We start from the raw sequence: 230,686 nt of genomic DNA on the forward strand, positions 1-230,686 counted from the left end.
GTTTCCCCGCTCTCCCGGCCCGGCACACCAGGTGCACGGGTGGACGGCCGCTTCGGCGCGCCGGCCTGTCCCGCCGGGGTAAGACCGCACGTGAGGCGGCTCACCCCGACAACACGCTCGCCCTAGCCCAGCCAGCGCGCATCCGGCCAGTCGCCCTGGTCGAACGTCGCCTTCACGCAATCGAGCAGCACCCCGACCACGCAGCGCACCGGCGCCGTGGCCTGCCGGCTGCTGGGCGCCGCGAGCACAATCGTGCGCCGGACGCCCGGCGACGCGAGCGGTGCCGCGCTCAGGATGCCGCGCTCGACCTCCTGCGTCACGCCGACGGCCGGCAAGATCGTCCAGCCGTGGCCTTGCGCGACCAGTTCCTTCTGTACGCTCAGCGCATTGGTTTCGGCGAAGACCTGCAACGTCACGCCCGCCTCGGCCGCCGCGTGCTCGATCGCCGCGCGCAGGCCCTGCGGCGCGGAAGGCAGGATGAACGGCTCGCGCGCGACCCGATCCAGCGACACCGGCCGCTTGCGCGACAGCGTGGCCGACGGCGCCGCGACGGCCCACAGACTCTCGTCGATCAACGCCTTGACGTGCAGCGCGGGCGTCTCCTTCTGCCCGTACAGCAGCGCCGCATCGACATCCCCCGCTTCGAGCCAGTCCTGCAGGTGGCCCGCGTAGCCGATCGTGAGCCGTAGCCGGATGTGCGGGTAGCGCCGCGCCACCTCGCTCGCCAGCCGTGTGGCCAGCAGATCCGACGTGCTGGCCAGCAGCCCGATGCTCACGATGCCCGCCACCGGCCCCTCGGTCGGCTGGATCTCGGCCTTGGCGCGCGCCACCTCGTTGAGGATGCGGCGCGCGTATTCGAGCATCGTCTTGCCCGACGACGTGAGCTGCATGCCGTGGCGGCTGCGGTCGAACAATTCCGTCCCCATGTCCTCCTCGAGCAGGCGCAGCTGGCGTGACACGGCCGGCTGCACGAGATTCAACAGGCTCGACGCCCGGGTGACGTTGCCCGTTTCGGCCACGGTGACGAACGCACGCAATTGCTTGAGATCCATCGCGGGATACCTCGATACCAAAAACTGATTCGACGATCAGTAAATTCTATTGTTTAAGAAATCCATCAAAACTTATTATGGACTCGACCCATGCCAATGACGAGACACGATTCATGAGCGCCTCCGTTTTCTCCGCCCCCGATCAGTACCAGGCAATCCGCGACGCGGTACGCAGCCTGTGCAATCAGTTTCCGGCCGACTACCACCGCAAGATCGACGAGGCGCGCGGCTATCCCGAAGCGTTCGTCACGGCCCTCACGCAGGCCGGCTGGCTGGCCGCGCTGATTCCGCAGGAATACGGCGGCCCGGGGCTGTCGATGGCCGAGGCGTCGGTCATCATGGAAGAGATCAACCGCTCCGGCGGCAATTCGGGCGCGTGCCACGGCCAGATGTACGTGATGAACACCATCGTGTTCAGCGGCACCGAAGCACAGAAGCAGCGCTATCTGCCGCGCATCGCGGCAGGCGAGCTGCGCGTGCAGTCGATGGGCGTGACCGAGCCCACCACCGGCAGCGACACCACCAAGCTGAAGACCACGGCGGTGAAAAAGGACGGCCGCTGGGTCATCAACGGCCAGAAGGTGTGGATCTCGCGGATCCAGCACAGCGACCTGCTGATCCTGCTCGCGCGCACGACGCCGCTCGACCAGGTGCAGAAGAAGAGCGACGGGCTGTCGTGCTTCATCGTCGAGCTGGACAAGGCGATCGGCAACGGCCTCACGGTGCGCCCCATCCTCAACATGGTCAATCACGAGACCAACGAGCTGTTCTTCGACAACCTGGAGCTGCCGGAAGACGCGCTGCTCGGCACTGAAGGCAAGGGGTTGAAGGTGATCTTCGACGGCCTGAACGCCGAGCGCACGCTGATCGCGGCCGAGTGCATCGGCGACGGCTACTGGTTCCTCGAGAAGGCGCGCGACTACGCGAGCGAGCGCAAGGTGTTCGGCCGCCCGATCGGGCAGAACCAGGGCATCCAGTTTCCGCTCGCCGAATCGTTCATCGAGCTGGAGGCCGCGAACCTGATGCGCTGGCGCGCTTGCGAGAAGATCGACGCGCGCCAGAACGCCGGCGTCGAGGCCAACATGGCCAAGTACCTGGCGGCCAAGGCCAGCTGGGAAGCGGCCAATGCATGCCTGCAGACGCACGGTGGCTTCGGCTTCGCGTGCGAATACGACGTGGAGCGCAAGTTCCGCGAAACGCGCCTGTATCAGGTCGCGCCGATTTCCACCAACATGATCCTGGGGCATGTGGCCGAGCACGTGCTGCAGCTCCCGCGCTCCTACTGATTCCGGAAGGATTCCTCTCCATGAAGATGCTCGTACCCGATCGGCCGGACCGGCAAGATCGTCGCGCCGCAGCTGTACATCGCGGTCGGTATCTCGGGGGCGATCCAGTATTTGGCCGGCATGATGGATTCGACGGTAAGCGTCGCGATCAACAAGGATCCCGAAGCACCGATCTTCATCGTGGCGGACTACAGCCTCGAAGCCGACCTGTTCGCGGCCATGCCCGAACGGGTCAACGCACGCTGACGGCAATGGCGACCGGCACCCGACCTGCTGGCGCCGGCTGCCTGCCTGACGCTTCAATCATCGAGTACCCAACACCATGAGTGTCGAGCCTTCCGAATCCTTCGACGCGTGGGTCGGCCGGAGCGTTGACAGCGCGGACCGGATTACCCCGGCCCCCGTCCGTCTGCTGCAGGCGGCACTGGACTACGCGAACCCATCCGAACTCCCCGCGACGCTGCCGCCGCTGTGGCACTGGCTGTACTTCCTGCCGGGCGAGCGGCAGTCGAACATCGGCGTCGACGGTCACCCGCGGCGCGGCGGCTTCCTGCCGCCCGTCACGCTGCCGCGCCGCATGTGGGCCGGCGGACGGTTGCAGTTCCTGCGCCCGCTGGCCGTCGATGCGCCCGTGCAGCGCCGGTCGACGATCCTGAGCGTGCAGAGCAAGTCCGGCCGCAGCGGCCAGCTGGTGTTCGTCACCGTACTGCACGAAACGAGCGATGCCGAGGGCGTGGCCATCCGCGAGGAACAGGACATCGTGTACCGCGACGCGCCGCCTCCTGCCACTGCCGGCATACCGGCACCCCAGCCGGCCCCGGCGCCGACGGACGAACAGTATTCGCGCATCGTCACGCCCGATCCGGTGCTGCTGATGCGCTTCTCCGCGCTCACCTTCAACGGCCACCGGATTCACTACGACCGGCCCTACGCGATGCAGGAAGAAGGCTATCCGGGCCTCGTGGTGCACGGCCCGCTGATCGCGATGCTGCTGCTGGAGGAACTGCGCCGCACGCACCCCGGCAAGACGATTCGCCGCTTCGAGTTCAAGGCCGTCAGCCCGCTGTTCGACACCGCGCCGTTCACGGTGAACGGCAAGCTCGAAGGACATGCCGCCCGCCTGTGGGCGCGCGGCCCGCAAGGGCAGCTGGCCATGCAGGCCAGCGCCGAACTGGAATAACGATCCGACCATGCAAACTCGCAAAGCTCAACCCGGCCCGCTCAGCGGGATGACCGTCGTCACGCTCGAACACGCGATTGCCGCGCCGTTCTGCACGCGCCAGCTCGCCGACCTCGGCGCCCGCGTCATCAAGGTGGAGCGCCCCGGGGTGGGCGATTTCGCACGGGCGTACGATCACCGCACCCGCGGTCTCGCGTCGCATTTCGTGTGGACCAACCGGTCGAAGGAAAGCCTCACGCTGGACCTGAAGCAACCGGCCGCGCAGGAGGTGCTGGGCGAACTCGTCGCCCAGGCCGACGTGCTGGTGCAGAACCTCGCGCCCGGCGCGGCCGCGCGCATGGGCCTGTCGTTCGATGCGCTGCACGCGAAGCACCCGCGGCTGATCGTCTGCGACATCTCGGGCTATGGCGCCGATGGCCCTTACCGCGACAAGAAAGCCTACGACCTGCTGATCCAGAGCGAGGCGGCGTTCCTGTCGATCACGGGCACGGCCGACGAGCCCTGCAAGGCCGGCATTTCAATCGCCGACATCGCGGCGGGCATGTATGCGTACACGGGCATCCTCAGCGCGCTCCTGCAGCGCGGCGTCACGGGCATCGGCTCGCACGTGGAAATTTCGATGCTCGAGGCGCTGGCCGAGTGGATGGGCTTCCCGATGTACTACGCATACGACGGCCAGCAGCAGCCGGGCCGCAACGGCGCCGCGCACGCGACCATCTATCCGTACGGCCCGTTCAAGGCCGGCGACGGCCGCGTCGTGATGCTCGGCCTGCAGAACGAGAGCGAATGGAAGGCGTTCTGCGACGTCGTGCTGCGCGACCCGGCGCTCGCGACCGATCCGCGCTTCGACGCCAACGTGCACCGCTCGGAACGCCATGCGGAACTGAAGGCCGTGATCGAACAGGCGTTTTCCTCCCTCACCGCGCAGGACGTGATCGCGCGCCTCGACGAAGCGCAGATCGCGAACGCCGCCGTGAACCAGATCGGCGATCTCTGGACGCATCCGCAACTGCACGCGCGCCAGCGCTTTCGCACGATCGACTCGCCGGCCGGCGAACTGCAGGCGCTGCTGCCGCCCGCCACGATCGACAGCTTCGACGTGCGCATGGATGCGGTGCCCGCGCTGGGCGAGCACAGCGCGGCCATCCTGCACAAACTCGGGCGCACCGACGCCGATATCGAGCAATTGCGCGCCGCCGGCGTGATCTGAGCCATGTCCAAACCCCTCTCCCCCGTCCATCACGCGCGCAGCCTGCTGTTCGTGCCGGCCACCCGCCCCGAGCGCTTCGCGAAGGCGCTCGATTCGGGCGCCGACTGCATCATCGTCGACCTCGAGGATGCCGTCAGCGCCGACAGCAAGGACGACGCACGCGCGCAACTCGCGCAGCACCTGCCGCGGCTGACGGCCGAGCAGCGTGCGCGCACCGTCGTGCGCGTGAACGCGGTCGGTACGCCTTGGCACGACGCGGACATCGCGCTGCTGCGCGACTGGGCCGCGCAACGCGTGGCCGTGATGCTGCCGAAGTCCGAAGATGCGGGCGCGCTGCGCAAGGTTGCGGAGCGGCTCGGCGAGCACGCGCAACTCGTCGCGCTGATCGAATCGCTGGCCGGGCTCGATGCGGCCGACGCGCTGGCGCGCGACCCACAGGTCGTGCGTGTCGCGTTCGGACATCTGGATTTCCAGCTCGACCTAGGCATGCGCGCGACGCCCGACGAGCCGGAGCTGGCCTTTGCGCGCAATGCGATCGTGGCTGCGTCGCGCCGCGCGCAGTTGCCGGCGCCGATCGACGGCGTGACCACGCGCACCGACGATGCCGAGCGTCTGACGGCCGATGCGCGGCGTGCGCGCGCGTTCGGGTTCGGCGGCAAGCTGTGCATCCACCCGGCGCAGGTCGCCGGCGTGAACGATGCGATGGGCTATTCGGAAGACGAGCAGGCATGGGCGCGCCGCGTGATCGACGCAGCCGCGAAACACGGCGGCGCCGCGTTCAGCCTGGACGGCCGGATGGTCGATCTTCCGGTGATTCGGGCGGCCGAGGCGATCATCGCCGGTTCGCGGAAATAATCGATCGCTACTGCGCGGCGCGCCCCACCGGTGCGCACCCGCGCCGCCGCTCAGGCCGCCGCTTGTTCGCGCCGATCGGCGGGACGCCAGCCGAGTGCCGGTGCAATACGCGTGATGACGTCGTCGAGGATCTGCAGATAGTTCTCGAACGGCAGGTTGTAGGGCAGTTCGACACGCAGTTCCCGCACCTGTCCGACCACCGGATCGGCCAGCAGCCGCTCCAGGATTTCGTCCGAGGGGCCGACCAGATCCGGCGCGTACAGCGTGCGTCGCTCGCCCTGCGGCGCCAGCGTGCGGGCATGACGCCCGTCTGCAAACGCGCGATAGCGTTCGCGCTCTTTTGCGCTCGCGCTGTCGGTCGGGACGATCACACGGCCCAGCGAGATACGCGGTGCGTGGGCTTCATGCCAATGGTCGCGATACAGCGCCAGTTGCCGCAACTGGGCGTCGAGATAATTGTCGGTGCCCTCGCCCGTGGTCACGTTGGCGATCAGCAAGTTGAAGCCGTTACGGGCCGCCCATTCGGCCGAGCGCGCGGATCCCGCGCCGTACCAGAGCCGCCCCGTCAAGCCCGGTGCGAAGGGGCTCACGCGCGGCCGGACCTTGCCCGCAGCCGATTCCACGAACGTGTCTTCGTCACCGAGCCAGTCGCCGGCCAGATTGCGGCGCAGCCGGGCCACGCGGGCATGCGAGAAGTCGACCCGTTCCGGATCGGTGTCGAACAGCCGTTCGCCCAGCAGCGCCCCGTGAATCGGCGCGCCCGCGCTGAGCCCGACGTTGAGCCGCCCGCGCGACAGCACGTCGACGGTGGCGAGGTCCTCGGCCAGCCGGAACGGATTCTCGTATCCCATCTGGATGACCGCCGCGCCCAACCCGATCCGCGTCGTGCGCTGGCTCGCCGCCGCGAGAAACGTCGCGGCCGACGAGACGGCGCGCTCGAGATGGCGTTGCCGTATCCAGGCGCCGTCGTAGCCGAGCGCCTCGCCCGCGTGGAACAGGTCGAGCGCTCGCTCGAATCCCTCCGCTGCGTCTTCGCCGGGGTAGTTTCCCGCTGTCAGGAAGGCAATATGATCAATGCGTACGTTGCTCACTTTCGTGTCCTTCGCAATCAGTCGAAAATCGAAAGGAAATGAGACATCGCGCTCGACCTCGAAAAGGTCGAGCCCATCGGATTCAAGCGGTCACGAGAAAGCGTGGAAGGGACTGACGACTTCACATGCGTCGTCGATTATGGAGAACGTGCGACTGACCCGTTGCGGTCATTTCTTCTATGGATATGACGCGCGCATCCATAATGGAATGCGCGATCGAGGCTGGGCGGTTCGACGCCCGTTGGCGGTCGTCGAGCGGTTGCGCGCACGCGGCCTCGGCCTGCGTGCACCGCGTCGGGATCGACCGGCGAAATCGGGGCGCCCGGGCGATACGGCGCCGACGGCTCGCGCTTCAACACCTTGCGTGACAGTGCGGCCGGGAAACCCAGCTAGGCCTTGAACAGCGACACGACCGTCACGCCGGAGGCAGACTCGCCGCGACGGTCGACAAGAGACTCACGCCCCGTCAAACGCCTTCGACCAGCACGGCCCGAAAGCGTGCGCCCTTGAAGCGGTGCGGAACGATGGCCTGGTATGCCGGGCTGCCATACCATGCGTGCGCGGCGTCCCTGGACGGAAACTCGACGATCACCACCCCTTCCGGGCCGTCGCCCTCGAGCGTTTCCTGCGGGCCATACGCGGCCAGCACCTTCAACGGGTGGCCGGCGGTCGTCGCGCCGACCTTGTCCTGGTAGAGATCGAGTTCCTGCTGATCCTGCGTGCTTTCATGCGTGAAGACGATATAGGTCGCCAAGATTGCACTCCTGATGCGTTCGAGAATGATGGGACGATCGGGAGATCGTCCGCCGGACAACGGCACTCATCCTAACCATCGGGCGCGCTTTCTCTTATCCCCCTGCTTCCAACTCTCTATTCGAGCCGGATTAACAATGGACGCAACCGGTCGGCCGGGCGCATGTCGCGGCACCAAAAGAAAACACCCCTCGACGAGGGGTGCATGAGCCGGATCGCGGTGCCCCCCAGCCGCTGGCAAGTCAGCTGGGGGAACTCACCGCCCGGCACCGGAGCCGTCGAGACGCAGCGTCGCGCTCACCCTACTCGCGCTTCGCCCTCGCGCTCGGCTTCGCCTTCGTCCGACCCCGTTCGCGCCAGCACCGGCTTGAGCGCCTGCCCGGTGTGGCTTGCGCTCACCTGCGCGAGCGCTTCCGGCGGCGCCGCCGCGACGATCGTGCCGCCGCCCACGCCGCCTTCCGGCCCGAGATCGATGATCCAGTCGGCTTCCGCGATCACGTCGAGGTCATGCTCGATCACGACGACGCTGTGCCCCGCATCGACGAGCCGGTGCAGCACGCGAATCAGCTTCGCGACGTCGGCCATGTGCAGGCCGACCGTCGGTTCGTCGAGCACGTACAGCGTGTGCGGCGCCTTCTGGCCGCGCCGCGTGATGTCGTCGCGCACCTTCGTCAGCTCGGTGACGAGCTTGATGCGCTGCGCCTCGCCGCCCGACAGCGTCGGCGACGGCTGGCCGAGCGTCAGGTACCCGAGCCCGACATCCTTCATCAGCTGCAGCGGATGCGCGATGTTCGAGATCGGCGCGAAGAATTCCACCGCCTCGTCGATCTCCATCGTCAGCACGTCGCCGATGTTCCGGCCGCGCCACGTGACGGCAAGCGTCTCCGGGTTGAAGCGCTGCCCGTGGCACACGTCGCACGGCACCTTCACGTCGGGCAGGAAGCTCATCCCGATCGTGCGCACGCCTTGCCCTTCACATGCGGGGCAGCGCCCGTCGCCGGTATTGAACGAGAAGCGCGACGCCGTGTAGCCGCGCGCCCGCGCTTCGAGCGTATCGGCGAACAGCTTGCGGATCGTGTCCCACACGCCGATATAGGTGGCCGGGCACGAGCGCGGCGTCTTGCCGATCGGCGTCTGGTCGACTTCCAGCACGCGGTCGATCTGCTCCCAGCCGCTCAGCGATTCGCAGCCCTGCCACGCATGCGTGACGTTCAGCGACGGCCTCGGCGCGCTGCGCGCGAGCACGCTCGAACGGCGGTTGGTGGCCGGCGCGTCCTGCTGCGCGGCCTTGCGTGCGCGGCGCGTGGCCGGCGACGACAGTACCGAGCGGCCGACCGCGTCGAGCAGGTTCGTCATCAGCACGTCGCGCGCGAGCGTCGACTTGCCCGAGCCGCTCACGCCCGTCACCGCGACGAGCCGCGCGAGCGGAATGCCGACCGTGACGTCACGCAGGTTGTGCAGCCGCGCGCCATGCACGGTCAGCCAGGCCTCCGGCACCGCGGCGCCGCCCTGCTTGCCCGGCAGGCTCACGCTGCGGCGCGGCTGCAGCGGGTGCGTCATCGGCTGCGCGAGCAGGCGCCCCGTGACCGAATCGGACTGCGCGGCCAGATCCGCGACCGCGCCCTGCGCGACCAGCGTGCCGCCGCGCTTGCCGGCGCCCGGGCCGACATCGATGATGTGATCGGCGCGGCGGATCGTGTCCTCGTCATGCTCGACGACGACGAGCGTATTGCCCTTGTCGCCGAGCTTGCGCAGCGCGTCCAGCAGGATCTGGTTGTCGCGCGGATGCAGGCCGATCGTCGGTTCGTCGAGCACGTAGCAGACGCCCTGCAGGTTGCTGCCGAGCTGCGCGGCGAGCCGGATGCGCTGCGCTTCGCCGCCCGACAGGCTCGGCGCCGCGCGATCGAGGCTCAGGTAACCAAGCCCGACTTCCTCGAGAAACGCGAGGCGGCTGCCGATCTCGCTGACGATGTCGCGTGCGATCTGCGCGTCGCGCCCCGTCAGTTCCAGCCCGTCGATCCAGCGGCGCGTGTCGGACACCGTCCATTGCGCGACCTCGACGATCGGATGCGCGTCGAAGGTGACCGCGCGCGCGGACGGGTTCAGCCGCGTGCCGTGGCAATCCGGGCACGGCTCGTTGCCCACGCCTTCCGGCTCCTGCTCGTCCGACGGCAGCGTCTGCTCGCGGCCGCGATCATCGCCGGCGAGCACCGTGTCGTCATACGCGGCGCGCTGTTCGCGCGTGAGCGTGACGCCGGTGCCGACGCAAGTCGTGCACCAGCCATGCTTGCTGTTGTACGAGAACATCCGCGGGTCCAGCTCCGGGTAGCTCGTGCCGCACACCGGGCACGCGCGCTTGACCGACAGCACCTTGACCGTGCCGACCCGCGCGGTCGAATGATCGTTCTGCATCGCGTGGTGCAGCCCATCGAGCGGCGCGAGCAGATGCATCACGCCCTTGCCAAGCTCGAGCGTCTCGTCGAGCACGCGCCGCAATTCGGCCTCGTGGTCCGGCGACACGACGATATCGGCCACCGGCAGCTCGATCGTATGCTCGCGGAAGCGGTCGAGCTTCGGCCACGGATCGACCGGCACGAACTCGCCATCGACGCGCAGATGCGTGCTGCCGCGCGCCTTCGCCCACTTCGCGAGATCCGTATACACGCCCTTGCGGTTGACGACGAGCGGCGCGAGCAGCCCGACGTGCTCGCCGCGATGATCGCGCAGCAACTGCGCGGCGATCGATTCGACGGATTGCGACGTGACGGGCGTGCCGTCGTGGATGCAATGCTGCAGGCCGAGCTTCACGTACAGCAGCCGCAGGAAGTGCCAGACTTCGGACGTGGTCGCGACCGTGCTCTTGCGCCCGCCGCGCGACAGCCGCTGCTCGATCGCGACGGTCGGCGGAATGCCGTACACCGCATCGACTTCAGGGCGGCCGGCCGGCTGCACGATCGAGCGTGCATACGCGTTCAGCGATTCGAGGTAACGGCGCTGGCCTTCGTGGAACAGGATGTCGAACGCGAGCGTCGACTTGCCGGAACCCGACACCCCGGTGATCACGTTGAACTTGCCGTGCGGGATGTCGACGTCGAGCGCCTTCAGGTTGTGTTCGCGCGCATTGACGATCCGCACGACGTCTTCGCCTTCGATCGCACGCCGCTCGCGCGCCGCGTTCAGCACGGCCTGCAGCGGCTTGCCTTCGTCGGCGAGCGCCAGCTCGGCATCCATTGCGCGGTCGTACTGCAGCAGCGCCACGCCGGTATGCGATTCGGCGCAGGCCTTCACGTCGTCGGGCGTACCCGCGCACAGCACGAGGCCGCCGCCGTCGCCGCCTTCCGGGCCGAGATCGATCAGCCAGTCGGCCGCACGGATCACGTCGAGGTTGTGCTCGATCACGATCAGCGAATGGCCGGCCGCGAGCAGCTTGCCGAACGCCTGCATCAGCTTCGCGATGTCGTCGAAGTGCAGCCCGGTGGTCGGCTCGTCGAACATGAACAGCTTCGCCCGCGCGATGCGCGCTTCTTCCGTGACGACCCGGCGCCCATTGACGGCCGCCGCCGATTCGGCGAGGAAGCCGGCCAGCTTCAGCCGCTGCGCTTCGCCGCCCGACAGCGTCGGCACCGGCTGGCCGAGCTTCACGTATTCGAGGCCGACGTCGACGATCGGCTGCAGCACGCGCAGCACCTCGGCGTCGGTCGCGAAGAACGCGGCCGCTTCGCTGACGGTGAGATCGAGCACGTCGGCGATGCTCAGCGCACGGCCGTTGCGCTCGATGCGCACTTCGAGAATCTCGGCGCGGTAGCGGCTGCCGTCGCAATCCGGGCAACGCAGGTAGACGTCGCTCAGGAACTGCATCTCGATGTGCTCGAAGCCCGAGCCGCCGCAGGTCGGGCACCGGCCGTCGCCCGAGTTGAAGCTGAACGTGCCGGCGCCATAGCCGCGTTGCAGCGCGAGCGGCGCCTTCGCGAACAGCTTGCGGATCTCGTCGAACGCGCCGACGTAGCTCGCCGGGTTCGACCGCGTGGTCTTGCCGATCGGCGACTGGTCGACGAACACGACGTCGCCGACCTGGTCGGCGCCCGTGAGGCTGCGATACGCGCCCGGCGACTCGGTCGCCTTGCCGTGGTGCCGCGCCATCGCCGGATAGAGCACGTCCTGCAGCAGCGTGGATTTGCCGGACCCCGACACGCCCGTCACGCAGACGAGCCGCTGCAGCGGGATCTCGACGGTCACGTCGCGCAGGTTGTGTTCGCTCGCACCTTCGAGCACGATGCGCGGCGTGTTCGCGTCGACCACCCGGCGCGCCCAGTTCGACGCATGCGCGACATGCTTGCGGCCGCCGAGATACTCGCCCGTCAGCGTATGCGCGGAGCGGATGTCGCCCGGCGTGCCGTCGTAGACGATCGTGCCGCCGCGCTCGCCCGGGCCGGGCCCCATGTCGATCAGCCGGTCGGCCGCGAGCATCACCGACGGATCGTGTTCGACCACGACCAGCGTATTGCCCGCGTCGCGCAGCCGCTGCATCGCCTCGACGATCCGCGTGAGGTCGCGCGGATGCAGGCCGATGCTCGGTTCGTCGAGCACGAACAGGGTTTTCGTGAGCGACGTGCCGAGCGCCGTCGTCAGGTTGATCCGCTGCACCTCGCCGCCCGACAGCGTGCGGCTCTGCCGGTCGAGCGTCAGGTAGCCGAGCCCCACGTCGCACAGGTATTTCAGGCGCGTGCGCACCTCGGCGAGCAGCAGCTTCAGCGCATCGTCGAGCAGCGCGCTCGGCAGCGTGATGTCGTCGAAGAAGCGGCGAATGCGCTCGATCGGCAGCAGCATCAGGTCGTGCACGGTGAGGCCCGGCAGCGCTTCGAGCTGCGCGCGACTCCAGTCGACGCCGCGCGGCATGAAGCGGCCGGCCGGCGCGAGCACGCCGTCTGCATTTTCTTTCGACCCGAGCCGCCATTGCAGCGATTCCGTCTTCAGGCGCGCGCCGCCGCACACGTCACACGGCGTGTAGCTGCGGTATTTCGACAGCAGCACGCGGATATGCATCTTGTACGCTTTCGACTCGAGATAGCCGAAGAAGCGCTTCACGCCGTACCACTGGCTCTGCCACTTGCCGTTCCAGTCCGGCGACCCGTTGACGACCCAGTCGCGCTCGGCGTCCGACAGCTCGGACCACGGCGTGTCGCGCGGGATGCCGGCTTTCGCCGCGTAGCGCATCAGGTCGTCCTGGCACTCCTTCCAGGCCGGGGTCTGCATCGGCTTGATCGCGCCGCCGCGCAGCGTCTTGCGCGCGTCGGGGATCACGAGGCCGAGATCGACACCGATCACGCGGCCGAAGCCGCGGCAGGTTTCGCATGCGCCGTATGCCGAATTGAACGAGAACAGCGCCGCCTGCGGCTCCGCGTAGCGCAGGTCGCTGTCGGGATCGTGGAGCCCGGTGGAGAAGCGCCATACCTGCGGCTCGGCAACCGCGTTCCCGGCGTCGGCCGGCAGCACATAGACGTTCACGCGCCCGCCGCCGCGCTTCAGCGACGCCTCGATCGCCTCGACCACGCGCACCTTGTCGGCGCCCTGCACGCGGAAGCGGTCGGCCACCACGTCGAGCACCTTGCGCGGCCCGGTGGGCGACGCGACCTCGCGCTGCGCCTGCACGCGCGTATAGCCGCTCGCCGACAGCCACTGCGCGATTTCTTCGTCGGACACCGCTTCCGGCAGCTCGACCGGGAACGTGACGACGACGCGCGGATCGTCCGCCTGCGTGCGCGCGACGAGCTCCGCGTAGATCGTCTCCGGCGTGTCGTGCCGCACCTGCCGCGCGGTCTTGCGGTCGAACAGCTCGGCCGCGCGCGCGTACAGCAGCTTCAGGTGATCGTTCAGCTCGGTCATCGTGCCGACGGTCGAGCGCGAGCTGCGCACCGGGTTGGTCTGGTCGATCGCGATGGCCGGCGGCACGCCGTCGACACGTTCGACCTGCGGGCGGTCCATCCGGTCGAGGAACTGCCGCGCGTACGCGCTGAACGTCTCGACGTAGCGCCGCTGGCCTTCCGCGTACAGCGTGTCGAACACGAGGCTGGACTTGCCGGAGCCCGACGGGCCGGTGACGACCGTCATCTCGCCGGTACGCAGGTCGAGATCGAGATTCTTGAGGTTGTGCTGACGTGCTCCGCGAATGCGGATCAGATTGCTGGATGACAATTTGCCTGCCCGTCTGAATGAGTTAGCCAGAGTGCTCGGTGCCGGAACGCTGCGGCGGATGCCCGCAGGCGCGGCGCACGGGCCGCAACGGTTGCACGTGTGCGGCTCGATTGCGACGGACACTATACTGTATATTCATACAGTTTTCCATGACGACCCTGGCGCCGTCATGGGCAGGCGGCTGGCGAGGGGGCGAGACGCCTGCCGGAGCGGCATGGCGCGATGACGGGCACCCTGAAATCTCGGATCGCACGGATTTCACCTTCGGTCGCTGCTGTCCGTCCGATGCAGCCGGACCCCAGGAATAAACGCCTCGCCGCGCACGTTTACCGCACGTACCGCACCAAGAAAGCGTTCATGCCGTCGCACCGGCAGGGGTGTCTGCGTGCGCGGCAGTCACGCCGATCGATCCCCCACTCCTGATTCCCCCTTCCCCACGTCTCGCTTGCGCGACGGCGCCTGCCGAACAGGCGACCGGGCGCATGCTGGTTCGCAGCGGTAATGGACGCGTCCCGCCCACCATTCGAATCCCCCGTCGCCGGCTGACGACGGGTGCAGCCCTCCCCGTGTGCAGCGCTCGAAAAGTTAACTTGTAGAAGTTGTGACGCATTAGTAGCATTTGCTACATGAACACTTTATCGATCTGGTCACTCCTGGTTCTGACCCTTCCGACAGAAAACGCGACGGCCCGCATGCGGTTCTGGCGTGCGCTGAAGGCGAAGGGGTGCGCGGTGCTGCGCGACGGCATCTACCTGCTGCCGTACACCGGAGAGCATGAAGCGACCCTGCGCGAACTCGCGGACGCGATCGCCGAGAGCGGCGGCACGGCCCACCTGCTGCGCGCGCCCAGTCTCGACGCGTCACAGGAACAGGAATTCCGCGCGCTGTTCGACCGCGGCGACGACTACGCGGCCTTCACGCGAACCCTCATCGACGCGCGCAAGACACTGGCCGGGCAGTCCCCCACCGAACTCACCCGCCTGCTGCGTCGCCTGCGCAAGGATTTCGACGCCATCCGGGCGATCGACTATTTCCCGGGCGATTCGGCCACCCGCGCCGAAGTCGCGCTGCAGGATTTCGTCGCGCTGGTCGACACCGTGCTGTCGCCGGGCGAGCCGCACGCCGCGGACCGCGCCATTCGCCCGCTGGCGATTGGCGAGTACCAAGGTCGCACGTGGGCGACGCGGCAGCGGATGTGGGTCGATCGCGTCGCGAGTGCATGGTTGATCCACCGATTCATCGACACGCGCGCCCGCTTCATCTGGCTTGCAGCGCCGGCGGATTGCCCGGTTGATGCGCTCGGTTTCGATTTCGACGGTGCAACGTTCACGCACGTCGGCGAGCGCGTGACATTCGAGGTGCTACTCGCCAGTTTCGGGCTCGAAAACGACGCCGCGCTGATGCGGCTCGGCGAGATCGTGCACGCGCTCGACGTAGGCGGCCCCGCCGCGCCCGAAGCGGTGGGCTTCGAGGCCGTGATGGCCGGCATGCGCCAGCGCACGGAAAACGACGATCAGTTGCTCGAACAGATGAGCGCCGTGCTCGACGCCCTGTATGCGCACTTCACGTCGAATGGCAAAAACCAGACCACGGCCAGATCATGACCACTACCGTCGCCACCACCGAACCGACCTACTCGCTGGGCGAGCTGGTCGCCTACATGCTGCGTCTCGGCACCTTGGGTTTCGGCGGGCCGGTCGCGCTCGCGGGCTACATGCGTCGCGACCTGGTCGAGCGTCGCGGCTGGATCACGGAGGCCGACTACAAGGAAGGCCTTACGCTGGCCCAGCTCGCACCGGGGCCGATGGCGGCCCAGTTGGCGATCTATCTCGGCTTCGTCCACTACCGCCTCCTCGGCGCGACGCTGGTCGGTTTCGCGTTCGTGCTGCCGTCGTTCCTGATGGTGGTCGCGCTCGGGTTCGCGTACGCGCATTTCGGCGGGCTGTCGTGGATGCAGGCCGTCTTCTACGGCGTCGGCGCCGCGGTGGTCGGCATCATCGCGATGAGCGCGTACAAGCTCACGACCAAGACCGTCGGCAACGACAAGCTCCTTTGGGCGATCTTCCTGACCCTGGCTGCGGTGACCTTCATCACGGAATCGGAAATCGCGTGGCTGTTCGTCGCCGCCGGCCTGATCGGCTGGCTGTGGCGTGCTCCACCGAAGTGGCTGCACAAGGGTGGCCTGAATGCCGTTGCCGCTGCCCATCTTCCCGCGGCTAGCGGGTGGCTGAGCGGCATCGATTTACCGCAGCTCGTTCAGATCGGTGCCTTCTTCATGAAGGCAGGTGCGTTCGTGTTCGGCTCCGGGCTCGCGATCGTGCCGTTCCTCTATGGCGGCGTCGTCACCGAGCATCACTGGCTGAACGACAAGCAGTTCGTGGATGCCGTCGCGGTCGCGATGATCACGCCCGGCCCGGTCGTGATCACCGTCGGCTTCATCGGATATCTGGTCGCGGGATTCCCGGGCGCACTCGTCGCTTCTCTCGGCACGTTCCTGCCTTGCTATCTGTTCACGGTCATTCCCGCGCCTTACGTGAAGAAATACGGGCACCGGCCGGCCGTCAAGGCGTTCGTGAACGGCATCACGGCGGCGGCCGTCGGCGCGATCACGGGCTCGGTTCTCGTTATCGCGAAGCGATCGATCGTCGATATCCCGACCGCGCTGCTCGCCGTCGCAACCGTGCTGCTGCTGTGGCGCTTCAAGAAGCTCCAGGAACCGGTGATCGTGACTGCAGCCGCCGTCATTGGACTCGTGGCGTTCCCGCTGCTTCATCATTGACTCGAGTTTCCGGGAAACAGACGTGACGTGCCCGTTGAAAGCGTTGGCATGCGATCGTCATTCACCTATCGGAGAAAGCCGTTCGAGCGACTCGACAAGGCCCGCGTAATGTGACGGTTTGCGGGGTTACGCATTTCATCACGGTACTTGCCCCGACCATTGTCCTACCCGCTAGCAACAAGCGCGAGCCCGGTCAGCGTGCCGGCGAGACCAGGATTCTTCAGGTTGTTCCCACGTGTTCCGCGAATGCCGGGGAACGCGCCAGATCACCCCAGCTTCGCCTTGGCGGGACTGGTCTTGCGTCCGCGCCCCGGCAGCTTGACCGGCACGGTGCGCCCATACTCGTTCCACCACGCCGTCAGCGCCTCTATCGTCGGCCCGAGGCCGCGCGCCTTTTCGGTGATGTCGTATTCGACGCGCGGCGGCACTTCCGCGAACACCGTGCGGGTAATCAAGCCGTCCGCTTCCAGCTCGCGCAACTGCGCAGTCAGCATGTGCTGCGTGATGCCGGGAATCGATTTTCGTAGTTCACCGAATCGATAAACGCGCTGGTTGAGCAGCCACATGATCTCCAGCTTCCACTTTCCGGAAAGCAGCGAGAATGCGCGCCGCATTTCGTCGTGCATGTTCACTTCGTCGGCGTCATTAGTCATCTTTTCCATACCTGCAGACAGAAAATCATCCTACTTGCGGGCTTTCATCTTAGACGACATTCTTGTGCCAAGTCGACATCGACGAAACTCAGGAACCCGCAACAAATGGCTGAAAATTTCGCATACTGGACCAGCACCGCTTTGCTGTCGCTGCTCTATCTCACGTCCGCGACGCTCTATATCGTCAAGCGCGATCGCGTCCGAAAAATCCTCGTCGGATTCGGCTATCCCGCGTATCTCGTGCCGCTCCTGACCGTCGCCAAGATCGGCGCCGTCGCGGCCATCCTGGCCCGTGTCAGCGTGCCGCTCAGCGATCTCGCGTACGCGGGCGTCTTCTATCACTTGCTGCTTTCCGGACTGGCGCACGTCGGTGTTCGCAAGCCGCGCGGCGCGCTGCCGGCAGCGGTCGCCCTCATCTGTCTCGTCGTTTCATTCACCACGCAGAACGAAGCACGCGACATCCCGTCACCGGATGGCGTCGCCGCGACAACGGGTCACGCGATCATCACCTAAAGGAGAACACCATGGCCCGACTCAGCGGGAAAATCGCCATCGTCACGGGCGCCGGCCGGGGAATCGGACGCGCCACCGCGAAACGGTTCGCTGCCGAAGGCGCAACGGTAGCAGTCGTGTCGCTCACGCCGGCCAACGTCGATTCGGTCGTGGCCGACATCGAGGCCGCTGGCGGCCGTGCGCTCGGCATCCCTTGCGATCTCGGCAGTGCCGACCAGATCAACGCGGCCGTCGACAAAGTTGCCACGACCTGCGGCGGCATCGACATCCTCGTGAACAATGCGTTCGATCCATCCGCGCCGTTTTCGTCGATCACCGATTTGTCGGTGGAGAAACTGCAACGCAATTTCGATCTCGGACCCATCGCGTACCTCCGGACGATGCAAGCGGCCTACCCGCATCTGAAAGCGAGCGGCGCCGGCCGCGTGATCAACTTCGGATCGATGGCCGGCGTCATGGGCCTCGCGGGGTACGGTCCGTACAACATGGCGAAGGAAGCGGTGCGCGCACTGACGAGAACCGCCGCACGCGAATGGGCCGCCGACCGGTTCACGGTCAACAACGTGCTGCCGTTGGCACAAACGTGGGGCGAGCGTGCCGACGTACCGCCGCCGACCAACCCGCTTGGGCGTTTCGGCACACCCGACGATGACATCGCGCCGGTTGTCCTGTTCCTCGCCAGCGAGGACGCGCAGTTCCTGACGGGCTACAGCCTCACGCCGGACGGCGGCTCGATCATCGACAGCGCACGCTGAACGCCGCTCGGCATATACGTTGCTACGGCATACGGCTCACGCATCCCGGCCGTATGCCGCACACGCATCACGCGATGCCGACACGGCATCGCGCGTGTCACGTCATCCCTTATGATCGGCGTCCGCACATCCTGTCGCGCCGCGTCGCAATCGACGCTTCCCCGTCGATCCATCCGCTCGACACCCGATCAGCCCTATCCCTCACGGCTCACATTTCCATGCAGGTTATTTGGCGTACGACCCGACGATTCCGCTCCCTCCGCTTACCCCTGTTGCTGGCTTGCATCACCGCATGTTCGACGGCGCTTGCCGAAGCCGCGCCCGCGCCCGTACCACCGACCATTCAAGCCGCATCGTGGCTCGTCGTCGACGGCGAATCCGGACAGATCCTGGCCGAGCACGATGCGGACGCGGAGCGTCAGCCCGCGTCGCTCACCAAGCTCATGACCGCGTATATCGTCCTGCGTGCATTGCGCGACGGAACCCTGGACCAGGACGAGAAAGTGACGGTCGGTGTGTCCGATGTGGCGGAAGTCGGCAGCGACGAAGCCCGTATGTATCTGGTCCCAGGACAGCGCGTCACCGTCAGGAACCTGGTGCAGGGCCTGATCGTCGCGTCGGCGAACGACGCGGCGCTGGTGCTGGCGAAACGAGTCGGCGGCTCGCTTGCCGCCTTCGAGCAGTTGATGAACGATACGGCACGACAAATCGGCATGCAGCACACGCGTTTCACCACGCCATCCGGCATCACGACGCCGGGCAACCATTCGACCGCTCGCGATCTGTCCACGCTGGCACGCCGTCTCACGGTGGACTTCCCGGAATACTACGGCTACTCGTCGAAGCAACACTTCGCGTACGGAAAATTCGAAAAGCGCAACAAGAACTGGCTGCTGGTCAGGGATCCGTCTGTGGACGGCCTGAAGACGGGGCACACCGCGGCCGCTGGGTATTGCATCGTCGCGACCGCGAGCCGGCCGCAACAAGCGCCGGCGATGACGCGCCGGGTGTTCGCGGTAGTCCTCGGCGCGCCCACTGCGGCCGCAAGAATATCGGGTGCGGAGCAGTTGCTGAACTACGCCTTTTCGTCGTTCAAGGATTACGCCTCCGCGCCCGCCTCGGGACACCCGTTCATCACGCGCGCGGCCGGGCCGAGTGCCGTCGACGCTGGCAGAACATGACTTCGCGCCGAGGTGCACAAACAACGCCTCGGCCACGTCATCGACGCCCGATCCGGACAGAAGCCGAATCAACCCCCTCCCGCTGTCGCATGGGCTATACACGCGCGCGCCAGCACGTCGGTCGGGTCGACCAGCGTCGCCCGCCCACCGTTTCGGGCGAGGTATTCGCCCCCCGGCAGCAGGATCGGCAGCTCGGTACATCCGAGCACGATCACGTTCACGCCGTCGGCAATCAACGCGTCGACGGCAGCGTCGATATCTTCCTTGCACTGTCCGGCCGTGAAGCCCGCCTTGACCCCCGCCTTTCCGTAGATCGCTTCCATCACGCGCGCCTGCAACGCCGGTGCGGGCGCGACTTGCCGGAGTCCTTGCTGCGCCAGCGCCTTTTCATACACGCCGCTTTCGATCGTGCCGGACGTCGCCAGTACACCGACCTCGCGTAGCGCCGGGTAGGTGTCGCGCAAGTGAGCGACCGTGACGGTCAGCATGTTGACGATCGGAATGTCGAGATACGGCTGAATCCGCTCGACGAATGCATGCGCGGTATTGCACGGAATCGCGATGACGTCCGCATCGCCGTCCTCGAGCTTCTTGCAGGTCGCGTACAAGGCGATCGTCGGGTCCACGCCGGCACCCACGAGATTCTCGGTTCGATCGGGGATTTGCGGATTCTGTTCAACCAGCAGCTTGATATGGTCCTGGTCGCGCGCCGCCGGCGTGTTGCGCACGATCTTGTCCAGGAAATCGACCGTCGCGGCCGGACCCACGCCGCCGACCACGCCGATCTTGAACGTCGATGCACGGGAGCCGAGCGGCGCCGATACCGCGTACTGCGCGTAGGCGAGATTCGAATCGATCAACGGCACCGGCAACGGACCGATTTCATCCGCGACCAGCGCAATCTCGGTCAGCCCCGGGACGATGACCTGCACGCCCTGATCAACCAGGTCCTCGCAAGCGCGGCGCAACAGCTCGACCGGACGGCCCCCGAGATTGCCGCGCTTGATGCCGTCGGCACCGTAGACGGCTTCCGTCACGAGATCGACGCCATCGTACGAACACGGATAGACGATGTCGAATGGCGGCGACGGGAAATACGCATCGAAGAGCCGTTTTTCCCGCAGATAGTCGGAAGCCAGCACGCCAATGCGTGTCGCGTCGGGATACTTGCGTTGCACATGGCTGCGAACGGCTTCGACGATATCCACGATTGGCAACCTCGTATTCGCCTTCAACTCGTCGATGAACGTGTGGCTCAGGAAACACGGGAGCACGACCGTCGTCACCCCACGCGCCTCGAACGCCCGGATCATGTCGAACACGTACAGCTTGCGTTCGATGGTCGCGGCACTGCCCGACCCCGCGCCATTGAACGGGTATTGCTCGAAAATCGCTTCGACATGCTCATCGTCGGAAGACGCCGGCGTCGCCTTCACCATCTTGAAGAACACGTCGGCGCTGCCCAGCGGCCCGAGGCCGCCGACTACGCCGAATTTTCTTCGGGTGTTCACGCTGTCCGTGCCCATCATGCATTCAGCTCCGGCTCGTCGAATACGGCGCCGTTCGACTTCACGGCTCGCCGGCCCTCCCACTTCGCGATCACTGCCGTCGCCACGCTGTTGCCGATCACGTTCGTCATCGTGCGCCCCATGTCGAGGATCTGGTCGATCGCGAGAACCATCGCGACGCCGGCCGCCGGCAGATGAAACATCGGCGCGACCGCCGCGACCACGACCACCGAGCCGCGCGGCACGCTCGCCATGCCCTTGCTGCTCAACATCAGCACCAGCAGCATGAACACCTGCTCCGACAGCGGCATGTGCACGCCGAACGCCTGGGCGATGAAGAGGGCGGCAAATGCCTGGTACATCATCGAACCGTCGAGATTGAATGCGTAACCCAGCGGCAACGTGAAGCCCACCACCTTCTTGTCGACGCCGAACTTCTCGAGCTGCTCGGTCAGCCGCGGATAGGCGGCCTCGCTGCTCGCGGTCGAGAAGGCGATCAGCGCGGGTTCGCGCACGGCCTTCAGCAGGCTCACGACGCGTCGCCCGAGAAACGCATGGCCGACGCCGATCAGGATCATCCAGAGGACGAGCAAGCCGAGATAGAACGCGCCGATCAGCTTTCCATACGTGTAGATCACGTCGAGCCCGCGCAGCGTGACCGACGACGCGATCGCACCGAATACGCCGAGCGGCGCCGCGCGCATCACGTAGTTCGTCAGGCGCAGCATCACCGGCACCATCCCGTCGATCGACTGGATCACGACGCCGACGCGCTTGTCGTGCTTCAGCGCACTCAGCGCGACGCCGAGAAAGACCGAGAACACCAGGATCTGCAGGATGTCGTTGCGCGCCATCGCGTCGAGCAGGCTGGTCGGGAACGCATGCGTGATCACGTCCCGGGCGTTCAGCGCGGCCGTATTCAAGCCGGTATTGACCTCGCCGGCGGTTGCCGTGAGGTTCAGGCCGGCGCCCGGCTGCAGCGCATTGGCCATGACGAGGCCCAGACTCAGCGAAATCAGCGACGCGCAGATGAACCACCCGATCGAGCGCAGGCCGATGCGCCCGACGTCCTCGCCGCCATCCATGCCGGCCAGGCCCGACACGAGCGTCACGAACACCAGCGGCGCGATGATCATCTTGATCAGGCGCAGGAAGATGTCGGTGACGATCGAGAAATAGCCGGCGATCGTCTTGAGCGCGCCCGGGTCCGCGATGTGGGTGTGGCAGAGATAGCCGGCGACGACACCGAGAATCATGCCGACTGCGATGCTTAAGGTAAGGCGATTTTTCATGTCCATCCGTCCGTGGTGGCACCCGGCCGCCGGAAGGCAGGCCGCCGCTGCGATGCAGGCAGCGCGACGCGGGTCACGCATCACATCTGCCGTTGGAACGAATGGTAGGGACCGTCGATAAAACCGTGATGCCGGTGCGACATGGCGGTATGCGAGCGCCGCATAAGGCGGGAAAACCCTGACTCAGCCGAGCCGCGAAGGCGCCGCGCGCAGGTGCTGCCAGAGCGTGTCCAGGAATTCACTCCGATTGGACACGTCGCGATATACGCGCAGTTCGACGTCGAGGTTCCACGCCGCCGGCCCGGCCGGCACGAGTTCGCCGGCGGCCAGTTCCGCCGCGATCGCGCTCCGGGGCAGCCACGCGACACCCTCGCCTTCCATCACGAGTTTCTTCAGCACCTCGGCCATGTCGGATTCGTAGTGCAGTTGCAAGGCCGGCGCATCCGGTGCGCGACCGAGCAGCAGCGCGAGGCATCGCCCGAAGTAGCTGGTTTCCGTATAGGAAATCAGCGGCAGCGGATGCTGCTTCGTCCCGGGAAGACGAAAGGCCGGCGCCGATCGACGGTTGGGCCTGCATGCCGGCATCAACGTATCGAGGCCCACGGTCAGGTGCTCATACTTCGCCGGGTCGAGATGGAGCGGCAGTTCCGGATGGTGATACGCAAACATGAGCTCGCAATTGCCGTTGACGAGCATCAGGATCGAATCATGGACATTGGTCGGAATCACGCGCGCCCGCACTTCGCCGAAATGCGGCGCGAGCGCCTTGAGCCAGACCGGCAGGAAACTCAGCGCGATCGTGTGGCCCGCGGCGATCTGCAGGCTCTTGCCGGCGATCCGCTGCTCGGTGCGGATGATGGCGCGCGTGTCGAACAGGCGGCTGAGCACATCCTCGGCCGTCTCGCGAAACAGGCGGCCCGCCGGCGTCAGCACCGGCGGAAAGCTGCTGCGATCGATCAGTTCGGCCCCGATCCACTGTTCGAGCGACTGGATGCGGCGGCTGAAACCCGACTGCGTGACGTTGCGGAACTCCGCTGCCCGGGAAAAGCTTTGATACTGAGCGAGGGCGAGGAAATCCTCGATCCATTTGATTTCCATGGTGGCCTTGGAGGATCGCGGTGGGATCGGCCTGCGCGTCACCGAAGTCAGGGTGACGCGCAGGCCGGCGGATGCTCACATTGTATGTGCTCGATCCGGCGCATCGCGTCGGCGTTCGCCATGGCGCCCGTGGCCGATCCGGACGTCGTCGTTCTGCATGCTCGCTGACGGGACGATATTCGCGGGCGACACCCCCGGCGACAACGGCGTTTCGGTTGCACGGCCGCCAGCCCATCCCTCCCTCGCTACGCCTTCTTCGTATAACTGTTGCACCAGCCTTTCGCATTGACCTGCTTGCCGCCGAAAATCGCGCACGCCCCCGTCGTGGCGCCGGCCTTGCCCTGGAAGAACTGGCAATTCGCACAGGCGTCGCCCGCGTGGAATTTCGGGTACTTCGCATGATCGACGCGGCCGGCATCCGCCTTGTAGCCGAGCGCCTGGGCATTCGCATCGGTTTCCTGCACGACACCGGCACCGGCATCCGCCGCCGTCGCGCGGCGTCCGACGGCGAGCGCGGAGGCCAGCACGGTGGTGACTGCAATGAAACGTCGGCGTGAAAATTTCATGGAATCCTCCCTTCAGGTTTGCGTGAACGGATGTCCGGAATGCGCCGTTCCCGGATGACGCGACGCCATCCGCTCCGAAACAGCGCCCGTCGATCGCGTGCGCATCGCGCCCATCACGCCGACGCACGATCGACGCTGTAATCAGCGAAAGAACAGCTCCCGCATCCCGAACGTGTGATGCGCTTCCGCCGCCATCAGCACCATGAGCACGAGCAGGCACAGCGGCGGGATCAGGATCGCGTACACGAGCGCCAGCCGCTCCCACATCATGTGCATGAAGATCGACACGATCAGCCCGGCCTTCGCGATCATCAGCACGACGATCAGCACCCAGCGCATCAGGCCCTGCACGTTGAAGTAGTCGACCAGGTACGACAACGTGCTCAGCACGAACAGCAGGCCCCAGATCTTCAGGTAGAGGCCGATCGGATGCTGCTGGCCGTGCGCGGCGTCGGGTCGATCGGCGGGATCGGTGTGCTCCATGGCTGCCTCACCACAAATAGAACAGCGCGAAGATGAACACCCACACCAGATCGACGAAGTGCCAGTACAGCCCGGCGATCTCGACGATCTGGAAGTTGCCGTGTTCGGTGAATCCCGGCTGCAGGATTTTGCGCGCGATCAGCAGCAGGTAGATCACGCCGCAGGTCACGTGAAAGCCGTGGAACCCGGTGATCGTGAAGAAGCACGCGCCGAACTGCGCCGCGCCCAGCGGGTTGCCCCACGGGCGGATGCCTTCATGAAAGATCAGGTTGCTCCATTCGAACGCCTGCAGCGACACGAAGGTCGCGCCCAGCAGCGCGGTCGTCAGCAACAACGCGGCAGCCGGCCGTGCGTTGCGCCGGTAGCCGAAGTTGACGGCCATCGCCATCGTGCCGCTGCTGCTGATCAGCGTGAACGTCATGATCGCAATCAGCAGCAACGGCACTTCCACGCCGCCCACGCTGAGCCCGAACACTTTCGCGGTATCGGGCCACGGTGCGGTGGTCGACATGCGCACCGTCATGTAGCCGATCAGGAAGCTGCTGAAGACGAAGGTGTCCGACAGCAGGAAGATCCACATCATCGCCTTGCCCCACGGCACCCTGAAGGCTTCGCGGTCGGACGACCAGTCGGTGACGATGCCGCGCCAGCCGTCGGGCCGCGCGTCGACGGGCGGCACCGCGGACGATTCGGCAGCGGATTCGGTGTGGGCCGTCGGCGCGGTCATGGCGCGACTCCATATAGCGGCCCGCAGACGGCAGCGACGATCCCGGGGGTCAGCCACCACATCGCCGCCAGCAACACGAGCCAGACCGCGAGCAGGAAATGCCAGTAGCGCGCGCACAGTGCGATGGCCCGTTGGGCCCGGAACGGGTCCGCGCGCCGGAGCTGCACGATCGTCACGCCCCACGCCGCCAGCCCGCCCAGCACATGCACTCCGTGCAGGCCGGTGAGCAGGTAGAGGAAGCTGTTGGACGGATTGACGGTGACGGTCTCCCCGGCTGCCGACAGCATCTGCCACGCAACCAGTTGCCCGATCACGAACACGGCCGCCAGCACGCCGCCGGCTACCAGCCACACCGTGCGGTACGGGCCTATCCGCCGGGCGCGCTGCATCGCGATGCTGGCCAGCGCCAGCGCGCCGGAGTTCCACCACAGCAGCGCCGGATGCGGGATCGGCTGCCAGTCGGGTTCGCGCATGCGCATCGCATAGGCGAACAGCAGCAGCGAGAACAGCGTCGTCGCCACCGCCATGAACACGGCCAGGCCGGTGCGGCCCGCATTCGGCAGGCCGGGTGGCGCATCGGGAACGAAGGGGCGCGGCAGCGTGGTCATTTGTGTGTCTCGCCGGGGTGGAGCGTCGGGTGGGCCGCCGCGGGTTCGGGCACCGTCGCGGGCGGCTGGTTTTGCGGCACGAAGTCTTCCGCCTGCCCCGGCGGACTGTATTCGTACGCCCAGCGGTAGACGACGGGAAGCGTCGGCCCCCAGTTGCCGTGCACGGGCGGCGTTTGCGGCGTCTGCCATTCGAGCGTGGTGGCCCGCCACGGGTTGCCGTCCGCACGCCGGCCGTGTCGGAGGCTCCACGCGAGGTTGAACAGGAACAGCAGCTGCGCCGCCGCGACGATCAGCGCGACGATCGTGATGAACGTGTTGAGCGTCTGCGCCGAATGCGGAATGAAGCTGTAGCCCTGATATGCGTAATACCGCCGCGGCATCCCCAGGATGCCGAGATAGTGCATCGGGAAATAGATCGCATAGGTGCCGACGAAGGTAATCCAGAAGTGCGCGCGCCCGAGCGTGTCGTCGAGCAGGCGGCCGGTCACCTTCGGGTACCAGTGATACAGGCCGCCGAACACCACGAGGATCGGCGACACGGCCATCACCATATGAAAGTGCGCGACCACGAAATACGTGTTCGACAGCGGGATGTCCACGCTGACGTTGCCGAGGTAGAGCCCGGTCAGCCCGCCCAGCACGAAGGTGCTGACGAAGGCGATCGCGAACAGCATCGGCACGGTCAGGTGGATATCGCCGCGCCACAGCGTCAGCACCCAGTTGTAGACCTTGAGGGCGGTCGGGACGGCGATGATGAGCGTCGTGGTGGCGAAGAAGAAGCCGAAGTACGGATTCATGCCCGCGATGAACATGTGGTGCGCCCAGACCACGAAGCTCAGCGCGCCGATGATTACGATCGCCCATACCATCATCCGGTAGCCGAAGATGCTCTTGCGCGCGTGCGTGCTGATGAGGTCCGACGCGATGCCGAAGGCCGGCAGCGCGACGATGTAGACCTCCGGATGCCCGAAGAACCAGAACAGGTGCTGGAACAGCAGCGGGCTGCCGCCGGCATGCTTGAGCGTCTGCCCCATCGACACCACGGCCGGGATGAAGAAACTGGTGCCGAGCGTCCGGTCGAACAGCATCATCACCGCCGACACGAACAGCGCCGGAAACGCCAGCAGCGCCATGATGGTCGCGATGAAGATGCCCCACACCGTGAGCGGCATGCGCATCAGCGTCATGCCGCGCGTGCGTGCCTGCAGCGTGGTGGTCACGTAGTTCAGGCCGCCCATCGTCGCCGCGACGATGAAGATCGCCAGCGACACGAGCATCAGCACGATGCCCCATTCCACGCCCGGCGTGCCCGGCAGGATCGCCTGCGGCGGATACAGCGTCCAGCCCGCGCCGGTCGGCCCGCCCGGCACGAAGAAGCTCGCCACCAGCACCAGCACGGCCAGCAGGTAGACCCAGTAGCTCAGCATGTTGAGAAACGGGAACACCATGTCGCGCGCGCCCAGCATCAGCGGGATCAGGTAGTTGCCGAAGCCGCCCAGGAACAGCGCCGTCAGCAGGTAGATCACCATGATCATCCCGTGCATGGTGACGAACTGGTAGTAGTGGTTCGCGTCGATGAACGCGAACTTGCCCGGAAAGCCGAGCTGCAGCCGCATCAGGTCCGACAGGACGAGGCCGACCAGGCCGATCGCGATGGCCGTCAGCGCGTACTGCACGGCGATGACCTTGTGGTCCTGGCTCCACACATAGCGGGTCCAGAAGCTGTGCGGGACGTGGTCGGTGTGCGCGTAGGTCATGGCGTGTGCTCCGTCTGCTTCGTCCGTTCCGCTAGGGCTGGGCCGCGGTGCTGGCGGCCGTCCCGCCTTGCGCCTTGATGTAGGCCACCAGCGCGCTCAGTTCCTGCTCGCTCAGGTCGAAGTGCGGCATGATCGGCGAGAAGCCCTTCACGACGCGGGCCGTCGGATTGCGGATGAACGCGCGCAGATAGGCTTCGTCCACCTTCGCGGTGCTGCCGTCGGCCATCGTTTCGGTCTTGCCGTACAGGCCCTTCCAGGTCGGGCCCACGAGCGGGCTGCCGTCCACGGTATGGCAGGCGACGCAGCCCTTGGCCGCCGCGAGCGTCTTGCCCAGGTTGGCCAGCGCCTGCGCGCTGCCGCCCGCGGCGGCCGGCGCGGCCTGCACGTGGGCCATCTGCTGCTGCGCGAACGTGGTCTGCTGCGCCAGCCAGCGCGAGAACGCGGCTTCGTCTTCCACCACCACCACGCCGCGCATGCCGGCATGCCCGATCCCGCAGAGCTGCGCGCACAGGATGTCGTAGCGCCCCGCCTGGGTCGGCGTGAACCAGAAGGTGGTCACCATGCCCGGCACCATGTTCATCCGTGCCCGGAACGGCGGGACGTAGAAGTCGTGCAGCACGTCGCGCGACCGGGTCAGGACCTGGACCGGCCGGTTGAGCGGCAAGTGCACCTCGGGACTGTCGATCAGGTAGTTGTCACGGCCGTTCGGGTCGGCGGGGTTCAGGCCGAACGGGTTGTCGTTGCTGATGTAGCGCACGTCGGTCGTGCCCAGCTTGCCGCCGGGCCCGGCGAAGCGGAAACGCCATTGCCATTGCTGGCCGAGCACCTCCATCTGCAGCGCGTTGCGCGGCGGCCGGATGTAGTCCGCGTAGACGAACAGGCCCGGCGCCAGCAACGCCGCCACGCCGACGATGGTCAGGCCGATCAGCCACCATTCCAGTTTCCGGTTGTGCGGTTCGTAGGCCGCACGGTGCCCGCTGCGGTGGCGATAGCGCACCAGGGCGACCACGATGAACAGGTTGATGGCGATGAAGAATGCGCCGGTGATGACGAGCGTGATCGTCAGCATGTCGTCCATGCGCACCCAGTTCGACGCGATCGGCGTGATCCACCACGGACTGGCAAAGTGAAACCCCACCGCCAACAGGATGATCAGGACCAGGGCAATCGCAAGGGCCATAGGCCGCCTCGCTGCATCTCACTCACCGGCACCGCCGACACCGGGTTCCGTGTCTCCCGCGGGCGCCGCGTGTTCAAGCGCGGCGCTGCGGGAAACGCGATGGGTCAGTCGTCCACGTTCTGCTTGCGCAATCGCTCCAGCCTGCCGTAGGTGATGGCCGCCACCACGCCGAACAACAGGTTGGCCAGCAAGGGCCCGGAACCGCGCTCGGAGACGAACCACGGGAACACGGCCGTCATCACGTAGAAGTTCCACCCATACGCGACGATCCCGAACGCCAGCCCGATCGCGGCTTCCATGCCCACGCTCGAATCGAGGCGGAAAGGCGCCATGATCGCGGCGAGCATCATCCCCATGATCGCGCCGAGCACGTAGTGCAGCAGCAGTGCCATCGCCACGATTTCGAGGTTGAATTGCGTCATCTGGCCGAGCGCGCTGCGGCCCATCACCATCGCCGCGATCTTGTGGGTCGGTTGCCACGGGCTCGAGCCGAGCACCAGGGTCGACCAGACGAATTCCAGCGCGATCACCAGCGCGCCGCCCGCGAGACCGGCCACGGCAGCGGCGACCCAGTCGGGCGTACGCCGCTCCCAATGGTGCGATTGAATGTGCAGTTCCATACGACCTCCTTGCCGACCGTTCGACGTCGGCACTTCGGTTCCGAAGGCGTCACGCGCGTCGGACCCGCGTCTCTTGCGCGATTCGGGATGGCGGACAGGGTTGCCTGCGCAACGTGCGAGCGACCCGCTCCACGCGCGGCCTGCGGTCGCGGTCGTGCGCTCGACGCAACGCGTCGATGCCCCCGGGTGTCTGGCAGGCCGGCTTGCTGTCGCGCGTCAGGGGAAGATCGGTGACGTCGGTTCGGCGCCTTCCAGGTCCGCCTTTGGAAAATGCTGGGCGACCATTTCTTCGATTTCCTGCTCTCGCAATGCCGGCACGTCGGCCATGATCAGGATCTGGCCTGCCTGGATCGCCTCGCGAAATCGCTGGAGTCGCGCGTTCGGCTCGGCGATGCCGATCATCGCGGCGGTCCACGCCCCGAATCCCGCGCCGGCCAGCGTCAAGCCGACGACGGCGCCGCCCGCGATCACGAGCTCCGCCGGCGGAAAGACGAGCGCGACGAGGCCGATCAGCGCACCGGCCGCGCCGCCGAGCGCGACGCCGCGCTCGAGCGCATGCACGACATCGCTGCTTTGCAGCAACGATGCTTCGGGCAACTGATCGAGTGTGACGCTGTGGTCGGCGAGAACGTGGATATGGCGCCAGACGATACGTGCGCGCAATAGATCGTCGACGATGGCCTTCGCCATCTGGGTATCGGGTACGAGGAAATAAAGGCGTCTCATGTTGGCACCCCTTTTCTTGCCATCAACGCGTCCACAAGGGACTGTTTTCTATTCTATGTCAGCATCGGCGACACGCCAGGTGCATGCGGGCCACGGACGGGGTCGCATGCGAGCATTCGCCCCGCATGGCAGGTGGGGTTGAAACGCGGTGGTAGTTGTCGATCACGGACGACCGATGCGGGGGCCCGGGACATTCGCCCCCGACTGGCGCTATCCGCGTTTGCGCAACGGCGCCAGCAAGTCCCGCAGGCCGTTGTGGTCGATCTCGTGCATCAGCGCGAGCTGCCGCCCGATTTCTCCGCGCGGAAACCCTTCGCGCGCCAGCCAATTGAGGTAAGGCCCGGGCAGGTCGGCAATCAGCCGGCCTTTGTATTTCCCGAAGGGCATGATGACGGTGACGAGCTGTTCGAGGTCTGGATTTTGCATGCGGGTATTGTGCCCGGCTTTTCGGTCCTGTCGCAGATCTCGCGAAAAGGACTCAGCGAACCACCTGCGCCCCTTTTCTGGCCTGCTAGACTGGAATTCCCCCCTGCACACGATGGAGGGAATCATGTTGTCCGTCTACGTCGTGAAGACCGGCGAGCAGTTCCTCTGCACCGCCGAGGATGGCGATATCGGCATGGCACCGGCGGTTGAGGATGCCACGTCGTTTGGTTCGTATGAGGAAGCGGAAAAGGCCGCGCACGTGCATGCCGACCCCGGATACGAAATCGTCGCCGTCTGTGTAATCAGGCACTGACAGGGCGCCCGCTGCCGGGCGCCACGCGACGAGATGCGGCTCGCAGTTCCGCTGGCGCCACGCGACATGGGGTGGCGCGATGGACTTTGCCCGGAATTACCTGGGAACCGATGGATTGCGTATCGGGGGTCTCTCAATGGGATCGCCGCGCGCGTCGGCATTCCCGCTGTGTACGCTCCGATACAACGCGCGTTTCCTGAAACGCCTGGCATCCGGCGCGCATTCCTCGTATGCGGCGCTGCGGGAGTTCGGAGCGTCGCTGCTCCGCTGTTATCGTCTGGGCCCTTTCATGCCCTCCGACTCCATGGCCGCATGCCACTCCTCATTCGCCTCGATGGGGTCCATCTCATCGTCGACGGAGGCCGTCGCGCGCTCGGCGGCCGCTCTGGCTTCGTCTGCCGGGGACGCAAAATCACCGTCGCCATCACGATCGCCATCGCCGTCACCGTCGCCCGGGGGCTGCAGCATGTCCTTGAGCATCGCGCTCAGCTCCGGCGTGTCCCATGGCAGCCCACGCCGAGTCCGATCCTTGATGTAGTGCCTCACCTCCGCGTCCTGCTCCACGGTCAGCGGCAGCCCTCGGAAGGTGCTTTGGGGGCCAGCGTCGATCATCGCATTCTCCTGCTTCTAGGGCATTTCCAGTGTACTCGCCATTGCGAGCCCGTGAGCAGTGATTACGGCGCGCTTGCGGCTGATCAAACGTGTGGGCTCGACGGGCGCGCGGCCGCCCATTTCAGGCACCCGCCTGCGATGGGTCGATACCGATGAAAGTTTCGCGAGATTTCGCGACCCGCTTATCCGGTAGTTCAGGGGGAAGAAGTGACAACCTCCACTGCCACAAGCACAGTATTCGCTGCTATCCGCCGAACGCAACGACGATCTCTTCGATCGTCACGCGGATGCGCGCCGTATGCCGCAGATCCTGATGCGTGACGAGCCAAACCTCATACGACGCGTCGTTTGTACGGTCCGGCCAGATCCGCACAAGGCCGTCTCGTTCGCCCATCGGCACGGGTATCTCGCTGATGCCGAGCCCGGCCTTGAGTGCCGCGCGCAACGTCAGGTTCGTGTTCAGCCGTGCGACGATGCGGCCGTCCGTCAGCGGTTCCCCGACGAACGCCGGCACCCGCGCCTTGGCGAAATACGGCTGGTAGACGACGAGATCATGCCCGGCGAACCGCTCGCCCGGCACCGGTTCGCCATGGCGCTGCACATAGTCGGGCGACGCGAACAGTCCGACTTCCCAGCGCGCCAGACGGCGGGCGAGCAGATCTGGATTTCGGGGCTTGACGGTCCGGATCGCGATGTCGGCTTCGCGCTTCGCGAGATTGAGGAGCAGGCTCGTCGTGTCGAGCATCACCGATACGTCCGGATGCTTCGCATGCAGGCGCTCGAGGGCCGGCATCACGAACTCGTGTGCCAGCGCATCCGTCGTCGATAGCTTCACCTCGCCGGCGAGCCGCTTGTCCACGCCTTGCGTGTGGCGCACGAGATCGTGTGCGGATTGCTCCATCGCCTCGGCTGCACGGATCGCGATCCTGCCGACCGGCGTGAGTTCATAGCCGTTCGACGTACGCAGGAACAGCGTCGCGCCGAGCGCGTGCTCGAGCGCCGCAAGCCTGCGGCCCACCGTGGCCTGATCGATGTCGAGCGCGCGAGCGGCGGCCCGCAAGGTCCTTTCCCGATGGAGCGCGACGAAGATGCGCGCGTCGTCCCAGTTCATGTCGCCCCCGGCGTGATGCAAATTTGCATCATACGTCCAGCAATTCTCTGCACGTCAAACACAGGCCGCGCGATTACACTTTTTTCAACCGATGCGGCGGGTCGCTCGAATCCGCGGCGCATCCGGCATTTTAAAAGGATGAAGTCGTGTCACACGAAACGAAAGGCATTCCCGCGGCGATGACCGCGATCGACATTACGCAGCCGGGCGGCCCGGATGTGCTGGCACCCGTGCAGCGTCCTGTTCCCGCACCGGCCGACGACGAAGTGCTGATCCGCATTCATGCGGCCGGCGTGAACGGTCCTGACGTGCTGCAGCGCAAAGGGTTGTACGATCCGCCACCGGGCGCGTCGGACATTCCCGGGCTCGAAGTCGCGGGCAAAATCGTGTCCGTCGGGCGCGACGTGACCCGGTTCGCGGTCGGCGATCTCGTCTGCGCGCTGGTGCCGGGGGGCGGCTACGCGGAGTACGCCGTCGCGCACGAAAGCAACACGCTCGCGGTTCCCGATGGTCTCACGATGGTCGAGGCGGCCGCGATCCCCGAAACCTTTCTGACGGTATGGCTGAACCTGTTCCAGCGCGGCAAGTTCAAGGCTGGCGAAAGCGTGCTGATCCACGGCGGCGCATCGGGGATCGGCACCACGGCGACGATGCTCGCGAAGGCGTTCGGCGCCTCGAAGATCATCACGACGGTCGGCTCCGACGCGCACCGCACCGCAAGCATCGCGCTCGGTGCCGATGTCGCGGTTGACTACCGCAACGAGGATTTCGTCGAGGAAGTCATGCGCGCGACGGATGGGCGCGGCGTCGACGTGGTCGTCGATATCGTCGCCGGTGATTACGTCGCGCGGAATTACGCGGCGGCCGCGATGAACGGCCGCATCGTGCAGATCGGCGTGATCAAGGGGCCCGCGCCAGCACTGGACCTGTTCCCGATGCTGGCGAAGCGCCTCATGCACATCGGCTCGACGCTGCGCTCGCGCACGCACGAGGAAAAGGCGGAGCTGATCGAGGATCTCAAGCGATCGGTGTGGCCGCACATCCGGCGTGGCGCGGTGAAGCCCGTGATCCATCGGACCTTCGATCTCGACGATGCGCGCGGCGCGCATGCGCTGATGGACTCGGGCACGCATATCGGCAAGATCGTGCTGACGACCCGGGCGGCAGGCGTAGACTGACGCGCGGCTCCGGCCACCTGACATGACTCACTCCCCGATCAAAACCATGACTGATACACGCTACCACTACTACGAACCGTCACAAGGCCATGGATTGCCGCACGATCCATTTAATTCGATTGTCGGTCCAAGGCCTGTCGGATGGATTTCCACGCGCGGCAGCAACGGCATGCTGAATCTCGCGCCATACAGCTTTTTCAACGCCTTCAACTACCATCCGCCGATCATCGGCTTCTCGAGCATCGACGCGAAGGACAGCCTACGCAACGTGCAAGAAACGGGGGAATTCGTGTGGAACCTCACCACACGCGATCTCGCCGAAAAGATGAATGCAACATGCGCAATGGTGCCTTACGAAGTTGACGAGTTTGAAGTGGCCGGGCTGACCCCCGCTCCGTCTCGGCAAGTCGCCGTTCCACGCGTGGCAGAGAGCGGTGTCAACTTCGAATGCAAGCTCACCGATGTGATCCAGCTGCGCGATCACAAAGGCACGCCTGTCACCACATGGCTCGTGCTGGGAGAAGTCGTGGCGGTTCACATTCGCCAGGACTTGCTTAAAGACGGCACCTTCGACACCTTCGGCGCAGGCATCATTCTTCGGGCAGGCGGCCCATCGGCCTATGCGCTCGTCGCACCCGAGAGTCGATTCGATATCGGGCGCCCGCCCGGGGCGAATCCCCCCGTCGCACGATGACGGAGGGTGGCGCAGTCGGCTCGTGAAGGGCCGTTGGACCTCGGAAGCTGCCGCTGACTTGTTCCCGGACCGAGCGGCTGTCGAGGGTCGAAAGTGCGTGTTCGCTAAGCCTGACGGCAGGCGTTCGGTGCAGATCCTCAGCCGAACGTCCGCAAGGCAGCGTCAAGTCGACCGGCCGCGACCAACACGTGAACGCCCGCAAAGGCCGAGCACTTGCCGCTCAGCGCAGGCACGGAGCCACCGATATCCGGTTGAACAGCCGTTGAGGCTGCGCGGGCTCCAACGGCGGCAGTGGACCGATTGATCGCCATGTCCTCCACGAAACAATCGACAACTTGGAACTATACTGGGCAACCAGGAGGCTTCCATGACCGATCACGACAGACTGCATCCACTCCGTCCGCTCCTGAAAAACTGGGTTTGGGAGCATGGTCGAATCGGGACTCGCTATCTCGACTGCGTAGATGGCGAAATCAGGTTTGACGAGGGCAAGAAGTCGCATTTCGCGGCCGAGAAATATATCTATGTGCCCCTTGGCAAGGGCGCTGAAGACGATGCATCCGCGGAGGGGCCTGCGATCCACGAGGCTGGACTTGCCCGGTTTTTGCGAGCCGCGCAGCTGGGCACGCCGGAGGAAGCCGGTTCGGCAGCGGATGTCCAGCGCGCAGTGCAGGACTGCGTTGAGATTGGCCTGTTCAGCGCATATCAATGGGAGGCACGAGAGGCGTTTGCCCGATACGCGCAGGAACCCATGTTCGATGACGAGATCCGCGCGGCGGTTGTCGACGACATCCGGCGTATTTACGCCGGCATGCGGGAGCAACTGGCGCTGTACGATTTCAGTGTGCTCCACGGCTTGCCCACGCCGCTGCTTATCGGCGACACGCCCTTCATCGACTGGCGCCAGCGTGCCAGTCCGGCACTCCCGTTTGTATCGCTCCCGCTGGGTCCTTACTGCCTGCTGGTAGGCGCGCCGTCAGGCAGGAAAAGCCGAATCGCCCCGGTCGTCTGGAAGGCCGCTGCCACGATGGGCCCGTTGAAGGATCACAACCGCCAAATCGAGGAGCAGGCACGTCTGTGGCTGGTGGCGACCACGGACGACCAACTCGTCGCTGCGCAAAGTCGCATTGCCGCGGCCGTCGGCTCCAGGCAAGGGAATGTGAAGCCCTGACCGACGTTCACCTTAAGCAGATCGTCGGCGGTGGCTGAGTGAAAGACCGGCACGTGAAGCCGACCGGTTCGCCATCGACGTGTGATGCGATCACCGTGATACCGGATGCATGGTGGCCGAGCGCTTCGACGTCAGTTCGGACCTAGTTCGAGAGGTCCTTGCGGACGATTTCCGCACCCGCGCTCAACGCACTCAGCTTGCCTCTCGCGACTGCACGCGACAACGGCGCCATGCCGCAGTTGGTGCAGGGATAGAGCTTGTCGGCATCCACGAACTGAAGTGCTTTTCGCAACGTACCGGCGACTTCCTCGGGGGTTTCAATGGTATCGGTCGCCACATCGATGGCCCCCACCATCACCTTCTTGCCCCGAATGAGTTCAATCAGATCCATGGGAACGCGCGAGTTGTGACATTCCAGCGAGACCATGTCGATACTGGATTTTTGCAACTTGGGGAAGGCTTCCTCGTACTGCCGCCACTCCGACCCCAGCGTCTTCTTCCAGTCCGTGTTGGCCTTGATGCCATAGCCATAGCAAATATGCACGGCGGTTTCACACTTGAGACCTTCGATCGCTCTTTCCAGGGTCGCGACGCCCCAATCATTCACCTCATCGAAGAAGACATTGAATGCGGGCTCATCGAATTGAATGATATCGACGCCGGCAGCCTCCAGTTCCCTGGCTTCCTCGTTCAGGATCTTTGCGAACTCCCAGGCCAGTTTTTCGCGACTCTTGTAATGATCGTCGTACAGCGTATCGATCATCGTCATCGGCCCCGGCAACGCCCATTTGATGGGTTGGCTCGTTTGCCGGCGCAGGAACTTGGCATCGTCAACGAAAACCGGCTTCTGTCTCGCCACCGCATCAACGACCGTCGGCACGCTGGCGTCATAGCGATCGCGAATTCGAACGGTCTTGCGGTTCTCGAAATCAACGCCGCTGAGGTGCTCGATGAACGTGGTCACGAAATGCTGGCGCGTTTGCTCGCCGTCACTGACGATATCGATGCCCGCATGTTGCTGCTCTTGCAACGACAGGCGCAAAGCATCCTGTTTGCCCTCGATCAACACCTCGTCCTGCAATTTCCACGGTGACCAAAGTGTCTCGGGTTGTGCGAGCCACGAAGGTTTAGGCAAACTGCCGGCGGTTGAAGTGGGTAGAAATTTTTTCACGGTAGACGACCTCGTGTTTTTGTTGGTCAAAGCGCGTAGTCCGCAGACCACTGCTCGAGAATGGCCTGGTATGGCTTGATAAATTGCTCTTCGACAAACCTGCCCTGTTCGATAGCCAGCCGGCTACGCTCTTCCCGATCGTAAACAATCCGGGTGAGCGAAAAATCCTGATGCTTCAGACTCGGTTGGTAGGATTTTCCTGCCGGAGAATTCGCATTGTAAATTTCGGGCCGGTAAATTTTCTGGAAGGTATCCATCGTGCTGATGGTGCCGATGAGCTCCAGATTGGTGTAATCGCCCAGCAAATCACCGGTAAAATAAAAAGCCAGCGGTGCGACACTATTCGGTGGCATGAAATAGCGCACCTTCATTCCCATTTTTTCGAAATACTCGTCAGTCAAGGAATACGCGTCCTGCCGGTATTCGATACCCAACACGGGGTGCCGATTTGCCGTCTGATGATAGGTCTTGCTACTCGAAACGCTCAGACATATAACGGGCGGTTTCGCGAAATTATCCTTGTAGGCGCTCGACTTCACGAAGGACTTGAACAGATTCCCGTGCAGGTCGCCAAAGTTATCCGGCGTACTGAAGCCGGGCTGATTCTTGTTGTGCTCCAGCAAGACCACACTGAAATCGTAATCTCGCACATAAGAGGAAAAATTATTTCCCGCGATGCCGTCAATGTGTTTGTTGTTTTTTCGATCGAAAATATTCGTCTTCAGTATTTCGATCAAGGGCAGCGCGGCACTGCCCCGCTCGCCGCCGATATTCATTTCGACCGAAATGATTTCAAGCTTGACGGCATAGCGATCGCCTTTGGGATTGTCCCAATGCGCCATCGCATTGAAGCGATTGTCAATCATCCTGAAGGTATTGCGCAAATTCTCCTGACGACTCTTTCCTCTGGCGAGGTTCGCAAAATTGGTCGTGATGCGCGTATGGTCGGAAGGCTGATAGTCCTCATCGAAACTGACGCTTTTAATAGCAAATGTAAACTCTTGACTCGTCATGATCTTGCGCCCCAGATTTCGAAATGAAAACCGCATCTGCTCCATGCCTTTCGATGCGGCTCGCTTTTCTTTTCCGATGAACGAATGTGACGTTGGGCCATGGCCGACTGGATATGAATCGATTTCAACCAACCAAGAGCGATGCTCACGGTGCGGTGTATCCGGTTCACATCGGAAGAAAAGTAACTGGCAGCGATGATATAGTTTCCATTGCATGAATAAAAATGGATTTATTTCATGCAAACATTAAATTTGTTCATGGAGTGGTCGATGCTGGATCGCAATCATCTGATGGTCGTGCGGGAAGTGGAGCGGCAGGGCTCGCTCACGGCCGCGGCCGATACGCTCAACCTCACGCAGTCGGCGCTCAGCCATGCCGTGAAGAAGCTGGAGCAGCAGCTCGGTACGCCCGTGTGGGCGCGCGAAGGACGGACCATGCGGCTCACGCAAGCCGGACAGTACCTGCTGAGCCTCGCGAACCGGTTGCTGCCGCAATTCGAACTCGCCGAGGAGCGCATGAGGCAGTACGCGCAGGGCGAGCGCGGCACGTTGCGGATCGGCATGGAATGCGCGCCGTGCTATCAATGGCTGCTGAAGGTGGTGTCGCCGTATCTCGCGCACTGGCCGGATGTCGATGTCGACGTGAAGCAGCGCTTCCAGTTCGGCGGCATCGGTGCGTTGATCGGCTATGAAATCGACGTGCTCGTCACGCCCGACCCGCTCAAGAAACCCGAACTGCATTTTGAGCCGGTGTTCGATTACGAGCAGGTGCTGGTGGTTGCCGATGATCACCCGCTGGCCGGAGAAGCGTATGTCACGCCGGAACAGCTGACGCACGAGGTGCTGATCACGTATCCCGTCGAAACGGACCGGCTCGATATCTACACGCAGTTCCTCACGCCCGCGAACAGGGTGCCGAAGCGCCACAAGGTGATCGAGACGACCGACATCATGCTGCAGATGGTGGCGAGCGGCCGTGGCGTGGCGGCGTTGCCTCGCTGGCTCGCGGAAGAATACGCGGGCTGGATGCCGCTTACACCCGTGCAACTTGGAAAGAAGGGGATTGCGAAGCAGATTTTCCTCGGCACGCGCAAGACGGATGACGACGTCGATTATCTTGCGGCGTTTGTAAAGGCTGCGCGGGAATGGAAATGGGCGGACGCGAAGATGCGAGACTAGTTTTGCAATTGGGACATGAACAAAACTGATTGCTCCCGCAACGGGCCGCTTTCCGCGCCTTCGTGCTTGTCGACCCGCGCTGCAGTCGAGCCCGCGTCAGCCACGCGACCATTGCAGCCCCGCACCTCCGCCGAAGTCTCTCTCATCCCTTTTCACGCAGCGGCACCGGGCATTGCTTGCGCCCCGCGCAGCAACACGTTGGCGGGCGCCGATGAACCCACGACATCGGCGTCCACCAACCGGCCCGCGGGCCGTCGTGCCGCGTCGTCGTCCGCGCGATGGCGGCATCGCGCACGCCCATCGCGACGCGTTGCCTGATTCGACCGCCAGCGTCTCCGAACGGCGCCACAGCCGCAAGCGAGAGCCGTCCGTTCGCGACGGCCACGCCTGCGGCAACCCAGTGGCGACGCCCTACTTCCGCAGCGAGATTTCCACCCGGCGATTGCGCGCGCGCCCTTCGGCGGTCTCGTTCGATGCGGTCGGATTGGTTTCTCCATGTCCCGTCGCCGCGACCGCATCCGCCTTCAGCCCGTGTTCGCGCAGATACCCCGCGACGGCATCGGCGCGGCGCTTCGACAGGGCCTGGTTGTGTGCATCCGAGCCGGTCGCGTCGGTATAACCGTCCACTTCCACACGCGAGAAGTGCCGGTCGCCCTGCTGGCTCAGCAAACTGTCGAGCGCGGCGGTGGCGGCGGACGTCAGCACGGCGGAGTCGGTCGCGAAGTACGCATCGCCGGTCAGGCTCACCTTCTCGACCGCGACGGGCGCCGGTGCGGCCGCCGCGGCGACCGGCGCGGGTGCCGCACCGCACTGGAACACGATCGAGTGCGGATCGGCGCCGTCGCGGTACGGCGTCGTGGAATCGACCTTGCGCACGGCCTCGTTGCCGCACATGCGCGTCGCGACCTTCATGCAGGTATTGGCGCTCGACAGGATGCCGTGACAGTCGACACGGAACGTCCGGATGCCGTCGCGGGGCTGAAGTTCGTATGCGTTGTACGTCGGTCCCGATGCGCTCGAACAGGCCGCGAGGGAAACGACGGACGCCAGCAGTGCAAGATGAATGTTTTTCACGTGAGGACTCCGAAAATGCGAGGGGCGCAGCGCGGGCGGCGCAATGGTGCAGCCGCATCCGCGTGCGTGTGCGTTCGACGCGGTCCGCCCTGGCAGTGCATGCCGGCGCGAACCGCAGCGCGCGATTACTTCCACTGATACAGCATGCCCGCGCCGACGACGCGCTGGCTGCCGGCGAAGCCGCCGTTCAGCGTCGCCTTCAGGTTTTCCGTGACGCGCGCCTGCACGCCGACCGCCATCGCCTTCTGCCCCTGGAACGTCGCCGTACCGACCCCCATCGCGAAGTTCGAGTCACGGTCCATGTGCGGGATCGACGCCATCGCGGCGGTGGCCGCGATCCCCTCGCGTGCCATCGAATCGGTCTGCTGGATCTGCTGCTGCATCTGCGTGAGCTGGTTGTTGACCGTGTTCAGCGACTGCGTGAACTGGTTCGACACCGCGTTCAGCTGGTTCACGTTCACCGCATCCGTGCCCTGCGTACCGGCCGCGACGTTGACCACCTGGCGCGCCGATTCCGCCGAACCGACCGCGACGACGTTCGAGCGGCCGCCGTCGTTGCTGCCCGTGCCGATCGCGGTCGAATTGCTGCCCGACGCCGTCGAGCCCACGCCGAAGGCGGTGGAACCGTTGCCCGATGCGAGCGCATTGTTGCCGACCGCCGTGCTGTTCGAGCCCGATGCCACCGCCCCCGACCCACCCGCCGACGAATTCGGGCCGGTCGAGCCCGGCGGCACGTTCGCGCCGTTCGGGTTCGTCGTGTACTGGCCGCCGAGGTTGGTCGTGCGCTGGTCGATCAGCGTCGTCAGCTGGTTCGCGACCGAGTCGAGCTGCGACACGTTCACCGCGTCCGTGCCGTTCTTGCCGGCCGCGAGGCCCGTGATCTGCCGGTTGCCGATGTTCACTTCGCCGGCCGACGATTGCGGGCTGCCCAGGCCGTACGCGACGTAGTTCGTCAGCGCGCCGACCGTCGTCAGCGAACCGGCGCCCAATGCGACGCTGTTCGCGAACGTCGCGGACGCACCGGCGCCCAGCGCGAGCGCATCGGTTGCGTTGCCGAGCGCGCCGGAGCCCAGCGCGACGCTGCCCACGCTGACCGCCTTCGCATTCGCGCCTTGCGCGACCGACTGCGCGCCCAGTGCCGTCGCGCCGCTGCCGAGCGCGAGCGCGTCGGCCTGCGCGGCACTCGCCGCCTGCCCGATCGCGATGCCGCCAGGGGCGGTCTGGTCGACGATCGCGCCGTTGCCGATGCCCACGCCGTGGTCGCCGTTGACGACCGTCGTCGGCCCCACCGCGACCGATTCCGCGCCGACGGCGAGCGAGTCGGCCGCCGTCGAATTCGCGTGGAAATACTTCTGGCCCGTGACCGCAAACGACTGCAACGCGCCGGCCAGCTGCCGCACGGTCACCGCATCCTGCTGCCCGGTGCCGTCCGCGACGTTGGTGATCTGGCGATACGTCTTGCTGGTCGCGTCGCCGACCGATACCGCGCCGAGCAGCATCTGGTCCGTCGTGTTGAACGGGATCGACGCGGTGCCGTTGCGGAGGATGCCCGACGCCGGCGTCGTCGCGCGGTCGGATACCGCCCCCGCGCCGAGCGCGATGCTGCCGTCCACCTTCGAGATCGCATTCGGGCCGATCGCGACACTGTCGAGCCCGATCGCCTGGCTGTCCGGCGCGGTCGAGTTCGCGTGGAAATACTTGATGCCGTGGGCGTTGATGTTGTCGATCGCCGAGCCGACGTTGTTGTTGATCGTCGTCGAACCGTCGCTGTTGTACGTCACGTACGAAGGGGCCGAAATCGTGCCGGTCGTCGGATCGTAGGTGGCCCCTCCGCCGATCGCGCCCGCCGTGCTGTTGCCGAGGTTGGTGTTGTTGTTGGCGATCGAGCTGAGGCCGGTGGACAGCGAGCCGATGCCCGTCGACGTCGCGGTGGACAGCGACGTCAGGTTGCTGTTCGTGCTCGACAGCCCGGTGGACAGCGAGCCGACGGTCGTCGAGGTCGATGTCGACAGCGACGCGATCGAGCTCGTCGTCGAACTGAGCCCGGTCGACAGCGAACCGATGCTCGTCGAGGTCGCGGTCGACAGCGACGTGACGGTGCTGTTCGTCGTGCTCAGGCCGGTGGACAGTGAACCGACCACCGTCGAGGTGGACGTCGACAGCGACGTGATCGAGCTGTTCGTCGAACTCAGGCCGGTGGACAGCGAGCTGATGCCGGTCGACGTCGACGTCGACAGCGACGTCACCGTGCTGTTCGTCGAACTCAAGCCGGTGGACAGTGAGCTGATGCCGGTCGACGTCGAAGTCGACAGCGACGTCACCGTGCTGTTCGTCGAACTCAGGCCGGTGGACAGCGAGCTGATGCCGGTCGACGTCGACGTCGACAGCGACGTCACCGTGCTGTTCGTCGAACTCAAGCCGGTGGACAGTGAGCTGATGCCGGTCGACGTCGAAGTCGACAGCGACGTCACCGTGCTGTTCGTCGAACTCAGGCCGGTGGACAGCGAGCTGATGCCGGTCGACGTCGACGTCGACAGCGACGTCACCGTGCTGTTCGTCGAACTCAAGCCGGTGGACAGTGAGCTGATGCCGGTCGACGTCGAAGTCGACAGCGACGTCACCGTGCTGTTCGTCGAACTCAAGCCGGTGGACAGTGAGCTGATGCCGGTCGACGTCGAAGTCGACAGCGACGTCACCGAGCTATTGGTCGAACTCAAGCCGGTCGAAGTCGACGTGGACAGTGACGTAATCGCGCTATTGGCCGACGACAGACCGGTCGACGTGGACGTCGACAATGACGCCACTGTGCTGTTGGTCGAACTCAGTCCCGTGGACAACGACGTAATGCCCGTCGACGTCGACGTGGACAGCGATGTAATCGCGCTATTGGCCGACGACAAACCGGTCGACGTGGACGTCGACAATGACGTCACTGTGCTGTCGGTCGAGCTCAGGCCCGTCGACAGCGAGCTGATGCCCGTCGAGGTCGACGTCGACAACGACGTGATCGCGCTATTGGCCGACGACAATCCGGTCGACGTGGAAGTCGACAACGACGTCACCGAGCTGTTGGTCGAACTCAACCCCGTCGACAGCGAGCCGATGCCCGTCGAAGTCGATGTGGAAAGCGACGTGATCGCGCTATTGGCCGACGACAATCCGGTCGACGTGGAAGTCGACAACGACGTCACCGAGCTGTTGGTCGAGCTCAACCCCGTCGACAGCGAGCTGATGCCCGTCGAAGTCGATGTGGAAAGCGACGTGATCGCGCTATTGGCCGACGACAATCCGGTCGACGTGGAAGTCGACAACGACGTCACCGAGCTGTTGGTCGAGCTCAACCCCGTCGACAGCGAGCTGATGCCCGTCGAAGTCGATGTGGAAAGCGACGTGATCGCGCTGTTGGCCGACGACAACCCGGTCGATAGCGACGACACCCCCGTCGACAACGAACTGACACTCGACGCCGTCGACGTCGACAGCGAATTCACCGCCTGATTCGTCGCATCGAGCTGCGACCCGTTGATCGCATCCGTGCTCGCCGAACTGATGCGCCCGGCCGCGACGTTGGTGATCTGGCGCTCGGTACCCGCTGCACCGACACTGACGACGCTGGTCGGATTCGTGCCCTTGAACGTGTACGTCACGCCGCCGATCGTCGCGCTCGCGGTCGGGTTCGGCGCCGCCGTCGTCGAGCCCGAGCCGAGCGCGACGTCGCCTGCATTGTTCGCCACGGCCGACGCGCCGAACGCCAGCGCCCCAGCGGCCGCGGCCGTCGACGTGTTGCCGAGCGCGAGCGAGCCGGTGCCCTGCGCGATGTTCGAATTGCCGATGGCGACCGCGCCGTCGCCGTTCGCCGTGTTGTTCGACCCGGCCGTGACCGCACCGGTGCCGATCGCGGTGCTCGGGTCGCCGATCGCCACCGCACCGTTGCCGCTGACCGTCTGGCTCGCGCCGAGCGCCACGGCGCCGGTACCGCCCAGCACCTTCGAGTTGAAGCCGCCGGCGATCGAGCCCGGCCCGGCTGCGGCCGCGACCGAGTTCGAATCGCCGATCGCCACGGTCGACCCCGCCGCCGCGACGCTGTTGATGCCGATGGCCGTCGCATTCGTGGCCGATGCCGTCGCACCGGGCCCCAGGGCGGTCGCCGAGATGCCGGTCGCCAGCGCGGCATTACCGAGCGCGGTCGCGAACTGCTGCGTCGCGCTCGACTGGACGCCCATCGCGATCGAACTGACGCCCGTCGCCTTCGCGCTCGTGCCGAGCGCCATCGAGGTATCGGCGCCGGCCGTCGTGGCCGAACCCAGCGCGATCGAACTGGTGCCGAGCGACTGCGTGCCCGAGCCCGGTACGCCGGCCGTCCCGCCCCAGCCGATCGCGATCGACGACGTGCCCTTCGCACCGCTGTTCACCCCCATCGCCACGCCCGAATTGCCGGAAGCCAGCGCGCCGCTGCCCACGGCAACGGCGGCCGCGCCCGAGCTGGTCGATTGGTTGCCGAGGGACACCGAGCCCGTCAGGTCCGCATGCGATGCATAGCCCAGCGCGACACTTTGCGCGCCGGCGGCGCTCGCCCCGAGGCCCAGCGCCGCCGCGTATTGACCGGAAGCCAGCGCATTGTTGCCGAGCCCGATGGCCGACACACCGGTCGCGGCCGCACCACTGCCCATCGCCACCGACCCGCTTTGCGTCGCGCTCGACAGGTTGCCGATGGAAACCGAGTAATCGCCCGAACCGATCGCCTGCACGCCCATCGACGTGCTGTTGACGCCCGTCGCCTGCGCGTTGATGCCGACGGCCGTCGAAGCGTCGCCCATCGCATGCGCCCCCGGGCCAAGCGCCGTGGCCGACACGCCCTGCGCCGTCGACAGGTTGCCCAACGCGGTGGAGTTCGTCTGCGCGGCGCTCGACCCGACGCCGATCGCGATCGACGAGACGCCGCCGGTGGCCGTCCCGCCATCCGGGTTGTACTGCGCATGCGCACCGGCATGGAACAGCGCGAGGTACGCGGACGCCATCAGCATGGTGAGCCGCCTGAGCGACGGGGCCGAGGTCGCGCCTGCGCGAACCGCGGCCGCTCCTGCGACGTCACGCCCCGGCGTGCCACGCGGCGACGCGACGCGCTTGCCGCGCGCCCGATCAAGCTCCGAAGCCGCAACCCAGGCTCCCAATGCTTCGTTCCAGATCGACTTGAACGACTTGTTCATCTTGTCTTCCCTCGGTTCTCATGTGCTGGATGACGCAACGGCGAACACGGCAGCCGGCGAGAATGTCCTCAACACATTCCCGTCGGTCTCGCGACGCCCTGCCACTCACTTTGGATCACTAACTAAACAGCCCGGTAACGCTGCTCGACACGCGCGATGGATATCGCGATCACGCGATCGCGCGCCGCCCGTGCCAGTCGACACGAGGCGACGCGACGATCGCCGGTTATCGAATCATGGAAGCCGACACGGCAATCCCGGCGGCTCGACGCCGGGCGTGCCGTTCATCCGCGCACGCGCGCGCCGTCGCGCCGAACCCGCGACGACCTCGAATCTCATGGAAAAGCGTCATTCAGACGCCGGATGGGCGGAAGCCGGCCCGCACCCGGGGGCGGCCCGCCCTGTTTCATTCAGGAGGAGGATGACGCCGTGCGATCCCCGGGGCTGAAGCATGCGCCGCCGGTTCGTGCGAACCGGTGCGTTGGCCTGTCATGCCTGTTGTGTTCATCGTTTTCGTACCCGCCTGATTCGAAAGCGCACCGTGCGCGACCGTCCCCCGATGGATCGAACCCTCGGACGGCCCACGCGCAGCCACGCACCCCTTCCGTCCGGCCTTCAAACGCCTTTCCGGAATCCCGGAACAGCATCGACGACTTGCCGGACGACCCCTGCACCGAATTAATCGATCGAATTTCGTTGATGATTTCGTCTCGACCGGTGCGTCATGCCCAACTGCATTCCAGAACTCACCGATTTCTCTTATATAGCAACGTATTCGGTGAATAATGAAATCTGCATTACCCTCGTGCCAGTTATTCTCTTGCCGACGCGATCCCATATCATGGGATATAGCATCGATCAATGTCTCATTGGTATCGCATGCATCGGAATAGCACTTCGGCATGCGATCCACGCGATCCAGACCGTTTGAAAGAACCGATTCCAGCCGCACCGGGGCTAGTTTGCTGGCATTCGTCAGAACGAACCTTTTCCCGAGCGGAAAAACCCTTTTCCCGAGCAGACAGCATTTACATTCATACATTCCAACGCAAATTGCGATTTCACGATTAACACGATTTCGACCCGCCGACAGAAAAAAAATTAATCACGCAACTCACAATTTCTTCATTCTTTTCACATAGCAGGTGTCGACTTCTGAACGCACGCCAAACTGATTCACCGCCCGCTGACCATTCCCATTATTCCAAATTGATCCGGCAATAAAGACCGATTATTAAAAACCGATCCGGCATGTTTTTCCACTTCCGTTTCTTCCGGCCGGACGCCGTGGCGGCAAGCACGCAACATCCCCGCCGCACAAGCCCCCACATGCCACACGGAATCCTCACAAGGTGACCTGTGGTCGGCATATAATTTTTCGCAACAATCGTGCAGACCGCGATGCACGTCATCTGACCGGCCACCCTTCCACCGCCTCCGCAACCATGTCATCCCGCTCGTCCAGTCCGGCGTCGCCTCGTCCCACGCCGGATCTTGCTGACGCACATATTCTTGTCGTCGACGATCGCCCGAACGACCTGCGGCTCCTCACCGAAATCCTGCGGGCCGCACGGTGCCGGATCAGCGTCGCGTTCGACGGGCTGCAGGCGTATCACCGTGCGCAGGCGATCGCGCCCGACCTGATCCTGATGGATGTCCGCATGCCGCGCATGGACGGTTTCGCGGCGTGCCGGCTGCTGGCGTCGACGCCTTCGACGCAATCGATCCCGGTCATCATCCTGACGGCCGCGGGCGATCTCGAGGATCGCATCGCGGGGCTCGAAACCGGTGCGATCGACTACATCATCAAGCCGTTCGAGCCGACCGAAGTGCTGGCCCGGATCCGCAATCACCTGAAACGCGCGCGGCGCAGCCAGCCGTTCGCGCATCTGCCCGAGCTGCCCGACAACCCGGAGGCGGCCCTCGTGCGCGCGGCGTCCGAGGTCCTGCTGCGCGACCTGCGCCATCCGCCGGCGCTCGAGGATCTCGCCAGGCAGGTCGGCACGCACGAGAAGCGCCTCTCCCGCGTGTTCCGCGACCATCTCGGCCAGACCGTGTTCGAATATCTGCGCGACACGCGCCTGCGCGCCGCGATGCACTTTCTCGCGGAGACGTCGATGGGGATCGGCGACATCGCCGAGGAAATCGGCTTTTCCACGCCCGGCAACTTCGCCACCGCCTTCCGCGAGCGCTTCGGCATCACGCCGTCCGACTGGCGGCGCCAGCGCCATGCGGTCAATGCCCCGCCCGCCACACCCGGGGCGCACCATCACGATGGGTAGGCGCCACGCGGCATGGGCAGCCGGATGTCGCGCGGTGCTGCTGCTCCTGCTCGCGATGGCCGTCACCTGCGCGACGGCGCACGCCGCGTCGACGCCGAACCCCGCGCAACTGGACGCCGTGTCGGTCTTCGAGGACGCGAGCACGACGATGTCCGCCGAACAGGTCGCCGCACGGCTCGCCGATCCGGCGCATGGCACGCCGGTGGCCGGCACGTCGTCGTTCAACGTCGAGTTCTCGCGATCGGCGTGGTGGATCCGCGCCACGCTGACCAACCGCGACAGCGCCGCGCGCCCGCTGGTGCTGGTGATTCGTGACGCCCGCGTCGACCAGGCGGACTTCTATCTCGGCCGGAACGGCGGGTGGACGCTCGACAACCGCTTCCCGGCCGCCGGCGCCGGTAGTGACGCCCGACCGTCATCGCGCTACCCGGCACTCGACGTCACGTTGCGTGCCGGCGAAAGCGTCCCCGTCCTGATCCGCGTCACGTCGCGCAAGGAAATGCGGCTCGCGCCGGCCGCGTTCACGCGCGCGGCATGGGATGCGCTGGAACGGCGCGCGACGATGTGGGACTTCGGCTTCTTCGGCGGGTTGCTCGCGCTGATGTGGTGCGCGCTGCTGATCGGGTTCTTTTCGCGCAGCGGCGTGTTTCACGTGCTGGCCGCGGTGGCGCTGGGCACGACACTGTTCGAAGCGGCTTACCGCGGCTATCTGGCGCTGGCGTTGCCGCCTGCGCTGCGTGAATGGTCGGCGCGCGGCGAAGTGATCTTCGCGTACCTGGCGGTGTCGTGCTTCGTCGTCTTCATCCTGATGGTCGCCCGGCGCGAGCAGGCGAAGCTGCCGATGCGCGCGATCTACATGGCCTTCCTCGCGCTCGAAGGGATCGGCATGATCGGCGCCGCCTGCGGCGACCTGCTGACGTTCACGTGGTTCTGCCTGCGGCTGAACGCGGTGCTCGGGATCGTCAACATCAGCCTCGCGCTGCTGCTCGCGATCCGCCGGACGCCGACCGGCCGCGTGATGCTGATCGCCATCGCGATCGCCACCTTCAACATGTTGATCCGCGTGCTCGACGGCATGAACACGCTGCCGCCGGCGCTCGCGTGGCTGAAATCCGACATCTTCCCGAACCCCGTCATCGCGATCGTCGGGCTCGCCACGCACCTGCTGGTGCTGGCCGCATGGATCCACCACGTCGGCCGCCAGCGTACCGAGGCGAGGAAGCGGCTCGAACACTGGCAGCTCACCGAGCAGGATCGCCTGCGCGACGAAGTCGCACGCCGCACGCTCGCGCTCAACGACGCGCTGCAGCAGGTGACGACCCACATGCAGCAGAAGATCGAGACGCTCGGCTACGTCAGCCACGACCTGCGCGCGCCGCTGTCCACGATCAATGGCTATGCGAAGCTGCTGCTGCAAGGCGCGACGCGCGGCCAGGCGCGGCTGATCCGGTCGATCGACCGCAGCATCCGCTACCAGCTCACGCTGATCGATGAGCTGCTCGCGTTCACGAAGGCCGAGCTGCAGCCGCTCGGCGTGACGCCGGATGCGACCGACCTGCCCGGCCTGCTCGACGACATCGGCCACTATGCGCTCGCGCTGTGCGCGCAGCAGGACAACCGGTTCGTCTACCGGCCGGCCACGCCGCTGCCGCGCACGGTGTCGATCGATGGCATGCGGCTGCAGCAGGTGCTGCTCAACCTGCTGTCCAACGCATCGAAGTTCACGCGCGACGGCACGGTCACGCTGTCGATTCATGCCGCGCGCGAAGGCGACGCCTGGCGCCTGCTGTTCGAAGTGGCCGATACGGGCATCGGGATCGACATCAGCGGCAACCGCGACATCTTCCGCGCGTACCAGCAGGTGCAGGCCGTGAACGGCGGCACCGGGCTCGGCCTGTTCATCGCGCAGCGCATCGTCGGCGCGATGGCGGGCGAGCTGGCCGTCGCCAGCCAGCCGGGCGTCGGCACGGCATTCTCGTTCGCGATCGTCGCGCCCGCCGTCGGGCACGCGCTCGTGCCGGTGTCGGAGCTCGTCCGGCGGTTTCATCCGGACGGCGAGGCCGAGCCGGATGACACCGCGCCCACGATGCCGTGCCCGCCCGACGATGCGCTCGACCAGTTGATCCTGCTGGCCGACAACGGGCAGTTGACCGATATCGAGGCATGGCTCGGCCCGTATGCGGACGAGCCGGATTACGCGGCCTTCGTGCGGGACGTGCGCGAACACCTCGATGCACTGGACCTGGACGCGATCGGGAAACTGGCCGGCTCGCTGAAACAGGCGCGCAGCGCCGCGACGGCGTTCGACGCCGAAGCCGACGCGGCCGGGCCGGCCTGACGGCACGGGCCACCGCGGCGCGCACGCGCCGATCGGGCACCGGCCGGCCGCCGGATGCGACCGCCCGCGCATCGGCACCCCCACCGTCGCGTCAGCACGCGTCGTGCCGCGCCCCCCGCCGGACGATGCGCGCTACAGCCGCCGCATCGTCGAAACCAGCGCGGCGCCCTCGTCGGGCGAGGCCGGCCGCGCCCGCACCGGGTCGCGCTCCGGCCTCGGCGCACCGAGCCCCGTGCCGCCCGTGCGCCGCCGCGCGGCGTGCCGCTCGATCACCCGTTGCAGCACGCAGAACACGCACAGCAGCGCGCCGATCACGATCCGCGTCCACCACGAACTCAACGTACCGTCGAACGTGATCAGCACCTGGATCGTGCCGAGGATGCCGACACCGAACACCGAGCCGACCACATAGCCCACGCCGCCGGTGAGCAGCGTGCCGCCGATCACGGTCGCGGCGATCGCGTCGAGTTCCATGCCCTGGGCCTGCAACCCGTAGCCCGACAGCACGTACAGCGTGAACACGACGCCGCCGAGCGCCGAACAGAAGCCGCTCAGCGCGTACACGCCGACCTTCGTGCGCGCGACCGGCAGCCCCATCAGCAGCGCCGAACGCTCGTTGCCGCCGATCGCGTAGACGTTGCGGCCGAAGCGCGTGAAATGCGCGACGTAGATCGCGCCGGCCAGCGTCGCGAGCGCGATCAACGCGCCCGCGCTCAACGTGCCGCCGCCCACCGGCACGCTGAAGCCCGCGATCGCATGAAACACCGGCTCGTTGATCGTGATCGACTGCGTCGTGATCAGGAAGCACGCGCCGCGCGCGAGAAACATCCCGGCGAGCGTGACGATGAACGGCTGCAGCCGGAAATAATGGATCAGCGCCCCCATCGCCGCGCCGTACAGCGCGCCGAACGCGAGCACCAGCGGCACGATCACCCACACGGGCCAGTGCAGCCGCTCGGCGCCGACCGCGCAGAAGATCGTCGTCAGCGCGACGACCGAGCCGACCGACAGGTCGATCCCGCCCGACACGATCACGAACGTCATCCCGATCGCGACGATCAACAGGAACGCGTTGTCGACGAGCAGCCCGGTCAGCACCTGCATCGAAAAGAAGCCCGTGTAGGTCACGGACCCGAAGCCGAACAGCGCGGCGAACAGCACGATCGTCACGACGATCGGCAGCGTGCGCGGGTCGGCGAGCCGGCCAAGGAATCGGTTCATCGCGGCGTCGCTCCGGAAGTGGCGCGCGAACGCGCGGAAGGTAGCAGCCGTGACGCGTGCCGGACGACCGACGCACGTGCGGCCTCCGACTGGATCAGCGTCACGACGATCACGACGACCGCCTTGACGACGAGCGTCGCCTCCGGCGGCACGCCGATCGAATAGGTCGTATAGGTGAGCGTCTGGATGATCAGCGCGCCGAGCACCGAGCCGGCGAGGCTGAAACGGCCGCCGAGCAGCGACGTGCCGCCGAGCGTCACCGCGAGGATCGCGTCGAGTTCGAGCAGCAGCCCCGCGTTGTTGCCGTCGGCGCTGCGCACGTTCGAGCTGGCCAGGATGCCCGCGAGCGCCGACATCACGCCTGAAAACAGATACACGCCGAACACGATCGCCCCCGAGCGCAGGCCGACGAGCCGTGTCGCGACCGGGTTCACGCCGATTGCGCGGATGAACAGCCCGAGCGCGGTGCGGTTCACCAGCAGCGCGGTCGCGGCGATCGTCGCCAGCGCGATCCACACCGCGCACGGCACGGCCGCGACATAGCCGCCGCCGAGCGCGAGGTAGCCGGGCGCGCCGATCGGGATGATCTGGCCACCCGTCAGCAGTTGCGCGACGCCGCGGCCGGCCACCATCAGGATCAGCGTCGCGATGATCGGCTGCATCCCGACGAACGCCACCAGCAGCCCGTTCCATGCGCCGGCCAGCAGCCCGACGCCGAGCGCGGCAGCCAGCGCCACGCCGATTCGCGACGGGTCCGCTTCGAGCACGATCGCCGCGGCCGCCCCGGCGATCGCGACGATCGCGCCGACCGAGATGTCGATCCCGCGGGTCGCGATCACGAGCGTCATCCCGAGCGACACGATCACGAGCGGCGCCGCGCGGTTCAGGATGTCGACCGGCGCACCGAACAGGTGACCGTCGAGCAGCGTGATCGACAGGAAGCCCGGGCGATACGCGACGTCGAGCGCGAACAGCAGCGCGAGCGTCAGCACCGGCCACACGAGCGAATGACGGAACAACGTGCGCAGCCGCGTCATGACTGGCCTCCCGCGATCAGCCGGTATACCTGCTCCTCGGATGCGTCGGCGCCGGTGAGTTCGGCGACCTTGCGCCGGTCGCGCAGCACCGCGATCCGGTGGCTCACGCGCACGACTTCGCTGATCTCCGACGAAATGAACAGGATCGCGAGCCCTTGCGCGCACAGCGCGAGCACGCGCTCCATGATGTCGAATTTCGCGGCGACGTCGATGCCGCGCGTCGGCTCGTCGAGAATCAGCAGCTTCGGTTCCGTCGCGAGCCAGCGCGCGAGCAGCACCTTTTGCTGGTTGCCGCCCGACAGCAGCCCGATCGGCTGCTCCGCGTCGCGCGCCTTGATGCCGAGCCGCGCGATGTACGTATCGGCGAGCTCGCGCTGGCGCGCCCGCCCGATCAGCCGCCACCAGCCGCGCCGCGCCTGCAGCGCGAGAATGATGTTCTCGCGGATCGACAGCGCGGCGACGATGCCCTCCTTCTTGCGATCCTCCGGGCAATACGCGATGCCGTTGCGAACCGCGTCGTGCGGCGACGCGAGCCGCGTGCGCGCGCCGTCGATCTCGATCGCGCCGGTGTCGGCGCGCTCCGCGGCGAACGCAAGCTGCGCGGTTTCGGTGCGCCCCGAGCCGAGCAGCCCGGCCAGTCCGACGATCTCGCCGGGCCGCACGTCGAGGTCGAGCGGGCTCATCATCCCGCGCCGGCCGACCTGCTGCATCGACAGGAACGGGTCGGCCTCGCCGGCGGTGCGTTCGACCGCCGCCGCACCCGCCTGCAGCGTGTCGGACATCCGTTCGCGGCCGGTCATCTTCGCGACCAGCACGTCGACCGGCAGGTCGCGCGCGAGATACTCGCCTTCGCGCTCGCCGTTGCGCATCACGGTGATCCGGTCGGACACCGCGTAGGTCTGCTCGAGAAAGTGCGTGACGAACAGGATCGCGATGCCCGAGGCCTTCAGCCGGCGCAGCACGTCGAACAGCCGCGCGACCTCGCCGTCGTCGAGGCTCGACGTCGGCTCGTCGAGAATCAGCACGCGCGCGTCGACCGACACCGCCCGTGCGATCGCGACCATCTGCTGCACGGCGATCGGATACGCGTCGAGCGAGCGCGTGACGTCGAGCGCCAGGTCGAGTTCGGCCAGCGCCGCGCGCGAGCGTGCATGAATCGTGTTCCAGTCGATCGCGCCGCGCCGCATCGGCTGCCGGCCCGCGAAGATGTTCTCCGCGACCGACAGGTTCGCGCACAGGTTCACTTCCTGGTAGAGCGTCTGGATGCCGGCCGCCTCGGCTTCGCGCGGTGCGGCGAAATGCACCGGCGCGCCGCCGACGCGAATCTCGCCCGCGTCGTGCGCATGCACGCCGGTGAGCACGTTGATCAGCGTCGACTTGCCCGCGCCGTTCTGGCCCATCAGCGCGTGGATTTCACCCGGAAACAACCGGAAGTTCACGCGCTGCAGCGCGTTCACGCCCGGAAACGACTTGTCGATGCCGATCATCTCGACCACCGGCGGACTCTCCATGCATCCTCCCTCGAAACGGTTGGCGCCCGGGCGGCCGCAACACCGCCGCCCGCGCCGGATCGTCGGTACGTGGCTCAGTACTTGCGGGTCGGCAGCACCTGGGCCGCGACGTTCATCGGGAACACGGTCTCGTTCGTCACGATGCGCTTGGGCAGTTGCTTGCCGGCGACGACGTCCTTCACCGCGGTCATCAACTGCGGGCCGAGCAGCGGGCTGCATTCGACGTCGACGTTGATCTTGCCGGCGACCATCGCCTGGAAGCCGCCCTTGGTCGCGTCGAACGACACGACGCTCACGTCCTTGCCGGGCTTGATCCCCGCCTCTTCCATCGCCTGGATCGCGCCGAGCGCCATGTCGTCGTTGTGCGCGTAGACGACGTTGATCTGCTTGCCGTAGGTCTTCGCGAACGCTTCCATCACCTGCTTGCCGCCCGCCAGCGTGAAGTCGCCGCTCTGCGACGCGATCACCTTGAACTTAGGATTGCTCTTGATCACTTCGAGCAGGCCGGCCCGCCGGTCGTTGGCCGGCGCCGAGCCGACCGTGCCCTGCAGCTCGACGATGTTGATCGGACCCGGGTCGTTCTTGTAGCGCTCTTCCATCCAGTGGCCGGCGCGCCGCCCTTCCTCGAGGAAGTCCGAGCCGATCATCGTCACGTACAGCGACGGGTCCTTCACGTCGACTCCGCGGTCGGTCAGGATCACCGGGATGTGCGCGGCCTTCGCTTCGGTCAGCACGGGCTCCCAGCCCGATTCGACGACCGGCGAGAACGCGATCACGTCGACCTTCTGCGCGATGAACGAGCGGATCGCGCGAATCTGGTTCTCCTGCTTCTGCTGCGCGTCGGAGAATTTCAGGTTGATGCCGGCGTCCTTCGCCGCGCCCTTCACCGACACGGTGTTCGCGGTGCGCCACGCGCTTTCCGCGCCGACCTGCGAGAAACCGAGCGTGATCGGTTTCTGCTGCGCGTGTGCGCCGCCGGCCAGCACCGTCGCCGCGGCAACGATCGCGCCGGCCGCCAGCTTCCTGATGAATGTCATGGTTCGTCTCCGATGATGTCGTTGTCTGCCGTTGCGCTGTTCTGTTTCTGCGTGGCGCAGGCACGGGTCGGGGCTGTGCGCCGGCCGGGGGCGTCGCGCCGGCCCGGTCTGCATGCCCCGCATCAGTCTAGAAACAAGTCCGATAACCTTCTAATGAAATATTGGATTGGGGCGATATCGGATTCGGCATACGTATAAACACCTAAACGAATGACCCGCCCCGTTCCAGGTGGCCTTTGCACGAGCCAGCGCACCACCGGCGCGTTGCCTCACGGCATCGTAAAACGCTCGCTCCAGCCGACCTCGACGATCTCCGCGGCAGCTTCGATGTTCGTTGAACGCGACACGGCGTCGACGCGATCCGCCCGATGCCGACATCGGGCCGCAGTCAGCTTGCCCGGGCGAAGCCGTTGCGTTGTTTCGTCCATGCAGCGCAAACAAACGCCCGGACGCCCGTCCGGCGCGCGCTCGCGCCGGGCATCCTCGCGTGTGCCAGGAATGGCGCACGGTTCTTGCTGCACGACGCCGGAACGTACGCACAAACAAGGAGAAACCGTGCGCGCAGGATGTCCGCCCGGAACGCAGCCCGACGATACGCGGATCGGCACTGACGTCGATCGACGCGCTGCAGCATGAAGAAGCGTGCCGCGTCGCAGCCGAATGCACGCATGCCCGCCGGGCCGCTGCGCCATGTCGACGACCGTCGCCCCGGCTACACGCGCCGACTGCTCCGCAACGGCTTCGCGTATTACGGGCCCGACGGTGTGCGAGTGCGCGATGCCGACGAAATTGCCCGTATCAACGCGCTCGCGATTCCACCCGCGTACACCGACGTGTGGATCTGCATGGACCCGCGCGGTCATCTTCAGGCAACCGGCCGCGATGCACGCGGGCGCAAGCAGTATCGCTATCACCCGCTGTGGCGCGAGACGCGAGACGCGAACAAGTACGCGCGGATGGCCGCGTTCGCGCGTGCGCTGCCGCGCATCCGCGCGCGCGTCACGCGCGATCTGGCGTTGCCGGGCATGCCGCGCGACAAGGTCGTGGCGACGATCGTCCGCTTGCTCGACACGACGCTCGCGCGGATCGGCAACACGGAATACGCGCGCGAAAACGGCTCGTACGGGCTGACGACGTTGCGCAAGCGTCATGTGAAAATTCAGCCCGGCCAGGTGCAGTTGCGCTTCGCCGGCAAGAGCGGGATCGAACACGACGTGACGGTTGACGACGCGCGGGTCGCGCGCATCGTGCGGCGCTGCGCCGAGCTGCCCGGGCACGAGCTGTTCCAGTATGTGGACGACGACGGCGTACGCCATCCGGTCGGGTCGTCCGACGTGAACGACTACCTGCGCGAGGCCGGCGGCGCGGATTTCACCGCGAAGGACTACCGGACCTGGGCCGGCAGCGTGCATGCGCTCGGGTTGTTGCGGCGCACCGAGCATCGCGGCGTCACGCACGCGCGCAAGCAGATCGTCGAGACCGTGCGCGCGGTGGCCGAGCTACTGCGCAACACACCGGCCGTGTGCCGGCGCTGCTACATCCATCCGGCCGTGCTCGACGCGTTCGAGGCGGGCACGCTCGCCGCGCTCGCGGTCCGGCGTACGCCGCGCGGCTTGCGCGTGGACGAAGCGGCGTTCGTGGCGTTGCTCCGCAGCGCACGCCGGCGCATGGGGACATGACTGCGCACATCGCCCGGACACACCCGCTTCGACGCAGCCGGCCCCACACGAACCCGATGTCGTTTACCACCGGGTTCCGGGCGCATGACCGATAGCCGCCCGCGCCCGTTTCCCTAAACTGGTTCGCACAACACACCTGCCCGGTGTCGTCCGCTACGCACGTCACGCCACCGGCATCGATGCATCCCCGAGACATCCGCCTTCGCTGTCCGTCGGCCCGCACGTCCCCGCTGCATGCCCGCCGGCCGCGCCGCCAAGGCATTCCAGGAGAGTTCATTGAGCCCGTCGCAAGCGCGCCCCGCGAAAACCCGATCTTCGCGCCAGTCCGTCAAGCTGGATGACATCACGATCGTCGACCCCGCCGTCCTCAAGCGCGCGGTCGGCGCCATGGCGTTCGGCAACGCGATGGAATGGTTCGACTTCGGCGTCTACAGCTATATCGCCGTCACGCTCGGCAAGGTGTTCTTCCCGTCCAGCAGCCCGTCCGCGCAGCTGCTCGCGACCTTCGGCACGTTCGCGGCCGCGTTCCTCGTGCGCCCGCTCGGCGGCATGGTGTTCGGCCCGCTCGGCGACCGCATCGGCCGCCAGCGCGTGCTCGCTGCCACGATGATCATGATGGCCGTCGGCACGTTCGCGATCGGCCTGATCCCCAGCTACGCGTCGATCGGCATCATGGCGCCCGTGCTGCTGCTCGTCGCCCGCCTCGTGCAGGGCTTCTCGACCGGCGGCGAGTACGGCGGCGCGGCCACCTTCATCGCCGAATTCTCCACCGACAAGCGCCGTGGCTTCATGGGCAGCTTCCTCGAGTTCGGCACGCTGATCGGCTATACGCTCGGCGCGGCGACGGTCGCGCTGCTCACCGCGTCGCTGTCGCAGGAAGCGCTGCTGTCGTGGGGCTGGCGCGTGCCGTTCTTCATCGCCGGCCCGCTCGGTCTCGTGGGGCTCTATGTCCGGCTGAAACTCGAGGAAACGCCCGCGTTCAAGAAGGAGGCCGAAGCACGCGAAGCGGACGAACGCACGCGGCCGAAACAACGCTTCGCGACGCTGCTCGTCGAACAGTGGAAGCCGCTGCTGCAATGCGTCGGCCTCGTGCTGATCTTCAACGTGACCGACTACATGGCGCTGTCGTACCTGCCGAGCTACCTGTCGGCGACGCTGCACTTCCGCGAATCGCACGGCCTGTTCCTGGTGCTGCTCGTGATGGTGCTGATGATGCCGATGACGCTCTACGCCGGGCACCTGTCGGACAAGGTCGGCCGCAAGCCGGTGATGATGGCGGGCTGCGTGGGCCTGCTCGTGCTGGCCGTGCCGGCGCTGATGCTGATCCGCACCGGCGGCATGCTGCCCGTGTTCGGCGGGATGCTGATCTATGGCGTGCTGCTGTCGTGCTTTACCGGCGTGATGCCGTCGGCGCTGCCCGCGCTGTTCCCCACGCGCATCCGCTACGGCGCGCTCGCGATCGGCTTCAACGTGTCGGTGTCGTTGTTCGGCGGCACGACGCCGCTCGTCACCGCGTGGCTCGTCGATCGCACCGGCGACCTGATGATGCCCGCGTACTACCTGATGGGCGCATCGTTCATCGGCATCGTGTCGGTGCTCGCGCTGCGCGAAACGGCGCGCCAGCCGCTGCCCGGCTCCGCGCCGTGCGTCGCGAGTCGCGCGGAGGCGCTGAGCCTCGTTCGCGGCCCGGCCGACGAAGCGCGCGGGCAGGACAGGAAGCTCACGCCGGTCAGCGAACGTGCGTGATGCGGGCGCGGGTCGCGCGGGCGCTCATGACGTGACGTGATCCCACGCGACATGCGCCGCGTCGCGCGCACCGCGTCAGCCTGCCGACAGCCGCTGCGCGTCGAACCAGTCGAGCAGCATGCGCGTGACGAACGCGGGATTTTCCAGATTCGAGATGTGCCCGGCGTCCGGCACCAGCGCATGGGTGCAACCGATCACGCTCGCCATCTTCACCGTTTCCGACGGCGGGCGCGCCATGTCGCCCGCGCCGCACATCAGCAGCGTGCGTTCGGCGTCCAGTTCGGCGAGTGCCGACAGCGTGTCGGGCCGGCCGAAGATCAGCCGGCCGAGCGGGACGATCGATTGCCGTAACCGGTCGGCCGGCAGGTTCGCCAGCGCGTCGCGAAACGCGGACGGCACCGGGCCCGCCAGATTGACGTCCGGCCGGAAGAACAGCGGCACGATCGCATCGAGCAGCGGCGGCGCGATACGGCCCGCGGCGGCGATGGCGTCAAGCATTCCGAAGTAGCGCAGCCGCGTCGCCTCGGGCTCGGCCTCGAGCGACGCATCCATCAGCACGAGCGAGCGCACGCGCTGCGGTTCGCGCAACGCGAGCCGCGCGCCCCACATGCCGCCGACACTGAGCCCGACGAGCGCGCACTGTTCGATCGCCAGCGCGTCGAGCAGCGCACTCGCCTGCGCGGCGAGATCGTCGAGCGTCTGCGTGCCTTCCGGCATCGCACCCGATGCGCCGTGCCCCCACAGGTCCGGCACGATGACACGATACTGGCGCGACAGCGCGTCGATCTGCGGCGCCCACATCGCCGCATCCCACAGATAGCTGTGCCCGAGCAGCACCGGGAACCCGGTGCCGTGATCCTGGTAATGCAGGGTGCTGCCATGAATGTTCACTGCGGGCATGTCGTCTCCGGTGTCGGCGCGATCGGCAGCGGCCCGGAACCGGGCGCCGCGGTCGGCGGCGTGCTGCAACGAAGGCGAAGCGGCGCATCATCGCACAGGTTGCAGGCGCGGCGCATGACGGTTCGCACCTGCGTGCGCGTCGACCCTGCCGCATGCCCCTTCAACACGCACGCGTGACGGCGTGCCGCGACCGTCCTATCCGACGCGATACATCGGCACCACGTTGCTGCCGGCCGTTTCCTGGTCCGACGCGAGCGGATGACTCGCCTGCTCGAGCAGCCAGTTGGTCAGCACCGCGATATCGAACTCGTTGCATGCGTCCGGGTTCTGCACCAGCACGTAGCTGCCCGATGCGACCGTGCAGTGCGGGAACAGCTCGACGAGCCGGCCCTGCTTCAGCAGCCCGTCGACCAGCGGCCGCCGCCCGATCGCGATGCCGTGCCCGTCGACCGCGGCCTGCACCAGCTGATCGTACTGGCTGAAATGCAGTGCGCCGGCGGGCCGCAGGCGCGGCACGCCCAGCTCCTTCAGCAGATGGCTCCATCCGTGCCACGGCCATTCGCCGCGCGGATCGTCGAGATGCAGCAGCACGTGCTTGTCGAGATCCTCCGGCTTCATCGACGCGACGTCGCCCGGCGCCGGCATCAGGCTCGGGCTGCAGACCGCCACGACATGCTCGCGAAACAGCACGTCCGTCTCGTCCGTCGACGTATACGGCCCGGCATATCGCACGGCCAAGTGCAAACGTTTGCGTTTAAGATCTTCAATTTCGCTCGTGGCGGATACGCGTACGTCGATGTCGGGGTAGCTGGCGCGGAATGAACCGAGGCGCGGAATCAGCCACAGCGCCGCGAACGAAACGGTGGTCGACAACGAGATCGCGCGCTGGCCCACGCTCGACGACAGCCTGCCGATCACCGATTCCAGATCGGACAACGCGAACGAGATCGCGTCGTACAGCTCCCGCCCTTTGTCGGTCAGCGTCAGGGAACGTATGTGCCGATGAAAGAGCTCGATCCGGAGCTGCTCCTCGAGCGCCTTGACCTGCCGACTCACGGCGGATTGCGTGACGTTCAGTTCCTGCCCGGCACGCGTAAAGCTCAAATGACGCGCCGCGCATTCGAAGCCTCTCAGGAAATCCAGCGAAGGCATACTTCTCAATCGCTTTGCCAATCTCACATTAGCCATACCGCCGCCTCAAAGTTGCACCCACCGACAGGCAAGTCGCCGTTCGTCTCCCTGACTCGTTTCTCCTTTTTGGATTCGGAAACGATTTTATATTGAAGCATGGATGCGGATCATTCTTATTTTCAATCGTGACACTCGTATTTATCTATCGATTTTCATCGGCCAGATATTCTTACATTACCATTATCAAGTAGTGATTTTGTAAATCAATAAGCGGCCAGAATGGCGCGAAGAATGACCGACGAAATCGCGTAAAAACAGCACATTACAGGCGAAAATCGACGCCATGACGACGATACGGACGCCGCAGCAGAAGCACGTCCGCACACCTACAATTCAATTTCAATCACCAAACGATTTTATTCATTTACCGTATTACGAAAAGAAACCGCACCTCAACCTACACGCGGAATACCATTTAAATCCGTTATTTCGTGTTTATAAAAACATACTAAACCCATGAAATTGAATTGCACCATTCAATTGCCGTAAATTGATGAACCTATTATGTCCGGCAATGAATATTCCGCCGCCCGGAAACGGCAACCCGCGTGCATGACGCCACCTAGTCGTTCGGAATCGGTTCCGCCCTTTACCGGACGGGATGCGCGCCGCTATACCGTGTCCACCACGCCGTCCGTCACACGGGGCGTTCGCGCGGTCACTTCGCGGCGATAGCGGTTCAGCTCCTGCGCGGTCGCGAACGGGCGCTCGAACAGGATCGACAGGTTGTGCAGGATCCGCTCGACCACCTTCTGTTCCCATTCGCCGTCGAAGCGGATCTGCTCGTCGAGCCAGCGCTCGAGCCATTCCGGATCGGGCAGGCGCGACTGCACGGTGTCGCGCGGGAACAGCGCCTGGTTCACGTGCAGGTTGGTCGGGTGCAACGGCTTCTCGGTGCGGTGCGGCGCGCCGACGCCATCAGCACGCCGATCTTCGCGAACGCGGCACGCGCGACGTCGCCGCAGTCGTTCAGCGCCTTCTCCATGTAGCGCAGGTACGCGCCGCCGTGGCGTGCTTCATCGCGCGAGATCGTCTCGTAGATCTGCTTGATGACCGGCTCGGTGTGCCAGTCGGCCGCGCAACGGTACCAGTGGTTCAGGCGGATCTCGCCGCAGAAGTGCAGCATCAGCGTCTCGAGCGGCGGCGCCGGGTCGAATTCGAAGCGCACCGCGTGCAGTTCCGCTTCGGTCGGCACCCGTTCCGGCCGGAAGCGGCGCAGGTATTCCATCAGCACGAGCGAATGCTTCTGTTCCTCGAAGAACCACACGCTCATGAACGCGGAAAAGTCGCTGTCGTGCCGGTTGTCGCGCAGGAACATTTCCGTCGCGGGTAGCGCCGACCATTCGGTGATCGCGTTCATCCTGATCGTCTCGGCCTGCTCGTCGGTGAGCAGCGATGCGTCGAAGCGGTCCCACGGAATGTCCGTCTCCATGTCCCAGCGCACCGCTTCAAGCGACCTGAAAAGTTCCGGATAGAGCATCGTCGTCACCGTCGTTGAAAGGCATTCGGGCCCGGCACCGGCCCGGTCATGCCGATTGCGTGGACGCCGGCGCCGCCGCTTCGGCATCGGTTGCGCGGTCGTCCGCATCGTCGTCCACCGTGCGCGGCGAGAGCCTGCCGCGCAGCAGCGCGTAATAGAACTGCCGGTAGGTGCGGTGGTAATAGCGGATGCGCGGCCCGATCGCGCCATGCAGATCGTGCAGCCGCTCGATCGGCAGGTTCGGCATCATGTGATGCTCGACGTGATAGTTGTTGCCGTTCGTGAACCACGTCATGAATGCATTGCTCTCGATCGTCCGCGTGTTGCGGAACGGATCGGTGCTCGTCAGGTCGCAGCGGTAATGCTCGGGCATCTCGACCAGCGCATGCACGGGCGCGGCCACGAACACGAGCGGCACGACCCACACCCACACGACGAACCACGTGTGCAGCGCGATCGACACACCGGCCAGCAGCGCGATCGTCGCGACCATCAGCAGGTGATCGCGGCGGATCGCGCGCGACACGAGCGGGTTGTCGCCGAAGCGTGCGCCCGGCACGACGAGCTTCGCGACGTTCTTCGCGAACTGGATATAGTGCGCGGCCATCGACAGCCGCCACGCCCACAGGCCGAGATTCACGACGGGGCGCGCGCCGTACTGGTCGCCGTAGTCGAAGAACTCCTTGTTCTCGGGCGTGCCGAGCAGCCGGTGATGGCGCAGGTGGCTGTCCTGGTACGCATGAAACGACACGAGCATCGGCATGCCGAGCAGCACGCCGAACACCATGTTGAGCCGCTTGCTCCTGAATCCCTGGTAATGCAGCGCCTGATGCTGCAGCTCGACCCCGTGCGCGTACATCGCGCCGATCAGCAGGATGCCGACGATCTTCAGGACCACGACCGTCGACAGCGCGAACAGCATGCCATGCGCGATGAGTGCGACGTAGACCGCGAGCTTCAGCGAGAAGACGACGCCGCTCGGGCGGCTCTTCATGTCTGCAACCGGTTTCTGACGGGCGAGAAGCGATGAGGTGACGGACAAAATGCTCTCCTTGGCCGGACCCTGCCCGGCACGATGACGCGGCGACACTGGCGCGCTGCCGGGTTGCAATTCTTCTGTGAGTCGATGCTTCGGACAAACGAATTTTCCGAACGCATTGCATGACGCCCGCGCATGAGCGCACCACATCGTGAACTAGACGACCGGTCGAATGCGTACCGACCATTCACCTCGCACGGGCTCGCGCGTATACACACATGGCAGTGCCGAGTGGATGCGTGCTGCTCATGCATAGCCTGCAAATATTCCGTTTGTCGCGTCATGTCGATCCGGCAAGAATCCCCCTCACTCGACGAACGGCGCCGCCGGCACCGTGGCGCGAGCGGCCGTGTTCCTCAAGGGGAGAATCCTCGTGACGAAGTGCGCATCCACCATTCATCGCCTCATCGAATCGCTCGAGGACGTCGCGGGCGCCATGCATCGCATGACGTTCGTCGACGACGCCGGCAACGAGGCGAGCATCACGTACCGGCGCTTCGCTGAAGAAGTGTTTCGCCAGGCCGGCGCGCTGCGCGAACTCGACGTGCGCGAGAACGACATGGTGATGCTGGCGTTGCCCGCGTCGGTCGAGCACGCGGTCGCGATGATGGCCTGCGTGATGACGGGCGTACTGCCCTGCACCGTGCCCGTTCCGACGCGCCGCGCCACGACCGGGCGGCAGGTGATCGATGTCGCCTGCGAGCTGTACCGGCCGCGCCTCGTCATCGCCGCGGATGCGCAGTCGGCCGCATGGCGCGACGATGCGTTTCCCGCTTCGTCCACGCGCGTCGTCGATCTCGACACGCTGTCGCTCGTCGCGGATGCCGGCGCGCGCGCGCTGATCAGCGCGAAGCATGGCCGCGATCCGCATCATGTCCAGCTCACGTCCGGCTCGACGTCGCACCCGAAGGCCGCGGTGCTCAGCCACGAGAACGTGATCGCGAACGTGCTCGGCATCGGCGGGTCGGTGCGTTTCGACATTGCGGCTGGCGACGGCACCGCGTCGTGGCTGCCGCTCTATCACGACATGGGGCTGCTCACGCTGCTGTCGAACCTGCATTACCGTGCGCCGCTGCTGATGATGCAGCCGAACAGCTTCATCCGGAATCCGCTCGGCTGGTTGAAGCGCATCGCGTCAGCGCGCGCGACGACGACGTCGGTGCCGACCTTCGCGCTGCGCTACTGCGTGCGCCGTTTCAATGTCGCCGCGATGGAAGGCGTGGATCTTTCCGCGTGCCGCAACATCTTCATCGGCGGCGAACGCGTGGACGACGCGACGCTGCGCGACTTCGCCGCGACGTTCGCGCCGTACGGTCTCGCCGCATCGGCGCTGCAGCCGTGCTACGGGATGGCCGAATCGACGCTCGCGGTATCGATGCATCGTGCGTGGCACGACGGCGCCGTTGACGGCGCACCGTACGTGATCGCCGACACGCTCGACCGTCGCGCGCTGATCGAGCGCCGCGACGCGCAACCGGCCGCCGCGAACGACGGCGCCGACACCGACACCGAAACCGTGCTCGCGATGGGCACGCCGATCGAGGGCATGGCGTTCCGGATCCTCGACGACGGCGACCACGCGCTGGCGAATCGCGCGGTCGGCGAAGTCGCGATCCGCGGCACGTCGGTGATGCTCGGCTACCTGAACCCCGACGACGGCTCGATCGCCGCGCCGCTGACGGCAGACGGCTGGTTCCGCACCGGCGATATCGGCTATATCGCCGACGGCCAGCTGCACATCCTCGGGCGCAAGAAGGAAGTCATCATCATTCGCGGCAGCAACTACTTCCCGCACGAAATCGAGGAAGCGTTGGCGTCGCATCGCACGCTGCGCAAGAGCACCTGCATCGCGTTCGGGCTGCCCGACCCCGAGACGGGCACCGAGCGGCTGGTCGTCGCGATCGAGGCGCGGCCCGTCGACGCGACGCCGCAGACGCGCGCCGAGTGCCAGCAGTTGCTCGCGTCGCGCATCGGTTTCGCCGCGCAGGATCTGTGCTTCGTCGAACCCGGCTCGCTGCCGCGCACGACGAGCGGCAAGCTGCAGCGCCTGAAGTGCCGCGACCTCTATGCGAGCGGCGCGCTGTCCGTGATCCACGCGACGGCCGCCGCCGAAGCCGGCCAGGGAGCGTACGCATGACGACCGCCACGCTCACGCCGGTGCTCGAACTGCGCGACGTCTCGCGCGTGTACGAGGGCGCGGGCCGCGTCGTCGCGGTGCGCGGCGCGACGATCTCGATCGGCCGGCGCGACGTCGTCGCGCTCGTCGGCCCGTCGGGCAGCGGCAAGAGCACGTTGCTCAACCTGGCCGGCTTTCTCGACGTGCCGAGCAGCGGCGAACGCTGGCTCGAAGGCCGCCGGATCGACGATGCGCCGGACACGCTCGAACGGATTCGCCGCGAGCGCATCGGCTTCGTGTTCCAGCAGTTCAACCTGATTCCGGTGATGTCGGCGCTCGAAAACGTCGAGCTCGGCTGCTTCGCATGGGGCACGCCGCGCACGCGCCGCGAGCGCGCCCGCGCGATGCTCGACGCGGTGGGGCTCGCCGCGCGCGAACGTCATCGCCCCGGCGAGCTGTCCGGCGGCGAGCAGCAACGCGTTGCACTGGCGCGCGCACTCGCCAAGGAACCGGCGATCGTGATCGCGGACGAGCCGACCGCCAGCCTCGACAGCACCAACGCACGGGCAGTGGCCGAGCTGATCCTCGACACCAACCGCACGCTGGGCACCGCCTTTCTGATTGCGTCGCACGACGATCGTCTGTGCGCGCACCTGCCGCGCCGCATCGAGATGCGCGACGGCGTACCGGGAGTGAATCGTGAACTGGTCGACGTTTGCGTGGCGTAACCTCTGGCGCAACAAGCGCCGCACCGTGCTGACGATGGCGATGATCGGCGTCGCCGCGTTCGCGTCGAGCCTCGCGCTCGGCTACGTGATCGCGACCTTCGATGCGGTGCGCGAAGGATCGATCGACAGCGGCGTCGGCCACGTGCAGGTGCTGCACCACGGCTATCTCGACCTGATCGGCGAACGTCCGCTGCAGTACGGGCTCACCGCCGACGAGCAGGCCACCGCCACGCACGCGATCGCGGCGCTGCCCGGCGTCGCGACCACCGCGCGCGGCATCGACTTCGACGGGTTGATCTCGAACGGCGATCTCAGTTACGGCTTCGTCGGCGAAGGCATCGAGCCGAACCGCGAGCCGCCCGGCTTCTTCGACTATCACACGGTGCTGTCGGGCCGTTACCTGTCGCCGACGAATCCCGGCACCGAAGTCGTCGTCGGCGCGGAACTCGCGCGCAAGCTCGGCGTGCACGTCGGCTCGGTCGTGCAGCTAATGGCGTCGACCGCGCACGGCGGCATCAACGCGACCGATGCGCAGATCGTCGGCGTGATGAGCACCGGCAACAAGGACGTCGACGAACGGATCGTCAATGTGACGTTCACGGCCGCACAGGCGCTGCTGCGCACCGACCGCGCGTCGCGCATCGCGGTGTTCCTGTCGGACACCGCGCACACGCCGGCCGCCGCCGCGTCGCTGCGCGCCGCGCTGCCGACGCTCGACGTGAAGACCTGGGACCAGCTCGTGTCGCTCTATCACCAGGTCGTCGCGCTGTACAAGAACCAGTTCTCGGTGTTCGGCGCGATTCTCTGCCTGACCATCCTGCTGTCGATGAGCAACTGGATCCTGATGAGCATCGTCGAGCGCCGCCGCGAGATCTCGACCTTGCGTGCGCTCGGCGTGCCGGCCGCGACGGTGCGCGGCGTGCTGATCCAGGAGACCGCCTTCCTCGGCCTGCTGGGCGCCGCCGCCGGCATCGCGGTGGCGCTGCTGACGATGGTCGCGCTCAATCACGCACAGATCCACCTGCCGCCGCCGCCGGGGCGCGTGAAGTCGATCCTGCTCGAATTCACGGTCTCGCCGGCCGCCGTGGCCGCCGTCGAAGGCGCGTTCGTCGTGCTCGGGGTGGCCGCCGCGCTGCTCGCGACGCTCGGCCTCGCCAAACGCAACATCCTCGAAGGACTCGCCCCATGATTCGCATTCGCCACCTGGCCGCCGCGCTCGTCGCGTGCGCGCCGCTCGTGCATGCCGCCGACGCCCCGACGGCCCAGACCATGCTTGCCCGTGCCGACGCATACCGCAGCACGGCCGCCGATACGCAGACGAACATCCAGATCACGAACGAAGTCGGCGGGCAGTCCGGCGACGCGACGCGCTATCTCGTCTATACGCGCGGCAACGGCGACACGCTCGCGCTGACGCGCAGCGGCGAGAACGACGGCCAGAAATACCTCGCGACGACGCGCGGCCACTGGTTCTACGTGCCGAACACGCGCAGCGCGGTCCGCATCAACGGGATGCAGCGGCTACAGGGCGAGGTCGTGATCAGCGACATCACGCGCACGCACTGGGCGGACAGCTATCACGCATCGGCCGCGCCGGGCGCGACGACGATCGCCGGCAAGCCGGCCACCGAGCTCGATCTGACCGCGACCGATCCCGACAACGTCTACCCGACGATCAAGCTGTGGGTCACGCCCGATACCGACGTACCGGTGCGCGCGCAGTTCTTCCTCGCGAGCGGCCTGCTGTTCCGCAGCGCCGATTTCTCCGCGCCGGTCGATGCGAACGGGCGCAAGGTGATCCGCAAGATCACGTATCGCAACGAGATCGAAAAGCAGCGCGCGAGCGTCGTCGACATCCTCGACGGCCAGTCGCGCAAGATTCCGTCGGGCTGGTTCAATCCCGACACGCTTGCCGATGGCCAGTGACAACAACGCCCATGTCGACGCCCATCGTGACCGCCGCCTTCCATCATCCGGCCGACTCTGGCCCGCCGCCGCGCTCGCCGTCCCGCTTGCGCTCGGCTGCACGCTCGCGCACGGAGAATCGCTGATGGAACAGTTGAGCACGCTGAACGGCATCGCATACGCACGCACCGTCGACAGCATGGACGGGCACGCGCTGTTAGGCAACCTGATCGGCGACCAGCCGCGCAACCTGCAGGAAGCGGGCCTGCTCGCGCGCATCGACGGCGAGAACCTGTTCATGAACGCCCGTGCCGTGGCCAGCAACCACTCGCTCGGCGCGCAGGCCACCCGCTTCAACGAGGCCGGCGTGCGCTACGCATTCGACAACGGCATCACGCTCACCGCCGGCAAGCGGATCGATCCGCTCGATACGTCGCAGGCGTTCTTCCCGCTCGGCTTCTTCCAGAAGCGGGCCGCGACGGCCGACATCTACGACCGCTACGGCGACGTCGAAGGCACGCCGCTCGTCGAAGCGAAATGGGCCGGCGAACAGACCACGCTGCAGTTCATCGCCGGGGAAAACCGCACGCTGCGCAGCGACGTCGACAACCGCGACGTGCAGGGCGCGACGCAGCTCGTGCGCGGTGCGTACAACTGGTCGGGCGGCTCGGCCGCGTTGCTCGCCGGCCGGCATGCGGGCCATGGCGGCGCCGGTGCGACGCTGTCGTTCGACGTCGCGCGCTCGAACACCGTCTATGCAAGCGCGTGGCTCGAGCGCGGCACGACACGGCCATTGCCTGCGTTCATCGCGAACGGCACGCCGCTCGATTCCCCGGCCGCGTACGACGCGGTCGATCGCCGCAACGATCGCCAAGTCATGTGGCGCAGCGCGGTCGGCATGCAGAGCGCACTGCCCGGCAACTTCTCGCTGATCGTCGAGTGGTCGCACGACGAGGCGCGCTACGACGCGAACCAGTGGCGCCAGATGGTCAGCGCGGTCCGCGTGAACAACGCGCTCCTGCCCGTCGCGCCCGGCGCGGCGCTGGGCGGCCTCGGCGGCACGGCCGATTTCGTGAGCGTCGACGGCAACCTGCGCGACTACCTGTTCGCGCGGCTCGGCAAGAAGATCGGCCGCGTCGAGTATTCGCTTCGCGGCGTCTATTCGCCGCAGGACAAGGGCCTGCTCGCGATCGCGCAGGTCGTCGCCGACGTGAACAAGCGCGTGAGCGTCGACGTCGCGGTCACCCGCGCGTTCTCCGACAGCAATTCCGAGTACCGGATGGTCGGTCTCGGCACCCGTATCGACGCCGCCGTGCGCGTGCGCTTCTGACAGGAACCCTGCCCCATGTCCACGCTTTCCGCTCCCGCTTCGTCCGCCGCCCCGTTCACGCCCGCGCCGCTGCTGCTGCGCGTGGCCGACCGGGCCGCGTATCCGGTGCTGCGCCACTTCGACACGATCGCGTCGCTCGGCACGCCGCCGCGCGCGGCGAGCCGGCTCGTCGAAGCCGCTGCCGTGCGGCTGCTCGACAGCGAGATGGTGATCGCGCTGCATGCCGCCACGCCGGACGTGCTGCCCGATTCGTCCGCGTCGACGCCGCTGCGGCACGAAGAAGCGCCGCTCACCGAAGCGTTGCTCGAACAAATCAGCCGCGAAGGGTTTCATCACCTGTTCAAGCCGTTCATGCGCGCGTTCATCCGCATCATGTTCGGGCTGTTCTTCTCCGACGACCAGAACCGTCGCGCCTGCGACTGCATCGACAGCGGCCACAACTTCGCGTTCCTGATGAGCGACGGCGGCGGCCCGACGCTCGCCGCATGGCGCACCGTCGTGCGCAGCGACGACAACGGCCTCGCGCTCACCGTCGACAAGGTGTGGGGCATCGAAGCCCACCGCGACTGCATGGCGGTGGTCGCCGCGCGGTTGCCGGGCGTGATGTTCCCGGCCGCCTACCTCGTGTGGCCCGACGAGTACCGCAAGCTGAAGCGCACGACCTGCGGCGCGCCGTTCCTCGCCGGCAACCTGCAGCTCGCGAACGTCGGCGGCCAGGTGCGCGCCCATGCCGAGGATCGCCTGCGCATCGGCGGCCCAACCGTGTTCAACAAGTACCTGACCGTCGTGCGCCCCTACTTCGTCCGCGCGCTGATGGCGCACGTCGGCTGGCTCGCGCAAACGGGCCGCATCGAACTCGATGCCGACGCCCGCGCCGTCCACCAGTTCATCGCCCACGCCGCACGCAGCCAGACCGACGACGCGCATTACAGCTTCGGCAAGGTGCAGCGCGTGCTCGCGATCAAGCTGCTGTCGAACGAGTTCCTGACCGCGCTCGTGCGCGACGGCAGGGTGGCGACCTTCGACGACCAGCGCGACCTGCTGGCGTTTTCGAAGATGGAAGGCAGTTCGTACCGCTGTTATCACGAGCTTCGCAAGAGCCTGCGCTGCGAAGCCGGCAGTTGACCCACGCGACAGGCCGATCGATCCCGATCAACCCACTTCATTATCAGGAGCTCCTCTCATGACGACCCAGAACGTTCCGGCCGACGCGCTCGACATCCTGTCCCGCGAAGTCGCGAAGATCCTCAACGTCGAGACCGTCGACACCGACGCCGGCATCGGCGAACTCGGCATCGATTCGCTGAACATCGTCGAGCTGATCGTGTTCTGCGAACAGCTCTACGGTTCGATCGACCCGGAAGCGCTGAACATCACGCAGTACACGACGCTGCAGCAGCTCGACGCGCAACTGCGCCGCCAGCAGCACGCCGCCTGACACGACGATGCTCGCGCCCCTTGCGACCGTGGCGGCCCCCGCCGCCCAGCCGGCCCCGGCCACTGCGCTGACCGTGCAGGCGCTCGCGTACCGGCGCGTCGCGCCGTCGCGCGACGGCGCGGCCGTGCCGCTCGACGACACGGCCCGCGCGATCGGCACGCTCGCGTGCGCCGAACGCGAGCGGCTGTGCGGCGCGGTCGGCGCGGACGACTACGTGGTCAGCTCGACGATCCTGTCGATGCTGCTGATGAACGATTCGCCGCAGCATCGCGTGTTCGCGCAGGCACTCGCCGGCGCGAACGACTACACGCCCGACTGGATGACCTGCTCATACGAATGCGCGGGCTGGGGCTACGTATTGCGCCGCTCGCTCGCCACCGCGGCCGAGACCGGGCCGCGCACGCTGCTGCTGCAGATCGTCGACATCGACGTGCACGGCTACACGTACTGGCACGGCAACCCCGCCTGGGGGCGCTCGGGCTTCGGCGTGTGCACGCTGCTCGTCGACGTCGGCCGCGAAGCGTCACCGTCCATGACGTCGGTGCTGGCCGAGGCCGCGCCGCCGGCCAGTGCGGTCGTGCGGCTGGGCCGCGACATCCGCACCTTCTGCGCGGCCCGCCCCGGCTTGCACGCGGCGCTGCCGTTCTTTCCGGCGACGTCGCGCCGTGCGCTGCTCGCGTCGGTCGGCAAGACGCCGCTGCTGCCGGACGGCCACGGGCAGTTCGGTCATGCGTTCGGCAGCGATCCGTGGCTGTCGGTGCTGCTCGCGCATCGCGACGGCGACACGCCGCGCCGCGCGGCCGTCTGCTCGCTCGCGCTGAACGGCTATTACGCAGTCGCCGACGTCGCGTTCGCGCCGGACGCGACGTTCTCGCTCGACGACGAGGCGTGACATGGTGCGACCCGTTCACTTCACCTACCGGATCGAGCGCGACGCGCGGCAGCCGGTCGCGGTCGCCGCGAGCGCGTACCGGATGCCGCTCGACACGCCGGCCGACTATGCGCGTGCCTCACTCGCGGAAACAGCCGGCGACCTGTATGACGCCTGCGATGCGCTCGGCGGCGATCGCCGCGTGCTGCTCGACCACGTCCAGTACTTCGCATTCCTTGCCGAAATCACGGCACGCATCCGCGACGCCGTGCATCCGGACGCGCGCGTATTCATCGAAGTCTGCGCGCCGTACTTCGGCACGTTGCCGGCCGAACTGCTCGCGCCGCACGTGCTGCTCGGCGTGCACCTGTACGACGAAGCCTTGCGCGATGCCGCGCGCGGCGCACCCGTCGTGTGGATCGGCGACCGGATCCTGCGCGACGCGGAGTTCGCCGGCGACAACCGCGTGTGCTGCGCGATCTGGCCGGCGCGGCTCGCCGACGCCTTCGACGCGCAATTGCGCGGCGCATGGCCGGCGTATGCGATCCGCCTCGACCCGCACCCGGCCGCGCCGCGCGCCGCCGCCACGACGCTTACCGATTCCGCCCATCATTCCGGCGCCGCCGCGCGACCAGGGAGACCTTGAAATGACTGACACGCTCACCGTAATGCAGGACACGGCCGACATCCGCTGGTCGATGCCCGTCGACGCCCTGATGTCGAACGACTACGCACTGCGCGAAGAGGCGCTGAACCGCTTGTACGAAAAGGCGAAGGCCGCGCAGTGGGACGTCGCGACCGATGTCGACTGGAGCCACGATCTCGATCCGGCGAACCCGCTCGGCATGCCCGACCCGACGCTGCTGATCTACGGCACCGAGCTGTGGGGCAAGCTCTCGGACACCGACAAGCGCGAGGTGCGCCATCACGCGCAGGGCTGGCTGCTGTCGCAGATCCTGCATGGCGAGCAGGCCGCGCTGATCTGCGCATCGAAGCTCGCGTCGGCCGAGAACGGCCTGAGCGCGCGGCTGTGCGCGGCCGCGCAGATGATGGACGAAGCGCGCCATGTCGAGGCGTACGCGAAGCTCGTGAACGAGAAGCTCGACGTCAGCTACCCGATGAGCCGCTCGCTGAAGGGGCTGCTGCACGACACGATCACGAGCAGCGCGCTCGACATGACGAACCTCGGGATGCAGGTGCTCGTCGAGGGCATCGCGCTGTCGATCTTCCAGAGCGTGGTCGCGTACAGCACCGATCCGTTCATCAAGGACCTGTTCGTGCGGATCCAGCGCGACGAGTCGCGCCACTTCGCGGTCGGCCGGATCACGCTGTGCCGCGTGTATGCGGAGATGAGCGCGGTCGAGCTGCGCGAGCGCGAGGAGTTCGTCTGCGAGGGCGCGGCCGTGCTGTACGAGCACCTGTGCGCGGACGACATCTGGGAACCGATGGGGCTGTCGAAGCGCGAATGCAGCGCGATGGTGCGCGAATCGCCGGTCTCCAGCTCGATCCGCCGCTCGATCTTTCGGCGCCTGGTGCCGACGATCCGCGAGATGGGCCTGCTCACGCCGACCGTGCAGGCGACCTTCGAAAAACTCGACGTCCTCGACTACGCGGCGATGCCGCTCAACTGAACCATGACGACGACCTCCTCCCAAGCGTCACGCGATTTCTGGATCGGCATCGACGCGGTGGCCTACGAGCTGCCGGGCCTGCCCGTCGATATCGAGGCCTGGGCCGCCGAGCGCGACTACCCGGCGCAACGGGCCGCGGCGATCGCGCACTCGGGCAGCCGCTATTTCCACATGGCGCTCGACACGAGCGAGACCGATCTCGCGATCGCGGCGGCCGGCCGCCTGCTCGACACCGCGCGCGTGCATCCGTCCGACATCGGCGCGATCGTGCACGTGCACACGCAGCAGTTCAGCGTGCCGCCCGCGCCGCGCAGCCTGCCGCACGAGCTGGCCGCGCAGCTCGGCATCGAGCCGCTGTGGCTCGGCTCGGTCGCACAGCTGAACTGCGTGTCGGTCGCGGCCGGCATCGAGACGGTGCGCGCGCTGATGCGCCGCTATCCGCAGCTCGACGCGGCGCTCGTCGTGTCGTCCGATCGCGTTTACGGCGAGGATTACCGGATGCGGCAGATGACGGGTGTGCAGTGCGACGGCGCGGCCGCGATGCTGATCGCGCGCAACAGCACGAAAAACCGGCTCGGCGGCATCGCGATCGAGACGCATGCGAAGTGGCATCGCGGCTCGGACACCGTCGCCGCGAACGAGGCCGACCTGATCATGATGGAGTGGCCGTACACCCGCAAGGCGATCGACGCGGCGGTCGCGCTCGAGCCGTACGCGCTCGACGCGTACGAGCTCGTGCTGCCGCACAACGCCGACCTGCCCGGCTGGAACGCGCTGTGCCGCGCGATGCGCGTGCCGGCCGAGCGGCTCTATGCGGAAAACATCCATGCGCGCGGCCATGCGTGCTGTTCGGACTTCCCGATCAACCTGGCCGACGTCGGGCTCGACGCGGTCGCGCGCGGCCAGCGCGTGCTCGGCGTGATGCAGTCGAACTGCGGCGCGTACGCGGCCGCCACGCTCCATCCGGTGGGCCGCCATGACGCCTGAGCGCCCGCTTCCGCCCGCCGGCGACCACGCGTGGATCGCCGACCTGCGCACGCCGTGCTACGTGTACGAGCCGGAGGTCGCGATCGCGCGCTACCGGTCGCTGAAGGCGCGGCTCGGCACGCGGCTGATCGTGTCGCTGAAGGCGAACCCGAACCAGGACATGCTCGCGCGCTGCGCGCATGCGTACGAGGATGGCGTCGAACTCGCGAGCCGCGGCGAACTCGATGCGGTGATCGGCCGGATCAAGACGCCGCGCTACCTGAACAACCCGTCGATGGACGAGATGTTCATGCGCGCCGGGCTCGCGTCGCGCTGCCATTTCGTGCTCGACAACCCGGACGCGGTCGCGCGCTTCGTGCCGCTGGCGCGCGAGGCGGCGGCCGGCGGCAGCACGCCGGGCGCCGTGCTGCTGCGCGTGAATGCCGGCGCGCTGGCCGGCGACGAGGCGCGCGCGCTGTGGCACGACCACTTCGGGATGACGCCGAACGAGGCGCACGACGCGGTGCGTACGCTCGCCGCTGCCGGTTTGCCGGTGGCCGGGCTGCACGTGTTCTCCGGCCCGCATTCGTTCATCCGCCAGGACGCGACGCAGCCCGACACACTCGTGCTGCCCGAGCGGCTCGCGGCGCTCGCCCGCGATCTCGCCCCCGCCAACGGCGCGCCGCTCACGTCGCTGAGTCTCGGCGGCGGTTTTGCCGACGATCACCCGGGCGATGCCGCGTTCGAACGCTATGCGACTGCGCTCGCGCCGCTGGCCGGCCAGTACGCGCTCGCGCATGAATCCGGCCGCGCGATCTTCGCGGATGCGGGCGTGTTCGCGACGCGCGTCGTCGCGGTCAAGACGTGGCAGGACCGCACGATCGCCGTCTGCGACGGCGGGCTGTCGCATGCGTTCCTGCTTGCGCAGACCGAATCGGTGATGCGCCGGCTGGCCGCGCCGTCGCTCGTGCGCCACAAGCCCGCACCGCCGGAGCGTGGCGTACCGACGATCTATGTCGGCAGCACCTGCAGCCGCGCGGACGTGATCGGCCGCGACGACACCGGCGCCCCACCGCAGGTCGGCGACATCGCCGTGTTCGCGCGCTGCGGCGCGTATCACCGCACGTACTCGATGGCGCATTTCCTGTCCCACGAAGCCGCGCACGTGTACGTGCGGCCTGCCTAGACCCACCTGAGAGAGAAGCCGATCATGAACGCCCTGATCAGCGTCGCCGACCTGCTCGAACACGGCGCCGCACGCTGGCCGCAGCATCCCGCGTATGCCGACGGCGGCGGCGCGATGACCTACGAACAGCTTGCGCGCGCGGTCCGCCGCGCGGCCGCCGCGCTCGCGTCGCGCGGCGTGCAGCCCGGCGAGCGCGTCGCCATCTACGCGCCGAAACGCATCGAAACCGTGGTCGCGATGCTCGCGGCCAACGCGCTCGGCGCGATCTTCGTGCCGGTCAATCCGCAGTTGAAGGAAGCGCAGATCGAACACATCGTCACCGACAGCGGCGCGGCGCTGTTCATGACCGGCGCGCAGCGGTTGAAGCGCCTGCCGGCGCTCGCCGCGCTCGTCGGCGAACGCGCGATGCTGATCGAGGAACTGGCCGATGCGATCCACGCAGCCGGCACCGACACACCTGCTCCGCTTCCCGCCGGCCGGCCGGTGGACGACGATCCCGCCGCGCTGCTCTACACGTCCGGCTCGACCGGCAAGCCGAAAGGCGTGGTCGTGTCGCATCGCAACCTCGTGTCGGGCGCATTCAGCGTCGCCGCGTACCAGGGGCTGGCCGACGACGACGTCGTGCTCGGCGTGCTGCCGCTCAGCTTCGACGCGGGCCTGAGCCAGCTCACGACCGCGCTGGCCGCCGGCGCGTGCTATGCGCCGCTCGACTTCCTGCAGCCGGCCGAAGTGCCGCGCCATTGCGACGCGTTCGGCGTGACGTCGATCACCGGCGTGCCGCCGTTGTGGATGCAGCTCGCGTCCGCCGGCTGGAGCGACACGGCGCGCACGCGGATCCGCCGCTTCGCGAACACCGGCGGCCATCTGGCGACGCCATTGCTGCACCGCCTGCAGGCGGTGTTCACGAACGCCGCGCCGTACCTGATGTACGGGCTGACCGAAGCATTCCGCTCGACCTACCTGCCGCCGGCCGACGCGGCACTGCGCCCGACGTCGATCGGCAAGGCCGTACCGAACGCCGAGATCCTCGTGCTGCGCGCGGACGGCAACGAATGCGCGGCCGACGAACCCGGCGAACTCGTGCATCGCGGCGCGTTCGTCACGCTCGGCTACTGGAACCGGCCCGAGCTGACCGCGCAGCGCTTTCGCCCGCTGCCGCGCCGGCACGGCGAGATCCCGCGCGCCGACGTCGCCGTGTGGTCGGGCGACATCGTGCGTCGCGACGCGGACGGCTACCTGTATTTCGTCGCGCGCGGCGACGACATGATCAAGACGTCCGGCTATCGCGTGAGCCCGACCGAGGTCGAGGACGTGCTGTTCGCGCTGCCCCACATCCGCGAGGCCGCGGTGTTCGGCGTGCCGCACGCATCGCTCGGCGAGGCGATCGCCGCGTGTGTCGTGTCGACGCTCGACGCCGAAGCATGCCGCGCCGACATCGCACGCGCCTGCCGCGACGCGTTGCCGACCTACATGAGCCCGCTCGTCGTCGAGCCGCTGCCGGCGTTGCCGCGCAACCCGAACGGCAAGATCGACCGCCCCGCGCTGAAAAACCAGTATCGCGACGCGTTCGCGCCCACGAACGAGGAGACCGCCGCATGACCCTGTCGACGCTCGATGAAACCTGCCTCGGCGCGCGCCGCATCGCCGAGCCCGGCACGCTGGCCCTGTCGGGCGGCGTCGTGGTGCTGCCGCCGTCGGTCGTGTTCAGCGCGATCCAGGCGCAGGAACGCCATCCCGGCTACCGGCATCTGCTGCTGCCGCAGGCGCGCTTTGCGCGGCCGCGCGGAATGGGCGCGCTGACGCCCGACGAAGGCACGCGCCTCGCGCCGGGCGGCCGGCCCACGCTGCGGGTCGCGCCGCCCGGGCGCAGCCTCGCCGATCTCGCCGCCGACGCGGCACTCGACCTGCGCGACCAACTGGGCTCCGGGCAACTGGCGCGCACGACCCACGTGATCGTCGCGAGTTGCGCGCTCAACGAAGGGATCGGCGACTCGGTCGTCGGCCGCATGCAGTACGAGCTCGGGCTGCAGCGCGTGACGCCCTTCGCGCTCGGCCAGAACGGCACGCTCGGCTGGTATTCGGCGCTGATGCTGCTCGACGGGCTCCTCGACGAAGGCGACCAGGCGCTCGTGATCCTCAGCGACAAGTGGCTCTACCCGTTCTTCCGCCAGTTTGGCGACCTGGTCGGCTACGGCGACGCGGCCGCCGCGCTGCTCGTGTCGCGCGCCGGCCCGGCGCCCGAGCCGGCGGACTGGGGCGGCGTGCGGTCCGTCGCGATGGAATTCGGGCCGTCGATCGCCGATCCGTGGGCCGACGCACCCGGCGCATTGCGCGACACGCTCGCACCGGTCGCCGCGCGTGCGATCCGCCGCGCACTCGACCTGGCCGGGCTGCGCGCCGGTGAAATCGACTGGTGCGTGCCGCCCGGCTTCGATCCCGGCTTCGCGGCGCGCGTGGCCGACGCCGCGTCGATCCCGGTCGCCGCCCGCATCCAGCATGAAGCGGCCGGCCACCTGTCGTCGGCCGAATCCGCGGCCGCGCTGATCCGGCTCGCCGGCGCGCTCGACGAAGGTGAACGCCGCACGGTGCTCGTGTGGGACGCGGCACTGCATGGCGCGGCGGCGGCGGCCGTCGTCGACCTCGCCGGCGGCCTCGATGCCGCGCTCGATATCGAAGGAGACGCGTAATGAGCGCCTACAAGGTGAGCCTGCGCGAACTGCGCTTCTTTCTGTGGGAACTGTTCGAAGCCGACAAGCGGTTCCTCGCGGAACACGGCCTGTACGGCACGCATGACCGCGCATCGATCGACGCGCTGCTCGAACGCGCACGCGATTTCGCGCTCGACCTCGGGCGCAGCTACCAGCAGGCGGACGTCGAGGGCTGCACGCTGCTCGACGACGGCCAGGTGCGCATTCCGTCGCATTTCCACGCGCTGTGGGCACGGTTTCGCGACGAATGGTCGAACACGCTGTTCGGCACCGCGCACGGGCTGCCGCCGATCGTCACGCAGATGATCTACGAGATGTTCATGGGCGCGAACCCGTCGTTCATGACGTACGGCGGCTTCACGCGCCCCGCGATCAAGCTGCTGCAGATGCACGGCACGCCGCTCCAGAAGGCGCTGATCGCGCCGCTCGAGGCGTACCGCTGGGATGCCTGCTTCTGCGCGACCGAACCGCAGGCCGGCACCGACCTCACCGCGGTCGCGCTGCGCGCGACACCGCTCGAACGCGACCTCTACGCGATCGACGGCGAGAAGGTCTACATCTCGGCCGGCATGCACGAGTTGACCGAGAACACGCTGTATTTCGTGCTCGGCCGCATCGACACCGCGTCGCCGGACTCGTTCTCGCTGTCGTGCCTCGTCGTGCCGCGCTTCTGGCCGGACGAGGAAACGGGCGAGCTGCAGTCGAACCATGTCGACTGCATCGGCCTGCCGCGCAAGATGGGGCTCAAGGGCTGCGCGAACACGCATCTCGTGTTCGGTTCGAACGGCACGACCAAGGGCTGGCTGCTCGGCGGCCGGCGCAACGTCGGCCTGCTGCAGCTGATGCCGCTGATGAACCAGGCGCGGATGAGCACCGGGATGTTCGGCGTCGGCGTCGCGTCGAGCGCGTACCTGCATGCGGTCGAGTATGCGGGCCGCCGGCTGCAGGGCCGGCCGATCGAGCGCGCGTCGAACACCCACGCGGCCCGCGTCGCGATCGTCGAGCACGCGGACGTGCAGCGCATGCTGGTCGACATGAAAAGCCGTGTCGACGGCTGCCGCGGCCTGCTCGGCAAGCTCGCCGCGACCGCCACGCGCGCGGCGATGCTCGAAGCGACGCCCGACGCCGACCCGGCCGAGATCGAGCGCCACCGCAAGCTGCAACTGCTGCTGACGCCGATCTGCAAGGCGTTCATCTCCGACCAGGCGTGGCGGATCTGCGAAACCGCGATCCAGGTGCACGGCGGGCTCGGCTATACCGATGCGAGCCCCGTCGAGCAGAACGCGCGCGATGTGAAGATCCTGTCGATCTGGGAAGGCACGAACTACATCCAGGCGCAGGACCTCGTGCGCGACAAGCTCGGCTTCGGCCACCATTCGCGGCTGATCCAGTACTACCGCGACGAACTCGACGTGTTCCTCGCGCGCCAGCATCACACCGGCACGCATGCGGAGCTGCGCCCGCTGTTCGATGCGCTGCGCACCGGCGCCGACCGGATCGCCACCGCGCTCGACGACATCGCGCGCGACGTGCAGGACGGTCACACGCACCGCAGCAGCCAGTTCTACACGCGCTTTCTCGAGATGTTCGGCGTCGTCACGTCGGCGTGGGTGCTGCTCGAATCGGCGACGATCGCCGCGCGCCGGCTCGACGCGCCGGACACCGCCGACACGCCGGCCGAACTCGCGTTCTATCGCGGCAAGCTGAAAAGCGCGCGCTACTACTTCGCGAACGTGCTGCCCGTGGTCGACCAGCACGCGGCCGTGATCGCCGCGATGGCACATGCGGCGATCAGCGTCAGCAGCGACGAACTCGCGCAGGTGGAATGACATGGATACGACATTCGATTCCGGTACGACCGCTGCGACCGCCACGACCACCTCGGCCGGCGACGCGCCGCGCAACCTGCTCGGCCGCCCCGCGACCCGCCATCGCGGCACCGACATCGACGGCGCGACGCTCGAACCCGAAGCGCTGCGCGTGCGCGATCTCGATCTGAACGCGCTGATTGGCGCAACGACGTTCGAAGGCGCGCTCGCGCACCTGTGGTTCGACGTCGCGCCCGGCAGCGCCGCGCATCGCGCATACGAAGCGGCCATCGGCGCGCGGCTCGCGGCGTTCGCCGATGCACTGGCGCCCGGGAGTGCCGCGCAATCCGTCGCCGCGGATCTCGGCGCGGCGGGTGTCGCGCCGGTGTTCGCGGCAGCGTCCGGCCTGCTGCGCGGCTTCGACGACGTGACGGCCCGCATGCACGGCGACGCGCCGGACGACGCCGACCTCGACACGATGCTGCTGTGCGCGGCCGCCGCGCCGTTCCTGCTGCACGCGGCGATCGAAGGCCGCCCGTTTGCCGCACGCCACGACTCGATCGGCGCATCGCTCGCCGGCACGTCGAACCAGGCGCAACGCATGCTCGTGCTGACCGGCGCGACGCGCACCGATGCGCCGGCGCAAGCCGCGATGGACATGCTGCTCGTCGCATGGCACGCGGGCTTCGGCTACATCACGCCGACCGTGCTCGCACCGCGGGTCGCGATCGGCACCGGTGTCACGCTCACGCAGGCGATCGCGTCCGGTTTCCTCGCAAGCGGGCCGTCGCACGTCGGTGCGGCGCTCGAAGCGATGCAGTGGCTCGCCGCGCTCGCGCAGTCGGTGCCGGGCGGCACCGGCGCACCGCCTGCCGCGCTCGACGCAACCGGGCGCGCAGCGATCGACGCCACGCTCGACGCGAAACGCACGCTGTACGGCTTCGGCCATCCGCTGTTCGTCGCCGACCCGCGTCCGCCGCACATGCGCGCGCGGTTCGCGGCGCGAGGCTTCGACGGCGCTTACGTGACGCTGTTCGACGCGTGCTGCGCGCAGGCCGATGCCCGCCGCTCGCTTCGGCCGAACATCGATTTCCTGACGGCCGCGACGCTGCTCGAACTCGGTGCCGCCGCGCCGTCGTGGGGCGTCGGCGTCGGGCTCGGCGCGCGCATCGCGGCGATGGCCGCGCATGCGGTCGAGCGGCGTGGCCGCCCGGCTTTCGGCGTCAACAGCGCGACCGCGCGACGGCTGCTGGCCGCCGTGCCGGTCGGCTGGCTGTGAACCCTCATCCCTCCGCACTCCGCACAAGGACCGTCATGCTGCTCAAGAACCTGCGCCCGGCGAACGACTACGATCGCTTCGCCACCGAAACGCTCGAACCGTGGGACCTGCTGTTCATCAGCCGCATCCGCCAGCTCGCACGCGGGATGGCGCCCGGCGTGATCGCCGACATCGGCACGGCCACCGGCGTCGTGCCGGTGCGGCTCGCGACCGACCCGGCGATGCGCGGCTGGCGCTATGTCGGCATCGACCTCGATCCGGCGATGCTCGACGAAGGCCGCCCGCGCATCCACGAACTCGACCTCGACGACACGATCGAGATGCGCGTCGGCGATGCGCTGGCACTCCCGTTCGACGACGGCACGCTGACGATGGCCGTCGGCCGCGCGACGCTGCACCACCTGCCGGACAAGGCATTGAGCCTCACCGAGATGTATCGCGTGCTGGAGCCGGGCGGCATCGCGCTCGTGCACGACATGCGCCGCGACGCGCCGCAGCACCTGCTCGACCGCTTCACCGAGATGCGCGCCGCCGCCGACTATCCGCCGACCCACGTCGAGGAAAAGATCACGCTCGACGAAGCGCATGCGCTCGTCGCCGAAGCCGGTCTCGCGGCAGTCGCGTCGATCTACAGCCCGAGCGCCGGGCTCGGCGCGCTCGGCTTCGAGATCCTGCTGAAGAAACCGGCGCTGGCCTGAGTGATGACCGACCTCGCCTTCCTCGCCGCGCACGCCGCCGCGCGGCTCGGCGCCGACGACGTGCACTGCGCGGCGGTCGCGCCCGGCGCGACGCTGCCGCTGTGCGTGACGCCGCGCAGCGCCGAACTCGCGACCTCGCCGGAGATGTTCGTCGCGTGGTACCGCTCGCGGCTCGACACGATCGACACGCTGCTCGATGCGTGCGGCGCGCTGCTGTGGCGCGGCTTCGCGGTGCCCGACACCGCCGCGTTCGGCCAGCTCGGTGCGCTGTATCCGCCGCACGCGAACGGCTATACGGCCGGCGCCGCGCCGCGCAAGCAGATCGACGGCCAGGTGTACGAGTCGACCCGCATGCCGCCGCCGTTCAAGATCGGGCTGCACCAGGAAATGGCCTACATGCCCGCGTTCCCGCGCCTCGTCGCGTTCTATTGCCGGCAGCCGGCCGACGCGGGCGGCGAGACGCCGATCTGCGACATGCGCCGCGTGACGGCGCGCGTGCCGGCCGCGCTGCGCGAACGGTTCGCCGAGCGCGGCGTGATGTACCTGCGCAATTTCGCGGCGCCCGGCGCGCGCGCGGACGGCCTCGCCGCCCATCCGGGCATGCCGTTCGCCGAATACCACCGGCCGTGGGACGACGCGTTCGGCACGACCGAGCGCGACGAGGTCGAGCGGCTGTGCGCGGCGCGCGGCGTCGGCTGCCGCTGGCTCGACGACGGCAGCGTGACGGTGTCGCACGTCGGCAGCGCGCTGCGCACGCATCCGCGCACCGGCGAAACCGTGTGGTTCAACCAGGCGAGCGCGCAGCACCCGAACCCGCGCTCGATGGGCGAGCTCAGCTACCGCTACCTGCAACGCATGTACGGCGGGCGCGCAGCGTTCCCGTACGAGATCCGCTATGGCGACGGGTCGCCGATGCCGTTCGACGATCTCGTCGCGATCTACGACGCGTTCGACGACGAGGAGCGCGCGTTCCCGTGGCAGGCCGGCGACGTGCTCGTCGTCGACAACATGCTGGTCGCGCACGGCCGCAACCCGTACCGGGGCGCGCGCGACACGCAGGTCATGCTGTTCGACTGACAGGAAGCCGACGATGAGCGATTCGTTCCTCGCCTCCGTGCGCGCGCTGTTCGGCCCGCACACCGCGTTCGACCGGCCGCTGCGTGCCGGCACGCAACCGCTGCCCGATGCGCACTCGCCCGGTGCGGCGCTCGGCGCGCGCGCGATCGAGGTCGCGGCCGGCGATTTCCGTTTTTCCGCGCGGCACGTGCGTTTCCGGCTCGGCGCAATCACCGCGATCGTCGGGCCGAACGGCTCCGGCAAGACCACGCTGCTCGAAACGCTGCTCGGCTTCCGGCGCGGCGGCACCGACGTGCGCGTGCTCGACGTGCCGGCCGCGCGCTTCATGCGCGATACGCCGTCGTTGCGGCGCATCGGCGCGCAACTGCAGAAGGTCGAGTATCCCGACCATCTCCGCGTGTCGGAGATCGTCGCGCTGCACCGCGCGATGTATGTGCGTGTGGACGCCGCGGTCACGGATGCACTCGGCATCGCCGAACTGCTCGACAAGCCGTGCCGCGCGCTGTCGAAGGGGCAGCGCCAGCGCATCGATCTCTATGTCGCGCTCGCGCACCGGCCGGAACTCGCCGTGCTCGACGAGCCGTTCACCGGCCTCGACCGTCGTTACGCGGGCGTCGTGATCGACCTGCTGCGCCACCGCGCGCGCGGCACGAGCGTCGCGATGATCTGCCACGCCGAGGAAGAGCTTGCCGTCGTCGACGATCTCGTGTGGGTGCGCGACGGCGGCGTGCGCTACCAGGGCGACAAGGACACGCTGCGCGCCGAGCTCGTCGGCGAGGCGCGCGCGGTCCTGCATTGCCGCGACGAAGCCGATGCGCGCGCGCTGCGCAAGCGGCTCGCGGCGCTGCCGGGCGTGACCGGCGTGCGCGTGTCGGCCACGCATGTCGTCGAGGTATTCGGCGACGCGACGCTGCATCCGAACGTGCACCGCATCGTCGGCGAACAGGGCATCCAGCACCTCGCGCTCGCACCGAGCACGCCGGGCGACCTGCTGCGCCTCTGTACCGAGGGCCCCACCCATGACTAAGGTGTTCCTGATTCTCGTGCGCAACGAGCTGCTCGGCTATCTGCGCAGCCGCTCGTCGCTGTTCTGGACGCTCGTGTTCCCGGTGTTCCTGCTGAGCGTGATGCTGTTCGCGTTCGGCGGATCGGGTTCGCTCGGCACAGCGGACATCGCGTTCGCCGTCCCCGGCGGCGCGACCCCGTACAGCCGCGCCTGCGAAGCGCAGATCGTCGACAGCCTCACGCACAGCGACACGGTGAAGGCGACCTTCAACGGCCGCGGCGCGGCAGCCGATCGCGTGACCGTCGTGCTCGGCCACGACGAGCGCACGCCGGCGACGATCCGCTACGACTTCAACGGCTCGCTCGCGGTCAAGGCCGCGTCGCGCGTCGTCGAGATCGCGCTCGCGCGCTGCGCCGCGCAGCGGCTCGGGCTGCCCGCCGCGCAGGCGCGCTTCGAGAACGCGGCGCCCGCGCGCCGCCCGTTCGACTATGGCGCGTTCTTCGCGACCGGCATTCTCGTGATGGCGTTCATGGCGATCGGCCTCAACTCGACGACGACCGCGATCGCGTCGCTGCGCGAGCGCAATACGTTCAAGCTGTACGTGTGCTTCCCGGTCTCGCGCGGCGTGTTCCTCGCCGCGCTGATCGTCGCGCGGATGATCATGATGGCGCTGTCGGCGCTCGTGCTGTTGACCGTCGCGCGCGTCGCGTTCGGCATCGCGCTGCCGATCGCCACGCCCGACGGGCTGCGTGCATTGCCGATCGTGCTGCTCGGCGCGGCGATGGTGCTCAGCATCGGCGTGCTGCTCGCGAGCCGCGCCAGGTCGCTCGCCGCCGCCGAACTCGCGTGCAACGTCACCTACTACCCGCTGCTGTTCTTCAGCGACCTGACGATCCCGATGCACGACGCGCCGGCCTGGCTGAAGGCGGTGCTCGCGTTCCTGCCGACCAACCAGTTCGCGGTCGCGCTGCGCGGCGCGCTGGTCGACGGCGCCCCGTATGCGCAGCTCGCGCCGCAGCTGCTCGGCATGACCGCGAGCACGGCGCTGTTCCTGTTCGCCGCCGCGCGGCTGTTCCGCTGGCACGACGCTTGACGCGTCGCCCGCTGTTTCGCTGTTTCGCTGTTTCGCTGTTTCGACGAAGGAGAATCCCCCGATGAAATCGAGCAATCCCATCACCGACTACCTGCTGCACGCGAGCAACTTCCTGCCGGCGATCGTGTTCCTGTTCTACGGCCGGCTCGGCCCCGAGCAACCGGACGTGCGCTGGACGCACGCGTTCCTGATCGGCGGCGTGCTCGCGCTCGTGCACGGCGCGTGGCTGATCCGCCGCGCGGACCGCAACAGCATCGCGATCGGCGTCGACCTGTTCCTCGTGATCGGCGCGGTGCTCGCGCTCGTGTCGCCGACAGGTAGCCGTTTGTGGGGCGAAGAACTCGGGCCGGCGGCGATGCTCGTCTGCGTGCTGGTCGTCGGCATCGTGCATACCGCGTGGTCGGACGGCGGCTTCGTCGACGGCACGTTCGTCGACCACGCGCGCGCACGTTCGCTGTCGATCGTGCTGCTCGCGGTCACCGTCGTCGCGCTCGCGGTGTCGATCGCGATGCGCCACAGCCCGCTGTGGGGCGGCGTCGTGCCGCTGATCGCGCTAGTCGTCGTGCGCGGCCGCCTGCGCAAGCAGCTCGTGCGGGCCGGCTGACGATGAGCGCGCTGCCCGACCGCGCCGCGCAGCGGCACGCGCTCGCCGCGACGCTTGGTGACGGCTGGCTCGACGGGGCATCTTCCGACGAGTGCGCTTCGTATGTAACGGATGTGACGCTCCACGGCGGCATCGCGCTCGGCGTCGCACGGCCGGGCTCGACCGCCGACACGAGCGCGCTCGCCCGAGTCGCCGTCGCGCACCGCATCGCGCTGGTCGCGCAGGGTGCGCGCACCGGGCTCGTCGGCGCCGCCGTGCCCGATCGCAGCGGTACGCAATGCGTGGTGTCGTTCGACCGGATGCGCGCGGTGCGCGCGTTCGACGCGGCGAATCGGAGCATCACGGTCGAGACCGGCGTGCGGCTGTCCGACATCAACCGCGTGGCGGCCGAAGCCGGGCTCTGCCTGCCGATCGACCTCGGCAGCGATCCCACGGCCGGTGGCCTCGTCGGCGCGAACGCGGGCGGCAGCCGCCTGATCAAGTACGGCGACGTGCGCCGCAACGTGCTCGGCGTCGAAGTCGTGCTCGCCGACGCGGCGGGCACCGTGATCGACGCGCTCGCGCCGCTGCGCAAGCGCAACGCGGGCTTCGACGTCACGCAGTGCTTCATCGGCGCGAACGGCGCCAACGGGCTCGTGACGGCCGTGTCGTTCGCGCTCACGCCTGTAGAACGATCGTCGTGCGCCGCGTTCGTCGCGTTCGCGTCGTACGACGCGGCGCTCGCCGGCCTGCTCGCGTTCGAGCGCGCGTTCGGCGAGATGCTGTCGGCATTCGAATTCATGTCGGCTGCCGCCGTCGGCTGTGTCGCGAACGCGTATCCGGCGTCGCGTATTCCGTTCGAAGCCGACGCTGCCGCGTGCTATGCGCTCGTCGAGATCGCGACCGGGATGCCGGGGCTCGATGCGCTGCTCGAGGAACGCACGATCGCGACGCTCGACACGCTGGCGAGCGAACACGTGGTGCTCGACGCGGCCTGCGCGCCGGCCGAACGGTTCTGGCGGATCCGCGACGCACTGCCGGCCGCGGTGGCGCAGGACGGCATCCCGCTGTCGTTCGACGTGTCGTTTCCGCGCGGGACGCTGGCCGCGTTCGTCGCCGACGCCGAGCAGTGGATCGCGGCCGCGCATCCGTCGCTGCGCTGTCACACGTTCGGGCATTTCGGCGACGGCGGCTGCCATCTCGTCGTGTCGATCCCGCACGCCTGTGCGGACCACTACGGGCCGCTGCAGCAGGTGGCGCTGCGTGGCGCGCTGTACGACCGCGTCGTGCGGGCGGGCGGCTGCTTCAGCGCCGAGCATGGCGTCGGGCCGGTCAACGTCGCGTACTACCGCAAGCATGTGCCGGCCGCCCAACGGCAGGTCGCCGCCGCCATCCAGCACGCCGTCGACCCGCTGGGTCTGATCGGGCGTGTCCGCTATTGATGCGCCGACAAGCGGCGCCACGGAGAATTCGCATGGTCCTTCGACACCCGCCCGGCCCGGGTACCGTTTCCGAACCGGATGACGAACCGCCTTTGTCCGGCATTCCGGCCACGCTGCCCGACTCGGGGGTCGTGGTCAACGTGCGAGGCGTGGCGTACGTCATCCAGCTGCCGCCGCGCGATCATGCGCGCCCGGCGCTGTGGCGCGAGTTGGCGGACTGGCGTGACGACCGGTCGGGCGATGGTGCGCCCGGCGACGGCATCGATCCGGGCTGGCAGCAGGACTGATTGGTCGCGATGCGGCGCTGATCGCGGGCCTCCACCCTCCCGCGATCATCGTTTCCTGCGCGTGCATCGCCGCTGCCGCGGATATCCCGCGCAATGCCGCCCCAGGCCGAAGCTCACCCGGTCCGCGCAATCCGGAAGACCGAAATCGCGACCTGCATCCGCGAGCCGGACGTCAGAACCCGTGACGATGGAGATGAACCGTGCTTTGCCCGAAGGGGTAAGGCAGCATGTAAACCGCCTGCACCCCGTGCGCATAAAACAGCCACGCGAGCGTCGCCATGATGATCCCGGCGACGACCGTCGCGAACGGCGACGACGCGCGTGCCGCCTTGTAGCAGGCCTTTCCCAGGAGGAACACGGCGACGAGACCGGTGATCAGACGCACGCCGATCGGCAGCGGCGGCCCGGAATTGCTCGAGAGGACGAGTATCCCGTACAGCCCCAACGGCAGGAGCCATTCGGCGTTGCGCGCTCGATAGCCGTCCAGCGTGCGATCGCTGTTGGCCTGCAGCCCTTTATCCGGGCGCATCGATGCCGTCGAACGATCGAGCTGCCAGAACGATCTGCCGCTACGCTCGGGCATCGCTTCCGCGACGGGTTTGCCGTCGGCCGTCAGACCCTCCGAACCGTCGTCGGACCGCGATACGCACCGGCGATAAATCCACGCAGTCGCCGCGGCGCCCAGAGAAATATCGACGATCTTGAGCACGGCCTTGACGACCACCTGGATGGGCAAGGGTGCAGCATGGAGAAGCGGCACGCTGAAAATCGGCGCCGCCAACAGGAAAGGCGGCAGGAAACCCGCAATCATGAAAATAAGGAAGGCGCTCCATCGCTGGCCTTTCATGTCGGACCACACAGCCTTCCACTGCAACGGCAACTCCAGTGCAACCCGGGGGAAAATCAGCAGGTAGCAGAACAGGAAATGCGCCAACGCCACGGTCAGCACAAGGGTGGTGATCAACCCCGCGAAGGCTACCAGCGGCCTGGGGCTCGTGTGGATCGTGAATATGAACCACGTGATCAACGACTGCACGGACACGTACAGCACCCAGTGGAGAAAGTATCGGACATAGGTTTTCCCAGACACGTTCCGCGCGCTCGACGCATTCCCGAGCAGCACATAGCGCATCAATGGCACGGCCAGCAACGCATTGGCAAAATTCGACGCATTCCCAACGAAGGACTTGAAACCGCGCAACTTCAGCAGCGCGCTTAACACGGCGTGATCGGGATAGCGCGTGCTGGCGGCACGCATCGCGAAATGCTCCACAAAAAAGATGGCCACCAGTACGACCAGCATCAGCACGTACTGGTCCGGCATCTGGCCGACCGCGCGCCAGGCATCCTGCCAGGTGCCGACGATGCAGGCTTTCAACGTTGGGCGTTTCATGCGTTTGACGAGATGTGAGTCCGGCCGTGACGGCATTGGGCGGCGGGTGCTTCAATCCGGGCCTGCCGGCGCGAATGCACGTGGTGTCCGCTTCGCGAAACCGACCTGCCGCGCGATGCCCGCGTCATCGCGGCAATCGCCGCACGCGGTCGGCTCAATACAAGCTGGATGACAGGTGCGAAGCGCCCTGGGTGAAAGCGGGATTCGTAGCGGATCAACTCGATCCGGACGATAACGATGGCACCGTGCCGTGCGATTTTCTCTGCCTCGGCCGCTGCGCGGCCATGGAGCCTGGATTCCCCGGACGATCGATAATTTTCATTTTTCCCTCGGCCCAGTCATTTCATTCGTGTACTTGTAAGACTTGCTTTTAAATCTATTCGCGAACGAAAACCGTGTCAACAGCGCAAATAATTACATTGTTGAATTCAGAAGAAAGCGATTTGTATTGATTTTTGACGTTCAACGGTTAATGTCGGGCATGCAGGCGCGATTTCGATACGCACCGCCGGACCACGCCGATCCGTCCGCGGAACAATGAGTCGTCAACCGTTCCGAATGCGCTTAACTCGGCTTTGCGTGCGAAGCGCCCCGCTCCGATCCGAAGTTACCGACCTCGTGCAAGGTCGTGCCGTGTGTCAGTTCTACGTGAAGGGGAACGTTCAATGCGATAGCGGCGCCGGACAACCCGAGTCGTCCGGCGCCGCTTCAGATGAAACAGCCGATCAGAACACCGCGTGCCCGCTGATCAGGCTCGGCAGCCAGGTCGAGAAGAACGGCAGGTAGGTGACGATGTTGATCGCACTGAAGATCGCGAGGTAGTACGGCCACGCCATCTTCGTGGTCTCGCCGATCGACACGTTGCCGATCGCGCAGCCGACGAACTGCACCGAGCCGATCGGCGGATGCACGAGACCGAGCGAGCAGTTCAGCAGCAGCATGATCCCGAACTGCACCGGCCCGACGCCGCACGCCATCGCGATCGGCAGGAACAGCGGCGTCGTGATCAGGATGTGCGCGGCCATGTCGACGAACGTGCCGAGAAACACCTGGATGATGTTGATGTACAGCAGCATCAGCCACGGCGCGGCGGTCGACTGCTTCAGCAGCCCTTCGATCGCATCCGGAATCTCCAGGTACGACATCTGGAAGCGCAGCATGTTGGACACCGCGATCAGCAGCAGCACGACGCCCGTCGTGCGTGCCGCATGCGACAGCGCACGGCGCAGCTTCTCGGCCGTCAGCGTCCGGTAGACCACCGCGGTCAGCACGAGCGAGTACACGACGGCGATCGCGGCCGCTTCGGTCGCGGTCGCAATCCCCTTCGCGACGCACACGAGGATGATCGCGATCACCATCAGGCCGGGCACCGCGCCGACGAAGCTGCGCAGCACCGCATACCAGCCGGGGAACGCAGGCAGCGCGGACGAACCGTCTTCACGGCGCGGATAGCCGTGACGCACGGCCTGCCAGTACGCGGCGGCCAGCACGAAGCCCATCACCCACAACACCGGCAGCAGCCCCGAGAACAGCAGGTCGCCGATCGACACGCCGCTCACCGGCTGGCCGTGCAGCATCCCGGTGATGCCCTGCGCGGCGAACGCATAGATGATCATGTTGGTCGACGTCGGCATCAGCGCGCCGGCGAGCGACGCATGCGTCGTCACGTTGACCGCGTACGCGGCGCTGTAGCCTTCGCGCTTCATCAGCGGAATCACCACGCCGCCCATCGCCGACGTATCGGCGGTCGGCGAGCCCGACACGCCGCCGAACAGCGTACAGGCGACGACGTTCGCCATCCCGAGGCCGCCGCGGAAGTGGCCGACGGTCGCCTGCGCGAAGCGCAGGATCCGGTCCGCGATGCCGCCATGCAGCATCAGTTCGCCGGAGAAGATGAAGAACGGCACCGCGAGAAACGAGAACGCATTCATTCCCGAGATCATCGCCTGCATCGCGGTCGCGATCGGCAAGCCTTCGACCAGATAGGTCAGCACGCAGGCGATGCCAAGCGCGAACGACACGGGCACGCCCAGCACGAGGAAAATCAGAAAACTGACGGACAGGATCGCGAGTTCCATGGCGTTATTGTCCCGGCGAAGAACGACGAAGCGCGAGCAGGTGCTCGAGCGAGAAGAGGATGATGGCGATCGCCGCGGGCATCGCGATCAGGTAGCGCACGCCTTCGGGCAGCCCGATGATCGGGATGCGGTCGCCCATCGTCTCGGCGGCCATGCTGCCGCAGCCGATCATGATCATGATCGCGAACGCGATCAGGCTCAGGTGCTGGATCGCGATGACGACCGTGCGCACCTTCGGCGACAGCCGGCGCACCAGCGAATCGAGGCCGATATGGCCGCCGTCGCGCACCTTCATCGCCGCCCCGAACATCGCGATCACGATCACGAGCAGCAGCGCGATCGGCTCCACGAAATCCGGCGCGTTCTCGAACACGTAGCGCATCACGACCGCATAGAACACCAGCACCGTCAGCACCGCGAGGCACGCCGACGCAATCACGGCCAGCACGCGGAACAGCACGTCGTTCACGCAGCGCAACAGCGGCGCGGCATGCGGGCGTGGCGACGCCGTGCCGTCCGGCGCGCCGCCGCCGGGCGAACCCCCAGCCGACGCGCCGTTCAGGGAGGTGTGACGTGTCACTTGGTGGCCTCGATTTCGTCGACGATCTGCTTCATCTGCGGCGTCTTCTCATACTTCGTCCACAGCGGCTGCATCGCCTTCACGAACGCCGCGCGGTCGATCTGCGCGGCCGGCAGGATCTTCGCGCCACCCTTCGTCACCAGCTGCTGCGCGGACGCTTCACGCGCGGTCCAAAGCTTCTGATAGTACGGCACCGAATCGGCCGCCGCCTTCCTGATCGCCGCCTGCTCCTGCGGCGACAGCGTGTCCCAGACCTTCTTCGAGAACACCAGCACTTCCGGCGTCATCGCGTGCTGCGTCTCCGAGTAGTCGGGCGCCACTTCGTAGTGCTTGGTTTCCTCGTACGACGGCAGGTTGTTTTCGGCTGCGTCGACGAGACCCGTCTTCAGGCCCGTGTATACCTCGGCGAACGGCATCGGCGTCGGCGTGCCGCCCATCGCCTTGATTTCGTCGACCATCAGGTCCGACGGTTGCACGCGCACCTTCAGCCCTTTCATGTCGGCCGGCGAGCGCACCGGGCGCTTCGCGTAGATCGAGCGCGCGCCGCTCTCGTAGAACGTCAGCGCGATCATCCCCTTCGCGGTGAACGCGTCGAGGATCTTCTGGCCGGCCGGGCCGTACATCGCCTTGCGGAAATGATCGACGTCGCGGAACAGGAACGGGAACGACGGGATCAGCGATTCCGGCACGATCTCGTTGAACGACGCGCCGTTCACGCGCGCCATGTCGATCGCGCCGATCCGCACCTGGTCGACCGTGTCCTTCTCCGAGCCGAGCGCGCTGTTGCCGAACACCTTGATCGAATCCTTGCCGCCCGTCTGCTTCGACAGCTCGTCGCCCATGAACTTCACGGCCATGTTGGTCGGGAAGTTGTCGCCGTGCACGTCCGCCGAGCGGAACACGCGTGCCTGGGCGGACATCGCGAAACCGGCCATCAGCGCGACGGCCAGGGCGATACGGGAGCGGTTGAATCGGTGCTTCATCTCAGTCTCCTTGATGGTTGTGCTCGTTATTGCGCGGCGATCCGCCGGCACGCGCATTCTTCGGCGCCGTGCTCGCTGACCGCAGAGTCATACGTCGTATGACGTGTTGACGCGAATGTACGTCGGTTAATCGTTTAACTCACTTGGTGCATACCCGTAGAGCCGCTTTGATGGCGGGTTTTGGGGATATTTCAGGGAATCGTTTTCTCTGTTTAGATGAATTTGCGCGAAACGTTTTCTGGAGATGGGTCCGTATTCAAGACGGATGGGCAGGCAGTCATCTCCGCCGGCATCGGAAAGCAATCTTTCGCTTCGCTTGCATTTGTCGTAGGATGACTGATCACGGCACCAGTACGCTGGCGTGATGCAATGTGCACGCACCGGCCACGCACCACCGCGTACGGCACGATCAGGAAGGAACGACAGGGAATTCGGACGGCGGCAGGCTGCGGCGCCTGCCCCGCCGTCGGGCGCCAGAGTACGTACGACTGGCGCCACGGTTTTGCGACTCTGCCCGACTAAGTTACCGCGACTGCCCTACGCAATGTCGACAACACCCCGTGATGTCGCCGTCCGGATTCATGCCGCATAGGTCGCATGTTCGCGCAGGGCGCACGGCTCGCACCATGCTTTTCCGACTTTCGACCAAGTCGACGTAACCGGCTTGGCTCGCAACTCCGACGGCGGCTCCCGGTCAACTGCGGCCCTTCGTACATCCCATTGGTTGCTTAGCTGAACGTCTGCTCTGCGCCCGGTTAGCTAACCCATTGCGCAGCACCCTAGCGAGTTTGTGAAGCCCAGCCTAAACACAGATCGGCCGTCACTCGTTCACGGAGTCTCCGAGAAATTGCACCGTTTTTCCGTGCTCCCCCGCGCATGCGACGCGGGAGAACGGACCGCAAAGTCGCGTGCTACTGGCCGTCCCGCAAGAATGTTCCTGGAGGGTTCTGATAGACCGGCATTACAATCAAACATGTGTGCCGCCCAGTCGGTCGCGTACGGTGACGAAAAATAATGCGAAAGGAAATCAATTGATCTCAAAATTCATAATCGAAGGCTTGCACGGCTACAAAAGAGTGGAAATCTCATTCAGCACGCCTTATATGGTACTGCTCGCTGAGAACGGGCAGGGAAAAACGACTATACTGAATTTGCTGTATGCATGCCTCTATGGAGACACGAAAAAACTCAATCGAATTCAATTTGATCGTGCCACGCTTATTTTCGATAATGCGGCACCCGTAGTGATCGTTAAGAATGACCTCCCTCCGGACGTCGAAATGCCTAGCATTGGCAGCGGGCGCGCATTGAGTTATCTGAAAAGACAGCACACAAAAGCAGAGTTGGAGTTTGTGTTGTCGAGAACCAATGAAGGTGTTCCATATGAATAAATCGCGCGACTCTTCACTCGAAATTTTGGAAAAACGATTATCAAAGCGGCATTGCGCGACTTAGCCAATGAACTCAAGCCTAGTCGCGAATACAACAATGCCTCAGTGTTCGACCTGACCCGAGAAGCATTTAAATCGAAACCTTTATATCTCCCCACGTTCCGGCGAATCGAGGAGGATTTGGCAAGACTGGGAATTGAAAATGCAGAAATAGGTGAAGGCGGAATCAATTTCGGGATTCACGATGTGCAACAGCGACTCAACGAAATACAGAAAGAAGTTCTTCTCTCCTCGAATGAATGGTTTTCAAAAATTAACGGCGAAATACTCTCGAAATTGGTGAATGGGTTCGCCCTTGATGAAAGCGATGAAAAACGTGTTGCTTCTCTCGAAAAAATCGACGTCGTACTTGAGAGAATCGGAAAGAATATAGGCTTGGACGACAAAGAAGAAATCAAGCGAATATTTCGCAGCAGAGAGCTTTTCGCAGAAAGCAAATATCAACCGCTCGTCTATTTTCTGTCAAACATGGTAAAAGTGTACGAACAGCAGAAAGTGAATGACGTTGCGGTGAAGGAGTTTGCTCAAAAATGTCAGAAATATTTGGTTGAGAAGCAAATCGACTACAACGAAAGTACTCTTTCCGTTACCGTCACGAATGCGACGACCCATGAGCCGGTGTTGCTGGATCAATTTTCGTCGGGCGAAAAGCAGATCGTATCGCTATTTGCGAAGCTATATTTAGGTGAGAAAATAGAGACACCTAACTCCAGCGACGGCGCGTCCTTTCGGTCATCAGAAAAGCTGGCAATTTTTTATGATGAACCTGAACTTTCCTTGTCCGTTGAGTGGCAGGAAATGTTACTTCCGGACATCATTGATAGCGGGCGGTGTGCCTTCCTGTTCGCTGTGACGCACAGTCCATTTATCTTGAAGAACGTAAAACAATACGCTCGCGATCTTACCCGTTTCGTGACGGTGGAACAATAAACCATGGATAGGGTAAATTATTTCTCTGATCTACTCGAAAGCGAAGCACCCCTCTTCAAAAAATATGTCTCAAGAAGGAAAAAATGGAAGACGGATGCCGTGTTTGTGTTTGAGGGCGATGACGAAAAATACTATAGCTCAGTGATTGGTACAATTTTTTCGACTGAATATCATGGCTTTGTGTCAGGATCTCGCGGTAATTCGATCGCATTGCATAAAGCGCTCGCGTCGAATGATCAACTTTCTGACGATGCAACCTATTTTTTCATCGACCGAGACTTCGTGTTAGAAGATAATCTCTCTGAGAAGGTCTATGTAACATCCGGCCATTCAATCGAAACCTACTACTGCGACGAACTTGCAGTAAAACGAATGATCCGAAGCGAGGCTGGGCTTGGTAAGGCGAAAAATGAGCATGCAGACGAAGATGAAGTACTTGCAGACATAATGTCGTTGTACGGAAGATTTCATGCGGAATTAATGAATTCACGCGAGCTGAAAAAGGCAAATATTTTGCTTTTCTTGTTTTCGGCTACGGGCAGCGAACTTAAGCTTAATCTTAATCAAAACATCTCTCTCGTTTCTCAATTTTATGCGCATGCGGGATTCGTGAGAATGACAGTATCACTAACGATCGGAAAGCATCTCTCCGCAATATTGAATCAGCACGTTCGCGGAAGGGGGAAAGAGCTATTTTCGATGCGGTCTCATTTGAAATATTTCCGGGAAAATCCAATATGCAGAGGTAAGCAGGAATTGGAGTTCCTGAGGGAGTTTCTTGTTAGCTGCGGCGGCGGAGTGCTACATCGTTATGTAAAGGATAAATTTGGCTATTCTGTATCACTTCGATTTAACGGCGGCTCTTCAGACCTGCTTTCATTTGGTGCTCAATACGCTATTAAGCCACACAAACTAATCGATTTCATAAATCACGCCAACTTGTGCGTCGAATTAGCGCGCAAAAATCGAGCAGCGGAAGCCAGCGCCGGCTGCCAACAACAATCTTAGAGCTGACCGGTGCCTAACGTCGATTGGTACGATTGAGACATGCTATTTCGTGACTCTCGGTGCGGGCACCTTTTTGCTGGCCGCTCGGGTCTGCACAGTGAGCGTTTTCGGTGACTGCGGCAATCTCGGTAGCCGCCGTTGAGATGGTGTTCATTTCAATGGCAGAAGTGGGTCGGCATTCGCCAGTCGGCCGCCACCGGATACCAACCGGCCGGGTTCGGCCAGCTTCGGTCAGTCGAACTCGAGCTTCGAATCGATGACAGTACAGGGTACAGCAGCCGGCCAACCTGTCTCCCGGCCTCGGCGTGTGCGGATAGTCGAGAGCTAACGCCCGGCTGGGATTCAATCTCCTGATGCGGCACGGATGGATTCGTCCACGATCAAAATCGATCATTGATCCCCTTTCTCAATGCACCCCTCAGGTCACCGTGATCACTTGCATTCGGCGTTTGGGACGCCGCAGTGATCATGACGCATGCAACGGAATTTCCGGAAATCTGTCGCAAAGCTCGCCGCGCGCGAGCCGCGCCACACTCATCAAAGGCTCCGGCAAGGCTGACAACAATCCTTTGCAATCCATATCCCGGTTCCATGCTTGAATGCCATGTTCGGACAGAACACCGGCAATTGGCCAGAGTCTTACGTCCCCCCACGCCAATACCAGATGAAAACCGCGAACCCGGTTGTGAAGATCGTGACGATTGCCGCCTTGGCCACACTGTCGGCATGTACGACGTCGACCGCGCCGCAGCAGACGATTGCCCCGCTTCCCATCGCGGACAGCGGGCCGTGCTGCGGTCCGGTGACGGCTGAGGGGCGTCGGCTGCTCCGTGCGCTGGACGGCCTCGATGTCAAACATCACTGGCCTGCCAATCGAGAGGTCCGCTTCCCCGCACTCCGCTATTTCGCGCACGCAATCGACTTTGACCATCCCGATTCGTCAGCAGATTGAAATCGAATGTTGACACCACGGCGGTAGCACCATCGGATGGGTTCGACGCGCGCCGTTGACGGTAGCGCCTGCACCGCAGTTCACCGTGGCAGCTCGTCAGGGCCCTTGATCGGATCGTCAAACTCGGTTCGGCCAGGAACGGACATTCGACGTGGATGCCTATATTGGCGACAATCGCTCAGACTCATCTTGCACGCGACATCCCCCGCCCAGTTGAACAAGATCCGAGATGAAATCGCCCTCAATAGTCAAGCCGCTTGAACATCCCTTGGCTGCATTCTCGTCGAACATCGATTCTGCTCGCGACGTCGCTGTCGCTGGACTACGATGGCCAACTCCGTATTGGTGTGACCTCGCGATCGGGTGGTTGGAACAAGGTCTGGCGGTAGATGTCGAGATAGACGAAATACTGCGAGATATTTCCCAGAGTCGACGCTATCCGCAGAGCCTTCGGCACCGTGCATTTACGCTACACGTAAATTTCGCAAGGAACCGGGTAGTCGAATAGTCCATATACCTACGGTTGATCGGTCTCTTGGGACGGTAGCGACGATGCCACGCTCCAGCTTGGTTGCAAACGAACGCCGACACCCGGTCAAAAGGACCATTTGACGTTAGCTTCAAGAGCATTGACAACTTTCATATTGGTTCATCAATTGACCGGACGCAGACGTGAGGTGAGACGCAATGACAATTGTGGTTGTAGACACGACTGAAATCACGGATTGGCCATCCTTTCATCGGGTCCTGTCAAAGAGCTTTGGCTTTCCATCGTTCTATGGCAACAACATGGACGCATTGATCAACTGTTTCAGTTATCTCGATGAGCCGGATGCCGAGATGACTAATGTGCACGTTCTACCGGGGCGTACATTGGCGATACAACTCGGTGCTGTGAACAATTTCAAGGTGCGTTGCCCAGAGCAGTTCGCGGCTCTGCAAGACGCATGTGCTTTTGTGAACTGGCGCCGCACTCGCGAGCAGGATGCTCCATTGGTCACGCTGTCGTACCACGACTGAATTGACATTTATCGACTTCTGCCACACATGCTCTGCTGGGACACGGTGATCTTCTGCGGCTACGAATGGCTGCTTTGGAGGATGCCGTCCGTCCGCTCCGGATCGACAGCTGTCGACTCATACTCGGGAAGCGGCAATTCATGCACAATGTCGAACCATCGCCCTTTTGGCGGGAGTCGGCGTTCCGCAGACCATTGCCCGTTCGTTCACACTTTCGCACGAACGGACTGCCCAAACTGAGCTGCGACCCAGCGATAGTGCTGCCCCTTTTGCTGCACGCTCCTCACGTGCGTGGGAACCGCGTACAAGCCCTTCAACTCATGCGAACGTTCTTGTCATGCCAGAAGATTTCGAAGTTCACGGCCCGCACGATCATGCAGTAGAGCACCCTGCGGCGCATGAAGAAAGCCACGGAGCGGCGCGCATCGCCGTGATGACTGCTGTCCTCGCCTGCGTCGGCGCGATTTCCGCATACCAGAGCGGTGCGGAAGAGAATTTCGCGTTGCTGCACAAGAACGAGGCCGCGATCCAGAAAACCGAGGCAGCAAACCTGTGGGCCTATTACCAGGCAAAGGGCGAGAAGCAGAATCTAGCCGAGCTCGGTGCGGCGTTGAGTCAGGAAGCATCGCCGCAAAGAAAGCGTTTCGAAGCAGACGCGGCGCGGTATCGCGAAGAGAAGGAGCCGATCCGCAAGCGCGCCGAAGCGCTCGAGCAAGAGGTCGTGAAGAGCAATGCTGCAAGCGAGGAGCGGCTACACCGGCATCATCGTTGGGCGCAGGCCACTACCATCATCCAGATCTCGATCGCGCTTGCTGCGATCACGATTCTCACGCGGCGGAAATGGATGCAACACCTGTCGATGGGGGCTGCCGCGATCGGCGTCGTGCTGGCAGGGCTGGCGCTCTTTGGTGTGTAGCGGCCCGACGAGCGGGCGCTTGTCGGCCAGTTTCTGCCGTTCGCCAGACAGTTTCAGATCGCCGCCAGTCACCGTCGACAGTCAACTTTCGTCAACCGAAACGGCAGACAGGCGCTGTTAAGCTTTGACCTTCGTGAGATAAAAAACGCAGGCTCTGGCGTCAGCGGCGACCTCACTGTGTGCGCTGGCAACAAGTTGCCGGATTACATGCAACTCGCTTGGGCCGCCGATTACCGCCGCAATTTGAACGGCGCGCCTGACCAAATCGGGCTGCTCGGATGCCAACGCCGCCCGCACTACAGCACACGCTTTCTCGCTGAAATCCGGGATGGTTCGGGAGAATTCTTCAACAATTTTCCGCAGGTGATCCACGCCCACGTACCCCGGCGGTTCTTGTCGTGTCTGTCCCCAGGTGAATGAGTTTCCGTGCGGACCACGTGCCGCCAGCCAACGCCAAATCTCGTTGGTGGGATCTCCACCAAGCCTAATGACCTCGTTGACGATTGTGCTATTCATAGGGGCTGACCACCTAGTGAGAACGGCAAATTATCGACGGGACCCAATGTCCGATGCTGTAAGTTTGAGGGTGAGCGGCGGCTATCGGCAAGCTGCAGTCAACCGCGCACAACGAAATGCCGCTACGTTGACGCCGCAAAAAAACCAATCGCACGAACTCCGACACACCACCGCAGAATCGGTGGCGCGACTGGCCGTAAGTCACTTACTTTCTGCGCAAGCAGTTGCCGATACCCTTACTCCCTACACCCACCCCGCCCCCTCACGTCTGCATAACCAACGACGTAAGCTGCGCCGCCCGCCCCACCGCCGTCTTCGCATAGATCGACTTGATCTGCGTGCGGATCGTGCCGATCGACACGCCGCGCAACCCAGCGCATTCCTGCGGCGACAACCCGTCGCAACACAGCAGCACGGCAAGATCAGCCTCGGCCGACGACAGCCCGTAGAACACGCGCAGCCGCTGCGCGCGGGCCGACGGCGCACGCAAGTCGGCGGCCGTCATCAGCGTCGCGACGCCCGGCCGCTCGCGCACCAGGCGCGACTGCTCGGGCACCGGCATCAGCGCCAGCGGCAACGGTTCACCCGTTGTGCGCCGTAACAACAGCCCGCCGCGCGCGTACGCGTGCCGCCATTGCGCATCGTCGACACAGCCTTCCGGCGCGAATCGCCCGTTCACGACCCGCAGCGCCGGTTCCGCCGCGATCAGCTGATCGGCCGCGCGATTCGTGTAGCGCAGCTCACGCTGCGCGCCGAGCAGGAAGACGGGCACCGGCAGCGCATCGAGCGCCGATTCGGCGGCGGCCACGCGCGCCTCGAGCTCGCCGATCCGCGCCTGGATCTGCAGCGCACGGCTGATGTGCATCCCCATGTTTTCGATCGCGTGGCGCTGATCGTCGGACAGCCCCTGCGATTCGAGGCCGCCCTGGACGCTGAGGAATGCGCCCGAGCCCTCGCTGCGATGGATGTACAGGCCCGAAATGCTGCCGAGCCCGAAAGGGTGAAGGAATTCCTGATAGAACGCGCTGTGCGAGCGCTGGTGCGCGGACAGGTGCTTGACGTCCTCGAACCAGCGCCCCGCCGGCCAGTCGGCGGCGACCGGCACGACCGGGTCGTACCGATAGAACTCGGTGTTGTAGGTGTGGTAACACGCGGCGACCCATGACGCGTCGTCGCCCGCCGCCTGCTCGATCGCCGGCACCCGCGCCGCGTCGTCGAATGACAGCAGCGTGACCATGCGCACGCCGACGCACGATCGCAGCCCGTCCAGCACCGTTTCCCATCGTTGATCGCCCAGCGCCGCAGCGTAGACGTCATCGATCCATGCGGATGGAATCAACCCGTTCATTTGCATCTGGCCACCCCGCGCCGTGCGTTTTTGTCGAACGTCTTCTGCGCATCTTAGTCAATCGGCGCCCACGTTTAAATCACTCGTTCGCGTTTGATCGAAATACCACGTTTGTTACCGCTTATCGTCTGACGTAATGGCCGTTATTCCGGCCCGCACGGTGTCGCCGGCTTTTCATCCGGATCACGGTATGCCATGATGCAGCGCATGACGATTCGAAACACCACGCTCTCGCTGCACCATCACCACGGACGCCCGCTGTTGCGCCGTGGCTCGTTTCGCATCTAGCAATTGCATCGGGTGAATGCCCGATCAAGACGACAACCAAGGCGCCTCCGGCGCCTTTTTTGTTTTTTGCCGCCTTGAGAGCGGACTGCGCCTATCAATCGAACCCGTATGGAGTGTTTTCAATGCAACAGCCCTGGAAAGACATCGCCTTGTCGGATTTACCGCTCCGCGAGGATCTCAAGTTGCGGCACGCGTACGGGGCGCCGCAGCTCGATGTGCCGGTCTGCCTGAACGTCAACGAGAACCCCTATCCGCCGTCGCCCGCGCTCGTCGCGCGCATCGCCACCGCGGTGGCCGACGCCGCGCGCGCGGCGAACCGCTATCCCGACCGCGACTTTGCCGAGCTGCGCGCGCATCTGGCGGCGTATCTGATGCACGACACCGGCGTGGCGGTCGACGCATCGAGCGTCTGGGCGGCCAACGGCTCGAATGAAGTGATCCAGCATATCCTGCAGGCATTCGGCGGCCCCGGGCGATCGGCGCTGGCCTTTACGCCCGCATATCCCATGTATGACGAATACTGCCGCACGACTTTCACGCGCCTGCATACATTGCCGCGCACCCGGGATTTCGCGCTGGATCTGGATCAGGCCCTCGACAGCATCCGCGAGCACCAGCCGAGCGTCATCCTGCTGACGTCGCCGAACAACCCAACCGGCACCGCGCTGCCGGTCGACGATATCCGCGCGATACTCGACGTCGCGCCGGGCGTGGTGGTCGTCGACGAGGCCTATGCGGAATTCCGGCGTCACGGCGTCCCCAGCGCGGTGACGCTGCTGCCGGAGCATCCCCGGCTCATCGTCACCCGCACGCTGAGCAAGGCGTTCAAGTTCGCGGGCGGCCGCGTCGGGTATTGCGCGTGTGCGCCTGCGATCGTCGAAGGGCTGAAGCGGGTTCGATTGCCCTACCACCTGTCCGCCTTCACTCAGGCGGCGGCCTGTGCGGCGCTGGTCGCGCGTGACGAGATGCTGTCGCAAGTGGAGGCGATCAAGGCCGAGCGCGATTCGACCGTCGACTGGCTGCGTGGCCTGGGCCTCACGGTCGCCGATTCCGATGCCAACTTCGTGATGTTCGGCGAGTTTGCGGATCGGCACCGGATCTGGAGCGGCCTCCTGCGTCACGGGGTCCTGATTCGGGAGTCCGGGCCGCCGACGTATCTTCGCGTGTCGATCGGCACCGGCGCGGAGATGGCCGCGTTTCGTGCGGCACTGCTTGACGTGATGGCACCCGAATAAGCGACCGGCCATCCGGTCGACGACGCGATGAGGCCCATGCGTGGGCCGTATCCGACGATGTACTTACTTCATCGTCGCGAACCGCATTTCCATCGTGTGGATCTTCGCGAGCACCGCTTCGCTGAGCTTTCTGACGTGGCGCGGCACATCGGGCGCCGACAGCAGCTCCTCGATTCGCCCGCGCCAGTAGCTGGGATGCCGCACGCGCCCCGCACCCGACATCGACACATCGTCAGCGCTCGTCTCGCTGTCCAGGAGAGCCACCATTCGCTGAATGTGTGAGAGCTCTCGTTCTGCAAAGTCTCGTGCCAGCATATTGATTGAAATTCCCCGAAATACGACAGCAGGCCTTCCGTCATCAACGCGCCATCGTGTTGCGGTGTAAGGCATTCACCGCACACGTCAGTCGCCATCGTAAGCAGAAGCTGTGTCAGTAAACCGCGTGGGCATTTGCTGATTTCGATACGGATTGGGGAGCCTGTCCGATTGTTCCGACGACTTCCGGCCCCGATGCCCTGGGGTCAATCGTAGGCTGACTGTCGGGCGATGGCATCTCCCAAAGTGGGGATGCGGGGCGATATTGGCGGGGCGGTGTTTCCGGAATTTTCAGGTCGTCGGGCGTTGCGCGGAAGGCATGCGGTTGCCGGCTGAAGACAAAATCGAGGTCAGTTGACTATCTCGACGACGCGCGTCGGGCGTATGGCTGACCGGTAGGCACGAGGCGAGCATGTACAGTGTGCACGCGAGTAGCGCGTCTGCACGCACAGCGTGCAGACGCGAACATGCAGCGCTGCGCCGTGGACCGCGGGCGACCTGCGCGCCCTGCTCAACAAATCGGCGCGCGAGATTGCCTGGACACGAATCGAACGACAACACAGCCAATTCACCCAATCCGCCGCGCACCTTCATATCGCAGATATCGAACACAGTCTGAAGCTTTGCGAGATCCTCATCGGCGAGCAGGCTGTCGAAGTCCTTTGGTGGTAATTGCTGGCTTTGCTTTCCGTATTGCTAGCGCGTGCTTTCACCAGCAGGCGCGTCGTGCATCGGCTATAGGAATGTTTCGCGCAACTACACACTCGCGAGACAGGATCCGCTGAAGTCAGATACCGACATCGCCCTGCTTCAGCCCGAAAATGAAATCGACTTCCACCGACGCCCCTTTGGGCAATTGCAGCACGCCGACCGACGTACGCGTATGAACGCCTGCATCGCCAAGCACCGCGTACAGCATGTCGGATGCGCCGTCGGCGACTTCGCTTTGCATCGTGAAGCCGGGTGCGCTTCGCACATACACGGTGATGCGCGGCACAGTCGCGATCGCGTCGAGTGTGCCGCGGTGCTTCCTGATCAGCGACAGCGCACGCAGCACCGATACGCCGGCGGCCCTGCGACCTTCGTCGAGCGAAACGGATTCCCCCACTACGCCCACGAAATGCACCACGTCGCCGATTCGCGGAATCTGGCCGGCAATGTAGGCCGTGTTCCCGTCGACCAGAATGGGCGTGTACTTTCCGCCGATCCTGATTTCCTCGTCCGGATTGAAGCCGAATTCGGCCGCGACCTGCGTCAGCTTATCGTCTCTGTTCATTGGTGAATCCCCCGATACTTCAGAAAAATGTAAAGAATAATTAAGTCTCGCGCGGATGTCTCGACGAAAAAATCCCGCCGCGACCGATCAAAGCGACGTGCCGCCGCCGTTAAAAAGTTTCCGGGTAATCCTCTACGTTTTCTCAAACATGACACACTTTTCAGGTGTTCGAAGCAGTCCTGCATTGCTTTATCGATGACAAATCTCGTAGTCGAAGAGAATTTCCTCAAAACTTTCTGCTGAAACCGCTATCATATGTGTACTCAACCTGAAGAGTGATACATGGCAACGTACAAGGAACTGAAAGCCCAAATGGAAGCTTTGGCCGAGAAAGCCGAAGCTGCACGTGCCGCGGAATTCCAGGCGATCGTCGACGACATCCGCACCAAAGTTGCGGAATTCGGCATTACCGAGAAAGACATTTTCGGTACGCGTCGTGGTCGACCGGCCAAGCAAGCGGCCGCCCCCGTGCAGGCAAAGTATCGCGACCCGAAGACCGGGGCAACCTGGTCGGGCCGCGGTCGCGCGCCCGCATGGATCAAGGACGCGAAGAATCGCAATCGATTCCTGATCCAGGAATAAGATTCTCGACGCGCACCGGCGCGCGCTAGCGCGCCGCCCTGCTATTTGGGCATCGATACCGGCGGTATTTAAAGGCCGCTCCGGTGTGGTGACGATTTGCGCCATCCGGCGCGTGGTTGCACGCTACGCGCCGGATTTCATGCTGCCCAATATTTCCTGATTCAACGTTCGTAATAAATCGCAAGCCAGACGGATTGTGTTGCTTCGTGCGTCCACGCGACGCGATGACGGCAATGCGGCTCGATCAGCACGTAGTCGCCGGGATGCATTTCATGGCGCGTCGGACCTTCTTCGAATTCGAGTACGGCGGCGCCCGACAGCAACACGACCCATTCGGCGCGCGAGTCGTCATACCAAAAGCCATCGGGGCTCGCGTGCCCCATCGACACGATTCGCTCTACGTTCAGACGCTGCCCGGTGACGAGGCGGTCGATTTGTTCATCTTTACCGCGCTCGCCATCGGTGGTGAAAAGATTGCCGGTTTGAAGTTGCATGGGGCGGCCTCGTCGATGATCGTCGGGGAAAGAATCGTGCGTTGAGTGACGCAGACTTTCACCTCAGTCTAACGATCACCATTGACACTGACTCGTTTCATCGGAAACAGCATCATAGCGTTCCACATGCCTGAAACCGGCCGCGGATTCAACCCGTCGATACATCGAATTGATGAACGCGCTCAGCGGATGTATCGAAGTCCCGTATCGCTCGCGGACGTTCACACTCGATCCAGCGGAACGGTAAGCAGGTCGATCACCGCTTGCGTCTCGGGGCGCACGCCGCGCCACCACGCAAAGGCTTCCGCCGCCTGCTCCACCAGCATGCCAACGCCATCCGCTACACCGGCGACCCCTGCATTGCGCGCGAGTCGCAAGAACGGCGTGAGGTGCTTGCCATAGGCCAGTTCATAGGCTGTGCCATGCGGGCTGAACACGCCGGGCGGCACGGGCGGCAAATCGCCTGTCAGACTCGCGGACGTCGCGTTGACCACCAGATCGAAGCGCCCCATACGCTCGAGTTCCCCGTAAGCGCATGCCGTTATCGGGCCATACGAAGCCAATTGCGATGCCAGCGCTTGCGCTTTCTCGACATGACGATTCGCCACCACCAGTTGTGCGGGGCGCGCGCCCAGGAAGGGAAGCAACGCGCCGCGGGCCGCGCCGCCGGCACCCAGCAGCAACACACGCTTGCCCGCGAACGGCGTGTGAAGATTCACCTCGATATCACGCAGCAGGCCGATGCCGTCGAAGTTGTCTGCGAGAATCCGACCGCCGTCGAACTTGAACGCGTTCGCCGCGCCTGCAAGCGTCGCGCGCTCGCTGCGCTCATCGGCCATGTCGAATGCCGCAAGCTTGAACGGCGCCGTGATGTTCATGCCCTTGCCGCCGGCCGCGATAAATTTCCGCACCGTTGCCGCGAACGCGTCAGCCGGTTCGCACGGCCCCTCGATGGCCGTGTAGTGCATCGCCTGCTGCGTCGCTTCGGCGAAAAGCCCATGAATCAGCGGGGATTTCGTATGGCCGATCGGATTGCCGATCACCGCATAGGTATCGCTCATCGTCGCCTCACTTGTCGAACAGCACGCCATCGGTTTGCATCGCATCGATCTCGGCGGGCGTGAAACCCAGCGATTGCGCGACTTCGGCATTGTGCTGCCCCAGATCCGGGGCAACCTCTCGGATCGTGGTATCGCATCCGGAAAACCGGAACGGCAGATTCGGCAGGCGCAGCGTGCCGTAACGCGGATGCTCCTGTTCGACGATCATGCCGCGTGCCTGGATTTGCGGATCGGCGATCACTTCGTCGATGCGTTGCACCTTCGCGCAAGGCACATCGATGCCGTCGAGCAGTTCGAGAATCTGCGTCACCGTGCGCGCGGCGACCCACGGCTCGACCACGCCGAGAATGTCCAGCCGATGCGTATTGCGACCCACGCTATGGTGAAACCGCTCGTCGGTGCCAAAGCCGCGCGGCCCGCCGCTCGCTTCGATCAGCGACGCGAAGCGCTTCCACGCATCGTCCACCTGCGCGGCGATCACGAGATCGCCATCGGTCGCGCGAAACACACCATAAAGCGTCGAGCCGGGCATGTCGTGCCCGGTCTGTTCGGGCAGCACATCGGCAAGCGTGTAGCACTGGACCGCATATTCGTGCATCGAGACGAGCGTGTCGTAAAGCGCCATGTCGATGTGCTGCCCTCGCCCGCTTTTCACGCGGCCGAGCAGTGCCGCATTGATGGCCGCGACCGCGTGAATGCCCGTGTACATGTCCCCAAGCGAAATACGCAGCAGCGGTGGGCGGTCGCCGGGCGTGCCGACCATCTGCATGATGCCGCTCTTGGCCTCGGCGATCAGTCCGAAACCCGCGCGATGGGCGTCCGGCCCCGTGTGGCCATACGCGGAAATGGAGCAGTAGACCAGCCCTGGATTGCGCGCGGAAAGCGCTTCGTAGCCGAGCCCAAGTTTGTCGAGCGCGCCGGGCCGGTAATTCTCCACGAATACGTCGGCCGAATCGCAGAGCCGCTCCATGAAGGCCTTTCCGCGCGGGTCCTTCATGTTCACGCTGACGCCGCGCTTGCCCATATTGAGCTGCAGAAAATAGCCGCTCGAGCGAGCGTCAAGCACGGTCGCGTGCTGGCGTCCCGCATCGCCGCTGCCGGGTCGCTCGACCTTGATCACTTCCGCACCCAGCGCCGCGAGGCAACGCCCCACGTACGGACCCGCGAGAAAGTGGCTGTAGTCGACGACACGAATCCCTTCCAGTGGACGCGCCTGTTTCATCGTTCAGCTCCCGGCCGGCGCGGCACCATCAGACGATGCTCACCTCGCTGCACCACTTCGCCGTGCTGATTGATCAGCTCCGAAGGAAGCGTCACGATGCCCCAATCCGGGCGGCTCTTGCTCGGGCGCATCGCGCCGATGCGAAACTTCACATGCAGCACGTCATCGACCTTGATCGGCAGAACGAAGTCCCAGCTCCAGCCCAGCGACATGCCCGGCACAAAGCGATAATCGCTGCGGGTCTTCAGGCCATCGGCAATCGAAAGACCAAACAATCCATGCGCAACGAGGCAGCCAAAGTGGCTCGCGTTCGCATACGCTTCATCGACGTGCACCGGTGTGTGATCGCCGGTGAGATCCGCGTACGCGAGAATGCGTTCCTTCGTGACGGTGTAGCTCGGGCTCACGCATTCGTCGCCTTCGCGTGCGTCGTCCCAGTATTTTTCGACGATGGTCATGTCATGCCTCCGCGCGCGGATTGATGGCGAGCGCCTGGCCCACGCAGCGCGCGGGTTTCGCCTGAATGAATTCGATGGCGAGACCATCGGGCAAACGCAGCCAGTTCGCACCTTGCGGCATGGGCTGCACGTCGTAGCGGCGGGCGGCGGCGAGCGAGGCTTCCACGTCCTCGCACATGATGCCGAGATGGCCAAGCCTTCCTTCGGGGCCCGAAAAATCCGGCTGGTGGATGAACTGCATGCCGCCGAGCGTCCAGTACTGGCGCGGCGCTTCGGTCGTGCCGTCGACCTCGCGCATCGTCATGCCGAACACCTCCTCGAAAAAACGGATGTGCCAGTGGATGTCGCGCACGAAGACGGCGACATGTTCGAGATAGGCTTTCGGTTGGCTCATGCTTGCGCCTCCGCTTTCCGGCGGTCGACCATCGCGCGCTCGATGCCCTTGATGCACGCAACCAGCGTGGCGTTGACCGGCGTCGGCACACCGTAACGCGCGCCCCAGCGCACGACCGAGCCGTTGATGAAGTCGATTTCGGTCACGGAACCTTTTTCGAGGCTTTGCAGCATCGACGTCTTGAACGCAGCGGGCAAGCCCTCGGCGGCAAGCGACCACGCCTGCTCCGGATCGTTCATCGACAGGGTGACGCCTGCCGCCTTCGCGGCCGCGATCGCTTCCGCGACGGCCGCCAGCGAAGTGGCCTTGAGCAGCGGCTCGTCATAAAGCTGGCCGTAAGTCAGCGACGTGATGCCGGTCAGCGCGCCCGTCGCGACATTCACGAGCAGCTTGTCCCACATGGTGCCGACGATGTTGTCGCTGACCTGCGTGTCGAGGCCCGCGTGGCTGAATGCGTCGGCAATACGTCGAACGCGATCCGTCACGCGTCCGTCCAGTTCGCCGATGATGGTGTGCTTGCCCACGACGCCCGACTCGATGTGCCCCATGCCGCGGAGTACGCCCCCCACATAGGTCTTGCCCGCGAGCACGCGTTCGCGGCCCACGGCGTCGGCAAGAATGTCTTCGTGACCGAGGCCGTTTTGCAGTGACAGCACCAGCGTTTCAGGTCCCACCAGCGCTTGCGCGCCGCGAATCGCCGCATCGGTGTGGAACGATTTGACGAGCACGATCACGACCTCGGCCACCCCTGCTTCGTCCGGCCGGGTGGTCGCGCGGACTTGCACCTGGCGCGTGCCGCTTGCGTCGTCGACGCGCAGGCCGTGGGCTCGCATCGCATTGACATGATCGGGCGAGCGGTCGATCAGCCAGGTCTCGTGGCCGCCTTCGGTGAGCGTCGCGCCAATCGCGCAGCCCAGCGCGCCGGCACCCAGAATGGCAATTTTCAAGTGCGTCTCCTTAACGTGTGACGTCACGATAGGAGCCGCTTCATCATGTCGCAATACAATGGATACAATGACATCATTGCCACACGCAATATCGTTGATCTGCGATGACCCCGACCGATCTGCCCGACCTCAAGCTGCTGCAGTTGTTCGACCTGCTCTACGACACGCGCAGCGTCACACGCGTGGCTGAACAACTCGGCCAGAGCCAGCCGACCGTCAGCATCTGGCTCGCGCGGTTGCGCGAGCATTTGCACGATCCGCTCTTTATCCGGACGCCCGGCGGCATGGCGCCCACACCGCAAGCGGATGCGTTGATCGGCCCATGTCGGGAGATTCTCGAATCGTTGCGGCGCTTCTCGGCCTGGGAAATCGCCTTCGATCCGGCGACTGCGCAAAGACGCTTTCGCATCTGCATGACCGATGCGAGTCACGTGACGCTGCTGCCGCGTCTGCTCGCCTACGTGCGCGCACAAGCGCCTCGCGTGCGCCTGGAAGCTGCGCGGATCGACGGCAACACGGAACGCGCGCTCGAATCGGGCGAGGCCGATCTTGCGATCGGATACGTGCCGTGGCTGAGCGGCGGCATCTATCAGCAACAGCTATACGAGCAGGATTGGGTGTGCCTGGCGAATCGCCATCATCCGCGTATTCGCAAGCGGCTCGGCGTCAAGGCGTATCGCACCGAAGGCCATGTGGCGATCACGGGAGGAACGGGCACGGCGCTGCTCGAGCAGGCGCTCGTGCGGGAGCGCATTGAACGGCAGGTGGTGCTCGAATTGCCCGGTTTTCTGGGGCTCGGCGCCATTGTGCAGACCACCGATCTGATCACGACCTTGCCGCGCCATATCGGCGAGACGCTGGCTCAGGCCAGCGATCTCTCGGTACATCCCTGCCCCATTCCCGTCGAGGGCTTCGCCGTTCGGCAACACTGGCACGCGCGCTACCATCAGGAGGCCGGCAATCGCTGGCTGCGTTCGGTCGTGGCCCGGCTGTTCGGCATGTCTGGAGCGGACGTTACAGGCTGACGATTTGCCGTTTCGGCATCGATGTCTGCGGGTCCATCGCAACGATCGCGCGCACGCTCGCGGAAATATGGACGCCGTGACGGAAAGCGATCGTTGGCATGGCCGTCGAACATCAGTGATGGTCGCGCCGGCACAAGCCGCACCTCAGACGTCGCAAGTATTGCGGCCGGTGCAATGCCGCCAAGGACACTCGATTCCTTTCAACACATATCGATTGCCTTCCACATGAAAGGAATGGCGACGGATCCGTGCCGCGGGAATAAAACCAGGCCGACTCCGGTATATCGGGGCGTCAGGCCGCTCACCACGCCGAACGAGCCGGTGCACGACGCCCAACCGAACCGGAGAGACCGCAATGTCACACCCCAACCACGTCGCCTACACACGCTTCGCGATCGCCATGCACTGGTCGATCGCCATCTTGATCCTGTTGAACCTGATGATCGGGATCTACATGGATACCTTTCCGCACAACTCGTCTCAGTTCAACGGCATCCTGTTCTATCACGCGTCGATCGGCAGCCTGATCTTCATGCTGACCGTGCCGCGCCTCGCGTGGCGTGTGACGCATACGCCGCCGCCGCTGCCGGCCAGTGTTCCGGCATGGCAGGCGCGGATCGCCGGTGCACTGCACGGCGTGCTGTACCTGCTGCTGTGTCTCGTGCCGCTGACCGGCTACGTGCACCGCCTCGCTGGTGCCCATCCGGTCAGTTTCTTCGGCATCGCGGAATTGCCGGTGCTGGTTGGCCGCGACGAACCGCTGCGACTCCTGACCGATTCGCTGCATCGCGCGCTGGTGCTGACGCTGGGCTTGCTGCTGGTCATGCACGTCGCGGCCGGGCTGAAACACAAGTTCGTCAATCGGGACGGTGTCGCGGAGCGGATGGGAATCTGAGCGCGACCTGGCGGTTGATGTTCGCCCGAAACGGCCACCCGAACATCGGGATCCCAAGCAGCCGACATTCGTCGCTGTACGCAATGTGGATGTGGGATGATCGTCCCGCCATGCAGCAACTTCGTCACTGTCTGCAGAACGAACGATCGATGAGGGGAATTTTCAGCTCACGACACCCGCCCGAGGTGGGGCGCTGCCAGAAGAATGCTGCTCTGCCGGAGTAGTGCAACCACTACTCCGGACTTCCACGCCGGCGATCAGAAGCCGTGGTACATGCCGATGTTGACTTGAACCTGGTTGCCGCCCGATGCGGTGTTGCCAAAGTCCGCAACGGAAGCCTGCGCGCCCTTGGCATGAACGTACCCGCCCATCGCGTACAGCGCGGTGCTCTTCGACAGCGAGTACGTCGCACCCAGCGACACCTGGTTGATCGACGCCATCGTGCGGCCTTCGGCAGCCAGCGCGGGCGTGGCCGCGGAGCCGTAGACATACGTGTACCCGGTCGCCAGCGACAGCGCCGGCGTTACCTGGTACTGCAGGAGCGCGCCCAGCACGTTGAAGTGGATCGACGGCTGGCCGGCGTTGCCCTGGTACTGCGCGTTCGAGTAGCGCAAGCCAGCCGTGTACGGACCGATCTGATATTGCGTGGCGACTTGCGCGATGCCCGCGCTCTTGAATGCATTGCCGCCGTTGTAACCCGAACTCGGATAGCCCAGCGCACCACCGAAACTCGGCTGCGCCGTTGCGTTCATCCACCCGTTCTCACCCTGGTTTGCCGCATGGAAATAGCCGCCGGCGACCGTCAGACCGCCCTGAGCGTAGTTCGCCGCCACCGACCACGACTGGCCCGAACCCATCGAACCGGCCACGCCGCCGAACGAGTACGCGCCTTCGGCCTGGAAGCCGTGGATGAGCGGCGAAATGTACTTCACGGCGCTGTTCTGGTTCGTCGTGTTGTCGTTGTTGTCCACGTCGCCCGGGGTCGAGAACGTCGACGCCGAAATGGCGTCGCCCGTCAGGACCTGAACCATTTCCGTCACGGCGTCGAGCTGGCGCCCCAGACGCACGGTACCGTACTGATCGGAAGCGAGGGATACGTATGCCTGGCGGTTGAACAACGAGCGCGTGGAACCGATGGGCCCCTGGCCGCCTATGCCGCCCGTACCAATGTTGAAGCCGTTTTCGATCTTGAAGATCGCCTTGAGGCCGCCGCCGAGATCCTCCGTCCCCCTGAGGCCCCACTTGTTCGAACCTGCGGCACCACCATCGAGGCCGAACCGCTTGTGGCCATTGATGTTCGACGTGTAGCCGATACCTGCATCGAGCATGCCGTACAGGGTGATCGACGACTGTGCCATTGCTGCCGACGATGCTGCGAAGGCGGCAACAGCGATAACGCTGACCTTGATTTTCTTGTTTTTCATCTGTATTTCACTGTCAGGAGTGGTTGCGGGATTGTTTGAAACGGGTTTTGTTGTATTCGAAGGCAGATGACGGCGCATGGGCTGCACGTCGTCTCAGGTTGCAGCAGCCGGCTTCATGTTCGCCAGATCGGCATATTCGACTCGATCATTTCGTTATCCTCAAAATTTCATGCAGGAAGGCGCCTCGCATCTCGACCTGTCCCGCATTCCATCGATTGGAACCATCGCGGCGTCCCGCCTGGACGAAAGCCGCTGCCTTGCTTCCGTTGTCGCTCCAGCTGCTATCGAATTCGCCATCCGGACGAACAGATGTGCCGAATCCGCGAAGCCGAAAAACTCGAGCGGATCGCCACGCGGAACCGAACGTTTCTTCAATGGCAATTCGAAGAAGCATTGGGTCGTCACGTTCCACACTCACGCCATACCCACGAGCGAAGTGGGCGAAGACGAAACCGGGCCACGCTCCACCCGCGACAACAAGCGCTATGGAAATGCCGACCGCCGTCGCAGGCTGATCGAGCGTCCGGTTCAGCCGCTGGAGAAGCACGCGAACTTTTCGCCAATCACCAATGCAAGCGGGACGCGCTTTGCAGGTGCGAAAAACCATATCAGGAACATAAATCGTCGTCAAAATTTGTTTGATATAAGTTAATCGCGTTTGATACCCGTGCGGACTACCGGGATTTCCCTGATAGGAATTGGCGCCAGGACGAAGTGTTGGAAAAAGCCGTGCCGTCGGACAAAGACCTCGTGCGGAACGGGTACGCCCAGGCGGGAGCGGCAGACGTTCTCTACCGTGATATCGCGTCGCTCCTGACATGGCCGCGGGACATAGCCATTCAGGTTGGCATCGCGGAGATACGCCTCGTCTACGCCGGACGCCGGCACGGACGCAACGCGCGAAGCGGCGTCGGCGAAACGGTTCGTATCGGAAACCGAAGCGAATTTCTCACTGAATGCATTGCGGTTATTCGGGACACGGGATTGCCCAATGCCACGAGGGATACGGGACGCTGGCGCGCCCTCCATCTAATCCGGAACGTTGGATATTCAACGTCGACGCAATGTCATTGCCTGGATCGCCACGTGCAAGGGTCAGCGTTCCCGCGCCATTCCGGGATGAGCCCACGTCCCGTCAGTTGCATTGCGGATGACGCGCTCGACAGGTTGTTCAAAACGGGGGGATGGAGATGGCGTGTCGCAAGTGATGAGCCCGCCATCCCGCGACCGTCGATCGTGTCGAACATGAAACGTAGCGGCCGCCCAATCCATGCGGCGGCCGCGGAAGCGACTTCGCCTACTTCTTGACCACCGGAACGGTGAGCGAACTGACGAGCGCCGTCACCGGTGCCAGCAGACCACCACCCGTCACAGCGCCGCCCCCTTGCCCGGAATTGCCGTTCAGCGAGACAGCCAGTGCCGGGACGACGCCGGCCACCGAGCCGACAGCCGAACCGACAGAATGCACCGCCGTGTTGACGATCGTCGCGCCGCCGGAGACAAGTGTGCCGACTGCGTTGGTCGCACCTCCGACTGCACCGGCTGCCGTGCCGCCGTTGAGTGCGACACTCAGTGCCGGCAACGTGCCTGCGATCGCGCCGGTCGTACCGGTTACGGTGTTCGCCAGCGTGCCCGCGAGGCCGGTCGTCACCGTCGCGAGGGATCCGGCTGCACCGCTTGCGCCGTTGATGACGCCGGTTCCGGAGCCGATGATGCCGCCGACGCCGCTCGTTGCAGGTCCGATCAGCGACGTGACGGCGGATGCGATCGGCGTGATCGCCGCCGTGCCGCTGCCGGCGATTCCGGTTACCGCGCCGGACGCCGCACCGATTGCACCATTGGCGGCACCGATCGGCAGCGATCCGCCGAGGGTGCCGACGATGCTGGTGATCGGCGTAATCAGCGCGCCGCCATTGCCCGCGACACCGGTGACAGCGTTGACGACTCCCGTGCCGGTGTTGGCCACCGTGCCCACGACACCACCCAGGCCACCGATCGCACCACCGCTGCCGCCAACACCGCCCAATGCGCCGGTCAACGTGCCGACTGCGCCGGTTGCCGTGTTGGCAACCGTGCCGACGACGCCTCCCAGGCCACTCGTTGCACCACCACTCCCGCCGATGCCACCCAGTGCACCGGTCAACGTGCCGACGACGCCGCCCAGGCCACCCGTTGCACCACCGGTCCCGCCGATACCACCCAACGCGCCGGTCACCGTACCGACGACGCCACCGAGCCCCCCGGTCGGATCGCCACTGCCGCCAACGCCTCCCAAGGCTCCCGTTACGGTACCGATCGCGCCGGTTGCCGTGTTGGCTACTGTGCCGACGACCCCACCCAGACCACCCGTTGCACCACCAGCCCCGCCGATACCGCCCAAGGCGCCCGTCACCGTGCCAACCACTCCGCCGAGACCACCGGTCGGATCGCTGCCGCCAACACCACTCAGTGCACCCGTTAACGTGCCGACTGCACCGGTTGCCGTGTTAGCTACCGTGCCAATGACGCCGCCCAGACCACCCGTTGCACCACCAGCCCCGCCGATGCCGCCCAAGGCGCCCGTCACCGTACCGACCACACCGCCAAGACCACCAGTCGAACCACCGCTGCCGCCCCCGCCGCCCAGTGCACCGGTGACCGTACCAACCGCACCAGTCGCCGCGTTGGCTACCGTGCCAACGACGCCGCCCAAGCCACCCGTTGCACCACCGGTCCCGCCAACACCACCCAGCGCACCCGTCAACGTGCCAACTGCACCGGTCGCCGTATTGGCTATCGTGCCAACGACACCACCCAGGCCACCTGTCGCGCCACCCGCCCCGCCGATGCCGCCCAAGGCTCCCGTGACCGTGCCGACCACACCGCCGAGACCACCAGTCGATCCGCCGCTGCCACCCACGCCACCCAGTGCACCGGTTACCGTACCAACCGCACCAGTTGCCGCGTTGGCTACCGTGCCAACGACGCCGTCAAGGCCACCCGTTGCGCCACCAGTTCCGCCGATGCCGCCCAACGCGCCGGTCACCGTACCGACCACGCCACCGAGGCCACCGGTCGGATCGCCACTGCCGCCAACGCCACCCAAGGCTCCCGTTACGGTACCGATTGCACCGGTCGCCGTATTGGCTACCGTGCCAACGACACCGCCCAGGCCACCCGTTGCGCCACCAGTTCCGCCGATGCCGCCCAACGCGCCGGTCACCGTACCGACCACGCCACCGAGGCCACCGGTCGGATCGCCGCTGCCGCCAACGCCACCCAAGGCTCCCGTTACGGTACCGATTGCACCGGTCGCCGTATTGGCTACCGTGCCAACGACACCGCCCAGGCCGCCCGTTGCGCCACCAGTCCCGCCGATGCCGCCCAACGCGCCCGTCACCGTTCCAACCACACCGCCGAGACCACCAGTCGAACCACCGCTGCCGCCCACGCCTCCCAGCGCTCCAGTCACGGTGCCAACCGCACCGGTTGCCGCGTTGGCTACCGTGCCAACGACACCGCCCAGGCCACCCGTCGCACCACCCGTCCCGCCAATGCCGCCCAACGCGCCGGTCACCGTACCGACCACACCGCCGAGACCACCAGTCGAACCACCGCTGCCGCCCACGCCACCCAGCGCGCCAGTGACCGTACCAACCGCACCAGTTGCCGCATTGGCTACCGTCCCAACGACACCGCCCAGACCACCCGTTGCGCCACCAGTCCCGCCAATACCGCCCAACGCGCCAGTCACCGTCCCAACCACAACGCCGAGACCACCGGTCGGATCGCTGCCGCCAACACCACCCAATGCACCCGTCAACGTACCGACTGCGCCGGTTGCCGCGTTAGCTACCGTGCCAACGACACCGCCCAGGCCACCCGTCGCACCACCAGTCCCGCCAATACCGCCCAACGCGCCCGTCACCGTGCCAACCACATCGCCGAGACCACCAGTCGAACCACCGCTGCCACCCACGCCACCCAGTACACCGGTGACCGTACCAACCGCACCAGTTGCCGCATTGGCTACCGTGCCAACGACACCACCCAGGCCACCCGTCGCACCACCCGCCCCGCCGATGCCGCCCAAGGCTCCCGTGACCGTGCCGACCACACCGCCGAGACCACCAGTCGGATCACTACCGCCCACGCCGCCCAGCGCACCGGTGACTGTACCGAGCACACCCCCGATGCCGCCTGTGGCGCCACCGCCGCCACCCATCCCGCCGAGTGCCCCCGTCACGGAGCCGGCCACGCCCGCGACCGGCTCGAGCAATCCGTTACCCAGATTGATGGCCGCACTCCCCGCCGCCGACCCTGCCGCCCCGATCGCGATACCGCCGGCATTCGTCGGGCTGCCAACCGAGACGATCGCGTTCCCCCAACCCGCCACGGTGCCGACGAGCCCCCCAGCCGCCGACGAACCGCCGCCGATGATCACGCCATCGGCATGACTCAGGCTTCCGGGCACGGACGTCACGACCACCGCCTCGGACGCGCTGGCGGCCACGCTGAACAAAGCCGCGACCGACAAGGCGATACCTGTCAATTTCACGTTCATTTTCGTTTTCATGAAGACCCTCATTTCGGTTGGACAACCGCGGAACAGCTCGAACGATGACGCCTGGATCCTGCCGCCACGAAGGTGGCGCGAATCGTTTGCGGATCGCCCGATACGACACGTGTTGAAACGGGTTTAGACAGGCCGGAGAGGCGGGATGTCAAACATCGCGCCATACGTTTCACGCCAATTGATTTGCATCACGAAACTTCTGTCATGCGAATCGAACAGCCAACCAAGGAACCATCGATCAACCATCGGCCGCTCGCGACAACGACATCGCGAGCGGCCGCCCCCTTAAAACTTCCACAGCAGATTGCCGTACAGCGCGTGGTCGCTGAAGCTTCCACCGATCTGGCCGCTATACGACAACCCCAGCGACAGGTTCTTCGTGACGGCCGCATCGACCCCGACCTCGAGCACCGCGGCATCTCGCGCGACCGGCACGCCGACCACGCTGAACGGTGAACCGCCGCTCGCGAACGCCAGCGTCGAACCCGGCTGCGTATTGCCGAACGCATGCCGCCAGCCGACGGTCCCGAACGCGGTGACCTTGCCCTTCGTCGTGACCGCGACATCGGTCGAGGCCCGCACGCCGAGCGTCGAGAAGCCGAGGCCGGTCGTGCTGGAATCGCCCTGCAGTGCTGCCGCGCCACCGTTCTCCCTGAAGCTGCCGGTATGCAGGCTCGCATACGCGAGTCCGACGAACGGTTCGAGTGCGACGTTGCGGATGGCCGTCGAGTAACCGATCTCGGTGAACACCTGCGTCGCGTTCGCGTCGTAGCTGGCGGTGTCGTGGTCGGAGAAGCCGCCGAACGACGGATTGCGCTCGCTATGCACGCGGTACCACGACTGCGCGAGGCCGCCGCGCACGTTCCACGCGTCGTACCGGCCGCTGGCGTACAGCGCGATCGTCTCGCCGTTCACCTTCGCCGACTGGTTCTGGTCGGCATTGAGCAGGGTGCGCGATGCGCCGCCCGCGATACCGACGCGCCAGTGGCTGCTGACCTCCGCATCCGTACCGACGACGAAGCCGTACAGGTTGCGGTCGACCGACGCGACGCCGTCGCCGTCGAACCGGCTATGCGAGCCGTACAGCCGGCCCCACACCGCCGGCTTGAACGACTTGGCCGGCGTACAGCCGTTCTCCGACGCCAGGCGCCGGTCGAGCGACGCCGCGTGATCGTCCGCCGACACCGGCGCCTCGCAGCCGCACAACGCACCGCCGGGCTGCGAGCCGAGACGCGCGCGATCGAGCACCGCGTCGCGCACGTAGCGGGTGTCGGACAGCAGCACGCTTCTCGTGCTCGGATGCAGATCGCCGTCAAGCTGCGCGAACGCGCGGTTGGCAGTCGGAGCATCCGACGTCAGCACGGTATCGAACAGCGGATTGCCGGCGCCGAGCGTGCCGACCGCGCCCGCCACCGCTTGCCCGTCGGGCGTCGTCGCCACCGACGCGAACGGCGTGCCGTTCGGTGCCAGCGACATCAGCACCTGCGCCGGGTTGTACGTGAGCGTCGGCGTGAGGAACGCATACGTCGAGTTCACCGCGCTGAACTGCCCCTGCACGCCCGCGCCGGCGTTCACGATGGTGTACAACTTGCCCGGCTGATACTGCCCGGTCGCCGCGACGACCTGCACCGTCCCGCCGTTGAGCGCGGCCGAGCCGGTCACGTCGAGGGCGCCGCTTTGTTGCGGCGTCGCGCCGACCTGCAGCGTTGAGCCCGGCTGGAACGTCGCATTGCCCGCCACCTTCAGCGGCTGCCCGAGCTGCATGACCGAAGCGGTGCCGCCGCCCGACACGACGAGGCCGCCGATCGTGCCTGTCCCGGTGACGGTCGCGCCGTTGCCGACGGTCACCGACGAGCTGGCCAGCGAACCGGTGACGGCGAGCGTGCCGCCGGCCACGGTCGTCGGCCCGGACAGCGTGTTCGTGCCGCTCAGCAACTGCGCGCCCGTGCCGGCCAGCGTCAGCGGCCCGGTGCCCGACAGCGTGCCCGCGAAGGTGCTGGTGCCCGCGGTGTTGACCGTCAGCGGCGTATTGCCGAGGTTCACGCTCGAGCCCGTCGCGCCCGACAGCGTGCCGATCGACTGCGGCGCGGCCGAGCCCGCCAGGTTCAGCGTCGCGCCGCTGCCCGCGAGGATCATCGGGCTGGTCGGCGCGAGGCTGCCTGCACCGGTGAGCGCCAGCGTGCTGCCACTGCCGATCGTCGTGCCGCCGGTGTAAGTATTGGCGCCGGTCAGCGTCTGCGTGCCGCCGCCCTGCACCGCGAAGCCGCCGGTGCCCGCGATCGTGCCGCCGAAGGCGCCGCCTGCCGGGCCGGCCACCGTGAGCGTGTTGCCGCCGAGATTCACGGTCGAACCCGCGGTGCCCGACAAGGCACTCGTCGTCTGCGGGCTGCTGGCGCGAGCCACGTCGAGCGTCGCGCCGGTGCCGGCCAGCGTCACCGCGCTGCCGGACGACAGGCCGCCGCTGCCGCCGACCGCCAGCGTGCTGCCGCTGCCGATCGTCGTGCCGCCCGTGTAGGTGTTGGCACCGGTGAGCGTCGTCGTCGACGGGCCGCTGACCGCCAGGTTGCCGCCGCCCGAAATCGGCCCGCTCAAGCCGAGGTTGTTCGCGCCGCCGACCGTCAGCGTCGAACCCGTGCCGAGATTCACCGCGTTGCCGAGCGTCGTGCCGGCCACGCTGGTGCCGAGCGTGCCGCCGTTGCCGCCGACGTTCAGCGAGCCGCTGCCGAGTGCCGTCGGCGTGCCGGCAACCAGCGTGCCGCCGCCCGTGACGCTGGTGCCGCCCGTGTAGGTGTTGGCACCCGACAGCGTCGTCGTCGCCGGGCCGGTGACCGACAGATTGCCGGTGCCGGAAATCGCGCCGGTCAGGCCAAGGCTGTTCGGGCCGCTCACCGTCAGCGTGGAACCCGTCCCGAGGTTCACCGCATTGGCCAACGTCGTGCCCGGCGTGCCGGCGGCCAGCGTCCCGCCTGCGCCGCCGGTGTTCAGCGCGCCGGTGCCGAGCGCCGCGTTGCTGCCCGCGACCAGCGTGCCGCCACCGGTCAGGTTCGTGCCGCCCGAATACGTGTTCGAACCGGTCAGCGTCTCGGTGCCCGTGCCGCTCAGCGTCAGGCTGCCGCCCGTGCCGGCGATCGTGCCGCCGTACGTACCGCTGCCCGACCCGCCGAGCGTCAGGTTGTTGCCGCCGAGGTTCACCGTCGAACCGGCCACGCCCGACAGCCCGGTCGTCGTTTGCGGCGTCGTCGCGCCGCTGACATCGAAGGTTGCGCCCGCACCGGCCAGGTTCAGCGGACTGCTGCCGGAGAGGCTGCCGCCCGCACCGATCGCCAGCGTGCCGCTGTTGATCGTCGTCGCACCGGTGTACGTGTTCGCGCCGGTCAGCGTTTCCGTGCCCGTGCCCGACAGCGTCAGCCCGCCCGTGCCGCCGACCGTACCGCCGAACGTGCCGCTGCCCGAACCGCCAAGCGTCAGCGTGTTGCCGCCGAGGTTCACCGTCGAGCCCGATACGCCGGACAACGAGCCCGTCGACTGCGGCGTCGTGGCCGCGCTGACGTCGAGCGTCGCCCCCGTACCCGACAGGTTGACCGCACTGCCCGCCGACAGGCTGCCGCCCGCGCCCACCGCGAGCGTGCTGCCGTTGCCGATCGTCGTGTTGCCCGTGTACGTGCCGGTACCGGTGATCGTCGTCGTTGCAGGGCCGGTCACCGACAGGTTGCCGCTGCCGCCAATCGCGCCGCCGAGGCCCAGATTGTTCGCACCGCCAACCGTCAGCGTCGAACCCGTGCCGAGATTGATCGCGTTCGTCAGTGTCGTGCCTGCGACGCTCGTGCCGAGCGTGCCGCCTGCGCCGCTCGTGTTCAGTGCCCCCGTACCGAGCGCCGACCCATTGCCCGCGAGCAGCGTGCCGCCGCCGGTCAGGTTCGTGCCACCCGTGTACGTATTCGCGCCGGTCAGCGTTTCGGTGCCCGTGCCCGACAGCGTCAGGCTGCCGCCCGTGCCGGCGATCGTGCCGCCATACGTGCCGCTGCCCGAACCGCCGAGCGTCAGTGCATTGCCGCCGAGGTTCACCGTCGAACCCGCTACGCCCGCCAACGCGCCCGTCGACTGCGGCGTCGTGGCGGCACTCAGGTCCAGCGTTGCCCCCGCCCCCGCCAGATCGACCGCGCTGCCCGACGACAGGCTGCCGCCCGCGCCGACCGCCAGCGTGCTGCCGTTGCCGATCGTCGTGCCGCCCGTGTACGAGCTCGCGCCGGTGAGCGTCGTCGTCGACGGTCCGGTCACGGCGAGATTGCCGCTGCCCGAGATCGCACCGCCGAGGCCCAGGTTGTTCGCCCCGCCGACCGTCAGCGTCGACCCCGCACCGAGATTCACCGCATTGCCGAGCGTCGTGCCGGCCACGCTGGTGCCGAGCGTGCCGCCCGCGCCGCTCGTGTTCAGCGCACCCGTGCCGAGTGCCGATCCGTTACCCGCGATCAGCGTGCCGCCGCCCGTCAGGCTCGTGCCGCCCGTGTACGTGTTCGTCCCGTTGAGCGTCTCGGTGCCCGTCCCGCCCAGCGTCAGGCTGCCGCCTGCACCGGCGATCGTGCCGTCGTACGTGCCGCTGCCCGAACCGCCCAGCGTCAGGTTGTTGCCGCCCAGGTTCACCGTCGAACCAGCGACGCCCGACAACGTGCCCGTCGTCTGAGGCGTGGTCGCGCCGCTCAGGTCGAAGGTTGCGCCCGCACCCGTCAGGCTCACCGGCGTCGTCGCCGACAGACTGCCGCCCGCGCCGATCGCCAGCGTGCCGCTGTTGATCGTGGTGGCGCCCGTATAGGAGTTCGCGCCGGTCAGCGTTTCGGTGCCGGTGCCGTTCATCGTCACGCCGCCCGTGCCGGCGATGTTGCCCGCGTAGGTGCCGCTGCCCGTGCCGCCGAGCGTCAGGTTGTTGTTCCCGAGGTTCACCGTCGAGCCGGCCACGCCCGAGATCGCGCCCGTCGATTGCGGCGACGACGCGCCGCTCAGGTCGAGCGTCGCGCCGGACGCCGTCAGGCTGACCGGGCTGCTCAACGACAGGCTGCCGTTGCCGCTGATCGCGAGCGTGCCGCTGTTGATCGTCGTCGCGCCGGTGTACGTATTGGTGCCCGTCAGCGTTTCGGTGCCGGTGCCCGACAGCGTCAACCCGCCCGTACCGCCGATCACGCCGCCGTACGTGCCGCTGCCCGATCCGCCCAGCGTGAGCGTATTGCCGCCGAGATTCACGTTCGTGCCGGTTCCGCCGGACAGCGCACCGCTCGTCTGCGGCGACGTGGCCGCGCTCAGGTCGAGCGTCGCGCCGGTACCCGACAGGTCGATCGCGCTGCCCGACGACAGGTTGCCGCCCGCGCCGACCGCCAACGTGCTGCCCCCGCCGATCGTCGTGCTGCCGGTGTAGGTGTTCGCGCCCGACAGCGTCGTCGTCGACGGACCATTCACCGCGAGGTTGCCGCTACCGCTGATCGCGCCGCCGAGGCCCAGGTTGTTCGCACCGCCGACCGTCAGCGTCGAACCGCTGCCGAGGTTCACCGCGTTGCCCAGTGTCGTGCCGGGCGTGCTCGCGGACAGCGTGCCGCCTGCGCCGCTCGTGTTCAACGCGCCCGTGCCGAGTGCCGTATTGCTGCCCGCGACCAGCGTGCCGCCGCCGGTCAGGCTCGTGCCGCCCGTGTACGTATTGTTGCCCGTCAGCGTTTCGGTGCCCGTGCCCGACAACGTGAGGCTACCGCCCGCGCCAGCGATCGTGCCACCGTACGTGCCGTTGCCCGTGCCGCCGAGCGTCAGGTTGTTGCCGCCGAGATTCACCGTCGAACCCGCCACGCCCGACAGCGTGCCGGTCGTCTGCGGTGTCGTCGCGCCGCTCACGTCGAACGTGGCGCCCGCACCGGTCAGGTTGACCGGGCTGCTCGACGACAGGCTGCCGCCCGCGCCGATCGCCAGCGTGCTGCCGCCGCCGATCGTCGTCGCGCCCGTGTACGTGTTGTTGCCGGTCAGCGTTTCGGTGCCCGTGCCCGACAGCGTCAGCCCGCCCGTGCCGCCCACGGTGCCGCCGAACGTGCCGTTGCCCGAACCATTCAGCGTCAGCGTGTTGCCGCCGAGGTTCACCGTCGTGCCCGATACGCCCGACAGCGTGCCCGTCGTCTGCGGCGTCGTGGCCGCGCTCACGTCGAGCGTCGCACCCGTGCCCGACAGGTTGACCGCGCTGCCTCCCGACAGGCTGCCGCCCGCGCCCACCGCGAGCGTGCTGCCGCCGCCGATCGTCGTGTTGCCCGTGTACGAGCTCGCGCCGGTGAGCGTCGTCGTCGACGGGCCGGTCACGGCGAGATTGCCGCTACCCGAGATCGCGCCGCCGAGGCCCAGATTGTTCGCACCGCCAACCGTCAGCGTCGATCCCGTGCCGAGATTGACCGTGTTGGTGATCGTCGTGCCGGCCACGCTGGTGCCGAGCGTGCCGCCCGCGCCGCTCGTGTTCAATGCGCCCGTGCCGAGCGCCGCGCTGCTGCCCGCGAGCAGCGTGCCGCCGCCGGTCAGGTTCGTGCCGCCCGAATACGTGTTGTTGCCCGTCAGCGTTTCTGTGCCGCTGCCCGACAGCGTCAGGCTGCCGCCCGCACCGGCGATCGTGCCGCCATACGTGCCGTTGCCCGTGCCGCCCAGCGTCAGGTTGTTGCCGCCGAGGTTCACCGTCGAACCCGCCACGCCCGACAGCGTGCCGGTCGTCTGCGGCGTCGTTGCACCGCTCACGTCGAACGTCGCGCCCGCACCGGCCAGGTTGACCGGGCTGCTCGCCGACAGGCCGCCGCCCGCACCGATCGCCAGCGTGCCGCTGTTGATCGTCGTCGCACCGGTATAAGTGTTGCTGCCCGTCAGCGTTTCGGTACCCGAACCGGACATCGTCAGCCCGCCGGTACCGCCGATCGTGCCGGCATAGTTGCCATTGCCGGAACCGGCGAGCGTCAACGTATTGCCGCCGAGATTGACGTTCGTGCCGGCGACGCCCGACAGCATCCCGCTCGTCTGCGGCGAAGTCGCCGCGCTCAGGTCCAGCGTCGCGCCCGAGCCGGAGAGGTTGAGCGCGCTGCCCGCGGACAGGCCGCCGCCCGCGCCCACTGCCAGCGTGCTGCCGCCGCCGATCGTCGTGTTGCCCGTGTACGTGTTCGAACCCGTGAGCGTCGTCGTCGACGGGCCGCTCACCGACAGGCCACCGCTGCCGGAAATCGCGCCGCCAAGGCCAAGATCGTTCGCACCGCCAACCGTCAGCGTCGAACCCGCGCCGAGGTTCACCGTGTTGCCCAGCGTCGTGCCCGCCACGTTCGTGCCGAGCGAGCCGCCCGCACCCGAGACGTTCAGCGCGCCGGCACCCAGTGCGCTGCCGTTGCCGGCAATGAGCCCGCCACCGCTCAGCGTCGTGCCGCCCGTGTACGTGTTCGGGCCCGTCAGCGTCGTCGTGCCCGAGCCGGTTTGCGCGAGGCCGCCGTCACCGGCAATCGTGCCGCTCAGGCCGAGGTTGTTCGCGCCGTTCAGGCCGAGCGTCGCGCCCGCGCCGAGATTCACCGCGTTGCCAAGCGTCGTGCCGCTCACGCTGGCGTTCAGCGTGCCGTTGCCGGTCACGTTCAGCGCGCCGGTGCCGAGCGCCGTATTGCTGCCGACGCTGAGCCCGCCGCTGTTCAGCGTCGTGCCGCCGCTGTAGGTGTTCGAGCCGCCGAGCGTGATCGTGCCCGCGCCCGACTGCACCACGCCGCCCGCGCCGGAAATGATGCCGTTCAGGCCGAAGTCGTTGAGGCCGCCGAGGTTCAGTGTCGAACCTCCGCCGAGATCGAACCCGTTGGCGAGCAGGATGTTGGCCGTGCTCGCGTTGAGCGCGCCGCCTGTGCCGGTCACGTGGACCGCGCCCGTGCCAAGCGCCGTACTGCTGCCAACGGACAACCCGCCACCGCTCAGCATCGTGCCGCCCGTGTACGTGTTGGCGCCGGAGAGCGTCGTCGTCCCGCTGCCGGTCTGCGCGAGACTGCCGCCGCCCGAGATGAGCCCGCCGAGGCTCAGGTCGGCCGCACCGTTCAAGCCCAGCGTCGCGCCTGCGCCGAGATTCACCGCATTGCCGAGCACCGTGCCGGGGACGTTCGCCGCCAGCGAGCCGCCCGCACCGGCGAGGTTCAGCGCACCGGTGCCGAGCGCCGCGTTGCTGCCCGCGATCAGCGTGCCGCCGCCGGTCAGGTTCGTCCCGCCTGAATAGGTGTTGTTGCCTGTCAGCGTCTCCGTGCCCGTACCGCCCAGCGTCAGGCTGCCGCCTGCGCCGGCGATCGTGCCGCCGAACGTCGCGTTGCCCGAGCCGTCGAGCGTCAGCCCGTTGCCGCCCAGGTTCACCGTCGAACCGGCCACGCCCGACAGCGCGCCCGTCACCTGCGGCAACGTCGCGCCGCTGAGGTCGAACGTCGCGCCCGCGCCGGCCAGATTCACCGCGCCACCTGCCGACAGGCCGCCGCCCGCGCCGATCGCCAGCGTGCCGCTGTTGATCGTCGTCGCGCCCGTGTACGTATTGATACCCGTCAGCGTCTCGGTGCCGGTGCCGGACAGCGCCAGCCCGCCCGTGCCGCCGATCGTGCCGCCGAAGGTGGTGTTGCCCGCGCCGCCCAGCGTCAACGTGTTGCCGCCGAGGCTCACCGTCGAGCCGGCCACGCCGGCCAGCCCGGCCGTCGCCTGCGGCGACGTGGCCGCGCTTAGGTCGAGCGTCGCGCCCGCGCCGGCCAGGTCGAACAGACTGCCCGCCGACAGGCCGCCGCCCGAGCCCACCGCGAGCGTGCTGCCACTGCCGATCGTCGTGCTGCCGGTGTACGAGCCGAGCCCCGTGAGCGTCGTCGTCGCCGGGCCGTTCACCGACAGGTTGCCGCCACCGGAGATCGCGCCGCCCAGCCCAAGATTGTTCGCACCGCCAACGGTCAGCGTTGCGCCCGTGCCGAGATTCACCGCGTTGCCGAGCACGGTGCCGCCGACGCTCGTGCCGAGCGTGCCGCCCGCGCCCGCGACGTTCAGCGCCCCCGTGCCCAGCGCCGCGCCGTTGCCGGCGATCAGCCCGCCGCCGCTCAGCGTCGTGCCGCCCGAGAACGTATTGGCACCGAGCAGCGTCGTCGTGCCGCTACCGGTTTGCGCGATCCCGCCGTTGCCGGCTATCACCCCGCCCAGGCTAAGGTCGGCCGAGCCGTTCAGGCCGAGCGTCGCGCCCGCGCCGAGATTTACTGCATTGCCGAGCAAAGTGCCGGCGACGTTCGTCGCCAGCGTGCCGCCCGTGCCCATCACGTTCAGCGCACCCGTACCCAGCGCCGCGCCGTTGCCCGCGATGAGCCCGCCGGCGCTCAGCGTCGTGCCGCCCGAGAACGTGTTCGTGCCGGTGAGCGTCGTCGTGCCCGTGCCGGTTTGCGCAAGGCTGCCGTTCCCGGCGATCGTGCCGCCCAGGCCCAGGTCGGTCGCGCCGTTCAGCCCCAGCGTGACGCCGGTGCCGAGATTCACCGCGTTGCCGAGCGTCACGCCCGGCACGCTCGCGCCGAGCGACGCCGAGCCGTTGACGTCGAGAGCGCCCAGGCCGAGCGCCGTGGCGCTGCCGACGACCAGGTTGCCGCCGGTCAGCGCCGTGCCGCCCGTGAACGTGTTGTTGCCCGTCAGCGCCTGCGAGCCGGTTCCCGACAGCGTCAGCCCGCCCGCCCCGCCGATGTTGCCGGCGAAGACGCCGCTGCCGCTGCCGGCCAGCGTCAGGTGGTTCGCCCCGAGATCGATCACCGAACCCGCGACGCCCGACAGCGTGCCGATCGACTGCGGCGTGGTCGCACCGGCCACGCTGAAGTGCGCGCCCGCGCCGCTCAGGTTGACCGGGCTCGACGCGGCAAGGCTGCCGCCCGCGCCGATTGCCAGCGTGCCGCTGCCGATCGTGGTGCCGCCGGTGAACGTCTCGGCCGCGGTCAGCGTCGTCGTGCCCGGGCCGCTGACATTGAGGCCGCCGGTGCCCGAGATGATCCCGCCCAGCCCGAGGTCGTTCGCGCCGCCCACCGTCAGTGCGGCGCCCGCGCCGAGCTGGATTGCATTGCCCAGCACCGTGCCGCCGACCGTCGTGCCGAGCGAGCCGCCCGCACCCGTCACGTTCAGCGCGCCCGTCCCCAGCGCGCCGCCATTGCCGGCGAGGAGCCCGCCGCCGCTCAGCGTCGTGCCGCCCGAAAACGTATTGGCACCGAGCAGCGTCGTCGTGCCGCTGCCGGTTTGCGCGATCCCGCCGTTGCCGGCGATCACGCCGTTCAGGCCGAGATCGTTCGCACCGGTCAGCGCCAGCGTCGCGCCCGTGCCGAGGTTCACCGCGTTGCCCAATGCCGTGCCGCTCACGCTCGCGCCGAGCGCACCGCCCGCGCCCGCGACATTCAGCGCACCGGTGCCGAGCGCCGCGTTGTTGCCGGCGAGCAGCGTGCCGGCGCTCAGGGTCGTGCCGCCGCCGAAGGTGTTCGCGCCGGACAGTGTCGTCGTCCCCGACCCGCTCAGCACGAGCCCGCCGGTGCCGTTGATCGCGCCGTTCAGGCCGAGGTCGTGCGCGCCGTTCAGCGTCAGCGACGCGCCGTTCAGGTTGATCGTGTTCGCGAGTGCCGCGCCGGCGGCCAGGTCCGCGCTCAGCGAGCCGCCGAGGCCACTCACGTTCAACGCGCCGCCGATGCCGAGCGCCGTGTTGCCTTCGACGATCAGGCTGCCGCCCCCCGTCAAGCTTGCACCGCCGGTGAACGTGTTCGCGCCGGACAGCGTCGTCGCGCCGGTGCCGCCGAGCGCCAGGCTGCCCGCGCCGGCAATCGTGCCGCCCAGGCCGAGATCGGCCGAGCCGTTCAGCCCGAGCGTCGCGCCCGCGCCGAGATTGATCGCATTGCCGAGCACCGTGCCGCTCGCGCTCGTCGCGAGCGAGCCGCCCGTGCCGGTCACGTTCAGCGCACCCGTGCCCAATGCCGTGCCGTTGCCGGCGACGAGCCCGCCCGCGCCGAGCGTCGTGCCGCCCGCGAACGTGTTCGCGCCGAGCAGCGTCGTCGTGCCCGCGCCGGTTTGCGCGAGACTGCCGCTGCCGCCGATCGTGCCGCCGAGGCTCAGGTCGGCCGCACCGTTCAGGCCGAGCGTCGCGCCCGCGCCGAGATTCACCGCATTGCCGAGCAGCGTGCCGCTCGCGTTGGTCGCGAGCGAACCGCCCGCGCCGGTCACGTTCAGCGCCCCCGTGCCCAATGCCGCGCCGTTACCGGCGACGAGACCGCCCGCGCCCAGCGTCGTGCCGCCGGTGAACGTGTTCGCGCCGAGCAGCGTTGTCGTGCCCGACCCGGTTTGCGCGAGGCTGCCGCCGCCACCGATCACGCCGCCGAGGCTCAGGTTGGCCGCGCCGTTCAGGCCGAGCGCCGCGCCGGCGTCGAGGTTCACCGCGTTGCCCAGCAGCGTGCCGCCGACGCTCGTGCCGAGCGAGCCGCCCGCACCGCTCACATGCAGCGCGCCGGTGCCGAGCGCGGCGCCGTTGCCCGCGATCAACCCGCCGCCGCTCAGCGTCGTGCCGCCCGCAAACGTGTTGGGGCCGAACAGCGTCGTTGTGCCCGTGCCGGTTTGCGCGAGGCTGCCACTGCCGCCGATCGCGCCGCCCAGGCCGAGGTTGGCGGAACCGTTCAGGCCCAGCGTGACGCCGGTATCCAGATTCACCGCATTGCCGAGCACCGTGCCGCCGACGCTCGTGCCGAGCGTGCCGCCCGCGCCCGTCACGTTCAGCGCGCCGGTGCCGAGCGCCGTCCCGGTGCCGACGACGATCCCGCCGCCGCCCGTCAGATTCGTTCCGCCGGCGAATGAATTGGCGCCGTTCAGCGTCAGCGTGCCGGCGCCGCTCGCGTTCAGCGCACCGCCGCCGGTCAGCGCACCCGACAGCGCGAGGCCCGTCGCGCCGTCGACCGTCAACGCCGTGCCGAGCGTCACGTTGTTGAGCAGGTTCACCCCGGCCGCGCCGGCCTCGAGGGTGCCGCCGCCGACGACGATCGTTCCCGTCCCTAGCCCGCCGCTGTTGTTGAGGATCGCGGTGCCACCGGTCAGCGACGCGTTCGACGCGGTCGATGCGCCGTTGATGTTCCACGTACCGCCCTGGACCGCGAGATGGGTGAAATTGCCGAACGTATCGACCGCGACGGTGCCGTTCGCCGCGCTGCCGGCGGCCGTGTTCAACTGCAGGTTGAGCGTGTTGTTGCCGCCGAGGCCCGCATCGACACCGAGGCCGACCGACGATCCGGTCATCGCATTGAACGTATTCGACGTCCCGACGGCCGCGCCGAGCGACACGTTCCCCGTGACGGTTCCCGCGTTGGTGAACGTATTGCCAGTGCCGGCCAGTCCGCTCGGGGCCAGCACCACGGAGCCGTTGATCGCGCCGCCGCTCGCGTTGGTGAAATTGACCTGCGCGCCCCCCTGCGCGGTGACCACCTGCGCGGTCGGGCCCGCGGTGAAGCCGAGAATGCCGGTCGTGCCGATCGTGCCGGCATTCGTGATGTTCGTCGTCCCGCCGATGCCGTTGTAGACGGTCAATGCCGGCCCGTTGCCCAGCAACCCGCTGGTCGAGCCCATCATCACGCCGGTGCTCGCGTTCGTGACGTTGACCGTGCTCGGGGACAGGATATTACCGACGACCGTGCCGTTCGAAACGACGCTCAGGCCGGCCAGGGAGGGGTCGATCGTCCCGTTGTTGGTCAGCGTGACGCCGCTGCCCGTCAGCGACATCGCGGTCCCGCCGAACAACGGCAGCACGGAAACGGTCGCGCCCTGGGCGACCGTGACGTTGAGGCCGTTCGTGCCGTTCGCGTAACTGGAGGTCGCGCCGGTACAGGTGACGGCGGGTGTTCCGGTGCAGGCGGCCAGTGCTTCTGCGGGAATGACCCCGGCGCCGACCAGCGCGACCAGCATGCCGGTCGGAACGAGGAATTTCGGACGTGCATCCGCGCGCTTTTTATTCGAGCCCATGCGCATACGCATAATCACACCTTCCCATAAAGAGAATCGACGTCCCGAATCCTTCCCGCAATTAGGAATACAGAAAGGAAATACCGGAATCTGTTATTCGATTTTTCTGGATAAATGCCGCCCCGTCATCAAACCAAAACGGATGACCGGATTGACAACTGGCGAGAATTAATCAACTGGCATTATTTAATCAGCATTTTTACTTTTAATCCCCCTGCCCGTCAAATCTTCCATTTATTAGAAATCGCTGTTTCCGGCACATCAAAGACGCGGCCGGAGAACCCACCCTGATTACGCGCCTCTATATCCAGGTCAAACGGCAGACGCAGCCAAAGTGCCTGCGCGGCAAGCCTTGCGCCACGAAAACGAACGCCGGAATCTCCCCCCGGAATTCAATCGAAGAACTGTTGTTTCATATATGGATTAACCTGACTCCATCGCTCGATTCGCACTCCCCGCATTGATCGCGAGTCAAATATAGGCTCGACTCGCAAACGTTTTCCATGGGGTCGGCGAGTTTTTGTCAAAACTCAACATTCTTTCTGCGACATTCGCACATTCGTATACTGTTTGTAAATTTTATATTTTAACTAACGAGCCTGAATTATTAAGAAAGGCAAAAAAGACGATTTTCGAGATGCTGATTTATTCTCGAATCTGCTTTAATTGGTTCACATCCGTCGCATTGCGGTTTTGTCTCGCGAACGATAACGCGGTGTCCAAGGGAGAACTTCACGATGGTGACGTTGAACATCAACAACCGGCCGGCGGACGTCGATGCCGATCCGTCGACGCCGATGCTCTGGGTGCTGCGCGACAACCTCGGCCTGACCGGCACCAAGTTCGGCTGCGGCACCGGCGACTGCGGCGCGTGCACCGTGCACGTCGACGGTCGGGCCGTGCCGAGCTGCACGCTCGCGCTGTCGTCGGTGGGAAATGCGCGCATCACGACGTCCGAACACCTCGCCGACGATGCGATCGGCAAGGCCGTCCTCGACGCGTGGGTCCGCCACGACGTCGCGCAATGCGGTTATTGCCAGAGCGGCCAGATGATGAGTGCGGCAGGGCTGCTGCGCGGCAACAAGGCGCCGACCGATGCCGACATCGATCGCGCGATGGCCGGCAACCTGTGCCGTTGCGCCACCTACCAGCGCATCCGCGCCGCGATTCACGCCGCGGCCAGTGCGCTTGCCTGAGACCGCCGGGAGACTGTGACCATGCGTATCCGCACTGCCGGGCGCCCGGCGAACACCCGCGCCCCTGCCTCCGACGCTTCGACCGTCACCGGAGCCGGCTCTCCGATGCCCGGCCGGCGCGACTTCCTGAAACTCACGATGGCGGCGAGCGGCTGTCTCGCGCTCGGCATCACACCGAAGCGCGCCGGCGCCGAAGCCGGCATGACCCTTCGGACCTCGCCGCCTCAAGCATTCCTGATCATTGCACCGGACAACACGGTGACGGTGGCCGTCAACCGGACCGAGTCCGGCCAGGGCGTCAGCACCGCGCTGCCGATGGCGCTGGCCGACGAACTCGATGCCGACTGGCGCAACGTGCGCACCGTGCTCGCGCCGGCGGGCGAACCGTACAAGGATCCGGTGACCGGGATCCAGATGACGGGCGGCTCGACGTCGATCAACCATTCGTTTACGCAATACCGCGAACTCGGCGCGTCCGCGCGCGCGATGCTCGTCGCCGCGGCCGCCCGGCGCTGGAACGTCGATCCGGCCACGTGCCGGACCGCGCTGGGCGTCGTGACGTCCGGCAGCCACACCGCGACCTACGGCGAACTCGCGGCGGACGCGATGGCGATGCCGGTGCCGCAGCACGTGCCGCTGAAGTCGCCCGACCAGTTCCGCATCATCGGCAAGCCGACCCTGCGCGTCGATTCGCGCGCCGTGCTCGACGGGACGCTCAAGTACGGAATGGACTGGCGCCTGCCGGACATGATGGTGGCCGTGGTCGCGCGCCCGCCGCGCTTCGGCGGACAGGTTGCAAGCTACAACGCGGCGGCGGCCCGCGCGGTCAAGGGCGTGGTCGAGGTCGTCGAAATCCCGACCGATCGCGGCGGCACCGGCGTGGCCGTGATCGCGAACGGCTACTGGCCTGCGAGGCTCGGTCGCGACGCGCTGCAGGTCACGTGGAAGGACACCGGTTCGACCGTCACGTCCGCCGAACAGATGCAGGCATACAAGCAGCTCGCCGGCACGCCCGGCACCGTGGTGCGCACGGCCGATGCCGGCAACGCACCACCGGCGGCCACGCGAATCCGGCAGGACTACGAATTTCCGTATCTGGCTCATGCACCGATGGAACCGCTCAGTTGCACGGTTGACGTCGGCCCGCCGAGCTGCGCGTGCGGGATCAAGATCTGGGGCGGCTCGTCGATGCAGACGTCCGATCGCGCCGCGGTCGCGAAGGCACTCGGTGTCGTGCCCGAGAAAGTCCAGATCTTCACGATGATGTCGGGCGGTGACTACGGCCGGCGCTCGACGCCCACGTCGGACTACGTGGTCGAAGCCGCGCGTGTGTCCGCCGCGTACCTGGCAGCCGGCCACCTGGGCCCGGTCAAGACCATCTGGACGCGCGAGGACGACCTGCGCGGCGGCTATTACCGCCCGATGGTGCTGCATCGGGTCGACATCGGCGTCGACGGCAGCGGCGCGGTGCGGGACTGGCAGCACGTCGTCGTCGGCCAGTCGGTGCTGAAGGGTTCGCCGCTCGAGCGCACGACGATTCGCAAAAGCGGCACCGATCCCGACCTCACCGAAGGCGTGGCGAACAGCCCGTACGGTTTCCCGATGCAGGTCTCGGTCCACCAGCCGGACGTCGACGTGCCGGTCCAGTCATGGCGCTCGGGCGGCAATACGCATACGGCGTTCGTGATGGAGACGCTCGTCGACGAACTCGCGCACGCGGCCCGCCAGGATCCGGTCGCGTACCGGATGGCGCGGCTGTCCAGCCCCGAGCACACTCGCCATCGCCAGGCGCTCGCACTGGCCGTCGACAAGTCGGGCTACGGCGCACGCACGCTGCCCGCCGGCCATGCGTGGGGCGTCGCGATGCACGAAACCGCCGGCACGGTCGTCGCGTATGTCACCGAGGTGTCGATCGAAGCCAGGCAGCCGCGCGTGCACCGCGTGACGGCCGGCGTGCATGCCGGCCGCATCGTGAACCCGACCGGCGCGGAAGCGCAGATCCAGGGCGGTGCGCTGTTCGGCCTCGCGACGACCAAGCCGGGTTTCGCGATCGACGTCGAGCATGGTGCGGCCCGCAACGCCGGCTTCGCCGACTACTCGCCGGTGCGGATGCAGGAAGCAGCGCCGGTGGACGTGTTCTTCGTCCCGTCGGACGCGCATCCGACCGGGTTGAGCGAGGCCGGCGTGCCGCCGATCGCACCGGCGGTCGCCAACGGCGCGTTCGTTCTGACCGGCGAGCGGATGCGCGCGTTGCCGTTCGCGCCGATGCTGGTCGCGTCGACCGCGCCCGCACTGCCTGCCGCGGCGGCAGCGGAAGACGACCCGTACGCCGACCTGGCGGCCGGCGGTTGCCGGATGCCGCACAAGGCAAAGACGGCCGCGTTGAAGCCGAAGGTCAGTCAAAGCCAGGCCGGCGTCGGGCAATCCAGCGCGGTGCCCAAGTTTCTCCGTCCCAAGCGGAAAGCAGGCATCCCGTGCATCGACGATCTCAAGAAGCCAACGACGACCTGATGCCCGTGATCGGTTTGGCGAGCCGAAGCCGGGATGGAAGGATGCGTGCGTGCGGCCGCGGGCGATTTTCCACGGGACATCCGGATCAATGCCGTGACCCCGACCGTACTGACCGAATCCGTGGTCGGGGTTCGGTCGGTTTTTTCCCCGGCCGCGAAAGCGCGCCGGCGTCACGTGTGGCAATCGCCTACCGACGCAGCGTGGAAGGCGTGCATGGCGGCCGCGTTTATCGGGTGGGTCATTGACGTCGAGGGCTCGCCCCGCGAGCCCGAATCCCGCGCTCCGCCGCCCGCCCCAGATTCCACCAAGCCATCACCGCCCCCACCACCAGCAACAGAGCCGAAACGATCAACGCCCGCTCCATCCCATGGACGAACGCCACGCCCCCTGCCTCACGAACGAAGAAACCAAACAACGCGACGCCCATCACGCCGCCCACCTGACGCGCCGTATTCAACAACCCCGACGCCACACCTGACTGCGCGCCGCTCACCGCCGCGAGCGCCGCGTCCATGATGGTCGGTATCGTCAACGCAATGCCGCTGCCCGCAAGCAGCATCGGTATCGCGAGCAACCCGTTGGATTGCGTAGCAATCGCCGGCCACATCGCCAGATAACCGAACGCTGAAATCGATAACCCGGCCGTCGCCAGCGTGCGCGCCCCCAGCCTGCCGGTCAGTCGTCCGGCGACGATGCTCATGACCATCAGCACCCCCATCATCGGCAGAAACGCGACACCTGCGCGCACCGGCGTCATATGCCAGACCGACTGAAACAGCAGGCTCAACGTAAAGACGATGCCGTAAAAGACCAGGTTCGCGATCGCACCGATCACGATCGAGCTGCGGACGATCCGGTCCTGCCACAACCCGGCCGGCAGCATCGCGTCCGGATTGCGCGCCTCCAGCCGGACGAACGCGATGCCCAACGCAACGCACAACACGAATGCACTCACGATGACCGGACTGCGCCATCCCAGCGCACTGATCTCGGTCGACGCGAACGTGAGCGCCGCCAGCGCAAACGCACCGGTCAGTTGCGCGGGAAGATCGAGGCGCCTGCCGCCCTGCGCTTTCGTGTCGGGCGCAAACCGCCACGTCAGCCAGATACCGGCAATGCCGACCGGCACGTTGACCAGGAAAATGCTGCGCCAGCCGACTGCAGCGATGAGCAACCCGCCGGCCAGCGGCCCCGCGGCCAGCGCAATGCCGCCGCCGGCACCCCACCAGCCGATCGCGCGGCTACGCGCTGCCGCGTCGTCGAATGCGAGACGCAGCACGGCCAGCGAGTTCGGCACCAGCAGCGCGGCGCCGATCCCCTGAACGAGACGCCAGGCGATCAACGCGCCGATGGAATGCGCGAGGCCGCAGCCGATCGATGACAGCGTGAAGATCGCGTAGCCAGCAATGAACACGCGCTTTGCACCCAGCCGGTCGCCGAGCGCGCCCGCCATCAGCAGGGTCGCCGCGAACACGAGCGCATACGCGTTGACGACCCATTGCAGGTCGGTGAGCGCGGCGCCAAAGGACGTTCGCAATGCATCGAGCGCAACGTTGACGACGCTGACGTCGATCAGGACGACCGCATAACCGAGGCACGACGCCGTTTGAACCAGCCGCGGGTGAGGTGTGGATGAGGTCTGCATCGGCAATCCTTCGCATTCGGAGGATTGAAGCGTAGAGGATCGCCTTCTGTGCGAATATTCCGCAAAACAGCACAGCAGCCTGGAGAAAATGCACCGATGTTCGACTGGGAAAACCTGCGTTACTTCGTTGCCGTCGCACAAGCGGGGAGTCTTTCCGCGGCCGCCCGGCGATTGAACGTCGACCACGCGACAGTCAGCCGTCGCCTGGCCGCACTCGAATCGGAATTGAAGATGCGCGTGATCGACAGATTGCCGCGCGCGTGCCGGCCGACCGCCGCCGGCCGGCAGATTCTCGAGTTCGCCGGGAAAATGGAGGAGCACGCGTTTGCGATCGAGCGCCTCGCGCTCACGGAACATCTGCCGATGCACGGCACCGTGACGATCAGCGTGCCGCCCGTGCTCGCCAACAATTTCTACGCGAATCATCTGTATGCGTTCGCGCAAATGCATCCGGGTATTCGGCTGTCGATGGCCAGCCAGGCGCAAAGCGTCTCGCTCGCCCGTCGTGAAGCGGATATCGCCGTGCGCCTGTTCCGCCCCGAAGAGCCGCAAAACGTGACGCGCAAGCTGGGCGAGATGGCTTTCGGGCTCTATGCGAGTCGCGACTATGCGCACGCGTCGACGCCTGACGATTGGGCATTCATCTGCTACGACGCGCAATTCGCGGAAATGCCGCATCAGAAGTGGCTCGAATCGATCGCTCGAGGTCGCCGCATCGCGTGCGAAGTCAGCGACATCACGACGCAGCAGGTCGCGGCCCGTACCGGAATCGGCGTAGCGGGCCTACCCGTGTTCATGGGCGATGACGATCCGGGGTTGCAGCGCTTGCCGTTCGACGGGGAACCGTACGCCCGCGACATCTGGCTGGTCGTGCATGCCGATCTCAGGCATTCCCCGTCGATTCGCGCGGCGATCGACTTCATCGCCGACGTGACGGGAAAGACCTTCGCGCCGGATTCGAGGCAGTAGCGACGTCCATACCGTGGCGTGCGATACCGGGCGCCGGGATCGATCGCGATGCCTGCGCCGAGCTTCACCACGCCCCTTCTTGCGGGCGCGTGGCGTCAACACCCATCTGCACACACACGCGCCCCATCAAACCACCGCCCTCAACCACCCCAGCACATCCCCCTGCGCACTCCCCGCCACCACCGGTTCCGGCGTCAACAAGCAGTAATGCGAACCATCCTCGACGAACCCCATCGGCGCGACGAGCACACCGCTTTCGATGTCGTCGCGAACGAGGTGCCACGGGCCGATCGCGACACCGAGCCCCGCAACCGCCGCCTGCAGACTGAAATAGAAATGGTCGAACGTCTGCCCGCGCCCGCCCGCGGCCGGCTGGTTCGCCGCCACTGCCCATTCCTTCCACGCGTCCGGCCGTGTCCGCGTGTGCAGTCGCGCAACATCCGCCTTCAACGATCGACTGCCACGACGCGCGGAAAACCACGCATCGACCTTATCCGGCCGGCAGACCGGACCCACCTTCTCCGCGAACAGCCGCTCCGCGTGATAACCCGCCGGCCACGCAAAGTCATTGCGTCGAATCGCCATGTCGATGCCGCTGTCGAATGAGAACGGACCGCCTGCGGCAGCCAGGTGAATGTCGACGCCCGCATGCCGCGCCTGAAAATCCGGCCAGCGCGGAATCAGCCAGCGCATCAGAAGCGTCGGTTCGCACGACAGCACCCAGCGCCGCGCCCGGGCGGCCTCGGTACGCAATTCCTGCGCGGCGTGACGCATCAGCCCCAGCCCGTCATGGACGGCCTGCGCCAGCTTGCGGCCCGCATCGGTCAGGAACACGCGACGGCTGCGCCGCTGGAACAGCGCGACGCCCAGGTCGTCCTCGAGCAATCGCACCGCGCGGCTGACCGCGCCATGGGTCAGGCACAGCTCGTCGGCCGCACGGCTGAAATTCTCGTGACGCGCCGCCGCCTCGAAGCAACGCAGCGCCATCAGCGATGGCAGGTTCGTGCGAACTGACTGTGAGTCAATCTCACCATTCTGGTCAGAAATCATCGCTTTTTCCGATGGAACATGACCCATAAGATTGCGCCATCAAGCCATCAATCGCAAGGACAAGACGATGACCGAACTGATAGTTGTAGTCACCATCACGCTGCTGGCCGTGATCAGCCCGGGGCCGGACTTCGCGATGGTCACGCGCAACAGCCTGATGCTGTCGCGCCGCTCGGGCGTGCTCACCGCGCTGGGGATCGGGCTCGGCGTGACGGTTCACGTGAGCTACACGCTGCTGGGCGTCGGCCTGCTGATCCGCCAGTCGCTGTGGCTCTTCAATGCCGTCAAGCTGGTCGGCGCGATCTACCTGATCTACCTCGGCGTGAAGATGCTCATGACGAAGGCGGGCAACGGGCAGACGGATGCGCCGGCCGCACCGCTGTCCGACCTGGCCGCGCTGCGCACCGGCTTCCTGACCAATGCGCTGAACCCCAAGACCACGGTGTTCATCGTCAGCCTGTTCATGCAGGCCGTGCGGCCCGACACGCCGTTGATCGTGCAGATCGGCTACGGCGCGTTCATCGCCGTCGCGCATGCCGGCTGGTTCAGCCTGGTGGCCCTGTGCTTCTCCGCGACGGCCGTCCGCGATCGCCTGCTGGCGCTGCGGCACTGGATCGACCGCACCTTCGGCTGCCTGCTCGTGGGCTTCGGCGTCGCGCTTGCCATCGCGCGCGGCGGGCGCTGATTCGAAACGGCGCGCCACCCGTCGATGCAACCGACCGGCGCGCTTCGCCGGCGCGCCGGATGCGCCACTCGGTCGCTTTAGAACGTACGCGCGATCGTGCGGGCTTCGTCGATCGCGCGACTGCGATCGACCGCTCCGTCGGGGCCGAGCAAGGTGCGCTCGACGACGATCCCGGTGACGTCCTTCACGCCCACGAACTTGAGCCAGGTCTCCATGTACGGGCGCTGCAGATCGAATTCGGCCGCCGGGGTAAATGAGCCCGGCGACTGATAACCGAGCCCGCGCGCGTAGACCACCGCCGCCTTTTTCCCGGCCAGCTTGCCGGCGAAACCTGTGCCGTCGAACGTGAACAGCACGTCCTTCTGCGAGATCACGTCGATCAGGTGCTTGAGTTTGTACGGAATACTGAAATTCCACAGCGGCACGCCGAACAGGAGCTTGTCCGCCTCGTGGAACGGCGCCGCGAGCTGCTCGATCCGCTGCCATGCCGCCGCCTGAGCCGGCGTCAACGCGTTGCCGCTCAGTCCCGCATATTTAGCGGCCAGCGCGGCTTCGTCGAATTCGGGTATCGCCAGATTCCAGATGTCGAGCGTCTGTATCTCGTGATCGGGATGCGTGTGCCGATACGCATCGAGAAAGGCATTGCACACGTCGATGGACGCCGAGTAGTCCTTGTTGGGTGAGCCTTCGATATAGAGCACGCGTGTCATGAAACCGGTCCTTGCCGAAAGTGACGGCGACGCGCGGGATGCGCGATCGCCCACTGCCCTTCGCAGCCTATCGGATCGACCTATAATCCGGAAACGATATGAATTGATCGAATTAACCCGAATTGGTGATCAATGAACACGCCGCTCGACACCTCACTGCTTCATACGTTCGTCGCCATCGCCGACGTACGGAGCTTTACCGGCGCAGGTCGCAGGCTGCATCTCAGCCAGTCCGCGGTCAGCGCACAAATCGCTCGTCTCGAGGAGCAGGTCGGCCGGGCGCTGCTCGCCCGCAATACGCGCAGCGTTACGCTCACCGAGCATGGCCGGATGCTGCTCGGCTACGCGCGCGCGATGCTCAACCTGAGCGAGGAAGCGAAGACGAAACTGGGCAGCGGCAACGCAGTCGATGTCACGCTGCGCATCGGCGCATCGGAGGATGTGGCGGGAGGCTGGCTGCCCGACGTGATGCGCCGCCATGGCGCCGCGCGGCGCGGCTTGCGGCTGAATCTGACGGTCGACATCGGCGACAGCCTGTTTCAACGGCACGCCGACGGCGAATTCGATCTCGTGATCGGCAGCCGGTGCGCGCACACGGGCCAGGGCGCGACGTTGTGGCGAGAGCCGCTCGTCTGGGCGTTTGCGTGCCACGAGCCGCTGCCGGAAGGCGATGTGCCGCTCGCGTGCTTCCCCGATCCGTGCCCGTACCGGGGCGCTGCCATCAAGGCGCTCGCACTGGCCGGCATGCCCTATTTCATCGCATGCGAAAGCCCAAGCGTCACGGGCATCCGCACGTTCGCGCGCGCCGGCATCGCGATTGCGCCGGTGCCGCGCAGCGCGATCGACGACACGCTCCGCGAGCTGGGCGCGTCCGAAGGCTTGCCGGCGCTGCCGGACATGGAATTCGTGATGATGCACGACGCGGGAATGCCGGCCGCCGTCGAATTCGCTGCGACGCTTGTCGATGAAACCGCCATTCGCAACGGGGCCGGCGTGCGCAACCGGCCCTAGCGTGCAGTTCGGTCACGGCCGAGGTTCGATCACAGGCACTTACCGACGCATGCGCGTTCGGCCACACCGGCGCGCTGCATGCAAAGCAGCCGCGCGCCGGTCGCGGTGCATCGTCGGTCTCAGCGCTTCGCGCTCAATCCCGCCCGCACCCCCGCCGGTTCCCGGCTGCGCCCGAGCAGCGCTGCCAGCGACAGATCCGCGAGCTTGCCGAACGGCGCACGCAGCAGGCTCGGCAGGTTCCAGCGCCCCAGCACGAACACGCCCTTCGCATGGCTCATCGCGCGGAATCCCTCGATGCCGTGATACGCGCCCATCCCGCTCGGGCCGACGCCGCCGAACGGCAAGTCTTCCTGCGCGACATGCAGGAGCGTATTGTTGATGCCGACGTTGCCCGACGTGGTGCGCTTGAGCAACGACTCGCAGTCGCTGTCCTGCGCGCCGAAGTAGTACAGCGCGAGCGGCCGCGGACGCGCATTCACGTAGTCGACGACTTCGTCGATCGTGCGATACGTGCGCACCGGCAGGATCGGCCCGAAGATCTCTTCCTGCATGACGGTCGTATCGTCGCCGGCACCGACGATCAGCGTGGGCGCGAGCGTCCGCTTGCGGGTGGCCGCCTGCTGCGGATTCACACCCGCCTCGATCACGCGCGCGCCCTTGCTGCGCGCCTCGTCGACGAGGCTCTTCAGGCGATCGAAATGCCGGTCGCTGACGATCGACGTGTAGTCCGGGCTGGTCGGCCCGCCCGGATAGAAGCGCGCGACGGCCGCATCGTATTGCGCGACGAACGCGTCGAGGTCGTCTTCATGCACCAGCGCATAGTCGGGCGCGACGCAGGTCTGCCCGCCGTTCGACAGCTTGCCGAACACGATGCTGGACATCGTCCGGCCGTCGACGTGCCCTCTCGCGACGATCGCCGGGCTCTTGCCGCCGAGTTCGAGCGTCACCGGCACCAGGTTGTCGCTGGCCGCCTTCATGACCTTGCGGCCCACCTGCGTGCTGCCGGTAAACAGCAGATGATCGAACGGCAAGCCGCTGAAGGCGGCGCCGACTTCCGGGCCGCCGAGCACGACCGCGACTTCCTCGCTCGGGAAAGTTTCCGCGAGCATTCGGCGCATCACCTCGCTGGTGCGCGGCGTCAGTTCCGACGGCTTGAGCATCGCGCGGTTGCCCGCGGCCAGCGCGGTGGCCAGCGGAATGAACGTGAGCGCGAACGGGTAATTCCACGGCGCCATCACGCCGATGACACCCAGCGGCTGGTACTCCACGCGCGCTTGCCCGGCCCGGTAAAAGATCCCGACGTGCCGGCGCTGCGGCTTCGTGAAGCGGCGCAGGTTGCGCGTCAGGTAGTCGATCGCCTGGATCACGCCGACCAGTTCCATGATCGCGGTCTCGTGTCGCGAGCGGTGCCCGAAATCGGCGCTGACCGCCTCCTCCACTTCGCTGCGATACGCGAGCACCACGGCGCGCAGCCGCGCGAGCCGCGCCTTGCGCTGCTGCACGCTCGGCGGCCCCTCGCTGACGAACGCGTTGCGCTGACGGGCCAGCAACGCCGCCGGGTCGAAGCTCGAGCTGGATTCTGCGGAAACGGCCATGGTGCACCTCACGAGGTTGCGTCGATGTAGACACTGTCAACTTGCATGCGGCGGATCATAGGCTCACAATGTGTTCCCTGTCAACATAGGAGCAACGCGATGTCGTCGGATGAGGCTGCGGACGCCGGGCAAAAGGCTTATCACCACGGGGATCTGCGGCGCGCGATCATCGACACGGCGCTCGACACGCTGCAGGAGCAACAGGGCTGGCAGTTCACGCTGCGCGAAATCGCGCGGCGCGCGAACGTCAGCCATTCGGCGCCGTACCGGCATTTCCCGGACAAGGCCGCGTTGCTGCACGAGCTCGCGCTGATCGGCTTCGATCGGCTGAACGAAGACCTCACCGCGTCCGTCGATCCCGCGGCGGACGCACCGGACGTGCTGCGCGCACTCGCTTACGCCCATCTCGCGTTCGGGCAGCGCAACCCGGATCTCTATCGACTGATGTTTGCCGCGGATGCCGGCGAGCCCACGGACATCCATCTCGATCCGCGCGTGCAGGCGCCGTTCCTGCTGGTCGTCGACATCCTGGAACACGGCCAGCGCGCCGGCACGATCCGCCCGCGCCCGGCGCTCGGCCAGGCGACCGCCTGCTGGGCGCATCTGCATGGGCTGACGATGCTGGCGATCGACGGGCGGCTGGTGCGCGAGAAGGTCGGCGATCACGCGATCGAAGATGCGCTGACCACCTTGCTGGACGGTCTCGTGCTGCCCGCCAGCCCCGCGCGGTCCGCGAAGACGAAAAGGCCTTGACCTTCAACTTTGCTTGAAGGTTAAGGTTTGCCTCGGCAGCGTATCGAGGCCATGGGTATGGGCACTGCCATCCGACAATCCGGCGGCGCGTCGACGACGCCCGCCCGTGGCCGATGAAAGGGAACCGCATCATGAGCAAGCGCATCCTTCACGTCGTGAGTAACGTCGCGCACTACGCCGATCCGTCCCAACCGACCGGCCTGTGGCTGTCCGAGCTGACCCATGCCCATCAGATCTTCGCGGCGAAAGGCTATGAGCAGCGGCTGGTGAGCCCCAAGGGCGGCGTGTCGCCGCTGGAGCCGCGCTCGCTCAAATGGCCGCACGCCGACGCCGCCGCGAAAGCGTGGCGCGCCGACAAGGCCAATGAAGCGCTGCTGGCCACCACCGCGCGCCCCGACGAGATCGATCCGGCCGATTTCGACGCGATCTACTTCACCGGCGGCCATGCGGTGATGTGGGACTACCCGGACGATGCGGGGCTGCAGCGGCTCACACGCGAAATCTACGAGCGCGGCGGCGTCGTGTCGTCGGTCTGCCACGGCTACTGCGGGCTGCTGAACACCAAGCTGTCGGACGGCTCGCTGCTGGTTGCCGGACGCCGGATCACCGGCTACTCGTGGGTCGAGGAAATCCTGGCCGGCGTCGCGAAGAAGGTGCCCTACAACGTCGAGGAGCAGATGCAGCAGCGTGGCGCGCGCTACGAGAAGGCGCTGCTGCCGTTCACGTCGTACGTCGTCGTCGACGGCCGGCTCGTGACCGGCCAGAATCCGCAATCGGCGAAGGCGACCGCGGAACAGGTCGTCGCGTTGCTGTGATGGGATGCGCCGGCGCGCTGCCGCTAGGCGCGGGGCGGCCGGCGGCGCACGACCGCTTCATCGCGATCGGCGGCGGCAGTCGTAGCCTCACCGCCGCTGCCCTCCGCCGCACTCCCCGGCGGGATGCGCGACAGCAATCGCTTCGCATGGATTGCACAATCGACCGACTCCGGTTTCGCGGCGATATCGGCGATCAGCGCCACGATCTGCGCCTTGCTTTGCGCGAGCCGCGCTTCCAGCGCCTCGATGTCCCGCACCTTGCCGCACAGCGCGTCCAGCAACGAAGCGCAGGGCCACTGCGCGAGGTCGGCCGGCATCAGCGTGCGAATCTCGTCGAGACTGAAGTCCGCCTTCTGCGCGGCCGTGATCAGGTCGAGCACCGTCACCGCTTCCTGCGGATAGGTGCGATAGCCGTTCGCTTCGCGCTCGACGAGCGTCAACAGACCGATGCGCTCGTAAAAGCGGATGCGCGAAGAGGTCAGGCCGGTGCGTTCCGCCAGTTCCCCGATCTTCATGTTCCGATACTCCCCGGCCGGATCGTGTCCGGCCATCTGCCCCGTCGTGACTGTCCTTTGTCTCCCGATGTTGTTTCGCAATCCGATCTTTATCGGCTTCCTGTCGAATGGCGAGCGAACGGCGCGCGCTCAAATCACTTCGAAACGCAGCCCCGCATGGCGCACCAGGCGCTCGATGTAGCGCGCGTCGAACATCGTCGCGGGCGTCCAGAAGCCGCCGCCGCGGCCGGTCTTCACGCCGTCGCCGGCGCAATCCAGCGCGAGACTGATCGCGGCCTGGCCGAGCATCTTGCCCGTGGAGCCATAGCCGGGATCGCGGTCGCCGGTGACTTTCACGCGCAAGGTCTTCCCGTCGTCGGTACGGCCGAAGAAGCGCAGATCGTAGCGGCCGGCCAGCTGCGCCGCGGCGCTCGGCCCCTCGCCGGGTTTCGGCAGCAGGAAACGCTCCATCAGGCTGCGCACCGGCTTGATGACGACACCCACCATGAACGCGCCGAGACCGGCCACCATCGTCACCGCGGTCAGGCGGCCCTTGAGGCCCGTGCCCGTCATCACCGCTTCGTCATACGTGAAGCGGCTGCCGTACGCGTTGCCGGCGAGCGCATTGGAGCGATGCACGACACGCTCGTTGATCGCCGCCATCACGAACGGCGCGATCCACGCGTCGAAGTCGCGATCGAATGCGGCGGATCGCACCGCATGCTGGCGCATCGTGAAGCCATGCCCCGGCGGGCACAGCGAATACGGATCGAGCAGTTCCCGGCGCAACGCTGGGTCGGCCGCCGCTTCCCTGACGACGTTGATCACGCTCGCCACCGTGCCGCCCGACGCGCCGCCCTTCAGCGTTTTCACCCGCATCTTCACCTGGGCGGCCGGCACGTCCCACCGCTGCCGCGCCTGCTGCTGCAGGAAGAACACGCCCATGTCCGACGGCACCGAATCGAAGCCGCAGCAATGGACGATGCGCGCGCCGGATTGCCGGGCCGCAGGCTCGTACCTGTCGATCATCCGCTTGATCCATTGCGTCTCGCCGGTGAGGTCACAGTAGTCGGTGCCAGTCTCCGCACAGACCCTGACCAGCGGCTCCCCGTAAAGCGCATAGGGGCCGACGGTGGACACGACCACCCGCGTCTGCGCGCAGAGCGCGCGAAGCTGCGCTTCGTCGGCCGCGTCGGCGACGATGATCGGCACCGACTGCCCGGCCGCGCCCAGCGTATCCCGGACCTGCCTGAGCTTCGCTTCCGAACGGCCGGCGATGGCCCAGCGCAGCGTTTCGCCGCTGCCTGACAGGTACTCGGCGAGGTAGCGGGCGAGGATCTGCCCGACGAAACTGGTGGCGCCGAATACGACCAGATCGTGGGTCGGACGGGTCATGGGCGATTCCTTCGGCGCGGGCGTGCCGCGAAGTGGCGTGGCGTCAGCGTGGCTTTCCGGGTTCATCGAAGGCCTTCAACGGGGTCGGCAAGTTCAGCACCAGCTGCGCGTCCTTCACCACGTCGAGACGCAGGATGGTGGACGCGCCCAGCCCGTCGAGCAGCTGGCTCAGCGGGCCGCCATGCCGCACGAGCTCGACGTTGCGCGGCAGCAGGCGCTGAGCGAACGATAGCGCATTCGTCTGCACGAATGTCTGGTGCCATTCGCCGTCGATGCGGTTGATCATCGTCGACGTGCCCATGTGCGACTGCGACGCGACGTTCGTCAGCTCGGGCATCGGCACGCTCAGGCTCAGGTCCGGCCGGCCGCCCGGGCCGGCAATGCGGGCGGTGGCGGTGGCGGTGGCGGTGGCGTCGAGTTTCACGTCGATATCGGCGAGCCACTTGGGCAGCTGATAGCCGTGCACGCCGCGCACCCGCGCGATTTCCGTGGTGACCGGCAGCGCGAGCACGTGCGCGAAGAAGCTCCGGCGCCGCATCGAATCGAGCAGCTCGAGCGCGTGTGATCCGGTCGAGCCGGGCCGCCGGATCACCACCGCGACCGACACTTCGTCATACGGATCGTTGTCGCACACCGAATACGAGAAGAAGGTCAGCGCGACCAGCCCGTACCCGGGAAGCGCGCGCAGCGGCTCGAGCGGCACCGGCAGCGTGGTCCGCAGGCGTTCGAGCGGCGCAAGGAACAGCAGCTGAATGCTGCTGGAACGGTAGTAGAAATTCGGCGCCCAGGTCGGGCCGACCCGCGACGCAACCTGACGCTTCGGAATCCGACGGAAAAAATCGATGTTCCCCGCCGCGGGATCGCGCGCCACTTCGTCGAGGTCAGGATTCATCCGGAACCGGTCGTAGTACCCGCCTTCGGGCACGTCGACCTTGTGTGGGCCGAATTCGACCTGTGTAAACCGCCTGTCCATATTCGTTGCCTCCCGTCGATGATCGACCGTGGCAGGCAACACCCGATGCCCGCTGACTCACCGCCGTCAGCAAGCACTCTAAGATTTAAGTCAACTTTAAGGTCAAGGCCCCGAGTAGAGGGGCACGTCGGATTGCGTTTGAGCGACTGGCCGGCGCTCGCCGGGCCGGCGCTGGATCATTTGGCGGTCGTGCGACGGCCCTTGCCGGGTGTCGGCGCCTCGCCCGGATTGCGCAACCGGTCCATCACCCAGCGCGTACGCTCCGAGCAGGTCAGTTCGGCCGGCCGGTTCTTGATGCTGTCGATCGCGACGCGCAGTTGCGCCTTGTTCTCCTCGAGGCGCTTCTGCATCGCGTCGATCTCGGCGACTTTCCGTTCGAGCGCCTCCACCAGCCCGTCATGCTGCCAGTTGCCGGCTTTCAACGGCAGCAGATGGCGGATCTGCTCCAGCGAGAACCCGGCACTCTGTGCGCCGGCGATGATCTCGAGCATCCACACCGCGTCGTCGCCGTATTCGCGATAACCATTCGTGCCGCGCTCCACGGCCGTGAGCAGCCCCTCAGCCTCGTAGAAGCGGATCCGCGAGGCCGTCAGGCCACTGAGCTTCGCGAGTTCCCCGATTCTCATCCCTGCCTCTCCAGCGTGTTGACATTAAACCTAACTTTAAACCTAGAGTGAACGCATCGCCAAGGCAGGCGGGCAGCGGATGCCACCGCATGCGCCGCGCCGGCCCGGCGACCCTCGCGACCGGCAGGACCGTCACGGATCGATATCGCCCACCGAACAGGAGCAGACATGGGATACGTCACAACGCAGGATGGCGTCGACATCTTCTACAAGGACTGGGGGCCGCGCGACGCGCAGGTCATCTTCTTTCATCATGGCTGGCCGCTCAGCGCCGACGACTGGGACGCGCAAATGCTCTTCTTCCTGGCACAGGGCTATCGCGTGATCGCGCACGACCGTCGCGGCCATGGGCGCTCCAGCCAGGTGTGGGACGGTCATGACATGGATCATTACGCGGACGACGTCGCCGCGGTCGTGAATCACCTCGGCGTGCAAGGCGCCGTTCATGTCGGCCATTCGACCGGCGGCGGCGAGGTGATCCACTACGTCGCCCGTCACGGCGAAGACCGCGTCGCCAAGGCCGTGCTGATCAGCGCCGTTCCGCCGCTGATGGTCAAGACGAACAGCAATCCGGGCGGCCTGCCGAAAGCGGTATTCGACAACCTCCAGGCGCAACTCGCGGCGAACCGTGCGCAGTTCTACTACGACGTGCCCGCCGGCCCGTTCTACGGCTACAACCGCGACGGCGCGAAACCGTCGCAAGGCGTCATCTGGAACTGGTGGCGGCAGGGCATGATGGGCAGCGCGAAGGCCCACTACGACGGCATCGTCGCGTTCTCGCAGACCGACTTCACCGAAGACCTGAAAAGCACCACGATCCCCGTTCTCGTGATGAATGGCGACGACGACCAGATCGTTCCGTATGCGGATTCCGGGCTCCTGTCGGCGAAGCTGGCGAGGAACAGCACGTTGAAGACGTATGCGGGCTTCCCGCATGGCATGCCCACGTCCAACGCCGAAACGATCAACGCCGATCTGCTCGCGTTCATCCGCGGCTGAAAATCGACGACGCCACTGCGGCCTTCAGTTGCCCTTGCGGCTGAAGGCCGTCGCCTGCCCGCTCTCGAACGCGGCTAGTCGAGCCCGCGCAGAAAATCGGGAACCGCTTCACCGATCGACGCAAGATAGCCGGCCATCGCGCCGGCGACCTTGCGCACGGCGGGGCGTGCCGTCATCCGTTCACGCCACGCGAGCAGGCGGGGCGTTTCGCCCGTCATCGGCGCGCCCTTGCGCGCGCCGAATAACTGCGCCATGTAGAACGCGATGTCGGCATAGGAATACGTGTCGGCCAGAAACGCGCGATCCGCCAGCACGTGCTCCATGCGACGATAGTATTCGGCCGCCGCGGCGCGTGCAGCCTGTGCGGCCGGATCGTCCGGTGTCGCCTCCAGCCCCATCAGCCGGATGATGTGCGGAAAATAGATTTCGTCGCTGCAATGCTCGAGCTGACGCGAGATCGCGCGCGCCGCCGGATGCGCCGGCCATAGCGCGGGATCAGGCTGCAGATCCTCGAGATACTCGAAGATCTGCGTGGAATCGAAGAGCTCCAGATCGCCGTCGATCAGCACCGGCACCTGCCGCTTCGGGTTGATCCGCAACACGTCCGGATGTTTGGGATCGTAGCCGCGACGCTGGCTGAACGGCACCATCACCAGTTCGAATTCGATGCCCTTCTCGTGCGCGGCCATCTCGACCTTCGCGCCAAACATGCTCAGCGGCCCGGAAATGATCTTCATCGCTTGATCCCTCGTGATGTCATGCTGCGTCGCCCGCGTCGATGAAACGGATCGGGAATGCGCGAAAGCATAAACCCGATAACATGACACCTCATGTCAGGTATTTGAGGTAACGTGTCGCTCATGAAAGCGAGCCGCCTGTTGTCGATCATGATGATGCTGCAAGCGCGCGGCCGGATGACCGCACCGGCGCTCGCCGAAGCATTGGAAGTATCCGAGCGCACGATCCTGCGCGACATCGACCAGCTCTCCACGGCCGGCGTGCCGATCTGGGGCGATCGCGGCCGCAACGGCGGCTTTCAGTTGAGCGATGGCTGGCGTACCGATCTCACCGGGCTTACCGAGCACGAAGCGCACGCGCTGATTCTGGCGGGCTTGCCCGGGCCGGCGCGAGAATTGGGCCTCGACGGCATGGCGACTTCCGCGCGGCTGAAGATGATCGCAAGCCTGCCGCCCGGCTCGCGCGAGCATGCCGATCGCGTCGCCAGCCGGCTGCACGTCGACACCGTCGACTGGTATCGCGCGAAGGAAACGCCGGCCTGCCTGCGTGACGTGGCCGATGCGGTGTGGGGCTCGTATCGTATCGACGTGAAATACCAGAGCTGGCGCGGCGTATCCCGCCGCGAACTCGAGCCGCTCGGTCTGGTGCTCAAGGGCGGCGCGTGGTACCTGGTTGCCAGGGTGGTCGGCAAGCCCGGCGCACTCACGTTCCGGCTCGCGAATATCCTCGAACTCGATGCATCGCGCCGCCGCTTCAAGCGGCCCGTGCGATTCGACCTCGCGACGCACTGGCGCGACGCGATGAGCCGGTACGAAGCCGACCTCGATAGGTTGACCGCCCATATCGCCGTGTCGCCGCGCGGCGAAACCTGGCTGGCCAACGCGCGGATCAAGGCCGAGCCGGTCGCGCCGGAACAAGGCAGCACGGAGGTGCCGCCGGGATGGAAGGCGTTCCTGATGCCGATCGAATCGATCGAGCACGGCGCGCGGAAATTGCTGGGGTTCGGCGCACACGTGAAGATCCTCGGGCCGCAAGCGCTCAAGGATCAGTTCATCGACGAGTTGGCGCAGGTGCAGGCGCTCTATCAGGCCGGTGACGATTGAAGCATCGCGTTGCGCGACGACGTGGTCGCGGCGATTCGAAACAATGGAACCGTTGAGTCTTCGTCAAGTTTGACGTCGCGCTTCTCAAGGTGGTACTGCCGGCCACGCCGGTCAATTATCGCGCTTCGCCCCAACCCCGACCTGTTCAGCCACCGGCCCGCGGTGGACGATTGACAGCCGCCGGCAGAGCGCCGACAGTTCCGGCATCGCCGCTCGATCGCGCAGGCCGGCATACCAGGGATCGGCCACCGCGAGCGCGAGCGCGCGTGCCGCGCCTGTCGCAAGCAAGGCGCCCATGGACTGCTAGCCAACCATACCGAGAGAACAGCATGCCGCTTCAGTCGAACTACCCCAACACGCTCCACTACGTTCGGCAGAATGCGCGCCGGCTGACCTATGACATCGGCTACTACCTGAGCCCGCACAGTGACGGAGCGATCACCGTCGGCTACGAGATCGTGCAGGCGGCGCACCACGGCCGCATCGGCTGCGCGGCGACCACGCTCGATTTCCGGGGCTCGCTCGAAGAAGCGGAACGGTATCTGGTCAAGCAGCTCGAAGCGATGGTCGAGGACTTGCCCGAGTCGTGGGAATCGGATCAATACAGAAACCGCAAGGAGACGGACGAGAGCGCGGTCGAGCATGCGTGGCTGATACGCAGCATCTACGGCTACTGGCCGAAATTTCATGACGCCGGGGTACTGGCCATCGCACTGCGCCGGGTCAACGTGAACGGTGGATGGCAAACGGATATGGAACTCACGATCCGTCATGCCGGGCAAGACAATCCGGCATGGAAAGGGCCGCAAACGCCTTGCCGGATTACGTTCCTGTTCGAGGACGTAGAGGGAACCGAGTTCGCGACGGAAAATGTCGCGCTCCCGTCGTGGATTTACGATCTGCGGTTTTCTCACTGCGACGACGGCCGCATCCAGATCGACCTGTATCCGTCGACCGGCTTCGGGATCCTGCTCTACTGTCGTGCCGCGACCGTCATCCGCATCGAGCCCTGCGCGGCAGACGACGTCGGCATCTGAAAACCACATCGGCACAGTCAGATTTCGTCGGAAAACTCGCCGAGAAAGCGCTGCAATCGATCGCGGCGCACGATCGCCATGCGCGTGCCGGTGACGGTCTGAAAACCGGTTGAAAGCCTCAGCAGTTTCGTGCGGAAGTGATCGATCGCGAATCGCGTGTCGTCGAGCGCCCGTGCCGATGCGTGCGGATCCGCCGGGTCGTACAACGCGCTGCCCATCCGGCCCGCGACATAAAAGCACCGCGCGACGCCCACCATGCCGATCGCATCGAGCCGGTCGGCGTCCTGCAGCACCTTGGCTTCGATCGTCTTCGGCGCGACACCGGCCGAAAAACTGTGCGCCTCGACCGCATGCGCAACCGCGTCGATCTTCGCATCCGGCCAGTCCAGCGACTTCAGCACCTGCCGGGCCTTCTCCGCCGACAGCCGCGATGCCTGCGCGCGAAGCGGCGAATCCTTCTCCACCGCCACGCAGTCGTGCAGCAGCGTCGCCGCAAACAGCACCTCCGCGTCGCCGCCCTCCTTCGCCTGGATCGCGGCCGCGTTCTTCCACACGCGTTGCAGATGCGACGTGTCGTGCGCGCCGTCGCCATTGGCATCGCGCCAGTGCGCCAGCAAGGTGTTGGCCAGATCCTGAAAGGGTGCGAACGCAGGGAAAGTCATCGGGGAAAGCGGTCGAGGTCGGGATGCCGATTATCGCCGCAAGCGCCGCGCGGCATACGATCCGCCATCCGTTCCGCCCGTGATTCCGGTATATCAAGCAAACTACAACCTCCAGCAGAACCCGGTTGCCTTATAGTGCGGGTTGCCAATTCGACGAGGAGCGCTGCAATGACACTGCTGGCCAATGGTCCGTTTGAAGTGAAGCTGAATCCGGAATCCCTGAGTGCCGTCGCGGAACAGACCGGGCTCGGCCGCATGTCGCTGGACAAGCAGTATCACGGCGACCTGGAAGCCGTCAGCCAGGGAGAGATGCTAGCGTTTCGAAGCAGCATCCCGGGCTCCGCCGGCTATGTGGCGATGGAAACCGTGCAAGGCGCGCTGGGCGGCCGCCACGGCAGTTTCGTCCTGCAGCACAGCTCCACCATGACACGCGGGCAGCCGCAGCAGTCGATCACCGTCGTGCCCGATTCCGGCACGGGTGAACTGCTGGGGCTCGCCGGCTCGATGATCATCACCATCGACAACGGCCTGCATTCGTACCGCTTCGACTACACGTTGCCGGAATCGCCTCGGTAAGCCGGCTCGTGCAGCCGATGCGGCTGCTTCGTGGTGTCGCCGCGCCGGGGCAATGACGCCGTCCATGCAGCATTCACGTGCCCGATACCCGGCAATTGCGCTCCGACGAACGCACTACCGGGTTCGCTCGTGATCACGCAGATGCGTTCGACCGCGATGACGCACTCACCCGTCACCGAGCCATGACACCACGATCGTCACGCGTTCAATTCCACGCATGGCGCGCCGGCCGCACGCCGTTCAGGTAGTAATTGCCGACGAGGTGATATTTCCAGCGCACCGGATCGTGCAGCGTATGCGTGCGTGCATTGCGCCAGTGCCGGTCGAGGTTGTGCTCGGCCAGCGTCGACTGCGTGCCCGCCAGCTCGAACAGCTTCTCGCCCGCGAGCAGCGCGATTTCCGTCGTCAGCACCTTCGCCTCGCCCACCGCCACCGATGCACGTGCGACGTCGTCCTCGGTCACGTCGCCGCGCGCCGCGATCTCGTCGAGCGTACGCGCCGCGCGCTCGAGCAGCGCCTCCGCTGCATGCAGCTGGATGTGCAGATGGCCAACCTCGCGAATCGTCAACGGATCGTCGGCCGCCCGCTCGACGCCGCTGTCGACCCACGGTCGCGTGCGCGAGCGCACGAACGCCAGCGTATCGTCGAGCGCGGCCTTCGCGATGCCCGCGTCGATCGCGGCCTGGATGATCTGCGACAGCGGGCCGTTCAGCGTCGGCAGGTCGGACACGCGCTGGGCCGGCAGCACGTGCGACGCCGGCACGCGCACGTTGTCGAGCACGACGGTGCCGCTCGCGGTGGTCCGTTGCCCGAACCCCGACCAGTCGTCGATTACGGTCAGCCCCGACGCGGGCTGGCGAATGTACGCGAGCCACGCTTGGCCCGTGTCGTCGAGGCCGAGCACCGGCACGTAATGCGCGAACAGCGCGCCGGTCGAATAGAACTTGGTGCCGTCGACGACGTAATCGTCGCCGTCCCGCCGCACGCGCGTCTTCAGATCGAGCACGTGCTTCGTGCCCTTCTCCGAAAAGCCGTTGCCGAACCGCTTGCCGCTCAGCACTTCCGAGAACAGGTGGCGCTTCTGCGCGTCGGTGCCGGTCAGCGCGATCACGTCGACCAGCCCGAAATGATTCTGCGGCAACTGCCCGAGCGACGGATCGGCCGCCGCGACGATCTTCACCACCTCGGTCAGCGTCACGTGCGACACGCCCGCGCCGCCGTACGCCTTCGGCACGGTGATGGCCCACAGCCCCGACTGCGAGAACCATTCGATCTCGTCACGCGGCAGCCGGCGCTCCCGGTCGCGTTCGGCCGCGCCTTCCGCGAGCCGCTGCGCAAGCGCATGCGCGGCCGCGATGGCCTGCGCGTCGTCGGCGATCACGCGGGCCGCTTGCGGTTGCGGATCGGCCGGCCGTTCCTGGATCGTGGCGCTCGTCTCTGACATCGGGCTCTCCTGCAGATTGACGGAAACGTTCAATCTAGCAGCGCCGCGCACGCCGGCAAACCGAGCGATTCGCACAACGATATTCCTTCGCATGACAAACGATGCAGTGCGCGGCCCGCAATGAACCGTGCGTCAGCGACGATATCGACGCCCCGGCATCGATGCCACACCGCCTCGCCCGCGTAATGCCCGGTGACGATAACGATGTACGAATCCGTTATTGGATCGTCAGCAGCGTGCTTCCTATACTGGCCTGCCGGCATCGACGGCCCTGCCTTTCAAGGATCACCGCATGACTTCGTCTCCCGCAGCAACCGAACTTTCCAACGGCACTGACTATGACGCGCTTGCCAGCCGCTTCAGGCCGATCTTCGAACGCATCGCGGCCGGCACCGCGGAACGCGAACGCCGCCGAGAACTGCCGCACGAGGCGATCGGCTGGCTGAAGGCCGCAGGCTTCGGCGCCGTGCGGTTGCCGGTGCGCGATGGCGGCGCCGGTGCGTCGCTGCCGCAGCTGTTCCGGCTGCTGACCGAACTCGCTACCGCCGATTCCAATCTGCCGCAGGCCTTGCGCGGGCACTTCGCGTTCGTCGAGGACTGGCTGAACGCGCCGCCCGGCGCCGATCGCCAGACCTGGTTCGACCGCTTCGCGAGCGGCCAGCTCGTCGGCAATGCATGGACGGAAACCGGCGACGTGGCGCTCGGCCAGACCATCACGAAGGTATCTGAAAAGAATGGCCGGCTCGTGCTGAACGGCCGGAAGTTCTACAGCACCGGCAGCCTGTTCGCCGACTGGATCGACGTGTTCGCGCAACGCGCGGACGACGGCCGCGACGTGATCGTCGCCGTCGCGACCGCGCAGCCCGGCGTGATCCGCGAAGACGACTGGGACGGCTTCGGCCAGACGACGACCGGCAGCGGCACCACGCGCTTCGAGGACGCGACGGTCGACGCGCGGGACGTGATCGACTTCGCGCGACGCTTCAAGTACCAGACGGCGTTCTACCAGCTCTTCCACGTCGCGACGCTGGCCGGCATCGGCCACGCGATCGTGCGCGACGCGGGCGACCTGGTGCGCCGCCGCACTCGCGTGTACAGCCACGGCAACGCCCCGCGCGCGGCCGACGACGCGCAGCTGCAGCAGGTGATCGGCGAAATCGCGTCGTGGGCCTATGCGGCCGACGCGCTCGCGCTGCGCGCCGCGCAGCCGCTGCAACGGGCCTACGAGGCGCACTTCGATGGCGATGAGGCGGCCGAGCACGATGCGAACGTGGCAGCCGAGATCGAATCCGCGCAAAGCCAGCTCGTCGTGTCGGACCTCGTGCTGCGCGCGGCGACGCGCCTGTTCGACGCGCTGGGTGCGTCGGCAACCCGCAGCACGACGGCGCTCGATCGTCACTGGCGCAACGCGCGCACCGTGTCGTCGCACAATCCGCTCGTCTACAAGGCGCGGATCGTCGGCGACTGGGTCATCAACGGGCGCACGCCGCCGTTCGTCTGGCAGATCGGCAACGGCCCGGGTGCGAGTTCAAACACGAGCACGCATGCAGAGACAGGAGCCGCCCAATGAGCAAGACCATCCGCTTCAATGCGTTCGAGATGAACTGCGTCGGCCATCAGTCGCCCGGGCTGTGGGCGCATCCGCGCGACCGGTCGTGGCAATACAAGGATCTCGACTACTGGACCGACCTCGCCCGTGTGCTCGAACGCGGGATTTTCGACGCGATCTTCATCGCGGACGTGATCGGCTACTACGACGTCTACAAGGGCAGCAATTACCACGCGCTGCACCAGGCCGCGCAGATCCCGGTCAACGATCCGCTGCAGCTCGCCGCGCCGATCGCGATGGCGACCGAGCATCTCGGCATCGGCATCACCGCGTCGACGACGTTCGAGCACCCGTACACGTTCGCGCGCCGGCTGTCGACCGCCGACCATCACACGAAGGGCCGGCTCGCGTGGAACATCGTCACGTCCTACCTTGAAAGCGGTGCGAAGAACGTCGGCGACAACGGCCTGCGCACGCACGACGACCGCTATGCGGTCGCGGCCGAATACGTCGAGGTGCTGTACAAGCTGTTCGAGGGCAGCTGGGAAGACGGCGCGGTCGTGCGCGATCGCGACGGCCGCGTGTTCACGCATCCGGAGAAGGTGCACGAGATCGGCCACAAGGGCCGCTTCTTCGACGTGCCCGGCTACCACCTGTGCGAACCGTCGCCGCAGCGCACGCCGGTGCTGTTCCAGGCCGGCGCGTCCGGCCCCGGCAAGGCGTTCGCCGCGCAACATGCGGAATGCGTGTTCGTCGCCGCGCCGACGCGCCCGCAGCTCGCGCGCTACGTGGCCGACGTGCGCGCGCAGGCCGCGGCCGCCGGGCGCGACGCGAGCAAGGTCCTGATCTACAACCTCGTCACCGTGATCGTCGACGAGACCGACGAGAAGGCGCAGGCCAAGTTCGACGAATACCGCAAGTACGTGTCGTATGACGGGTCGCTGGTGTTCATGTCCGGCTGGACCGGCATCGACTTCGGCCAGTACGCGCCGAACGATCCCGTCCGGCGCGTCGAAACGAATGCGATCGTGTCGGCGGTCGAGCACCTCGCGGGCGGTGACACCGCGTGGACCATCGAGGAACTGGCGGCCTGGGGCGGCATCGGCGGCCTGGGGCCGGTGTTCGTCGGGTCGGCGGAAACCGTCGCGGACATCCTGCAGGAATGGGTCGCCGCCACCGACGTGGACGGCTTCAACCTCGCGTATGCGGTGGCGCACGAAACCTTCGAGGATGTCGTGCGTTTTCTCGTGCCCGAGTTGCAGCGGCGTGGCGTGTATCCGACCGGCTATGCGCCGGGCACGCTGCGCGAGAAACTGTTCGGCGGATCAGCGCGGCTGCCGGACGAGCATCCGGCCGCGCAGTATCGCGACATCGAGCAGGTCAAGCGCGATGCCGAGCGGGTAGCCGCCTGAGCGTGACGACCATTCGGCGGCTGGTCGGCCTGCCGTGTGCGGGCCGGCCGGCGTCACGATGAGCAACAACTGGTGCGTCGGGCCGCGACTCGCCCGACACGTCGCCTGATCACCCCTCTCCCCTCATTCGACGCCCGATGCGGGCTGTGTTTCCGCGCTCGTCCATCGAGCGGGCGAAACGTGCGGCTGCGGCAACCCACGACGACGCGCGCACCCACCGTGCGCGCGTTTCCCTAAGGAAGTCTAACCTCGACCGCGTTCAAACACCGCCGTCATCATCGATATCACGCGCCGTCGGCTCATAACGCACGATCAACAGAAACACGATCGGCGTGGCGGCGCTGATCGCGACGACCCAGAACATGTCCGTGCCGAGCCGCGCCTGCAGGATCGGCAGCACGAACAGCGCGAGCGCCTGACCGATGCCGCACAGCGAACGCCCGAAGCCGACGCCGGTGCCGCGGATCGCCGCCGGATACGACAGCGTCGGGTAGATCATCATCTGCGCGCCGGGCCCGAACCCTTCGGCGAACAGCCAGGTGCCCAGCATCAGCAGCACGAAGCCGATCGCGAGCGCGCCATGCGGATGCCCTGCCAGCGCGAGCGCCACGAGCGCGACGAACTGCAGCGCGAAGCCCGCGATCGCGACATGGCGTGACGCATGGCGATGGGCAAGGCGCATGCCCAGCAAGCCGCCGGTGAACGCAAACAGCACGTTCAGCGCCAGCGACGCCGCGATCGTTTCGAACACGCCCGCGCCGAGAAACTGCGACAGGATCGACGGCAGGAAGAACGCGATCGCCGTGTATTCGAACGGGATGCACAGGTTCATCACGCTGGCGACGATCGTGCGTCCCAGGTACGGGCGCTGGAACAGCACACGAATGCGCACGGGCGGCTGGCTCGGCGCGCGTCGGGCGTCCTCTGCTTCGTGCGCATGAATCCCGTACGACTCGCGCAGAATCCGCGCGGCGTTGGCCAGGTCACCCTGGTTCGCGGCCCACAGCGGCGACTCGTTCATGAACCGGTTCCGGAACAGAATGATGACGAGCGCCGGCACCGCACCGAAGATCAGCGACGCGCGCCACAGCCATCCCGCATGCTCGGCGGGCAGCAGGAAATACAGCCCGAAGATCAGCAGGAAGCAGACCGACGACGCCACGTACCACATCGGGCACCACGCCGCGAGCCGCGACGCCTTGTTGCCGCGGCCGTTGAACTTCGAGAATTCCGCGAGAAACGCCATCGCGACCGGCAGGTCGATGCCGACCCCGAGCCCCATCACGAAGCGCGCGCCGATCAGCACCCACACGTTCGGCGCGAGCCCGGCCGCGATCGCCGCGACCACGAAAAACAGCATGTCGGCCATGAACACCTGATAGCGGCCGATCTTGTCGGTCAGCCATCCGCCGATCAGGCTGCCGAAGATCGTGCCGATCATGATCGCCGACCCGACCAGCCCGGTCAGTGCCGGTGTCAGGCCGAACTCGCGCGCCACGTCGTCGATCCCGTAGGACAGCGTCGTCAGGTCGTACGCATCGAGAAACACGCCGCCCAGCGCCAGCAGCACGATCATCCGGGCATGGCTGACCGAGCTGTCCACCGTGTTGATCAGGCGCGCGACGTCGCTTGCCGAGCGAATGGGCGAGGAAACCGGTGTAACGGCGTTCAGATCGATCGAACTCATCGCATTCCTTAGTTTTTCGCCGAATGATCGGCGATGTCCGCATGAAGCCGGAAGTCAGGCGTTTCAATCGCGCCCCGCAAGAGAACCTAGGCAGCCGAGCGCTTCCCAACACGCGACGCCATCACGTTCCGGCAGCACGCATTCTGTTCTCCCGATTCCGTTATCCCAAGCGATATAAATCGATAAATTAATCGGCCCGCGTCATTAAGTTGCTCGCCGCCCACGCTTAGCAGCAGCGTGCATGTTCAATCGCGGATTTCTTCGTTCACGGCGCGCCGATGCTTCGTTACATTGGCCGGTCACCCTGCCTGTTCGCGGCATCTTGCCGCCCTTCCGGAGAATCCCCGATGAAGCTGTCCTGGTCCCGCGCGTGGCAATCCGCGGCCCTCGTCGTTGCCGCGCTCGCCAGCCTCGTCTCGGTGCACGCACGCGCCGCGACGCCCGCGGAGATCCGCGTCGACTATGCGTACTACTCACCGGAGAGCCTGGTGATCCGCCACTTCGGCTGGCTCGAAGACGAATTCAAGGCCGACCGCACGTCGATTCGCTGGGTGCTGAGCCTGGGCAGCAATCGTGCGCTCGAATACCTGAACAGCGGCGCGGTCGATTTCGGTTCCGCCGCGGGTCTCGCGTCGGTGCTCGCGCGTGCGAACGGCAACCCGATCCATACGGTCTACGTGTTCTCGCGCCCCGAGTGGACCGCGCTGGTGGTCCGCAAGGATTCGCCGATCCGCTCGCTCGCCGACCTGAAGGGCAAGAAAATCGCCGCGACGCGCGGCACCGATCCGTTCCTGTTCACGCTACGCGCGCTGCACACGGTCGGCCTGACCCGCGACGACGTCGAGATCGTCAACCTGCAGCATCCGGACGGGCGCACCGCGCTTGCGAACGGCCAGGTCGATGCGTGGGCCGGCCTCGATCCGCACATGGCCGCGGCCCAGCTCGACGACGGCGCGCGCCTGCTCTATCGCAATGTCGCGTTCAACACCTATGGCTTCCTGAACGTCCGCGACGCGTTCGCCAGCCAGTATCCGCAGGCGGTCACGCGCGTGCTGAAGGTCTACGATCGCGCGCGCCAGTGGATCGTCGCGCATCCGGCCGACACCGCGCAGATCGTCGCCGACGAATCGAAGGTATCGCTGCCGGTGGCGAAACTGCAGCTGCAGCGCAACGACTTCAGCGATCCCGTTCCGGGCGACACCCAGCGAGCGGCGCTGAAGGCGGCTGCCCCCGTATTGACGGCCGAACAGCTGACCAAGCCCGGAGTCGATCCCGCGAAGATCGTCGATACGCTGATCGATCCGTCGTTCGCGCGCCCGCTCGTCGACGCATCGCGCTGAGACTGCCGCCCATGACCGACACCGCCGCCCGCGACGACACGCTCGCGCCCCGCCGCCCCGCTTCGCCGCCCGCTGGCCGACGCGATCCGCTTCGCCGGTGGCGGATCGCGGGCCTCGCGCTGCCGTTCGCGGCGCTCGCGTTGCTGGAGGTCGTCGTGCGGCAGGGCTGGCTGCCGAATCATCTCGTCCCCGCCCCGAGCGAGATTCTCGACACGCTCGCCCGCCTCGGCGTCACGCGCGTGGCGCGCCATGTCGGCGCGAGTACGCTGCGGGTCGCGGCGGGGTTTGCGGCGGGCGCCGGACTCGCGCTCGTCGTCGGCGCGGCGATGGGCCTGAGCCGCCGGATCGACGCGCTGTTCGAACCGACGTTCCAGGCGCTGCGCGCGATTCCGTCGCTCGCATGGGTGCCGGTGTTGCTGCTGTGGCTCGGCATCGACGAAGCACCGAAGATCACGCTGATCGCCATCGGCGCGTTCTTCCCGGTCCACCTCGCGGTGGTCGCCGGCATTCGCGACGTCGACCGCAAGCTCGTCGAACTCGGCGCGGTGTACCGGCTCGGCCCGTTCGCGCTGTTCCGCCGCATCCTGCTGCCGGCCGCGCTGCCGCAGATCGTCACCGGCTTGCGCACCGGCCTCAGCCTCGCGTGGATGTTCATGGTGGCCGCGGAGCTGATCGCGGCCACGCGCGGGCTCGGCTTCCTGTTGAGCGACGGCCGCGAAACCGGCCGCCCGGATCTCGTGTTCGGGGCGATCCTGCTGCTGGCGCTGCTCGGCAAGCTAACCGACGGCGCGATGGCGCGCATCGAGTCGCGCTGGCTCGGCTGGCGCGATGCATTCGACCACACGCCACGTAAAGGGTCGGCATGAGCACACGTTCTTCCGCACACACGGCGGCGCGCACCGCGACACCGCTGCTCGACGTGCGCATCACCCGCAAGCTTTACGGCGATCGCACGATCCTCGCCGATGTCCCGCTGCAGGTTGCGCGCGGCGAGATCGTCTGCGTGGTCGGCCCGAGTGGTTGCGGCAAGAGCACGCTGCTGCGGATCGTCGCCGGCCTCGATACGGATTTCCGCGGCAGCGTGAAGCTGGGCGGCGTCGCCCTCGACGGCCCGTCCCCGCGCGCCGGTGTGATCTTCCAGGAGCCGCGGCTGCTGCCGTGGCTATCGATCGCGGACAACGTCGGCTTTGCGGCCGGCCCGCGCGGCGGCCGCGAGCCGGCCGTCGCACGGCTGCTCGACGAAGTCGGCCTGGCCGGGGTCGCCCGGCAACTGCCGGCCACGTTATCGGGCGGGATGGCGCAGCGCGCGGCGATCGCGCGCGGGCTGTTCGGCGAGCCCGACCTGCTGCTGCTCGACGAACCGTTCAGCGCGGTCGATGCGATCACCCGGATGCGGCTGCAGACGCTGCTGCTCGATGTCGTCGCGCGGCACCGGACGGCCGCGATCGTCGTCACGCACGATCTGGACGAAGCGCTGTATCTCGGCGATCGCGTGCTGATGCTCGCGCCCAATCCGGGCCGCATCGACGACGAGATCCACGTCGGGGTCGCCCGGCCGCGCGATCGGCGCGACCCGACGCTGGCCGTGCTGCGCGCGCGGCTGCTGGACGCATTCCAGCAGCTTCAGGATCGTGCCGACGAGACGACGCGCCGACCGCGCGACCTTCAGGCCTCCGAAGCCTGACTTCGCGCCCGCCGGTTCACGACCGGCGTCGCCCGGCCCCGATTCGGCACGCGTTCAGCGCCGGGGCGATGCATCCGTCATCGAATACCGATGCTGCAGGAATCGCAGCCGTATCGAAGCGCCGCCAGGGTGCGCGAGGTATCGCGCACCTGCTCACCGCTCAGCGAGGTGACATGCCGCAACTCACCGGCGCACTTCAACCGTGCGTATGTCTCAACTCGCCGTCGATCGTCTGCGGCAGTCTCAGCAGGTTGAAGATCGGGCAGATGGCCTCGACCGCCTGATGCAGTGCCCGAATCGTCTCCGGCGGTTCGGGCGAGACGATATCGAGCGTGTAGCGAAGGTTGTGCGGGAACACCGGCACATGCTCGAACCCCGGTTGCTGCGCGAGCGGATGCTGGTCGCCGGTCACCTCGACCTCGATCGAGTCGATTTTCAGGCCGCGCTCCGCGGCCTGGATCAGCGTGATGTGCGTCAGGCAACTGCCGAGCACGCCGAGCTGCAGCTCCGGCGACGCCGGCCCGAGGTTGTAGCCCGCGAAATCGGGCGGGCTGTCGCTGATCACCTGGAAGTCGCGAATGCGGATCTCCCGCACGCCGCTGCGGCCCAGCGCGCGCACGGTCGCTTTCAGCGGGGTCGCCTTGAGTTCCGGATTGCTGCGGGCGGCTTCCTTTTTCGCGAGCCACGCGTCGCGCTTTTGTTCGAGATAGTCGTTCAGTGTCGTCATGTCAGGCCGATACGGTCGCAATGACTGGCCGCGCATACGGCGGTCAATCGAAGGGGATCTTCATGCTATTCCCTTCGCTGACCGCCACGAAACGATCATTCCAGCAAAGCAATTCGCAGGATGTGATGTCGCATTGCGACACGCGCGCTCGGGAATTTCCGGCTGTCGTTCATCTCCTCGAGTTATCCACAATTTCCGTGCATAACCCTGTGGAGAACGTTGGAGAAATTACCCGTCCGCCTTGACCGGCAAGGATCACGGCTACGCCGTGCTGCCTCGGGGCCCCTGAACGCAGACCGCGTCGCATCGCGCTCGGCGATCGGCCGATCGTCGTGCTTCACCGCGCCAGTGCATGGATCGCGTCGACGTCGGCAGTCAGGAAGTCCGCACCAGAAATGTGCCGCTTCGACGCCGGTGCACCGCGTTGGCGGCAAGCCGGCCCGTCGATCCCGCTCCGGTCGCCCGTATCGGTGCATCAGGCGAGCGCCTCGTCACGCAGACGGAACTGCGCAACCGCCGCACTCAGCCGCGCGCCCTGTTCATCGAGCGACAGCGCGGCGGCCGCGGCCTCCTCGACCAGCGCGGCATTGCGTTGCATCGTCTGCTCCATCTGGATGACCGCGGCGTTCACCTGCTCGATGCCCGACGCCTGCTCCTCGAACGCCTGGCCGGTTTCGTTCATGATCGTATTGACGCGCTCGACCGCCGCGACGAGCTCGGCCATCGCCGAACCGGCCAGTGCGACGAGGCCGCTGCCGTCTTCGACACGCTGCGCGGAATGGCCGATCAGTTCGCGGATCTCCTTCGCCGCCGACGCGCAACGCTGCGCGAGCCCGCGTACTTCCGTCGCGACGACCGCGAAGCCCCGCCCCTGCTCACCGGCGCGCGCGGCTTCGACGGCAGCATTCAACGCGAGGATGTTGGTCTGGAATGCGATGCTTTCGATCACGCCGACGATCCCGGAAATCCGCGTGGAGCTGAGCGAAATCGCCGACATTGTCTCCACCACGCGCTGCATCGCCTCGCCGCCGCGCGACGCGATGCCGGCCGCGCCTTCGACATAGGTGCGCGCATCGCGCGCGTTGTCCGCGTTCTGGCGCACGGCCGCCGTCAGCTGCTCGACGCTCGCCGCCGCCTGTTGCAGCGAGACGGCCTGCTGCTCGGTGCGCGCCGACAGGTCGACGTTGCCGCTCGCGATCGTGCGGACGTCGCCGACGATCGTCTCCGTGCTCGTGCGCACCTGGTTCACGGTGTCGACGAGGCCGTCCTGCATCCGTTTCAACGCATGCAGCAGATAGGCCATCTCGTTCTCGCCGGGCACCACGACCGTTCCGGTCAGGTCGCCTGTCGAGATCTTCTCGAACTGGTCGACCGCGAGCTTGATCGGCTCGATGATCGCCTTCGCGAGCACGCGCTGCGCAAGGAAGCCGACGACGAGTGCGAAGGCCGCGACCGCCGCCATCCCCCACACGATCCGGTGGAACTGCACGCCGGCCGCCTCGTAGCGCGCCCTTTCGCGCGCGACCTGGAACGCCTCGAGCGCATCGATCGCCTCCTGGTAGGCGGCGAACAGCTCGGGCGGCGCGGTACGTTGCGTGTCGAGGAAGCCGAAACCGTCGTCGCCGTCGAGTTGCGAGAGCGCCTTCAGGAACACGCGGTCGAGCAACGCCCGACGGCGATTCTGCAGCGTGTCGAACAGCGCCTGCTCGTCGGCGTTGCGCGCGTGCAGCCCCGCATAGGCATCCAGTTCGTCGTTGCTCTGCTTGAGGAGCGTGCGGAGTTTCGCGATCTCTTCCTTGGCCGAGTGGCCGGCGCTGATGATCTGCGCGACGTCGCTCATGCGTTCGCGCAGCACGAGCATCCGCTCGGAGCTGGTCTTCAGGTGCAGCAGCGACGCGGTGTCGTCGCGGTACATCGCCTCGAGCGAACCGTTGCCCATATAGAGGGCCGCGATGCTCGCGCCGACCACCAGCACGAGCAGCACGGTATAGCCGGCGATGGTCGCGACGAGGCCACCACGGATAGTGAGTTGTTTTCGCATGACGTTCCCTTGCGCGGGCCGGGCGCGGCCAGCGGCAGATGTGGATTCCGGATCACGAAAGACGCGCGCCGTGTCGCAACACGGGGCGCATGGGCTGCGAACGGGTTAACGGCGGCGGGAACGGGGAGGTTTTACCGATACGCGACGTGAATCTTGACGATTGCGACAGGGGCAGGGGCGAAGCGGTACGTGACGAGTGCGCGAAGCCGTGCCGACGATCATCTGGGAGTGAAGAAAGGCATCCTGATCACTTCGACGCACTCCGACGGGTATCTAGCCGCCGTTCGTCAGCCTCGAACGAATCTCGTCAACCGACAGGTCGCGCTGATGCGTTGCGATCTGCCATCGATTCCCCCACGGATCCTGCACCATCGCCCGCCTGTCGCCGTACGGCATGTCGGCGGGGGCTTCGAGCGTGGTCGCACCCGCTGCAAGCGCCCGCCGGTAGGTCAGGTCGGCATCCTCGACATACACGTACAGGAATGCCGGCATCGGCTCACGCAGGCCATCTTCCCCGCTGATCATCACGACGGAATCACCGATCCTGATTTCCGCGGGCAGCCCCGGGCGGTACTCGCCCTGTGCGTGAAATACCGTTCGGATGAATTCGATCAGGTTTTCAGGATCAGGCACGACGATCCGGGGCGTGACGGTGTGCCATCCATCGGGCTGGAACCTGGCCATGTCGGGCAGCCTCCGAAGAGATTTCCGACGGGTATTGTGCGCCGGGCGACCTCTGTGGGCAAAGGGGGCGACGCTGCACTCCGCGGTGTCCACGCCGCCCTCCATTCAGATAGGGACGGATTCGACATGTCCGACGACGCGCGTCCCCTCTTCCTACGACATACATCCGCGCGGCCGCATGTTTAACTCATGCCCAGCCGGATCGGGCGCATTCCGAATCCGGGCGGCGCGCGCACCTTGAAGGTTCATGAAGCCCGTCAATGCTTCGATGAATTCCGATGTGCTTGACGCACTGCTTGTACACAGCGACGACGAACCGGCTATCGACGTGTGAACCAACACGCGCGTCGCTGCCGCACCCGTTGCGCTCCAAGTGAGGCTTGCCTACGCATCGCCATGCCAACAACGACTGGAACCTGAATGGTGACAAACGCCGAACCCGTGAATTTCCACAGCGCGATCGCCTGTGCGCCGGCAGCCAATGCGCCGCTCGAGTCCCCGCTCGCATGCGTCTGATCTGTTTTCCGTATGCGGGCGGCTCGGCCGCCGTCTACCGCGCGCTGCAAACCTTGTTGCCCGGCATCGAAGTGCGCCGTCATGAACTTGCCGGCCGAGGCGGCCGCCTGTCCGAGCCTGCCATCCGAGACATGTCGACGCTGGTCGACACGTTGCTGCGCGACCTGGACAACTGCTTCGATCGTCCCTTCGCGCTGCTCGGACACAGCATGGGCGCGGCGATTGCGGCCGAACTGGCCCTGCGACTTCCCGCCCACGCACGACCGAACCTGCGGCATCTGTTCGTGAGCGCGCGTGCCGCACCGGGCCAGGAGCGCCACGATCGGCGCATGCAGGCGCTGGATGATCGCGCCTTCATCGATGCGCTGCGCGAGATGGGCGGCACACCGAAAGCGGTGCTGGACAACGGCGAACTGATGGCGCTGCTGATGCCGGCGCTGCGTGCGGATTTCACGCTGATCGAAAACCACCGGCCCGTGCCCGGGCCCAGGCTGGCGGTGGATATCACCGCATTCGCGGGCCGGGGGGACAACGAGGTCCCCGTCGATGCCGTTGCGGGCTGGGGCGCCGCGACGACCGGGCGCTTCGATTTTCACGTCATCGATGGAGATCATTTCTTTCTGAGAAACGAAATGCGGACGATGGCCGGCGTCATCGCGGCGCGCATGCGGCGCGCGGAACACGCCGCGTCGAGCGCACTGCAGGCATGACGGGCCGATCCTCGCGATCGGCGTGCCGGCCGGTGCCGTGATCGTCGAATGAAAACGCCCGCGCGCCTGATCCGCTCCCCTGCCGGAGCCGCGGGCCGGTCAAGCAAGTCGGGAGGCCGCGTCGCTTCCCTGCGCGCGATACTTGGAGTGCCATTGTGCAACGTAATCGAAAGCGAATCCTCGTAACAGGTGGCGCGGGTTTCCTCGGTTCGCATCTTTGCGAGCGCCTGGTCGAACTCGGTCACGACGTCTTGTGCGTCGACAACTATTTCACCGGCACGAAGCAGAACGTCGCGGCGCTGCTCGGCAACCCGAGCTTCGAGGCGCTGCGTCACGACGTCACCTTTCCGTTGTACGTGGAGGTGGACGAGATCTACAACCTCGCCTGCCCGGCTTCGCCGATCCACTATCAATTCGATCCCGTGCAGACCACCAAGACCAGCGTGATGGGCGCGATCAACATGCTGGGGCTCGCCAAGCGCACGCATGCGCGCGTTCTGCAAACCTCGACGAGCGAGGTGTACGGCGACCCTGACGTGCACCCGCAACCGGAAAGTTACCGCGGCAACGTCAACCCGCTCGGGCCGCGCGCCTGCTACGACGAAGGCAAACGATGCGCGGAGACGCTGTTCTTCGACTATCACCGCCAGCAGAACGTACGCATCAAGGTGGTCCGCATCTTCAACACGTACGGGCCGCGCATGCATCCCAACGACGGCCGCGTGGTGTCCAACTTCATCGTGCAGGCGCTGCGCGGCGAGGACATCACGCTGTATGGCGACGGCAGCCAGACCCGGGCCTTCTGCTATGTCGACGACATGGTCGACGGTTTGATCCGGATGATGGCCACGCCCGCGGAGCTCACCGGCCCGATCAACCTCGGCAATCCACACGAGATCGCGGTCAGCGAACTGGCGCAGATCATCTTGCGCCTGACCGGCTCGAAGTCGCGGCTCGTATTCCGTCCGCTGCCAAAGGATGATCCGACCCAACGTTGCCCCGACATCAGCCTCGCACGCGCCCACCTCGACTGGGAGCCGACGATCGGGCTCGAAACGGGGCTGCGGCGGACCATCGATTATTTCTGTTCGACGCTCGCTGCCTGACGGCGCACCTGGAAGCCCCGCTTCGATGAGCGGAGGGGAATGGCATGACGGGGTGACGTCGCCTGGACGATGTCCCATTTTTACGTGACAGACGTGATGCGGAGACCATGCTCCAATCCGGTCGTACCGTTAACACCATTGGCCGGGATGAAGCGATTCTCGTGCGCCAGTGTCCATCAATCCGCCTCGCAAGCCGGATCTTCGCGCATGGAAAAAATCGAGTATCTTAAGCAGGTCGAATCGAACGCGCGAACCTACGCAACCTCTTTCCCGCGGCTGTTTACCCATGCCAAGGGCATACGCGTACGCGACGCCGACGGGCAGGAATACATCGACTGCCTGTCGAATGCGGGCACGCTCGCGCTCGGACACAATCACCCGGAAGTCAATGAAGCCGTGATGCGGTTTCTGTCGTCCGATCAGATGCAACAGGCACTCGACCTGGCGACGCCGGCCAAGCACGCGTTCGTCGAGCAGCTTTTCTCGCTCCTGCCCGGGAAGATCGCCGAATCCGGCAAGATCCAGTTTTGTAGCCCAAGTGGGGCGGACGGCGTCGAAGCGGCGATCAAGCTGACCCGGCACTATACGGGCCGCCCGGCGATCATGGCGTTCCACGGCGCCTACCACGGCATGACGGCCGGCGCACTCGCCGTGTCGGGAAACCTCACGCCGAAATCGGCCGGCGGCAACGGACGCGACGTTCATTTCCTGCCCTATCCCTATGCCTTTCGCTGCCCGTTCGGCACCGACGGCTCGGCGACCGATCAACTCAGCATCAACTACATCCGGACCGTCCTGTCCGATCCCGAGAGCGGGATCACCAAACCGGCGGCCATCATCGTCGAAGTCGTGCAAGGCGAAGGGGGTTGCATCCCCGCTCCCGACACCTGGCTGATCGAGTTGCGTGAGCTGACGCTGCGGCATGAAATCCCGTTGATCGTCGATGAAGTGCAGACCGGACTCGGTCGAACCGGCGCGCTGTTCGCTGTCGAACATTCCGGCATCCGGCCGGACGTCCTGGTGCTGTCGAAGGCATTCGGCGGCGGCTATCCGTTATCGGTGGTGGTCTATGACGAGCGTCTGGACACCTGGCCGCCCGGCGCGCATGCCGGCACCTTTCGAGGCAACCAGATCGCGATGGTGGCCGGCTTGTCGACCATGCGCATCGTCGAACGGGAGAATCTGTCGGCACACGCGGACCGGGTCGGCAAACTGCTGGTGGCCGGCCTCGAGGGGCTTGCCGAACGCTTTCCGTGCCTCGGCCAGATTCGCGGCCGCGGCCTGATGATCGGCGCTGAAGTCGTCGTGCCCGGCACCCATGGTCGAACCGGCCCGCCCCACACGGAACGGGCAAAAGCCATCAAGCGGAACTGCCTGCAAAACGGGCTCATCGTCGAAACCGGCGGGCGCAACGGTGCGGTACTCCGGTTCCTGCCGCCGCTGATCGTTTCGGATGCGGATATCCACGAAATCCTCAATCGCTTCGAGCATGCCGTGGAAACGGCCTGCCGTGCCTAGCCGCACCGCGGCGCGACCACGCAGGCCGACCCGTTCGGTTGCGTCGTGATCCACGTACAGGAAAGGACTATTGACGATGCTGGGCATGACGGAACGCAAGCTGCTTGCCGAGGGTAGCTCGCCGTGGCTGCTGGAACCCGTGTCGAACGGGCGTGATCTCGCGCGGGCGGTGAACGACAACCGGGTGGCACTCGAATCCCGGCTGGTGGAACATGGCGCACTGCTGTTTCGCGGCTTCGACGTTTCATCCGTGGGCGGCTTCGAAGCGTTTGCTCACGCGATTTCGGCCCATCAGTCCGACTACGTCTATCGTTCCACGCCACGCACCTCGATCGGCAACGGCATCTTCACCGCAACCGAGTATCCGCCGAGCGAGACGATCGCCCTTCATTGCGAAAACGCATATCAACGAAGCTGGCCGCTGAGAGTCGCATTCTGTTGCCTGACGCCGGCCGCGACCGGCGGCGAAACGCCGATTGCCGACATGCGGGAGGTGAGCCGCCGGATCGGACCGCGCCTCCTGGATCACTTCGAAGCGAAACAGGTCCGCTATGTCAGGCACTACCGGCGGCACGTCGACATTCCGTGGGAAACCGTGTTCCAGACCCGCGACCGCAGCCAGGTTGCCGCCTTCTGCGCGGACAACGGCATCGAGCATGAATGGCTCGACGACGACACGTTGCGCACCGCCCAGGTCAACCAGGGCGTGGCCTACCATCCGGTCACCGGCGACCGGGTGTTCTTCAATCAGGCCCATCTGTTCCATCTGTCGAACCTGGAAGCCTCGCTCGCCCGTTCGATCGTCAGCCTGTTCGGCGAGGATCGCATTCCGCGCAATGCCAGCCACGGCGACGGGAGTCCATTCGATCTCGCCGACCTCGAGCAGATCCGCACCGCGTTCCGCGCATGCGCGATCACGTTTCCATGGCAGCGAGGCGACGTCCTGCTGGTCGACAACATGCGCTTCGCGCATGGCCGCAACCCGTTCGAAGGCGAGCGCAAGGTCGTCGTGTCACTGCTGGACCCGTACGCGCCCGACCTCGAAGGAAGCGCCGATCGTTAGCAAGCGCGAGCGTGCACCTCAATAACAAGCCGTATTGATCCGGTGCGCGAAACGCCGTGTCCTTGGATTACGGGGCAGACGTCGGATTAGAGCGATGCTCTAATTTCAATACCGTCCAACGAAGCACGCTTGGCGGGATCGCCACGACCGGTCCTGAGATATTCAACGTTTAGAAGACAACGAAGGTTGAGCATGCTTCCCGATACAAAATTCAGGACTGTTACAGAAATTCTGTTGTTTCGCGGCAAGGTCGAACCGGAGAAGACGGCATTCATTTTTCTCGAGAACGGCGAAGCGGAACTGACCCGGCTCACGTTCGGCGACCTCGACAAGCGGGCGCGCGGCATCGCCGCCAGGCTGCAGGACATCGCGCAACCGGGCGATCGCGTCCTGCTGGTCTATCCGCCCGGGCTCGAATTCATCTGCGCATGGGTCGGATGCCTGTACGCCGGCCTGATCGGCGTACCTGCGTATCCACCGCGCAGGCATCGCCCCGCCGATCGTCTCAAGGCGATCGTCGCCGACGCCGGGCCGGTCGTCGCGCTGACCGATGCAGCCACACTCGACGGCATCGCGCATCACGCGGACGGTTACTCCGACACGCTGGAACTGAAGATCCTCGCGACGGACCAGCGCTTCGACGCGCCGGCCGAACACTGGCGCGCACCGGACATCACGCCGCAGACGCTGGCGCTTCTGCAATACACGTCAGGCTCCACCGGTACGCCGAAAGGCGTGATGATCAGTCATGCGAACATCCTGAGCAACATGGCGGTCATCGCCGAGGCGAGCGATGCCGATGCGTCGACGGTGTTCGTCAGCTGGCTCCCGGTGTTTCACGACATGGGGTTCTTCGGGAAGGTGCTGCTGCCGATCTATCTCGGCGTGCTGTCGGTGCTGATGGCGCCCGCGGCGTTCGTGCAGAAGCCCCTCCGCTGGCTGCAGGCCATCACGAAGTATCGCGGCACGCATTGCGCCGCGCCGGATTTCGCGTATGACCTGTGCGCGCGCAAAATCTCCGATGAAGCGCGCGCGCAGCTCGATCTGAGCAGCTGGCGGGTTGCGTTCAACGGCGCGGAACCGGTGCGCGCGGAGTCGGTGGCGCGTTTTTCGCGCGCCTTCGCCGCATGCGGCTTCCACGCGCACACCATGCGCCCGGTCTACGGGATGGCCGAGGCGACCTTGTTCATCTCCGGTCAGCCGGCACGCTCGCTGCCGCGCGTGGCGGACTACGACGCCGACGGCCTCGCGCAAGGCGTGGCGACGAGAAGCGACCAAGGCAAGCGCCACGCGCTGGTCTCTTGCGGTCGGACCTGGGCGGAGCACCGCCTGCGGATCGTGAATCCGGATACCGGTGAGCGCTGCGCGCCCGGCCGGATCGGCGAAATCTGGTTGACGGGCCCGAGCGTCGGCGTCGGCTACTGGAACCGCGTCGAGGAAACGGAGCGCACCTTCCGCGCGAAGCTGGATGGCGATGATGCGCGTTACCTGCGCACGGGCGATCTCGGTTTCGTCGATGGCGAGGATCTGTTCGTCACCGGCCGTTTGAAAGACCTCATCATCGTCGCCGGCCGCAATCACTACCCGCAGGATCTCGAACAAACCGCGGAGGGAAGCCACCCCGCGCTGGCGCCCAATGCATCGGCGGCTTTCTCGATCAACGTCGACAACGTGGAGCGGATCGTCGTCGCCTGTGAAGTGCGCCGGGAAGCGCTCAACACGCTGGACGCGGAAGCCGTCGCCGCGGAGATCCGGCGCACGCTCGCCGAAGCGCACGACGTCGATCTGTATGCGGCTGTGCTGTTGAAGCCCGCCACGATCCTGCGCACGTCCAGCGGCAAAATCCAGCGGAGCCGGATCAGGCAGGCATTCATCGATGAACAGGGACTCGCGATCGCGGGCGAGTGGCGCCGTGCGTTCTCCGCGCCGCCGGCCGCCCCGCAACCGGCCACGCCACGCGACACGCAAGCGCTGGTGCAATGGTGCATCGAACGTGTCTCGCGTCTGTCGGGAATCGACGCCGGCAAGATCGACCCCGACGCACCGTTCAGCATCCACGGGCTCGATTCGAAGGACGCCATCCAGCTCTCGGGCGAGTTGCAGGACTGGCTCGGGCGGCCGGTTTCCCCGACCGTCGTCTACGATTTTCCGAGTATTTCGCTGCTGGCGCGCCATTTGAGCGGCACCGGGAACGCCATGCCGGACCCGGCGCCCGGCTCGGCCGCAGCACGCGCGGATATCGCGATCGTCGGCATGGGATGCCGTTTCCCCGGCGCCGGCAATCCCGACGCATTCTGGCAGCTGCTGCTGGAGGGCCGGGACGCGGTCGGCGCGTCGACGCAGCGCGGCGCCGACCTTCCGCCCGCCGGACTGCTGGACCAGGTCGATCAGTTCGATGCGGCGTTCTTCGGCATCAGCGCACGCGAAGCCGAATCGATGGATCCGCAACAGCGTCTGCTGCTGGAGGTGGCCTGGGAGACGCTCGAGCATGCGGGGATCGCACCCGGCAGTCTCGCCGGCGGCCGCACCGCGGTCATCGTCGGCATCAGCAATTCGGACTACATCCGGCTGGCGCAGGACGAAGTCGCGGACGTCGGCCCTTATGTCGCGACGGGCAATGCGCTCAGCGTCGCCGCCAACCGCATTTCCTACGCGCTCGATCTGCGCGGCCCAAGCTGGGCGGTCGATACCGCGTGTTCGTCCTCGCTCGTCGCGGTGCATCAGGCGTGCCGCGCTCTGCAGCGCGGCGAGTCCGATGCGGCACTGGCCGGCGGGGTCAACCTGATTCTGGCGCCGCAATTGAGCGCGTCCTTCACGCAAGCGGGCATGCTGTCGCCGGACGGCCGATGCAAGGCGTTCGATGCATCAGCGAACGGTTACGTGCGCGGCGAAGGCGTGGGCATGGTGCTGCTCAAGCGGCTCGACGATGCGCTCGCGAACGGCGACACCGTGTTCGCCTTGATCCGCGGCTCCGCGGTGAATCAGGATGGACGCAGCCATGGCCTGACCGCGCCCAACGGCCCGGCCCAGCAGGCCGTGATTCACAGTGCGCTGCGCGATGCCGGCGTACGCGCGCAGGACATCGGTTTCGTCGAGGCGCACGGGACGGGCACGCCGCTCGGCGACCCGATCGAATTGAACGCGCTGGCGGCCGTCCTGAACGAATCCCGCCGGCCGGACGAGCACTGCTGGATCGGCTCGGTCAAGACCAACATCGGCCACCTGGAATCGGCGGCGGGCATCGCCAGCCTGATCAAGACCGCCCTTGCGCTACACCATCGCGCCATTCCGCCGAACCTCCATTTCCAGTCGATCAATCCGCAGATCGCGCTCGACGGCACGCCGTTCCGCATGCCGCAGCAGGTCACGCCGTGGCATTCGGAACACGGGCCGCGCGTGGCCGGCGTCAGTTCGTTCGGCTTCGGCGGCACCAACGCGCACCTGATCCTGTCCGAAGCGCCCCGGCCCGCGGAGATCGAAGCCGACCTGGCAGCGCCCGCGGCGCACGTCGTGACGCTCTCCGCGCGCACGCCGGAAGCGTTGCACGCGCTCGCTGCGTCCTATGCGGCCTACCTCGACGCCCATCCCGAGGCCCGTGTGCGGGATTTCGCATTCACGGCCAATACCGGGCGCACTCACTTCACGCGGCGCGCGGCCATCGTCGCATCGAGTCTCGATTCGTTGCGTTCGCAACTTGACGCCGCTTCGTCCGGCGAGCCAGCCGAAACGCCGCCTGTGGTGACATTCCACTTTTGCGCCGACGACGGCGGCAGCGCCGACGCGGTTCGGCAATTGCGCTCGGCCTGCCCCGCTTTCGATGCGCTGATGCAGCGGCAGTCCGAGGCATCCGAGGCGCCCGGGCTCGCGCCCGCGGAAGCCGGGTTCACGGCATTCCAGCGCGCGCTCGCGCAACTGTGGATGTCGTTCGGCATCACGCCGAATGCCGTCAGCAGCGCGGGCGACGGGCATCGCGCCGCAGCCTCGTGGGCGGACATGCCGCAGACGCCGGACGGCGGTGCGGCGGAAAACCGCGTCGTGATCGAAATCGGCACGCACACGGCCGCGTGGGACGCGATCCTGCACACGCTCGCCACGCTGTACGTACGCGGCGCGTCGATCGACTGGGATGCCGTGGAGCGGGGCGCACCGCACCGCCGGCTCGCGCTGCCCACCTACCCGTTCGAGCGTCGCCGCTTCTGGATCACGCCACATGCGCCCCGGCATCCGTTGCTCGGGCGCCTCATGGAGCAGCACGCGCATGCGCCGGCCACGTGGATCTGGCAATCGCGTCTCGATGCGCCGGCCACCACCTTTCTCGACGGTCATCGCGTCAAGGGTTCGCCCGTCCTGCCCTATTCCGCGTTCGTGGAAATGGCGCTGTCGGCCACGTCGGAAATCGGTGCTGCCGGCCATACGACGTTGAAGGACCTCGCGCTGCATGCGCCGTTGCCGCTGCATCCGCATGCATCGCGCACCGTGCAGACCGTGCTGAGCCGCCGGTCCTGGGGACCGTTTTCGTTTGCCGTCTATCACCGGATCGATGACACCCGCGCCACCCCGACGTGGCAGATGTGCGCGAGTGCCGAAATTCACGAATCGGATCGGAGCCACGCATGAAATTCGGCCTGATGTTCTTCGCCAGCAGTGAAGAGGCGCTGTCCGGCAACAAGTACCAGCTCGTGATGGAAAGCGCGCGTTTCGCCGATGCGAACGGGTTTTCCAGCGTCTGGGTGCCGGAGCGCCATTTCACCGAATTCGGCTCGCTGTACCCGAATCCCGCCGTCCTGCACGCCGCGCTCGCCGCTGCCACCCAGCGCGTGAAGCTGGTCGCGGGCAGCGTGGTCGCGGCGCTGCACAACCCGATCCGGATCGCGGAAGAATGGTCGATGGTGGACAACCTGTCGAACGGCCGCGTGGGCGTGTCGTTCGCGTCCGGATGGAATCCGGACGACTTCGTGTTCGCCCCGGACAAATATGCGAGCCGGCAGGACGACATGCTGGCGACGATGCGCACGGTCCAGCATCTGTGGCGCGGCGGCATGCTGGAGGCGACGAACGGTGTCGGCAAGCCGGTGCAGTTGCGCATCTATCCGACGCCGGTGCAGCCGGAGCTGCCCGTGTGGGTGACCGCCGCGAGCAATCCGCAGACGTTCGTGCGCGCCGGCGAAACCGGCGCCAACCTGCTGACCCACGTGCTCGACCAGGATCGCGACCAGCTCGCGCACAAGATCGCCCTCTACCGCGACGCGCGCGCGAAGCACGGCTTCGATCCGGCGGCCGGCACCGTGTCCGTGATGCTGCACACGTTCGTCGGCGACGATGCGGCGCAGGCGCGCGAACAGGCGCGTGTGCCGTTCTGCAACTACATCCGCGGCAATATCGGGCTGTTGAACGGGCTGGCGCAGAGCCGCGGCCAGTCGGTCGACGTGCGCGCGATGGGCGCACGCGAACTGGACGAGTTCGTCGAGTTTCTCTATGAACGCTTCGCGCAATCGCGCGGGCTCATCGGCACGCCGGAAACCTGCGTCGACCTGGTGCGGGATCTCGCGTCGATCGGCGTGGATGAAGTGGCCTGCCTGCTGGATTTCGGTCCGCCGGTCGAGCGGATCCTCGGCAATCTTCCGCAGTTGCGTCGACTACGGGAGATGTGCGCGCCCAGGCAAGCCGCCGCGCAGACGCGATTCGATGCCGCCGAGGTGCAGGCCCGCTGCCCGGAAACGACGTCGGGCGCGGACTTCAATGGCGAAATCCGGCAGCACGGCGTGCAGATCGACGGCGTGTTCGACGCGATCCGGCAGATCTGGCGTACGACCGGCGAGGCGCTGGGGAAAATCAGCCTGCCGGCCGACGCGCTGGCATCTTCGCCGTACCAGGTCCACCCCGCCTTTCTCGACGCGTGCAGCCGCGTGCTCGCCGCCGCCATCGATCCGGACGCGCTGGCGTCGGGCGACCTGTACCTGCCCAGCTCGATCGGTGCGGTACGAGTGCATCAGCCGCCGTCGTCGACCGACGCATGGAGTCACGCCACGCTGCGCAAGCCGGTCGGACAGGGCACGCTGGAGGGCGACATCCGCGTCCATGACCTTGCAGGGCGACTGCTGATCGAGATCGATGGGCTGCGGTTGCAGCAGGTGCGCGCGGGGCGCGCCGCCGAGCGGCACGACTTCGCCGCGCTGCTTTATCAACGCGTCTGGAGACCGTCGAACGTCGACGCGGCAACCGGCGGTTCCGCGCAGGGCGAGTGGCTGATTCTCGCGGACCGCGGCGACGTGGGCGCACAGCTGTCGGCGCTGCTGGAAGCCAACGGCGATACGTGCACGCTGCGCTTCGCCGACGCGACGCCGGACCTGCCCGCGCCCGACCGCCCGCTGAAGGGCGTCATCCACCTGTGGAGTCTCGATCTCGCGCCCGCCGACATCGCGGCGAGACGGCGTGCCAGCGCGAGCGTGCTGCACCTGGTCAGGGCGCTTGCGTCACGCGCGCCGTCGGCCCGGCAGGCGCGTCTATGGCTGGTGACGTCGGGCGCGATGAATGTTCTGGAGGGCGAATCGATCGCGGTGGCGCAGGCCCCGCTGTGGGGATTGGGCCGCGCGATCGCGGTCGAGCATGCGGCGCTGTGGGGCGGGCTCGTCGACCTCGATCCCGCGCAGCCGTCGGCGGCGCACATCGTGCAAGCGGTACAGGCGGGCGGCCGGGAAGACATGGTCGCGTTTCGCCGCGACCAGCGCTACGTCGCGCGCATCGCCCGCGACAATCGCGAATTCGTCAGCCACCGGCCGATCCGGTTCCACGATGACGCAACGTATCTCGTGACCGGCGGGCTCGGCGGGCTCGGCCTGCGGCTCGCGTCCTGGCTCGCCGACCACGGCGCCGGGAAAATCGTCCTGCTGGGGCGCGGCGAACCTTCCGCCGCGCACGAGAAAATCCTGCGCACGCTCGACGCGCGGTTCATTCGCGCCGACCTGTCGCGTCGCGAGGACGTCGAGCAGGCGCTCGGTGAAATCGCGCAGTCGATGCCGCCGCTCAAAGGGGTCTTTCATCTCGCCGGCGCGCTCGACGATGCGCTGCTGACGCGCCAGGACGACGACGCCTTCCATCGCGCCGGCAGCGGCAAGGCCGACGGCGCCTGGTATCTGCACGAGCTGACGGCCGGCTTGCCGCTCGACCATTTCGTGCTGTTCTCGTCGATGGCCGCGCTGATCACCATGCCGGGCCAGGGCAACTACGCGGCGGCGAACAGCTTCCTCGACGCGCTCGCCCAGCATCGGCGCGCGCAGGGGCAACCGGGGCTCAGCGTCAATTGGGGGCCGTGGGCGGAGATCGGCCACGCCGCCACCGACTACGGACGGCGCGCGCACGAACAGCTGGGCGCGCTCGGCGTCGGCACGCTGCCGCCCGAACTGGCCATCGCGACGCTGGAACGGCTGATGGCGTCCGGCGTCGCCCAGTCCGGGGTCGCGCAAATCGACTGGCCGACCCTGTTCCGGGTCGATGCGCCGGCCGCCGGTTCCGCGCTGTTTTCCGAGCTGGCGCAACCGGCCGCGCAGCCCGTGCAGCAGGACACGGCGTTGCTGCGCCAGCTGCATGCATGCGCGCCGCGCGAGCGGGTCGAGCTCGTCACCGACACGCTCGCGGCGATGCTCGCCGAGACCTTGCGTCTGTCCGGCCCCGACGCGATCGCGCCCGAGCAATCGCTGCTCGATCTCGGCCTGGATTCGCTGGTCGCGCTCGAACTGACGGACCACCTCACCAAGGTGTTCGGCCGGCCGTTTCGCGCGACGCTGTTCTTTTCCTATCCGAACCTGCGGGCGCTCGCCCAGTACGTGCTCAACGAACTGTCGCCGTCGCTCCCCGCGCAGGTCGTCGACGAAGCATCCGACGACCTCGACGAGGACGACCTTTCCGAACTGATCGCCCAGGAGATCGGCACCCAATGAACGCCAAGGCCACGCATGCACTGAAAGCCGCGCTCGACGAATTGCGCCTGCGGCGCGCGGAAATCGCGGCGCTGCGTTCGGACCGCAACGAGCCGATCGCCGTCATCGGCATGGCTTGCCGCTTCCCCGGCCGCAGCGATACGCCGGACGCGTTCTGGCAACTGCTCGACGGCGCGCGCGATGCCGTCACCGAAGTGCCGGGCGAACGCTGGGACATCGATCGCTATTACGACCCCGATCCGTCCGCGCCCGGCAAGATGGCGACCCGCCACGGCGCCTTTCTCGAACGCGTGGATCAATTCGACGCGGCGTTCTTCGGGATCGCGCCGCGCGAAGCGACCTACCTCGATCCGCAGCAACGGCTCCTGCTCGAAGTGGCGTGGGAGGCGCTCGAGAACGCCCATCTCGCGCCCGAGCGCTTCCGCCAGTCCGCCACGGGCGTGTACGTCGGCATCACCTGCTTCGACCACGCGATCCAGGTGTCCAATGCGTCGATGCCGTCGAGCAGCTACGCGGGCACGGGCAGCGCGCTGAACATGGCCGCGGGCCGGCTGTCGTTCGTGCTGGGCCTCACCGGCCCGAGCATGGCGATCGACACCGCCTGCTCGTCGTCGCTGGTGTGCCTGCACCTGGCCTGCGAAAGCCTGCGCTCGCGCGAAACCGGCATGGCGCTCGCGGGCGGCGTCAACCTGATGCTGTCGCCCGAGGTCATGGTCAGTTTCTCGCAAGCGCGCATGCTGTCGCCGGACGGCCGCTGCAAGACCTTCGACGCGGCGGCGGACGGCTACGTGCGCGGCGAAGGGTGCGGCATGGTGGTGCTCAAGCGCCTCGCCGACGCGCTCGCCGACGGCGACCGGGTGCTCGGCATCGTGCGCGGCACGGCGGTCGACCAGGGCGGCGCGGGCGGCGGGCTGACCGTGCCGAGCCGCGATTCGCAGGAACGGGTGATCCGCCGCGCGCTGAACCAGGCCGGCGTCGCGCCCGGCGACGTCTCGTATGTCGAGGCCCACGGTACCGGGACGTCCCTCGGCGACCCGATCGAGGTCGAAGCGCTGGCCGGCGTCTACGGCGCCGGGCGCACGGCGGACGAGCCGCTCGTGATCGGTTCGGTCAAGACCAATATCGGGCATCTGGAATCGGCCTCCGGCATCGCCGGCCTGATCAAGGTCCTGCTGTCGTTCGAGCACGACCGGATTCCGGCGCACCTGCATTTCACCCGACCCAATCCGCATACGCCGTGGCAGGAGATCCCGATCCGCGTCGCCGCCGATCCGGTCGCGTGGCAGCGCGGGGAACGCAAGCGCATCGCCGGGGTGAGCGCGTTCGGATTCAGCGGCACCAATGCCCATGCGATCGTCGAGGAGCCGCCCGTCGCGCCGGCGCACGCCGCGCAGCGCGCGCTGCTGCTGCTGTCGGCACGATCCGAAGCGGCGCTGGCGGCGCTCGTGCAGCGCTACGAGCGCGCGATCGACGGCGCGACGCCGCAGGAGCTGGCCGCCATCTGCCGCGCCGCCGCCACCGGACGGAGTCACTATCCGTTTCGCGCGGCCTATGTGTCGGGCGTGAGGGCAGCGTCGGCGGCAGCGGCGCGCACGGGCAAGGCGTTGCGCGTGGGCTTCGGGTTCGGCGCGCCGGACACCGGCGTCGCACGCGCGCTCCACGCATCGGAACCGCTGTTCCGCGATGCGTTCGCGCGTTGCGCGGTGCCGCTGGAGGCAGTCGATACCGACGCGGGCCGCTTCGCGATCCAGTTCGCGTGGGCCGAACTGTGGAAGGAATGGGGCATCCGCCCGGCCGTCGTGTCGGGCCACGGTATCGGCGAATATGTCGCGACCTGCGTGGCGGGCGTCGTGAGCGTGGCCGACGCGCTGCGCGTCGTGGCCGCCCGTTCGGATGCCGAAGCATTGCGCGCCGTGCTTCAGGACATCTCGCTCGCACGGCCGTCGGTCCGCCTGATTTCGGGCTGTCTCGGCACCGAAGTGACCGACGAGGTGACACACCCGTCGTACTGGTTGCAACTGGCCGGCGCGTCGGATCAAGCCGATGCGCCGCACCCGCCGGAAGGGCTCGCCGACGGCTGGCTGCCGCCGCCCTGCGCGGGCGATGCACTGGAACACGCACTCGCGGCGCTGTACGTGCAGGGCGCGCAGTTCGACTGGCGCGCGCTGTTCCCGGCGCCCGCCCAGCCCGCCACGACCCTGCCGAACTACCCGTTCGAGCGGCAGCGCTTCAGCCTGGAGAAGATCCCGTCGCCCGTCGTCGGCATGGATGCCGGCAGCATCGACGCCGCGGTGCGGCACCTCAAGTCGTCCGGCAAGTACCCGGAGGACATGCTGAACGCGTTTCCGGACCTGCTCAGGACGGCATTCGCCCCCGCCAAAACCACCGCGTCGAACGAAAGCCCGCTCTATCACGTGGTGTGGGAGCCGCAGGCCGCATTGCCGGCGGCACAGACGGCCGCCGACGCGTCCCCGTGGCTGATCTTCGCGGACGCGAGCGGTGCCGGCGAGCGGCTTGCGGCGCTGCTGCGGGCGCGCGGCGCAGCCTGCTCGCTGGTGCGCCCCGGCCTCGACTATCTCGGCGACGTGGAAGCGGGCTGGCAGGTCGCGCCCGAGCGGCCGGACGACTTCGTCCGCCTGCTGAACGAGACCGCCGCCCCCGGCCAGCGCATCGTCTTTCTGTGGGCGCTGGACGAAGCCGTCGGCGAGACGCGCATGTCCACGGCGCTGCTGCATCTCGTGCATGCGGTGGTCGGCAGTGAGCGCGAGTGGACGCCTTCGACCCGGCCCAGGATCTCGGTGGTCACGCGCGACGCGGTGGAAGCCGGCGCAGCGCCGCACGTATCCGGGCTCGCGCAGGCTGCGCTGTCGGGCCTGGCACGCGGGGCGATGATCGAGCATCCGGAATGGTTCGGCACCGCGATCGATCTCGACCCGGCCGCGCCGGAAGACGAGACGCAGGCGCTGCTCCTGGAACTACTCGGCGAGAGCCGCGAGGAACATGTGGCGTTGCGGCACGGCGCGCGCCATGCCGCGCGCCTGAGCCCGCTCGCGCCAGCCGAAACCGCCGCGCTGCCGGTCGACCCGGACGCGGCCTACCTGATCACCGGCGGGTTCGGCGCGCTCGGGCTGCACACCGCCCGGTGGCTGGCGGCGCGCGGCGCACGCACGCTGATCCTGGTTGGCCGGCAAGGGGCCGCGAGCGACGAGAGCCGGCGGGCGATCGACGAACTGCGCGAGCGGAACGTCACGCTGCGCTGCGAGCGCGTCGATATCGCCGACCCCGCGGCGGTCGCCGCTTTCTTCGCCGCGCTCCGGTGCGACGGCGTGCCGCTGCGGGGCATCGTGCACGCGGCCGGCATCGTCGGCTACAAGCCGATCATGCAGGTCGGGCGCGAGGAGCTGGACGCGGTGCTGCAACCGAAGGTCGCCGGCGCGTGGCTGCTCCATCAGCACAGCGGGCACTTTCCGCTCGATTTCTTCATCCTGTTTTCGTCGATCGCGTCCGCGTGGGGTTCGCGCGAGCAGGCGCACTACAGCGCCGCGAACCGCTTCCTCGACGCGCTCGCGCATCATCGTCGCGGCCAGGGCCTGCCGGCGCTGAGCGTGAACTGGGGGCCGTGGGCGCAAGGCGGCATGACGTTCCCCGAGGCGGAAGCGCTGCTGCGGCGGGTCGGCATCCGGTCGCTGGCGGCGGATCGCGCGCTCGACGTGCTGAATCGGCTCCCCGCCGTGCCGCAGGTCGCGGTCGTCGATATCGACCTGGCGCTGTTCCAGGGCTCCTACGAGGCGCGCGGACCCAGGCCGTTCCTCGACCGCGTGCGAGTGGCCAAAAGCGCGCCCGGCGCGCCGTCGATGCCGGCGTTGAGCGACGCGTCGCCGCGCGAGCGCAAGCGCCTGCTGGCGGACAGCATCGATCGCGCGGTGGCCCAGGTGCTCGGCTACGACGCGGGGACGCTCGATCGCGATCTCGGCTTCTTCGAGATGGGCATGGATTCGCTGATGGCGCTGGACGTGCGCACGCAGCTCGAAACCGCGCTGGGCATTCCGTTGTCGGTCGCGCTGTTGTTCGATCATCCGACGGTCAACGCCCTCGCGGATTTCCTCGCGGAGCAGGCGTCCGGCATGGCGGCGGACGCACATGCGGCACCGGCGCAGGCCGTGCCGCAGCCGCGACCGATCGCGCCGGCCATCGAGGCCCGCGACGCCGGCACGCCCGAGCCGATCGCGATCGTCGGCATGAGCTGCCGGTTTCCGGGCACCGCGCACGATCTCGACGCCTACTGGAATCTGCTGAACGACGGGGTGGATGCGATCTCCGAAGTGCCGCGCGAGCGCTGGGATGTCGACGCGTACTACGATCCCGATCCTGAAAAGCCGGGGCGCATGTACTGCCGCTTCGGCGGTTTTCTCGACGACGTCGACCAGTTCGATCCGGCGTTCTTCCGCATCACGCCGCGCGAAGCGAACGCGATGGACCCGCAGCAGCGGCTGTTGCTCGAAGTCAGTCACGAAGCGCTGGAGCACGCCGGCATTCCGGTCGACAGTCTCAAGGGCAGCCGGACCGGCGTGTTCGTCGGCATCACCACCAACGATTACGCGAACCTGCAGCTTCGCAACGGCGGCGGCGCCGGCATCGACGGCTATTTCTTCACCGGCAATCCGCTGAACACGGCGGCCGGCCGCATCTCCTACGGACTGGGCCTGCAAGGGCCGAGCATGGCGATCGATACCGCGTGCTCGTCGTCGCTCACCGCGATCCATACCGCCAGCCAGAACCTGCGCAGCGGCGAGTGCGATCTCGCCATCGCGGGCGGCGTCAACCTGATCCTGTCGCCGGACAACTCCATCGCCGTCTCGCGCACGCGGGCGCTGGCGCCGGACGGCCGCTGCAAGACCTTCGACGCGTCCGCGGACGGCTTCGTGCGCAGCGAAGGCTGCGGCGCGCTGGTGCTCAAGCGCCTGTCCGACGCGCTCGCCGCGGGCGATCGCGTGCTGGCCGTGCTGCGGGGTTCGGCCGTCAACCACGACGGCGCGTCGAGCGGCTTTACCGCGCCGAACGGACGGGCGCAGGAAGCCGTGATCCGCCAGGCACTGGGTGGGCTGCCCGCCGCGTCCATCGATTACGTGGAAGCGCACGGCACCGGCACCCCGCTGGGCGATCCCGTCGAGTTGCAGGCGCTGGCGACGGTGTTCGGCGATGGCCGCGACGCGGGCCGGCGGCTGCGCGTCGGCTCCGTGAAAACCAACATCGGCCACACGGAGTCCGCCGCCGGCATCGCGGGGGTCATCAAGGTCGTGCTGTCGCTGAACCACGACCGCCTGCCCGCCCACCTGCATTTCCGCCAGCCGAGCCCGCTGGTGCAGTGGGACACGCTGCCCCTCGAGATCTGCGCCGAGGCGAGCGCGTGGCCGCGCGGCGAGCGGCCGCGGCGAGCCGGCGTCAGCGCGTTCGGCGCGAGCGGCACCAATGCCCATCTGGTGCTCGAAGAAGCGCCCGCGTCGGCGCGGCCGGCGACACCGTCGAGACACAAGGTGCATCCGCTGGTGCTGTCGGCCAAGACCCCTGCGGCGTTGCGCGAGCTTGCCGGGCGCTATCAGCGGCGGCTCGAAGCCGAACCCGGTCTCGACATCGCGGCCGTGGCCTTTTCGGCGGCGACCGGCCGCTCGCATTTCGCGCATCGGCTCGCGTGGCCGGTGACGTCGCTCGACGACGCCCTCGACAAGCTGCGCGCCTTCCACGCGAAGGAACCCGCCGGCACGACGCAGCCCGCGCCCCGCGTGAAGATGGCCTTCCTGTTCACCGGCCAGGGCGCGCAATACGCCGGCATGGGCCGCCGCCTGTACGACGCGTATCCGGTGTTCCGCGACGCCATCGACCGCTGCCGCGCGGTGGCCGATCCGCTGCTCGACAAGCCGTTGCTCGACGTGCTGTCGGCCCAGGGCGAGGACATTCACCAGACCGGCTACAGCCAGCCGGCCCTGTTCTCGCTGCAGTACGCGCTCACCACGTTGCTGGCGTCGTTCGGGGTGGTGCCCGACGCCGTGATGGGCCACAGCGTCGGCGAGTACGCGGCGGCGTGCGCGGCCGGCGTCTTCTCGCCGGAAGACGGCCTGCGGCTGATCGCCGAACGCGGCCGGCTGATGCAGGCGTTGCCCCGCGACGGCGAAATGGCGGCCATCTTCACCGACCTCGCCACCGTCGAGCGCGCGATCGAAGCGTGGCCGCACGAGGTCGCGGTGGCGGCCGTCAACGGCCCGGCGAGCATCGTGATCTCCGGCAAGCGCGAGCGCATCGCGATGCTGGTCGACGCGTTCGCCGCGCAGGACATCCGGTCCGTGCCGCTCAATACGTCGCACGCGTTTCACTCGCCGCTGCTCGAGCCGATGCTGGACCGCTTCCAGGCGGCGGCGAAAGCCGTGCCCGTCGCGCGCCCGGCGCTCCCGTTCTATTCGAATCTCACGGGCGCCGTGATGGACGACGCGCCCACCGACCTGTACTGGCGCCGGCACTGCCGTGAGCCGGTGCAGTTCGCGAGCAGCGTCGAGCGCCTCGCCGAAGCCGGTTTCAACGTGCTGGTCGAAATCGGCCCCAAGCCGGTGCTCGTCAACCTGGCCCGCGCGTGCTGTGCGCCGGACGCCGGGATCCAGTTCCTTGCCCTGCAGCGGCCGCAAGTCGAGCAGCAAGCGCTGATCGAAACGCTGTCGACCCTGTATGCCCGCGGCGTCGATGTCGACTGGGCCCCGACCGAAACACCCGCACCCGCACGCATCGCATTGCCGTCCTATCCCTTCCAACGCAGCCGTACCTGGTTCCAGAAAGCGGACACGTCCATGACTCAGACAAGCGCATCACCCCTCGCCGCCGCACCGACGCACAATCGCAGCGGCGAGGTGCTCGAATGGCTTCGCGGCAAGATCGGCGAATTGATCCAGGCCGATCCCGACACCATCAACATCGAACTGCCCTTCCTCGAGATGGGCGCCGACTCGATCGTGCTGATCGAGGCCATCCGGCACATCGAGGCGGAGTACGGCGTGAAGCTGGCCATGCGCCGCTTCTTCGAAGACCTGGCGACGGTGCAGGCGCTCGCCGAATATGTCGCGGACAACCTGCCGGCGGCCGCCGCGCCGACCGGGGCCGAGGTCGTGGGCGCTTCCGAGGCTGTGGCGGAACCGTCCACGGCGGCGGTTGCGGTTGCGGTCGCACCGTCTGCGCAGGCGCTTGCGCCGCTCGCCGCCGCGCCGGTGGAATGGGTGGCAGCCGAAGGCGGCTCGACGGTCGAGCGCGTGTTGCGGGAGCAGAATCAGCTGCTGTCCCACGTGATGAGCCAGCAGATGGAACTGCTGCGCACGTCGCTGACCGGGCAGGCCGGCGTCCGGCCGGCGACGGCCGCCGCGCAAGCCGTCGCGAGCACGGCGAGCGTCGCCCCCAAGGCGGCGATCGCGGCACCGGCCGCCGCGCCCGCGGCGAAGCCCGCACCAGCCGCCGCCGCGGCGCCCGCGGCCGACAATGCGCCGCCCAAGCCGATGATGCCGTGGGGCAGCCCGGTCCAGCAGCGCGCGCGCGGCTTGTCCGCCGCGCAGCAGGAGCATCTCGAGGCGCTGATCGTGCGCTACACGACGCGCACCCGGAAATCGAAGGACTCGGTGCAGGCGTCGCGCCCGGTGCTGGCCGACAGCCGCGCCACGGTCGGCTTCCGCTTTTCGACCAAGGAGATGCTGTATCCGATCGTCGGCGATCGCGCGGCCGGCTCGCGGCTGTGGGACATCGACGGCAACGAGTACATCGATTTCACGATGGGCTTCGGCGTGCATCTGTTCGGCCACACGCCGGATTTCATCCAGCAGCAGGTCACCCGGGAATGGCAGCGCCCGCTCGAACTGGGCGCGCGCTCCAGCCTCGTCGGTGAAGTCGCCGCGCGCTTTGCCCGCGTGACCGGCCTCGATCGCGTGGCGTTCTCGAACACCGGCACCGAGGCCGTCATGACCGCGATGCGGCTCGCGCGCGCCGTGACCGGGCGCGACAAGATCGTGATGTTCACGCATTCGTATCACGGCCACGCCGACGGCACGCTCGCCGCGGCGAACGCGGACGGCGTGACGGAAACCATCGCCCCCGGCGTCCCGTTCGGCTCGGTCGAGAACATGATCCTGCTCGACTACGGCAGCGACGCCGCGCTCGAGGCCATTCGCGGGATGGCGTCGACGCTCGCCGCCGTGATGGTGGAGCCGGTGCAGAGCCGCAACCCTTCGCTGCAACCCGTCGCATTCCTGAAGGAACTGCGCCGCATCACCGAGGAGGCCGGCGTCGCCCTGATCTTCGACGAAATGATCACCGGCTTCCGCGTCCATCCGGGCGGCTCGCAAGCGATGTTCGGCATCAGGGCCGATCTCGCGACGTACGGCAAGATCATCGGCGGCGGCCTGCCGCTGGGCGTGATCGCCGGCACCAGCCGCTTCATGGATGCGATCGACGGCGGCATGTGGACCTACGGCGACCACTCGTTCCCCGCCGCGGATCGCACCGCGTTCGGCGGCACCTTCTGCCAGTATCCGCTCGCGATGGCGGCCGCGCTGGCCGTGCTGGAGAAGATCGAACAGGAAGGCCCGGCGCTGCAGGCCGCGCTCAACGAACGCACCGCGCAGATCGCCGACACGTTGAATGCGTTCTTCGTGGAGGCCGAGGCGCCGATCAAGGTCACGTGGTTCGGCTCGATGTTCCGCTTCGAATTCACCGAGAACCTCGACCTGTTCTTCTATCACATGCTCGAAAAGGGCATCTACATCTGGGAATGGCGCACCTGCTTCCTGTCCACCGCGCATACGGACGAGGATATCGACCGCTTCATCCGGGCGGTGAAGGACAGCGTCGCCGACCTGCGCCGGGGCGGCTTCATCCGGCCGCATTCGAAACACGGCACGGTGGCCGCGCTGAGCGAAGCGCAACGCCAGCTGTGGGTGCTGTCGGAAATCGATCCCGAAGGGTCGCTCGCCTACAACGTCAACACCACGCTCGAACTGAACGGCCGGCTCGACGAAGCCGCGATGCGCGCGGCCGTCCAGAGCCTGGTCGACCGGCACGAGGCGCTGCGCACCACGGTGATGGCGGACGGGTCGGGCCAGATCGTGCATCCGTCGCTGACACTCGAGATCCCGCTGATCGACACGGAGCAGGACGCGTGGCGGGAGCAGGAAAGCCGCCAGCCGTTCGACCTCGTGAACGGCCCGCTCTTTCGGGCCGCGCTCGTGCGCCTGGGCAGCGAGCGTCACCTGCTGGTGATGACGGCCCATCACATCATCTGTGACGGCTCGACGTTCGGGGTCCTGCTCGAGGACCTGGCCCGCGCGTATGCCGGTGCGGCGCCGGCCGACGCGCCGCTGCAGTTTCGCGCGTACCTGAAGCAGCTCGACGGCCAGCGCCACAGCCCGGAAACGAAGGCGAATCGCGAGTACTGGCTGGCGCAATGCGCGCACCAGGCCGCCCCGCTGAATCTCCCGGTGGACTACCCGCGGCCCGCGATGAAGACGTTTCACGGCGGGCGCGTGTCGCTGCATCTGGACACGGCGGCGGCCGCGACGCTGCGCACCGCGGCCCGTCAGAACGGCTGCACGCTCTACATGGTGCTGCTCGCGGGCTTCAATCTGTTCCTGCACCGCGTCGCCGGCCAGCAAGCGATCGTCACCGGCATCCCGGTGACCGGCCGCTCCGTGGCCGGGAGCGACCGCCTCGCCGGCTACTGCACGCATCTGCTCCCGCTGCGCTCCACGCTGCCCGAGCAGGCCACCGTGGCCAGCTTCCTGGCCGGCACCCGGCAGAACCTGCTCGACGCGCTCGAGCACCAGGATTATCCGTTCGCCGAGCTGGTCCGCGAAATCGGCGCACAGCGCGATCTCAACGCCGCGCCGCTGGTGTCGGCGGTCTTCAACCTCGAACCCGTGTCGGCGCTGCCCGAACTGCCCGGCCTGACGGTCGGCCTCGTGGCGCCGCTGATCCGCCATACCGCGTTCGACCTGAACGTCAACGTGCTCGACGCGGGGCAGGCACTCCTGATCGATTGCGACTACAACACCGATCTGTTCGACGCGAGCACGGTGCAGCGTTTCCTCGACATCTACCGGACCCTGCTGACGCATCTCGCGGACGATGCGTCGGCCGCCGTTGCCAAACTGCCGTTGATGAGCGACGCGGAGCGGAACCTGATGACGGTCGAGTGGAACCGCACCGACACGGATTTCGGCGAGGCCGCCGCGCAACCGCTGCATCGGTTGTTCGAACAGCAGGTCGAGCGCACGCCCGATGCCGTCGCGGCCGTCTTCGATGACCAGACGCTCACCTACGCCGAACTCAACCTGCGCGCCAACCGCCTCGCCCACCACCTCATCGCGCTCGGCGTCGGCCCCGATGCGCTCGTCGGCGTCGCGATGGAGCGCTCGCTCGACATGAGCGTCGCATTGCTCGCGATCCTCAAGGCCGGCGGCGCTTACGTCCCCGTCGACCCCGACTACCCCGCCGAGCGCGTGCGCTTCATGATCGACCACGCGCAGTTGCGCTGGCTCCTCACCCAGCAGCATCTGCGCGACGCTCTGCCCGAGACCTCCGCACACGTGATCGTCGTCGATAGCGACTCGCTCGACCTCGATGCCACTGCTGCGTCCAACCCCGCGCCCACGCTGAACGGCGACAACCTCGCCTACATGATCTACACGTCCGGCTCGACCGGCCGCCCCAAGGGCGCGCTCAACACCCATCGCGCGATCACCAACCGCATCCTGTGGATGCAACACGCCTACGCGCTCGGCGCCGACGATGCCGTGCTGCAGAAGACCCCGTTCAGCTTCGACGTCTCGGTCTGGGAACTCTTCTGGCCGCTCGTCACCGGCGCGCGCCTCGTGTTCGCCCGCCCCGGCGGCCAGCGTGAGACCGACTATCTGGTCGAACTCATCGAGCGCGAACGCATCACCACGATCCATTTCGTGCCGTCGATGCTGCGTGCGTTCCTCGACCATCCCGACCTCGACGCGCACTGCGCATCGCTGCGCCGCGTCGTATGCAGCGGCGAGGCGTTGCCCCACGACCTGCAGCAGCGTTGCCTCGAGCGCCTGGACGTCAGGCTGTACAACCTCTACGGCCCGACCGAGGCCGCCGTCGACGTGACCGCGTGGGAGTGCCGCCGCGACGATCCGCACCGCATCGTCCCGATCGGCCGGCCGATCGCCAACACCCGCCTCTACATCGTCGACGCGCAGATGCAGCCCACGCCGATCGGTGTGCCCGGAGAACTGCTGATCGGCGGCACGCCGGTCGGGCGCGGCTACCACGGCGAACCCGAACTGAGCGCCGGGAAGTTCATCGCTGATCCGTTCTCCGCCGACCCGCTCGCACGCCTCTACCGCACCGGCGATCTCGCGCGCTACCGGCCCGACGGCAACATCGAGTTCCTCGGCCGCATCGATCACCAGATCAAGCTGCGCGGCCTGCGCATCGAACCCGGTGAAATCGAGGCGGCGCTGACGTCGCACCCGCTGGTCGACGCCGCCGTCGTGGCGCTGCGCGGCGTGGACGACGGCGCGAGACTGGTCGCATGGCTGTGCTCGTCGCATCCCGAAGCCGAACTGGTCGACGCGGTGCGCGGCCGCCTGCGGCAACGGCTGCCGGATTACATGGTGCCCGCCGCGTTCGTCGTCGTGAGCGCGTTCGAGCAACTGCCCAACGGCAAGCTCGATCGCGCCAAACTGCCCGAACCCGGCGACGGCCTGGACTACGTGGCGCCCGTCAACGCGCTCGAAGCGCAGTTGACGGCCATCTGGCAGGAAGTGCTCGGCCACGCGCGGATCAGCACGACCGCCAATTTCTTCGAGCTGGGCGGCAATTCGCTGCTGGCGACGAAGGTCGTCGCGCGCATCCGTCGCGACCTGCATGCGAAGCTGGAAATCCGCAGCCTGTTCGCACTCCCCACCATCTCGAGCCTCGCGAAGCGCATCGCCGATACGCAGCCGATCGACTACGCGCCGGTGACGCCGCTGCCGGCGCAGGCAAGCTACGCGCTCTCCCCGGCCCAGACGCGGCTGTGGGTGCAGGATCGCCTCCATGCGGCGCAAGCCGGCGGGCCGCTGCCCACGTCGCTGCTGTTCGAGGGCGTGCTGGACGTGGACGCGCTCGTGCGGGCGTTCCGCGCGTTGAGCGAGCGTCACGAGATCCTGCGCACGCGTTTCGTGCTGGAAGGCAACCAGCCGGTCCAGCAAGTCCTGCCGCCCGGCGAAGCCGCGTTCCCGGTCGAAGTCGTGGATCTGCAGGAGGCCGAGGATCGCGATGCCCAGGCCGCGTCGATCCAGGCAAGCGAACGGCTCGTGCCGATGGATCTCGCCGCCGGCCCGCTGTTCCGCGTCAAGCTGCTCAGGCTCTCCGAAGTCCGTCACGTCTGCATCTGCACGATGCATCACATCGTGAGCGACGGCTGGTCCACGGAGGTCCTGCTCGACGACCTGTCGGCGCTCTACGACGCATTCGTCCAGCGTCGCGACGATCCGCTGCCCGCGCTCCCGATCCAGTACAAGGATTACGCCGGCTGGCTGAACCGCCTGCTCGCCGGGCCGGACGGCGCGCGCATGAAGGACTACTGGCTGACCAAGCTGGGCGGCGGCCTGCGCGCGCTGGACCTGCCGGGCGACGTCGCGCAGCCGGTCGAGCCGAGCTGGAAATCCTGGCGATTCGAGCTGCCCGCCGCCGAGACGACGGCGCTGGAATCGCTCGGCAAGCGCCACGGCGCGACCTTGTTCATCGCGCTGCTGTCCGCGATCAAGGCGCTGTTCTACCGCCGTTCCGGCCAGGAGGACATCGTCGTCGGCACGCCGGTCGCGGGCCGCGAGCTGCCCGAACTCGAGTCGCAGGTCGGCCCCTACCTGAACGTGCTGGCGCTGCGCGATCGCGTCGCGGGCGACGACCGGTTCGACACGCTGCTCACCCGGGTGCGGGACACCACCCTCGAAGCGTTCTCGCACCCGCTGTATCCGCTCGATCGCCTGCTCGACGAGCTGCACGTCAAACGCGTGGCGGGACGCAATCCGCTCTTCGACATCGGCCTGACGCTGCAGAACCAGCGACACGGCCCCGTCGATCGCTATGCGGGACAAGTGCATATCGCCGAGCTGCCGGACCACGACCCGCAGGGCGCGGACACGGAAGCCGCAACGGACTTCTGGTTCCTGGCCGAACCGCGCGCCGAGGGCCTCGCGATCCGCGTCGTCTATCACGCGGGGCGGTTCAGCGAGGCGCTGGTGCAAGGCGTCGCCCACGAGCTGACGTCCGTCATCGGCGAGGTGCTGGCCAATCCGGGCGTTCGCATCCGGAACCTGACCCTGGGACACCGCGCGCTGCACGCCGACGCCCGCCAGCCCACCGTCGAACTCAGCGCATTCTAAGGAGCCTTCGTTGACCATTTCGTCCAGCACGCAGGTCTACCTGCGACACAACATCCAGTTCGAACCGCTGATCAACAGCTGGTACGCGTGGTATCACACGCTGCCGCCGTTGACCGCCGCCCTCAACGTGGCGGAGCGGTTCCTGCCGCTGCTGAAGTCCTATGCGGCATCGCCGATGATGCATGCGGCGGCCTGCAAGGATCCCGCGATGCGCGGCGGGCCGTTCCTCGACCTGGGCGGCCAGCGCGTCGACGAAATCCGCGCGCTGATCGAGCAGACCACCCAGCGCGCGACCCGGCAACTGGAACTGGCGAAGGCCTACAAGGCGTTCTCCACGCTGCTGCTGGAACAGGCCACGGGGATGGCGTCGGACCCGCTCTACCCCGCGATTCCGGAGGTGTTGAAAGGCTATGTCGAGATCTACTACGACCTGAACCACAACCCGTCCTTCCGGGTGTTCGAAAGCCTGCTGTACGCGAGCCCGTTCTATGCGCGCGATGCGCAGAGCATCGCGCTGTCGGCGATCGAGGAGCACACGCCGCGGCCGTTCATCCTCAGCACGCCCCGGCTCCGCGACGATCGCACGGTGTTCTGCAACATGGCGTTCGACGACCGCGCGCTCGACGCGCTGTTCCGCATGCGCGACACGCCCGGCAGCTACGCGAAGATCGTCGACCTGATGCGCGTGGCGGAGCAGGACGAGCCGCTGTTCCGCTCGTTCTTCACCGAGGAGGCGCCGGCGCCGAAACCGGATCGTTCGTTCGACGGCGACGACATCCGCATCCGCTACTACGGCCACGCGTGCGTGCTGATCCAGAGCCGCGGCGTGAGCATCCTGATCGATCCGGTGATCAGCTACGGCTACGACACCGCGCTGCCGCGCTACACGTTCGCCGACCTGCCGGACCAGATCGACTACGTGCTGATCACGCACAGCCATCACGATCACATCGTCCTCGAAACGCTGCTGCAGCTTCGCCACAAGGTCAAGACCGTGGTGGTCGGCCGCAATCTCGACGGCTTTCCGCAAGATCCGTCGATGGAACTGGCGTTGCGCAAGCTCGGCTTCGACGACGTGCTGGAAGTTCGGGATGCCCAGGAAATCAAGCTGCCCGGCGGCACCATCACCGCCATTCCGTTCATGGGCGAACACAACGACCTGGCGATCCACAGCAAGCAGAGCTTCATGATCCGCTTCGGCTCGCGCTCGGTGCTGTGCATCGCCGATTCGTGCAACCTGGACCCGCGCCTCTACGAGCATGTGTTCCGACTCGCCGGCAAGCCGGACACGCTGTTCGTCGGGATGGAAACCGAGGGCGCGCCGCCGTCGTGGGTCTACGGCCCGCTGTTTCCGAAGGCGCTGCCGCGCGACATCGACCAGTCGCGCCGGGCGCGGGGCTGCCAGTTCGGCGAGGCCGCCGCGCTGGTGGACGATTTCGCGTTCAACGCGGCGTATGTCTATGCGATGGGCCAGGAGCCGTGGCTGAACCACCTGCTCGACAACACCTTCGACGAAAACTCGCCCAGCCACATCCAGTCCACCCAGTTCGTCGCGCACTGCCGGGCCAAGGGCATCGCGTCCGAAATCCTGTATGCGACGAGGGAGATCGTGCTTTGTCAGAACTGAATCTCAACGCGCTCTCGACGAGCGGGCAATACCAGGAACACGTGGCGTTCTGGAACGACGCGCTCGGTCGCCTCGACGAAGACTTCCGCCTTCAGCAGGCGTGGCAGGCGTACGCGCTGCCGCTCGGCCCCGAGCCGACCCTGACGTTCGCGCTCGACGGCGACGCGGCGCCGGTGCTGGAGAAGCTCGCCGCCGGCAACGCGCTGGGCGCGTTCGTCGTGCTGCTGGCCGCGCTGTTCCGCGTGCTGGAGCGCTACAACGGCGCGGCCGGCCTGTTCGTGGCGTCGCCGCCCCTGATCGCCGGACCCGCGAGCGGCGCCGCCGAGCCCGTCCCGTTGCTCGACGCCGGCGCGCCCGGCCCGACGGTTCGCGCGTACCTGAACCAGTTGCGCGACGCGGTGCAGCGCAGCTATTCGTACCAGGATTTCCCGATCGCCGCGCTCGCGCACAAGCTGCATGGCGAACGGCGCGCGACCAACGTCGGCGTGCGCTTCGACGGCCTTCACGAAGCCTGGGCAGCGGCCGACTACGACCTGTCGATCGAGATCCGCCATCGCGAGCGCTACGAGATCGTGCTGACGGGCCGGCCGACGGTGTTCACGCTGCATTATCTGCAGCATCTCGCGCGGCACCTGCGCAACGTCGTGGCCGGCTTCGGCGCACTGGACGCGCCGCTCGACACCATTTCGCTGCTCGACGACGACGAGCGCGCGCGCCTGCGTTCGCAGGCGGCGCCCGTCGCGGTAGAGGGCACCTTCCTGGAACAGTTCGCGCAACGGGTCGCGGCCGCGCCGGACAGCGTCGCGGTGGTGACCGCCGACGCGTCGCTGACCTATGCCGAACTCGACGACCAGGCGTCCCGGCTGGCGAGCTTCCTGCTCGCGGAATACGCGATCGAACGCGGCGACGTGGTGGGCGTGGTGGCCGACCGTTCCGAGCGCTGGATCGTCGGCCTGCTCGGCGCGCTCAAGGCGGGCGCGGTGTATCTGCCGCTCGACCCGGAGTTTCCGCGGGAGCGGCTGCGCTTCATGATCGAGGATGCGAAGGTCAAGGCGCTGCTGACGCACTCGGAACACCTGCCGTTGCTCGCCGACTTCTGGGCGATCCCGATGTTCGCGCTCGACTTCCAGCTCGACACGCTGGCACCCGCGTCGGCATCGGCGCAGGTCGAGGTCCGGCCGGACGATGCGGCGTACATCATCTACACGTCCGGCTCCACGGGCGTGCCCAAGGGCGTCGTGCTCGAACACGCAGGGCTCCTGAACATGGCCAGGTACCATGTGGACGCATTCGGTTTCGATGCCGCCGACCGGTTCGTGCAGTTCTACTCCCCGGGCTTCGACGGCTCGATCATGGAGATCTTCGTCACGCTGCTCGCGGGCGCGCGCCTGGTGCTGGCAAAGCCCACCGTGATCCGGGACGTGCCGCGTTTCGTCGACTACATCGCGCAGCAGGGCGTCACCACCGTGAACGCGACGCCGGCCTATCTCGCCGCGCTCGACTGGCCCGCGCTCGGCGCCGTGACCCGGGTCATCAGCGCCGGCGACAACGCCCGCGTGGCGGATCTGCGCGAGCTGGCCCGGACCCGCACGTGCCACAACTCGTACGGCCCGACCGAGGCAACCGTGTGCATCACGGACTACGTGGTCGACCCGGCCGTCACCTACGGGGCCCGCCTGCCGGTGGGCCGCCCGATCCGCAACACGCACCTGTACCTGCTCGACGAGCACGGCGGCCTGGCCCCCGAGGGCTGCACGGGCGAGATCTGCGTGTCCGGCATCGCACTGGCGCGCGGCTATGTCGGCCGGGACGACCTGACGGCCGCCGCGTTCGTCGACCACCCGTTCGACGCGGGCGCGCGCCTCTATCGCACCGGCGACCTCGGCGTCTGGCTGCCGGACGGCAACCTGGAAGTCACCGGCCGGCGCGACACGCAGGTGAAGATTCGCGGCTACCGGATCGAAACGGGCGAGATCGAGGCGGCGCTGAGGCAGCACGCCGGCGTCGCCGACGCAATCGTGTTCGTGCGCGAAGACACGCCGCAGCACAGGCAGCTGGTGGCCTGCGTCGCGACGGCGACGGCCAGCGTCGCCAGCCTGCGGGAACACCTGAAGGAACGTCTGCCCGAGTTCATGGTGCCGGCGTCGATCGTGACGCTCGAACGCCTGCCGCTGACGCCGAACGGCAAGCCCGACCGCAAGGCGCTCGCCGCGCTGGAACTGGCGCCCGTGCCGAGCGAAACCGCGTACGTCGCACCGGCCAATGACGTCGAGGCGCGCCTGGGCAGGATCTGGGCCGACGTGCTGGGCCGCGGGCCGATCGGCGTGCACGACAACTTCTTCGAACTGGGCGGCGACTCGATCCTGATCATCCAGGTGATGTCGCTGGCCCAGCAGGTCGGGCTCAAGTTCACCGCCGACCAGTTCTTCGCCCACCCGACCATCGCCGAGCTTGCCCGGGTCGCGACGGAGGCGCCGTCGCTGCGGATCGCGCAGGAGCCGGTGGTCGGCCCCGCCCCGCTGACGCCGATCCAGCACTGGTTCTTCGCGCAGGACGTCGCCGATCCGCATCACTACAACCAGTCGACGATGATCGAGGTGCCCGCGTCGCTGCGGCCGGACACGATCGAGCGCGCGCTCGCGGCCGTCACGACGCATCACGACGCGCTGCGGCTGAGTTTCGAGCGCGTCGCCGGTGCATGGCAGCAAGCGCATGCGGCGCCGCCGCTGGCCATTGCGCTCGGCGTCACGTCGCTGGCGGACGCGGCACCCGCCGCGCGTGAGGCCGCGATGCTCGCGACCGCCACCGCCATGCAGGCGAGCTTCACGCTGTCGGCGGCGCCGCTGCTGCGCGCGCACCTGTTCCAGTTCGGCCCCGACGCGCCGCAGCGCCTGCTCGTGGTCGCGCATCACCTGGTGATCGACGGCGTCTCGTGGCGCATCCTGTTCGAAGACCTGTACACCGCGTGCCGCCAGCTCGAAGCGGGCCACGTGGTGCAGCTCCCGGCCAGGACGACGGCGTGGCGCGACTGGTCGACGCATCTGTCCGAACTCGGCGCGACCGCGCTCGACGGTCTGGGGCTCGACTACTGGATCGACGGGAACGCCGGCGAGCCGGCGTGCTTCGACGACATGCCGGTCGGCACCCGCGCCGAAGCCGGCTCGACGGTCGTCGAGTTCGACGCCCAGCAGACGCTCGCGCTGTTGCAGGACGTGCCGCGTGCGTTCAACACGCAGATCAATGAAGTCCTGCTGACGGCCCTGCTGCTCGCGTTCGGCGACTGGACCGGCAACGCGTCGCTGGTCGTCGATCTCGAAGGCCACGGCCGCGAGGACCTCTTCGACGGCGTCGATACGTCGCGCACGATCGGCTGGTTCACCACCCACTATCCGGTGTTCCTGAACGCCGGCGACGCCACGGTGGCGGTCGACGCGCTGCGCCACGTCAAGGAGCAACTGCGCGCGGTCCCGATGCGCGGGCTCGGCTACGGCATCGCCCGCTACCTCGGCCGCGACGCCGGCATCACGGCCGCGCTGGAACGGCAGCCGCCGGCGCCGGTGCGCTTCAACTATCTCGGCCAGGTCGATCGCGTGCTGGCCGACGACACGGGCTGGAAGCCGGTGCTCGACTTCCAGAGCCCCGAGCACAGCCCGCGCGCGCGTCGCGGCCATCTGTTCGAGATCGACGGGATGGTGTTCGACGGCCGCCTGCGCCTGACGTGGCACTACAACCGCGAGGCCTGCGCACCCGGCGTCATCGAGCAGCTGACGCAGTGCTACCGCAGCCGTCTGCTGTCGATCGTCGCGGCCAGCGGCGACGGCCCGCGCGCGCTGAGCCCGTCGGATTTTCCGGCCGCGCGCATCAGCCAGGCAGCGCTGGACGCCCTCGTCTCAAGGATCAAATCGTGACATCCCCGACCATCGCCGATATCTACGCGCTCTCCCCGATGCAGGAGGGGATGCTCTTTCATGCCGTGCACGAGCCCGGCGCGAGAAGCAGCTTCAACCAGCTCAGTTGCCGGATCACCGGCAGCCTCGACACCGCGCTGTTTCATGCCGCATGGCAGCAGCTCATCGATCGGCATCCGGTGATGCGCACGTCGTTCCATTGGGAGGAATTCGACAAGCCCATGCAGGTCGTGCACGCGCACGCCACGCTGCCGTGGGTGCAGGACGACTGGCGCGACCTGCCGGAACACGAACAGCGCACACGCTGGCGCGCGCATCTCGAACAAGACCTGGCCGAGGGCTTCGCGCTCGATCTCGCGCCGCTCGTACGCTGTCGCCTGGTGCGCGCCGCCGCCGACGCGTACCTGTTCAGCTGGAGCCACCACCACATCCTGGCCGATGGCTGGTGCCTGTCGCTCGTCATCGACGAGATCTTCCAGGTGTATGGCGCGCTCGCGCGCGGCGTGCCGCCGGCGCTCCCGCCGGTGCGCCCGTATCGCGACTACATCCAGTGGCTGCAGCAGCACGAGCCGCAAGCCGCGCAGCAATACTGGACGCGCTATCTCGAAGGGTTCCGCTCGCCGACCCCGCTGCCCACGGCCGCGCGCGCGGGCGCTGACGAGCGCTTCGGCCAGGGCCTCGCGCAAGTGCAGGCCGACCTGTCGGCCGACCTGAGCGCGCGCCTGCGGCAATTCGCGGCCCGCCATCACGTCACCCTCAATACGCTCGCGCAAGCGGCCTGGGCGCTCGTGCTGTCGCGTTACAGCGGGGAAACCGACGTGGTGTTCGGCGCGGTCGTGTCCGGGCGGGGCGCCCCTCTGCCGGGGATCGAAGCCATGCTCGGCCTGTTCATCAACACGGTGCCGGTGCGGGTGCGGGTCGACCCGAGGCAGCCGCTGGTGCCGTGGCTAAAGATGATCCAGGCGCGCGTGGCCGCCCGTGCGCCGTTCGAGCACACCCCGTTGCCCGACATTCAGCGTTGCAGCGAAGTGCCGCCGTCGACGCCACTGTTCGAGAGCAACATCACGTTCATGAATTACCCGCTCGACGCGTCGCTCACGCATGGCGCGCATGGGCTGGCGGTCGACGAGGTGCAGCTCTACAACCGCGCCGACATTCCGCTCGAATTCGTGGTGACGGCGCGCGACGACTGGAAGATGGAACTGTCGTTCGACCCGCGGCGCTTCGATGAAGACACGATGCAGCGGATGCTGGGCCACGTGGCCGCGACGCTCGACGCGTTCGCGGCCGAGCCGAACCGGCTGCTCGGCCGCGTGCCGATCTTGCCCGAGGCCGAACGCCGGCAGTTGCTGGAAACCTTCAACGACACCGCCGTGCCGTTCGACGCCGCGCTCACCGTGGTGCATCGCCTGGAGCAGGCCGCCGCGGACCACCCCGAGCGGCCGGCGGTCGAGTACCGCGATAGCGTCCTGAGCGCGGGCGAGCTGAACGCGCGCGCCAACCGCATCGCGCACCGCCTGCTGGCCGCGGCCGAGCTGGGGCCGGACACGCTGGTCGCGATCTGCATGCACCGGTCCGCCCAGCTGATGGAGGCGATCCTGGCCGTCTGGAAGTGCGGCGCCGCCTATGTTCCGATCGACCCCGACTATCCGGTGGCGCGCATCCGCACCATCCTCGAGGATTCCGGCGCCGCCCTCGTGATCACCAGCGACGGGCTCCTCCCTCCGGAGCTGGCCGGGATCGCGCCGGTCGTGTCGCTCGACGCCGTCACCGATATCGACAACGACACCAACCCCGGCCGCTCCGTGTCGCCCGACAGCCTCGCGTACGTGATCTACACGTCCGGCTCCACCGGCAAGCCCAAAGGGGCGATGGTCGAGCACGCCGGCATGCTGAATCACATGCTCGCCGAGATCGACGAGTTCTCGATCTCGGCGCATTCGGTGATCGCGCAAACCGCGCCGCATTGCTTCGATATTTCGGTCTGGCAATTTTTCACGGCGCCGCTCGTCGGCGGCAAGACCGTGATCGTCGACGACGAATGCATTCGCGATCCCGCGCGTTTCGTCGCGTATCTGGACACCACCCGGATCAGCATCCTCGAACTGGTGCCGTCCTATCTGTCCGCGGTGCTCGACCGTGCATCGGAACAGCCGGCGCTGATGCGGCACCTGCGGCACCTGCTCGTCACCGGCGAAATGGTCAGCCCGGCCCTGGTGAAACAGTGGTTCGACGTGTTCCCTGGCATCGCGCTGGTGAACGCGTACGGCCCGGCCGAAGCGTCCGACGACGTCGCGCAGCACCGCATGACGTGCGCGCCAACCACGCCTTACGTACCGGTCGGCAAGCCGATCCGCAACGTGCGCCTCTACGTCGTCGACCCGCAGATGAACCTGTGCCCGATCGGGATTCCCGGCGAGCTGTGCGTGTCCGGCGTCGCCGTCGGCCGCGGCTATCTGAACAACGAGGCCGCCACGCGGGAGGCGTTCGTCGAGGATCCGTTCCATCCGGCGCGCGGGGTCCGCCTGTACCGCACGCGCGACATCGGCTGCTACCTGCCCGATGGAACGATCGTGCTCCACGGCCGCCAGGACCACCAGCTGAAGATCCGCGGCTACCGCATCGAGCTCGGGGAGATCGACAACGCGCTGGCCGCCATTCCGGAAATCCGCCAGGCGGCCGCGCTCGACTATCGCGACGAGGCCGGCCGCGCCGCGCTGTGCGCGTATGTCGCGTTCCGCGACGGCGCGGCGCTGAGCGACGCCGCGATCGCCGCCGCGTTGTCCGCCACGCTGCCGGACTACATGGTGCCCGGCATCTACGTGGTGCTCGACGCGCTGCCGCTGAGCGGCAACGGCAAGATCGACCGCAAGGCGCTGCCGCCGCTGGACCGCGCGCGACTCGCCGCCACCACGCACGCGCCGACGCCGCCGCGCACGCCAACCGAGACGCTGCTGTGCCGCATCTGGGGCGAAGCGCTGGGCATTCCGTCGCCCGGCATCCACGACAACCTCTTCGCGCTGGGCGGCGATTCGATCCTGAGCATGCGCATCGTGTCGCTGGCCGCGAAGGCGGGCCTGAAGCTCACCACCCGGCTCATCTTCCAGCATCCGACGGTGGCCGAACTCGCCGCCGTGGCGACGCGCGGCACGGTCGGCGCGGCGGAGTTCGTCGCGTCGTCCGGCCCGCTGCCGCTGACGCCCATCCAGAAGCGTTTCTTCGCGCAGCACCAGCACGACCCGAACCAGTACAACCAGGCGGTCCTGCTCGACGTGCCGACGGATGTCGATCCGGGCCTGCTGCGCCAGGCGCTGCGGCACGCGGCCAAATGGCATGACGCGCTGCGGCTGCGCTTTCGCGCAGGCGCGTCCGGCTGGAGCCAGGAAGTCGTCGACGATCCGGACGTCCCCGTCGTCGTGTCCGACGTGGCGCGCGATCAGCTCGCGCAGCACGTCGCGCAAGCGCATGCGAGCCTGAATCTCGCGGACGGCCCCGTCGTGCGCGCCGACCTGTTCCGCCTGGACGCAGGCCGTTCGCTCCGCCTGCTGCTGGTCGCCCATCATCTGGTGGTCGACGGCGTGTCGTGGGGCGCGCTGCTCGAAACCGTGTACGACGCCTATACCCGCCTGCGCCACGGCAAGGCACCCGAGTTCGCGGGCGGCAGCGCCACCTGGACCGCCTGGACCCGGGCGATCTCGACCTGGGCCGATTCCGGCGCCGCCGACGCCGACCTCGCCCATTGGCAATCCCTCGCGCGTGCCGCGCTACCCGGCCTGCCGCTCGATCGCGAGGCGTCCGCCGACGCCAATACCGTGTCGTCCGCCGAAACGATCGTGGTTGAGCTCGGCGAAGCCGCGACGACGGCGTTGCTGGGCGCCGCACCCCGCGCGTATGACGCGCAGATCAACGACGTGCTGCTGGCCGCGCTCGCGCGGGCCGTCAGCGACTGGAGCGGATGCGCCGACGTCCTGCTGGATCTCGAAGCGCACGGGCGCGAGGAGCTGATCGACGCGCTCGACATCTCGCGCACGGTGGGCTGGTTCACGTCCGTGTTCCCGGTCGTGCTGACGGTCGATGCCGGTTCGCACGATCCGGCCGGCCTGGTCGCATCGGTCAAGGCGCGACTGCGCGCGGTGCCGAACGCGGGCATCACCTGCGGCCTGCTGCAAGACCGGCTCGACGGCCCGCTTCCGCGGCCGCGCATGCAGTTCAACTACCTGGGTCAGACCGACCAGCTGTTCACCGCCGCACGCGACTGGAAACAGGCCGCGGAGCTGAGCGGGGACGGCCGCCATGCGAACCAGCGGCGCGAGCACCTGCTCGACATCAACGCGTACGTGACCGGCAACCGCCTGCACGTGGCGTGGGAATTCAGCCGGGCTTGCCACGACGCGGACACCATCCGGCGCGTCGCGCAAGCCTACATCGCGGCGCTCGAATCCCTGGTCGCCGGCCATGCCGTCCAGTCCGCCTCGTCCCGGCCCGCGACCGGCTTGCCGCAGGCGCCGGCGTCGGTGCGGCCGGACGAGATCGCCGACGTCTACCCGCTGACACCGACCCAGCAGGGCATGCTGTTCCACAGCCTGTACGCACCCGCGTCGGATGCGTACTTCAGCAGTCTGAATTTCCGGATCGACGGGGCGCTCGACGTCGAACGGTTCCGCCGCGCGTGGGATACCGTGGCGCACCGGCACGACATCCTGCGCACCGCGTTTCACTGGGAAGACATCGAAAGCCCCGTGCAGGTCGTGCATCGCCGGATCGACTTGCCGTGGCACGACGAGGATCTGCGCGCGGTGTCCGCCGCGGAGGCCGAGCAGCGCTGGGACGCCTACGTGGCGCAGGACCGGGCGCGCGGCTTCGACTTTGCCCGCGCGCCGCTGATGCGGCTCGCGCTGTTCCGCGTGGGCGAGCACGCGTGGCGCTTTCATTGGAGCCACCACCACATCCTGCTCGACGGATGGAGCTCCGCCCGGCTCCTGAGCGAAGTGGCCGCCGCCTATCAGGCGCCGCCGGCCGACGGCGCGCCGCAGCGGGACGCGCCGCCCGCCTTCGCCGATTACGTGCGCTGGCTGGCCCGCCAGGACGCCGCCGCCGCGGAACGCTTCTGGAAGACCAGGCTGGCGGATTTCCCGGCGACGACGCCGCTCGTGCTGGGTCGCCCCGAACTCGACGGCACGGCCGCGCCGGGCGCCTACGTGGAAGAGGCGCTGCTGCTCTCCGAAAGCGACACGCAACGGCTCGTCGCGTTCGCGCAAACCAGTCGACTCACCCTGAACACGCTCGCGCAGGGCGCGTGGGCGCAGTTGCTGAGCCGCTACAGCGGCGAATCGGACGTCGTGTTCGGCACGATCGTGTCCGGTCGCCCCGCGTCGCTGCCGGCGTCGGACGAGATGGTCGGGCTGTTCATCAACACGCTGCCGGTGCGGGTGCGCATCGACGCGCGCCCGACGTCCGCGTGGCTGGCGCAATTGCAGCTGGATCTCGCGCAGCAGGAGGACTATGCGCACTATCCGCTGGCCGACCTCCAGAAATTCGCCGGCCTGCCGCCCGGCGTGCCGCTCTTCGACAGCCTGCTCATCTTCCAGAACTATCCGGTGGAAGAAGCGCTGGCCGATGCGCTGCCCGGCCTGCGGATCGGCGCCTTCCAGGTGTCCGATCCGAACAATTACCCGCTGACGCTGGTCGTGACGCCGGGCAAGCGCCTGTCGCTGCAGGTGCTGTACGACGACGGCCGGTTCGATCGCGACACGATCGTCCGCCTGCTGCGCCATGTCGAGACCCTGCTCACCGGCCTGGCCGGCGCGGAAGATCGGCCGAACCGCAGCGTTGCGCTGCTCACCGCCGCCGAGCGGGACGCCCTCCTGCTCGGCTGGAACGACACGTTCGCGCCGGTGCCGTCCGACCGGACGCTGCCCGAACTGATCGACGCCGTCGCCGCCGCGCATCCGGAGCGCATCGCGGTACGCTGCGGCACGGAGGTTCTCACCTATCGGGCGCTCGTCGAAGGCGCGAACCGGGTCGCCGCGCAGCTTCTGCAGATGGCGCCGCTACAGCCGGACGACCGGATCGCCGTCTGGATGCCGCGCTCGCCGCTGATGCTGGAAACGATCCTGGCCATCTGGAAGTGCGGCGCGGCGTACGTTCCGGTCGATCCGGCCTATCCGGCCCAGCGGGTCGAGACCCTGCTGACGCTGGCCCGGCCGGCCCTCATCGTCGGCACCGACTGCCGGCCACCGCCGGCGCTGGCGTCGATTCCGCTGGTCGATCCCGCCCGCCTGCCCGCCCATCAGGATGCCGAAGCACCGACGCCGCGCTGCCGGCCCGCGGACCTCGCCTACGTGATCTTCACGTCGGGTTCGACCGGCCAGCCGAAGGGCGCGATGGTCGAACATCGCGGCATGCTCAATCACGTGCTCGCGATGGCGCGCCGGGTCGGGCTCGACGCGCGGAGCGCGGTCGCCCAGACCGCTTCGCACTGCTCGGATATTTCGGTCTGGCAGTGCTTCGCGGCGCTGGCGTCGGGCGGCACGACGGTGATCTACCCCGATGCCGTGATCCTCGAGCCCGCACGCCTGATCGACAGCCTGCACCGCGACCGCATCACGGCGATGCAATTCGTGCCGTCCTATCTCGCGACCTTCCTCGGCGAACTGGAACGGCACGCGGCACCGGCCTTCCCGCACCTCGAAACATTACTGACGATCGGCGAAACGCTGCAGCCCGCCACCGCGCAAGCGTGGTTCCGCCTGAATCCGACGGTGCGGCTCATCAACGCGTACGGGCCGACCGAAGCGTCGGACTCCGTCGCGCATTACAGCCTGACGCGCGCGCCGGATCGGCCGGCGATTCCGATCGGCCGGCCGATCGAGAACCTGCGCCTCTACGTCGTGGACGCCGACATGAATCCGTGCCCGGCCGGCGTCAAGGGCGAGATCTGCATCGGCGGCGTCGGCGTCGGGCGCGGCTACCTGTTCGACGAAGCCCGCACGCGGGCGGTGTTCCGCGACGATCCGTTCAGTCCGGAACCGGGCGCGCGCCTGTATCGCACCGGCGATGTCGGCTGCTTCGACGCGGACGGCAATCTCCACTTCTTCGGCCGCCGCGACTTCCAGGTCAAGATCCGTGGCTATCGGATCGAGCTCGGGGAAATCGAAGCCGCGCTGACCGGTCTCGCAGGCATCTCCCACGCCGTCGTGGTCGCCCGGGAAACGTCGGATGCCGAAATGACCCTGTGCGCCTACGCGTCGGGAACCGGCTGGACGCCCCCACGCGTGCGCGACGCACTGCGCGACACGCTGCCGGCGCATATGGTGCCCGACACCGTGATGCTGCTGCCGGCGCTGCCCGTCATGCCGAACGGCAAGATCAACCGCGCCGCGCTGCCGCTCCCGGATGCCGCGTCCGTGCCCGACGACGTGCCGGCCGAACCGCGCACGCCGGTCGAAGCGGCGCTGCTGCGCGTCTTCGCCGAGGTGCTCGGCCGCCGGCCGAACGGCGTCGACGCCGATTTCTTCGAGCAGGGCGGCCAAAGCCTCAAGGCGATCCAGCTGGTCAGCCGGATCCGGCGCGAACTGAAACGGGACGTCACGGTCGCCGACATCTTCCATGCGCCGACGCCGCGCGCGCTCGCGCGGAAGCTGGCGGCCATGCCCGTCGACGGCGCTGCCACCGACGACGCGTTCATCCCGGCGCTGGCCGCGCAGCCGTCCTACGCGGTGTCCCGCGCACAGAAGCGGATCTGGCTCGCCAGCCGCGGTGCGGATCCGTCCACGTACAACATGGCGGGCGCGCTGCAGCTGGACGGCGCCGTCGACACGGCGCGCCTCGTCCGTGCGTTCGACCTGCTGGTCGATCGCCACGAGAGCCTGCGCACCGTGTTCGCGATGATCGAAGGCGAGTTGCGGCAACGCATCCTCAGCCGCGAAGCCTCCGGCTTCCGGGTCGAGCAGCGCGATCTCGCGGACGATGCCGGGCCGCAGGCGATCGATGCGCTGATTCGCGCGGCAAGCGAGCAGCCGTTCGATCTCGCGTCGGGGCCGCTGTTTCGCGTCACGCTGGTGCGGCTCTCGCCGGTGAAGCACCTGCTGCTGCTGAACATGCACCACGTGATCTCGGATGCGTGGTCGATCCGCGTGCTGACCGACGACCTGCATGCGCTGTATGCGGGACACGACCTGCCGCCGCTGTCGATCCAGTATCGCGACTACGCCGCGTGGCACAACGCGAGCCTATCCGGTCCGCGTGCCGCCGCGCATCGCGCGTACTGGCTCGCGCAACTGGCGCCGCCGCTGCCCCGCCTGCAACTGGCAACCGACTTCCCGCGGCCCGAGCGGCCCGGTCATGCCGGGCAGACGCTCGAAGTCGAACTGCCGGCGCCGCACGCGGCAGAACTCGCCGCGCTGGCCCGCGCGCACCATACGTCGCTCTACGCGGTGCTGCTGGCGTCGTTCTGCGTGCTGATGCATCGCTACACGGGGCGTGAGGACATCGTCATCGGCAGCGTATCGGCCGGGCGCGACAGCGAGCCGCTCGAATCGCAGGTCGGCGTGTATCTCAACACCGTCGTGCTGCGCGTGCCGGTGCGGGCATCCTCGACCGTCGCCGACGTGATCGACGGCGTGGCGACAGCCTCCACGCAAGCGCTGGAGCATGCGTCCTATCCGTTCGACGTGTTGCTGGAAGACCTGAAGATCCGCACGCCGGCGGGCCATTTTCCGATCTTCGACATTCAGGTAAACCACGTGTCGATGCCGGCCCCGCAGCCCGGCCTGCGCATCACGGACATCTCGCCGGCGGACACGACGGCCAAGTTCGACCTGTCCTTCCAGGTCGTGGAAAGCGAAGGCCGGCACCTGATCCAGTTCATCTACAACACGCACCTGTTCCGCCCGTCGACCATCGCCGCGATGCGCGATCGACTGCTCGCGATCCACGACGTCTTCCGCCGCGACCCGGCCACGCCGGTCGATCGCATCCCGCTCTCCGGCGAGGCCCCCGCCGCCGGCCCACGGGCCCGCGTCGGCCTGCGCCTGAAGCGCGCGCCCGAGGTCACGGCCGACGACGCGCTCGAGGAGAAGACGTGATGTGGATCGTCCGGAGTTCGAGCAGCGTGCGCCGTGCGCGCCGCTTCGGGTTGTTTCAGGTGAACAAAACGTTTCAAGGAGTGTCCTGTGCAAGACAATAACGTGCTGGTCACCGACCATCGCTATGCCTCCACCGCGCGTTTCTGGCGCGAAAGCCTTTCGCAGGTCGCCGGCGTCTACCGGATCGCGACGTACGCCCCGAATCAGCAACCGGGTCGCCCGCTGTCCCGCACGGTGCGGCTCACGCCCGCGTCGCTCGACCTGTTGCGGCGCATCGGCGACGGCGAGCTTGCCGAGTTCGCCGTCACGGCGGCGGGCATTGCATTCCTGCTCTGGAAATACTTCCGGATTCCGGTCACGGTGCTCGGCACGCCGGCGCTGGCCGCGCATCCGTCGGCCCGCGCCGCCACCGTGCCGCTGATCATCGAGGTCCGTCCCGACGAGCGCGTCGAGGACTACCTGTCGCGCGTGGCCGCGATCGTGGAAGACAGCTACGCCGAGCCTCACTTCCCGCTTGAAACGCTCGTGCGCAACGAAAAGGACATGGCGCTCGCGCAGCTCACGAAAGTCGTGCTGGCGGACGACCGGGTGCACCACGCACCGACCGGTCGCGACGACGATCTGCAGTTGCATCTGCGGCTCGCGCGCGGCGAGATCGAGCTTCGTTACAGCACGGCGATCGAGCCTTTCATCATCGACGGTTTCGCCGGCAGCCTCGGCGCGGTGCTGGCGGCATTCGAACACCTCGACACGGCCGTCGGCGACATCGCATCGGCCCCGCCGGAAGAGGGGCCGCTGCTGAGCGCCTTCAACGAAACCGCGACGGCCGGCCCCAGCCACCCGACGGTCGTCGCCATGTTCGAAGCGCAGGTCGCCCGCACGCCGACGGCGCCGGCCCTGGTCACCGACAGTGCGCTGATGACCTACGCCGACCTGAACGCCCGGGCCAACAGCCTCGCGCATCAATTGCGCGAACACCACGGCGTCGGGCCGGAATCGCTGGTCGGCATCATGCTCGATCGTTCCGAATGGATGATCGTCGCGATTCTCGGCATCCTGAAGGCGGGCGCGGCGTTCGTTCCGCTGGACCCGGCGTATCCGGCCGAGCGGATCAATCACATCCTCGGCGACACCGGCCTGTCGTTGCTGGTGACCCAATCGAATCAGCTCGCGCAGTGGTATGAGTTCTCCGGCGTGACGCTGCTGCTGGACCAGGAACTCCCCGGCTGGCCGCCGCGGCCCGACAACCCGCCGTACCGTGCCGAACCGGCGCACCTCGCCTACGTGCTCTACACGTCCGGCTCGACCGGGAAACCCAAAGGCTGCCTGCTCGAACACCGGAACCTGGCCCACTACATCGCGTGGGCCGCCGCGTATTACTTTCCGGAAAGCACGACCGGCAGTTTCGGCCTGTACAGTTCGCTCTGCTTCGATTTCACGCTCACCAATATCTTCTGCCCGCTGGTGCGCGGCAAGACGCTGCGCATCTATCCGCAGTCGGAGAGCATCGACACCATCCTGGCCCGGATGTTCCAGCCCGGCAGCGGCGTCGACACCCTCAAGCTCACGCCCACCCACATTCACCTGCTGGAGTACATGAACCTGGCACGCTCCGGCGTGCGCAAGGTGATCGTCGGCGGCGAGGAACTGACGCCCCAGCACATCGCCACGCTGCGCAAGATCGATCCCGCGATCGAGATCTACAACGAGTACGGCCCTACCGAGGCGACGGTCGGCTGCATCGTCGAGCGCGTCGAGGACGCGCCGTCGACGGTGCTGATCGGCCGGCCCATCGCCGACACCCGCGTGTACATGCTCGACGACGCGCTGCGGCCGGTTCCGCTCGGCGTGCCCGGCGAAATCTGCCTCGCCGGCGCGGGCCTTGCACGCGGCTACCACCAGCGGCCCGACGTCACCGCCGCGAAATTCGTCGAGCATCCGTTCCCCGGCGAAGCGCGCATCTATCGCACCGGCGACATCGGCCGGTGGCTGCCCGACGGACGTATCCAGTGCTACGGGCGCGTCGACCACCAGGTCAAGATCCGCGGGCACCGTGTCGAACTCGGCGAGATCGAGGCCGCGATCGCCGCGCACGATGACGTCGTCGGCGCGGCGGTCATGCTGCGCGAATCCGCCCACGGCGTGCGCAAGCTGGCGGCCTACGTCAAGGGCGCCGCGAGCCTGAGCGTGCCGGACCTGCGGGCCTATCTGGCCGGGAAGCTGCCGGACTACATGGTCCCGTCCGACATCATCCCGATCGCCGAATTTCCGCTCAACGCCAACGGCAAGCTGGATCGCCCGGCGCTGCTGGCGCTGGAGCCCAACGCCGCGCCCGACGACGCCCGTCTCGACGCCACGCCGCTCGACGCCACGCCGATTCAGCTCGAGCTGGTGCGCATCTGGCGCGACGTGCTCGACAATCCGGCCGTCGATCTCACCGGCCGCTTCTTCGACTACGGCGGCGATTCGCTGCAAGCCATGCAGCTGGTCTCGCGGATCTGGAGCAGCTTCTCCGTCGAGATCGGCATCGACGCGATCTTCGAACTCCAGACCATCAGCGCGGTGTCCGACCTGATCGAAGCGTCGTCGCCCCACGCCGGTTCGACGGCCGGCGCCATCCTGCCCCGCTCGCGCGCGAACGACCTGCCGCTGTCCTTTCCGCAGCAGCGGCTGTGGTTCCTCGCGCAACTGGAAGGCCCGTCGGCCACCTACAACATCTCGAGCGCGCTGCGCTTCGACGGCGAACTCGACATCGCGCGCCTGCAGGCCGCCGTGTCCGAGATCAGCCGGCGTCACGAGATCCTGCGCACGACGTTTCCCGCCGTCGACGGCCGCGGGGTTCAACGCATCGCGCCGCCGGCGCCGGTCGCGCTCGACGTCGTCGACGTCGCCCGCGAATCCGACACGCTCGCGCGGCTCGCGGAGGAAGCCGACCGCCCGTTCGATCTCGCCGCCGGGCCGCTCTATCGCGTCGTGCTGTATCGCGTCCATGAGCGCCTGCACGTCTTCGGCATCGTGATGCATCACATCGTCTCCGATGCATGGTCGTCAGGCATCCTGATCGGCGAACTGGCCGCGCTCTATGCCGGCGAGTCGCTGCCGGAACTGGCGGTCCAGTACGCGGACTACGCGGTGTGGCAGCACGAGCGCCTGGCGTCCGCCGACACGCATCGGGAACTGGCGCTGCTGAGCGCCGCGCTGGCCGATGCGCCGGACCTGATCGAACTGCCCACCGACCGCCCGCGGCCCGCCATCCAGCAGTTCCGCGGCGCGGTGCTGCCGTTCCAGCTGAGCGGCGAACGCGCCGACGGCCTGCGCGCGATCGCGCGTGCGTCCGGCACCAGCACGTTCATGGTCGTGCTCGCCGCGTATGCGCTGCTCCTGTCGCGATACAGCAACCAGCAGGACCTCGTCATCGGCTCCCCGATCGCCAACCGGCGGTCCAGCATGACCGAGCCGCTGATCGGCTTCTTCGCGAACATGCTCGCGCTGCGCGTGGACCTGTCGGGCAATCCGACCTTCGGCGAATTGCTGGCGCGCGTGAAGCGCGTCGCGCTCGACGGCTACAGCCGCCAGGAGATTCCGTTCGAGCAGGTGGTGGATTCGCTCGCGCTCGAGCGCAACCTGAGCCGCACGCCGGTGTTCCAGGTCGTGTTCGCGTACGAGAAAGCGCCGTCCCAGGCGGTGAGCTTCCCCGGTCTCGCGGCCACGCCGGTGGCGGTCGAGACCCACACCGCGAAGTTCGACCTCACGCTCCATGTGCAGGATGCCGACGACGGCCTCGCGGGCTCGCTGGAATACAACCTCGACCTGTTCGACGCCGCCACGATCGATCGCATGGCGGAACACTTCCGCACGCTCGTCGATGCCGTGATCGCCGATCCGGACGCGCCGCTCGGCGCGCTGCCGTTGACGAGCGACGCGGAGCGGAACCTGATGACGGTCGAGTGGAACCGCACCGACACGGATTTCGGCGACGCCGCCGCACAACCGCTGCATCGGTTGTTCGAACAGCAGGTCGAGCGCACGCCCGATGCCGTCGCGGCCGTCTTCGATGACCAGACGCTCACCTACGCCGAACTCAACCTGCGCGCCAACCGCCTCGCCCACCACCTCATCGCGCTCGGCGTCGGCCCCGATGCACTCGTCGGCGTCGCGATGGAGCGCTCGCTCGACATGAGCGTCGCATTGCTCGCGATCCTCAAGGCCGGCGGCGCTTACGTCCCCGTCGACCCCGACTACCCCGCCGAGCGCGTGCGCTTCATGATCGACCACGCGCAGTTGCGTTGGCTTCTCACCCAGCAGCATCTGCGCGACGCGCTGCCCGAGACCGACGCCCGCCTGATCGTCGTCGATACCGACTCGCTCGACCTCGATGCCGCGGCGACGTCCAACCCCACGCCCGCGCTCGACGGCGACAACCTCGCCTACATGATCTACACGTCCGGCTCGACCGGCCGCCCCAAGGGCGCGCTCAACACCCATCGCGCGATCACCAACCGCATCCTGTGGATGCAGCACGCCTACGCGCTCTGCGCCGACGATGCCGTGCTGCAGAAAACCCCGTTCAGCTTCGACGTCTCGGTCTGGGAACTCTTCTGGCCGCTCGTCACCGGCGCGCGCCTCGTGTTCGCCCGCCCCGGCGGCCAGCGTGAGACCGACTATCTGGTCGAACTCATCGAGCGCGAACGCATCACCACGCTCCATTTCGTGCCGTCGATGCTGCGTGCGTTCCTCGACCATCCCGACCTCGACGCGCACTGCGCATCGCTGCGCCGCGTCGTATGCAGCGGCGAGGCGTTGCCCCACGACCTGCAGCAGCGTTGCCTCGAGCGCCTGGACGCCAAGCTGTACAACCTCTACGGCCCGACCGAGGCCGCCGTCGACGTGACCGCGTGGGAATGCCGGCACGACGACCCGCACCGCATCGTCCCGATCGGCCGGCCGATCGCCAACACCCGCCTCTACATCGTCGATGCGCAGATGCAGCCCACGCCGATCGGTGTGCCCGGAGAACTGCTGATCGGCGGCACGCCGGTCGGGCGCGGCTACCACGGCGAACCTGAACTGAGCGCCGAGAAGTTCGTCGCCGATCCGTTCTCCGACGACCCGCTCGCGCGCCTCTACCGCACCGGCGATCTCGCGCGCTACCGCCCCGACGGCAACATCGAATTCCTCGGCCGCATCGATCACCAGATCAAGCTGCGCGGCCTGCGCATCGAACCCGGTGAAATCGAGGCCGCGCTGCGCACGCATCCGTCGGTCGACGACTGCGTCGTGATCGCGAAAACCGCAGGAGCCCGAACGTTCCTGATCGCCTATGTCGCGACCGCGGAGCCAGACATTGCCGATCTGCGCGGTTATCTCGGCGGCAAGCTCGCCGACTACATGGTGCCGTCGCAGTTCGTCGTCCTTGCATCGTTGCCGATGCTGCCCAACGGCAAGATCAACCGCAAGGCGCTGCCCGCCCCGGCCGACGGGGTCAACGTGGTCAACATGGCCCAGCCGCACGCGCCCGCCGTCACGCCGCGGGAAATCCTGCTGGCGTCGATCTGGCAAGACGTGCTGCAGCTGCCTTCCGTCGGCATCCACGACAATTTCTTCGAACTCGGCGGCGACTCCATCCTGAGCATCCAGGTGGTCGCGCGCGCCAATCAGGCGGGGCTGCGCGTGACGGCGAAGCAGCTGTTCCAGTATCAGACGATCGCGCAGCTGGCCGCCGCGCCCGAGGAGCGGGCAGCCTACGTGCCGACCTTGAGCCCGCTGGGCGATGCGCCGCTCACGCCGGTGCAGCACTGGTTCTTCGACCAGGAGATCGACGCGCCGTCGCACTTCAATCAAACGGTCCTGATCCAGGTGCCGGCGGATCTCGACGCGTCGCGGCTGGCCGACGCGTTCCGGCAAGTCTACGAACATCACGACGCGTTGCGACTGCGTTTCTCGCACGATGCGGGCCGCTGGACCCAGCACGTCGTCGCCGGCGGCGAGATGCCGGCGCTCTTTGCGAAACAGGTGATCGCCGGCGACGCCGCCGAGCGCCTGGCGGCGATGCGCGCCGCCGCCGCTGACGCGGAGCGCGGCATCGACATCACGCATGGCCCGTTGCTGGCGGCGCGGCTCTTCTGCGTGGCCGGCGAGCCGCTCGCCCGCCTGTTCGTGTCGATCCATCACCTGGCGGTGGACGGCGTGTCGTGGCGCGTGCTGCTCGAGGACTTGCATGCCGCCTACCACGGCCAGCCGTTGCCCGCGAAAACGACGTCGTTCCGCGAATGGGCGCTGCATCTGCAGGAACGGGCCCGGTCGCCGGCCATCGGCGACGAAGCGCGACTGTGGCAAGCGCTCCTCGCGCAGCCCGTCGAGCCGATCCCGGTCGACTATCCGGCCGCAGGCGCGCCCAACAATGTGGCCAACAACGCGGTCGGCGACGCGTCATCCGTTTCATTCGAGCTGGACGAAGCCGACACCACCGCGTTGCTGCGCCGGCTGCCACGGGCCTACGACACCCGCATCAACGACGTCCTGCTCATCGCGCTCGCGCAAGCCTGCAGCCTGGTCACCGGCAACGCCCGCACGCGGATCGATCTCGAGAGTCACGGCCGCCACGTGGCGGATGCGCCGCTCGACCTCACCCGGACGGTGGGCTGGTTCACGTCCATCTACCCCGTCGTGCTCGACGCCGACGCGATGCACACGCCGGAGCAAGCGCTGCGTGCCGCGCGCCAGCAGCTGCGCCGGATTCCGGCCGACGGTCTCGGTTATTCGCTGCTCCGCTACCTGAGCCCCGACGCCGCCGTGCGCGACAGTCTCGCCGCGTTGCCGCAGGCCGATATCCTCTTCAACTATCACGGGCAGCTCGATACCGTGTTGCAGCAATCCGACGGCTGGCGCCCGGCGGCCGAAGACCTCGGTTCGCTGCGCGCCGGGCGGTCGCAGCGCACGCACGCGTTCGAGATCGTCGCCGCCGTGGTCGACGGCAAGCTGCAGGTGGACTGGCGCTACGGCGAGCGGCTCCACCGGCGGCAGACGGTCGAGAACCTGGCGGCGCACTTCAGGGACCGGTTGCTCGACTTCGCGGCGTCGGTCCCCGACACCGCAGCGGACGACATCGACGACAGCTACCCGCTCTCGTCGCTGCAGCAGGGCATCCTGTTCCATTCGCTGTACGACCTGGATCCTGCCGCCTATTTCCAGCAGTTCAGCTTCGTCGTCAGCGGCCCGCTCCAGATGCCGGCGCTCCGGCAGGCGTGGGCCCATGCGCTCGCGCGCCATGCCGTGCTGCGCACCGCGTTCGCGTGGGCCGATCGCGAGCAACCCGTCCAGACCGTGCTGCACACGGTCGAGCTGCCGTGGACAGTGCTTGACTGGCGGCACCGCGATGCGTCCCGCCGCGCGCAGGACTTCGATGCATTCCTCGCCGACGACCGGAAGCGCGGCTTCGATCTGCAGCGGGCGCCGCTGTTCCGCTGCACGCTGATCCAGGAAACCGACACGCGCCATCGCTTCTGCTGGAGCGCGCACCACATCATCCTCGACGGCTGGAGCACCGCGACCCTGATGAAGGAGGTGTTCGCCGACTACCTGTCGCTCGCGCGCACCGGCACGCCCGCGGTCGCGGCGTCGGCGCCGGGATACCGCGCGTACATCGACTGGCTCGCGCGTCATCCGCGCGCCGCCGACGAAGCCTGGTGGCGCGCCGAGCTGGCCGGCTTCCCCGCCGCCACGCCGATCGCGGCCAGCCCGGCCCGGCAGACGACCGGCGACGCCGCGCGACAGGACAAGCGCCGGACCCAGCAATTCCTGCTGGACGAGGCGCTGACCGCGCGGCTGCACGCGCTCACGCGTGCGCATCGCGTCACCCTCAACGTCCTGATCCGCGCGGTCTGGGCGTTGGTGCTGCGACGCCACGCCGGAACGGACGACGTCGTCTTCGGCGTCACCGTGTCCGGCCGGCCGCCGCTGCTCGACGGCGTCGAGTCGATCGTGGGGCTGTTCATCAACACGCTGCCGCTGCGCCTGCGTATCGCGCCCGAGCGCCCCTTCACCGAATGGCTGGCAGAGGTTCACGCCGCGCAGACGGCGATGGAGCCGCACTCGTACAGCTCGCTGGTCGACATCCAGTCGTGGAGCGAAGTGCCCGCCCGCGACAGCCTGTTCGACAGCCTGCTGGTCTTCGAGAACTTCCCGGTTGCCGCCGCCCCCGAGCTCGGGCCGGACGACATCGAGATCCTCGACACCCGCGCGTTCGCGGAATCGAACTACCCGCTGACCCTGACCGTGCACCCGGACGCGCGCATCGGCTTCCATATTTCGCACGATGCGCACCGTGTCGCGCCGGATGTCGTGCGGCAGATGCTCGATACCCTCCGCACGTTGCTCGAGCGATTCGCCGAGCACCCGGACCAGCCGACCGGCCAGCTCGCCGATCCGCCGGCCGCCGACGGCCAGCCGGGCGCGCCGCGCGATGCGGCCGGGCCGGCGATCGAAGCCGCCGCCGGTGCGGCCACGGCGGCACGCGTCGTCGCGCCCACGGCGGACGAGCGCACGTTGCTGGAGATCTGGCAGCGGATCTTCAAACGAGACGACATCGCGGTCACCGACAACTATTTCGACCTCGGCGGCCACTCGATCATCGCGATCCAGCTGATGGCCCATGTCGAGAAGGCGTTCGATCGCCGGCTGCCGATTTCCTGTCTCTTCGAGAATCCGACGATCGAGAAACTGGCGGCGGCGCTCGCCACGAACGAACCGGCCGCGCCCGCCGGCGGACTCGTGCCGATTCGCGACGGCGGCCCCGCCGCGCCGCTCTTCCTGCTGCCGGGCGCCGGCGGGAACGTGGTCTACTTCCACCCGCTCGCGCACCACCTGAGCGGCGCCCACGCGATTCACGGGCTGGAAGCGCCCGGCCTCGACGGCGCGTGCGAGCCGCTCACCCGCGTGGAAGACATCGCGGCCCGTCATATCGAGCGCATCTGGCCGCTGGTGGGCGCGGGTCCGTACTACCTCGCTGGCCACTCGTTCGGCGCGCACGTGGCGCTCGAGATGAGCCGGCAACTGGTCGCCAAGGGCGCCGACGTGAAACTGCTGGCGATCCTCGACGCGTCCGCGCCCATCGACAGCCCGGCCGCCACGTACTGGCAGGACTGGGACGACACCGAATGGCTGGTCGCGATCGCCCACGAAATCGGCACCTTCCTCGGCGCCGACCTCCAGGTGACGCGAGCCGACCTCGTCCCGCTCGATCCCGACGGCCAGGCCGACTTGATCCTCGCGCGGATCGGCGACCGCGGCAACTGGTTCGCGGACGCCGGGCCCGAGCGCCTGCGCGCGTACCTGCGCGTCTATCAGGCCAACTTCAAGTCGCACTACGCGCCGCACGCCACGCCGCTGCCCGTACCGATCGCGTTGTTCCGCAGCACCGAGCACGATCCCGACGACTTCGCGCCGTCGCCCGAGATCGCGCAGCTTCGCCTGGACCCGGCCTGGGGATGGTCCCGCTTCTCGACGCTCCCCGTCGCGGTGACGGACGTCCCCGGCGACCACCTGACCATGCTGCTCGATCCGCATGCCGGCGCCCTCGCCGCCCATGTCAACTCGTTCCTGGAAAAACAACCCTCATGAAACTGAAATCAACGCCGACGATCGACAACACGTTCGCCCGCAAGGTCTGCATCAACCTGGACCGGCGTCCCGACCGCTGGGAAGCGATGCAACGAAAATTCGCAGAGCAGAACATCCTCACGGTGGAACGGCTGTCCGCCGTCGATGCAAGGCTGGTGAGCGTGCCGGAATCGTTGAGCCACATGCGTCCGCAGGACTACGGCTGCACGATGAGCCATCTCGCGGCCGTGAAACAGGCGAAGGCCGCCGGCGCCAGCGAAGTCCTGATCTTCGAGGACGACGCGTTCTTCGACGCAGAGTTCGCCGCGCGCTTCCCCGAGTTCATCGCGCAAGTGCCGGACGACTGGCACATGCTGTTCCTGGGCGCGTATCACTTCACGCCGCCCATTCCCGTCGCGCCGAACATCGTCAAGGCCGTGGAGACGCTCACCGCGCACGCGTACGTCGTCAGGGACTCGCTTTACGACGCGTTCATCGCGATCAACGAAAACCCGCCGGCGATCAACGACCGCAACAACCTCGTCCTGCAGCAGACGTTCAATTGCTACTGCTTCGAGCCGAACCTGGTCGGACAGGAGTCCGGCTACTCCGACATCATGGACGAAGTGATGCCGGAGAAGCCGCTGACCTATTCGATGCCCATTCCGGACGGCTGGTAACGCCTGCCGCCCCGTGCTCGCCGCGAACCCTCACTCGACAGGCCATTGAACCTCATGCAAACCACCACCGTTGACCTCGAAGCGGCGTTCGTACAGGCCGCGCTGGATGCGCTTCACCGGGACTGCAAGCTCGGCGACGCGATTTCACTGGCTTACGGGAAATGCGAATCGACTGCCGGCGTGATCGACCTGATTTTTCCGTTGATCACGAAGAAACTGCGGATCGACTACATCCTCATGTACAGCATCGAAAGCAATCCCCGCGCGCTCCTGCAATTTCTTCGGCAGGTCGAGTCGCGGCTGGCACGGAACGAAAACTGGACGGCCGCGTCGGTCGAGGCCGCGTTGCGGAGCGTGGCCGATTCGACGGACAGCGTCGGCTGGGCGCGGGCGCAGCGCCTGCTGAAGTGCTGCATCCTGTTTTCCGATTCGCCCCTGGGCATCGTGGAAAGCATCACGTTCCTGGGCCAGCACGAAACCTCGTCGAGGTTGAGATCAGCGGCAAGCAATGTCGAACTCAGCCACCTGATCAACTGAGACCTATTGGCCATTCATGGATTCCGCTCAAAGCAAATCGCCGCCCTGGCATTCCGCCGTCACGCTGATGTGGCGCAGTCATCCCTGGCTGACGCTGGGCACGGTCCTGACGGGCCTCGTCAGCGGCATCGCGTCGATCGTGGGCGTCGGGTTGATCAGCACCGTGCTGCACGCCCCGTCTGATCGACAGACGCTGCTGCTGATGTTCATTGCGGTGAATGTCATCGCGGTGGTCTGCAGGAGCGGCGCGGCCGTGATGCCGTCCTATGCGTGCATGAAAGTCATGACGAGATTGCGCGTCAACCTGTGCAAAAGGATCCTGGCGACCCCGCTCGATGAAATCGACCGACGCGGCGCCCCCCATGTGCTGACCTTGCTGACACAGGACATTCCGCAGCTGAGCCAGACCCTGCTCACCATCCCGACGATCATCGTTCAATCCGTCGTGCTGATCTGCAGCATCGTCTATCTCGCCTATCTCTCGTGGATCGTTTTCGCGTCGACGATGATCCTGACCCTCGTCGGCCTGGTGCTTTACCTGTTCTTCTATCGGAAGGCGGTCAATTTCACCGAGCGGGTTCGCGATGAATTCGTCCAGTTCAACGAATACACGCATGGCCTCGTGTTCGGCATCAAGGAACTCAAGCTCAACCGGGCGAGGCGCCGCTGGTTCACCCGGGCCGCGATCGAACTGTCATCGAAGCGCGTGGCGGGATTCAACTACATCGAACGCTTCTGGTTCATGAGCGGCGACAGCATCGGCCAGATCACCGTCGCGGTGCTGCTCGGCTTCCTGCTGTTCGGCGTGCCTTCGCTCGGCGTCGTGGATCCGTCCGTCCTCACGGCGAGCATTCTGGCCGTGCTCTACATGATGGGGCCCTTGACCATGCTGATCAATATCCTGCCGGTGATGGCCGAAGGCAAGACCGCGCTCGCCCGGCTGGCGGAATTCGGTTTCCTGATCGACGACACGCAGGACGCACACAATGAGCCGCCCCATCCGGGCGCCGTGGCATCCCCATCGGCGAAGTCATGGAAGGTCATCGAGTTGAACGAGGTGACGATGAACTACCGTGACAATGAATCGTCGACCGACTTCGTGCTCGGCCCCATCAACATGACGATTCATGCCGGAGAACTCGTCTATGTAATCGGCGGCAACGGCAGCGGCAAGAGCACGTTGGGCAAGGTCCTCAGCGGCCTCTATGCGCCGACCGGCGGCACCATTTCGCTCGACGGAAAAGTCATCGACGACGATGCCCGGGAACGCTACCGAAACCTGTTTTCCGCCGTCTTCACCGATTTCCATTTGTTCAATCGCATCATCGGGCCGGATCGGGGCAATGACAGCATCGAGCTTGCCCGGAAATACCTCGACACCCTGAAACTGGCGGACAAGATCGAGATTTCCGGCCGCACCTACTCGACCACCCGGGCGCTATCGACCGGGCAACGCAAGCGCTTGGCGCTGCTTTGCGCGTACATCGAGGATCGTCCGATTTACATCCTGGACGAATGGGCCGCCGATCAGGATCCGGTCTTCAAGCGATTCTTCTATGAAGTGCTGGTTCCCGACCTGAAATCCCGCGGGAAATGCGTCGTCATCATTACCCACGACGATCAGTACTTCAAGCTGGCGGACCGGGTCATTCGGCTCGATAGCGGCCGTATCTTCTCCGATACGGCCGTATGCGCCGTCCCGGCCGAAGCCGCCGGATGAGCCGCGATCCCGATGGGACACGATGCGCGCCGTACCGGATTCGACGGCCGGCGATGCGTCTGTCCCGGCAAACCGTTACAGACGCATTCGCACGTGGGTGTTTAAATCATGTCGGCATCCATGCGCACACGCGCAGCTTCAACGTCTCATCAGGAATCCTTTCATGGAGTTCAGCAGATTGTTCGCACACGTCGGCGAAGCGATCTCGAGCAGCGGGAGCCGACGTTTTCCCCGAATGATGTACAACCTGATCGCCGCGGCGGTCCCCGTCGACGAGATCCGCATTTCGGAGCTGGCGGTCGACGACTCACCTGACGGCCATCCCGCGGTGCGCAGCCTCGGCGTGGTCGGCGCGGCGCTCGCGAAGGCCGGGGTGACCGCCGCCTGTTGCGGGCCGCAGATGCCGCCGCGCCCGGGGGCGAGCCCCCTGCACGTCGACGACACGCTCGCCGGCCACAGTCCCATCCACGCGCAGCTCGACCGCTTCATCGTCATGCAGGCGGCGGTCGTGTCGCCGCGTTACGCGCAATTCCACCTCGTGACCCGCAAGCGGGGCCACTGTTACGTGATCTCGTTGTATCGCACGTGTACGTTCGACGATTTCTCGCCGCAGGAGCGAACCTTCCTCAAGGAACTCTCGCACGTGCTGTTTCCGATCGTCGAGAGCCATGTCGCGGCGCTCGACGCGACGCCACCGGCCGCCCAAGTGACTATCGCCGCGCCGCCGGCGACGCAATCGGGCCGGGAGCGCGTGGCGCGGCGGTTCGCCGAGCGTCTGCGGCAAGCCGGCGTCAAGCTGTCGACGCGCGAGATCGAGGCGTGCACGGCACTGCTGGCCGGCGACACGGTGCCCGCCATCGCCATGCGTTTCGCGCTGCGCGAAAGCACCGTCGAGACCTACCTGAAGCGGGCCGCCGTCAAGCTGGGCTTCAGCGGGCGTCATGGCCTGACGCGCTGGATGCTCGACGAGACGGCCGGGGCCGCGACGGAAGCGGGCGGGGACGGCATGCGAAGCGTGCGGCGCGACTACGCGTCGCCGCGCATCGGAACCTGAGGGCACGCGGCCCGAACACGCCCATCCGGCGGCGCGGCGTGCGTCAGGCGCGGCACGCCAGGCACTTCAGCGCGCGCGACGCCGACGCCGACGCAGGCGCAGGCGACGCGCGAAACTCCATGGGACGACTGCCGCCGGTTTCCCTCTCGCGTCGCACGTCGGCAATCTAGCCGGCGCCGCAACCCGCGCTGCCGCACCCGGTGACATCGTCGTCATCACTCGCGACGACGCGTGCCGGCGCGGGCGCGCGCGGCAGCCATCCTGGCTAGTCGGCCGGCGGCGTCACGCCGCCGACGCGCACGGTACGGAATCGTCGATCATCCATTTCGTGAGCCCGTGCCGGCCGCTGATGCCGAGCTTCACCGCGGCGCGCTTGATGTACGTCTCGATCGTGCTCTCCTTCACACCGAGCTCACCGGCCATTTCGCGCAGCATCTTGCCCGCGAGCAGGCCGAGGCACACTTCGTTTTCACGCGCCGACAGCACGACCCGCGCGCGCGCGAGCCGCGATTCGAACTCGTGGCGCAGCGCGTCGACGCCGGGCAAGCCTGCCGTCGCACCGGGCGCCATTGCGCATTCACGCTCGCCGTGCCGACGCGTCGACGCATGCCACTCGACGAGCGGCAACAGCGTATCGGCGAAATTCTTCAGGAACGACATCTCCTGCAACGAGAAGTCGCGATGCGATGCCGTGCGATGCAGCGAGATCACGTAGCGGCGATTCGCCTTGCCCGACACGAGATGGCACTGAAATCCGCCGCCCGGCCCGCGCGGCGGCGCGACGTCGCCGCCATTGCCACGCCGCAACAGCGGATTGATGTGAATGAGCTGCCGGTCGCAGGCCGCCAGGATCCGGTTCAACGGCGGATGCGCGGCCGGTTCCCGCTCGCCGTGCGCGGCCGGCGCGCCGCGCCCGTCGCCGCCCGGTGCGCCGAACGCGCCGAGCGATTGCACGCGGACGACTTCGCCCGCCGGCTCGTCGAGCGTCCATTCAGTCATCCGGGTGATCGCGAGCGGAATCGATTCGACCAGCAATGCATGCATGTCGGATGCGAACCGCTCACTGCCGGCGCTCGAAATCACCTTCCCGAGCTTCGCGAACATCTGACTCTCCTTGTTGTGCGTGCTTGAGGACCTGGCGCAACGCCGGCGCGCGTCGGGTCGCGCTGTGTCGCACGCGTTCTCAGGCGGGCAACGCGCGCCGCCGGCGCGCGATCCGGAACACGCGATGCGCGTGCGAATGATCGTCAGGCACGGCAAGCGCCGCCGCGTCACCGACGATCGAACAGACCGATGACGAGCGAGAAACAGGCACGATGTTTCCTCCGTATCGGACAGCGCGATGCGGTGGGCGTCGCATCGATGGACGTTCATGACGGGCGACGCTGCCAGCGGCCGAAACGTCCATTTCGGTCGATGCGCGTGGCGGGACGAAAACGCGCCGCCGCCGGACGTGCTGAAGACCTGAATCGGACAACCCGGCGCCGGCTCGAAGCAGGCGCGTTCCCGGTGAATTCAACGAAAAATGTCGATCAAAAAGCGAAACGATTCTTTCCATTGAATTTGATCCATGTATATCCCAGCCGCGTATGATAGCGATGATTTAAGACATTTGCAGTTAACCCGAAATTTATTTTTAAAACGACACCGCTTGATAACCGGAAATAGGCATTATTATCAACGCACGAATAAATCAACATTCGTTTACCACGAACTTTTGTAATAATCGGTCGAGCGACGCTTACCACGAATTTTCATCCGGGGGCACCATTCGAGAGAGGAATTGTCGGATTTCACCAGCCCCCGCTCATCGAGCTGGTTTCAAGCCGTATCTTCCGGACGCTATTTCGATTCACTCAACAATCGATTCAATATGCGCGACGGCAAAGCATAGTTTCCGCCCAAGCCCACGGCAGCGTGCTGCCGGGACGGGCGTTGCAAAACACCAACAAAGGGCGAAGCCATTTCCCGTCATAAAATTTCCATATTAAATGAGTCGGAATTCTTCAATTCCGCCGCTTGTCACCCCATAGATAAATTGCTACGCTTTCGACCGAAATATACGACGCATCATCAATCAACCTTGAATTACGGCCGGGTTTATTTAAAAAATCGAAACAGGACGATTAATATTCACGTGAAATCATCTTTTGTCGATCGTCGCGGCTAGCGCTTCGCCGCACGCGATTCCGTCGAATTTCCCTATCCGCTTGTCGACAGAACAGGCCGACGGCCAATTGCAGCAATCTCCCGGCGGTTTTTCGATTTCCTTTTAGACGCCCGTGGTGATGCGCGGCCCGCGCATTGCCGGACGCATCGTTCTTTTTCAATCCTGCCCGACCCGAGCGCAACGCTTCCCGAGCGTCACGCCTGCATCGATTGCCACACCAGTCTCAACGCGTCATTTGTCGTCTTTCCAATCTTCAAAACAATGCCGAAAAATTGGAGCACACCATGAGTCACGACTTCCGAGACGAACCCGCGCCGCGTCGCGCCTTCCTGGCCGACATGGCAAAACTCGCGGCGGCCGGCATCGTCACCGGCTGGACCCCGCTCTACCAGATCGCGGCACACGCGCGGACGGCCGGCGACACGCCGCCCGGCTTCCCGGCCGACATCCCGCTTTACAAGCAGGCATTCCAGAACTGGAGCGGCGAGATCGCCGTGCAGGACGTATGGACCGCCGCGCCGCGCTCCGCCGACGACGTCGTCGCGACCGTCAACTGGGCGCGCGCGAACGGCTACCGGATACGCCCGCGCGGCTACATGCACAACTGGTCGCCGCTGACGCTGGACCCGGGCGCCGGCGCCGCGAACCTCGTGCTGCTCGATACGACGAAGTCGCTGACGGCCGTCTCCGTCGACACGTCGGCACGTCCGGCGCGCGTCACCGCCCAAACGGGCGTCTCGCTGGAGTCGTTGCTCGCGACGCTCGAGCCATATGGCCTCGGCGTGATTGCCGCGCCGGCACCGGGCGACATCACGCTCGGCGGCGCGCTCGCGATCGATGCACACGGCACCGCCGTGCCGGCGGCCGGTGAAACCTTGCAGCCGGGCCATACATACGGCTCGCTGAGCAATCTCGTGGTCGCGCTCACCGCGGTCGTGTTCGATCCGGCCCGGCAGCAATACGTGCTGCGCCGGTTCGAGCGCGGCGATCCCGAGATCGGCGCGTTCCTCGCACACATCGGGCGGGCGTTCGTCGTCGAAGTCACGCTGACGGCAGGCCCGAACCAGCGGCTGCGCTGCCAGAGCTACGTCGATATTCCGGCATCCGAGCTGTTTGCGCCGGCCGGCTCGACGGGCCGCACGATCGCGTCGTTTCTCGATCGCTCGGGCCGGGTGGAAGCCATCTGGTTCCCGTTCACGACCAAGCCGTGGCTCAAGGTCTGGACGCCGACACCCAGCAAGCCGTTCCTGTCGCGCGCCGTCACGCAGCCGTACAACTATCCGTTCTCCGATTCGATCTCGCAGACCATCTCGGATCTCGTCAAGCGGATCGTGATCGGCGGCGAAGGCGCGTTGACGCCGCTGTTCGGCCAGACGCAGCTGGCCATCACGACGGCCGGTCTCGCACTCACGCTCAGCGGGGACATCTGGGGCTGGTCGCGCACCGTGCTGCAGTACATCCGGCCGACGACGCTGCGCGTCACCGCGAACGGCTACGCGGTGCTGGCGCGGCGCGCCGACGTGCAGCGCGTGATCAGCGAATTCGTGCAGTTCTATCAGAACCGCGTCGACACGTACAAGGCGCGCAACGAGTATCCGATGAACGGTCCGGTCGAGATCCGCGTCACCGGCCTCGACAAGCCGGCCGATGCCGGCGCGGGCGCGGCCGTGCCCGCGTTGTCCGCGCTCAAGCCGCGTCCCGACCGGCCGGAATGGGATACCGCCGTATGGTTCGACATCCTGACGTTGCCGGGCACGCCGGCCGCCGATCGCTTCTATCGCGAGATCGAGCAATGGATGCTCGCGAACTACACCGGCTCGTATGCGACGGTGCGCCCCGAATGGTCGAAGGGCTGGGCCTATACCGACACGGCCGCCTGGCAGGACGACACGATGCTCACCACCACGATTCCGAACCTGCATCGTGAAGGCCAGCCGCCGTCCAGCAGCTGGGATACGGCGCGCGCGACCCTCGAACGCTACGACCCGCACCGGATCTTCCGGTCGCCGCTGCTCGACCGGCTGATGCCGTAGGGATCCCGGCGGAAGCCGGCTGCCATGGCCGCCACGGAACGGATGACGATGCGCGAACCGTGCAGGTTCGCAAGGTCATTCAGGATGTGGCGGCCGGCAGGCTGGAACCGTGGCGAGCGGCGGAACGGCTGAATCGACGACCTGACAGGCTCGCCTGCGGGTCGCCAGGCCGCGGGAGCGCGGCCGCGAAGCGCTCCGGCCCATGCACGACTGTCGAAGCGATTGCCGGATGCGGCGCGTGATTCGACAACAGCACCGCGCAAAACCGCACCGGCCCCACTGCCATCGGTCGATCGTCAAAAGGCGACCGCCTGCCGCCGGTCGCCCGCAGCCGGTCGCCCCTCCCCGCCTTACGCCGCGGCCGCTTCCGCCCACGGCGGCCGGAAATCCAGCCCGAGATGCTGGCTGATCGCCGCGTCGAGCCGCTCCACCGCGTCCCGCTCGATACGCGTGATGCCCGGATGCCAGATGTCGACGAGCAGGCAAACCCGCGGCTCGTTGCTGTCGTTCCAGCTCTCATGCTCGAACGTATCGTCGAAAATGATCGCGCGCCCGTCCGGCCACTCGCGAATCTCGTCGCCGACGCGCAGCCGCGAACCGCGCGGCACGATCAGCGGAAGCTGGCAGGTCAGCTTCAGATTCGTCGTGTCCGTATGCGGCGGAATCCGCGTCCCGCCCTGGATCACCGAAAAGATGAAGGCGCCGCTCGGGCTGAGGAAGTCCTGCACCTGCCGCATCAGCGCCGCGGTGCGCGGGCAGCGGCGGCAATTCTCCTCGACCTCGGGCTCGCCCTTGCGCCTGAAATAGAACGACCCCCAGTCGTTGCGCCGGATCGATTCGAAACGCCCGGCCACCTGCTCTTCGTACGGCAGCAGCATCGGCGTGGTCACCTGGGCGAGAAACTCCTCGCGCAGCACGTCGACCGACGCCTCGAACGTCGACGTGAACGCCTCGAGCGCCGGATAGTCGGACGCCTCGTACCACGGCTTGCCGTCCAGCCCCGGGAAATAGAACAGCAGCGGCCGCTGATATTTCGGCAACGCGGGCAGCGGAACCCGCCCCGTGTTGATGTCGACGAACTCGATCACGCGTTCGAGCTCCGCGGTCCCGTACTGCGACACGAGCGCCTCCAGCGTCTCGTGAATCGCGATGCGCATCTCCTGTTTCAAAGTCGATCTCCTTGGCTATCGTGGGGTGACAAACAACAAAATTGCCGCTTCCGCATGACGCATCACACATGAATCGAAACGGTGCGCCCGGCCTACGCGCGCGCCGTCGTCTTCGCCTCCTCCATCGGGTCGGCGGCCCAGCCGCCGATCGACGCGCCGTACCCGGCCGCCGCCGCGACCAGCACGCCGACGCCGCACCACACCGCCTGCACGCCCCACTGGCTGACCAGGTAGCCGAGCAGGATCGACGCGATCATGCTGCCGAGCTGGAACACCAGCGAAAAGAACGAGACGGCGCGCGATCGCAACGCATCGGGCGTCCGGTGATGCAGCACCGCGTTGACCACCGCGCCGGCGATGCCGAGGAACAGCGCGACCCCGCTCAGCACGGCGCCGAACGCGACCACGTGATTCGCCCAGCGCGTCAGCACGAGGCTCGCGGCGAGCCCGGCGAACGGCAGCGACACGGCGAGCGCCGGCCGTGCGGCGCAATGCTTCATCACGCGATACGACACCCAGCCGCCCGCGCCCTTGACGACCAGCATCAGCGTGAGGAACAGGCCGAACGCCCAGGTCGCGCCATGCATCGGCACGAGCGTCTTCAGCACCACCGGCCAGTAGCTCTCCAGCACCGACACGACGCCGCCGAGCAGCATGCAGAGCAGGATCAGCGGCCGCACCGCGCCGCCGTGCCACGCGAAGCGCACCAGTTCGCGCAGGTCGTCGCGCATCCGGCCGGCCGGCGCGGCCTCGGGCGGCGCCTGCTCCGCCTCGGCGAAAAACCATGACGTCAGGCCCAGCAGCACGATGAACAAGCCGCCTGCGAGCGCCAGGCCGATCCGGTAAGGGTTGTCGAACAGCCGGCTGCCGATCAGGTCCGGGAGCACGCCGCCGACCAGCGACATGCTTGCCAGCCCGAGCGCGGAGGCCAGCTCCGCGCGGCCGAGAAAATAAGGAATCCGGTTCGTCTCGCCGTGCTCGCGCAGCAGGCCGACATACCACGCGTCGACGGTGCCGGAACTCATCGCGCGCGCGACGCCGAAGCTCGCCGCGGCGAGGTACAGCACCGGCTTCTGGCTGAAGCACAGCATCAGCGCGCAGCCGATGCTGTTCATCAGCAGCGAGATGCGATAGGTCCGGATCCGGCCCACGCGGTCGGCCATCGCGCCGAACGGCAGTTCCAGCGCGATGGTCGACAGGCTGAACACCGCCGCGTAAAGCCCGATCTCGAACAGCGTGAAATGGCTGTGCAGCAGGAACAACGTGACGACCGGCAGCACGAGGCCGAAGGTGCCCCACAACGCCGCCTGCTGCAGGCAGTACCGCAGGTGGACGGTCATCGGCCGTCCTTGCCGCCGGACTCGAGCAGCAGGTACTCGCCGTCTTCCGAGCTGCCGGCGCCGATCTCGACGAAACCGCACGCGGCATAGAACGCCAGCGCCGGCCCGTTGGCGCGCAGGCACTTGAGCCGGTAACGCGTGGCCGGCCAGCCCGGCAACGCGCGCAGCAGCGCCCGGCCGATGCCGCTCCGGTGGTGCGACCGGTGCACGTGCAGGTGATGGATGAAATGGTCGGGCTCCCAGACCGACACGAAGCCGGCGAGTCGCCCGCGGTCGTCCTCGGCGACCCTCAGCCGCTCGCCTTCCGTCTGGGCCTCGAAATCGGCCAGCTGGAACGCGCCGGCCGGCTGCCAGACGAAGGTCTCGCGGCGCGAGCGCAGGAACAGTTCGCACAGGGCCGGCGTATCGGCGGCCACGGCGTCACGTACGATGATCTTCATGATGCGCTTACCTCGCGGCAGTCGTGGTTGCCGGGCCCGCACAGCCCGGCAGGCTCGCCATCACGTCGGCGACGAAACGTTCGGTATCCCAACTGTGGTCCACCGTCGCGCCCAGCCGCGTGATGACCGCGCGGCACGACGGCACGATCACCACCAGCTGGTGATTGAAGCCGTCCATCATCATCAGGTCCGCCGGCAGCGACGGAAACCGGCGCGCGCCGCCGACGCCGGCGTTCAGCCACAGATGCGCGCCGAGCCGGCCGTCGTGCCGCGCCGCCTGGGGCGTCGCCATGAAGCGCACCCAGTCCGGCTCGACGATGCGCGTGCCGCGCCACACGCCTTGCTGCAGGATCAACTGGCCGAGCTTCGACCAGTCCCGCGCCGACGCCAGCATGTAGCTGCCGCCGACCAGCGTGCCCGACGCGTCGGGCTCCATCATCGCGGTGCGGATGCCGAGCGGCTCGAACAGCCGCGCCCGCGCGAACGGCACGACGTCGAGCGGCCGCGGCGAAATCGCGCGCGCGACGATCTTCGCGACCAGCACGCTGCCGCCGCTCTGGTAGTCCACCTCGCGGCCGGGCGCGACCTTCAGCGGCCGGCTCGCGACGAAGCGCGCCATGTCGGTCGACTGGTACAGCATCTTCGTCGTGTCCGAGCCGGGCAGATAGCCTTCCTGGTAATCCAGCCCGCTCGTCCATTGCAGCAGGTTGCGCAACTGGATCGCCTGGCGCGGATCGCCGGGTTGCGCCCAGTCGTCCAGCAGGTGATCCTGCGTGAGCGTCAGCTTGCCGTCGCGGGCCAGCACACCCGCCAGCAACGCGGTGACGCTTTTCGTCATCGACCAGCCGAGCAACGGGGTGTCGGCCGTGACGCCCGGCGCATACCGCTCGCCGACGAGCTTGCCATCCTGCCGCACGACCACGGCCAGCGTGTTGCGCAGCGACGCGGGCGACGGCTCCGCCATCGCGCGATCCAGCACGGCGCTCAGCGCCGGCAGCGGATCGGCCGGCGCGACATCGTCGGCGTTGCCGTAGTGGTCGACGTAGCCGGCATCGGCCGCGGCGGGCGGCAGCGCGAGGCCGCGGCCCGCCGCGCGCAATGCGTCGATCTCATCGGCCGGCGCGATCGTGCAGCCGAGGCCCGGCCGGTACAGCGCGACCGTCGAACGCAGCACGCCGAGCCCGGCGGCCTCGACGGTCTGTCGCGCCCGGTCGATCCGGTACGTGACGAAGTTGAACAACGGATTGATCGGCTTGACTTCGCGCGCGAACAGCGCACGTGCATCGCCGTCGCCGCCGGCGAGCGCGCGCACGCACAGGTAGTGCGACGCGTAGCCGGTGGCGGCGGGCAGCGCCCAATACAGCAGGCCCGCGGCAATCACCAGCAACAGCACGGCCGTGGCGGCGAGCATCTTGAAGGCGGCAGCGACACGGGACGGATGACGATCCGGCATGGGAGTGGTTTCCTGGTTCGACGATTCGACGAGACGAGACGAGACGACACGACACGACACGATGCGGACGGCCGCGTGGCCGCCCGCGCTCAGAGGATGATTTCCTTCTTCAGGTACAGCCGCTCGGACTGGATGTCGTGCGCGTGACAGCGGGCGATCAGCTTGTCCGATTCGACGATCGGCAGCGACGTCGGCGCGTATTCGATGCTGGAGATGAACTTGAGCCAAGGCTCCGCGCCCATCGCATAGACGAACACCTGGCGCGGCGCGAAGCACTCGACCAGCGGCCACGCGCGCTCGCAGTCGGAGCCGTTCAGCCGGCGGTTCTGGTCGAACTGCCGCCCGAGCGGCTCGTTCAGGAGCGCGCCGTACAGCCAGGACATCGGCGCGCCCTCGCATTCCATGCCGATGAACAGCGTGCCGATCCGGCCGATGCGCTGCGCGATACGCTGGTACAGCTCCGGCTGCAGGTTGTTCGAGTCGGCCGCGAACAGCATGCTCTTGCCGTCCACCTTCAGCGCGAACGCCATCTTCGCGGCGATATGCAGATCGCCGTGCTCGCCGAGGAATGGCAGCGCCACGATCTCGCCGCCCGGCACGGGCACGCTGTCCAGCTCGCCGACCTCGACCACCCGCTCGAACCCGCACGCCTCGAGCGCGAGCCGGATCGACGGGTCCTGCAGGAACCCGCCATGGCTGCGCGGCACCACCAGCGTGCCGATCCGGTGCCGCAGCTGCAGCAGGCTCTCGAGCACGATGTGATCCTGGTGGTTGTGGGTCAGCAGCACGTAGTCGATGCGCTCGGGCAGATCCGCGAACGTGAACGGATCGTCGCCCTGGCCGAGCGGATAGCCGACGATCGGATCGGTCAGCAGCGAAAATTCCGCGGTTTCGACCAGCACCGTCGCATGGTTGAAGTAGCGCACCCGCACCGGCTGCCCCGCGCGCGCCGGCGCCGACGGCGGGCGCGGCGGCGGCGCGTCGGTGAACCAGGTTTCGAGTGCCGCGCGCCGCTCGGCACCGCCCTCCGCGTGAACCAGCAGGCGGTCGATCAGGTCCGGCGCGGCGCCCGCGTGGCGAGCCGCGAACAGTTCGTCGTACAGCGCGTCGCGGAACGGCAGGCGGATCTGCACCATGTGCTCGTCGGGAAAGCGCGGCGTGCTGAGCATGAAGCTCCGGTCGTCGCTGGTCGCGAGGAAGCCGTTCACGCTCTGCAGCGCGTCGAGATAGCCGGCGCTGTCGTACAGCAGCCGCTCGAACAGCCGGTACGACGCGTGGCCGCGCAGGTCGTAGCCCAGCTCGACGAAGCCCTTCAACGGCTCGGGCACCCGCGCATACAGCGGCGACAGCGTGTCGCCGCCCCCTTCCCGCGCGAGCAGCTCGTCGAGCTCGCGCAGCGCGTCCGCCAGCGCCAGCAGCGGCGCGGCGCGCGTGCGGGTGTCGCGGATCAGCGCGTCGACCGCCGGCAAGAGCTCCCGGCCGCCGTTGAGGAACGGCCCGCCGGCCATTTTCGCGGCGGAACGCCGATGCAGTTCGGGTGCGCGGATGAAGGATTCCATGATGCGCAGGTGCACCTGCTTCATCACCAGCGCGCAGGTCGCCGGCTGCAGCAGGAACGTCCACGCATACCACTGATTGACCAGCGGTTCGAAGACGACGTTCGGTTTCAGGTAGATCTGGGTCATGTCAGGAATGATCGTGTTCGACTACGGGAACGGCGGCGTCGGCGACGAGCGCGAGCGCGGCCTCCATGTGCTCGCGCCACCGGCGCAGCAACCGTTCGGCAGTGGCGCGCGTGTGCACGGTGTTGCTGTAACGGCACTCGAATGCGAGTTCGCCGTCGCCCGCGACGCAGACGAGGTTCAGCAGGTGCGAACGTTGGTCGGTCGCCGCGCGATCCGCGCCCACCGCCTCGGGCGCGGCGGAGAACCACGCGGAAGGGCGCGCGGCGGCCGCCGAGACGAAATCGACGCTGACCTGCGGCTGCACGCAACGCCGCCACGCGTCGGCATCGACGCCGGCGGGCGGCGGCACGTCCGCGCCGCCCAGCGCCGCCGGCGGCAGCGCGGCGAGCGCCGCCTCCCACGCGCGCAGCGCGGCGACGCCCGGCGCGCCGGCGTGCTGCGGCAACAGCAGCGGCACGTCGCAGACGAAGCAGCCGAGCGCGCGCTCGACCGCCGGCCCGTCGTCGAGCCAGTCGCGGCCGTGCCGGCCGAGATCGGCGACCACCGCGCCGCCCGCCCATTCGGTCAGCGCGCGCGCGGCCGCCGCGATGGCGACGGTGGCGGCTTTCACGCGCAGGCGCTGCGGCACGACGGTGAGCATCCGTCGCGCCGCGTCGCCCGTCAGCCGGTCGCGCACGACCTGCTGGCTGGCCTCCGCGTTGTCGCCGGGTGCCGCGTGCCGATCCCGCGGCAGCGCGACGTTGGCCGCCATCGGCGCGAAGTACGCGGCGCTCTCGCCCGCCGCCCGCGCGGCGGCAATGCGCGCGTCCACCGCACGCAGATAGGCCGGGTACGCGAGCGTCGGCGCGGCCAGTGCCGGCGTCCGGCCGTTCGCATGCGCCGCATATGCGTGGGCCAGGTCGTCCAGCAGCACCGCCCAGCCATGGCTGTCCGCCACCAGCCCGTGCACGACGAGCAGCAGCCGGTCGCCGGCCGCGCCGCACCGGTAGTGCGCGATCCGGACCAGCGGCCCGTGCGCGAGATCGAAGCCCTGCTGCAGCGTCGCGCCGTGCGCGGCGATGAAGCGGGCCGCATCGTCCGCCGTGCCGAGGTCGTGGCTGCTGAAGCAGCGCTGCACGGCGTCCGCGTCCGCCGGCGCGATGCGGCCGGCCAGCGCGTGGGCATCGAATACGCAGCGCAGCCCCGGGTGCGCGTCGAGCAGCGAGCGGAACGCGGCCCGCAGCGCGTCGGCGTCGAGCGGCTGCGCCGCCTGAACGAGCAGCGAGCGGTTCCAGTGGTGCGCGTGCGGGCGCTGCAACACGCGCCGCTGATACGGCGTCAGCGGGAACCCGGACGCGTCGTCCGCCTCCGGCCGCACCGTCAGCGGTCGCAGGCATTCGGCCAGGTCCGCGAGGGTCGAGGTCGAGAAGAAGTCCTGAGGATCGACCGTCCAGCCCGCCCGGTTCAGTTGCGCGACGGCACGCAACACCAGGATGGAGTCGCCGCCCAGCCCGAAGTAGTTGTCGTCCCGGCCGATCCGGTCCAGCCGCAGCACGTCGCGCAGCACCGCCAGCAGCGCGCGCAGCGGCGGTGCTTCGTCGCCGTCCGCGGCTTCGTCGGGCAGCACCGCCGTCGACACCCACTGGCGGTCGATCTTGTCACCGGACGTCTTGGGCAGCGACGGCACGATGGCCAGCGCATGCGGCACCAGGTGCGCCGGCGCCACGCGGCGCAACGCACGCAGCCGCGCGCGCGCCGCATCGCGTGGCGTGGCCGGCGCATCCGACGCGTCGGAACCCACGACGATGAACGCCTCCAGGCGCGGCGCCGGCGCATCGGGCCCGCTCGACAGCCGCACCGCCGCCTCGCGCACGCCGTCCTGGTCGAGCAGCAGCGCCTCCACCTCGGCCAGGTCGACGCGAATCCCGCGCACCTTGATCTGGCGATCGCTGCGGCCGAGGTAGACCAGTGCGCCGTCCGTATCGCGACGCACGAGGTCGCCGGTGCGATACATGCGCGCGCCCGGCTGGCCGGCGAACGGATCGGGCAGGAAGGCGGCGGCCGTCTGCCCGGGCCGGCCCGGATAGCCGCTCGCGAGCGCACTGCCGCCCAGGTAGAGCTCGCCGCGGCACAGCGGCGGCACCGGTTGCAGGTGCGCGTCGAGCACATAGGCGGTGGTGCCCGGCAGCGGCGCGCCGATCGGCACGTCGCGTTCGTCCGGGCGCGCGGCGGTCGGCACGTCGTGCACGACGGACGTGATCACGCTTTCCGTCAGCCCGTACGCGTTCATCAGCGCCACGCGGCCGCCCGTCACGGCGCGCCATGCCTGCACCGCCGCGAGCGGCACCGTCTCGCTGCCCGTCACGACCAGGCGCAGCCGCGCCGGCAGCGCGGCCTCGCCGAGCCGGATCGCACGCACCCATTCGCGCCAGAACGACGCGGGCAGGTTGAGAACGGTCGCGCGCTGCGTATCGAGCAGGCCGCTGAACGCACCGAGCGTCGGCCATGCCGCGCGATCGAGCAACAGCAGGCAGGCGCCGGCGGACAGCGTCGTGAAAATCTCCTCGATCGACACGTCGAACACGAGCGACGAGAACTGCACGACGCGGTCGTCTGCGGTCATCCGGTACGCGGCGCACAGCGCCTGGATCTTGTGC

General features: G+C 66.9%; 156 protein-coding genes and 4 pseudogenes (1 of these 160 only partly in view). 88 read left to right on the plus strand and 72 right to left on the minus strand.

Going from position 1 to position 230,686, the window contains the following annotated elements; genetic code table 11:
• Positions 1-122: 122 nt before the first annotated feature.
• Positions 123-1,052, minus strand: a complete 930-nt coding sequence (locus CFB40_RS33795; RefSeq protein ID WP_089433776.1) for a LysR family transcriptional regulator — start codon at positions 1,050-1,052, stop codon at positions 123-125.
• A 113-nt stretch (positions 1,053-1,165) separates the two neighbouring features.
• Here CFB40_RS33795 and CFB40_RS33800 point away from each other — a divergent pair, with 113 nt between their 5' ends.
• The 5 genes and pseudogenes from CFB40_RS33800 to CFB40_RS33820 all read left to right on the plus strand — a co-directional run bounded on the left by CFB40_RS33800 (position 1,166) and on the right by CFB40_RS33820 (position 5,583).
• A complete protein-coding gene (locus tag CFB40_RS33800) occupies positions 1,166-2,338 on the plus strand; it encodes an acyl-CoA dehydrogenase family protein (protein WP_089434024.1) in 1,173 nt (390 codons plus the stop codon).
• Positions 2,339-2,377: 39 nt separating this feature from the next.
• Positions 2,378-2,584 (plus strand): annotated as a pseudogene (locus CFB40_RS33805) (FAD-binding protein); the annotation flags it as partial.
• A gap of 76 nt (positions 2,585-2,660) precedes the next feature.
• Entirely contained in the window at positions 2,661-3,518 is an 858-nt protein-coding gene (locus CFB40_RS33810) for an FAS1-like dehydratase domain-containing protein (RefSeq protein WP_089433777.1), read from the plus strand.
• Positions 3,519-3,528: 10 nt separating this feature from the next.
• Complete coding sequence (locus tag CFB40_RS33815; protein ID WP_089433778.1) at positions 3,529-4,728, plus strand: CaiB/BaiF CoA transferase family protein; 1,200 nt, start codon at positions 3,529-3,531, stop codon at positions 4,726-4,728.
• A 3-nt stretch (positions 4,729-4,731) separates the two neighbouring features.
• Positions 4,732-5,583 (plus strand): HpcH/HpaI aldolase/citrate lyase family protein, encoded by an 852-nt coding sequence (locus CFB40_RS33820; RefSeq protein WP_089433779.1) that lies wholly within the window; start codon positions 4,732-4,734, stop codon positions 5,581-5,583.
• Positions 5,584-5,633: 50 nt separating this feature from the next.
• On the opposite strand, the gene CFB40_RS33825 is transcribed toward CFB40_RS33820, so the two are convergent.
• From CFB40_RS33825 to uvrA, 4 genes and pseudogenes are all read right to left on the minus strand, one after another.
• Positions 5,634-6,674 carry an LLM class flavin-dependent oxidoreductase gene (locus CFB40_RS33825; protein ID WP_089433780.1) on the minus strand — a complete coding sequence of 347 codons (1,041 nt, stop codon included), beginning with the start codon at positions 6,672-6,674 and terminating at the stop codon, positions 5,634-5,636.
• A gap of 232 nt (positions 6,675-6,906) precedes the next feature.
• Positions 6,907-7,090, minus strand: a pseudogene (locus CFB40_RS39305) (hypothetical protein); the annotation flags it as partial.
• A 50-nt stretch (positions 7,091-7,140) separates the two neighbouring features.
• Complete coding sequence (locus tag CFB40_RS33835; protein ID WP_089429785.1) at positions 7,141-7,428, minus strand: DUF1330 domain-containing protein; 288 nt, start codon at positions 7,426-7,428, stop codon at positions 7,141-7,143.
• A 296-nt stretch (positions 7,429-7,724) separates the two neighbouring features.
• A complete protein-coding gene (gene uvrA, locus CFB40_RS33840) occupies positions 7,725-13,619 on the minus strand; it encodes an excinuclease ABC subunit UvrA (protein WP_089433781.1) in 5,895 nt (1,964 codons plus the stop codon).
• Positions 13,620-14,245: 626 nt separating this feature from the next.
• On the opposite strand from uvrA, the gene CFB40_RS33850 reads away from it, so the two are divergent.
• Together CFB40_RS33850 and CFB40_RS33855 are read left to right on the plus strand one after the other, a co-directional pair.
• The gene (locus CFB40_RS33850; RefSeq protein ID WP_179255334.1) at positions 14,246-15,223 is read left to right on the plus strand and encodes a chromate resistance protein ChrB domain-containing protein; all 978 of its coding nucleotides are present in this window, start codon (positions 14,246-14,248) and stop codon (positions 15,221-15,223) included.
• On the plus strand, positions 15,220-16,398 hold the full coding sequence (locus tag CFB40_RS33855) for a chromate transporter (RefSeq protein ID WP_089433784.1): 1,179 nt from the start codon (positions 15,220-15,222) through the stop codon (positions 16,396-16,398). The genes CFB40_RS33850 and CFB40_RS33855 overlap by 4 nt, the downstream gene beginning before the upstream one ends.
• Before the next feature lie 266 nt (positions 16,399-16,664).
• Here the strand turns inward: CFB40_RS33855 and CFB40_RS33860 are convergent, their stop codons facing one another.
• Positions 16,665-17,060 carry a winged helix-turn-helix transcriptional regulator gene (locus tag CFB40_RS33860; RefSeq protein WP_089433785.1) on the minus strand — a complete coding sequence of 132 codons (396 nt, stop codon included), beginning with the start codon at positions 17,058-17,060 and terminating at the stop codon, positions 16,665-16,667.
• A 132-nt stretch (positions 17,061-17,192) separates the two neighbouring features.
• On the opposite strand from CFB40_RS33860, the gene CFB40_RS33865 reads away from it, so the two are divergent.
• From CFB40_RS33865 to CFB40_RS33875, 3 genes are all read left to right on the plus strand, one after another.
• On the plus strand, positions 17,193-17,564 hold the full coding sequence (locus tag CFB40_RS33865; protein WP_241025756.1) for a DoxX family protein: 372 nt from the start codon (positions 17,193-17,195) through the stop codon (positions 17,562-17,564).
• 11 nt (positions 17,565-17,575) lie between these two features.
• Positions 17,576-18,319 (plus strand): SDR family NAD(P)-dependent oxidoreductase, encoded by a 744-nt coding sequence (locus tag CFB40_RS33870; RefSeq protein ID WP_089433787.1) that lies wholly within the window; start codon positions 17,576-17,578, stop codon positions 18,317-18,319.
• A 272-nt stretch (positions 18,320-18,591) separates the two neighbouring features.
• Positions 18,592-19,500 (plus strand): D-alanyl-D-alanine carboxypeptidase family protein, encoded by a 909-nt coding sequence (locus CFB40_RS33875; RefSeq protein WP_256976958.1) that lies wholly within the window; start codon positions 18,592-18,594, stop codon positions 19,498-19,500.
• 68 nt (positions 19,501-19,568) lie between these two features.
• Here the strand turns inward: CFB40_RS33875 and CFB40_RS33880 are convergent, their stop codons facing one another.
• From CFB40_RS33880 to CFB40_RS33935, 12 genes are all read right to left on the minus strand, one after another.
• Complete coding sequence (locus CFB40_RS33880) at positions 19,569-21,029, minus strand: amino acid racemase (protein ID WP_089433789.1); 1,461 nt, start codon at positions 21,027-21,029, stop codon at positions 19,569-19,571.
• Positions 21,026-22,300: a dicarboxylate/amino acid:cation symporter gene (locus CFB40_RS33885; protein WP_089434025.1), complete on the minus strand. Its 1,275-nt coding sequence runs from the start codon at positions 22,298-22,300 to the stop codon at positions 21,026-21,028. The genes CFB40_RS33880 and CFB40_RS33885 overlap by 4 nt, the downstream gene beginning before the upstream one ends.
• Before the next feature lie 183 nt (positions 22,301-22,483).
• The gene (locus CFB40_RS33890; protein WP_089433790.1) at positions 22,484-23,398 is read right to left on the minus strand and encodes a LysR substrate-binding domain-containing protein; all 915 of its coding nucleotides are present in this window, start codon (positions 23,396-23,398) and stop codon (positions 22,484-22,486) included.
• A gap of 245 nt (positions 23,399-23,643) precedes the next feature.
• Entirely contained in the window at positions 23,644-23,964 is a 321-nt protein-coding gene (locus CFB40_RS33895) for a high-potential iron-sulfur protein (RefSeq protein ID WP_089429791.1), read from the minus strand.
• Positions 23,965-24,105: 141 nt separating this feature from the next.
• The gene (locus tag CFB40_RS33900; RefSeq protein WP_089429792.1) at positions 24,106-24,447 is read right to left on the minus strand and encodes a cytochrome C oxidase subunit IV family protein; all 342 of its coding nucleotides are present in this window, start codon (positions 24,445-24,447) and stop codon (positions 24,106-24,108) included.
• A 7-nt stretch (positions 24,448-24,454) separates the two neighbouring features.
• Entirely contained in the window at positions 24,455-25,174 is a 720-nt protein-coding gene (locus CFB40_RS33905; RefSeq protein WP_089433791.1) for a heme-copper oxidase subunit III family protein, read from the minus strand.
• Positions 25,171-25,782 carry a cytochrome c oxidase subunit 3 gene (locus CFB40_RS33910; RefSeq protein WP_089433792.1) on the minus strand — a complete coding sequence of 204 codons (612 nt, stop codon included), beginning with the start codon at positions 25,780-25,782 and terminating at the stop codon, positions 25,171-25,173. The genes CFB40_RS33905 and CFB40_RS33910 overlap by 4 nt, the downstream gene beginning before the upstream one ends.
• Positions 25,779-27,539, minus strand: a complete 1,761-nt coding sequence (ctaD, locus tag CFB40_RS33915) for a cytochrome c oxidase subunit I (protein ID WP_089433793.1) — start codon at positions 27,537-27,539, stop codon at positions 25,779-25,781. The genes CFB40_RS33910 and ctaD overlap by 4 nt, the downstream gene beginning before the upstream one ends.
• A gap of 31 nt (positions 27,540-27,570) precedes the next feature.
• Positions 27,571-28,719, minus strand: a complete 1,149-nt coding sequence (locus CFB40_RS33920; protein WP_089433794.1) for a c-type cytochrome — start codon at positions 28,717-28,719, stop codon at positions 27,571-27,573.
• Between the two features lie 104 nt (positions 28,720-28,823).
• On the minus strand, positions 28,824-29,339 hold the full coding sequence (locus CFB40_RS33925; protein ID WP_089429797.1) for a hypothetical protein: 516 nt from the start codon (positions 29,337-29,339) through the stop codon (positions 28,824-28,826).
• 216 nt (positions 29,340-29,555) lie between these two features.
• Positions 29,556-30,065, minus strand: a complete 510-nt coding sequence (locus tag CFB40_RS33930) for a DUF1269 domain-containing protein (protein WP_089429798.1) — start codon at positions 30,063-30,065, stop codon at positions 29,556-29,558.
• 210 nt (positions 30,066-30,275) lie between these two features.
• Positions 30,276-30,491, minus strand: a complete 216-nt coding sequence (locus CFB40_RS33935; protein ID WP_047853223.1) for a DUF3820 family protein — start codon at positions 30,489-30,491, stop codon at positions 30,276-30,278.
• 124 nt (positions 30,492-30,615) lie between these two features.
• Between CFB40_RS33935 and CFB40_RS33940 the strand changes: the two genes are divergently transcribed.
• Positions 30,616-30,804, plus strand: a complete 189-nt coding sequence (locus CFB40_RS33940) for a hypothetical protein (protein WP_069250279.1) — start codon at positions 30,616-30,618, stop codon at positions 30,802-30,804.
• Between the two features lie 270 nt (positions 30,805-31,074).
• On the opposite strand, the gene CFB40_RS33945 is transcribed toward CFB40_RS33940, so the two are convergent.
• On the minus strand, positions 31,075-31,416 hold the full coding sequence (locus CFB40_RS33945; protein WP_089429799.1) for a hypothetical protein: 342 nt from the start codon (positions 31,414-31,416) through the stop codon (positions 31,075-31,077).
• A 244-nt stretch (positions 31,417-31,660) separates the two neighbouring features.
• Positions 31,661-32,527 (minus strand): LysR family transcriptional regulator, encoded by an 867-nt coding sequence (locus CFB40_RS33950; protein ID WP_089433795.1) that lies wholly within the window; start codon positions 32,525-32,527, stop codon positions 31,661-31,663.
• 179 nt (positions 32,528-32,706) lie between these two features.
• Between CFB40_RS33950 and CFB40_RS33955 the strand changes: the two genes are divergently transcribed.
• The 3 genes from CFB40_RS33955 to CFB40_RS33965 all read left to right on the plus strand — a co-directional run bounded on the left by CFB40_RS33955 (position 32,707) and on the right by CFB40_RS33965 (position 35,570).
• Positions 32,707-33,705: an NAD(P)H-quinone oxidoreductase gene (locus CFB40_RS33955; protein WP_089434026.1), complete on the plus strand. Its 999-nt coding sequence runs from the start codon at positions 32,707-32,709 to the stop codon at positions 33,703-33,705.
• Between the two features lie 46 nt (positions 33,706-33,751).
• Positions 33,752-34,399, plus strand: coding sequence for a flavin reductase family protein (locus CFB40_RS33960; RefSeq protein WP_089433796.1), 648 nt, complete (start codon positions 33,752-33,754; stop codon positions 34,397-34,399).
• A gap of 367 nt (positions 34,400-34,766) precedes the next feature.
• Positions 34,767-35,570 (plus strand): hypothetical protein, encoded by an 804-nt coding sequence (locus tag CFB40_RS33965; RefSeq protein ID WP_089433797.1) that lies wholly within the window; start codon positions 34,767-34,769, stop codon positions 35,568-35,570.
• A gap of 142 nt (positions 35,571-35,712) precedes the next feature.
• On the opposite strand, the gene CFB40_RS33970 is transcribed toward CFB40_RS33965, so the two are convergent.
• On the minus strand, positions 35,713-36,741 hold the full coding sequence (locus tag CFB40_RS33970) for a methionine synthase (RefSeq protein ID WP_089433798.1): 1,029 nt from the start codon (positions 36,739-36,741) through the stop codon (positions 35,713-35,715).
• Between the two features lie 26 nt (positions 36,742-36,767).
• On the minus strand, positions 36,768-37,754 hold the full coding sequence (locus tag CFB40_RS33975; RefSeq protein ID WP_089434027.1) for a DUF1852 domain-containing protein: 987 nt from the start codon (positions 37,752-37,754) through the stop codon (positions 36,768-36,770).
• Between the two features lie 270 nt (positions 37,755-38,024).
• Between CFB40_RS33975 and CFB40_RS33980 the strand changes: the two genes are divergently transcribed.
• Positions 38,025-38,933, plus strand: coding sequence for a LysR family transcriptional regulator (locus CFB40_RS33980; RefSeq protein ID WP_089430136.1), 909 nt, complete (start codon positions 38,025-38,027; stop codon positions 38,931-38,933).
• Between the two features lie 411 nt (positions 38,934-39,344).
• Here CFB40_RS33980 and CFB40_RS33985 read toward each other — a convergent pair whose 3' ends face one another.
• Together CFB40_RS33985 and CFB40_RS39515 are read right to left on the minus strand one after the other, a co-directional pair.
• Entirely contained in the window at positions 39,345-40,007 is a 663-nt protein-coding gene (locus CFB40_RS33985) for an OmpA family protein (protein ID WP_089433799.1), read from the minus strand.
• 125 nt (positions 40,008-40,132) lie between these two features.
• Positions 40,133-45,214 (minus strand): YadA-like family protein, encoded by a 5,082-nt coding sequence (locus CFB40_RS39515; RefSeq protein ID WP_143329928.1) that lies wholly within the window; start codon positions 45,212-45,214, stop codon positions 40,133-40,135.
• Positions 45,215-46,659: 1,445 nt separating this feature from the next.
• Between CFB40_RS39515 and CFB40_RS34010 the strand changes: the two genes are divergently transcribed.
• Positions 46,660-47,496: a response regulator transcription factor gene (locus CFB40_RS34010; RefSeq protein ID WP_089429803.1), complete on the plus strand. Its 837-nt coding sequence runs from the start codon at positions 46,660-46,662 to the stop codon at positions 47,494-47,496.
• Positions 47,489-49,834 carry a sensor histidine kinase gene (locus CFB40_RS34015; protein ID WP_089433800.1) on the plus strand — a complete coding sequence of 782 codons (2,346 nt, stop codon included), beginning with the start codon at positions 47,489-47,491 and terminating at the stop codon, positions 49,832-49,834. Before CFB40_RS34010 ends, CFB40_RS34015 begins: the two co-directional genes overlap by 8 nt.
• A gap of 132 nt (positions 49,835-49,966) precedes the next feature.
• On the opposite strand, the gene yjfF is transcribed toward CFB40_RS34015, so the two are convergent.
• The 4 genes from yjfF to CFB40_RS34035 form a co-directional block, all read right to left on the minus strand.
• Positions 49,967-51,055, minus strand: a complete 1,089-nt coding sequence (yjfF, locus tag CFB40_RS34020; RefSeq protein WP_089429805.1) for a galactofuranose ABC transporter, permease protein YjfF — start codon at positions 51,053-51,055, stop codon at positions 49,967-49,969.
• Positions 51,052-52,092 carry an ABC transporter permease gene (locus CFB40_RS34025; RefSeq protein WP_089429806.1) on the minus strand — a complete coding sequence of 347 codons (1,041 nt, stop codon included), beginning with the start codon at positions 52,090-52,092 and terminating at the stop codon, positions 51,052-51,054. Before CFB40_RS34025 ends, yjfF begins: the two co-directional genes overlap by 4 nt.
• A complete protein-coding gene (locus tag CFB40_RS34030; protein WP_089433801.1) occupies positions 52,089-53,603 on the minus strand; it encodes a sugar ABC transporter ATP-binding protein in 1,515 nt (504 codons plus the stop codon). The genes CFB40_RS34025 and CFB40_RS34030 overlap by 4 nt, the downstream gene beginning before the upstream one ends.
• Positions 53,604-53,677: 74 nt before the next feature.
• Positions 53,678-54,640, minus strand: a complete 963-nt coding sequence (locus CFB40_RS34035; RefSeq protein WP_089429808.1) for an ABC transporter substrate-binding protein — start codon at positions 54,638-54,640, stop codon at positions 53,678-53,680.
• Between the two features lie 632 nt (positions 54,641-55,272).
• On the opposite strand from CFB40_RS34035, the gene CFB40_RS34040 reads away from it, so the two are divergent.
• Both CFB40_RS34040 and proP read left to right on the plus strand, forming a co-directional pair.
• The gene (locus CFB40_RS34040) at positions 55,273-56,319 is read left to right on the plus strand and encodes a DNA topoisomerase IB (protein ID WP_089433802.1); all 1,047 of its coding nucleotides are present in this window, start codon (positions 55,273-55,275) and stop codon (positions 56,317-56,319) included.
• Positions 56,320-56,595: 276 nt separating this feature from the next.
• Complete coding sequence (proP, locus tag CFB40_RS34045; protein ID WP_089434029.1) at positions 56,596-58,065, plus strand: glycine betaine/L-proline transporter ProP; 1,470 nt, start codon at positions 56,596-56,598, stop codon at positions 58,063-58,065.
• 75 nt (positions 58,066-58,140) lie between these two features.
• On the opposite strand, the gene CFB40_RS34050 is transcribed toward proP, so the two are convergent.
• The 4 genes and pseudogenes from CFB40_RS34050 to CFB40_RS34065 all read right to left on the minus strand — a co-directional run bounded on the left by CFB40_RS34050 (position 58,141) and on the right by CFB40_RS34065 (position 62,630).
• Positions 58,141-58,965, minus strand: coding sequence for an alpha/beta fold hydrolase (locus CFB40_RS34050; RefSeq protein ID WP_089430139.1), 825 nt, complete (start codon positions 58,963-58,965; stop codon positions 58,141-58,143).
• Positions 58,966-59,160: 195 nt separating this feature from the next.
• Positions 59,161-60,153, minus strand: coding sequence for a LysR substrate-binding domain-containing protein (locus tag CFB40_RS34055; RefSeq protein ID WP_089429812.1), 993 nt, complete (start codon positions 60,151-60,153; stop codon positions 59,161-59,163).
• Between the two features lie 614 nt (positions 60,154-60,767).
• Positions 60,768-61,636, minus strand: a pseudogene (locus CFB40_RS34060) (ferritin-like domain-containing protein).
• Between the two features lie 46 nt (positions 61,637-61,682).
• Complete coding sequence (locus CFB40_RS34065) at positions 61,683-62,630, minus strand: fatty acid desaturase family protein (protein ID WP_089429814.1); 948 nt, start codon at positions 62,628-62,630, stop codon at positions 61,683-61,685.
• Positions 62,631-63,048: 418 nt separating this feature from the next.
• Here CFB40_RS34065 and CFB40_RS34075 point away from each other — a divergent pair, with 418 nt between their 5' ends.
• The 23 genes from CFB40_RS34075 to CFB40_RS34185 all read left to right on the plus strand — a co-directional run bounded on the left by CFB40_RS34075 (position 63,049) and on the right by CFB40_RS34185 (position 86,827).
• Positions 63,049-64,812 carry a fatty acyl-AMP ligase gene (locus tag CFB40_RS34075; protein ID WP_256976959.1) on the plus strand — a complete coding sequence of 588 codons (1,764 nt, stop codon included), beginning with the start codon at positions 63,049-63,051 and terminating at the stop codon, positions 64,810-64,812.
• Entirely contained in the window at positions 64,809-65,519 is a 711-nt protein-coding gene (locus tag CFB40_RS34080) for an ABC transporter ATP-binding protein (protein WP_089429816.1), read from the plus strand. Before CFB40_RS34075 ends, CFB40_RS34080 begins: the two co-directional genes overlap by 4 nt.
• Positions 65,491-66,708, plus strand: coding sequence for an ABC transporter permease (locus CFB40_RS34085; protein ID WP_089429817.1), 1,218 nt, complete (start codon positions 65,491-65,493; stop codon positions 66,706-66,708). The genes CFB40_RS34080 and CFB40_RS34085 overlap by 29 nt, the downstream gene beginning before the upstream one ends.
• The gene (locus CFB40_RS34090; protein WP_089433804.1) at positions 66,705-67,445 is read left to right on the plus strand and encodes an outer membrane lipoprotein-sorting protein; all 741 of its coding nucleotides are present in this window, start codon (positions 66,705-66,707) and stop codon (positions 67,443-67,445) included. The genes CFB40_RS34085 and CFB40_RS34090 overlap by 4 nt, the downstream gene beginning before the upstream one ends.
• The gene (locus tag CFB40_RS34095; protein ID WP_089433805.1) at positions 67,435-68,754 is read left to right on the plus strand and encodes a hypothetical protein; all 1,320 of its coding nucleotides are present in this window, start codon (positions 67,435-67,437) and stop codon (positions 68,752-68,754) included. The genes CFB40_RS34090 and CFB40_RS34095 overlap by 11 nt, the downstream gene beginning before the upstream one ends.
• Before the next feature lie 15 nt (positions 68,755-68,769).
• Positions 68,770-69,879 (plus strand): hypothetical protein, encoded by a 1,110-nt coding sequence (locus CFB40_RS34100; protein ID WP_089429820.1) that lies wholly within the window; start codon positions 68,770-68,772, stop codon positions 69,877-69,879.
• A gap of 58 nt (positions 69,880-69,937) precedes the next feature.
• Positions 69,938-70,192 (plus strand): acyl carrier protein, encoded by a 255-nt coding sequence (locus CFB40_RS34105; protein ID WP_011350104.1) that lies wholly within the window; start codon positions 69,938-69,940, stop codon positions 70,190-70,192.
• Between the two features lie 7 nt (positions 70,193-70,199).
• Positions 70,200-71,084, plus strand: a complete 885-nt coding sequence (locus CFB40_RS34110; RefSeq protein ID WP_089429821.1) for a hypothetical protein — start codon at positions 70,200-70,202, stop codon at positions 71,082-71,084.
• Between the two features lies 1 nt (position 71,085).
• Positions 71,086-71,709 (plus strand): hypothetical protein, encoded by a 624-nt coding sequence (locus CFB40_RS34115; protein ID WP_089433806.1) that lies wholly within the window; start codon positions 71,086-71,088, stop codon positions 71,707-71,709.
• Between the two features lies 1 nt (position 71,710).
• A complete protein-coding gene (locus CFB40_RS34120; RefSeq protein WP_046547055.1) occupies positions 71,711-72,694 on the plus strand; it encodes a ferritin-like domain-containing protein in 984 nt (327 codons plus the stop codon).
• A 3-nt stretch (positions 72,695-72,697) separates the two neighbouring features.
• A complete protein-coding gene (locus tag CFB40_RS34125; protein ID WP_089433807.1) occupies positions 72,698-73,681 on the plus strand; it encodes a ketoacyl-ACP synthase III family protein in 984 nt (327 codons plus the stop codon).
• Positions 73,671-74,846 (plus strand): PLP-dependent decarboxylase, encoded by a 1,176-nt coding sequence (locus CFB40_RS34130; protein WP_089433808.1) that lies wholly within the window; start codon positions 73,671-73,673, stop codon positions 74,844-74,846. The genes CFB40_RS34125 and CFB40_RS34130 overlap by 11 nt, the downstream gene beginning before the upstream one ends.
• Before the next feature lie 24 nt (positions 74,847-74,870).
• Entirely contained in the window at positions 74,871-76,445 is a 1,575-nt protein-coding gene (locus tag CFB40_RS34135) for an acyl-CoA ligase (AMP-forming), exosortase A system-associated (protein ID WP_089433809.1), read from the plus strand.
• Positions 76,442-77,533, plus strand: a complete 1,092-nt coding sequence (locus CFB40_RS34140; protein WP_089429826.1) for a hypothetical protein — start codon at positions 76,442-76,444, stop codon at positions 77,531-77,533. The genes CFB40_RS34135 and CFB40_RS34140 overlap by 4 nt, the downstream gene beginning before the upstream one ends.
• Entirely contained in the window at positions 77,533-79,383 is a 1,851-nt protein-coding gene (locus tag CFB40_RS34145) for an acyl-CoA dehydrogenase (RefSeq protein WP_089433810.1), read from the plus strand. Before CFB40_RS34140 ends, CFB40_RS34145 begins: the two co-directional genes overlap by 1 nt.
• 1 nt (position 79,384) lies before the next feature.
• Entirely contained in the window at positions 79,385-80,641 is a 1,257-nt protein-coding gene (locus tag CFB40_RS34150) for a citrate/2-methylcitrate synthase (protein WP_089433811.1), read from the plus strand.
• Between the two features lie 35 nt (positions 80,642-80,676).
• Positions 80,677-81,339 carry a class I SAM-dependent methyltransferase gene (locus CFB40_RS34155; protein ID WP_089433812.1) on the plus strand — a complete coding sequence of 221 codons (663 nt, stop codon included), beginning with the start codon at positions 80,677-80,679 and terminating at the stop codon, positions 81,337-81,339.
• A gap of 3 nt (positions 81,340-81,342) precedes the next feature.
• On the plus strand, positions 81,343-82,416 hold the full coding sequence (locus tag CFB40_RS34160; protein WP_089429829.1) for a TauD/TfdA family dioxygenase: 1,074 nt from the start codon (positions 81,343-81,345) through the stop codon (positions 82,414-82,416).
• Positions 82,417-82,429: 13 nt separating this feature from the next.
• A complete protein-coding gene (locus tag CFB40_RS34165) occupies positions 82,430-83,443 on the plus strand; it encodes an ATP-binding cassette domain-containing protein (protein WP_089433813.1) in 1,014 nt (337 codons plus the stop codon).
• Positions 83,436-84,515, plus strand: coding sequence for an ABC transporter permease (locus CFB40_RS34170; RefSeq protein WP_089429831.1), 1,080 nt, complete (start codon positions 83,436-83,438; stop codon positions 84,513-84,515). Before CFB40_RS34165 ends, CFB40_RS34170 begins: the two co-directional genes overlap by 8 nt.
• 61 nt (positions 84,516-84,576) lie before the next feature.
• On the plus strand, positions 84,577-85,119 hold the full coding sequence (locus CFB40_RS34175) for a hypothetical protein (protein ID WP_059590725.1): 543 nt from the start codon (positions 84,577-84,579) through the stop codon (positions 85,117-85,119).
• 2 nt (positions 85,120-85,121) lie between these two features.
• Positions 85,122-86,540, plus strand: a complete 1,419-nt coding sequence (locus CFB40_RS34180; RefSeq protein WP_089433814.1) for an FAD-binding oxidoreductase — start codon at positions 85,122-85,124, stop codon at positions 86,538-86,540.
• Positions 86,541-86,572: 32 nt separating this feature from the next.
• Complete coding sequence (locus CFB40_RS34185) at positions 86,573-86,827, plus strand: hypothetical protein (RefSeq protein WP_089433815.1); 255 nt, start codon at positions 86,573-86,575, stop codon at positions 86,825-86,827.
• A gap of 172 nt (positions 86,828-86,999) precedes the next feature.
• On the opposite strand, the gene CFB40_RS34190 is transcribed toward CFB40_RS34185, so the two are convergent.
• The 4 genes from CFB40_RS34190 to CFB40_RS34205 form a co-directional block, all read right to left on the minus strand.
• Positions 87,000-88,220 (minus strand): hypothetical protein, encoded by a 1,221-nt coding sequence (locus CFB40_RS34190; RefSeq protein WP_143329930.1) that lies wholly within the window; start codon positions 88,218-88,220, stop codon positions 87,000-87,002.
• 725 nt (positions 88,221-88,945) lie between these two features.
• Positions 88,946-90,298, minus strand: a complete 1,353-nt coding sequence (locus tag CFB40_RS34195) for a TRAP transporter large permease (protein WP_089429834.1) — start codon at positions 90,296-90,298, stop codon at positions 88,946-88,948.
• A gap of 4 nt (positions 90,299-90,302) precedes the next feature.
• On the minus strand, positions 90,303-90,878 hold the full coding sequence (locus tag CFB40_RS34200) for a TRAP transporter small permease (RefSeq protein WP_089429835.1): 576 nt from the start codon (positions 90,876-90,878) through the stop codon (positions 90,303-90,305).
• Positions 90,875-91,861: a TRAP transporter substrate-binding protein gene (locus CFB40_RS34205; protein WP_089429836.1), complete on the minus strand. Its 987-nt coding sequence runs from the start codon at positions 91,859-91,861 to the stop codon at positions 90,875-90,877. Before CFB40_RS34205 ends, CFB40_RS34200 begins: the two co-directional genes overlap by 4 nt.
• A 1,031-nt stretch (positions 91,862-92,892) precedes the next feature.
• Between CFB40_RS34205 and CFB40_RS38860 the strand changes: the two genes are divergently transcribed.
• The 6 genes from CFB40_RS38860 to CFB40_RS34240 all read left to right on the plus strand — a co-directional run bounded on the left by CFB40_RS38860 (position 92,893) and on the right by CFB40_RS34240 (position 98,138).
• A complete protein-coding gene (locus CFB40_RS38860) occupies positions 92,893-93,252 on the plus strand; it encodes an ATP-binding protein (protein ID WP_179255335.1) in 360 nt (119 codons plus the stop codon).
• 105 nt (positions 93,253-93,357) lie between these two features.
• A complete protein-coding gene (locus CFB40_RS38405; RefSeq protein WP_143329931.1) occupies positions 93,358-94,242 on the plus strand; it encodes an ATP-binding protein in 885 nt (294 codons plus the stop codon).
• Between the two features lie 3 nt (positions 94,243-94,245).
• Positions 94,246-95,250 carry a DUF4435 domain-containing protein gene (locus CFB40_RS34225; protein WP_089433820.1) on the plus strand — a complete coding sequence of 335 codons (1,005 nt, stop codon included), beginning with the start codon at positions 94,246-94,248 and terminating at the stop codon, positions 95,248-95,250.
• A 664-nt stretch (positions 95,251-95,914) separates the two neighbouring features.
• Positions 95,915-96,202 carry a hypothetical protein gene (locus CFB40_RS34230; RefSeq protein ID WP_143329932.1) on the plus strand — a complete coding sequence of 96 codons (288 nt, stop codon included), beginning with the start codon at positions 95,915-95,917 and terminating at the stop codon, positions 96,200-96,202.
• A gap of 687 nt (positions 96,203-96,889) precedes the next feature.
• Complete coding sequence (locus CFB40_RS34235; protein ID WP_089433822.1) at positions 96,890-97,222, plus strand: barstar family protein; 333 nt, start codon at positions 96,890-96,892, stop codon at positions 97,220-97,222.
• Positions 97,223-97,559: 337 nt separating this feature from the next.
• The gene (locus CFB40_RS34240; protein ID WP_089433823.1) at positions 97,560-98,138 is read left to right on the plus strand and encodes a DUF4337 domain-containing protein; all 579 of its coding nucleotides are present in this window, start codon (positions 97,560-97,562) and stop codon (positions 98,136-98,138) included.
• Positions 98,139-98,255: 117 nt separating this feature from the next.
• On the opposite strand, the gene CFB40_RS34245 is transcribed toward CFB40_RS34240, so the two are convergent.
• Entirely contained in the window at positions 98,256-98,654 is a 399-nt protein-coding gene (locus tag CFB40_RS34245) for a hypothetical protein (RefSeq protein WP_143329933.1), read from the minus strand.
• A gap of 262 nt (positions 98,655-98,916) precedes the next feature.
• Positions 98,917-100,002: a helix-turn-helix transcriptional regulator gene (locus CFB40_RS34250; protein WP_256976960.1), complete on the minus strand. Its 1,086-nt coding sequence runs from the start codon at positions 100,000-100,002 to the stop codon at positions 98,917-98,919.
• Between the two features lie 410 nt (positions 100,003-100,412).
• On the opposite strand from CFB40_RS34250, the gene CFB40_RS34255 reads away from it, so the two are divergent.
• A complete protein-coding gene (locus CFB40_RS34255; RefSeq protein ID WP_089433826.1) occupies positions 100,413-101,525 on the plus strand; it encodes a histidinol-phosphate transaminase in 1,113 nt (370 codons plus the stop codon).
• 63 nt (positions 101,526-101,588) lie between these two features.
• On the opposite strand, the gene CFB40_RS34260 is transcribed toward CFB40_RS34255, so the two are convergent.
• Positions 101,589-101,840, minus strand: coding sequence for a hypothetical protein (locus CFB40_RS34260; protein WP_089433827.1), 252 nt, complete (start codon positions 101,838-101,840; stop codon positions 101,589-101,591).
• A gap of 453 nt (positions 101,841-102,293) precedes the next feature.
• On the opposite strand from CFB40_RS34260, the gene CFB40_RS38410 reads away from it, so the two are divergent.
• The gene (locus tag CFB40_RS38410; protein ID WP_143329934.1) at positions 102,294-102,512 is read left to right on the plus strand and encodes a hypothetical protein; all 219 of its coding nucleotides are present in this window, start codon (positions 102,294-102,296) and stop codon (positions 102,510-102,512) included.
• A 115-nt stretch (positions 102,513-102,627) separates the two neighbouring features.
• Here CFB40_RS38410 and CFB40_RS34265 read toward each other — a convergent pair whose 3' ends face one another.
• Positions 102,628-103,116, minus strand: a complete 489-nt coding sequence (locus CFB40_RS34265; RefSeq protein ID WP_089433828.1) for a RidA family protein — start codon at positions 103,114-103,116, stop codon at positions 102,628-102,630.
• Between the two features lie 282 nt (positions 103,117-103,398).
• On the opposite strand from CFB40_RS34265, the gene CFB40_RS34270 reads away from it, so the two are divergent.
• Entirely contained in the window at positions 103,399-103,698 is a 300-nt protein-coding gene (locus CFB40_RS34270) for an H-NS histone family protein (RefSeq protein ID WP_011350136.1), read from the plus strand.
• A gap of 161 nt (positions 103,699-103,859) precedes the next feature.
• Here the strand turns inward: CFB40_RS34270 and CFB40_RS34275 are convergent, their stop codons facing one another.
• The 6 genes from CFB40_RS34275 to CFB40_RS34300 form a co-directional block, all read right to left on the minus strand.
• Positions 103,860-104,192 carry a cupin domain-containing protein gene (locus tag CFB40_RS34275; RefSeq protein WP_089429845.1) on the minus strand — a complete coding sequence of 111 codons (333 nt, stop codon included), beginning with the start codon at positions 104,190-104,192 and terminating at the stop codon, positions 103,860-103,862.
• Between the two features lie 221 nt (positions 104,193-104,413).
• Entirely contained in the window at positions 104,414-105,253 is an 840-nt protein-coding gene (gene aroE, locus CFB40_RS34280) for a shikimate dehydrogenase (protein ID WP_089433829.1), read from the minus strand.
• Between the two features lie 7 nt (positions 105,254-105,260).
• Positions 105,261-106,475 (minus strand): CaiB/BaiF CoA transferase family protein, encoded by a 1,215-nt coding sequence (locus CFB40_RS34285; RefSeq protein ID WP_089433830.1) that lies wholly within the window; start codon positions 106,473-106,475, stop codon positions 105,261-105,263.
• Positions 106,472-106,933 carry a MaoC family dehydratase gene (locus CFB40_RS34290; RefSeq protein WP_039347828.1) on the minus strand — a complete coding sequence of 154 codons (462 nt, stop codon included), beginning with the start codon at positions 106,931-106,933 and terminating at the stop codon, positions 106,472-106,474. Before CFB40_RS34290 ends, CFB40_RS34285 begins: the two co-directional genes overlap by 4 nt.
• Position 106,934: 1 nt before the next feature.
• Positions 106,935-107,327, minus strand: a complete 393-nt coding sequence (locus tag CFB40_RS34295) for a VOC family protein (protein ID WP_089433831.1) — start codon at positions 107,325-107,327, stop codon at positions 106,935-106,937.
• Positions 107,324-108,274: a ketopantoate reductase family protein gene (locus tag CFB40_RS34300; protein ID WP_089433832.1), complete on the minus strand. Its 951-nt coding sequence runs from the start codon at positions 108,272-108,274 to the stop codon at positions 107,324-107,326. The genes CFB40_RS34295 and CFB40_RS34300 overlap by 4 nt, the downstream gene beginning before the upstream one ends.
• 104 nt (positions 108,275-108,378) lie before the next feature.
• Between CFB40_RS34300 and CFB40_RS34305 the strand changes: the two genes are divergently transcribed.
• Together CFB40_RS34305 and CFB40_RS34310 are read left to right on the plus strand one after the other, a co-directional pair.
• Positions 108,379-109,299 carry a LysR family transcriptional regulator gene (locus CFB40_RS34305; RefSeq protein ID WP_089429850.1) on the plus strand — a complete coding sequence of 307 codons (921 nt, stop codon included), beginning with the start codon at positions 108,379-108,381 and terminating at the stop codon, positions 109,297-109,299.
• A gap of 355 nt (positions 109,300-109,654) precedes the next feature.
• Positions 109,655-110,194, plus strand: coding sequence for a cytochrome b (locus CFB40_RS34310; RefSeq protein WP_089433833.1), 540 nt, complete (start codon positions 109,655-109,657; stop codon positions 110,192-110,194).
• 257 nt (positions 110,195-110,451) lie between these two features.
• Here the strand turns inward: CFB40_RS34310 and CFB40_RS34315 are convergent, their stop codons facing one another.
• Positions 110,452-111,618: a porin gene (locus CFB40_RS34315; RefSeq protein WP_089429852.1), complete on the minus strand. Its 1,167-nt coding sequence runs from the start codon at positions 111,616-111,618 to the stop codon at positions 110,452-110,454.
• 115 nt (positions 111,619-111,733) lie between these two features.
• Between CFB40_RS34315 and CFB40_RS38415 the strand changes: the two genes are divergently transcribed.
• Positions 111,734-112,270, plus strand: a complete 537-nt coding sequence (locus CFB40_RS38415; protein ID WP_143329935.1) for a hypothetical protein — start codon at positions 111,734-111,736, stop codon at positions 112,268-112,270.
• 645 nt (positions 112,271-112,915) lie between these two features.
• Here the strand turns inward: CFB40_RS38415 and CFB40_RS39440 are convergent.
• Both CFB40_RS39440 and CFB40_RS34325 read right to left on the minus strand, forming a co-directional pair.
• Positions 112,916-116,173, minus strand: coding sequence for a beta strand repeat-containing protein (locus CFB40_RS39440; RefSeq protein WP_089434030.1), 3,258 nt, complete (start codon positions 116,171-116,173; stop codon positions 112,916-112,918).
• A 285-nt stretch (positions 116,174-116,458) separates the two neighbouring features.
• The gene (locus tag CFB40_RS34325) at positions 116,459-129,181 is read right to left on the minus strand and encodes an autotransporter-associated beta strand repeat-containing protein (RefSeq protein ID WP_089433834.1); all 12,723 of its coding nucleotides are present in this window, start codon (positions 129,179-129,181) and stop codon (positions 116,459-116,461) included.
• A 725-nt stretch (positions 129,182-129,906) separates the two neighbouring features.
• On the opposite strand from CFB40_RS34325, the gene CFB40_RS34330 reads away from it, so the two are divergent.
• The 3 genes and pseudogenes from CFB40_RS34330 to CFB40_RS39445 all read left to right on the plus strand — a co-directional run.
• Positions 129,907-130,365, plus strand: a complete 459-nt coding sequence (locus tag CFB40_RS34330; RefSeq protein WP_089433835.1) for a (2Fe-2S)-binding protein — start codon at positions 129,907-129,909, stop codon at positions 130,363-130,365.
• 21 nt (positions 130,366-130,386) lie between these two features.
• Positions 130,387-132,876, plus strand: coding sequence for a xanthine dehydrogenase family protein molybdopterin-binding subunit (locus tag CFB40_RS34335; RefSeq protein ID WP_089433836.1), 2,490 nt, complete (start codon positions 130,387-130,389; stop codon positions 132,874-132,876).
• 27 nt (positions 132,877-132,903) lie between these two features.
• Positions 132,904-133,121: pseudogene (locus CFB40_RS39445) on the plus strand (short chain dehydrogenase); the annotation flags it as partial.
• On the opposite strand, the gene CFB40_RS34345 reads toward CFB40_RS39445, so the two are convergent.
• Positions 133,115-134,521 (minus strand): MFS transporter, encoded by a 1,407-nt coding sequence (locus CFB40_RS34345; RefSeq protein ID WP_089433837.1) that lies wholly within the window; start codon positions 134,519-134,521, stop codon positions 133,115-133,117. The pseudogene CFB40_RS39445 and the gene CFB40_RS34345 sit on opposite strands and share 7 nt — an antisense overlap.
• A 96-nt stretch (positions 134,522-134,617) precedes the next feature.
• Between CFB40_RS34345 and CFB40_RS34350 the strand changes: the two genes are divergently transcribed.
• Positions 134,618-135,490, plus strand: coding sequence for a LysR family transcriptional regulator (locus tag CFB40_RS34350; protein ID WP_089433838.1), 873 nt, complete (start codon positions 134,618-134,620; stop codon positions 135,488-135,490).
• Positions 135,491-135,616: 126 nt separating this feature from the next.
• Here CFB40_RS34350 and CFB40_RS34355 read toward each other — a convergent pair whose 3' ends face one another.
• Entirely contained in the window at positions 135,617-136,540 is a 924-nt protein-coding gene (locus CFB40_RS34355) for a LysR family transcriptional regulator (protein WP_089433839.1), read from the minus strand.
• Between the two features lie 67 nt (positions 136,541-136,607).
• Here CFB40_RS34355 and CFB40_RS34360 point away from each other — a divergent pair, with 67 nt between their 5' ends.
• On the plus strand, positions 136,608-137,225 hold the full coding sequence (locus CFB40_RS34360; RefSeq protein ID WP_089434031.1) for a LysE family translocator: 618 nt from the start codon (positions 136,608-136,610) through the stop codon (positions 137,223-137,225).
• A gap of 77 nt (positions 137,226-137,302) precedes the next feature.
• Here the strand turns inward: CFB40_RS34360 and CFB40_RS34365 are convergent, their stop codons facing one another.
• The gene (locus CFB40_RS34365) at positions 137,303-137,935 is read right to left on the minus strand and encodes an FMN-dependent NADH-azoreductase (protein ID WP_089429859.1); all 633 of its coding nucleotides are present in this window, start codon (positions 137,933-137,935) and stop codon (positions 137,303-137,305) included.
• A gap of 132 nt (positions 137,936-138,067) precedes the next feature.
• Here CFB40_RS34365 and CFB40_RS34370 point away from each other — a divergent pair, with 132 nt between their 5' ends.
• Positions 138,068-138,946: a LysR substrate-binding domain-containing protein gene (locus CFB40_RS34370; RefSeq protein WP_089433840.1), complete on the plus strand. Its 879-nt coding sequence runs from the start codon at positions 138,068-138,070 to the stop codon at positions 138,944-138,946.
• Positions 138,947-139,065: 119 nt separating this feature from the next.
• Here the strand turns inward: CFB40_RS34370 and CFB40_RS34375 are convergent, their stop codons facing one another.
• Complete coding sequence (locus CFB40_RS34375) at positions 139,066-140,541, minus strand: coniferyl aldehyde dehydrogenase (protein WP_089433841.1); 1,476 nt, start codon at positions 140,539-140,541, stop codon at positions 139,066-139,068.
• A gap of 99 nt (positions 140,542-140,640) precedes the next feature.
• Between CFB40_RS34375 and CFB40_RS34380 the strand changes: the two genes are divergently transcribed.
• Together CFB40_RS34380 and CFB40_RS34385 are read left to right on the plus strand one after the other, a co-directional pair.
• Positions 140,641-141,294, plus strand: a complete 654-nt coding sequence (locus CFB40_RS34380; RefSeq protein WP_089433842.1) for a TetR/AcrR family transcriptional regulator — start codon at positions 140,641-140,643, stop codon at positions 141,292-141,294.
• A gap of 131 nt (positions 141,295-141,425) precedes the next feature.
• Positions 141,426-142,109, plus strand: coding sequence for a type 1 glutamine amidotransferase domain-containing protein (locus tag CFB40_RS34385; protein ID WP_089434032.1), 684 nt, complete (start codon positions 141,426-141,428; stop codon positions 142,107-142,109).
• 23 nt (positions 142,110-142,132) lie between these two features.
• Here the strand turns inward: CFB40_RS34385 and CFB40_RS34390 are convergent, their stop codons facing one another.
• The 4 genes from CFB40_RS34390 to CFB40_RS34405 all read right to left on the minus strand — a co-directional run bounded on the left by CFB40_RS34390 (position 142,133) and on the right by CFB40_RS34405 (position 145,597).
• The gene (locus tag CFB40_RS34390; RefSeq protein ID WP_179255146.1) at positions 142,133-142,624 is read right to left on the minus strand and encodes a MerR family transcriptional regulator; all 492 of its coding nucleotides are present in this window, start codon (positions 142,622-142,624) and stop codon (positions 142,133-142,135) included.
• A gap of 129 nt (positions 142,625-142,753) precedes the next feature.
• Positions 142,754-143,998, minus strand: a complete 1,245-nt coding sequence (locus CFB40_RS34395; protein ID WP_089433843.1) for a saccharopine dehydrogenase family protein — start codon at positions 143,996-143,998, stop codon at positions 142,754-142,756.
• 43 nt (positions 143,999-144,041) lie between these two features.
• On the minus strand, positions 144,042-144,971 hold the full coding sequence (locus tag CFB40_RS34400) for an acetoacetate decarboxylase family protein (RefSeq protein ID WP_089433844.1): 930 nt from the start codon (positions 144,969-144,971) through the stop codon (positions 144,042-144,044).
• 176 nt (positions 144,972-145,147) lie between these two features.
• The gene (locus CFB40_RS34405) at positions 145,148-145,597 is read right to left on the minus strand and encodes a MerR family transcriptional regulator (RefSeq protein WP_089429866.1); all 450 of its coding nucleotides are present in this window, start codon (positions 145,595-145,597) and stop codon (positions 145,148-145,150) included.
• A gap of 168 nt (positions 145,598-145,765) precedes the next feature.
• Between CFB40_RS34405 and CFB40_RS34410 the strand changes: the two genes are divergently transcribed.
• On the plus strand, positions 145,766-146,596 hold the full coding sequence (locus CFB40_RS34410) for an alpha/beta fold hydrolase (protein WP_089433845.1): 831 nt from the start codon (positions 145,766-145,768) through the stop codon (positions 146,594-146,596).
• Between the two features lie 74 nt (positions 146,597-146,670).
• On the opposite strand, the gene CFB40_RS34415 is transcribed toward CFB40_RS34410, so the two are convergent.
• Positions 146,671-147,333: a glutathione S-transferase family protein gene (locus CFB40_RS34415; protein ID WP_089433846.1), complete on the minus strand. Its 663-nt coding sequence runs from the start codon at positions 147,331-147,333 to the stop codon at positions 146,671-146,673.
• Between the two features lie 123 nt (positions 147,334-147,456).
• Between CFB40_RS34415 and CFB40_RS34420 the strand changes: the two genes are divergently transcribed.
• The gene (locus CFB40_RS34420; RefSeq protein WP_089433847.1) at positions 147,457-148,437 is read left to right on the plus strand and encodes a helix-turn-helix transcriptional regulator; all 981 of its coding nucleotides are present in this window, start codon (positions 147,457-147,459) and stop codon (positions 148,435-148,437) included.
• A 111-nt stretch (positions 148,438-148,548) separates the two neighbouring features.
• Here the strand turns inward: CFB40_RS34420 and CFB40_RS38420 are convergent, their stop codons facing one another.
• Positions 148,549-148,734, minus strand: a complete 186-nt coding sequence (locus tag CFB40_RS38420; protein WP_143329936.1) for a hypothetical protein — start codon at positions 148,732-148,734, stop codon at positions 148,549-148,551.
• Between the two features lie 32 nt (positions 148,735-148,766).
• Between CFB40_RS38420 and CFB40_RS34425 the strand changes: the two genes are divergently transcribed.
• On the plus strand, positions 148,767-149,474 hold the full coding sequence (locus CFB40_RS34425; RefSeq protein WP_089433848.1) for an Imm50 family immunity protein: 708 nt from the start codon (positions 148,767-148,769) through the stop codon (positions 149,472-149,474).
• A 17-nt stretch (positions 149,475-149,491) separates the two neighbouring features.
• Here the strand turns inward: CFB40_RS34425 and CFB40_RS34430 are convergent, their stop codons facing one another.
• Entirely contained in the window at positions 149,492-150,136 is a 645-nt protein-coding gene (locus tag CFB40_RS34430) for an HD domain-containing protein (RefSeq protein WP_089433849.1), read from the minus strand.
• 168 nt (positions 150,137-150,304) lie between these two features.
• On the opposite strand from CFB40_RS34430, the gene CFB40_RS34435 reads away from it, so the two are divergent.
• Positions 150,305-150,712 (plus strand): DUF3224 domain-containing protein, encoded by a 408-nt coding sequence (locus CFB40_RS34435; RefSeq protein ID WP_089429872.1) that lies wholly within the window; start codon positions 150,305-150,307, stop codon positions 150,710-150,712.
• A 205-nt stretch (positions 150,713-150,917) separates the two neighbouring features.
• On the opposite strand, the gene CFB40_RS34440 is transcribed toward CFB40_RS34435, so the two are convergent.
• On the minus strand, positions 150,918-152,156 hold the full coding sequence (locus CFB40_RS34440) for an SfnB family sulfur acquisition oxidoreductase (protein WP_089434033.1): 1,239 nt from the start codon (positions 152,154-152,156) through the stop codon (positions 150,918-150,920).
• Between the two features lie 292 nt (positions 152,157-152,448).
• Here CFB40_RS34440 and CFB40_RS34445 point away from each other — a divergent pair, with 292 nt between their 5' ends.
• The gene (locus CFB40_RS34445) at positions 152,449-153,726 is read left to right on the plus strand and encodes an acyl-CoA dehydrogenase family protein (protein ID WP_089433850.1); all 1,278 of its coding nucleotides are present in this window, start codon (positions 152,449-152,451) and stop codon (positions 153,724-153,726) included.
• Positions 153,723-155,117 carry an LLM class flavin-dependent oxidoreductase gene (locus tag CFB40_RS34450; RefSeq protein ID WP_089433851.1) on the plus strand — a complete coding sequence of 465 codons (1,395 nt, stop codon included), beginning with the start codon at positions 153,723-153,725 and terminating at the stop codon, positions 155,115-155,117. The genes CFB40_RS34445 and CFB40_RS34450 overlap by 4 nt, the downstream gene beginning before the upstream one ends.
• A 259-nt stretch (positions 155,118-155,376) precedes the next feature.
• Here the strand turns inward: CFB40_RS34450 and CFB40_RS34455 are convergent, their stop codons facing one another.
• A complete protein-coding gene (locus CFB40_RS34455; RefSeq protein ID WP_089433852.1) occupies positions 155,377-156,804 on the minus strand; it encodes an MFS transporter in 1,428 nt (475 codons plus the stop codon).
• A 347-nt stretch (positions 156,805-157,151) separates the two neighbouring features.
• Here CFB40_RS34455 and CFB40_RS34460 point away from each other — a divergent pair, with 347 nt between their 5' ends.
• Genes CFB40_RS34460 through CFB40_RS34470 form a run of 3 tightly spaced genes read left to right on the plus strand, consistent with a single transcriptional unit; the run spans position 157,152 to position 159,828 of the window.
• Complete coding sequence (locus tag CFB40_RS34460; RefSeq protein WP_089433853.1) at positions 157,152-158,144, plus strand: aliphatic sulfonate ABC transporter substrate-binding protein; 993 nt, start codon at positions 157,152-157,154, stop codon at positions 158,142-158,144.
• 11 nt (positions 158,145-158,155) lie between these two features.
• Positions 158,156-159,010 carry an ABC transporter permease gene (locus CFB40_RS34465; protein ID WP_179255336.1) on the plus strand — a complete coding sequence of 285 codons (855 nt, stop codon included), beginning with the start codon at positions 158,156-158,158 and terminating at the stop codon, positions 159,008-159,010.
• Positions 159,007-159,828, plus strand: coding sequence for an ABC transporter ATP-binding protein (locus CFB40_RS34470; RefSeq protein WP_089433854.1), 822 nt, complete (start codon positions 159,007-159,009; stop codon positions 159,826-159,828). The genes CFB40_RS34465 and CFB40_RS34470 overlap by 4 nt, the downstream gene beginning before the upstream one ends.
• A 196-nt stretch (positions 159,829-160,024) precedes the next feature.
• On the opposite strand, the gene CFB40_RS34475 is transcribed toward CFB40_RS34470, so the two are convergent.
• From CFB40_RS34475 to CFB40_RS34485, 3 genes are all read right to left on the minus strand, one after another.
• Positions 160,025-160,555, minus strand: a complete 531-nt coding sequence (locus tag CFB40_RS34475) for an OsmC family protein (protein ID WP_089429879.1) — start codon at positions 160,553-160,555, stop codon at positions 160,025-160,027.
• A 475-nt stretch (positions 160,556-161,030) separates the two neighbouring features.
• Positions 161,031-162,596 (minus strand): methyl-accepting chemotaxis protein, encoded by a 1,566-nt coding sequence (locus CFB40_RS34480; RefSeq protein WP_089433855.1) that lies wholly within the window; start codon positions 162,594-162,596, stop codon positions 161,031-161,033.
• A 273-nt stretch (positions 162,597-162,869) separates the two neighbouring features.
• Positions 162,870-163,373: a VOC family protein gene (locus tag CFB40_RS34485; protein ID WP_254600283.1), complete on the minus strand. Its 504-nt coding sequence runs from the start codon at positions 163,371-163,373 to the stop codon at positions 162,870-162,872.
• Positions 163,374-163,786: 413 nt separating this feature from the next.
• Here CFB40_RS34485 and CFB40_RS34490 point away from each other — a divergent pair, with 413 nt between their 5' ends.
• From CFB40_RS34490 to CFB40_RS34560, 15 genes are all read left to right on the plus strand, one after another.
• Entirely contained in the window at positions 163,787-164,506 is a 720-nt protein-coding gene (locus tag CFB40_RS34490) for a thioesterase II family protein (protein WP_089433856.1), read from the plus strand.
• Between the two features lie 155 nt (positions 164,507-164,661).
• A complete protein-coding gene (locus tag CFB40_RS34495) occupies positions 164,662-165,612 on the plus strand; it encodes a UDP-glucuronic acid decarboxylase family protein (RefSeq protein WP_089429885.1) in 951 nt (316 codons plus the stop codon).
• A 207-nt stretch (positions 165,613-165,819) separates the two neighbouring features.
• Positions 165,820-167,130, plus strand: coding sequence for a diaminobutyrate--2-oxoglutarate transaminase family protein (locus CFB40_RS34500; RefSeq protein ID WP_089429886.1), 1,311 nt, complete (start codon positions 165,820-165,822; stop codon positions 167,128-167,130).
• A gap of 76 nt (positions 167,131-167,206) precedes the next feature.
• Positions 167,207-168,193 carry a TauD/TfdA family dioxygenase gene (locus CFB40_RS34505; RefSeq protein ID WP_089434035.1) on the plus strand — a complete coding sequence of 329 codons (987 nt, stop codon included), beginning with the start codon at positions 167,207-167,209 and terminating at the stop codon, positions 168,191-168,193.
• A gap of 192 nt (positions 168,194-168,385) precedes the next feature.
• A complete protein-coding gene (locus tag CFB40_RS34510; RefSeq protein WP_089433857.1) occupies positions 168,386-172,810 on the plus strand; it encodes a beta-ketoacyl synthase N-terminal-like domain-containing protein in 4,425 nt (1,474 codons plus the stop codon).
• A complete protein-coding gene (locus tag CFB40_RS34515; RefSeq protein WP_089433858.1) occupies positions 172,807-176,130 on the plus strand; it encodes a bifunctional LLM class flavin-dependent oxidoreductase/SDR family oxidoreductase in 3,324 nt (1,107 codons plus the stop codon). Before CFB40_RS34510 ends, CFB40_RS34515 begins: the two co-directional genes overlap by 4 nt.
• On the plus strand, positions 176,127-189,551 hold the full coding sequence (locus CFB40_RS34520; RefSeq protein ID WP_089433859.1) for a hybrid non-ribosomal peptide synthetase/type I polyketide synthase: 13,425 nt from the start codon (positions 176,127-176,129) through the stop codon (positions 189,549-189,551). Before CFB40_RS34515 ends, CFB40_RS34520 begins: the two co-directional genes overlap by 4 nt.
• Positions 189,552-189,561: 10 nt before the next feature.
• A complete protein-coding gene (locus CFB40_RS34525) occupies positions 189,562-191,178 on the plus strand; it encodes an MBL fold metallo-hydrolase (protein WP_089433860.1) in 1,617 nt (538 codons plus the stop codon).
• A complete protein-coding gene (locus CFB40_RS34530; RefSeq protein WP_089433861.1) occupies positions 191,166-195,086 on the plus strand; it encodes a non-ribosomal peptide synthetase in 3,921 nt (1,306 codons plus the stop codon). Before CFB40_RS34525 ends, CFB40_RS34530 begins: the two co-directional genes overlap by 13 nt.
• Complete coding sequence (locus CFB40_RS34535; RefSeq protein ID WP_089433862.1) at positions 195,083-204,172, plus strand: non-ribosomal peptide synthetase; 9,090 nt, start codon at positions 195,083-195,085, stop codon at positions 204,170-204,172. Before CFB40_RS34530 ends, CFB40_RS34535 begins: the two co-directional genes overlap by 4 nt.
• An 87-nt stretch (positions 204,173-204,259) precedes the next feature.
• Positions 204,260-213,790 carry an amino acid adenylation domain-containing protein gene (locus CFB40_RS34540; protein WP_089433863.1) on the plus strand — a complete coding sequence of 3,177 codons (9,531 nt, stop codon included), beginning with the start codon at positions 204,260-204,262 and terminating at the stop codon, positions 213,788-213,790.
• Complete coding sequence (locus CFB40_RS34545; RefSeq protein ID WP_256976964.1) at positions 213,787-214,449, plus strand: glycosyltransferase family 25 protein; 663 nt, start codon at positions 213,787-213,789, stop codon at positions 214,447-214,449. The genes CFB40_RS34540 and CFB40_RS34545 overlap by 4 nt, the downstream gene beginning before the upstream one ends.
• A 54-nt stretch (positions 214,450-214,503) precedes the next feature.
• The gene (locus CFB40_RS34550; protein ID WP_089433864.1) at positions 214,504-214,986 is read left to right on the plus strand and encodes a hypothetical protein; all 483 of its coding nucleotides are present in this window, start codon (positions 214,504-214,506) and stop codon (positions 214,984-214,986) included.
• 16 nt (positions 214,987-215,002) lie between these two features.
• Positions 215,003-216,706, plus strand: a complete 1,704-nt coding sequence (locus CFB40_RS34555) for a cyclic peptide export ABC transporter (RefSeq protein WP_089433865.1) — start codon at positions 215,003-215,005, stop codon at positions 216,704-216,706.
• 163 nt (positions 216,707-216,869) lie between these two features.
• The gene (locus CFB40_RS34560) at positions 216,870-217,760 is read left to right on the plus strand and encodes a helix-turn-helix transcriptional regulator (protein ID WP_089433866.1); all 891 of its coding nucleotides are present in this window, start codon (positions 216,870-216,872) and stop codon (positions 217,758-217,760) included.
• Positions 217,761-218,042: 282 nt separating this feature from the next.
• Here the strand turns inward: CFB40_RS34560 and CFB40_RS34565 are convergent, their stop codons facing one another.
• A complete protein-coding gene (locus CFB40_RS34565) occupies positions 218,043-218,864 on the minus strand; it encodes a helix-turn-helix transcriptional regulator (protein ID WP_089433867.1) in 822 nt (273 codons plus the stop codon).
• Positions 218,865-219,053: 189 nt separating this feature from the next.
• On the opposite strand from CFB40_RS34565, the gene CFB40_RS38425 reads away from it, so the two are divergent.
• The gene (locus CFB40_RS38425) at positions 219,054-219,353 is read left to right on the plus strand and encodes a hypothetical protein (RefSeq protein WP_143329937.1); all 300 of its coding nucleotides are present in this window, start codon (positions 219,054-219,056) and stop codon (positions 219,351-219,353) included.
• An 861-nt stretch (positions 219,354-220,214) separates the two neighbouring features.
• Complete coding sequence (locus tag CFB40_RS34570) at positions 220,215-221,963, plus strand: cholesterol oxidase substrate-binding domain-containing protein (protein WP_089429898.1); 1,749 nt, start codon at positions 220,215-220,217, stop codon at positions 221,961-221,963.
• A 350-nt stretch (positions 221,964-222,313) separates the two neighbouring features.
• Here CFB40_RS34570 and CFB40_RS34575 read toward each other — a convergent pair whose 3' ends face one another.
• The 6 genes from CFB40_RS34575 to CFB40_RS34600 form a co-directional block, all read right to left on the minus strand.
• Positions 222,314-223,132, minus strand: a complete 819-nt coding sequence (locus CFB40_RS34575; RefSeq protein WP_089429899.1) for an aspartyl/asparaginyl beta-hydroxylase domain-containing protein — start codon at positions 223,130-223,132, stop codon at positions 222,314-222,316.
• Positions 223,133-223,224: 92 nt separating this feature from the next.
• On the minus strand, positions 223,225-224,472 hold the full coding sequence (locus CFB40_RS34580; protein ID WP_089429900.1) for an MFS transporter: 1,248 nt from the start codon (positions 224,470-224,472) through the stop codon (positions 223,225-223,227).
• Complete coding sequence (locus CFB40_RS34585) at positions 224,469-224,912, minus strand: GNAT family N-acetyltransferase (RefSeq protein WP_089429901.1); 444 nt, start codon at positions 224,910-224,912, stop codon at positions 224,469-224,471. The genes CFB40_RS34580 and CFB40_RS34585 overlap by 4 nt, the downstream gene beginning before the upstream one ends.
• A gap of 7 nt (positions 224,913-224,919) precedes the next feature.
• Positions 224,920-226,365, minus strand: coding sequence for a serine hydrolase domain-containing protein (locus CFB40_RS34590; protein WP_089433868.1), 1,446 nt, complete (start codon positions 226,363-226,365; stop codon positions 224,920-224,922).
• Between the two features lie 89 nt (positions 226,366-226,454).
• A complete protein-coding gene (locus tag CFB40_RS34595; protein WP_256976965.1) occupies positions 226,455-228,050 on the minus strand; it encodes an MBL fold metallo-hydrolase in 1,596 nt (531 codons plus the stop codon).
• A 1-nt stretch (position 228,051) separates the two neighbouring features.
• Positions 228,052-230,686, minus strand: partial view of a hybrid non-ribosomal peptide synthetase/type I polyketide synthase gene (locus CFB40_RS34600; RefSeq protein ID WP_089433869.1) — the final stretch only. The gene runs 11,408 nt beyond the window's last position; only the last 2,635 of its 14,043 coding nucleotides appear in the window; its start codon lies off the right edge, out of view; it ends in the stop codon at positions 228,052-228,054.

Source organism: Burkholderia sp. AU31652 (assembly GCF_002223155.1).
GTDB lineage: Bacteria > Pseudomonadota > Gammaproteobacteria > Burkholderiales > Burkholderiaceae > Burkholderia.

Coding starts and splice junctions, on each gene's coding strand:
- CFB40_RS33940 (WP_069250279.1), top strand. CDS start 30,616: ATGTTGTCCGTCTACGTCGTGAAGACCGGCGAGCAGTTCCTCTGCACC.
- CFB40_RS34545 (WP_256976964.1), top strand. CDS start 213,787: ATGAAACTGAAATCAACGCCGACGATCGACAACACGTTCGCCCGCAAG.
- CFB40_RS33795 (WP_089433776.1), bottom strand. CDS start 1,052: ATGGATCTCAAGCAATTGCGTGCGTTCGTCACCGTGGCCGAAACGGGC.
- CFB40_RS34260 (WP_089433827.1), bottom strand. CDS start 101,840: ATGCTGGCACGAGACTTTGCAGAACGAGAGCTCTCACACATTCAGCGA.
- CFB40_RS34240 (WP_089433823.1), top strand. CDS start 97,560: ATGCCAGAAGATTTCGAAGTTCACGGCCCGCACGATCATGCAGTAGAG.
- CFB40_RS34370 (WP_089433840.1), top strand. CDS start 138,068: ATGAACACGCCGCTCGACACCTCACTGCTTCATACGTTCGTCGCCATC.
- CFB40_RS34140 (WP_089429826.1), top strand. CDS start 76,442: ATGACCCTGTCGACGCTCGATGAAACCTGCCTCGGCGCGCGCCGCATC.
- CFB40_RS33935 (WP_047853223.1), bottom strand. CDS start 30,491: ATGCAAAATCCAGACCTCGAACAGCTCGTCACCGTCATCATGCCCTTC.
- CFB40_RS33945 (WP_089429799.1), bottom strand. CDS start 31,416: ATGATCGACGCTGGCCCCCAAAGCACCTTCCGAGGGCTGCCGCTGACC.
- CFB40_RS34010 (WP_089429803.1), top strand. CDS start 46,660: ATGTCATCCCGCTCGTCCAGTCCGGCGTCGCCTCGTCCCACGCCGGAT.
- CFB40_RS34035 (WP_089429808.1), bottom strand. CDS start 54,640: ATGACATTCATCAGGAAGCTGGCGGCCGGCGCGATCGTTGCCGCGGCG.
- CFB40_RS34580 (WP_089429900.1), bottom strand. CDS start 224,472: ATGACCGTCCACCTGCGGTACTGCCTGCAGCAGGCGGCGTTGTGGGGC.
- CFB40_RS34185 (WP_089433815.1), top strand. CDS start 86,573: ATGGTCCTTCGACACCCGCCCGGCCCGGGTACCGTTTCCGAACCGGAT.
- CFB40_RS34470 (WP_089433854.1), top strand. CDS start 159,007: ATGAGCACACGTTCTTCCGCACACACGGCGGCGCGCACCGCGACACCG.
- CFB40_RS34315 (WP_089429852.1), bottom strand. CDS start 111,618: ATGAAAAACAAGAAAATCAAGGTCAGCGTTATCGCTGTTGCCGCCTTC.
- CFB40_RS34490 (WP_089433856.1), top strand. CDS start 163,787: ATGCGTCTGATCTGTTTTCCGTATGCGGGCGGCTCGGCCGCCGTCTAC.
- CFB40_RS34550 (WP_089433864.1), top strand. CDS start 214,504: ATGCAAACCACCACCGTTGACCTCGAAGCGGCGTTCGTACAGGCCGCG.
- CFB40_RS34585 (WP_089429901.1), bottom strand. CDS start 224,912: ATGAAGATCATCGTACGTGACGCCGTGGCCGCCGATACGCCGGCCCTG.
- CFB40_RS34435 (WP_089429872.1), top strand. CDS start 150,305: ATGACACTGCTGGCCAATGGTCCGTTTGAAGTGAAGCTGAATCCGGAA.
- CFB40_RS34360 (WP_089434031.1), top strand. CDS start 136,608: ATGACCGAACTGATAGTTGTAGTCACCATCACGCTGCTGGCCGTGATC.
- CFB40_RS33925 (WP_089429797.1), bottom strand. CDS start 29,339: ATGGAACTGCACATTCAATCGCACCATTGGGAGCGGCGTACGCCCGAC.
- CFB40_RS34365 (WP_089429859.1), bottom strand. CDS start 137,935: ATGACACGCGTGCTCTATATCGAAGGCTCACCCAACAAGGACTACTCG.
- CFB40_RS34225 (WP_089433820.1), top strand. CDS start 94,246: ATGGATAGGGTAAATTATTTCTCTGATCTACTCGAAAGCGAAGCACCC.
- CFB40_RS34595 (WP_256976965.1), bottom strand. CDS start 228,050: ATGACCCAGATCTACCTGAAACCGAACGTCGTCTTCGAACCGCTGGTC.
- CFB40_RS39515 (WP_143329928.1), bottom strand. CDS start 45,214: ATGAACAAGTCGTTCAAGTCGATCTGGAACGAAGCATTGGGAGCCTGG.
- CFB40_RS34590 (WP_089433868.1), bottom strand. CDS start 226,365: ATGCCGGATCGTCATCCGTCCCGTGTCGCTGCCGCCTTCAAGATGCTC.
- CFB40_RS33810 (WP_089433777.1), top strand. CDS start 2,661: ATGAGTGTCGAGCCTTCCGAATCCTTCGACGCGTGGGTCGGCCGGAGC.
- CFB40_RS34345 (WP_089433837.1), bottom strand. CDS start 134,521: ATGCAGACCTCATCCACACCTCACCCGCGGCTGGTTCAAACGGCGTCG.
- CFB40_RS34515 (WP_089433858.1), top strand. CDS start 172,807: ATGAAATTCGGCCTGATGTTCTTCGCCAGCAGTGAAGAGGCGCTGTCC.
- CFB40_RS34110 (WP_089429821.1), top strand. CDS start 70,200: ATGCTCGCGCCCCTTGCGACCGTGGCGGCCCCCGCCGCCCAGCCGGCC.
- CFB40_RS34195 (WP_089429834.1), bottom strand. CDS start 90,298: ATGGAACTCGCGATCCTGTCCGTCAGTTTTCTGATTTTCCTCGTGCTG.
- CFB40_RS34120 (WP_046547055.1), top strand. CDS start 71,711: ATGACTGACACGCTCACCGTAATGCAGGACACGGCCGACATCCGCTGG.
- CFB40_RS34520 (WP_089433859.1), top strand. CDS start 176,127: ATGAACGCCAAGGCCACGCATGCACTGAAAGCCGCGCTCGACGAATTG.
- CFB40_RS34190 (WP_143329930.1), bottom strand. CDS start 88,220: ATGAAACGCCCAACGTTGAAAGCCTGCATCGTCGGCACCTGGCAGGAT.
- CFB40_RS34480 (WP_089433855.1), bottom strand. CDS start 162,596: ATGCGAAAACAACTCACTATCCGTGGTGGCCTCGTCGCGACCATCGCC.
- CFB40_RS33965 (WP_089433797.1), top strand. CDS start 34,767: ATGACCGATCACGACAGACTGCATCCACTCCGTCCGCTCCTGAAAAAC.
- CFB40_RS33850 (WP_179255334.1), top strand. CDS start 14,246: ATGAACACTTTATCGATCTGGTCACTCCTGGTTCTGACCCTTCCGACA.
- CFB40_RS39440 (WP_089434030.1), bottom strand. CDS start 116,173: ATGAAAACGAAAATGAACGTGAAATTGACAGGTATCGCCTTGTCGGTC.
- CFB40_RS34080 (WP_089429816.1), top strand. CDS start 64,809: ATGACGACCGCCACGCTCACGCCGGTGCTCGAACTGCGCGACGTCTCG.
- CFB40_RS34335 (WP_089433836.1), top strand. CDS start 130,387: ATGCGTATCCGCACTGCCGGGCGCCCGGCGAACACCCGCGCCCCTGCC.
- CFB40_RS34440 (WP_089434033.1), bottom strand. CDS start 152,156: ATGTCAGAGACGAGCGCCACGATCCAGGAACGGCCGGCCGATCCGCAA.
- CFB40_RS34375 (WP_089433841.1), bottom strand. CDS start 140,541: ATGGCCGTTTCCGCAGAATCCAGCTCGAGCTTCGACCCGGCGGCGTTG.
- CFB40_RS33880 (WP_089433789.1), bottom strand. CDS start 21,029: ATGATGGGCACGGACAGCGTGAACACCCGAAGAAAATTCGGCGTAGTC.
- CFB40_RS34350 (WP_089433838.1), top strand. CDS start 134,618: ATGTTCGACTGGGAAAACCTGCGTTACTTCGTTGCCGTCGCACAAGCG.
- CFB40_RS34160 (WP_089429829.1), top strand. CDS start 81,343: ATGACCGACCTCGCCTTCCTCGCCGCGCACGCCGCCGCGCGGCTCGGC.
- CFB40_RS34460 (WP_089433853.1), top strand. CDS start 157,152: ATGAAGCTGTCCTGGTCCCGCGCGTGGCAATCCGCGGCCCTCGTCGTT.
- CFB40_RS34445 (WP_089433850.1), top strand. CDS start 152,449: ATGACTTCGTCTCCCGCAGCAACCGAACTTTCCAACGGCACTGACTAT.
- CFB40_RS34310 (WP_089433833.1), top strand. CDS start 109,655: ATGTCACACCCCAACCACGTCGCCTACACACGCTTCGCGATCGCCATG.
- CFB40_RS33975 (WP_089434027.1), bottom strand. CDS start 37,754: ATGACGAGTCAAGAGTTTACATTTGCTATTAAAAGCGTCAGTTTCGAT.
- CFB40_RS33800 (WP_089434024.1), top strand. CDS start 1,166: ATGAGCGCCTCCGTTTTCTCCGCCCCCGATCAGTACCAGGCAATCCGC.
- CFB40_RS34570 (WP_089429898.1), top strand. CDS start 220,215: ATGAGTCACGACTTCCGAGACGAACCCGCGCCGCGTCGCGCCTTCCTG.
- CFB40_RS38420 (WP_143329936.1), bottom strand. CDS start 148,734: ATGGGCGCCTTGCTTGCGACAGGCGCGGCACGCGCGCTCGCGCTCGCG.
- CFB40_RS33955 (WP_089434026.1), top strand. CDS start 32,707: ATGACCGCGATCGACATTACGCAGCCGGGCGGCCCGGATGTGCTGGCA.
- CFB40_RS34275 (WP_089429845.1), bottom strand. CDS start 104,192: ATGCAACTTCAAACCGGCAATCTTTTCACCACCGATGGCGAGCGCGGT.
- CFB40_RS34015 (WP_089433800.1), top strand. CDS start 47,489: ATGGGTAGGCGCCACGCGGCATGGGCAGCCGGATGTCGCGCGGTGCTG.
- CFB40_RS34040 (WP_089433802.1), top strand. CDS start 55,273: ATGAAGAAGCGTGCCGCGTCGCAGCCGAATGCACGCATGCCCGCCGGG.
- CFB40_RS34130 (WP_089433808.1), top strand. CDS start 73,671: ATGACGCCTGAGCGCCCGCTTCCGCCCGCCGGCGACCACGCGTGGATC.
- CFB40_RS34170 (WP_089429831.1), top strand. CDS start 83,436: ATGACTAAGGTGTTCCTGATTCTCGTGCGCAACGAGCTGCTCGGCTAT.
- CFB40_RS33895 (WP_089429791.1), bottom strand. CDS start 23,964: ATGAAATTTTCACGCCGACGTTTCATTGCAGTCACCACCGTGCTGGCC.
- CFB40_RS34500 (WP_089429886.1), top strand. CDS start 165,820: ATGGAAAAAATCGAGTATCTTAAGCAGGTCGAATCGAACGCGCGAACC.
- CFB40_RS33905 (WP_089433791.1), bottom strand. CDS start 25,174: ATGACCGCGCCGACGGCCCACACCGAATCCGCTGCCGAATCGTCCGCG.
- CFB40_RS34095 (WP_089433805.1), top strand. CDS start 67,435: ATGGCCAGTGACAACAACGCCCATGTCGACGCCCATCGTGACCGCCGC.
- CFB40_RS34150 (WP_089433811.1), top strand. CDS start 79,385: ATGGATACGACATTCGATTCCGGTACGACCGCTGCGACCGCCACGACC.
- CFB40_RS34065 (WP_089429814.1), bottom strand. CDS start 62,630: ATGAAGAGCCGCCCGAGCGGCGTCGTCTTCTCGCTGAAGCTCGCGGTC.
- CFB40_RS34285 (WP_089433830.1), bottom strand. CDS start 106,475: ATGAAACAGGCGCGTCCACTGGAAGGGATTCGTGTCGTCGACTACAGC.
- CFB40_RS34135 (WP_089433809.1), top strand. CDS start 74,871: ATGAACGCCCTGATCAGCGTCGCCGACCTGCTCGAACACGGCGCCGCA.
- CFB40_RS34030 (WP_089433801.1), bottom strand. CDS start 53,603: ATGGAGAGTCCGCCGGTGGTCGAGATGATCGGCATCGACAAGTCGTTT.
- CFB40_RS34165 (WP_089433813.1), top strand. CDS start 82,430: ATGAGCGATTCGTTCCTCGCCTCCGTGCGCGCGCTGTTCGGCCCGCAC.
- CFB40_RS34305 (WP_089429850.1), top strand. CDS start 108,379: ATGACCCCGACCGATCTGCCCGACCTCAAGCTGCTGCAGTTGTTCGAC.
- CFB40_RS34450 (WP_089433851.1), top strand. CDS start 153,723: ATGAGCAAGACCATCCGCTTCAATGCGTTCGAGATGAACTGCGTCGGC.
- CFB40_RS34380 (WP_089433842.1), top strand. CDS start 140,641: ATGTCGTCGGATGAGGCTGCGGACGCCGGGCAAAAGGCTTATCACCAC.
- CFB40_RS34105 (WP_011350104.1), top strand. CDS start 69,938: ATGACGACCCAGAACGTTCCGGCCGACGCGCTCGACATCCTGTCCCGC.
- CFB40_RS34565 (WP_089433867.1), bottom strand. CDS start 218,864: ATGTTCGCGAAGCTCGGGAAGGTGATTTCGAGCGCCGGCAGTGAGCGG.
- CFB40_RS34325 (WP_089433834.1), bottom strand. CDS start 129,181: ATGCGTATGCGCATGGGCTCGAATAAAAAGCGCGCGGATGCACGTCCG.
- CFB40_RS33820 (WP_089433779.1), top strand. CDS start 4,732: ATGTCCAAACCCCTCTCCCCCGTCCATCACGCGCGCAGCCTGCTGTTC.
- CFB40_RS34265 (WP_089433828.1), bottom strand. CDS start 103,116: ATGAACAGAGACGATAAGCTGACGCAGGTCGCGGCCGAATTCGGCTTC.
- CFB40_RS34175 (WP_059590725.1), top strand. CDS start 84,577: ATGAAATCGAGCAATCCCATCACCGACTACCTGCTGCACGCGAGCAAC.
- CFB40_RS34230 (WP_143329932.1), top strand. CDS start 95,915: ATGAAAACCGCGAACCCGGTTGTGAAGATCGTGACGATTGCCGCCTTG.
- ctaD (WP_089433793.1), bottom strand. CDS start 27,539: ATGACCTACGCGCACACCGACCACGTCCCGCACAGCTTCTGGACCCGC.
- CFB40_RS34330 (WP_089433835.1), top strand. CDS start 129,907: ATGGTGACGTTGAACATCAACAACCGGCCGGCGGACGTCGATGCCGAT.
- CFB40_RS33870 (WP_089433787.1), top strand. CDS start 17,576: ATGGCCCGACTCAGCGGGAAAATCGCCATCGTCACGGGCGCCGGCCGG.
- CFB40_RS34100 (WP_089429820.1), top strand. CDS start 68,770: ATGTCCACGCTTTCCGCTCCCGCTTCGTCCGCCGCCCCGTTCACGCCC.
- CFB40_RS34410 (WP_089433845.1), top strand. CDS start 145,766: ATGGGATACGTCACAACGCAGGATGGCGTCGACATCTTCTACAAGGAC.
- CFB40_RS34395 (WP_089433843.1), bottom strand. CDS start 143,998: ATGACCCGTCCGACCCACGATCTGGTCGTATTCGGCGCCACCAGTTTC.
- CFB40_RS34505 (WP_089434035.1), top strand. CDS start 167,207: ATGCTGGGCATGACGGAACGCAAGCTGCTTGCCGAGGGTAGCTCGCCG.
- CFB40_RS33815 (WP_089433778.1), top strand. CDS start 3,529: ATGCAAACTCGCAAAGCTCAACCCGGCCCGCTCAGCGGGATGACCGTC.
- CFB40_RS34455 (WP_089433852.1), bottom strand. CDS start 156,804: ATGAGTTCGATCGATCTGAACGCCGTTACACCGGTTTCCTCGCCCATT.
- CFB40_RS34205 (WP_089429836.1), bottom strand. CDS start 91,861: ATGAAGCACCGATTCAACCGCTCCCGTATCGCCCTGGCCGTCGCGCTG.
- CFB40_RS34145 (WP_089433810.1), top strand. CDS start 77,533: ATGAGCGCCTACAAGGTGAGCCTGCGCGAACTGCGCTTCTTTCTGTGG.
- CFB40_RS34090 (WP_089433804.1), top strand. CDS start 66,705: ATGATTCGCATTCGCCACCTGGCCGCCGCGCTCGTCGCGTGCGCGCCG.
- CFB40_RS33885 (WP_089434025.1), bottom strand. CDS start 22,300: ATGAAAAATCGCCTTACCTTAAGCATCGCAGTCGGCATGATTCTCGGT.
- CFB40_RS34250 (WP_256976960.1), bottom strand. CDS start 100,002: ATGAACGGGTTGATTCCATCCGCATGGATCGATGACGTCTACGCTGCG.
- CFB40_RS34560 (WP_089433866.1), top strand. CDS start 216,870: ATGGAGTTCAGCAGATTGTTCGCACACGTCGGCGAAGCGATCTCGAGC.
- CFB40_RS34270 (WP_011350136.1), top strand. CDS start 103,399: ATGGCAACGTACAAGGAACTGAAAGCCCAAATGGAAGCTTTGGCCGAG.
- CFB40_RS34025 (WP_089429806.1), bottom strand. CDS start 52,092: ATGACGCGGCTGCGCACGTTGTTCCGTCATTCGCTCGTGTGGCCGGTG.
- CFB40_RS33860 (WP_089433785.1), bottom strand. CDS start 17,060: ATGGAAAAGATGACTAATGACGCCGACGAAGTGAACATGCACGACGAA.
- CFB40_RS38425 (WP_143329937.1), top strand. CDS start 219,054: ATGACGAGCGAGAAACAGGCACGATGTTTCCTCCGTATCGGACAGCGC.
- CFB40_RS33890 (WP_089433790.1), bottom strand. CDS start 23,398: ATGGAAATCAAATGGATCGAGGATTTCCTCGCCCTCGCTCAGTATCAA.
- CFB40_RS34405 (WP_089429866.1), bottom strand. CDS start 145,597: ATGAGAATCGGGGAACTCGCGAAGCTCAGTGGCCTGACGGCCTCGCGG.
- CFB40_RS34390 (WP_179255146.1), bottom strand. CDS start 142,624: ATGAAGATCGGGGAACTGGCGGAACGCACCGGCCTGACCTCTTCGCGC.
- CFB40_RS34400 (WP_089433844.1), bottom strand. CDS start 144,971: ATGGACAGGCGGTTTACACAGGTCGAATTCGGCCCACACAAGGTCGAC.
- CFB40_RS33900 (WP_089429792.1), bottom strand. CDS start 24,447: ATGGAGCACACCGATCCCGCCGATCGACCCGACGCCGCGCACGGCCAG.
- CFB40_RS34415 (WP_089433846.1), bottom strand. CDS start 147,333: ATGAAGATCATTTCCGGGCCGCTGAGCATGTTTGGCGCGAAGGTCGAG.
- CFB40_RS34235 (WP_089433822.1), top strand. CDS start 96,890: ATGACAATTGTGGTTGTAGACACGACTGAAATCACGGATTGGCCATCC.
- CFB40_RS34245 (WP_143329933.1), bottom strand. CDS start 98,654: ATGAATAGCACAATCGTCAACGAGGTCATTAGGCTTGGTGGAGATCCC.
- CFB40_RS34420 (WP_089433847.1), top strand. CDS start 147,457: ATGAAAGCGAGCCGCCTGTTGTCGATCATGATGATGCTGCAAGCGCGC.
- CFB40_RS33950 (WP_089433795.1), bottom strand. CDS start 32,527: ATGAACTGGGACGACGCGCGCATCTTCGTCGCGCTCCATCGGGAAAGG.
- CFB40_RS34290 (WP_039347828.1), bottom strand. CDS start 106,933: ATGACCATCGTCGAAAAATACTGGGACGACGCACGCGAAGGCGACGAA.
- CFB40_RS34115 (WP_089433806.1), top strand. CDS start 71,086: ATGGTGCGACCCGTTCACTTCACCTACCGGATCGAGCGCGACGCGCGG.
- CFB40_RS33930 (WP_089429798.1), bottom strand. CDS start 30,065: ATGAGACGCCTTTATTTCCTCGTACCCGATACCCAGATGGCGAAGGCC.
- CFB40_RS33910 (WP_089433792.1), bottom strand. CDS start 25,782: ATGACCACGCTGCCGCGCCCCTTCGTTCCCGATGCGCCACCCGGCCTG.
- CFB40_RS38415 (WP_143329935.1), top strand. CDS start 111,734: ATGTTCGCCAGATCGGCATATTCGACTCGATCATTTCGTTATCCTCAA.
- CFB40_RS34125 (WP_089433807.1), top strand. CDS start 72,698: ATGACGACGACCTCCTCCCAAGCGTCACGCGATTTCTGGATCGGCATC.
- CFB40_RS34295 (WP_089433831.1), bottom strand. CDS start 107,327: ATGAGCCAACCGAAAGCCTATCTCGAACATGTCGCCGTCTTCGTGCGC.
- CFB40_RS34475 (WP_089429879.1), bottom strand. CDS start 160,555: ATGACGACACTGAACGACTATCTCGAACAAAAGCGCGACGCGTGGCTC.
- CFB40_RS34050 (WP_089430139.1), bottom strand. CDS start 58,965: ATGCCCGCAGTGAACATTCATGGCAGCACCCTGCATTACCAGGATCAC.
- CFB40_RS34465 (WP_179255336.1), top strand. CDS start 158,156: ATGACCGACACCGCCGCCCGCGACGACACGCTCGCGCCCCGCCGCCCC.
- CFB40_RS34385 (WP_089434032.1), top strand. CDS start 141,426: ATGAGCAAGCGCATCCTTCACGTCGTGAGTAACGTCGCGCACTACGCC.
- CFB40_RS34180 (WP_089433814.1), top strand. CDS start 85,122: ATGAGCGCGCTGCCCGACCGCGCCGCGCAGCGGCACGCGCTCGCCGCG.
- CFB40_RS34255 (WP_089433826.1), top strand. CDS start 100,413: ATGCAACAGCCCTGGAAAGACATCGCCTTGTCGGATTTACCGCTCCGC.
- CFB40_RS34155 (WP_089433812.1), top strand. CDS start 80,677: ATGCTGCTCAAGAACCTGCGCCCGGCGAACGACTACGATCGCTTCGCC.
- CFB40_RS34510 (WP_089433857.1), top strand. CDS start 168,386: ATGCTTCCCGATACAAAATTCAGGACTGTTACAGAAATTCTGTTGTTT.
- CFB40_RS33980 (WP_089430136.1), top strand. CDS start 38,025: ATGCTGGATCGCAATCATCTGATGGTCGTGCGGGAAGTGGAGCGGCAG.
- CFB40_RS34430 (WP_089433849.1), bottom strand. CDS start 150,136: ATGACTTTCCCTGCGTTCGCACCCTTTCAGGATCTGGCCAACACCTTG.
- CFB40_RS34425 (WP_089433848.1), top strand. CDS start 148,767: ATGCCGCTTCAGTCGAACTACCCCAACACGCTCCACTACGTTCGGCAG.
- CFB40_RS33960 (WP_089433796.1), top strand. CDS start 33,752: ATGACTGATACACGCTACCACTACTACGAACCGTCACAAGGCCATGGA.
- CFB40_RS33855 (WP_089433784.1), top strand. CDS start 15,220: ATGACCACTACCGTCGCCACCACCGAACCGACCTACTCGCTGGGCGAG.
- CFB40_RS34055 (WP_089429812.1), bottom strand. CDS start 60,153: ATGGCTAATGTGAGATTGGCAAAGCGATTGAGAAGTATGCCTTCGCTG.
- CFB40_RS33920 (WP_089433794.1), bottom strand. CDS start 28,719: ATGGCCCTTGCGATTGCCCTGGTCCTGATCATCCTGTTGGCGGTGGGG.
- CFB40_RS34555 (WP_089433865.1), top strand. CDS start 215,003: ATGGATTCCGCTCAAAGCAAATCGCCGCCCTGGCATTCCGCCGTCACG.
- yjfF (WP_089429805.1), bottom strand. CDS start 51,055: ATGAACCGATTCCTTGGCCGGCTCGCCGACCCGCGCACGCTGCCGATC.
- CFB40_RS34355 (WP_089433839.1), bottom strand. CDS start 136,540: ATGATTTCTGACCAGAATGGTGAGATTGACTCACAGTCAGTTCGCACG.
- aroE (WP_089433829.1), bottom strand. CDS start 105,253: ATGAGCGATACCTATGCGGTGATCGGCAATCCGATCGGCCATACGAAA.